The organism is Gilliamella sp. CG25 (assembly GCF_046635705.1).
GTDB lineage: Bacteria > Pseudomonadota > Gammaproteobacteria > Enterobacterales > Orbaceae > Gilliamella > Gilliamella apicola_I.
In genome coordinates this window covers 1-230686 of sequence record NZ_JBIDFJ010000003.1, presented here as the reverse complement: position 1 = coordinate 230686, position 230686 = coordinate 1, and the positions used below count along the sequence as shown (strand labels likewise).

The following is a 230686-nucleotide window of genomic DNA, read 5'->3' as shown; positions in this document are numbered from 1 at the left end:
CTGGCACAATGGGGTCATTAATGGCGATTCCGCTGTGGTTGTTATTTAACGAGTTACAACCGATTTTATATTGGATCTTTATTTTTGTGACATTTATGTTTGGCTGTTTTCTTTGTCAAAAGACATCAGATGATACACATACACATGACTCAGGGCATATCGTTTGGGATGAATTTGTTGGTATGTGGATAACGCTATTTTTTATCCCACAATATTCACTACTATGGATTGCGATTGCTTTTGTTGCTTTTCGAGTATTTGATATGGCAAAACCTTGGCCTATTCGTTGGTTTGATAAGCGTGTGCCCGGTGGTTTTGGTATTATGGTGGATGATGTGATTGCAGCGATTTTTTCATCCCTGACTGTTTATGTGTTGGCTTATGTGATTCCCTACTGATTTAAAATAACAGCATTTTTACCTTCTTGGTATGCTCGCAGGTTAAAATGATTCCCTGCGAGCCATGATCGATAATGATTTTCTGTCTAAAATTGGTTAGCTAAATGATTTAATACATTTTTTGTGACCAACCCAATTTACTGGAAAGGTTATTAAAATAATCATAATCTTTAGAATGAATTAAATTAAATTCATATCCAGAACGGCGAATAATAACATCATAGCTTGGTTTGACCGGTAAAATAATTTGGCTATCGCAAGCAATATTCAAATCTAATGCAGTGGTTGGAAACTTAAGATGGATAGGGTTATCACTTTTGATGACTAATGGCCTTACCGCCAATGAGTGTGGAAACATTGGTGTAATAATGAGTGCATCTAAGTGAGGCGCTAAAATTGGTCCACCAGCAGACAAGGAGTAGGCGGTAGAGCCGGTTGGGGTTGCAATAATTAAACCATCCGCACGCTGTGAGAATGCATTGCGTTCATTGATATACACATCGTAATCAATCATATGCGCAACCGTGTTGGGCGTAACGACAATTTCATTAACGGCAAAACCGGAATTGATTAAATTGCCATTATCATAAATTGAAACTTCAAGTAAAAAGCGAGGGTCATCGTCATATTCTCCGGCAATAACTGGACTTAACTGTTCCACGACTTGCTCATGCGAAATGTCGGTTAAAAACCCCAAATTACCCCGATTCACGCCGATTACTCTAATTTTATAGTGTGATAAATAGCGAGCCGAACGCAACATATTGCCATCGCCACCAACAACAATGGCCAGATCAGCTTGTTCTCCAATCGTATCCAAATTGGCATAGACATTGGCTGGAAATTTAATAAATTCCGCTAATCGGTCTTCAACTAAAACACGAATACCTAATTTGATTAACCAATCATAAAGCACTCTGTGGGTTTCGATAGCGTCTAATTTGCGTGGAATGCCAACTAAACCAATACATTTAAATGGTGCACCCATAAAATATCCTTGTCATTTTTTTATTTAAGTATCATTGATTTTTTTAATTAAAAATAAAAAAATATATATTAACCTATAGAGATAACCTTGCAATAACAAAAATCGTCCCCATAATAACCTTAATTCACTAAGTTTTCGACTATATTTGGAGTACCTTATGACAGAGCAAGACAAGAACATGTCAGAAAATGAACCTAACATTGATGTAGCGGTAGAAGAACCAAAAGAATCAGAAGCACCAGCTGAACCGAATTACGAGGAGCAATTAAAAGCGAAAGATGCACGTATTGCTGAATTAGAACAGGCATTACAAATTGCGAAAAAAAATGAGAGTGAGGCGATGATTCGTGCCCGTGCTGAGATTGATAATGTTCGTAAACGTGTTGAACAAGACGTTGATAAAGCACGAAAATTTGCGTTAGAAAAATTTTCGAATGAACTGTTGCCAGTTATCGATAATTTAGAGCGAGCTCTAGAATCTACCGATAGAAATAATCCTGAACATCAAGCAACTGTTGAAGGATTAGAGCTTACCTTAAAATCATTTTTAGATACCGTCAAAAAGTTTGGGATTGAAGTGATTAACACAGTAGATTCACAATTAAATCCTGATGTTCACCAAGCGATTAGCATGGTTGAATCGCCAGATCATCAATCAGGTCAAATCGTCAATACCATTCAAAAAGGTTATACCTTAAATGGTCGTTTAATTCGTCCGGCAATGGTGATTGTTGCGAAATAAATAAGCGATTATGCTGAAATAAAAGGGAAATGAAGTATTTCCCTTTTTTGTTTCGGTTTGCTTAAAAAGATAGGTTAATACACCCTTTATCTTTTATTTATGCTGTTTTGGCAATGATAAATATCCTTTTATAAACTCAACAATTGGATCGGCTTGATTGATATCAAATACAGGTAGATGACTCTCTAATGGCTCATCACTGGCGATGGCTAAGGTATATTCGTCAATATACAGCTGAGGTTGATTTGTATGCCGATGACAAATAATTTTAGGTATTTTCTCTTCTTTAAATCCTTCAACCAAAACGATATCGACATGGCTAAATTGGTTAATCAGTGTCGATAAATCGACAGGATTGTTTGGGGTCTCTTCAATAAATGCATAGCGGTTATCACAAGCAATAATGGTTTGTAAAGAACCGGCTTTTCGCAGTTCATAACTATCTTTTCCAGGAATATCTAGTTCAATATTATGATGCGCATGCTTTAACGAGCCTATGCGAAAACCCTGTTCGACCAATAAAGGAATTATTTTTTTGAGTAGGGTCGTTTTACCACTGCCACTATAGCCACTAATTCCAATCATTTTTGTATTGTTCATAGACTCTCTGCTTTATCGTGTTATATTGAAGATGCGATTAATATAACATCATATTAAAAAATGAAGTCGGAATAAAGGTAATGATATGTATGATTTTTTGAATGATTATAACCAAACAGTGCATCCAAGCTTGTTAAAAAGCTTTGTTGAAACGACCAATAAAAAGTTAAGTGGCTATGGTTTAGATGAGTGCTGTCATCAAGCTAAAGAAAATATCAAAAAGCGTCTAAAATCGCCGAATGCAGATATACATTTTATGCCAGGTGGAACTATCACGAATTTAACGGTTATTTCGCATATTTTAAAACCTTATCAAGCGGTTATTGCGACCGAAAGTGGACATATTAATGTGCATGAAACAGGGGCGATTGAAGCAACAGGACATAAAGTATTAACGGTGAAAAGCCAAGATGGAAAATTGACGCCTGAATTGCTAAAACCCGTTTTGGCACATCATCATGATGAACATATGGTACAACCTAAATTAGTGTATATTTCAAACACCACCGAACTTGGTACTATTTATAGTAAGCAAGAGCTTAAAAAGCTATATCAATTTTGTCAAAATAATCAACTTTATCTGTATTTGGATGGTGCACGTCTGGCAATGGCATTAGCCGCAAAAGATAATGATCTAACCTTTCCGGATTTAGCTAAATATACCGATGTTTTTTATATAGGTGGCACGAAGGTGGGGGCATTTGCGGGTGAAGCATTGGTGTTTAATAACCTGACGATTAACCAAGATTTTCGATTTAGTATGAAGCAAAAAGGCGCAATTTTAGCTAAAAGTTGGATTGTTGCTGTACAGATGAATGCATTGATGCAAAACAACTTGTATATCAAACTAGGTAAGCATAGTAATTATATGGCAGATAAACTGCAAACACTGTTTGAAAATGCTGGATTTTCATTTTTAAGTAAACCACAAAGCAATCAATTATTTGTTAGTGTGCCAAAACGATTAGCCAAGAAAATCCTTGCACATTATTCGGTCGATAATCTTGGGGCAATTGATGAGGCGCATATCGGGTTACGTTTTTGTACTTCTTGGGCAACACAGGATGTTGAAATAGACGATTTTGCTAAACACCTAACAAAATGGAATAAATAGCAGTTTAATCTAGAAATAAGAGATTTATTTTTTTGATTGAGTGAGTTGCTCAAGTATCTCAGGGGTATTAATATTGGTAAAACATGATGGTTTATCACTAAAATCGACAGCATAAGCATTGATTTGTTGTAAAAATAACATCAATTTACGCTCACCTTGTGCCAAATAAGCTTTAAGTGGGGTAATGATGGTTTTATGAATCAATAAAATGGTTGGATGATGATACCGACCGTCAAAGGGATAAATAGCGTAATGTGTCGTGGTGTGTTGGGTTAAACGAAAGATTAAATCGTCAGGTAAAAAAGGCGTATCACAACTGACAAATAAGTTCCAGTCGGTAGTGCTACGTAATAACCCACTGTAAATGCCGGAAAGGGGGCCATGATAACCAGCTAAATCATCAATGAAGGTAGGATAGCCTGCCTTTTGATATTGATTCAGATTGCGATTACAGTTAATCATGATGAAATCTGTTTGTGATTCAATACGATTAATGACATGTTGATAAAGCGGTTTACCATTTAGCTGTAATAATCCTTTATCGTTACCATTCATTCGGGTACTTTTTCCGCCAGCTAAGATAATTGTTGTAATAGGTAGTTTGCCCATAAAATGTCTCTGTTTCACATTGCGAAAAATCTAAATAGCATTACTATATAGCAAAATTAATTTAAGTTATAAGGGAAAATAGACTTATCACAATTATTTCATAGACATTAAATTGTATTGAAAGATAAGTCGATACCCATGACTTTTAACGTGTCGTTTGTATTTAATAAAAAGAATCGCTACTATTGTTTATGTTTCTGTGACAGAATTTATAGCGTTAAATATTTAACATTAATTTTATCTCATCATCTTCAATTAATTTGAAGTATACAAAAAGGTATGAATTATGAAATGTCATCGTATTGATGAATTAATGGAGTTATTACAGGCAGCCTGGGAAAAAGACTCAGATCTGAATCTGTTACAATTTCTTGCACAATTAGGGCAAGAAGCAGGTTTTGAAGGCGACTTAAAAGAGTTAAGTGATGAGGTTCTGATTTATCATTTAAAAATGCGTGACGCTGATAAAAATGAAGCTATCCCCGGTCTGAAAAAAGATTATGAAGATGATTTTAAAAGTGCCTTGTTAAAAGCGCGTGGCATTATTAAATAATAAGGAGAATTGACTAATGAAAAAGACGTTTATTGCTTTGGGAGTATTACTTTTTTCGGTAAATAGTTTTGCAGAGCAAGCCCCCGCAAGTATTGACTCTAAAGAAGATCAAACACCGACTATTACGGCACCATTAGCACCGATTGAAAAAGGTGTTCAGTATGTTGTACTACCGACTAATCCATCACCAGACAAAGAAGTGATTGAGTTTTTTTCATTTAATTGTCCTAGTTGCTACCGATTTGAAACAAAATATCATGGTGCACAACTTATCAGCAAGGATTTACCAGAAGGGGTAAAATTTAAACGTTATCATTTAGAGGATTTTGGGCCACTTGCCAAGGAACTTGCTCAAGCATGGGCGATAGCTAATGTACTTGGTATTCAAGATAAAGCTTCAGACGCTTTTTATCAGGCAATACAAGAAGAGCGTAGCATAAAAACTGCTGACGACATCAAAGCGGTATTTTTAACGTTAGGTGTGGATAGTAAAACGTTTGATGAAACGAAAGACAATTTTTTAGTTAAAGCTTTTATGGCACAACAAACCGATGCCATTAAAGAATTGAAACCAAACTCAATACCTTCTGTTATCGTTAATCGCAAGTTTTATGTCAATTCCAAAGGACTCAATATATCTGATGAACAAGCATTTATTAATGATTATTTAAGAGTGACTTCGTTCTTAGTCGGCTTAGATCCTAAAACCAAAAATTAAGCGAGTGTCATTGATTAAAACATCTGTTTTGAGTGCGATAAATTGTCATAGTATTTGAATGTAACATGATGACAATTTTTAAGGTTGTTATTTTAAATCCCTTTGCAATATCATGATTGCAGAGGGATTTTAATTTTAGGTGAGGTTTTAAAAACGTTATTCTCGTTCTAAAGCATAAATCGGATCAAGTTTGGCGGCTCGTTTAGCTGGAAAATAACCAAAAATTATGCCAATGACACTTGAACAACTAAAGGCAGCGATAATTGAAATGATAGAAAAACGCATCGCAAAGGATGTGACAACATAATTGAAAATCCCACCAACCACAAATGATAATAAGATGCCTAATGTACCACCGATAAGACATACTAATACCGCTTCGATTAAAAACTGTTGCAGTATATCACTTGAACGTGCACCAACTGCCATGCGTACGCCAATCTCTCGGGTTCTTTCTGTGACGGATACTAGCATGATATTCATAACACCAATCCCCCCCACTAACAGTGAGATAAATGCAATGGTTGAAATTAATAATGTTAATACCCAAGCTGAGGAGTTAACGGTTTCACGAATGCTATCTGAATTAAAAATAAAAAAGTCTTTAACACCATGACGTTGTATCATGATTTTATTAATCGCTTGTTCAGCAATCGATAAATCAACATTATCATTGACCCGAACCGTAATACTTCTTAACGAGGTTTGTCCTACCATGCGATTAATGACTGTGGTGTAAGGAAGCCAGATGTTAAGGCTTTCATTATTACCAAAACCTTGTTGTTGTTTTGTGGCAACACCAATTATTCGTACCGGTAATTGACCCACCATCAGAATTTTGCCGATTGGATTTTCATTCTTAAATAGCTGTTTAACGGTATTTTCATCGATAACGGCATCTTGTGCTGACGAAGCAACACTGGTCTGATCAAACGCATTACCTTGGGTAATGTTATAACCACGAACGGCAAAAAATTGCTCTCCTACACCATTTACTGTCCCCGTTACAGCCAAATTTTTAACCCGAAAATAGACTGATGTTGCCAGATTTGGGGTCGTGCTATGTACAAAACTTTGTTTTGCTAAAAAGTCGGCGTCGGAGGAGCGTAAGGTGGTAATTTTATCTGCGTTGCGATCCCCAAATCCGCTTCCGGGATAAATTTCGAGTGTGCTTGTCCCTAACGAATTTATATTCGATAATATTTTTTGTTTTGTGCCTTCGCCTAAGGCAACCATTGAAACTACCGAAGCAATACCAATGATAATACCAAGCATGGTAAGAAAAGTTCGTAATCGTTGAGAAAGCATCGACAATATTGCCATATTAAAGGCATCTCGAAAACGATTGTACTTAGCTTGAAAGTTGTCTTGGGTTTTAGTCGTTTCGATCTGTTTGACTTGGCGATGATCCTCTTCTTCTGCGTGATAGTTAGGATTGATTGAGTCAGAGATAATATTTCCGTCACTGATTTCAATAATCCGTTCTGCACTTTGGGCAATATTGCTATCATGTGTCACAATAATGACGGTATGCCCTTGTTTATGAAGTTCTCGCAAGATAGCCATGACTTCTAAACCGCTTTTACGGTCAAGTGCGCCCGTCGGTTCATCTGCTAAAATAACTTGTCCGCCGTTTATTAAGGCTCGAGCAATACTGACACGCTGTTGTTGACCGCCAGATAATTGACTGGGTTTATTATTAATCTTATCTTCAAGCCCTAAACGGGTTAATATTTCAATAGCTCGTTTTTTCCGTTGTTCATTGGTGATTCCGGCATAAATAGCTGGGATTTCAACATTACCTTGTGCCGTTAAGGCGTTTAGCAAATGATAACGTTGAAAGATAAAACCAAAGTGTTCACGACGTAATTCAGCTAATTCATCAGGTGATAATTGATTGGTTGTTCGTCCTCCAATGGTATAGACACCAGAGCTTGGTTTATCTAAACAACCTAAAATATTCATTAATGTTGATTTGCCCGAACCAGACGCACCAATAATGGCAACCATTTCGCCAGCATTAATCGTTAGATTGATGCTTTTAAGCACTTGTATGGTTGAATCGCCAGCTGGAAATTCACGAACAATGTTTTCAAGTTTGATCAGCGGATTATTAGTCTTTGTCATATCAGAATCTTATCCTCGGCGTGCGTCCATTAGGATTGAATAATGCGCCATTGTCACTACCAATAATGACGACTTCCCCTTCTTTAAGTCCGGATTTGATTTCCACATTAATATTATTATTGATACCTAAACTGACTTCTCGTTCTTCAGCATTATTTTGTTGGTTAAGTACATAGACAATTGCTTTATTATCTGCCAAATTTTTTTGGATTGCTTGAGATGGGATTGCCAATACATCTTTTGCTTCAGATAAAACAATATAAACTTGGGCTGTCATCGAAATTCGTAAAATATGATCAGGATTATCAACATCGAATAATCCATTATAGTAAATTGCTGTTTTGGTGGTGGATGACGAAGAACTTAAACTTGATGAACTTTCCGTATTAATCGAATCTGGCGCAGGTTCAATGGCGCGTAATGTTAAACCGTCAAAACGTCTATTAGGTTCGCCTAATATGGTGAAATAGACGGGCATTCCTTTTTTTACATTAATGACATCCGCTTCCGAAATTTGTGCTTCAACGGTCATCTTATCCAATTGTGCAACTTTCACAATGGTTGGTGCACTTTGCACAGAGTTAACGGTTTGACCTTGATCAACGGGTATAGCGACAATTACGCCATCAATAGGTGATCGTATTTTGGTATAACCAAGATTCACTTTGGCTGTATCAACAGCGACTTGTGCACTGATGATATTTGCATCTAAGGCAGCGATATCGGCTTTGATTGCATCGAGATCGGCTTTGGCTGAATCTAAATCGGATTGAACGCCGACACCTTTATTGACGAGTTTTAATTGGCGATTATAAGTCAGTTGGTAATTAATTAAGTTGGCTTGTTTTGATTTACGTTGTGCTTCAAGGCTACTAAGCGAAGCTTCGGCTTGTTTCAAATCATTGCTTTGTTTTAAGTCATCAATTTCAGCAATCATGTCTCCTTGTTTAACTTGATCACCTAATTCAACATATAACTTTTTGATCTGACCCGAAACCTGCGCACCCACGCTGACTTGCTTGAAGGCGCTAATTGTTCCATCAGCCAGTACCGTTTTTTCAATATTAACTTTAGTCACGGGTGAGGTAATATAATTCACTGGCGATTGTGACGGAAAAACGATCAGCTTGATAATATAGAGAAGCACAAACAGAAAAATAGCAATCACTATATTTTTGAATTTAATTAACTTTAACAATATCTTTTCATCCTTTTATTCTATTCTTTAATCGTTTTAGCATTGTAGCGTAATAATATAAATGTTATTGATAACTATTCTTAATAAATTGTAATTATTATGAAAATAATACAGGCTAAATTATCTAATTTATATTGAAATATTTCAATAAATTCAAACTTATTTGGTCTATCACGAATATGATAGCTGTATTCTTTTTTAGAAATTAGGAAGGATTGCGCTATAATGGCGCAAATTTTTTGGAGATGATAAAGTTAATTGAGCAATGGCATTAAAAATAACCAGTAAATGTATTAATTGTGATATGTGTGAGCCTGAATGTCCTAACGAGGCTATCTCTATGGGGTTTGATACTTATGAAATCGATCCCAACAAATGTACTGAATGTGTCGGTTATTATGATCATTCAACTTGTCAGCGTGTTTGCCCCATTCAAAATGCTATTATTGCTGATCCTGAGCATGTCGAGACCCATGAACAGCTATTGGCAAAATTTGAGCAACTAAAACACACAAATTAACCCGTTAGTTTGTTTTTACTTCAATACGCAATTCTTTTGGAATTTCAAAGGTAATATTTTCTAAAATCCCGTCTGTTTCGATCAGTGATGTGCAACCCAAACTTTTCAAATGTTCAATAACCTGTTGCACTAAAATATCGGGCGCAGATGCGCCTGCTGTTACGCCCACCGTGCGAGCATTAGTTAACCATTCTTGCTCAATATCGGTGGCATAATCAATCAAATAGGCATTTTTACTGTTGCGTCTGGCAAGTTCAGCTAATCGGTTGGAATTGGATGAATTTTTTGAACCGACGACAAGTATCACATCTGCTTGGGATGAAAGTTGTTTTACGGCTTGTTGTCGATTGGTTGTGGCATAACAAATATCATTTTTACGCGGGCTACGGATTTTAGGAAATCGTACTTTTAAGGCAGCAATGATTTCCGCCGTATCTTCCACTGATAAGGTTGTTTGAGTGGTAAAGCATAGGTGATCTTCGTTTTTGACTTGTAATGTTTGAACATCATTTATCGATTCAATCAAATAAATACCACCATTAGGATTATTGTATTGACCTAATGTACCATCCACTTCAATATGCCCGGCATGACCGATTAAGACCACTTCTTCACCACGATAACTGGATCTTGCCACTTCCATATGAACTTTAGTCACTAATGGGCAAGTTGCATCAAAGATACGAAGTTTTCGTTTTTTTGCTTCTTCACGCACCGCTTTAGATACACCATGCGCAGAAAAGATAAGAATACTATCGTCAGGGACTTCGTCAATTTGTTCAATAAAAATTGCGCCTAGCTCTTTCAAGTTGTTAACCACATAGCGGTTATGCACCACTTCATGGCGAACATAAACAGGTGCACCAAAGAGTTCAAGTGCGCGTTCAACGATCGTGATAGCTCGATCAACACCAGCACAAAAACCTCGAGGGTTAGCTAAAATAATTTGCATGTTATTCGGTCTTTTGGGGTTTTTTATAACTACTTAGAATAAATAATCCAATACCGATACAAATCGCACAATCAGCAATATTAAAGGTTGGGTAGTGCCAGCTACCGAAATTTACATCTAGAAAATCAACCACAAATCCATGATAAAGGCGGTCAAATAGGTTGCCTAAAGCACCACCTAATATAAGTGATAGTGAAAAATTTTCTAATTTTTGCTGTCGTTTGTTACGATAAAGCATATACACAATGGCACCACTAATGAGTAAAGCAACGGCTGCAAGCATCCAACGTTGACCTTCAAAAATACTAAATGCAGCGCCAATATTTTGTACATAAGTAATCGAGAAGAAAGGCAACACGTTGATTGATTCATAAAGGTTGAATTTAGTTAGGATCCAAAATTTACTAGCAATATCAACAAAGAACACAATTGTGCTAATAATTAACCAGTAAAGTCCATTCTCTTTTTTCATAAAGTTCATGCTCATGATGATATTTCGCCGACTGTTGTCGGCGCTTAATGTAATAAGTGGCTATAAGCTATTGTCTTATAGCCGTGTTTATCTGTCATTCTATTGCTAGGCGAAATGTCTAACTTCACCCTTACCATGAATATTTTCTTCACAGCGTTTACATAAATGTGTTGTTGGTTCATTATCAATGGTGTAATGCCAACAGCGAGGACACTTATCACCCTGCGCTTTCGTGAGCTCGATTTTAAGACCGGCTATATCACTTTGTACTGCCTGTTGTGGCGCACTGTCTAGTGGTTTCACGCTGGCTTGTGACGTGAGTAGTACAAAGCGTAATTCGTTCTCTAATTTAGCGAGTGCTGTGGCAATCTGATCGTCTGCATAAAGGGTAACAGCGGCTTCAAGAGAACCTCCAATCACTTTATCGTTACGACCTTGTTCTAGCACTTTGTTTACTTCGCTACGAATTGCTAGAATTTGCGCCCAATACTCACTATTTAATGTTTCGTTATCGGATAAACTAAATAGTTCGTTATACCATTCATCTTCAAATACAAATTCTGATTTTTCAGCTGAAGGTAAATATTGCCAAATTTCATCAGCGGTAAAAGATAGTACCGGCGCTATCCAACGTACCATTGCTTGAGCAATATGATATAACGCAGTTTGGCAACTATGACGAGCAACGCTATCACTTTTGGCGGTGTACTGACGATCTTTAATAATATCTAAATAGAATGATCCCATTTCAATTGAACAGAATTGCATAATACGTTGTACGACTTTATGGAAATCATAGCTTTCGTAAGCTTGGATAATTTGATCTTGTGCCTCTTTTGCCATGCTGACCGCCCAGCGATCCAGTACCACCATATCTTCAGGTTTGATCATGTCTTTAGCTGGATCAAAGCCGTTTAAGTTAGCCAGTAAAAAGCGAGCTGTATTACGAATACGACGGTAACTATCCGCTGCACGTTTGATGATTTCGTCAGAATAGCTCATTTCACCCGAATAATCAGTCGAAGCAATCCATAGACGTAGAATATCTGCTCCGAGTTTACCCATAACTTCTTGTGGGGTAACGATATTGCCTAACGATTTAGACATTTTTCGACCTTGACCGTCAACCACAAAACCATGCGTTAACACTTGCTTATAAGGGGCTTTGTTATCAATCGCTGTTGATAGCATTAATGATGACATAAACCAACCACGATGTTGATCTGAACCTTCTAAATACATGTCAGCTTCGTGCCCTTCAAACTCAGGGCGTACACCGACTACCGAAAAGAAAGTTGATCCTGAATCAAACCAGACATCAAGGGTATCTGGCACTTTGCGATAATCGTCTGCATCGGGGCCAAGCAAATCTTTGATATCTGCATCCCACCAAGCTTGGATACCGTGTTGTTCAACTAATTTAGCGACTTTTTCAACCAGTACTAGGGTATCGGGGTGTAGCTCTTCGGTCTCTTTGTGGACAAATAACGTCATCGGTACGCCCCATGTACGTTGACGAGAGATACACCAGTCAGGACGATTAGCAACCATTGTTTCAATTCGTGCTTGTCCCCAATCCGGAATCCAGCGAACTTGTTTAATTTCTTGTAATGATTGGGCACGTAAACCTTGTTTATCCATGCTAATAAACCATTGCGGTGTTGCACGATAAATAACCGGTGTTTTGTGACGCCAACAACATGGATAGCTATGTTCAATATTTTCAAAATGAAGTAGTGCATTGTGGTCTTTCAATATGTCGATCACAACTTTATTCGCTTTAAATACAAATAAGCCATCTAAGCCTGCACCTGTGCCCGGTAAATAGCACCCATTGCCACCAACAGGGTTAGCAACTTCAAGTCCATATTTTTGACCAACTAAAAAGTCTTCCGCACCATGTCCGGGCGCAGTGTGCACCGCACCGGTACCCGCATCAACCGTAACGTGTTCACCAAGTACAATGGGTTCATCAAAATCAAGGAAAGGGTGCTTAAAGCGTAATAGCTCAAGCGCATCACCTTTACAGCTGCCAAGAATTTTCCATTCTGAAATTTCGGCACGTTTCATGACGGATTCGACCAGATCAGTGGCTAAAATTAAGCATTCTTTATCGTTTATTTGTACCAGTTGATATTCAAACTCAGCATTTAAGGCAATACCTCGGCTAGCGGGTAATGTCCAAGGTGTTGTCGTCCAAATCACGGCATAAATAGTTAAATCGGTATGAACGCCAAATTTACTCGCAACAGCTTGGTTATCCACCGCTTTAAATTTTACATCTATAGCGGGTGAAGATTTATCATAATATTCTACTTCTGCTTCTGCTAACGAAGACATACAATCTGTACACCAGTAAACAGGTTTTGCCCCTTTGACTAAATGCCCGTTTTTGATGACTTTACCTAACGCTCGAATAATATTTGCTTCCGTATCGTAATTCATTGTGCGGTAGGGATTTTGCCAATCACCCAATACACCCATACGTATAAAATCAGCTTTTTGTAGTTCAACTTGAGAAGCAGCATAGTCACGACAAATTTGACGAAACTCAGCCGGTGTCACTTTTACGCCTGGTTTGCCAACTTGTTCTTCAACTTTTTGTTCGATTGGCAGACCATGACAGTCCCACCCTGGAATATATGGGGAATCATAACCGCTTAAACCTTTTGATTTAATGATAATATCTTTGATAATTTTATTAACTGCATGACCAATATGAAGTTTGCCGTTTGCATAAGGAGGGCCATCATGCAAAATAAAGGCTTTTTTCCCTTTTTTTACTTGGCGGATTTTGCGATAAAGTTCTTTATCGTACCAGTTTTGCAACATCGCCGGTTCACGTTTGGCAAGATCACCTCGCATTGGGAAACCGGTTTCCGGTAAATTCAATGTATTTTTATAATCTGTCATGCTGATTTATTCCAGTTAATTTTGTTGATACTACTTTCTTAATTGGTTAATTGTGCACTGATCTTTTTCGCAGTGCAAACATCTTGTGTAATTTGTTCTTTTAACGCTGTTATAGAGCCAAATTTTTTCTCGTCTCGTAATTTTTCGAGGAAGGTGACGTCTAAATATTGTCCATAAATATCACCCGAAAAGTCAAATAGATTCACTTCTAAAATGGCTTTTTTTCCTTGAATAGTTGGTCTTATACCAATATTAGCAATGCCATAATAAGATTGTTGGCTACAACAATTTTTGACGTTAACTAAATAGACACCGTGTAAGGCTGGTTTTTTGCGGTGTAGCTGAATATTTGCCGTAGGAAAACCTAATTGCCTTGCTAATGCATTGCCATGAATAACACGCCCTTGAATGCTATATGGTCGACCTAATAGGCAACGAGCTAATTCAAAATCATTGTTGAGTAAAGCTTTACGCACCGCGGTACTACTAATTCGTAACTGATTCCAAACGTAGGTTGGCATGCTTTCGACAGTAAAATCATTTTTTTGTGCATAATGTTCAAGAAGATGAATATCCCCTTTACGTTCAAACCCAAACCGAAAATCATCACCAATAATAATATATTTGGCCCGTAACTGATTTATCAACCACGCTTGAATAAAGTCATCAGCAGACATTTTGGCAAAGGTTTGAGTAAACGGAACAGCAATAATATAGTCGATACCGAGTTTTTCAATAAAAATCACTTTTTCTTGAAATGAGGTTAATCGGGAAGGGGCATTTTCCGAACAAAAAAACTCTAACGGTTGCGGTTCAAATAGCATAACCACGGTTGGTAGATTTAATTTTTTACCTTGGGTGATTAAATGGTTAATTAATTGCTGATGTCCTAAATGTACGCCATCAAAATTGCCCAATGTCAGTACGCACTGGGAAAATTGATTTTTTAAATTAGCAATACCGCGAATGATCTTCATGAAAATGTGTTATTTAACTGTGTAATTTAACTCAAGTAGCCGAGAATTATACCAATCTTTCTTGAAGATGCACGTAATATAAAGCTGATTTTCGGTTGTTTTGTATTTGAGTTTTAGGTTTTGATTATTGTTAAATATTCAATTCCCATAAGATTGTTACAAAAATCCGCTGAATTTAGGTTTACGTCAATTTTGATTGTTACCAAAAAATCCGACAATAAGCCAGCTCATTTGCCCGTTTTTTATATTCAGCTTGTTGCGCTTTAGGAATAAAAAAACGGTTTTTTTCTATCTCTTCGCACTCTTTTACATCACGTTTAATTTGTTCTGCTTCTTCTTTTGAAATTCGAAAGAAAACTGTATTAAATATACCGATTTTTGAATAGTTATCACCATGGAAAGTCACTCTGTTTTCTAAACCAAAATTTCTTTCTGATGGATAAGCGAGTCCATCGAAATTGTCTTGGGGTTTTGTGACTTTTCGCATCGCAATGGTTTGATCATTACCATAAACATAGTTTTCATTGATAAAGTAATTATCCCCTTGTTTACTTATTTCAACAAGATTGGCATAGGTTGCAGTATATTTAAAATCGGGACCACCTTCTACCCAAAAACCAATAAATTTATCGTTATTATTAGAATTATCAGATTCCTGTTCAGAGCATGCTGTTATCAATAATACCATAAAAATGAGTGATAAAAATTTCATTGAATATCCTTATATTAATAGTGATGTAATGCTCTTAAAAATTCTTGTCTGGTACTTGGATTGGTTTTAAATCCGCCACCCAGTGCGGTCGTGGTTGTCATACTGCTTGAATCTTTAATGCCTCTGGCTTTCACACAATAGTGAGTCGCATCGATTGAGACCGCCACATTTACCGTGCCAAGTAAGGTTTGAAGGGCAACAAGTATTTGTTGAGTTAATCTTTCTTGTACTTGTGGTCGCTGTGAAAAAAATTCAACAATTCGATTAATTTTGGATAAGCCAATAACTTTATCTTTAGGGATATAAGAGACGGTGGCTTTGCCGTCAATGGTGACAAAATGGTGTTCGCATACACTGGTTAAGGTAATATCACGAACGGTGATCATCTCGTCGACTTGCATTTTATTTTCAATGAGCGTGATTTTGGGAAAATTTTCATAATAGAGCCCAGAAAAAATCTCATCAACATACATTTTAGAGACACGATGTGGTGTTTCGGCAAGACTGTCATCAGTGAGATCCAACTCCATTAATTTCATGATCTCACGAAAATGTTCTTCGATTTTTGCCTTGCGCTCACTATTATCCATTGCTAAACGACAAGAAGGGGTTTCAAGATTTTTAGCTGCCAGTGCATCTTTAACTTTTTGTGCAGCAAGACTTAACTGTGTCATTAATCGTATACTCAGGTTAAAAAAGATACAGTATTATATAATACTCATTTTGCAATATACAGTTTTTTAAGTTAAAACTTTCTATTAAAACATTGTGTAAATATGAAAGATTTTTACATTTTATTGTTGTAGATAATAAGAATATTGTTGTTAATTGGGGTATACTGTTAACCATTATAGCGAATAACCTTTGGGTAATACTAATGCCAAATAAAACACCAATTATCCTGATTGATGGATCTTCTTATCTCTATCGTGCTTTTTTTGCATGTCCGCCGTTAACCAATGCCAAAGGTGAGCCAACAGGGGCTATTTTTGGTGTCATCAATATGATCCGTAGTCTGATTAATCAGTACAATCCGACACATATTGCTGTTGTTTTCGATGCTAAAGGCGGCTCTTTCCGTAACGAAATCTATAGTGAGTATAAAGCCACACGTGAGGCAATGCCGGAAAATCTTCGTCCGCAAATTGAACCAATTCACACTATTTTAAAAGCTATGGGGCTGCCTTTACTCTGTATTGAAGGTGTGGAAGCGGATGATGTGATTGGTACACTGGCAAGGCAGGCTGAAAAAGAGAATCTGGACGTTTTAATCAGTACCGGTGATAAAGATATGGCACAGCTTGTCAGTGATAAAATTACCCTGATTAATACCATGAATAATACGGTGCTTGATCCGAAAGGCGTGATGGAAAAATTTGGTGTGCCACCCGAAAAGATTATTGATTATTTAGCATTAAGAGGCGATTCGTCTGACAATATCCCAGGAGTTCCGGGAGTAGGTGAAAAGACGGCTCAAAGTTTATTAACTGAATTTAACAGTGTTAAAGATATCTATCAGCGTTTAGATGATATTGAAAAATTATCAATCCGTGGCGCAAAATCGTTAAAACAAAAATTGATTGATAATCAAAAAGAAGCCGAGTTGTCTTATTTGCTGGCAACGATTAAAACCGATGTGCAATTAGATTTTACTAATGAACAGCTCATGTCGAGCGATATGGATGTTAATGCATTAAACGAATTATTTGCCTATTATGGCTTTCATCGTTGGCAAAAAGAGTTGATATCGGGCAGTTTTTTAAAAAACCAAAAAGCATCAGCGGTCAATGTGAACCAGAATATGCCGTTATTGGTGCAAGAACATTCATCCGCCAAAAATAAGCAGACTGATTATCAATGCATTTTGACTGATAAACAATTAGAACAGTGGGTAACCAAATTATCCCAAAGTCAACAATTTGCCTTCGATACTGAAACGGATAATGTCGATCATGTGCATGCTAAATTAGTCGGGATTTCGCTCAGTATCACGCCGCATGAAGCAGCTTATATTCCGCTTGCTCATCAATATCTTGGTGTTCCCGAGCAGTTACCGCTTGATAGCGTGTTGGCGAAATTAAAGCCAGTGCTAGAAAATCCGAAGATTAAAAAAATCGCGCAAAATGCTAAATTTGATTACAGCGTACTGGCTAACTATGGTATTAAAGTACAAGGTATTGCCTTTGATACCATGCTTGAATCGTATGTACTAAATAGTACAGAAAGACACGATATGGATAGCATGGCTAGTCGTTATTTGAATCATAAAACCATCACTTATAATGAGCTAACCAAGCAGGATAAAAAACAAGTGACCATTGATGTTATTGATGTTGAAAAAACGACTCAATACGCAGCAGAAGATGCAGATATCACGTTACAATTACATGAAAAACTGTGGCCAGAGTTAGAAAAAGATTCAAAATTAACTAAACTGTTTACTGATATTGAAATGCCTTTAGCCATTGTGTTGGCTGAAATGGAAAGAACAGGGGTATTGGTTGATGCTAAACAGTTAAATGATTATTCCCATGAACTTGCCAAACAGTTAATGGCGACGGAAGCCGAACTTCAATCATTGGCTGGTGAAAAATTTAATCCTGCTTCGCCAAAGCAGATTCAAGCAATTTTATTTGATAAGCATCAATTGCCGGTGTTGAAAAAGACGCCAAAAGGCGATCCGTCAACCAGTGAAGATGTGTTGAGTGAATTGGCTAATGAGTACGAATTACCGCGTATGATTCTATTTTATCGAGGACTGGCCAAGCTTAAAAATACCTATACAGATAAATTACCTTTAATGATTAGTCCAATCGATCATCGTATTCATACGAATTATAATCAAATTGGGACAGTAACTGGACGTTTATCTTCCAATGATCCTAATTTACAAAATATTCCGGTACGCAATGAAGAAGGGCGTCGAATCCGCCAGGCATTTATCGCACCAGAAGGGTATAAGATTATTTCTGCTGACTATTCACAAATTGAATTACGCATCATGGCACATCTATCGCAAGATAAAAGTTTACTCAACGCGTTTGCCCATGACAAAGATATCCACCGAGTGACGGCGAGTGAAGTGTTAAGTAAACCTGAATCAGATGTGACGTCGGAAGAACGTAGACGCGCTAAAGCGGTCAATTTTGGTTTGATTTATGGAATGAGTGCTTTTGGCTTATCAAAACAAATCAATATTCCTCGAAAAGAGGCGCAATTTTATATCGATCGCTATTTTGAACGTTATCCGGGGGTACAAACTTACATGGAGGAGACCCGTCAATTGGCAGCACAGCAAGGTTATGTCGAAACCTTATCTGGTCGACGTTTATATCTGCCTAAAATCACCTCGACTAACGGCATAGAAAAACGAGGAGCCGAACGAGCAGCAATTAATGCGCCAATGCAAGGTACTGCGGCGGATATCATTAAAACTGCGATGATAAAAATGAGTGATTGGATTAACAACCAACCGTCTGGCAATATTAGAATGGTGATGCAAGTACACGATGAATTAGTGTTTGAAGTCAAACAAGAATTGGTTGATAAGTACAGTGCGCAAATCAAATCCATTATGGAAAATTGTTATCAATTATCTGTGCCATTAAAAGTCGATGTTGGCGTCGGTGATAATTGGGATGAAGCACACTAATTTTTCATCAGCATTAGTAAATTATAAGATGTTTACGGTTTTAGATTTAAATGCAAGCTTAAGCTTAAACATCTTGAAAATTTGTGATCGATTTTAAGGCGTGAATAGGCTATTGCTCAAACCTTTTAGCGTGTTAGAATAAGTAACGAAACTGAATTTATATCAAAATGTTATTATTCTGGTTAGTTAGTTAACCGAATTGAATAAAAGAGCGCTGTTAACGCTTTTTACGTTTACGTGCTCTTTTTTATTATTATTAGGATTATTTCATGAAAATTAAAACCCGTTTTGCACCAAGCCCAACCGGTTATTTACATGTTGGAGGAGCACGTACTGCGCTCTATTCTTGGCTTTATACCCGTCATGCACAAGGTGCATTTGTCTTGCGTATTGAAGATACTGATCTAGAGCGTTCAACGCCAGAAGCCATTGAAGCGATCATGGAGGGAATGAATTGGTTAGAATTATCATGGGATGAAGGTCCTTATTTCCAAACTAAACGTTTTGATCGCTATAATCAAGTGATTGATGAAATGCTCGCTAAAGGAACAGCTTATCGTTGCTATTGCTCAAAAGAACGCTTAGAAAAACTGCGTGAAGAGCAGATGGCGAAAGGCGAAAAAGCCCGTTATGATGGTCATTGTCGTTGTGATGAAGTCCAAAAACAACATAACCACAGTGAACCGCATGTTGTCCGTTTTGCCAATCCGATTGACGGTGTTGTCGTATTTAACGATTTAATCCGTGGCCCTATTGAGATTGCCAATAAAGAGCTTGATGATTTAATTATTCGACGAACAGACGGTTCACCAACTTACAATTTTTGTGTTGTGGTGGATGATTGGGATATGGAAATTACGCATGTGATTCGTGGTGAAGATCATATCAATAATACACCTCGTCAGATTAATATTCTCAAAGCATTAGGTGCACCGCTTCCTGAATATGGTCATGTATCCATGATTTTAGGGGATGACGGGCAAAAATTATCTAAACGTCATGGTGCGGTGAGTGTTATGCAATACCGTGATGATGGCTACTTACCGGAAGCTTTACTCAATTATTTAGTACGCTTAGGCTGGTCACATGGTGATCAAGAGATATTCTCCGTGCCTGAAATGATTAGTTATTTTACATTAGATGCAGTAAGCAAATCAGCTAGTGCGTTTAATACTGAAAAATTATTGTGGTTAAATCATCATTATATTAATCATTTAGATGCTGATTATGTCGCTCAACATTTAGTTTGGCATATGAATCATCAAGGCTATGATTTAACACAAGGACCGAATTTAATCACAATTATTAAATTGTTTGGTGAACGTTGTAAAACACTTAAAGAAATGGCGGAATCATGCCGTTATTGTTATCAAGATTTTGATGATTTTGATGCTGATGCCGCTAAAAAACATTTGCGCCCCGTAGCTAAAGAGCCGTTAGAACTCATCAAAGCTAAAATTGGTGCAATTGCTGATTTTGACTGGCAAATTGATAAAATTCATCATGCTATTGAAGCCACGGCGACTGAACTTGACGTTGGAATGGGTAAAGTGGGGATGCCATTGCGTGTTGCAGTAACAGGAATTGGGCAATCGCCATCCGTGGATGCAACGGTATTTGCCATTGGCAAAAAACGAACACTATCTAGAATTGATAAAGCATTAGCTTATATCGCACAGCGAGAACAGTCACCAGCGTAATATTATTGCATTGCCGAGCAACACTCGGCAATAAACCTTGCTAAGTAGAGAGTTTATTTATGGCTCGCTTGAAAAAACGCTATTGGTTTTCATTTATTTTTCTGCTGATTATTTCAATGCTAGGTCTGTTTGGATGGCAATATTGGTTGTCTTTTAAGCAAAAAAATCAGTTAACCTTAGATTGGCATGGCTTCAATATTAGTTTGGATGGGCTATCATTTGATACTTTTACCGTTTCTCAGCAATCACAATTATCCTTAACGGCAAAAAATTTGCATGTTTCGTGGTCAAATCTATCAGCAGAAAATGTATATATCTATTGGCAGCCCGTTAACACTAAAGTAGAGAATATTAGCGATCATGGAGTTGATGGCGAGGCTGATCATCTTGATCGATCTGAATTTGATGCCTCATCTTTTTCATCAATGTTGTATTGGTTACCTAAAGCTATTCATATTCATTCGTTGCGATTTTATCAAAACAAAGTGCCTTTGTTTGATATCAAGCTAGATATGAATAAACAGCCACAAGCTATACAGCTTGAGTTATCCACCAATACCCAATATGCTGCAAAGTTATCGACTGTTTTACAATTTAATGAAGCCGATTCCCGTATTGAGATTCAACATGGCATGTTAACGACCTCATTAGCTCAATTTGGCATACAAAATGGCGATTTATCCTTACCGTTTAAAGGATCGATAACTCAAAAACAGCTTACACTAACCAATTTGAATGATGCGTCATTTAGCTTAAAAAAAGCGAATGTTTCGGAAGATTTCATTGTTAATGATCTAAGAGGAAATATCCGCTTTCAAATTCAGTCACCGCTTCCATTTCAATTGAATCAAACTTCAGCGACAGGTCAATTAACGATTAGTCAGTTCAATGGTCTTTATAAAAATAGTGAGATTAAATCGGCAACAGGTAATATTAATCTTTCGGTTAATAACAATAATTTTACGCTTTCCACATCTGATTTACATATCCAAGAAATCAATCTTGGTATCGGTTTTGAAAAAGTTAATGTTGCTGGCGCTTATTCATCAACTTTAACTGCTCCGACAAGAGGCATCATTACGTGGAAAAAATTACAAGCGAGGCTATTTTCTGGTCAGCTGTCGGTTGATAAAGGAAAATTGAATTTAACCAGATTGCCTCAACAAATTAATGTCAGACTAAAACAAATACAGTTAAAAGATGTGTTAGCTAAATATCCGGTTGAAGGGCTTGCCGGTAATGGGGCGATAGATGGCATCTTACCAATTACATTAAGCGAAGTTAAAAACAAAAATGAGCTATCATATAAGTTAGTAATTAAAAATGGTCAACTAGTTTCAACTAATCAGGGTGAATTACAGTTTGAAAATTCAGCGCTAAAAGATTATGTAAAAAATAATCCAAATATGAAAATACTCACTGATATTCTTAAAAATTTTCATTATACTAAGCTATCGAGTAAAGTTGATTACGCTAATGATATTGCTAAGTTAGGTCTGACTATTCAAGGAAATAATTTAGATGTGCAAAATGGTAAAGCGGTGAATTTAAATATCACGCTTGAAGAAAATATCGCTAAATTAATGACCAGTTTACTCTTATCAGACCAAATTAGTGAACCGATTCGTAAACGAATTGAAGCACGATTGAAAAAAAATCATGATAAATGAAAGAGGCTATTTTTATGATACGGAATGTGATTGCAGTCATGGTAGTGAGTAGCGTATTAATGGGATGCTCACCGACGGTTAGAGTTCAGGCTCCCAATGAACCAATAAACATAAATCTAAATGTTAAAATAGACCATGAAATCAACATAAAGGTTGATAAAGCGTTAGACAATGTAATTAATAAATCTGGTTTATATTAATTATTTATTAAAGATTCACGGTTATATTTTGGTTGGCGTTGTCAAAAGTGAATTAAAAGTGTAAATCACTTTGGCGTTAATGAAATATAAAGTATTTATTAAAGGGGTTATTATGACTATTTATAAAAAGTTAACGATTGCATTATTAACAGCAGCTTTATCTTTACCCGTGTTTGCATTAAATTTAGATCAAGCGATTAACGCATTAAGTCAAGCAAAAGCAAGTGGTTTAGTGGGCGAACAAGAGGATGGCTATTTAGGTGTAGTTAAAAACGAAAGCAATGCAAGTGAAATAGCGCAACTCATTAATCAAGCGCGTAAACAAGAATATCAAAAAGTTTCTGCTGAAAGTAACGTTCCTTTGAACGAAGTTGAAGTGAGAGCAGGAACAAAAGCTCAGGATAAAACAGCTGCTGGACAATTTATAAAACAACAAGGTCAATGGAAAAGAAAGTGATGATGTCATAAAGTCGCTAAGTTCTTTTTGCAACGATAGGAAAAGTATCACGACTTGGGACTTTAATTGTTTATAAATAGTGTGTATGCTGTCTACCTTTATTATTTGCGCTTTAAGCTGGGTAAGAATAAAGGGCAAAGTAATTTAAAATAAAAAAAATTTTTTCAAATTTTCATATAGTTATTTTTACGTACAAATAGTATCGCGTTTGCGATTTTAAGTGGAGAAAATCAATGTGTTCGATTTTAGGTATTCTTGATATTAAATCAGATCCGGAACAACTACGAACAAAAGCATTAGAACTATCAAGTCTACAGCGTCATCGTGGGCCGGATTGGTCTGGTATTTTTGCTTCTGATAAAGCAATTCTTGCTCATGAACGTTTATCAATTGTAGATGTTAATACAGGATCTCAACCGCTTTATAATAAAGATAAAACTCTCGTTTTAGCGGTGAATGGCGAAATTTATAATCATCAAGAACTCCGAAATCAGTACAAAGATCGCTATGAATTCCAAACAGGTTCTGACTGTGAAGTTATCTTAGCGCTCTATCAAGAAAAAGGAATTGATTGTCTTGATGAACTACAAGGTATGTTTGCCTTTATTCTTTATGATATTAATAAAGGCACTTACTTTATTGGTCGTGATCACATTGGTATTATCCCGATGTATATGGGACACGACGAAAATGGTACATTCTATGTCGCCTCTGAGATGAAAGCGTTAGTACCCGTTTGTAAAACGATTGAAGCTTTTCCTCCTGGATGCTATTTATCGAGCACTGAAGGTGAAATTAAAACCTACTATAAACGTGATTGGATGGATTACGAAAATGTCAAAGATAATAAAACAGACATTAATGCGCTTCGTATAGCATTAGAAGAGTCTGTTAAAAGCCATCTTATGTCAGATGTGCCTTATGGCGTTTTATTATCTGGTGGGCTTGATTCTTCCGTTATTTCGGCAATCACTAAAAAATTCTCAGCGCGTCGTGTTGAAGATCATGAAAAATCTGAAGCTTGGTGGCCACAATTGCATTCATTTGCAGTGGGTTTAAAAGGTGCGCCAGATCTTAAAGCAGCACAAGCGGTTGCCGATCATCTTGGTACAGTTCACCACGAAATTAACTTTACTATTCAAGAAGGTATTGATGCCATCCGTGATGTCATTTATTTTATTGAAACTTATGATGTCACAACTATCCGTGCTTCTACGCCAATGTATTTAATGGCAAGAAAAATTAAAGCAATGGGTATTAAAATGGTGTTATCTGGTGAAGGTGCTGACGAAGTATTTGGTGGTTACCTCTATTTCCATAAAGCGCCAAATGCTAAAGAGTTCCATGAAGAAACGGTGCGAAAATTAGCCGCGTTACACATGTATGATTGTGCACGTGCTAATAAAGCGATGGCGGCATGGGGCGTTGAAGCTCGTGTTCCATTCCTTGATAAGAAATTCTTAGATGTGGCAATGCGCCTTAATCCGAAAGATAAAATGTGTGGTAGTAACGGAAAAATGGAAAAACACATTGTTCGTGAAGCATTTGAATCTTATTTACCTGCGTCTGTGGTTTGGCGTCAAAAAGAGCAATTCTCTGATGGTGTTGGTTATAGTTGGATCGATACTTTAAAAGAGATTGCAGAAAGCAAAATTACGGATCAACAATTGGAAAATGCAAAATTCCGTTTCCCTTATAATACGCCAACGTCGAAAGAAGCTTACATGTACCGAGAAATTTTTGATGAGCTATTCCCGGTTGAAAGCGCAGCACATTGTGTGCCGGGCGGTCCAACTGTTGCTTGTTCTACGGCAAAAGCGATTGAATGGGATGAGTCATTCAAAAATCTTAATGATCCATCAGGCCGTGCGGCAGTAGGTGTACATAATGATGCTTATAAAAAATAAGCGTTAAATGTTGTTATTCATTGATATAAAAAAACGGGGAAATTACCCCGTTTTTTATTGCTCTCATCACTTGTTTTAATAACAGCGACGATTAGTGAGCAGCGCCTTTAGGTGCACCAATTGGTAAAATAGTGCGTCCGTATTGTTCGTTAAGTACTTCAGCCATTGCTAAATAAATCGCACTTGCACCACAAATAATCCCTTCAAAGCCTGCGATATGAATGATGCTGTGATTACCAGAAATATTACCAATTGCTAATAAAGCAAACAGGACAGTTAAACTAGCAAAAACAAATTGTAATACTCGATTACCTTTTAACGTACCGATAAACATGAATGCGGTGAAAATCCCCCATAATGCGAGGAAGATACCAACAAAGGTTGCATCGGTTGGTGCTGTTGCTGGTGAGGTTGGTAAATACCAAATGCCAACAAGCGCAATCCAAAAGAAACCATATGAAGTAAACGCTGTTGTCCCAAAAGTATTACCTTTTCGAAATTCTAAAATTCCAGCGATCACTTGTGCTAGTCCACCATAAAAAATACCCATAGATACGATTGCTGTCATCACAGGGAAAAATCCCGCATTATGAATATTCAATAAAATGGTTGTCATACCAAATCCCATTAGTCCTAGTGGACCTGGATTTGCAAGTTTAGTTTGTTCCATAAGGATCCTATAAAATGTGTCTTAATAAAAAAAGAGCGGCAATAATAAGTGTAGAAAACTTTATAATCAAGATTTATGCAAAAATAATTTTTCATTCCCCCCCTTGATATTAATAATAATGTTCCCATCTATGTGGAAACACTAACATTTCTTTGACTAAGTTAAAGACTTGAAAATCACAATTTCAGTCTTATATATAAGAAATAAAATACAGGTTTTGAGGAGAAAAGATTATGGGTAAAATTATTGGTATCGATTTAGGTACAACAAATTCATGTGTTGCAGTAATGGATAATGGTCAAGCTAAAGTTTTAGAAAATGCTGAAGGCGACCGTACAACCCCGTCGATTATTGCTTACACACAAGATGGTGAAATTTTAGTTGGTCAACCAGCAAAACGTCAGGCAGTAACAAATCCACAAAATACATTATTTGCCATTAAACGTTTAATTGGTCGTCGTTATGAAGATGCTGAAGTACAACGTGATGTGGGTATTATGCCATATAAAATTGTTAAAGCTGATAACGGCGATGCATGGGTAGATGTAAAAGGTCAAAAAATTGCGCCACCACAAATTTCTGCTGAAGTACTAAAGAAAATGAAGAAAACTGCAGAAGATTATCTTGGTGAGCCAGTAACAGAAGCGGTTATTACCGTTCCAGCTTATTTTAATGATGCTCAGCGTCAAGCAACTAAAGATGCGGGTCGTATTGCTGGTTTAGATGTTAAACGTATTATCAACGAACCAACAGCTGCTGCACTTGCTTATGGTTTAGATAAAGATGTGGGTAACCGCACAATTGCAGTCTATGACCTTGGTGGTGGTACATTTGATATTTCAATTATCGAAATTGATGATGTCGATGGCGAAAAAACATTCGAAGTATTAGCAACTAATGGTGATACTCACTTAGGTGGTGAAGATTTTGACTCTCGTTTAATTAACTATTTAGTTGATGAGTTTAAACGTGAACAAGGTTTCGATCTTAAAAATGATCCACTTGCAATGCAACGTTTAAAAGAAGCTGCAGAGAAAGCAAAAATCGAATTGTCATCAGCGCAACAAACGGATATCAACTTACCTTATATCACAGCTGATGCATCAGGCCCTAAACATTTAAATATCAAAGTGACACGCGCTAAACTTGAATCTTTAGTCGAAGATTTAGTTAAACGCTCTATGGAACCAGTGAAAACAGCATTAAAAGATGCAGGTCTTACTGTTTCTGATATTAAAGATGTAATTTTAGTTGGTGGTCAAACCCGTATGCCAATGGTTCAAAAAGCGGTTGCAGACTTCTTTGGTAAAGAACCACGTAAAGACGTTAACCCTGACGAAGCAGTAGCAGTAGGTGCTGCGGTACAAGGTGGTGTATTAGGTGGTGATGTTAAAGATGTATTATTACTTGACGTAACCCCATTATCATTAGGTATTGAAACAATGGGTGGTGTAATGACTACCTTGATTGAGAAAAACACAACTATTCCAACTAAACATAGTCAAGTGTTCTCAACTGCTGAAGATAATCAATCTGCGGTAACAATTCATGTGTTACAAGGTGAGCGTAAACGTGCTGGTGATAATAAATCACTAGGTCAATTTAACCTTGATGGTATTCAAGCTGCACCACGTGGTATGCCACAAATTGAAGTGACCTTTGATATTGATGCCGATGGTATCTTACATGTATCAGCAAAAGATAAAAATACTGGTCGTGAACAAAACATTACCATTAAAGCTTCTTCAGGTTTAAGTGAAGAAGAAATCCAAAAAATGGTCAATGATGCGGAAGCGAATGCTGAAGCTGACCGTAAGTTTGAAGAGTTAGCACAAGTACGTAACCAAGCAGATCACCTTGTTCACTCAACTCGTAAACAAGTGACTGATGCAGGCGATCAATTATCTGCTGATGATAAAAAAGCGATTGAAGATGCGGTAACTGCATTAGAAAATGCTGCTCGTGGTGAAGATAAAGCTGAAATTGAAGCTAAAATCAATGCGTTAATGGAAGCATCAAAAAAATTACTTGAATTAGCTCAACAACAAGCTCAAGCAGATCAATCTGCAGGTCAAGCAAATAATGGTAGCGCTTCGGCACAAGATGATGTTGTTGATGCTGACTTCAAAGAAGTTGATGATGATAAAAAATAATCGTTAACTAAAATGTTTTTTAATGAGTTATTTCAACGAGTTTTAGACATGTAACACATTAAACGGGCGCGAGGTAACTCAAGCCCGTTTAGTTGTTTATGCAATAAAAAATAAAGGTTAATTATGGCGAAGAAAGATTATTATGAAACATTAGGCGTGAGTAAAAGTGCCAGTGAAGCTGAGATAAAAAAAGCCTATAAACGCCTAGCCATGAAATATCATCCTGACAAAAATCAGGATAATAAAGCTGAAGCAGAAGCGAAATTCAAAGAAGTTAAGGAAGCTTATGAAGTATTAACCGATTCGCAGAAGAAAGCGGCTTATGATCAATATGGTCATGCAGCCTTTGAACAAGGGCATGGCGGCGCAGGCGGCGGTGGTTTTGGTGGCTTCGGTGGTTTTGGCGGAGGTTCTGCATTTGATGATATCTTTAGTGATTTCTTTGGTGGTGGTCGTGGACGTAGTCAAACTTCCTCACGCGGTGCGGATCTGCAATATAATATCTCGTTAACACTGGAAGAAGCTGCTGCAGGCGTCAGCAAAGAGATAAAAGTACCGACTTGGGTAACTTGTGATGTTTGTCACGGACAAGGAACTGAAAAAGCTTCAGATGTAATGACGTGTGAAACCTGTCATGGTGCAGGTGTTGTACAAATGCGACAAGGCTTTTTTGCTGTGCAGCAAGAGTGTCCAACCTGTCATGGTCGGGGTAAAGTAGTAAAAAATCCATGTAAAAAATGTCATGGTGAAGGACGAGTTCAGAAAACTAAAACGCTTTCTGTAACGATTCCTGCCGGAGTTGATACCGGTAGTCGTATTCGACTTTCTGGAGAAGGTGAAGCAGGTTTAAATGGTGCACCAGCTGGTGATTTATATGTTCAAATGCAAATTAAACCACATGCTATTTTTGAACGTGATGGTACTAACTTACATTGTGAAATTCCAATTAATATTGCTTTAGCATCGCTAGGTGGAGAAGTAGAAGTACCAACACTTAATGGTAAAGTAAGCTTAACTATCCCTGCTGAAACACAAACAGGTAAAGTGTTCCGCTTACGAGGTAAAGGCGTTAAATCGTTACGTGGAAGTTCAATTGGTGATCTTTATTGCCATGTGGTTGTTGAAACACCAGTTAATTTAACCAGTAAACAGAAGGAATTGCTTAAAGAGTTAGGTGAAAGTTTTAAAGCCGATAAAAGCTCTAAGCACAGTCCAAAAGAGAAAAGCTTTTTTGATAAAGTGAAGAAGTTTTTTGGCTAAAAAGACGGATTTAGCTATAAACGAGATTAGTTTTGCTAATCTCGTTTTTTTATGCTTTTATCTTTGATTTTATTAGATGCTATTACCATAATGTTTAAACATACTCTTTATTATCTACTTTTCGCTGTTTTAAGCGATATATCTTCTCAAATTTAGTAGTACAGCTGTATAAATGCTATTAATAGGTATCCTTCAAAAAGAAATTAAATCTATTGAGATATCGATCGATCTGATTAAATAGAAGTTGCAATTAATGCAACTTTAGAAACTAATAAAAACAGAATTCATTGCCAGAATATAGTTAACAGTTGTTAGAAGTAGGTTGTGGCTTGGTAAAGATGAAGGTATTAGCCATTTATCTTGCTCAGTATATCGCAAGACAAAATAAGATGCTTTCTATATATTTAATGTGATTTCGTTCCAGTTTGATCACACGATTGAGGCTGGGTTGATTGAGCTGATGAATAACAGATAAAAATAAACCCAGTAAGTACTGGGTTTTATAATGTGTTATCAAAAAATTACATTTTAGTTGTAAATGTACGAGCGATAACGTCGCGTTGTTGTTCTGCTGTTAATGAGTTAAAACGTACAGCATAACCAGAAACACGAATAGTTAATTGTGGATATTTTTCTGGGTGTTGTACAGCATCTTCAAGTGTTTCACGACGAAGTACGTTAACATTTAAATGTTGTCCACCTTCAACTTTGATAGTTGGTGCAATATCTAAAGGAATTTCACGATATTCAAACTGACCAAGTTCAGCTGTTGGAATAACTTGATCTTCTTTATATACTGATTTAGCTGCGACACAACGCGCTTCATTAGTTGAGTCATCTAATAACCAAAAAGAATTAAGAAGTGCTGAGTTGTCAGCTTTAGTAATTTGGATACCTGTAATCATTTTAAAACCTCCTATGAGCGTTATTGCCCCTAAAATATTAGGGTTAATATAACACTTATATAATTTGATTAAAGTCAAAAAAAGCTATTAATACGATAAGCTGTACCTTTTATTTAACTTTTAGAGCACTATAGGTTATGATGAGTAAAAATGAGAATTTCTCTGCAAGATATATTCAGTAATTTTTACGGCGTGGACAAACTATGACAACACAATTAACATGGCATGATGTTATTGGTACTGAAAAAGACAAACCTTATTTTCAAAAAATCATGCAATTTGTTACCGCTGAGCGTAATAGCGGTAAAATCATTTATCCTCCTCAACACGATGTATTTAATGCATTTCGTTTTACTGCTTTTAATGACATCAAAGTTGTCATTTTAGGTCAAGATCCTTATCATGGACCGAATCAAGCACATGGACTTTCCTTTTCCGTGTTACCGGGAGTTAAACCTCCTCCTTCGTTACTAAATATTTATAAAGAGTTATCTACCGATATTCCTAGTTTTCAGATCCCTTCTCATGGTTATTTAGCATCTTGGGCGACTCAAGGGGTACTTTTGCTTAATACAGTATTAACGGTGGAAGCTGGTCAAGCTCATTCACATGCCAAAATAGGTTGGGAGACTTTTACCGATAATGTTATAGCGGCTATAGACAAACATCTTGAGGGAGTGGTGTTTTTATTATGGGGATCACCTGCGCAAAAAAAAGGGCAATTTATTAATCGGCAAAAGCATCATGTATTAACTTCTGTGCATCCTTCACCTTTATCAGCCCATCGTGGATTTTTAGGTTGTAAACATTTTTCCAAAGCTAATGATCTTATTGTGCAACAAGGTAAAGCAGCTATTGACTGGCAACCTAAATTACCTTGAAATTAGACATAATTATATAAATTATTGGGTTTTTTGAAAGCGATTTAGAAGTGAAGTTAAACTAAAAATAGTCAATACGATAATGTGTTGTTAATATTCTCATCAGGTTAGCTGATGAGAATAAAAAAACTTACTGAATCCCTTTAGGATTTTCGCCATATTGGTTGCTACCAGGTGTTGAATCTGTAGCTAAAAAGACGATTAAAATAATACCACCAACAAGAGGAATAAGAGCGATCAACATGAGCCAGCCTGATTTATTTGTATCGTGTAAACGACGAGCAGTTACAGCAAGATTAGGTAATAAGCTCCCAAATGCAACAATAAGATATAAGATAGCGCTTAAAGTTTCAGAAATAAAACCTATCACACTAAGATTCACAGCTTGTATAATTAATAAGAATAAAATAAACATCCAGTACTCTTGACGACGAGCACGGCCATTAAAATTAACATAATTTTTTGTAAAACAATTAATAAACCAATTCATCCTATTTCTTTCCTATAAAATTTAATAATTAACAATTAAAAACCACCTTATTAAGGCGGCTGGTTATTCTAATCAAAAAAATTACATAAAACAAATTTTTCATCAATTTTATACTTTTTACATATTATTATCTTTTTTAGTTTTATAAAACTTAGCAATTTAATTTGAGTTTTCTCTCGCTTCTATCTATGTTAAAATCACCCCTCAGTGGTTATTTAAAGTGACCAAAATCTTTCAGCAAAATAACACTGAGGCCCTCCATGAAAATAGTTGAAGTTAAACACCCTCTTGTACGTCATAAAATCGGTTTAATGCGCGAACATGATATTAGTACTAAAGACTTTCGTGCGCTTGCCAGCGAAGTTGGTAGTTTATTAACTTATGAAGCCACGGCTAACTTACCTACTGAAAAAGTGACCATTGAAGGTTGGTGTGGACCCGTTCAAATTGAGCAAATCAAAGGTAAAAAAATAACTGTAGTACCAATCCTTCGTGCCGGTTTAGGTATGATGGATGGTGTGCTTGAGCATGTGCCTAGTGCTCGTATTAGCGTCGTTGGGTTTTATCGTAATGAAGAGACCCTTGAGCCAGTGCCTTATTTCCAAAAATTAACGTCGGACATTGCGGAACGAATGGCTTTGGTTGTTGACCCTATGCTAGCAACGGGTGGTTCAATGGTGGCGACGATTGATTTATTAAAACAAGCAGGATGTAAAAACATTAAAGTATTAGTTTTAGTGGCTGCACCTGAAGGTATCAAAACATTAGAAAAAGCCCATCCAGATGTTGAACTCTATACTGCATCCATTGATGAACGGTTAAATGAACAAGGTTACATTTTACCAGGACTTGGCGATGCTGGAGATAAAATATTCGGCACTAAATAAAATTTCATTTTTTAAACCGGCTTAGCCGGTTTTTTTATGCTTAAAAAATGAGTTTAAAAGATTAAGTTGAAGTGGAGATGATCAACATGTCAAATAAAATAAATGATATACAAAAATCTAAAACATCACAGGAGAAACCTGCTTGGCAAGATATTTTTACTGGTGCACAAATGCTCTTTGTTGCTTTTGGTGCGTTAGTATTAGTGCCACTATTAACGGGTTTAAATCCTAATGTCGCATTGTTTACAGCGGGTATAGGCACATTATTGTTTCAACTCACCACGAAAGGCAAAGTACCGGTATTTTTAGCTTCCTCATTTGCCTTTATTGCACCGATCTCTTTTGGTGTAGCTCAATGGGGGATTCCTGCAACTTTGGGGGGATTGGTTGCAGCAGGATTTGTGTTTATGTTTTTTGCTTTATTAGTCAAACTAAATGGCAAACATGTTATCGATCGTATTTTACCGCCAGTGGTAACTGGCCCTATTATAATGGTCATTGGTTTATCTCTTGCGCCTGTCGCAGTGGGTATGGCAATGGGTAAAGATAGTGGTCTTCAGGTTAAGGATTATCAATTAATTATGATTTCAATGTCCTCATTATTGACTACGCTGATTGTGGCAATTTGGGCAAAAGGGTTTTTCAAACTTGTTCCAATTATTGCAGGTATTGTCGTTGGTTATGTGATGTCTTGGATAATGGGTATTGTCAACTTTCAACCGGTTATTGATGCACCATGGTTTAAGATACCGGATTTCACTTTTCCTGAATTTCATTGGCAAGCTATTTTATATATGATACCTATTGTTATTGCACCAACGATTGAGCACGTTGGTGATATCATGGCGATTAGTTCTGTTACTGGCAAAGATTATACTCGTGAACCGGGATTACAACGCACACTTTTGGGGGATGGGTTAGCAACTTCGACCGCAGGCTTTTTTGGTGGCCCGCCTTGTATTACCTATGCAGAAGTGATTGGGGCCGTCACCTTAACACGAAATTTCAAAACTCGTGTAATGACATGGGCAGCAATTTGGGCGATTTTAATGTCATTTATTGGTAAAATCGGCGCATTTTTGAGTACTATCCCAACTGTTGTTATGGGCGGAATTATGGTGCTTTTATTTGGTTCGATTGCATCCGTTGGCATTAATATATTAATCAAACATAAAATTGATCTTTCCGTTTCGCGCAATATGTGTATTGTTTCATTAGTGTTGGTGTTTGGTATTGGTGGGATGATTTTTGATTTTGGTTCTTACGCATTGCAAGGGATAAGTTTATGTGGCATTTTAGCTATTTTATTAAATTTAATCTTACCTTATCCGAGCAAAACAGTAAAAACTGATTAAGATTAATAGATATCACGGTTAACGAATTAATCGTTAACCGTGATAAATTAAACTAAAGAAAGGGCGCGATATTTTCATAAAATATATCATTCATTTATCAATAAAAAGTGAGTAGACACTCACTTTTTTTAGTCTCTGGTTAATGACTAATGACATGTTATTCGTCGTTTTTCTTAATGGATAAGAAACTTATCCTAATTTTACATTAAATAAAGTTTAATTTTTAGTCCTGATTTTATCACGATGAATGACTATGTTGAGTCCCATTTCTGTGGTTGGTAAGTGATAACTTATTTAATTTTGTAGATTTTAAGAAAATATCATTATTTTTCTGTATTTTATTTATACTGATTCAATTTAAAAAATATTGAATTGTTGAAATACGCTTGATTAAGATGAACTCACATTTTTAGTTGCATGAAAAACATTATTCAGTTTGTATAGAAAAGTCAGTAATGGCTTACTTAATTATTAACAAATTGATAAGCATAAAATATTTTATGAATTTTGGGTATGGTGGAAAGCTAAACTAGAATTATTTTTAGTTGTATAAAAGATATTTGCATTACAATAAAAAACTCACTTATTTGTTGAGATAAGTGAGTTTTCAATAGTAGAGTATCTTATTTTATTGGACGCATGGTTGGGAATAAAATGACATCACGAATAGTATGACTATTCGTAAATAACATCACCGTTCGGTCAATACCAATGCCTAATCCAGCTGTCGGTGGTAATCCATGTTCTAAAGCCGTAATATAATCTTCATCATAGAACATTGCTTCATCATCACCGGCATCTTTTTGTGACACTTGATCAGCAAAACGTTGAGCTTGGTCTTCCGCATCGTTAAGTTCTGAGAAGCCATTGCCAATTTCACGCCCACCAATAAAGAACTCGAATCGGTCTGTAACAAATGGATTTTCATCATTTCGACGAGCCAGTGGTGATACTTCAGCAGGATATTCGGTAATAAATGTCGGTTGAATCAGATTGGCTTCAGCAACCTCTTCAAAAATTTCAGTCACAACTCGACCAAGTCCCCAACCTTTTTCAATTTTGATACCTACTGCGCTAGCAATGGCACATGCTTTATCAAAATCATCCAAATCAGCATTATTGGTTTCTGGACGATAATGGCATATAGCTTCACGCATAGTCATTTTAATAAAAGGTTTACCAAAATCGAAGGTATGTTCACCATATTGAACAACGGTATTACCCGTTACAGCGATTGCCAGACGGCGGAATAATGCTTCAGTTAGCACAATCAAATCTTTATAATCAGCATACGCCATATACATTTCCATCATGGTAAATTCTGGATTATGTCTTGGCGATACCCCTTCATTACGGAAGTTACGATTAATTTCAAAGACACGCTCAAAACCACCGACAACCAGACGTTTTAAGTAAAGTTCTGGTGCGATACGTAAGTACATATCTAAATCAAGGGCATTATGATGCGTAATAAAAGGTTTCGCTGACGCCCCACCAGGAATAACTTGCATCATCGGTGTTTCAACTTCCATAAAGTGATTTTCAAGCATGAAATTGCGAATTTCAGTTACCACTTTTGAACGAGCGATAAATGTATTTCTCGATTCTTCATTTGTGATGAGATCCAAGTAGCGTTGACGATAACGCATTTCTTGATCTGCAAGCCCATGGAATTTATCCGGTAATGGACGAAGTGCTTTAGTTAATAAGCGAATTTCTTCACAGTGAATAGAAAGTTCGCCAGTTTTAGTTTTAAATAAATAACCTTTAGCACCGACAATATCCCCTAAATCCCATTTTTTAAATTGCTCGTTGTAGTAATTTTCGGGAAGATCATCACGCGTTACATAAAGTTGAATTTGCCCAGCAACGTCTTGTAAAGAGACAAAAGAAGCTTTACCCATTATACGGCGCATCATCATTCGACCGGCAACAGTGACAGTAATTTTATTCTCAATTAATTCTTCGTTGGTTTTATCGTCATACAATTTATGAAGATCACTTGAAATAGCATCACGACGAAAGTCATTTGGGAAAGCAATGCCTTGCTCGCGAATATTTGCTAGTTTTTCACGACGTATAGTTAGCTCGTTATTTAACTCTTCAATATGGTTTTGTTGCTCTTGCTGTGTTGACATAATTTTACCTTTTATTTATCACCAAGCAGTTTATAAACCTGCTTTTAAGCTTTCTTCAATAAATTGATCTAAATCACCGTCTAAAACGGCCTGAGTGTTGCGTGTTTCAACGCCGGTACGCAAATCTTTGATTCTTGAATCATCAAGCACATAAGAACGGATTTGACTACCCCAACCGATATCCGATTTGTTCTCTTCCATCTGTTGCTTTTCAGCATTTTTCTTCTGCATTTCAAGCTCATACAGTTTCGCTTTTAACTGTTTCATTGCTTGATCTTTATTACTATGCTGAGAACGATTATTTTGACACTGGGTAACAATTCCCGTTGGTATATGCGTAATTCGAACAGCAGATTCGGTTTTATTGACATGCTGTCCACCAGCACCTGATGCCCGATAGACATCAATACGAAGATCGGCAGGATTGATATCGATATCAATATTATCATCAATTTCTGGATAGACAAAAACAGAAGCAAATGATGTATGACGGCGATTACCCGAATCAAAAGGACTTTTTCGTACTAAACGGTGGACGCCTGTTTCGGTACGTAACCAACCGTAAGCATAGTCGCCTGATACTTTAATGGTCGCCGATTTAATTCCTGCAACATCACCATCAGATACTTCCATGACTTCTGTTGTAAAGCCTTTAGATTCTGCCCAGCGTAAATACATTCGCAGTAACATTTCAGCCCAATCTTGTGCTTCAGTCCCCCCAGAACCTGACTGAATATCTAAATAACAATCTGCGCTATCGTAATCGCCAGAAAACATTCGACGAAACTCTAGCCCAGCCAGTTTTTTTTCTAACTGTTCAAGCTCTAGATTTGCTTCATCAAACGTATCTTGGTCGTCGGCTTCAATGGCAAGTTCAAGCAAACCTTCAACATCGTCAAGGCCTTGAGTTAAAGAATCTATTGTATTGATGATTTCATCAAGCGTTACCCGCTCTTTGCCTAACGCTTGTGCTTTTTCGGGATCTGCCCAGACTTCAGATTGTTCTAATTCGGCATTAACTTCTTCAAGTCGCTCTTTTTTTAAATCATAGTCAAAGATACCCCCGAATCACATCAGTGCGCTCGGTAAGTTCGGCTATTTTGGATTTTATCGGATTAATTTCAAACATGTATTATTTAGTTCGGTTTTGCGATTTTCAATTAATCGCCCATTGTAGCGGATTTAAGTATAATTTAGCAATTGCCAATTTGCAGATACGATGATTGGTAAATAATACCAATAAATAAAAATGACGCATTAAGCGTCATTGATAATTGAGTAACTATACTAAAAACAGTTATTTTTTTGCTTGAGCGTATAACTCAGCAACTTTATCCCAGTTAATTACATTCCAAAATGCACCAATATAATCAACACGACGATTTTGGTATTTTAAGTAATATGCGTGTTCCCAGACATCTAATGTTAAAATAGGCGTACCTGAAACACCTGAGAATTTTTCGCCCATGACAGGAGAATCTTGGTTTGCGGTTGAAACTACTTCAAGTTTACCATTTTGTAACACTAACCAAGCCCAACCAGAACCAAAACGAGTGGCTGCTGCGTTTGAAAATTTTTCTTTGAATGCGTCTACAGAACCGAAATCTTTTTCAATAGCTGCTTTAAGTTCACCTTTAAGCTCGGTACCAACTTTAAGTAATTCCCAAAATAGGGTGTGATTAACGTGACCACCCACATTGTTTTTGATACCTGTTAGTTTATCAGCTGGCACTTTATCTAAATTTTTAAGTAAAGTTTCAGGACATAATTCTTTAAGTTCTGCCGGTAAAGTCTCTAAGAGCGCATTTGCATTATTGACATAAGTTTGATGATGTTTGTCATGATGAAGATGCATCGTTTCCGAGTCAATATACGGTTCTAATGCGTCATAAGCATAAGGTAGAGGTGCAAGAGTGTAAGCCATGAAGATACTCCTTTCAAAAATTAGATATTCGTTATTGCTATATTTTACAGAGTATACGGTCAAATTGCTTATCTCACAATCTATTATTTGAATAGTTCAGAACTATTTAATGATTGGATAATCAATAAATCAAATTGCCTAATTGACAAAGCCCTCCACCAATATCTTTCTCAATCTTACCATTATGCAAAGAAAGACCTTCTAAAAAACTTACGATTTTCCATCAGTTAATTTTACGTTTTAAGATAAAATACTCTTTATCTAATTTTAACCTCAATTTACTTCATTTTTCGGGGTTGTCTACTTTTAATATTTTGCATAATTTCGAACAACCAACCATGAACGATAATAGAATTTAATTTGTAGAAGCAGACAGATAGTATTGACTTAGCTTATCCAAAAAAACAAAGAGTTTATAATTCATTTTACTATAATCATGTAGGCGTAATTTTTCCTCTGTATCAACAAAACGATATTTAGCCGCTTGACTAAGGTCATTTTGCGAATGGGCAATCAACTTTTCAACTACCTCATGGGTTAACTCCATATGACATTGGAAACCATAAACCAATTTGCTATAAGCAATAATTTGCCGAGGACAGCCTTCACTATAAGCAATAATTTGCGCATTTTGCGTTAAACCTGGCATATCATTGTGCCAGTGACCTACTGCTAGCGTATCGCCGAAATGAGAAAAAAGCGGATTTTTTTTGCCTGCTTCCGTTAAGGTAATGGGGAATTTACCGATCTCTTTTTCAGGACTATGCTCGAAATGTGCACCAAGTGCTTCGCCAATTAATTGGGATCCAAGACAAACGCCAATCACGATTTTATTCGCTTTAATTGCTGATAAAATGAAGGTTTGCTCTGCTAATGAATCAAAATGGGCACACTCTTGTTTCGTTGTAGCAGGGGATTGTGGACCGCCCATAATAATAAGAAAATCAATATTATCTATCCTTTCAGGAAGTGGCTCGCCCAGATAAACTCTTGAATAGGTAACCGTATGAAGATGTAACTTAGCCCATTGTTCATAAGCACCTGGTGCTTCAAACTCTTCATGAAGAATAAAATGGATATGCATGGATAAAAATTTCCTTTCTTATTAATTTAACAATAACATTATAGATAAATTTTAAACATTTAAAGTGTTATCAAAAGTATTATGGGTAATAATTTTTTTAAAATATTATTAACCATTTTACTTTAAACACAATATTAAAATTTGAAAAGGAGTGTAATTGTCGGAAATAAAAAAACCTGCTATAAGCAGGTTTTAATAATTCGGTAAGTTGGCTCCTCCAACTGGACTTGAACCAGTGACATACGGATTAACAGTCCGCCGTTCTACCGACTGAACTATGGAGGAACCGAAATGTAGCGCGCATATTATAGATTAAATGGCTCTATGTCAATAGTTAAATTGTATTAAATGCTTTTTCGTTTTAATAACCTCCCTTTATTTTATTCAAGTGTTAGGATTGTCTTGAATAATTCCGTTTGCCTTAAGAGTTGTTGAGGATGAGATCCAAGCTGTTGTTCTGGGATCTTCTCTTTTAGCGAATGATAATAATCGATCCAATAAGGTAAAACTTGATGGGTCGTTAAATCTCTAAAATTCATCGGATATAAAGCAAAATAACTTTCATTGTGTTCATTTCGAAAAGCGTAGGTAATGAGTTCACTGCAATAAAGTCCAGCTGTATTTGGACGAAAGCTAGGGTTATAAGGTAGACCAATACATGATTTAGCTCGCTTAATGGCATTTTTAATCAACCCTAAATTATCAATTCGACCAATGATATTAAATTGTGCTGCATTGATAAAATGCGTCAGTGTTTGGTTAATGACCCCGTATTTTGGCGTTGCTTCAATAACGATATTATTTCCAATATATAATCCTACATGATTGATATTATTGGTTAACTCATCCACGTTACGTGTTGCACCAGAACAGGTGACAGCATCATTAAAGTCATTAACCTCGTTCAGACACTGGAAAATAATATCGCCTTTTTTTAAATCAGTGATTTTTAGCACGGTAACGCCATAAAAGGAACATGACTGAAGTTGCTATGATAAACTTAAGTGCATCAACTCCTGCAAAAGGGAGATATCCGAGTTTTATTGCCTCAATGAGGCTAATATGTAAATAACCAGCTAAATAAAGAACGCCAAATACAAAGATTAATTGATGTGCACAACCAAAAGTAATTAAACCGATAATAAAGTGGCGATCATAACCTTTTTCAGCTGCAAAACCTGCTAAATAAGCACTAAATAGATATCCATATAAGTATCCAGCAGAAGGCGATGTTAGTGCTATAAAACCAGCGCTACCATTAGCAAATAAAGGTAAACCTATTGCGCCTAAAAATAGGTATTGAATTATTGTTATAGTACCTAATTTACGTCCTAAACAAGCTCCGATAAGTAGTACTACTAAGGATTGCAAAGTAAAGGGCACGGGATAAGTTGGAATACTGATATTAGCTGCAAGTCCTAAAAGTAATGCCGCGCAGGTTGTTACTGACAGTTTACGTTGCCAAGATGATAAGTTAAATAGTGTTGAAATATATGTTGGATAATACGATATAACTTGTTGTTTCATAATTATGCTCTCTTTTTTGAATCTCATGACCGATAGCTTGATAAGCAATAATAACGAAATAATTTAAGTTGTAAACTATTTTTTGGTTAAATAGTTTACTTGTTATGTTCTTTGGTGAGCAGAGGATATCATCACACTATATTGCAATAAGTGTGATGAAAGATATTCGATTAAGCTAAAAAGGGATTATTGATACGCTCATGACCAAAGCTAGACATAGGGCCATGTCCGGGAACAAAAATGAAATCATCACCAAGTGGTAATAATTTATGTTTAATTGAAGAAATCAAATCGGCGTGATTGCCTCTCGGAAAATCCGTTCTTCCTATACTACCGTTAAATAACACATCACCAACAAAAGCGATTTTATCAGGATGATTAATAAAAACGATATGACCGGGTGTATGACCTGGGCAATAAAGTACATCGAGTGAAATATTGCCGACTTTGATTTTATCCCCTTCTTTTAACCAATAATCCGGTAAAAAGGGTTCAATATAAGGAAAACCAAATTGAATACATTGCTGAGGTAATCCACTAAATAAAAATTCATCTTCTTGATTTGAGCCGATGATTTTTACATCATAATGTTTTGCTAATTCTACAGCCGCGCCAACGTGATCCAAATGTCCATGCGTTAATAGGATTTGTTTAATATTCACGCTCAGTTTTTCCACGGCTTTTTTCAGTAATTCGGGTTCACCACCTGGATCGATAAAGGCTGCTTCCTTTGTTTCATCACACCAAATAATGCTACAATTTTCCTGAAAAGCAGTAACCGGAATGATTTGGTATTGAAACATATTGTTATCTCCTTGTTTCTTGATGATGAGCGGTTAAGTTTTGCCCATCTTGTTTTTTTAAAGCTGCAAACACAATGCTAGAAAGTATTGTGATAATTCCTAATATCATAAAAGTAATTTGAAAAGACTTAATGGTAGCGGTTTCCTCACCGACTAACCTAACAAGCACAGCACCTAAGGCGATACCGAAGCTAATAGCAAGTTGTTGGTTTACCGCCATTAAACTATTCCCACTACTGGTTGTTTCACCTTGTAAATCAGCTAAAGTGATACTGTTCATTGCCGTAAATTGTAATGAATTGGTACAACCAATGCAAAAAAGTAATAGACACATCAGGATGATCGGGGTGGATAAACTTAATTGTGACATTAATAAAATGAACGTTCCAGCCAATATAGTATTGCCAATCAAGACGTTTCGATACCCTAATTTAGCTAAAATTGTAGGAATAAACGATTTAATTGCCATTGAAGCTAACGCCATAGGAATTAATATCATTCCTGCTTCAATTGCTGAATAACCAAAGCCAACTTGTAATAGTAATGGAATTAAAAAAGGAACGCCTGAAATACCTAATCGACTAATCAAATTACCGATAATACCGATTTTAAAAGTGCGAATACTAAATAAAGATAATGGGAATAGAGGGGTAGTTGCTTTTTGAGCGTAGAATCGGTAACCAAACAGAAAGATTAAACTTATTATTGCCAAAAATAGTGAAATATAACTACTTTGTCCCTCACTTAGCAGCTCCAAACTTAACGTGGCACTAATAAATGTTATGGCAATAATAACAAAGCCCCAAAAATCAAAATAGATGCGTTCACCTTTAAGGTTTGGCATATATTTCCAAGCAATAATGATCCCGGCAATACCAACAGGGATATTGATTAAAAATACCCAATGCCAACTGATCATTTCAGCTAAATATCCGCCAAGAACAGGGCCGATTACAGGGCCTACCAATCCTAAAATGGATGAGGTATTTAGCGCTGATAAAAATTCATTACGTCGATAAGATTTAATTAAGACTAATCTGGAAACAGGTACCATCATTGAACCGCCAATACCTTGTATAACCCTTGAAATATCCATAAAAATAAGAGTATTTGATAGGGCACAAGACAGCGATCCAGCTGTAAAAAGAAACACGGCAGTCACAAAAACATTTTTTGTTCCAAAGCGATCGGATAATAAACCACTAATCGGAATAAACAATGCTAAAGTTAATGCATAACAGATTACCGCTGATTGCATATTTAAGGGGGATTCATGGAGATCTTTAGCAATCGAGGGGAGTGCCGTATTTAAAATTGATGTATCGAGTGATTGCATTAAAAATGCGACTGCCGCAATCCACGGCAACATTCGATATACCATAGGGGATAATTGAATATCATTGCTCATTATAGTGATTACCTATTATTGTTGCGATGATAGTTTTAAGGCTATCAATAAGATGATAGAAGACAATTTATCTCATATTACCTCGAAACGACTTTGTCGTCGATGAAATAAACCAGAAAGCATAATTTATTTAAGTTTTCTTTACAGTGAATTGGTGATACTTGTCGGTTTGGATTTGATTGGTCTATCTTATCAATACTTGGCAAGTAATAGATAGCGATTACGCATTGTGTAATATTCATAATGAAATTAAGTGGGTAAGAGACACAATTGCAAAGTCTAAAAATCGATTTTAACCAGTCAAAAAAAAACTGCCTTGTATCGCTAATGTTTGACGGTGATAATGCACATATAATTATAAAGCTATTTATAATTAATGCTTCAATGCTTTTTGATTGATTCGACTAAATAGCGTTAAGGTATTAGATAAGATTGTACGAAGTATTTCTGGTTGGGGTTCTTTGCGTAACTGACTTAAAACATGAAATATTTCAATGAGATATTCTGGGCGATTGATTTGACCTTGTCGACCACTTAATGGCATATCGGGGGCGTCGGTTTCAAGTACAAGACTTTCTAAAGGCAGTTGGGCAATGGTTTGGCGAGTTTTATTAGCGCGTGCGTAACTTATTACTCCCCCGACACCAATATAATAACCGAGTTTCACAAATTGCATCGCTTGTTGATAACTGCCCGAAAATCCATGTATGACACCCCGACAAGGTAAATTTGCTTGATGAAGTTCGTGGTACATAATGTCATGCGTTTTACGTGAATGAATCAAAACGGGTAAATCATATTTTTTAGCCAAGGTAAGCTGGGAACGAAAATAAAATAGTTGTTGTTGCCAATCAACGGTAAGATTGTATTTATCCAGACCAATTTCGCCCATTGCTACTAATTTTTTGGGGTTTTTATTAATAATATCGGATAATTTTTCTAAATCTGATTCTGTGTGTTGATAAATGGGATGTAAACCAAGCGCTGCATAAACTTCATTATATTGTTCGGCAAGGTGTAATATTGTATGAAAATGATTCGCAGAGACAGCTGGCACAATGAGCGCATCAATTTTTGCTTGCTGTATTTTGTCGATAGAATTAGTGATATCTGCGGTAAAAATCGGAAAATCAAAATGACAATGTGTATCAATAAACATAATGCCTCCTATTTTACCTTTTCTTGATGTAATAAAATGGGTAATAAAAATTGTCGAGCCGAATAAATAATCTGCTCAATAAGTGGATTGGTTAATTCAGGATATAATCGGGCATAATAATTATCACATTCTGCTGAATTGAATCCCCCTCCTTGCCAGGTGTTTTTAAGTTGATTGATAGCTTTTTGACTGATTTCAATCTCATTTGTTTTAGAATTATACGCAGATACTAACCAATTCCATGCACTTTGAATTGGGAAGAGTAACGGTTGATTAATACCTTGCAAATAGCCTTCGATTAAAGTTGTTAAAATAATTTGTGCTTGCTCAGGGTTTAAATATTCGAAACGCCATTCACTCTTTTCCCGACCATAGATGCGACTATAGCTATTCGTGTTTTCAGGATTGGAGATGCAATAAATAAGATGATCGATCCATAATGTCATGCCATCACGGATCGAAAGTTTCGATGGTCGCCATGTTAAAATTCCATCCTCTTGAACATGGGTTAACCAGCCTTGCAGTATGTAATGTTGTCCATTAGCAAAAAGGGTTAAATTGACCTCTTCGGCAGTTTGTATCAGGCGTTCTTGGCAAATTTTATTTGCTAACGATTGCATAGATTCATTTTGTTCATCATAAATAATCTGACCAAAGGCGCCGTCTGGTAACTCGCCGGTTAATGCTAATCGATAATACAAATCTGATTCTTGGATAGTGTGATCAATCAATTGATTTAAAATTTTTACATTAAGCTGGTATCGTTCAAAATTATCCAGATTAAAATTTTCAGCATCCGGTAAAGTATCATCAAGATAATTAATATAGAAATTGAATCGTTTTTGTAAAAAAAATCGTATGGAGTGTTGATAGAATCGTTTTAATTCATCAAGACTAATGTTATCAATCGTCATCGCCGAAATATCACTAATGAAGGATTGACTTTCTCCTTGCTGTTGTGCTGCCGGTAGCCATTCATTGGCATAGCTTTTAGGCGGATTTAAATAATTTTGAGGATTAAATGGTGTGCGCGTATGGATGACACGTAAATTATCGAAACCGTTTGAACTATCTTTGGTATCATTATAGTATTGAACGATATAATCCCATAACTCATCAATTAATACTGACGGATAACGTTCAGTATTATCTTTAATTTCTCGCCCAATATAACTCATGTAGAGTTGTTTTTGAGCAGATAAAATTGCTTCTAAAAAGAGATACCGATCATCTGTGCGACGACTTCGATCCCCTCGTCTTGGGTACTGAGCAATCAAATCAAAATCAAGCGGTAGCGATGTTCTAGGATAATCACCATCGTTCATGCCTAATAAACATACCACTTTAAAGGGAATCGAACGCATTGGCATCATAGTACAAAAATTGATTTTGCCCACTAAAAAGCGATGAGCTAAATGATTTTGTTCTAAACGTGATTGCATCGCATCATGCAAAATAGTCATCGATATGTTATCCGCAAAATTTGCTAACAGCCCACTGTCAATCAGCTTTTGCCACTCGTCTTGAATCATCAATAAAATAGATTCACGTTGTTCATTACTAATAAAAAAATCATTGAGTAATTCAAGGCAACAACTTTGCCATTCAACTAATGGTTTGGCTTGACTTAACAATGTTGACCATTTACGGACTATACTAATAAATTCAGCTAATTGACCAATAAGTTCAGCATCCAAACCAGTCGCACCATCATACGGGAGTATTTGCTGCCAGCTTCCTTGCTCACTGCTCATCGTATAACCAAGCAACAAACGTTCAAGTCCAAATAACCAACTATGGGCATTTTCAAGACCAAAACGAATACCCGATTCAATGATCCATGTCCTTAAAAGCGTTAATTGTGATTCATTGATCGAAAATTTTTCCGAAATTGCTGGGATCTCCAGTAAATTAAATAACTCTTCTGCCGTAAATCGACTTTGAGGAAAATTTAAAATCGCAAAAAATGCTTGCACAATGGGATCAATATTTCGAGCTTTCTGATCGGAAATAGTGAAAGGTAGATAACGTTGACCTTCAGCATTACCAAAAACGGCACGAATATAAGGGATGTATTTATCAATATCTGAAACCATCACAATGCAATCACGTAACTCTATGGTTGGATCAGCATCAAAGACAGATAGTAAATAGTCATAGAGTACTTCGACCTCACGCTGTTCGCTATGGCATGCATGAAACGAAATTGATTTATCGTTTGAGTCAATGTGAAGTGCAGTTTTATCTGACGGATATAGCTCCAGTATATCTTGCTGAATAGCATGTAATAAACAAGTGCGATCGTGATCAGCAAACACATCAATATCTTGTTTGTTTTGGAATTCTTGTAATAAAAACAGACAATCCCGACCTAGTTTTCCCCATGACGTTAAGAGTGGATTTGGGATTTTATCGGGTGTATTTTGTATGTCAGTTAGCTGTTTTTCGACAATATCTCCCCAATACCATTTGCAAGGATTGTTAAACATTAAATGTACATCGATATGTTTTCCAAGTGCTGAGAGTAGCGAAAGATAAATGGGTGGAAGGGAAGTAATACCAAAAATAAAAATACGGTCGGGTAACGTATTTAACCGTTTTTTATCAAAATGGTCATCCAGTAGGATATCAAGCATTTGCTGGTAGATATTTGCACGGTGATACGGCTGACTAATGGCTATTAATTGTCTCCACAGCTCAGCTTGCCAAATTTCATCGGGATGATGATTTAATTCGACCACGGTTTTATTCGATTCCCATTTTGCTAGCCAGTCAGGGCGATAAACTAAGTACTGATCGTATAAACGAGCAATACGTGTTGCCAGTTGATATAACTTTCTTTCTGTTTTATCTATATTGAGATAATGTTTGAGTGCGCTAAATTCCTGCTTATCAATGAGTTGAGGCAGCAAATAAAATAGACGCCAAGTCATGGCTTCAGGATTAAAACTGTTTTCAATAGGCGAATCGGGTAATAAAGCTTGATAAACTTGCCAGATAAACTGAGTTGGATAAGGAAAAGCAATGTTTGCCACAATACCGAGTGCATCTGCAAGCTCGATCTGCAACCATTGCGCCATGCCTTGGCTTTGTACGATCACCATATCGGGCATGAACACATTTTCTAATGGTTGTCTTTGCATCAATTCACTCACCAATGATTTGAGCAGATCGACTTGATTTGAATGATAAATGGTAAACATAGTCGCTTTAAATTCGAAAAGATTATTCAAAATTATCGCTGATAGTGAGTAATAAATCTAGTAGCCTATCTTCATAGAAAACAGATTTTGGGGCTGTATAATTTTAAACGTAATGGGGATCATCAAAGAAAAACACACACAAAACGTTCATAATTTATCTTACTCAAAGTAAATTTTGCAGTTTGCTTAGCAGTATTCTCATTTTTAATTTTTTTTATTTACGACATAAAAATTTAACAATATAAAAAAAGATGAATTAATTATTCAATTCAATTATAAAAGTAATAAACGGTTTTACTTCACAGTGTGAATATGAAGACTTGTTGTTATTGGGGTACTGAACAGGACTATTGGAAAAGCAGAAAAGATTACAAAATTAATTTTTGTAATCTTTTAGATTTTAATAACGAAACTATTGTCCAATACGGCGTGTTAATTCGATAACACGCATTTTAGCTAAAGCTTTTGACAATTCAGCAGAGGCTTGTGCAAATGACATATCATCACTTGGGTGATTAATATGTTCTTGGGCACGTCTGACTGCTTCTTGTGCTCTGGCTTCATCTAAATCTTCGCCTCGAATAGCCGTATCAGCTAAGATTGTTACTATATTAGGTTGAACTTCTAATATACCACCCGATAGGTAGATAAATTCTTCTTCACCATTGGGTTTTACAATACCCACCATACCTGGTTTAATGGTAGTAAGCAGTGGCGTATGACCCGGGTAAATACCGAGTTCACCTTCAATACCTGTGACTCTGATTCGCTGAACATCACCCGAAAATAGGTGAGATTCAGCACTAACAACTTCTAATTGATAGGAAGTTAGTGCCATAATACTATCTCCGTTCAATGAATCTCTTACAGAGATTTCGCTTTTTCAATCGCTTCATCGATTGAACCAACCATATAGAATGCTTGTTCAGGAATGTGATCATAATCACCGTTCATGATACCTTTAAAAGCACTGATTGTATCTTTTAATGGCACATATTTACCCGGTGAACCAGTGAACACTTCGGCAACGAAGAATGGTTGAGATAAGAAGCGTTGAATTTTACGTGCACGAGCCACGGTCAATTTATCGTCCTCTGATAACTCATCCATACCAAGAATAGCGATAATATCTTTTAATTCTTGATAGCGTTGTAAAATTGATTGCACGCCTCGTGCACAATCATAGTGTTCTTGACCAACAACCAATGGATCTAATTGACGACTGGTTGAATCAAGTGGATCAACCGCAGGATAGATACCTAATGAAGCGATTTGACGACTTAATACGATTGTTGCATCTAAGTGAGCAAAGGTTGTTGCTGGTGATGGGTCTGTCAAGTCATCGGCTGGTACGTATACTGCTTGAATTGATGTAATTGAACCAGTTTTAGTCGATGTAATACGTTCTTGAAGTATACCCATTTCTTCGGCTAATGTTGGTTGATAACCTACTGCTGATGGCATACGACCCAATAGTGCCGATACTTCTGTTCCGGCTAAGGTATAACGATAAATATTATCGATAAATAAGAGTACGTCTTTACCTTCATCACGGAATTTTTCAGCCATTGTTAATCCTGTCAACGCTACGCGCAAACGGTTTCCAGGTGGCTCATTCATCTGACCATAAACAAGCGATACTTTATCAAGTACGTTTGATTCTTTCATTTCATGATAAAAGTCATTACCCTCACGAGTACGCTCACCAACACCTGTAAATACAGAGTATCCAGAATGTTCGATAGCGATGTTACGGATTAACTCCATCATGTTAACGGTTTTACCTACACCTGCACCACCGAAAAGACCGACTTTGCCCCCTTTTGCAAATGGACAAATTAAGTCGATAACTTTAATACCGGTTTCAAGTAACTCAGTTGAGTTAGCCAGTTCTTCATAGGTTGGCGCTGCACGGTGAATAGCCCAGCGCTCTTCTTCGCCAATTGGACCTGCTTTATCAACAGGATCACCAAGTACGTTCATAATACGACCTAGTGTTTTAGTACCTACCGGTACTTCAATGCCGTGCCCTGTGTTGACGACTTTAAGTCCACGTCTTAAACCATCAGATGATCCCATTGCGATACAACAAACAACGCCACCACCTAATTGTTGCTGAACTTCCAGAACTAATTTTTCGGCGCCAGTTTCCACTTCTAATGCATCATATACCTTTGGTACTGCATCTTCTGGGAATTCGACATCAACCACCGCACCGATGATCTGGACAATCTTTCCAGTAGCCATTTTTATTCCTCTACGTCTTTTTCTTAACTATAAGCCAATATATTTAGCATTAACCTGAAACAGCAGCTGCGCCCGATACAATATCAATCAATTCATTGGTAATCGCACCTTGACGTGCTTTGTTATACACAATCTGTAATTCATTGATTAAATTTGCACCATTATCGGTTGCTGCTTTCATGGCCACCATTCTTGCTGCTTGTTCACTCGCTAGATTTTCTACCACAGCTTGATAAACCTGTGATTCAATATAACGACGTAAAATCACATCTAAAAGCGATTTAGCATCAGGCTCATAAATATAATCCCATGTTGAAGCAGTGAGTTTTTTATCTTCTGAATGCGGTAATGGTAATAATTGCTGAATAGTCGGTTTTTGCGACATGGTGTTAATAAATCTATTCGTTGCGATATATAATCTATCAATTTTCCCATTGTCATACGACTCAAGCATCGTTTTTACTGGACCTATCAAATCAGATAATTCTGGTTCATCACCTAAATTAGTCACTTGGGTTAAAATATTTGTTTTTACTGATGAGAAAAACGAAACCCCTCGTGAACCAATTAATGCGACATCTGCTTCTACACCTTTTTCCTGCCATGCTGACATATCAGCAACGACAGTTTTAAAAAGATTGATATTTAAACCACCACATAAACCACGATCGGTTGAAATAATAAGATAACCAACTCGTTTTACATCCCTTTCTTCTAAATAAGGATGTTTGGCACCTATTTGAGCTAACGCTAAATGTCCAATTACTTCACGAATCATTTCTGCATATGGACGAGAAGATGCCATTCTATCTTGCGTTTTACGCATTTTGGAATTGGCAACCATTTCCATTGCTTTTGTGATCTTTTGCGTACTTTGGATACTGGCAATTTTCGTTCTGATCTCTTTTGCATTAGCCATTTGTTACCTCACCCTTACCAAGTTTGAGTTGATTTAAAGCTATCAAGCATTGCTTTTAACTTACTTTCAATCTCATCATTGTAATTGCCTGTCTCGTCAATCTGTTTAACAAAATCGGCATATTGACTATGCGCATAAGCTAGTAGTGCTGCTTCAAATGGTAAAACCTTAGCGAGTTCAACATCTTCAAGATAACCACGCTCTGCTGCATAAAGAACAATTGATTGTTCAGCAACTGTCATTGGTGAGTATTGCTTTTGTTTCAATAATTCAGTTACTTTTTCACCATGACTTAATTGGTTTCTTGTTGCTTCATCTAAATCAGATGCAAACTGAGAAAACGCCGCTAATTCACGATATTGTGCAAGGGCTGTACGAATACCACCAGATAATTTTTTCATTATCTTAGTTTGTGCAGCACCACCTACACGAGAAACCGAAATACCCGGGTTAACCGCAGGACGGATACCAGAGTTAAACAAGCTGGTTTCTAAGAATATCTGACCATCAGTAATTGAAATTACGTTAGTTGGTACGAACGCTGAAACGTCACCAGCTTGGGTTTCAATAATCGGTAAAGCCGTTAATGAACCTGTTTTACCTTTCACTTCACCTTTGGTGAACTCTTCAACATACGCTTCGTTAACACGTGCTGCACGTTCAAGTAAGCGAGAATGTAAATAGAATACATCACCCGGATAAGCTTCACGTCCAGGTGGACGACGAAGTAACAATGAAATTTGACGGTAAGCAACCGCTTGTTTAGATAAATCATCATAAACAATTAATGCATCTTGACCACGATCACGGAAGTACTCGCCCATTGCACAACCTGCGTACGGCGCTAAGTATTGTAATGCCGCTGATTCAGAAGCGGATGCAACAACAACAATGGTATTTTTTAGTGCACCATGTTCTTCAAGTTTACGTACAACATTGGCAATGGTTGATTGTTTTTGACCAATGGCAACATAGATACATTTAACACCTGAGTTGCGTTGGTTAATAATTGCGTCGATTGCTAATGCGGTTTTACCGGTTTGTCGGTCTCCGATGATAAGTTCACGTTGACCACGTCCGATAGGAATCATTGAGTCAACGGCTTTATAACCGGTTTGTAATGCTTGGTCAACCGATTGACGGTCGATAACACCAGGTGCGACGACTTCAACAGGAGAAAACCCATCATTTTGAATTGAACCTTTACCGTCGATTGGTTCACCAAGGGTATTAATAACCCGACCTAATAGACCATCGCCGACAGGTACTTCTAAAATACGACCAGTACATTGTACTTTCATCCCTTCGGATAGATCTTCGTATGGTCCCATAACGACTGCACCGACAGAATCTCTTTCAAGGTTTAACGCCATTGCGTAACGATTTCCGGGTAGTGAAATCATTTCACCTTGCATGACATCGGTTAATCCGTGGATTCGAAGGATACCATCACTTACCGATATGATCGTTCCTTCATTGTGAGCGTTACTCACAATATTGAACTGAGCGATACGCTCTTTAATTAGTTCACTTATTTCAGTTGAATTTAGCTGCATTATCAGTCCCCTTAAGACTGTAGAGCGTCATTTAATCTTGTTAAACGCCCTCTGATACTACTATCAATAACCATATCGCCCGTACGAATAATAAAACCAGAAATGAGCGATGGATCAATATGACATTTTAGTTTTACTTTTCGTGATAAACGTTTTTCAACAGCGATAGAAATCTTATCAAGTTGTTCGTTAGACAGTGCTTGTGCCGAAATGACATCGACATCAGCTTGCGCTTCTCTCTCTAAACAATATTGTTCAAACAGTGTAAGCACTTCGGGAAGAAGTGATAACCGTTTGTTTTCAGACATAATCTTAATAAAATTAGTACTAAACTCATCTAATACATCTTGACAGATATTGATGAGTAAGTTTGCAACCGAATCGGCTTTCATGTCAGATGTCAAAATACTACGTATTTGTTCGTTTTGACTAACTTGAGATGTTACCATTAGCATTTTATGCCATGATTCGATATTGTTTTTTTCTACCGCAAACTCGAAACCAGCTTTAGCATAAGGGCGAGCAATTGTAATTAAGTCTGCCATTGCTCTAGTCTCCTTATAATTCAGCTACGAGTTTATCAATGATGTCGCTATTTGCGGCTTCATTAACAGAGCGTTCAATAATTTTTTCTGCACCAGCAATAGCAAGTGTAGCGACTTGTTGTTTAAGCTCTTCTTTAGCTCGTTTACGTTCAGCCTCTACTTCAGCAAATCCTTGCGCAACAATTCGTTCTTTTTCTCGAATTGCTTCTTGTTGTGCTTCTTCAAGAATAATTGCTTTGCGTTTATTGGCTTGCTCTATAATTGCATTAGCCTCAACCTTAGCCTGTTGCATTAAGTCAGATGTATTTGCTTTGGCTAGTTCCAAATCTTTTTTTGCTGTTTCTGCTGAAGCAAGTCCATCAGCTATCTCTTTTTGACGTTTTTCAATCGCAGCGATAACAGGAGGCCAAACAAACTTCATACAGAACCAAACAAACAATACAAATGTAATTGCTTGGCCGAGGAGAGTTGCGTTCATATTCATGAGACGATTCCTCTTAGATTTTTATTAGCCGGCAACAGCAAAGATGATATAAAGCGCAATACCCACACAAATCATTGGGATCGCATCCACTAGCCCCATAACAATGAAAAATTGAGTTCGTAACATAGGGATTAATTCCGGTTGACGTGCTGCACCTTCTAAGAATTTACCACCTAGTATACCGATACCAATTGCGCCTCCTACAGCAGCTAATCCCATCATTATGCCTGCGGCTACATATAAAATTTCCATTATATACTCCAGTTTAATATAAAAAATATTGAAATTAATGTTCTTCCGTTGTCGATGCCATTGCTAAATAAACAATCGTCAACACCATAAAAATAAAAGCTTGTAACGTAATAATTAAAATATGGAAAATGGCCCACGGTAAAGATAATACCCATTGTGACCACCAAGGTATTAATGCCGCAATTAAGATGAAAATAAGTTCACCTGCATACATATTACCGAAAAGTCGTAGACCTAAAGATAGTGGTTTAGCTAATAGGCCGACAAGTTCAAGTACTAAATTGATTGGTGCAAAAGCCCAGTGATTAAAAGGATGAAGGGTGTAATCTTTGATAAACCCTGAAATTCCTTTGTACTTGATAGAATAGAAAATAATTAAAATAAAGACGCCTAAAGCCATTGACATAGTAATGCTGACATCTGCTGTTGGCACTACTCTCAAATGAGATAAACCTAAATATTGTCCTGCGTAAGGGAGGAAATCAACCGGGATAAGATCCATGAGATTCATAAAAAAGACCCAAATAAATACCGTTAATGCTAACGGTGCAATGAGCTTGTTTTGACCAGTGAACATGTCTTTGACAGTATTATTAACAAATTCAAAGATCATCTCGACAGCACATTGTAATTTACCTGGTACCCCACTTGTTGCTTTTTTGGCAACACGATGAAAAATCCACAAGAAAATAACACCAAGAAAAATTGAAAAAAACAATGAATCAAGATTAAAGGTCCAAAAACCTGAACCTACTTGTAAGTTTTCAAGATGGTGCTTGATATAAGCCTGTGGCGAAGCCGGAGAGGAAACTGCCATATAACCTTCTTACTTATTCCTAAAAATAAAAAATATTACAATGTTTTATCTATATTAAAAGGTATAGACAATCGCTGTAATAACCCTAAGCTAGTATTTTAAACCCAATTACCTATATAAAGTCAACAAATTATTAACAAAATAAATAAATTCAACACTTTTTACTAAAAAATTGTAAATAAACAGAGCTTGCTTAATAAACTCATTAAACGTATTGACTTATTAAAAACTTATTATTACATATAAAAAATATTATTTTTAAGCTTTAACAGCTAGTGCAATACGTTCTGCCAATTTTTGTACTTCGGCTTCTTCACTGCCTTCAACCATTACTCTAATGAGAGGTTCTGTTCCAGATTTGCGAATTAATACCCGCCCGTTACCATCAAGTTCTTTTTCAACTTGCTCTATTGCTAGTTTTACTGCTGAATTTTTTAATGGATCACTTTTTTCGGTATAGTGAACATTAATTAATACTTGAGGTAACATTATCATGCCACTACATAAATCTGATAAAGACATATCGTTGCGAACCATAGCACTTAAAACTTGTAGACCGGCAATAATACCATCGCCTGTTGTTGTTTTATCTAATAGCAAAACATGACCTGAGTTTTCAGCCCCTAAACGCCATTTCTTCTCAATAAGCTTTTCAAGAACATAACGGTCACCAACTTTAGCACGAGCAAAAGGTATGCCAAGGTTTTTAAGTGCTATTTCCAGTCCCATATTACTCATTAATGTACCGACAACGCCACCTTTTAGTTGACCTTGTCTAAGTGCTTCGCGAGCAATGATATAAATAATCTGATCGCCATCAATTTTTCGACCTTCATGGTCAACCATTATAATGCGATCACCGTCACCGTCTAATGCAAAACCTAAATCTGCTTGTTCATCAATAACTCGTTTTGACAATGCTCTAACATCAGTAGCACCACAATTTTCATTAATATTAACGCCGTCAGGTTCACAGCCAATTTTGATGACTTTTGCGCCGAGCTCACGCAATACTTTTGGCGCAATATGATAGGTTGCGCCATTCGCACAATCGACTACAATTTTCAGACCCGATAGACTTAGCTCATGATCAAAGGTGCTTTTACAAAATTCGATATAACGGCCTGCTGCATCAGTAATACGGCTAGCACGTCCTAATTGTTTGGATTCGACACAATCTATATCTTTTTCTAATTCTGCTTCAATTTCTAATTCAATCGAATCAGCAAGTTTTTTTCCTTCGGTAGAAAAAAATTTAATACCATTATCGTAAAAAGGATTATGTGAAGCAGAAATGACAATACCGGCATCAGCTCGAAAAGTACGAGTTAAATAAGCGATAGCAGGCGTTGGCATTGGTCCGGTAAAGGCAGTAGCAACACCGGCAGACGCAAAACCAGCTTCAAGTGCTGATTCAAGCATATAGCCTGATATACGCGTATCTTTTCCGATTAAGACTTTTTTCACACCATCTTTAGCTAATATGCGTCCAGCTGCCCAACCTAATTTAAGAGCAAAATCGGGAGTGATAGGATATTGTCCAACTTTACCTCGTATCCCATCAGTACCAAAATATTTTCGATTAGACATTTTATTTCCTCATACTAAATTTTATTTCTAATAATAATTTTATTGATAAATAATTACATAAGATTTTTGTGCTAATTATAATTAATGATGTCGGATGTTATATTTATGCATAATAAAATTATTCTCTATTATCATTAGCGAATTTTAATAAAACTTGGCTTTCTTTGATAAAACGTTGTGCATAGCTACCAAACCATTTGGTGACTTCATTAAAATTCTCAACAAATTTTGCCTTATCGCGTTGCTCAATCAATTCAACCATCTGTCCAAAGCGCTGATAATAGCGTTTAATTAATTCGATATTATCATCTGATGCCATAATGATATCGGCATAAAGTTCAGGATCTTGAGCAAATAATCTGCCAACCATCATCAGTTCAAGGCGATATATAGGAGAAGAAAGGGCAATTAGTTTTTCTAAATCAACATGTTCTTGCTGTAAATTAACACCATAAGAAAAAGAGGTGAAATGGCGTAATGCTTGAATAAATGACATGCATTTGTCATGCTCTTTGGCACTGATAGCACATAAATTTGCACCCCAAATGCGCATTTGATCAATAAGCCATTGGTATTTTTCAGGCTCTCGTCCTTCACAATACACTATAATTTGTTTTGCTAAATTAGGTACATCAGGACCAAACATAGGGTGTAAGCCAACGACAGGGCCAGGATGTTTTTCTAACATGGCTTGAAGCGGTTTTACTTTGATAGAAGTGAAATCGGTTAGTATACAATTTTTAGGTAGAGTCGGTAATTGTCGAATGATTTCACAGGTTTTATTAATTGGTACGGTCACAATGACTGCAGCGGCATCGGCAACTACCTGCGAGGCTTGGTTCATAGTTTTGGAACCTAATGTTTTAACTTCATAGCCAGATAGGGTGAATAATTGTGCAAACAACCGCCCCATTTGACCATTACCACCGATAATGACAATTGATCCTTTACCTGTGTAAACTTTTTTAAAACCTTTGTCGTTTTCACTAATATAAGACTCTCGCATTAGTCGTCGTAATATATCTTCGATTAGCGCTGGAGAAATACCTAAATTTTCTGCTTCTTGCCGTCTTTTCGCTAACATCTCAGCTTCACGCTTAGGATCATAAATTGGAATACCATATTTGCTTTTTACTTCACCAACTTCGGCGACTAAGGCTAATCGCTGAGTAATGAGTGATAAAATTGATTTATCGACCTCATCAATTTTATTGCGTAGTTCAAGTAATTCCGTGGACATATTCGGTGATTCCTTTATCACAAATGGTAGCTTTTACTGTAATAGCTTAACAGTATATCGTATTTTTGATAGCATGGTTAAATCTAAACATCAAATCGAATATAATAAATTTATCATGAAAGTTATCTCATTTAATATTAATAGTCTGCGTGCACGCATTCATCAGTTAGCCGCAATTATCGATAAACATCAGCCCGACATAATTGGTTTACAAGAAACCAAAGTTCATAATGATCAATTTCCTGTCGAAGAGTTAGCGCAATTTGGTTATCACTTACATTATCATGGTCAAAAAGGACATTATGGTGTTGCGTTATTAACCAAACAAAAACTAATATCAGTGCAGTGTGGCTTTCCAACCGATAGTGATGATGCTCAGTGCCGTTTAATTATGGCAGAGTTACCGACCAACCAAGGAAATTTAACCGTGATAAATGGCTATTTTCCGCAGGGTGAAAGTATGCATCATGAAGTTAAATATCCTGCCAAACGTAAGTTTTATCATGATTTGATTGATTATTTACGGCAACATCAATTGAGTAATCAGTTATCCTTGATAATGGGAGATATGAATATTTGCCCAACCGATTTAGATATTGGTATTTCTGATGATAGTCGTAAACGTTGGTTACGAACTGGTAAATGTTCATTTTTACCCGAAGAGCGGGAATGGATGGATAATTTAATGTCACTAGGCTTTATCGATACTTACCGTCATGCACATCCAACTGAACAAGACTATTCATGGTTTGATTATCGATCTAAAGGTTTTGATACCTTTACTGGACTGCGCATCGATTTAATTTTAGCTAGTCAAAAATTGTTATCCTATTGTCAACAAACTGGCATTGATTATGATATTCGAGCCATGGACAAACCGTCTGATCATGCGCCAATTTGGGCAGAATTCGATTTAACATAAATTTTAGTGTCATTAAGAAGGATGAGTACATGTTGAATAATTCGATTTTATCGGTAAAAGATCTTAATCAAATGGTCAAAGATCTACTTTCTGATGCGATTGGTCAAATTTGGTTAGTTGGCGAAATTTCGAATTTTTCTCGTCCATCTTCAGGGCATTGGTATTTTACGCTTAAAGATGATGCTGCCCAAGTGCGTTGTGCGATGTTTCGAAATAGTAATTTTCGAATAGGATTTACACCGCAAAATGGACAACAAGTTTTAGTTCGAGCGATGGTGACATTGTACGAAGCACGTGGAGAATATCAATTAGTCATTGATAAAATGCAACCGGCTGGTGCAGGATTACTGCAACAAAAATTTGAGCAATTAAAACAAAAACTATCTGATGAAGGGCTATTTGATCCTATCTATAAAAAAAGTTTACCGGAAAATATTCGTACTGTCGGTATCATCACCTCAGCTACTGGAGCAGCATTACATGATATTTGTCAGATTTTAAAACGCCGAGATCCCAGTTTACAGGTAATTATTTATCCGACCCAAGTTCAAGGTACAGAAGCTGCTGGTCAAATTGCCAAGATGATCCAAATAGCAAATGCACGTCAAGAGTGTGATGTGTTGATTGTCGGGCGAGGAGGTGGATCGCTTGAAGATCTTTGGTCATTCAATGAAGAAGTGGTTGCAAGAGCGATATTTGCTAGTCAACTACCTATTGTAAGTGCAGTTGGACATGAAATTGACTTCACAATAGCTGATTTTGTTGCTGATGTGAGAGCAGCGACGCCTTCCGCTGCCGCAGAGCTTGTTAGTCATGACAATAAAGAACAGATTCGGCGAATTTTGATACAAGAACAACATTTATCGATGGCGATGGATTATTACTTAACAAGACAACGCGAAATATTGAATACATGGTTTCATCGACTTCAAGCGGAACATCCCCAAGCAAAGCTATCTCAACAATTAAATCGACTCATTACTTATCGACATGCGTTATATGAAAATATTCAACAATATTTGCTTAAACTTACTAATCAATATAATCGATTAGATAGAAAGTTATTGGGTGTTTCGCCAGAATATCACATCACGTTTTATGGTCAGACATTATATCAAAAGCAACAGCAACTGATTAATATGATTAAACAAAAATTAGCAATGTCGCAACATCAATTTGTTTTACAAACATCACAACTTAATAACTTAAGTCCGCTGGCAACGTTAGAGCGGGGTTATTCAATTACCACTAACCAACATGATGATGTGATTTGTAATAGTCAACAAGTGAAAGTGGGTGAATGTATCACAACAAAGTTAAAAGAAGGGATTTTAGTCAGTCAAATTACTGAGGTGAAATAAAATAATTAATTATTACGATAAAAATCATATTACTAAACTTCAATTTTATACAATAAAGTATACTGATTATTTTAATCAAATAAAATTGTCATTAAAATAGTAATACAGTATATAATACTGCGTTTAAAATTTTTTTAATAACTAATAACTAATAATATTTAAGTACATAAGAGAATAGACGATTTATGCATCCCCCAATAGGTATTGATTTAGGTACAACAAACAGCTTAATTTGTGTTTGGCAAGATAGTAAACCGACGCTGATTCCCAACGCAATTGGAGAAGTGGTAACACCATCAGCAATAAGTATTGATGAAGATGGATCCATTTTAGTTGGTCGAGCAGCGTTATCACGATTAACAACTCATCCCAATCAAAGTGCATCAGCATTTAAGCGTTTTTTAGGATCGAATAAAGTTTTTGAATTAGGCGATAAGAAGTTTACGCCAACAGAACTTTCTGCAATTGTCCTAAAATCTTTAAAAGCTGATGCTAAAGCTTTTCTAAAACAAAACATTCATGATGTGGTGATTTCTGTCCCTGCTTATTTTAATGATGAGCAGCGCAAACAAACCCGTTTTGCAGCTGAACTTGCTGGATTAAACGCGGTACGTTTAATTAATGAACCAACTGCAGCGTCCATGGCATATGGCTTGCATGATGAACAATCCGGTAATACATTAGTTTTTGATTTGGGTGGGGGAACATTTGATGTCACCGTACTTGAATACTCTATGCCAATAATCGAAGTCCATGCTTCGGCGGGCGATAATTATTTAGGTGGAGAAGATTTTACTCATGATATTGTTAAAGCTTGCTTAAGTGAATGGAATATTAAACAGCAAGATGTTTCAGCCGATGATTATGCCAGATTACTTGATTTAGCTGAACAGTTAAAATGCAAGTTAAACGGCGAACAGATGCAACACTTAACTTGGTTTTGGCAAGATAAAGAGTGGCAATTTGAGCTTAACGAAAATCGAGCTAAAATGATTTGGTTGCCATTATTAAATCGCCTTCGAGCACCGATCGAGCAAGCGTTAAGTGACGCTCGGTTGAAGCCGAATCAACTAGAACATATTGTGTTAGTGGGTGGTTCGTCTCAATTGGGCGTTGTGCGTGAACTGGTTACCAAATTATTTGGCAAATTACCTTATCGCCATATTAATCCGACCACTATTGTGGCACAAGGTGCTGCAGTACAAGCAGCTTGTCGATTGCGTAATAAAGATGTGGAAGAAGTTATTTTGACCGATGTTTGTCCTTACACATTAGGTATTGAAAGTGCGTCGGATAATGTTCATGGCTTATTTTCCCCCATTATTGAACGCAATACAATTGTACCAACTTCCAAAGTGAAGACTTTTTATACTAGTCGTCCACAACAAAAATTGATTTCTATAGCCGTTTATCAAGGCGAAAATCCACGTGTTGAAAACAATGTGTTAATTGATGAGTTTGAAGTTCCTTTAACGCCTATGGAAAAAATACAAGGGATTGATATTCGTTTCAGTTATGATTTAAATGGATTATTAGAGGTCGATGTTGTGGTACTTGAAACGGGTAAGCAACACGGCAAGGTAATCGATCATAGCCCGATAGGGTTAACAGAACAACAAAAACAGGAAAGTCATGAACGTTTAAAATCACTGAAAATTCATCCCCGAGATCAAATGCAAAATCGTACATTATTAGCTAGATTGGAACGTGCATGGGCGCAATCACTTGGTGATGAACGTCATTTAATTGGATCTTATCTTGAAGCATTTCTTGATGTATTAAATCGTCAAAATCCAGATGAAATTAATGAGTTTCGTTGTGATATTGAGTCTGAACTTAAAGATCTTGATAGATAATTATTCAAAGTAGTATTTATAAACTTCTCCCCTTTTATTATTGATATAAAAGGGGAAGTTTATACACTAGTTTATCTATTCCTTCACAGGCGGTCCATATCGGTTATTTTTTTTATAACTAGGTTTCCAGAAAGGTAATAATATCAGTAAAAATAGGGTATAAATAATGAAGTAACTTGGTTCACCTAAATAATTATCATTTGCACGTCGTTTTAATGCGAAAATAATATTTATTCCCGAAATCATATAAGCAAATTTTGAAACTTCGTTATATATTGATGCTTCGGACAAATATCTATCAAGAAATAAGGTAGAAAAACCAATAATTAACAGACTATAAAAAATTTGTTTACAAAATCCTTTACGATTTGTTCGTCCATTTAAACGCCAAAATTGCCACCATTTATTTTCAGGTAGAGATAATGCATCAACTTGTTTTTGATTTTCACGATTTCTAGCTAAAAGTAAGGCGGCACATAAGCGTAATATCATATTATTGTCTGAATGATTTTTTAGCCCTTCTAACATCTCGATATCATCTTCTTCAATTAGACCACAGTAGTTGGCTAAACATTCTTTAAGATATATTATTCTAGCCGTTAGATCATTATGTTGATATTTATCTTTATTTACTGAAGATGGAAATAACCACTGTTTTTCGAGCGAATTTGCGATTTTTTGTAAATCACCATTATCACCTGCAATTTTATTTAACGTTTGTTGTAATTTCAGATTTTGTTCAGGTTTATATAACAAAATGGCATTTAATATCATTAAATAATAAGGGTTTTGATTGGCAAATTTGGTTTGCCACAATTGTTCGATTTTATTTTCGATATCTTTTAAATCAATTTTTTCAGGATAGTCTATATCAGATTCGATTGAATCTGGGTAATTGATTAAAATACTATTGATTAACCCACTATTATTATCCATTAAATTATAGAGCTCAGTTTTATTTTGCCAGTTTCCATATTTGAAAATATTAATCACTGGAAGCATTTGATCATCATCGGTTAATTTAAACGTATTATTTTCTTTTCGAAGATATTTTGCTGTTTCGTAGGGTTGATTAATTATAGCCATCGTCAAAATAAATTGACGATACCACTCCCAATAAACGTTTTTATCACACGATGAATCAGGTGGAGTTGGAAACTGGTAATAGTGTTCAGATTCTAAGAAAATAAACCAGTCAAACATCTCTATATTTGCATAACGCGAAAAATTATCAAGATGTTTTTTGGCACGCTCCGGAATGGCATCGAATCTATCCAACCATAAACGACCATAGTATTGTTCGTACCCATTCAAGTTAGGATCAAATTTATCTGGAATGGGCGTATTTTCATCACTATCATACAACCAAGCTTTAAATTCTTTGACGGGTGGAATTTGTTCAAGCCATGTTAAATGTTGCCGAGCTTGGCGTTGTAAATTTTGTAGAATAAAATACTCAAAGTCATCTTTACTCTGTTCATCAATAATTTGTTGTAATAAAGTTTGATTACCATGTCGTAACATAATGGCATGACGATATAAGCGATATAAACGATTAGTACCGTCATCAAGTAACAACAGTGCAAGAATTTGACGATAATTCCAACTCACATTTAACGACCATTTGATAAAACTTGCAATTTCAGGGGAATACTCATCAGGATCAATTTGTGCTAGTCGTGCAACCGTTGTTGCTGTTAACTGAGGAACTGCGTAAAGGTAAGTTTCTGATGTTTCTGCAGCGATACAATAAGAGTTATTCAATGCGATAATTAACAATGGAAAATAATCACTAGCATAATGTGAGCACCAGCCCGCTATCCAACTGGCTGCTTTTTCTTGATAATGACCTGAGTTATAAAGATCAAGCCAAGCCTGTAAAGACTCATGTTTTTTATCAAGCATAGTATATTGAATTGCTGCAATATATTTCCATTCGATATTGATATGTTCATCTTGATCATCTTGAGTGATGCATTTCAACGCATAATCTAATAAGGTTTGATTAGGTATTCTTGCAACGCAGTGCCAATTAGCAAATTGAAGCATTAAGCTTTTATCATTGGGTAAATAGATGACGGTATCTTGTGATAAAAAGTCATAAAGATCACTACTTCTACGTTCGTAAAATAACCATTTGGTATAATCGATATAATTTATCGTTGCATCTTGCAGAGCTCTGTTTGTGGGGGGTAACAGGGTATAGTCAAATAAATCTTCACTCTCAATATGATTTAAAAAGATATCATACCTTTCAGATTGATTGGGAGATTGTATTTTCAGTTGTTGGCGCCAACGCAAATTATCCGCTAACAGTTTGATACAAGCGTTTGATACATTGCTTGCTTCATAACTTATTTCTAATAGACGCCATTTTACCGAATCAATGATTGCCATTGGGTAATCGTAAAATGAACTAATAAATTTTTGCCATTCATCGGCGTTAAAACACCGTTGTGGATCGTTCAAAAGTGCTTGATAAGCAGTATAAATTTCATTTTCTTTGATTTGTTTTTCTGTAAGGGGGTGAGTGACTGCTTGCTCTTGTGATTCTTGTTGTGATTGCCCATCCATTTGTTCGGTTGACTGTGCATACTGTATTGCAAACTCATAAGCTTCACGTAAAGCTTTAAATCCAATCGGGTCTGTTTCGGGATGATAAAAGGGTAACTTGGCTCGATAGGCTTGACGTATTGCGACAGTATCCGTCGTTTTTTCTATTTCGAGTAGTTGCCAAATATGTTCATTCATAACCAATCATACTCCCTTAATGATTCTGGCTTTTCAAATTTCTCAATATCAATAAACCATGGTAACCGGTTAAAGGGTGCTTGTTTGTCTTCATATAAATTTGCCATGGATGTGACGTTAGATGGACGGGATAATTCACAGCGTAATTTTTCTAAATCGTCTTTAATCTGTAAATTATTCCAATATTGTAAACCAATAAACCAACTAACAAGGTAGTGTTGCCAAGATTGATAAAAGTATGTTGAACGTAACCCAATTCTATGCAAAATCCATAAACATTCTTCTTCAGTGACATATTTATTCGTCGTGCCAAGTCGTAGAAGATAGGCCATCCGAGCATAATCCCAACTACGAATTCCTGCAATATTACAGATAGGAAATGTTTGCTCAACAAATTTAAGTATCACTTTATGATAATCAGTTTGACGTTCATAAAAGCTGAGCCAATCAAATTCAGACAATTGAGAATATTTAGAATAGAATTCAGATAATAATGGTGCATGTCCATCATCAATCATGGTGAAAACGCAATCAAGTAAAGTTTCCCGAGAATCTATTTCCCAACTCTCTTTCAAATCTATAAAATCATCGTTAGGATAAAAAAAAGGTGAGGTATAGCTTGCTCCATATCTTTTATTTAATATTACCATTGGCGCTGACAAACCATATAGCCAATCAATATAATCCTGTTCCATATTAGCCTATAAAATATCAATACATAGTTTAGTGTATAAAGATAACAGATTTTTTAAATAGACGTCAGTCTGTTTTACTGTTTTTCGTTTATTATTTTTAAAAAAATAAACAATAATTATTATGAATAACAGTAAAATTGTTTTGCAAATTACTTTGTGCAAGGCATAATAAAATCAATTTATTTTGTCATAAGTTACACATTACTAAGCCATAAATGAAGGAGTTATAATGAGAAAAATTGCCTTAACGGTAATATTAATGTCTGGCTCATTGATGTTACAAGGCTGTGTTGCTGCGGTAATTGGAGCCGGTGCAACGGCTACAGCCAAAGTTGCTTCAGATCCGCGTACAACCGGGACTCAAGTTGATGATACAACGCTGAATTCACGAATGGGTATGAAATTAAAAGAAAATACATCAGCTTTTATTGGTTCACGTATTTCAACGAGTGCTTATGACGGTAATATTCTTTTAACCGGACAAGCAAATAATGAACAGAGTATGAAAGCCGAAAATCTTGCTCATGAAGTTGAAGGTGTCAAAAAAGTATTTAATCAAATTCGTATCGGTGAGTCTGTTGGTGCAGGAACCATTACCAATGACGCATGGATTACAACCAAAGTTAAATCACAATTAGTCTTAAATTCGGCAACAAAAGCCAGAAATATTAAAGTCGTTACCGAAAATGGCGAAGTCTTTTTAATTGGTATTGTCAAACCTGAAGAGGGTAAAGCTGCTGCAGTTGTTGCCAGTAAAGTAGCTGGTGTTAAAAAAGTTATCACACTTTTTACTTATTTAGATAAGTAAAAAGTGAAATCGATGAAAGGGCGGAAAGATATTTCGCCCTTTTATTATTCTAATTAACTGATTGAATTCGCTCTATTAATTTATCTAATCCTTTTAGGCGAGATTGACTAAGCTCGTCGGTAATTTTAAGTTTACTTAATTCAAACTGAAAATCGATAGCCTGAATTTGCTTCGCTGTTTTATGATTTGCAATGATAAGTAAAATTGCGAGTAACCCTTTAACAATTCGACCCTCACTATCACCTTGAAAAATAAAAGTATCATCAGCTTGTTTTTGAAAAGTAAGCCAAACTCGATTTTCACAACCATTGACTTGGTTACTATCTGTTTTTAAATCGGCTGGAAAGTCAGGCAATTGTTTTGATAACGCAATGATTTGCCGATAACGATCTTGCCAGTTTTGTTGTTTCAATAATAATTCCGTTAATGTTTGCTGCGATAGCATAATATAGACCTATTTGTCGTTTACATAATGATAAATATTTAAAGTTAACAAAAGCTGGTGATAATACAATTAATCCAAGATTTGTATAGCATGTTGTAATGCAATTATAAAACGGTCGATATCTTGTTTGTTATTATAAGGCATCAATGAAAGACGAATGACACCTTGGCAACCTAGCTTTTGCATTAATGGTTGAGCACAAAGTTCACCAGTGCGTATTGCAATGTTTTGTTCACTTAATAAGATAGCAATATCATTATGATGAATATTGTGGATATTAAATGTGATGATTGAACTATTATTTACACTGTAAAATTGAATATTGGTTAGTTTACTAAGTTGTGATTTTGCATAATCGGCTAATTGTTCGGTATATAATTGTGTTTGATTAAAATCCCAACGTTTTAGCCATTCAAACGTTGCATTAAAGCCTAGCATTCCGGCGATATTGGGTGTGCCTGCTTCAAATTTATACGGATGTTGCTCAGGTATAAAGTGATCGAAAGAGACACTTTTTAGCATTTTACCTCCACCATGCCAAACGGGCATAGTCTCAAGCAAAATTTGTTTACCATATAATACACCGAGTCCTGTTGGACCATATAATTTATGCGCTGAAAATACATAAAAATCAATATCAAGTTTATCAACATCAATGGGATGATGAACAATACCTTGAGCACCATCCACCACTAAAATGGCATTATATTGGTGAACGATTTGGCTAATCGCTGCTAAATCCGGACAAAATCCTGTCACATTGGACATTTGTGTAATGGCGACAATTTTTGTGCATTCTGATAGAAGTGAAGTCAGATCATCAATAACCGATGACCATTTAATTACTTTGGCTCCCGTTTGCTCTGCAACAATTAGCCATGGCAATAAATTGCTATGGTGCTCTAATTCACTGACAATAATCTCATCACCTGCTTTTAGCAAAGGTCGAGCATAGCTTTGTGCAATAAGATTAATGGATTCGGTCGTACCACTTGTCCAAATAATTTCACTGCTCGTTGAAGCGTTAATCCAATCAGCGACATTTTGCCGAGCTTGATTTATTATTTCAGTCACTTGTAAGGCATTAGGGTGCAAACTGCGTTTAACAGTTGCAGTATTGTGTGCATAATATTCCAGCGTCGCATCGATCATCGCTTGGGGCTTGAGTGATGTTGCGGCTGAATCAAGATACACGTTTTCATTGTTCAGAGCAGGAAATTCTGCTCTAAACTTTTGATAAGAAAACTTTTTACTGGTTAAGTTCAAGTCCTGCAATTCCATTCCAATACCCATTACAGTCTCGTTTATGCTCTATATGTAGCGGATTTAATCCTTCTTCGTTCGCTCTAAACTGTTTCACAATATCCAATGTTTCCAACCCAAGTGGTGAAATACGAACAATATCAACTAATCCTTTCATCTCTTTGAGTTGATTACCTAAATTATAGCAATAACCGCTTTGTGTTTGGATCCCATTTAGAACAAACACTTTTTGTTGTTCTTGTGAAAACACTTCACGCCCAACAGGGTATTTGATACAACATGTTTCGCATTTATCTTTGGGTTTATCTTCTGAACGTGCCGTAAAACAACGAGCTGAATAGGCTAACGGTAGGTAACCGTAACTGAAAACTTCAACGTCAAAATTTCGCTCGATATTGAGACTATCAAATTGATTTAGTACATTTGCTAACCAATCCCGAGAAAGTTCAACGGGCATACACCAACGTACCATACCTTGTTTTTGTAATAATTTTAACGTGTATGCGTTATAGCAATTAATTGCAGGGCCGGCAACAAAAGGTAATTTATTTTCTTGAGCGATATTAATTGCAGCTAAATCATTGGCTTCAATTAAAAAATCGCCATTATTAACGAGTAATCTTAATTCATTTAATTCAGATGGAGCTTCAAGCAAAGCCAACGTTGAAAGCACCACTTGTTTTCCTGATTTAGCGACTTCTTTAGCTAATTCAAGCCAGTTAGGGACTTTCATTTCACGGCGTTTAGTACAAACTGTTTCGCCCATATAAATAATATCGGCTTCACTTTCTTTTGCCGCATGATAAAAAGCTTCTGTTTCGGTTTTAGGCCAATAATAAAGCACTGGGCCTAATGCATATTTCATAGTTTTGCTCACTATATTGATTTATGTTAGATCATTTATCAAATCATTTAAATGATATTTTATTAAATAAATTCAATAATATAAATTAATGCCACTTTATTTTTAATAAGTGTCTTTTCCAATAATATGAATTTAAAGTCTAAAATATTCAATTATTGCCATTTACGGTGATAAGCACCCAATGTCGTTTGTGTTCCTTCCGACACAGAGCCTAATGTATCCATCCAATGTTGTTCAGCTTGAAATGATTGTGGGTTTGCTTTATAACGGTCAATTGCTTGTCGCCATACTTTGGTTACTTGCTCAACATAAGCTGGACTGCGTTGACGCCCTTCAATTTTGACCGATGCAATATTGGCAGCAAATAACTCGGGTAATAGCTCAATGGTATTTAAACTGGTTGGTTCTTCAATTGGATGATAAAGCTGTTCTCCAACAAAATAACGTCCTTTACATAGGGTTGGATAACCGGCATTTTCACCTTTTTTATGACAATCAATCAATACGTTATTCAAACGAGATTCAAGACCTTTGTCAGTCTCTTCCCATCGCACAAATTTAGCTGGAGAACATGCCCCAACCGTATTAGGTGATTCACCTGTTAAATAAGACGATAAATAGCAACGACCTTCAGCCATTATACATAAACTACCGAAGGCAAAAACTTCTAAAGGGACGGGAGAAACTTTTGATAACTGTTTAACTTGATGCATCGACAGAACACGAGGCAATACAATACGATGAACCTGAAAATTATTATAATAAAACTTGATTGACTCTTCATTGGTTGAAGAGGCCTGAACGGAAACATGGCGTTCAAGATTAGGGTACTTTTCGGCAGCATAATCAAGCATAGCAAGATCAGCAATAATTAACGCATCAGCACCAATGTTAGCCGCGGTATCAACCGCATGTTGCCAACGCTGAAAATTTTCAGGATGTGCAAAAGTATTTATCGCAATATGCAATTTTTTACCACGTTTATGTACATAATCAGCGGCTTCAATTAATCGCTTCTCATTGAAATTTAAACCAGCAAAATGACGCGCATTAGTATCATCTTTTAAACCAATATAAACGGCATCAGCACCATTATCGATGGCTATTTTTAGTGATGGCAATGAACCTGCTGGACAAAGAAGTTCCATAATAATTCCTAAGTTAAGTTCGGTAATTTATACGTCGTGTATTATGCAATAATTCCCAATTTAAAGCGACTAGAAAGCCAAGTATGCGATGAAAAAAGTAACAATAGTGAGGATTAAATAGATTAACTAACTGCCAGGAAAATTGCCAGAATACTAACTCTATTGCTCACAAATTGCAGTTGGTCAATCATGATAAATATTCTTTTATTTTGTACTTAAAATAGGACAAAATCACCTTAACGATAACGACTGATGAAGAGAAAAATCAAGGTGATTTTATCGACTGAATAACAATACAACGTATGATTATTGTAATTGGCAGGCGTCTTCATCGCCAGTATTTTGGCAAGACAGCTTAAAATAATGTTTAGCTGTGTTAATGTCTTTTTCTCGTCCCAGTCCTTGTTGATAAATAAGTCCTAAATAGTATTGTGATTCACCATGATTTTGTTCAGCAGCCAGTTCAAACCATTTTTGGGCTTGCCGATAATCTTGTTTAACGCCGTTTCCGTTAAAATATAGCCAACCTAATTTGAATTGTGACTCAACGTAACCTTTTTTCGCTGCTTTTTCATCTAATTTTCTACCTTTTACGTAATCTTGTTTCAATCCACCTTTTCCAAGATAATAAAAGTTAGCCAAATTATTATTTGAAACAATGGCATTTCCTTTTACGGCTTGTTCATAATACTTTCTTGCTTTGACGTCATCTTGTTTGACACCTCTTCCAGCTTCATACAAAACACCAAGATTTCCGGCCGCAGCTGGTTCTCCATGCTTTAATGCTTTTTCATACCACTTTCTAGCCATGATATAATTTTGATTGATTGCGTCATTTTTTAAATTGGATTCGATTCCTTTTGCTTTTGGCTTTTGAGCAATTAAATCATAAAAAAGTCCCATATAAAACTCGCCACTACTGTTACCGTTCAATGCGCCTTTTTCAATCAGTTTTTTTGCTTTATCTAAATTTTGAGTGACGCCTAAACCATTCAAATATAAGGAACCTAAATAAACTGAGGCATTTTCATTATTTTGTTTTACGGCTTTTTCATACCATTGAGCTGCTTTGGTATAACTTTGCTCAACTTCAATGCCTTTTTCATACATATAACCTACATGAAATTGTGCTTCTGCATCATTTTGGATAGTGGCTTTTCTGTACTCATCCTTATAATTAAGTTCTTGATTTTCATCAGCAAAAATGGGGTTGTTTACTGAAAAAAATAAGCATAAAATTAATATTAATTTCTTCATCCATTTTTTCCTATTTATAACAATTTATAGCAAATATATTGTATCAAATTACATCGATAATGGTTTATAAGTATCGTCTTTTAATAAAGTTTTATTAAATAAATTTGTAATATGTGAAAATTATTTAGCAATGCATACGGTGAAAATCAAAAATAATGTTAGTGATAAGTGAATAATATGTTGATAGGAATTATTTATGTAGCAGCTAGTCTCTTTGATAAATTATTAACGTATCAAAACATTATTTAATGCGGTGAATTTGGGATGTTGCGTTATTTTTCTCAAAATCAATAATATCGCTGACATTCCCAACATAATCTGGCAATAAGCTTATAAAACCTTTATACTATGCCGTAAATTTTGGTATCACTTTTTAGGTTTGCCAAAACAACCCGTTCTTTAACATCATCAATTGGAAGAAAATTATGCATCCGATGCTTAATATTGCTATTCGTGCTGCTCGCAAAGCAGGTAATGTTGCCATTAAGGCTTATGAAAATCCTAGTTCAATCGAAATTGATACTAAAGGTGCTAACGATTTTGCAACCAATGCAGATCGTGCTGCTGAAGCTTTAATTATTGAAACAATTAAAAAAGCGTATCCAGATCATACTATTATCGCTGAAGAAAGTGGTCTTGCTAAAGGTAGCGATGCCGATACGCAGTGGATAATCGACCCAATTGATGGTACCACCAATTTTATTAAGAATATCCCACATTTTGCTGTGTCTATCGCTGCTCGAGTCAAAGGTAAAACCGAAGTGGCAGTGGTTTATAATCCAATGAGCAATGAATTGTATACTGCTGCACGTGGTAAAGGTGCTCAGCTAAATGGCTATCGTATTCGTGTCAGCAATGCTAAAGATTTAAATGGAAGTATACTGGCAACTGCATTTCCATTTAAAGCGAAACAATATAGCGATAGCTATTTTGCAGTTTTACAAAAATTATTTACTAAATGCGGTGATTTTCGTCGCACTGGTTCAGCAGCATTAGATTTGGCTTATGTGGCAGCAGGTCGTTTAGATGGATTTTTCGAAATCGGTTTAAAACCTTGGGATATTGCGGCAGGTGAACTCATCTTACGTGAAGCTGGTGGTGTCATTACCGATTTTGCCGGTGGTAATAATTATATGGTATCTGGTAATGTTGTGGCTGGTAATCCACGAGTAGTGAAAGATTTATTAGTGTCTACTCAAAACGATTGGCCAGAAAAATTACGTAATTAATTTCTATTATGAACAGCGTTGTAATAACGCTGTTTCCTCTTATTTATTGCTTGTCTTTTTGATCACTAAGAAAAAGTAATTGATGCAAAGCATCTTGTATTAAAGTGATTATTGTTTAGGTTGGTCAGCTATTGCTGCCATTGTACAATTGATCTTTAGTCCTTGGCGATTTAAACAATGGCTTCCCCATTGATACATTGCTTCTAATACAGGTTTAATACTTTTGCCAAAATCTGTTAAGGAATATTCTACTTTTGGTGGGACGACAGGAAACACTTTTCGGTTGATTAATTGATTGGATTCGAGTTCACGTAACTGCTGAGTTAACATTTTTGGTGTGGCGCAAGGAATCTCTTTTCGTAACTGAGAAAATCTTAATGTTTTGTTTGTTATCAGTTTCCATAAAATTAATGATTTATATTTACCTCCAATCATATTGATTGTTGTTTCAACCGGACAGTGAATAACAGATCCCAAGCTTTGCTCGTTGTTATGGGTTTTAACTAAATGATTTTTCACTTAATGCCTCAATAGTATCTTTTTGGATAGTATATATCAAAAAAGTGCATTCTTGTTATTCGAATAATTAGTATTAAAATATTTGTTAAGTAATCAAAAAAATTTGTTGAGAACGTTTTTTAATCTTAACAACCCTCTCACCAAAGGATGCGTCAAATGAAAACAGTTGAATATAATTTTTATGTTGAAGATATGAGCTGCGCATCATGCGTTAGTCGTGTTGAAAAGGCGATTAAAGAGGTTGATGGAGTAATTGATGTTAGCGTGAATCTAGCAACTGAAAAAGCAACCGTTAAAGCAAATTCAAATGTTAATTTAGCAACACTGATGTCAGCGGTAGATAAAGCAGGTTATCATGCGGTGAAAATGACGGATCAGCAAACACATGCAAAAGATACTGAAAAACAAGCATCACTTTGGCCGATTGTGGTGTCCATTTTATTCGCTCTTCCTTTTGTTTTACCAATGTTATTAGAGCCATTTGGTTTCCATTTAATGATGCCTGCATGGTTACAATTTATTCTGGCTTCGATTGTTCAATTCGGTCTTGGTGCTAAATTTTACCGAAGTGGTTTTAGTGCTTTAAAAGCTTTCACTGGTAATATGGATTTATTAGTGGCTATAGGTACCAGTGCGGCTTATGGTTTATCGTTATATCAATTAATTACAGGGCATTATGATCATCTCTATTTCGAATCATCTGTTGTAATTATAACTTTAATCTTAGTGGGTAAATGGTTAGAGTCAAGAGCGAAACATCAAACCACACAAGCGATCGAAGCACTTTCAGCATTAAGACCTGAAGTCGCTTTAGTCAGACAAGGGGATCACGAAATTAGTTTACCGATTAGCCAAGTTAAAGTGAACGATATTGTCGTAATTAAACCCGGTGAACGTATTCCAGTTGACGGTATTATTATGGAAGGCACATCCAGTAGTGATGAATCGATGTTAACTGGAGAAAGTTTTCCAGTTAATAAAACTGTTAATGATGTGGTCACGGGTGGTACCATTAATGGTGAAGGACTGATAATCGTCAAAACTACCGCTATCCAATCTGATTCAAAACTGTCTAAAATTATTGAAATGGTCGAATCTGCACAGGCTAAAAAAGCACCTATACAGCGAATTGTCGATCGTATCAGCGCAATTTTTGTCCCAGTCATTTTGATCATTGCTTTGATTACCTTATTGGCTTGGGGAATTATTTATCATGATTGGCAACAAGCATTACTTCATGCCGTTGCTGTATTGGTGATTGCTTGCCCATGTGCTTTAGGATTGGCAACACCCACAGCGATTATGGTTGGCACGGGTGTGGCTGCACGTCAAGGTATTTTGATTAAAGATGCTGAAGCTTTAGAAACCTTGCATAATGTTAACACTGTCGCATTTGATAAAACAGGCACCTTAACAGAAGGTAAACCTGACTTGGTGGAAATCGATGTCGTTGGAACTGAAACACCCGATCAGATTTTGTCACTTGCTGCATCGATGCAAGCTGGTAGTGAACATCCATTAGCAAAAGCTATGTTATCTAAAGCTAAAAAGTATGATTATGCGAAAAATATCACATCAGTAACAGGATCGGGCGTCATGGCAACGATTGATAATACCGAATACTATTTAGGAAGTTTGCGTTGGATGAAATCGTTAAACGCCTATTTTGTAAACATGGATGATAAAATAGATGAGCTAACCAGTAAAGGGTACACTATTTCATTTTTGGCTAAACAACAAGCTGAAGATAGTGTCGTGATACTTGCTTTATTTGGCTTTGCTGATGTGATTAAACCTGAAGCGAGAAATGCAATTGATGCATTACATCAATTGCATGTTAATACTGTCATGCTAACTGGTGATAATCAACAAGCGGCAAATTATGTGGGTCAACAATTAAATTTAGATAAAGTGATAGCCGAAGTGTTACCCCAAGATAAAGCCAACTATATTTATCAATTGCAAAAAGAGAGCCATACCAATACCAATAATCAAGTAGCAATGGTAGGGGATGGCATTAATGATGCGCCAGCGTTGGCTGCCGCTGATATCGGCATTGCCATGGGAACAGGTACTGATGTGGCAATGCATACGGCAAGTATTACCTTAATGCGAGGTAATTTATACCTTATCGCTGATGCTATTGATATTTCTCGTCGAACATATAATAAGATCAAACAAAACTTATTTTGGGCGTTTTTCTATAATTTAATTGGTATTCCATTAGCGGCATTTGGTTTTTTAAACCCAATGATTGCTGGCGCTGCTATGGCTTTAAGTAGTGTTAGTGTGGTGACTAATGCATTATTACTAAAACGCTGGAAGCCAAGAGCAGAAGCAAAATAAAATTAGCTTGTTAACCTTTAACTTAAGGGGCAATGGATAATGTCCCTTAATGGTTTGATAGCTGATTGATAATGAGCAAGTGGCTTATTTTCTAAGTGACACGAAAATCAATTTGCGAACCTTTTCCTTGCTCAGTCACAAACACGCCGACAGCACAAATAAGTTGTTCATTATAATATATCAAAGGGATGCGTGTTCGCATCCAAGGTGGAATATGGTGTTCTTGCCAAAGTTTCTTGATTGACCTTGAGCCTTGACGATTAACGATTTGAAGTTGTCCTTGAGCATGAAAGCGTACGGTAACATGTTCGTCTCTGTTCGGTAGACGACACGTTAAATCATCTTGATAAAGAGCATGTAACTCACCGATATGATCGGGTAAAACTAAAGGCGAAGTCAGATCCCAATTTATGACTTGTTGTTCAGTATCTTTATAGAGTGGCAATAGATAAAGTAAATTTTGATAACGGCGAATTTGCTTATGGTGTAAAACGAATTGCGGATTAGCATCGTTCTTTGCTTGAACAACGGTTTGCCAAATAAGTGCTAGTTGTTTTTGGCTAGGCATCATAACGTGTTGATGTCGTAGCCACATGCGTAAAATGGCATTGCGTTTATATTCTGAATAATCGCGTAATGGCGACAAGCGTAGCTGACCTTGCTGGGTTAATACTTGATGAAAATCGTTAAGTAACAGCTCGTTAATTAAAGCTTCTTGTTGTTGGCAAAGCGATGCACTTCGGGCAACCATTTGTGAAAACTGAGGCCAACGTTGATCAATAATTGGCAAAACATTTAATCTAAGAAAATTGCGATCATAATGGTCATCTTGATTACTTTCATCTTCTATCCAAGTTAATTGATGCCAATTGGCATACGCTTCTATTTGTTTACGTGAAATAGTGAGTAACGGTCGAAGATGTTGTTGGCTTTCAACGGGCATGGCTGATAATCCAGACGGGCCACTTCCTCTTTTTAAAGCTAGCAAAAACGTTTCGCATTGGTCATCAAGATGTTGTGCTGTGCATAGCATTTCATCGCTTTTCAAATGATGATAAATCGCTTTATAACGAGCATGTCGAGCTTGTTCTTCAATATTGCCTGCCGAGGTATCAAGCTTAACCTTTTCAATAATAAAAGGGATTTCCCATTGTTGGCATTGTTGTTGGCAATGGCTTGCCCAATTATCTGCATTTTGACTTAAACCATGATGAATATAAATGGCTCGTACTGCTAAATCAGCTTGTTGTTTCAATTTGACTAGTGCATGTAGCAATACAGTGGAATCAACCCCGCCACTATAAGCTACCAATAGCTTACGGTGTTTTTTTAAACATGTTGAAATGGTCTGTGTGATGGTTTGATCAATCATTACTTGACTTTGATTATCCATGTTTTTCCTGATTATACTAAGCTTTGTAGTGCATTTGCTTTATGATTATGCTGATTGATTCTTTCTAAACCAGCAGCAAGATCCGCAATTAAATCTTCAGGATCTTCAAGACCGATATGTAATCGGATGAGTGTGCCTGTAAAACTAATACCCGAAACAGGTCTAATTTTAGCTAGTTCTTCCGGTTGATTGGCTAAAATTAATGACTCAAATCCGCCCCATGAATAAGCCATAGAGAAATGGGTTAAATTATCCAGAAAATCGGAAAGTTGAACATCACTTAGGCGATCATGAAGTATAAAAGAAAATAGTCCACTTGCTCCCGTAAAATCACGCTTAAAAAATTCATGTCCTTTACAACTTTCTAATGCTGGGTGATTCACTGTTGCAACTTGCGGGTGATTAGCCAACCATTTTGCTATTTTTAATCCACTTTCATGATGTTGTTTTAATCTGATAGCTAAGGTGCGTAACCCTCGTGCTGCCATATAAGCTGTATCGGCATCGCACATTTGTCCCATTAAATAAGAACGTTCTCGTAGTCTATCCCAGCATCTTTCATTAGCAACCGCGGTACCTAACATTGCATCAGAATGACCAATTAAATATTTTGTGCCTGCCTGAATTGAGATATCAATATCATGATCTAAGGCTTTAAATAATATACCAGCAGCCCAAGTCGTATCCATCATAATGATAATATCAGGATTTACATGGCGAATCGCTTTAACGATGGCCGGTACATCATGCACTTCCATGGTAATGGAGCTTGGCGATTCTAAAAATACGACTTTGGTATTCGGTTTAATATGGTTAGTGATATAGCGACCAACTAAAGGTGAAAAGTAATCGGTTTCGACGCCAAGATCCTTTAAAATATGATTACAAAATTCTTGAGTTGGTTCGTAGCTGGCTTCGGATACAAGGATATGATCCCCGGTTTTTACAAAAGCTAAAATGGCATTTGCAATTGCAGCTGCACCACATGGATAAAGATAACATCCGGCTCCGCCTTCAATTTCAATCATGGCATCTTGAAGTGAAAAGTGGGTTAATGTGCCTCGGCGTCCATAGAATAGTGCCCCTTTGGCTCGATTTTCTGTTGCTTCTTTTTTTGCAGCGACAGTGTCGAAGACTAATGAAGAAGCACGCTGAATTACCGAATTTACAGCGCCTTGGGTATAGCGTTTTTTGCGACCAGCATTCACTAATTTGGTTTGTAATGACATGATGTATCCTTAGCTATCTGAGAAATTTTAATAACAGTTAGCATAGCATGCTGTTAAAATAGTAAAAAATAATTTTTATGAATACTGGCTTTTCAATTATGCTAATCGTCCAACTAGCCAATTTAAATACGGCGACAATTAATTATGCGTTGTTATCAGAGCAAATTATCAACGATGCCAATCAGATGAATGGGCAACGTAAAAAACAGTTTTTAATCTGTCGTTCGATATTAGCAGATTTGCTTAATCAGTATTGCCATTGCTCTACCTTGCCAACAATCGTAATCGGTGAAAATAGTCGCCCATGTTTTTTAGATCGAACTCTTCCTGATTTTAATATCAGCCATAGCCAAGATAGGGTAGCTGTCGCGATATCTTTAAACGGTAAAGTAGGTTTAGATATTGAACTGGCTCGCCAGCGTAAACACTATTTAAAAGTAGCAGAAAACTTTTTTGATGATGATGAATATCAATGGATGATAGCGCAAACCGATACATTATCGGCTTTTTGGCAATTATGGACGTTAAAAGAGTCTGCTTTAAAGCTGTATGCGAAAGGTGTTTGGCAAATGAAATCTGTGAAAATTGACCTTAATCACCAATTGATTCATGCTCCTTTTGCAAGTCATTTTTATTATCAATATCAGCAGATTGATGATGTCCATTTGGCGGTCAATAGTAGTGTGCCGATAACAAGGTTTATCTTACAACGTTAAAGACGCTAATCTGCCACATCAAAAAATGAAGCAGATTAACATGTTGTATTAATTATTCGTTGGTCGTTAATAAACCTGATTCACTTAACGTTTTGTTAAAATCTTTATCCATAAAGAATAGGTCACGCTTATTTTCACCGACTAATTCTAGTTTATCGACAATGCTTTTGAAGAGTTTTTCTTCTTCATGTTGTTCAGAAACATACCATTGTAAAAAGTTAAATGTCGAAAAATCTTTCTGTGTTAACGCATAATCAACTAGCGCATTAATTGCTTTGGTAATTTTAAGTTCGTGCTGATAAGCCACTTTAAATAATTCAAGTAAAGAAGGATATTGTGATTCAGGGGCTTCAATTTTGCCAATTAAAGCTAAGGAGCCACAATCTAAAACATAATCAAATAAACGCTCCATATGTTGGCGTTCTTCACCCGCATGATCTCTTAAAAACTTTCCGAAAGATGGAAAATTTTGGTCATCACACCAAGCACTCATTTGTAGGTACAGATTTGAAGAGTAAAACTCTAAATTTAATTGCTCATTAAGCTTTTTGACCATTTGATCGGTTAACATTTTTATTTCCTCACATTGCTATTTTATGACTTCACATTTCAATCGATAACATCGTTGATGTGATTATTATTTAAGTATAGATTAACTATCTATATCGTTGATATTGTCTAAATTAGATAAAGGTCTTGAAGTACCTTTCTTTTGTTATTATCTAATTGATATTCCTGAGCTAACCAATTATCAATAGTCTGATAACGCTGTTTAATTGCCGTTATTGCGGCGGTTAGGTACGCTTCTTTAGCAGCAAAAATCACTTTTTGATTTTCAAGTTCGGTTGCCGTTAATTGGTTTTTATTCTGATTAAGAATGGTGTCACGAAAATCTTTTAATAATTGTTCGGTAAGTAGATAGTCTTGCATGACAACGTCTTCACTCACGCCTAATGCAAACAGTGTTAAAGCGACACCAATGCCCGTTCTATCCTTGCCGACAGCACAATGCTGAACTAAGGGCTGCCCATTACCATTTAATAAAATGTCAGTGAGTTTTTGATAAGCAGGATTATTGAAAGGTAATAATTGATAAAGTTTGATCATAAAATCAAAGGGTGACGTTTTTTTAATGGTAAAAATATCATCTTCAATTTCTGAGGTTAAACTGGCTGTCACTTCATCACTTAATGGATTTGCCGGAACATTAATATAGTTGGCATTACGCCATAAATTGTCGGGATAGCGATTGATTTCGTTCGGATCTCGATAGTCTAAAATGTAGTGTAATTTTAATTCATTCGCTAAGAAGTCTTTTTCTTGTTCGCTAATACGTGAAAATTCACCTGCACGATATAATTTTCCTTTACGTATTTGACGTCCATCTTGTGTTTTAATTCCACCTAAATCACGAAAATTAATTCCATTTTTTATTGGTACAGCAGATGTCATAACGAATCCTTATTTATTCTTAACCTGCTTGCTATATTAGCATGTTTCTGATTAGAATTAAGCCATTGTTTTATTTTTATCAATAATTGGAGTTCTGCTTATGTCGATGTTATCTATTTTACTTTCTGAAAAACCTGCACCCTCGCAATGGGGTAAAGATGCACTACTGAGTTTTTCAGATGAATCAATTACCATTCATTATAAAACTGAGCATCGTTTAGGGGCAATTCAACGTGCAGGGCGTAAACTCGATAATCAAGGTATTAAATCGGTTAAACTTAGTGGTCAAGGATGGGATTTAGAAGCTTGTTGGCATTTTTGGTTGGGTTATCGTAATGCAAAAAACAACAATAAAGTCACTTGGGCAAAGCTGGATAGCAAAGATAAAGCAGAATTAACACATCGTCTGGCCATTATTGATTGGTGTCGAGATATTGTTAACCAGCAAGCGGAAACATTGAGCCCACTTGAATTAGCTACGCAAAGTGCCAAACTCATCAGTCAATATTCGACAGACGTAACATACAAAATTATTTCAGGCGAAGCATTAAAAGAGCATGATTATATGGGGATCTATACTGTTGGTAAAGGCTCAGATAGACCGGCAGCGCTACTTGAACTTGATTATAATCCGGGTAAAAATCCAACAACACCGATTACTGCTTGTTTAGTGGGTAAAGGGATCACATTTGATTCTGGTGGTTATAGTTTAAAACCAAGTAGTTTTATGGAGTCGATGCGCTCAGATATGGGCGGAGCAGCGCTAGTCGCTGGTGCATTAGCGCTTGCTATTGCACGAGGCATAAATCACCGTATTAAACTTTATCTATGTTGTGCAGATAACTTAGTGAGTGGTAGCGCTTTTAAACTCGGGGATATTATTTGTTATCGTAATGGTAAAACAGTTGAAATTGATAATACCGATGCTGAAGGGCGTTTAGTGTTAGCCGATGGGTTAATTTGTGCCGATAATGATAAACCACATTATATTATCGATTGTGCAACATTGACGGGTGCAGCTAAAATTGCGGTGGGTAATGATTATCAATCACTACTTTCATTTGATGATAAATTTGCTCAATTGTTATTGGCAAGTAGCGATATTGAACATGAAGCATTTTGGCGTTTACCGTTAGCCGAATTTCATCGCTCTCAATTCCCTTCATCATTTGCAGACATGTCCAATTCTGGATTACCTAATACAGCAGGGGCAAGTACTGCTGCGGCATTTTTATCACATTTTATTAAAAATTATCAGCAAAACTGGTTACATATCGACTGCTCAGCCACTTTCCGTAAAAGTGCAACTGCATTATGGGCAACGGGAGCAACAGGAGTTGGGGTCAGAACTATTGCTCACTTATTGAGTAAATTAAAAAAAGCATGATTCATTGTTAAGGGATGTAATATCTATTTATTAAAACCGATTAGTTTAATAATTCTTAATAATTTTTGTTATTGCTAATTTAAATTTTTTTCCTACAATAGGCAGAGTTTAAAATTTGTCAAATATTTATAATTTAGAGATATAAGGAAAGTTATGAAAAAAGTATTTTTTATTTTGTTAACAGTATTGTTTTCAAGTACAACCTACGCTGGCGAGTGTGAAAAATATTGGAATGCAAAAGAGTATGATAAAGCTTTTGATACTTGCCAAAAAGAAGCCGAACAAGGTGATAAGAAAGCTCAATTTTATTTGGCTCAAGCTTATGAGGAAGGTTTGGGCGTTGAGGAAGATTTGGATAAAGTATTATATTGGGTAACTAAATCAGCAGAACAAGGATTTGATCAGGCACAATATTATTTAGCACTAATGTATGATGAAGGTGAAGGTGTTGAAGAAGATGATCAAAAAGCTGTTTATTGGTATACAAAAGCTGCCGAACAAGGTTTAGTTGATGCTCAATATAATTTAGCGATTATGTATGATGAAGGGGAAGGTGTCGAAAAAAATAAAGAAACAGCAGTGTTTTGGTATAAGAAAGCAGTGGAGCAAGATTCGCCAGAAGCGTTAAATAATTTAGGTGTCATGTATTACTATGGTGAAGGAGTAGAAAAAAATAGACCGTTAGCCATTAAGTACTTTAAGAAAGCCTGTAGTCTTGGTATAGATGAAGCTTGTGATAATAAAAGCTTACGACGATAATATAAAATAAAAACAAATAGAATTAATTAAAAATATAGTCAAACTGAACTGTCTTAAATTGTTAAGACAGTTCTTTTGAATAAATGAAGTAGAATAAATAAAATCATTTATTCTGTTATGATAATTGCTTTTTTAATATAAATTGGCTCAATCGGTACATTTTGATGGGGGCCCATCCGTTTAGTTGGCACATTGACAATTTTATCAACAATATCCATTCCTTTTATCACTTTTCCAAATACTGCGTAACCATAATCTTTGGATGGATCGTGGTTGAGAAAATGATTATCGACGACATTAATAAAAAATTGGCTCGTTGCACTATCGATGACTCCGGTTCTTGCCATTGCGATCGTACCACGCACATTTTTTAATCCATTATCTGCTTCGTTTTTAATTGGGGCATTTGTTTCTTTAAATTTTAATTCACCGTCTGCTCCACCACCTTGAATCATAAAATTAGGGATCACACGATGAAAAGTGGTGTTTTCATAGAAACCACTTTTAACATAATCAAGAAAGTTTTTGGTTGTAATTGGTGCATGCTCATTGTCTAATTCAATTTCAATATCCCCCATACTGGTTTGCAACAATACTTTTGTATCTGCTAATGCAATGGGTGAAAGTAAAATTAAGCACAATGTGATGATTAATGATCTGATTTTATTCATTATATTTGTTCCTTAGTCCATTTGTTTGTTGATTATACCGAATATAAAATTTATTTAAATAACAATTGTGCAAAATACAAAAAAATTTTGTGAAATAGTTCGAGTTATTGTTTATTTAATATTTTTCAACATGTTAAACAAGATATTATAAGTAAGTTTTTGCATTTGAGTACTATTTTTATGGCTGAAAAAAGTATTTTTTTAACGATATGCGATGGTCTGAAAACAAACTCTTAGTATTGACGTTTTATCCTTTATTAAATGATTGTTTTAAATTTTTGGATGACATTATTTTTAAAGTTGGAGAATTATGCGTTGCTTCTTATGCAATATGCCATTATATTTGGCACATCATGGAATTTGTTATCAATGTTCAAAAAACATACCGAAATTAAACAAGGTATGTCCGCAATGTAGTTTACCGCATTCTTTATCCACTCAGATTTGTTATCGTTGTCTTGAAAATAAACCCTATTGGGATACATTAATTGCGACTAGCGAATACATTAATCCGTTAAAAAAATTAATTCAGCAATTAAAGTTTTATCATAAAACGGAACTGACATTGGCACTGGCAAGATTAATGTTTTTAACATGGTATAAAAAACGACTTGCAAATGAAATCATAAAACCGGATTTAGTCACTTGCGTTCCATTACATCATATACGTTATTGGTCAAGAGGATTTAATCAAGCAGAATTGTTGGCAAAAGTGATAGCGAAATGGTTAAATTGTGATTTTTATCCTCATTTACTCTATCGACATCAACGAGCAATAGATCAGAAAAAGCTTTCATTAAAAGAACGTAAACAAAATGTAGAAACACTTTATGAATGTCGAAAAAATCTTTCTCAAAAATCGGTGATGCTTATTGATGATATTGTCACTACGGGAAATACAATAAATGCTGTTAGTCAGCAGCTAAAAAAATGCGGGGCAATGAATATTCAAGTGATTTGTTTATGTCGCACAGTATTGTAAAATTGTAAACAGTCCCTATAATAACCAACATAGTTAGTCAACTATTACAACAAATCAATTAGCTAGTTTATTACCTAATTGCATCAAAAGTGAGGGGTTATGTCTATTATTACCATTTCTGAATCAGCTCAGCAACATTTCAAAAAACTACTAGCCAATCAACCACAAGATACACAAATTCGTGTCTTTGTCATGAATCCTGGTACGCCAAGTGCAGAGTGTGGTGTTTCTTATTGTCCTGCTGATACTGTAGAAGATAGTGATATAGAAGAAAAGTTTGCAGATTTTTCGGTATACATTGATGAAATGAGTGCACCATTTTTAGAAGAAACCGTTATCGATTATGTTACTGATGAATTGGGTTCGCAATTGACGTTAAAAGCGCCAAATTCCAAAATGAGAAAAGTCAGCGATGATGCACCTTTAATTGAACGCGTCAATTATACGATTCAAACTCAAATTAATCCTCAACTTGCTAGTCATGGCGGTATGGTAAGTTTAATTGAATTAACAGAAGACAATTATGTTGTCCTTCAATTTGGGGGGGGCTGTAACGGTTGTTCAATGGTTGATTATACGTTGAAAGAAGGAATTGAAAAACAATTATTAATGGAATTTCCTGAACTTGCAGGCGTAAAAGATGTGACTGAGCATCAAGCAGGAACACACTCTTTTTGTTAAGAAAAACTAAATAATTTGGATTTAAATCTTGCTTATTGCTAAGATTAAGTCATAATCGCATGATGTCTGCCAGTTCACTTTATGATGGGGTTTTATGAATCAAGTCAGCATTATTTCAGATCTTATCGTTTGGATTGAAAAAAATCTGGAGCAGCCTTTGTCTATTGATCATGTTGCTCAAAAATCAGGTTATTCAAAGTGGCATTTACAACGTATGTTTAAAGAAGTAACCGGTCAGGTACTTGGTACTTACATTCGTCATCGTAGGTTAACTTATGCTGCACTTTCTTTACGAATGACGAGTAAGCCGATTTTAGATATTGCCATGCAATATCGTTTTGATTCTCAGCAAACATTTACCCGTTCTTTTAAAAAACAGTTCAATGAAACCCCAGCAAGTTATCGACGCGCTGAATTTTGGGATCCGACAGGATTAACGCCAGCAATTGAACTTAATAAAACTCAGCTTACATTACCCGAACCCAAATTCGTTAATATGCCAAAACAGACATTTTGGGGTATTACTTATAAAAATAACTGTAATTTAAGTAAATTATTAGAGGAAGAAAATAAGTTGCGAGGGCAATTTTTTCACAATTATCTTTCTCGTTATACCCATAAAAATGAAATTCTGCCGGATAAAATTTATGCTTTTAACCGTATCTTGAAAAGTAAAGAAAATGCTAATGAACAAGAGTTACTTTATACTATAGCGTTAGAACACAATAATCATCTTGAGTATATTGAACAGTTTGTTAGCGAAGGTGGTCTGTATCTTTGTTTCAAATATATTGGCACACCAGAAAACTTTAAAGATTTTATTTCTCAGGTGCATTTAGCTGCGATGCCAGCTTTAAAAGTTCATTTACGTTCTGGATGTTTAATCGAAATTCACCATAACCGTGATAAAAATACGGTTGAAACGGCAAAAGATATCCAACGTATGGAATGCGATTATTGTGTGCCAGTTGCAACAGAAAATGAAGTTCTTCTAAAGAAAAATTCGCAGTAATTCTAAGTTGTTATCTGTATTCAATCTTGTGACTAATTGTAATAACCTAGCATTATAATCAATTTAACAATGTTTTTTCTAACCATTGTCTAAATTCTGGTGATGCTTCTTTCAAACTGTTTGATCCACGTGTGACAGTGGCAATACCAATACCTAATTGTTCTTTAAGCTGTCTTTGATTTATTGAACCATCAAGTAAAGAGTGAATTATTTTCACTCGGGTAATTAAAGCATCACGTTCATCTGCGGTTAGCAGCAGTTTAAATATATCCAGTGAATAACCATCATTAAATGCTTGGTGTAATATTTCAACTGTTTGTTTCCATTCTTGAGTTTTCATAATGCCCACCATTAATAGGTTCTATTAAATTCGTTTGCGGTAAAAATATTATGCCTTTTTTGACCTAACAAATTTTGATAAATATAATCATAAACTAAAACATTTTTAACATAATTACGTGTTTCAGTAAAAGGAATACTTTCAATAAAAGCTACTGCATCAAGTTTACCATCACTATTATTTAACCATCGTTTAACTCGACTTGGTCCAGCATTATAGGCTGCTGACGCCAAAATACGATTTTTAGCATTTTGTTGATAAACATTATTAAGAAAATATGTCCCTAATTCTATGTTTGTCATGGGATCAGATAGCTGAGATGTTGATGTATAACTAATTGAGCTAACTTTTTTTGCTGTTTCTTTTGCTGTCGCCGGCATTAATTGCATTAAACCTTTTGCCCCAGCTGGTGATTGTATCGTGGCATCAAAAGCGCTCTCTTGACGAGATATAGCCAGCGCATAAGAAAGAGATATCTCTTTACCTTTTAATGCCTGTTTATATATATCTTCATACATAATAGGTAAGCGCTCTGTCCAATTATTCCAAAGTTTTCCAGATATTGTTGCTTGGATACTAAGATCTCCCCAACCTCTATGATAAGCATATTGAGCTAAATCTAAATATTCATTATTTTCAACGTGATTATTCAACATAAAGCGCCATTCGCGTGTTGATTCTGTTAACTTCTTCCAGAAACGTAATTCTTTAATTCGTTTTATAACAGTTTGATTATCATACTTAGATTTTAAATTTGCTATCTCGGCTTGCGTAATTTTTCTGGATTGGTTGTTAAGAGAATATTTTTGCTTAAGCAATTGAGCGCTGACCATGCCATAAAATCCACGATTAGCCGATAATTTTTTCAAAATGGTATTGGCTTCATTTTTTTTGTTTTGGTCTAAATAGACGCGAGCTTGCCAATATTGCCATTCTTCTTTTAATTTATCTTCGGGTGTTAATTGTGATAACCAATAAGCAATATCTTTATAATTATTTTCATCAATCGCAACACGAATGCGTTTTTCAACTAACGTTGTATCATGATACTTGGAAATGTAATCATCACGCCATTTAATTTGCTCATTTGTCGCAGAATCACTGAAAAATCTGTTTGCTAAATTTTTTTGTAATGCAATGAGTTCGGTTTCGCTTAGATGTTGCTGCTGTACCAGTTTTGGCAATAGTATTTGCGCAAAATTCATATCCGCTTTAACTACTCGAGGAAAAGAAGCCAATACAATTTTTTTAGTAAAATTGCTGGTTTTGATATTTTTAGAGAAATCCTCTAATTTTTTCGGATTATCTAATAAAGCATATAAATTACTTTTGGTTGTTTTATAGTCATTATCTAATAAATTGATTAAATATCGTGCTAATTTTAAATTATTCGCTTCTATGGCAAGTTCAATTCGTAACAAAATGATATTGTTTGTTTGTTTTCCAGCATCTTTCCATGCATTAAGAAGAGGATCACAGGCAGAAGGTAATTCTTTTCCTGTTAGCCACAATGATTCTACTGTCTCTATAACAGATTGATTACCCTGTTGTAACAAAGCGTATTGATAACGGCAGTTAGATTGAATTGAGTTATCTTTAGGAAAGTCAACAATAGCAGCCCAATCTTGACGATTGGTCAATTCTGATAAGAAAGATTGACTTAATGATGCTGTTAACGGAAATTTACTATACTGAGTGACAAAATTGCTCACCATATCTGGGGAAACCGTTTTGATATTTTTTTGAAAATATTGTACTGCAGCATAAGGATACAGTGGGTAATCTTTTAGCTCTTTTAAAAGAGCAGTTTGTTCATCAAGATTGAGTGATTGATATGAGTTAAGCCATTTTTTGTAATTAGCTCGTAAATCTTGCTGCGTATTAACCGCGATTGCACTTTTAGTAAAGAGTAATCCTATTATTAAAATACACTTTAATAGTGATTTCATTGCTCAACTCCTATATCAAATTAGTTTACTAGATTAGCATATTTCACCATTGTTCGTCGATGAAAGAACTTAAGGTTTAATTCCCACTAAAATAGTCAACTAAATACTTGACTAAAATTGAAGGATATATAAAATACCTTCCATATATAAAGGGGAATAAATAATGAAATTGACATCAAAAGGGAGATATGCAGTAACTGCAATGTTGGATATTGCATTACATTCTGGTTTAGGGCCTGTATCACTTGCAGATATCTCAGAACGTCAACAAATCTCACTTTCCTATCTTGAACAACTATTTGCCCGTTTACGTAAACATGGTTTGGTCTCTAGTGTTCGGGGGCCGGGTGGTGGCTATGTGCTTAGTCGAAGCATGGATCAAATTGCGATTAGTTCAATTGTTAAAGCCGTCGATGAAACGGTTCACGCAACAAAATGTTATGGTCATGATGGATGTCAAGGTGGTGTGAGATGTTTAACTCACACGTTGTGGAATGACCTAAGTGAACGTATCGATGAGTTTTTAACAAGTATCACTTTAAGCGAGTTAGTCAATAATAAAGAAGTTAAAGAAGTGGCTAGTCGACAAAGCAATCTAATATCAATAAATTAAGCAATAAAATTTGCACACAGATTTTGTCATTGGGAGTATTTAATGAAACTACCTATTTATATGGATTATGCAGCAACAACGCCTGTCGATCCTAGAGTTGCTGAAAAAATGATGCAGTATCTAACCCTGGATGGTATTTTCGGTAACCCCGCATCTCGTTCGCATAAATTTGGTTGGCAAGCAGAAGAAGCGGTTGATATTGCACGAAATCAAATAGCCGATCTTATCGGTGCCGATTCACGAGAAATCGTTTTTACTTCAGGCGCGACTGAAGCGGACAATTTAGCCATTAAAGGTGCAGCACACTTTAATCAAGCTAAAGGTAAACATATTATTACGTGTAAAACTGAACATAAAGCCGTGCTTGATACTTGTCGCCAACTAGAACGAGAAGGTTATGAAGTAACGTATTTAGCGCCTGAATCTGATGGAATATTAGATTTAAACAAACTCGCAGCGGCTATGCGTAGTGATACGACAGTGGTGTCTATCATGCATGTCAATAATGAGACAGGCGTCATACAAGATATCGAAAAAATTGGTGAAATGTGTCGTGAAAGAGGCATTGTTTTCCACGTGGATGCAACTCAAGCTGTTGGTAAATTACCGATTGATGTAACCAAATTGAAAGTAGACTTGATGTCTTTTTCAGGTCATAAAATTTATGGTCCAAAAGGTATCGGTGGGCTATATGTAAGACGTAAACCTCGTGTTCGTATCGAAGCCCAAATGCATGGTGGTGGTCATGAACGAGGTATGCGCTCTGGAACGCTACCTGTGCACCAAATTGTTGGTATGGGTGAAGCATATCGGATAGCAAAAGAAGAAATGGCTACTGAAATGCCACGTCTATTGGCACTCAAAAATCGGTTATGGAACGGTTTAAAAGATATAGAAGAAGTTTATCTAAATGGATCTTTAGAACACAGTGCACCAAATATTTTAAATGTCAGTTTTGCTTATATTGAAGGTGAATCGTTAATGATGGCATTAAAAGATTTGGCTGTATCTTCTGGCTCAGCCTGTACGTCAGCGAGTTTAGAACCTTCTTATGTATTGCGGGCACTAGGTCTTAATGATGAATTAGCACATAGCTCAATCCGTTTTTCACTAGGTCGATTTAGTACTGAAGAAGAAGTGGATTATGTTATTGAGTTAATCAAAAACTCTATTGATAAATTAAGAAACTTATCTCCGCTTTGGGAAATGTTTAAAGATGGTGTTGATTTATCGAAAATAAAATGGTCAGCCCATTAAAATTAGGAGTAAATTATGGCATACAGTGAAAAAGTAGTCGATCATTACGAAAACCCTCGCAATGTCGGATCGTTCGATCAAAACGATCCGAATGTTGGTAGTGGTATGGTTGGTGCACCAGCCTGTGGCGATGTCATGCGGCTTCAAATTAAAGTGAATGATGATGGCATTATTGAAGACGCGAAATTTAAAACTTATGGCTGTGGGAGCGCAATTGCTTCAAGTTCGTTAGTTACCGAATGGATTAAAGGTAAATCTTTAGATGAAGCACAAGCAATAAAAAATACGGATATTGCTAAAGAACTCGCTTTACCGCCAGTTAAAATTCACTGTTCAATTTTAGCTGAAGATGCAATCAAAGCGGCAATTGATGACTATAAGACTAAAAAAGGGCAAAGTTAATGGCTATTACATTAACCACAAGTGCCGCTGATCGTGTTCAAGCTTTTTTAACTAATCGTGGAAAAGGCATCGGTCTAAGATTAGGCGTTAAAACATCTGGTTGTTCGGGTATGGCTTATGTTTTAGAGTTTGCTGATACGATTAATGACGATGACAGTGTATTTGAAGACAAAAATGTCAAAGTTATCGTGGATAAAAAAAGCTTAGTCTATATTGATGGCACTGAACTTGATTTTGTTAAAGAAGGATTGAATGAAGGTTTTAAATTCAATAATCCTAATGCGCATAATGAGTGTGGTTGTGGCGAAAGCTTTAATGTTTAACTGAGGCATCAAGCGTGAATAATTATTTTGAGTTATTTCATCTACCTATTCAATTACCTGTCGATACTCAGCAGTTAACATTACAATATCAACAATTACAAAGACAGTATCACCCTGATAATTTTGCAACGGCATCGGATAGTGAAAAAATGGCGATTATTCAAAAATCAGCCATGATTAATGATGCTTATCAAGTATTAAAAAATCCTATAAAAGCAGCTGAATATTTCCTATCTTTGCAAGGCTTTGATGTGGCAACGGAACAACATATTATTCATGATGCAGATTTTTTAATGGAGCAATTTGTTTTGCGTGAAAAGCTAGATGATATTGAAAGTCAGTCAAACTTTGAACTATTAGATAGCTTTGGATCTGAAATATCAGGCCGCAAAAAAGATATTTATAATCAATTGTTGAACAATATATCGCAACAAGATTGGCAATCCGCTCTAAATCAAATCTACAAGATTCGTTATCTTACTCGATTAATAGAACAGATCGAAAAGTTACAAGAAAAGCAATATGCTTTATAATTTAAGATAAATAACACATCAAGTAGAGATAAGTTAAATGGCATTATTACAAATTAGTGAACCAGGTCAAACACCAGAACCACATCAACGTCGGATTGCGGTTGGCATTGATTTGGGTACGACCAACTCACTAGTTGCAACCGTTCGAAGCGGTAAATCTGAAGTCCTGCCAGATTTAGAAGGCGATTTTTTATTGCCTTCAGTTGTACATTATGGTGTTGATCATGATGATAATACGATTATCACAATTGGTAAAAATGCTAAAAACAGTGCTACTTCTGATCCAAAAAATACAGTAAGTTCAGTTAAGCGATTAATGGGAAGACGTCTTTCTGATATAGACACATCTCATTTTCCTTATCCATTATCCATGACAGAAAATGGTGTGCCATTACTAAATTTACCGAATCAGCAAGTTAATCCTATACAAGTGTCTGCTGAAATCTTGATTGCTCTAGCAGATCGGGCTAAAGCGAGTTTAAATGCTGAAATCGATGGTGTCGTCATCACCGTTCCCGCCTATTTTGATGATGCTCAACGACAGGCAACAAAAGATGCTGCTAAATTAGCTGGTTTACACGTTTTACGTTTGTTGAATGAACCTACTGCTGCAGCTATCGCTTATGGCCTTGATTCTGGAAAAGAAGGCATCATTGCTGTATATGATTTAGGTGGTGGGACTTTTGATATCTCTATTCTGCGTTTGCATAAAGGCGTTTTTGAAGTCCTTTCAACAGGGGGAGATTCTGCTCTTGGTGGTGATGACTTCGATCGTTTACTTGCGGAGTATATTAAAAACGAATTAGGGTTGATTGATCATCATGATGCACAGTTGAATCAGAGAATGATTCATCAAGCGGTTGACATTAAAATTGCACTCAGCCATCAAGATTCTGTCACGATAACATTTGATAATCAGGTCTTAACTATAACCCGACATCAATTTGAACAACTTATTGAACCGCTAGTTAAACGAACCTTAGCTGTTTGTCGGCGTGCATTAAAAGATGCTGATATTGATATCGATGAAATTGTTGAAGTGGTCATGGTGGGGGGATCTACCCGAATTCCGTTTGTGCGTGAATCGGTCGGTAATTATTTCAAAACAAAACCTTTAACTTCTATCGATCCAGATAAAGTCGTCGCTATTGGGGCAGCCATTCAAGCGGATATTTTAGTGGGTAATAAACCCGATTCCGATATGTTGTTGCTTGATGTAATTCCCTTATCTTTAGGCATCGAAACAATGGGCGAATTGGTTGAAAAAATCATTCCTCGTAATAGTACGATTCCTTGTGCAAGGGCGCAAGAATTTACAACGTTTAAAGATGGTCAGACCGCTATGATGATTCATGTTTTACAAGGTGAACGTGAAAATGTAGCCGATTGTCGATCGTTGGCGCAATTTATCTTGCGTGGCATTCCGCCAATGCCTGCTGGTGGCGCACATATTCGTGTCACTTTCCAAGTGGATGCTGATGGATTGCTAAGCGTAACGGCAATGGAAAAATCAACAGGTGTTGAAGCCGCAATACAAGTTAAGCCATCTTATGGGCTAACTGATAAAGAAATTGCAACTATGATTCAAGATTCCATCAATTACGCTCAACAAGATAAGCAAACTAGAATGCTTGCTGAACAAAAAGTTGAAGCAGCAAGAGTCCTTGAAAGCTTACAAAATGCATTAGATAAAGATGCTGACTTATTGAATGAGCATCAGCTTAATCAAATTTTAAATGCTAAACATCGTTTACAAGCGGTAAGCGAATCCAATGATATATACGACATTGAAAAGCAAATTAAAATTGTTGATAACGTGACGCAGGATTTTGCGGCTAAGCGTATGGATAGATCCATTCGTCAAGCTTTAACCGGTCATAAAGTTGATGATATTTAACTAACGAGATTATTATGCCAAAAATTACATTTTTACCAAATGCTGAACTTTGCCCTGAAGGGAAAACGGTTGAAGCGCAAGAAGGTGAATCTATTTTAGAAGTCGCTTTACGTAACGATATTGAAATTGAGCATGCTTGTGAAATGTCATGTGCTTGTTCAACTTGCCATTGTATTGTCCGTAAAGGTTTTGACTCACTTGAAGAGAGTGATGAACAAGAAGATGATATGTTAGATAAAGCGTGGGGCGTTGAACCACATAGTCGGCTAAGTTGTCAGGCTCGTGTTGCCGATGAAGATCTTGAAGTTGAAATTCCAAGATATAGTCTTAATCATGCCAAAGAAGATCATTAGCCTTGTCGCCATCACTTCATGGCGACAGATTCCTCATTATCATCATTTTCTTAAGTAATCACTACAACTTGTTTGATTAGCTTGAAATTTAATCAATAAAAAGGGTTTATCATTATTTTTAAGCTGATTAATAAAGCATCTATTATTAATTATTTCTTGCATTAGTTAATAATTTACGTATAATCATCGCCACTTTGTTTGTTGAATTTTTAATAAGCAAATGCGTATGAAGATATAATCCTTATTTAATAATATTGAATTATATCAACAATACTCCCGATCTGGGGGTTACGAAAAGAACGGATTACACTCTCCTGTCAATCGAAACAGGGTAAGAGGAGTAGTCTTTTGTTATAACTTTTAAATAGTGGAGCTCTGGTCTCATGTCGAACCAAAGAATCCGTATCCGGTTAAAAGCGTTTGATCATCGTTTGATTGATCAATCAACTGCTGAAATTGTAGAAACTGCGAAGCGCACTGGTGCGCAAGTTCGTGGTCCTATTCCATTACCGACACGCAAAGAGCGTTTCACCGTATTGATTTCTCCGCACGTTAATAAAGACGCGCGTGATCAATATGAGATTCGTACTCATAAACGTCTAGTTGATATTGTTGAGCCAACTGAAAAAACAGTTGATGCTTTAATGCGCCTAGATCTTGCTGCCGGTGTTGATGTGCAGATCAGTTTAGGTTAATCCTAAGCTGAATGATTGAGAGGTCTAAACAATGATTGGTTTAATCGGTCGTAAAGTAGGAATGACACGAATCTTCACCGAAGAAGGTGTTTCTATTCCTGTCACCGTAGTTGAAGTTCAAAGCAACCGCGTTACTCAAGTTAAAACTTTAGAGAACGATGGTTATCAAGCTATTCAGGTTACTACTGGCAGCAAAAAAGCAAGCCGTGTAAATAAACCTGAAGCAGGTCATTTTGCTAAGGCTGGCGTTGAAGCTGGTCGTGGTCTATGGGAGTTCCGTTTTGAAGAAGGCGAATTTACTGTAGGGCAAAGTATTAACGTTGATATTTTCACAGACGTTAAAAAAGTTGATGTTACTGGAACATCTAAAGGTAAAGGTTTTGCTGGCGTAACTAAACGTTGGAACTTCCGTACTCAAGATGCAACTCATGGTAACTCTTTGGCACACCGTGGTCATGGCTCTATCGGTCAAAACCAAACTCCAGGTAAAGTGTTCAAAGGTCGTAAAATGGCAGGTCACCTAGGTAATGAACGTGTAACTGTTCAAAACTTAGATATTGTACGTGTTGATGCTGAACGTAACCTTTTATTAATTAAAGGTGCAGTTCCAGGCGCAATCAATAGTGACGTAATTGTTAAACCGGCAATCAAGGCTTAACGTCGAGGAGATAGAGATGGAATTAGTAGTAAAAGACGCGAAAGCGCTTTCTGTTTCCGAAACTACCTTCGGACGTGAGTTTAATGAAGCGTTAGTTCACCAAGTAGTTGTTGCTTATGCATCTGCTGCTCGTCAAGGCTCACGCGCACAAAAAACTCGTGCAGAAATCGCTGGTTCAGGCAAAAAACCATGGCGTCAAAAAGGCACAGGTCGTGCTCGTTCAGGTTCTATTAAGAGCCCAATCTGGCGTAGTGGTGGTGTAACATTTGCAGCAAAACCACAAGATCATAGCCAAAAAGTTAACCGTAAAATGTATCGTGGTGCATTAAAGAGTATTTTCTCTGAATTAGTGCGTCAAGAGCGTTTAGTTGTGGTTGAAACATTTACTGTTGAAGCACCTAAGACTAAATTATTAACTCAGAAATTAAATGATATGAATCTTAATGATGTCCTTATCATTACAACTGAAGTTGATGAGAATCTTTTCTTAGCAGCACGTAACTTGCATAAAGTTGATGTGCGTGATGTGGCAGGTATTGATCCAGTTAGTTTGATTGCATTTGACAAAGTGGTTATCACTGTTGATGCCGTTAAACAAGTAGAGGAGATGTTAGCATGATTCGTGAAGAGCGTCTGCTTAAAGTCCTGCGAGCACCACATGTTTCTGAAAAAGCATCTATTTCAATGGAAAAAACAAATACATTAGTATTGAAAGTTGCTAAAGATGCTACTAAGAGAGAGATTAAAGCCGCAGTTGAACAACTATTTGAAGTTAAAGTAGATGACGTTAATACACTTGTTGTTAAAGGCAAAGTAAAACGTCGTGGTCAACAACTTGGTCGCCGTAGCGACTGGAAAAAAGCTTACGTAACTTTAGCAGAAGGTCAAAACTTAGACCTTGCTGGCGTCGCTGAGTAATTCGGAGGAGTAAGAACAATGGCAGTTGTTAAGTGTAAACCTACATCTCCGGGTCGTCGCCACGTTGTTAAAGTGGTTAACCCAGAGTTGCATAAAGGTAAGCCTTATGCACCGTTGCTTGATTCAAAAAGCAAAACTGGTGGTCGCAATAATAATGGTCGTATCACTACCCGTCATATCGGTGGTGGTCATAAACAACATTATCGTATTGTTGACTTTAAGCGTAACAAAGATGGTATTCCAGCAGTTGTTGAACGTTTGGAATATGATCCAAACCGTAGTGCAAATATTGCATTGGTTTTATATAAAGACGGTGAACGTCGTTATATTTTAGCGCCTAAAGGCTTAAAAGCAGGTGATCAGATCCAATCTGGTGTTGATGCATCGATTAAAACAGGTAACTGTTTACCAATGCGCAATATTCCAGTCGGTTCTACCGTGCATAACATTGAAATGAAACCAGGTAAAGGCGGACAACTTGCTCGCTCAGCTGGTAGCTATGTTCAAATCGTTGCGCGTGATGGTGCATATGTAACATTACGTCTACGTTCAGGTGAAATGCGTAAAGTATTATCTGATTGTCGTGCCACTATTGGTGAAGTCGGTAATTCAGAACATATGCTTCGCGTACTAGGTAAAGCGGGTGCAACGCGTTGGCGTGGTGTTCGTCCTACTGTTCGTGGTACAGCAATGAACCCGGTAGACCATCCACATGGTGGTGGTGAAGGTCGTAACTTTGGTAAACATCCTGTGTCTCCATGGGGTCAAAAAGCCAAAGGATTGAAAACGCGTAGCAACAAACGTACTGATAAGTATATTGTTCGCCGTCGCAATAAGAAATAATTAATATAGAGGATTAGCTATGCCACGTTCTCTCAAGAAGGGTCCTTTTATTGACCTACACTTGCTGAAGAAGGTAGAGAAAGCGGTGGAAAGCGGGGACAAGAAACCAATTCGTACTTGGTCCCGTCGTTCAACGATCTTTCCTAACATGATCGGTTTGACCATCGCTGTCCATAATGGTCGTCAGCACGTTCCAGTTTATGTTACCGACGAAATGGTTGGTCATAAATTGGGTGAATTCGCGCCGACTCGTACTTATCGCGGTCACGCTGCGGATAAGAAAGCTAAGAAGAAATAAGTAGGAGAAAGAGATGGAAACAATTGCAAAGTACCGCCACGCTCGTTCTTCTGCACAAAAAGTTCGCTTAGTTGCAGATCTTGTTCGCGGTAAAAAAGTGTCTCAGGCACTTGATATTTTAACGTACACCAATAAAAAAGCGGCTGTACTTGTTAAAAAAGTATTAGAGTCTGCTATTGCTAATGCAGAGCATAACGATGGTGCTGATATTGATGATCTAAAAGTTGCGAAAATTTTCGTAGACGAAGGCCCAACCATGAAGCGTATTATGCCTCGTGCGAAAGGTCGTGCAGATCGAATTTTGAAGCGTACGAGTCACATCACCGTGATCGTCTCAGATCGCTAGGCTGGAGAATAGCAATGGGTCAAAAAGTAAATCCAAATGGTATCCGATTAGGCATTGTCAAGCCTTGGACATCTACATGGTATTCGGGTACAAAGACATTCGCTGATAATTTAGAAAGTGATTTTAGAGTGCGTGAATTCTTAAATAAAGAATTAGCACAAGCGTCAATCTCTAAAATTGTAATCGACCGTTCAGCAGAAACTAACGTTCGCATTACTATTCACACTGCTCGTCCAGGTATCGTGATTGGTAAAAAAGGTGAGGACGTTGAAAAATTACGTAATGCCGTAGCTTCTATTGTCAATAAGTATAAAGACAAAAGAGAAAAACGTGATGTTGCAGTACAAATTAATATTGCTGAAGTTCGTAAACCTGAACTTGATGCAAAATTAGTTGCTGACAGCATTACTTCTCAGTTAGAACGCCGTGTTATGTTCCGTCGTGCAATGAAACGTGCGGTACAAAACGCAATGAAAGCGGGTGCTAAAGGTATCAAAGTTGAAGTAAGTGGTCGTTTAGGCGGCGCTGAAATTGCTCGCTCAGAGTGGTATCGTGAAGGTCGTGTACCTCTACATACACTACGAGCTGACATCGACTACGGAGTGTCTGAAGCATTAACTACCTATGGTATTATTGGTGTTAAAGTGTGGATCTTCAAAGGTGAGATCCTTGGTGGTATGGCTGCCGTTGAACAAGCAGAAAAACAACCTGCTGCTCAACCGAAAAAGCAGCGCAAAGGCCGAAAACAATAAGGAGCGTCGCTGATGTTACAACCAAAGCGTACAAAATTCCGTAAAGTGCACAAGGGCCGCAATCGTGGTCTAGCTGTGAGTACTGACGTAAGTTTCGGTACATTCGGTCTTAAGGCTGTGGGTCGTGGTCGTTTGACTGCGCGCCAGATCGAAGCAGCACGTCGTGCAATGACTCGTGCAGTTAAGCGTCAAGGTAAAATCTGGATTCGAGTTTTCCCTGATAAACCAATTACTGAAAAACCACTTGAAGTGCGTATGGGTAAAGGTAAGGGTAACGTTGAATACTGGGTTGCTCAGATTCAACCAGGTAAAGTCCTTTATGAAATGGACGGAGTACCGGAAGAAGTTGCTCGTGAAGCATTTGCGTTGGCAGCTGCAAAACTGCCAATTAAAACCACCTTTGTGATTAAGACGGTGATGTAAATGAAAGCAAAAGAGCTACGCGAAAAAAGCGTTGAAGAGTTAAATACTGAACTTCTTAATTTATTACGTGAGCAATTTAACTTACGTATGCAATTAGCTGGAGGTCAGTTGACACAGACTCATATGTTAAAACAAGTGCGTCGTAATATTGCACGAGTTAAAACGTTATTAACTGAAAAGGCGGGTGCGTAATATGACTACTGAAGTAAAAATTCGTACTCAGCAAGGTCGTGTTATTAGCGACAAAATGGATAAATCTATTACTGTAGCTATTGAACGTAAAGTGAAGCATCCGTTATATGGTAAGTTCATTAAACGTACGACTAAATTGCATGTACATGATGAAAACAACGAGTGTGGTATTGGTGATACTGTAGAAATTAAAGAGTGTCGTCCATTATCAAAAACCAAATCTTGGACTCTTGTTCGAATCGTAGAAAAAGCAGTTAGTTAATCTAATCGATTAAAAACTGTACATAATATAATAAACGGCTAAATGCAGCCGTTTATTTTATGCTATCCATTTTATTTGAGTGGTGTTATACTATGCGCCCTCACATATGTGGGTTTTTGGTTGTCTATTCTTATCCATGGTAGTTGAGGTGGATGAAGGTAGATTAGACAATAATTTATTTATACGGAGCATTAAAATGATCCAAGAACAGACTAGGCTAGATGTTGCCGATAACTCTGGCGCACGTAGTGTAATGTGTATCAAGGTTCTCGGTGGATCGCACCGTCGTTATGCAGCGGTTGGTGATATCATCAAGGTTACCATTAAAGAAGCAATTCCACGTGGTAAAGTAAAAAAAGGTGATGTACTTAAAGCTGTTGTCGTGCGCACTAGAAAAGGTGTTCGTCGTCCTGATGGATCTGTCATTCGTTTCGATCGCAATGCTTGTGTTATTTTAAACAATAACAGTGAGCAACCGATTGGTACGCGTATTTTTGGACCGGTCACTCGTGAACTTCGTTCTGAGAAGTTTATGAAGATCATTTCATTAGCACCAGAAGTACTGTAAGGAGCGGGTAATGGCAGCGAAAATCCGTCGAGAAGATGAAGTTATCGTGTTAACCGGTAAAGATAAAGGTAAACGCGGTAAAGTAAAAAGTGTTTTGTCTACAGGCAAAGTGATTGTTGAAGGTATTAATTTGGTGAAAAAACACCAAAAACCAGTACCTGCATTAAATCAAGAAGGTGGAATTGTTGAAAAAGAAGCAGCTATTAATGTTTCTAATGTGGCAATTTTTAACCCAGCTACAGGCAAAGCAGATCGCGTAGGCTTTAGAATTGAAAATGGTAAAAAAGTCCGTTTTTATAAGTCTACTAATGAATTAATTAATTAAGTAATTTGGAGTGTACGATGGCGAAACTGCATGATTACTACAAAGCACAGGTAGTAAATAAACTGCAAGAACAGTTTGGCTACAAATCTGTCATGCAAGTCCCTCGGATCGAAAAGATCACCTTGAATATGGGTGTGGGTGAAGCAATTACTGATAAGAAATTATTAGATAATGCGGTTGCAGATTTAGCAGCAATCAGTGGTCAAAAACCACTTGTCACAAAAGCACGCAAATCAGTTGCTGGTTTTAAAATCCGTCAAGGGTATCCTATTGGTTGTAAAGTCACTTTACGTGGCGAACGTATGTGGGAATTTTTTGAACGTCTAGTTTATATTGCGCTTCCTCGTACTCGAGATTTCCGCGGTTTAAGCGCAAAATCTTTCGATGGTCGTGGTAACTATAGCATGGGTGTTCGTGAACAAATCGTTTTCCCTGAAATCGATTATGATAAAGTTGATCGTGTTCGTGGTTTAGATATTACTATCACAACAAGTGCACAATCAGATGAAGAAGGCCGAGCTTTATTATCTGCCTTTAACTTCCCATTTCGTAAGTAAGGTAGGGCATAATGGCTAAACAATCAATGATTGAACGCGATAAGAAACGCGTAAAGCTAGCAGAAAAATATTTTGCAAAGCGTCAAGAATTAAAAGCGATTATCTCTGATCTTAATGCATCAGATGAAGATCGTTGGAATGCAGTGCTTAAATTGCAAACGCTTCCTCGTGATTCTAGTCCATCACGTCAACGTCGTCGTTGTCGTCAAACAGGTCGTCCTCATGGCGTCCTTCGTAAGTTTGGTTTAAGCCGTATTAAGGTTCGTGAATCAGCCATGCGTGGTGAGATTCCTGGTCTTAAAAAGGCAAGTTGGTAATCAGGGGAGTGTTATAGATGAGCATGCAAGATCCTATAGCAGATATGTTGACCCGTATTCGTAACGGTCAAGCTGCGAATAAAGTTGCAGTCACCATGCCTTCCTCTAAGCTAAAAGTGGCAATTGCCAATGTGCTAAAAGAAGAAGGTTACATCGGAGACTATAAAGTTGTTGGTGACACTAAGCCAGAATTGGAAATTTCATTAAAATATTTCCAAGGTAAGGCTGTAGTAGAAAGTATTAAACGTGTTAGCCGTCCAGGTTTACGTATTTATAAACGTAAAGACGAATTGCCAAAAGTTATGGCTGGATTAGGTATCGCAGTTGTTTCTACTTCTAAAGGTGTTATGACTGATCGAGCAGCACGCCAAGCAGGTCTTGGTGGTGAAATTATCTGCTACGTAGCGTAAGGGAGAAAAAAATGTCTCGTGTTGCAAAAGCACCTGTCGTTGTTCCTGCTGGCGTAGAGGTAAAACTCAATGGTCAGGTAATTACGATTAAAGGTAAAAATGGCGAGTTAACTCGTACAATTAATAATGCTGTTGTTATTAATCAAGAAGAAGGTCAAATTAAATTTGCTCCTCGTGACGGCTTTGCGAATGCTTGGGCTCAAGCTGGTACTGCACGTGCGTTGATTAATGCAATGGTTATTGGTGTTACTGAAGGTTTTACTAAAAAACTTCAGCTAGTTGGTGTCGGTTATCGTGCACAAGTTAAAGGTAATGCTATTGGTCTATCTCTTGGATATTCACATCCAATTGAGCATCAATTACCTGCTGGTGTGACCGCAGAATGTCCATCACAAACTGAAATCATACTGAAAAGTGCTGATAAGCAGTTAATTGGACAAGTGGCAGCAGATATCCGTGCTTATCGTCGTCCTGAACCTTATAAAGGTAAAGGTGTTCGTTACGCAGATGAAGTTGTGCGTACTAAAGAAGCTAAGAAAAAGTAAGGTAACACTATGGATAAGAAATCAGCTCGTATCCGTCGTGCAACTAAAGCGCGTCGCAAGATGCATGAACTACTTGCAACTCGCTTAGTGGTTCACCGTACTCCGCGTCATATTTATGCGCAGATTATCGCACCAAACGGATCAGAAGTACTGGCAGCTGCTTCTACATTAGAAAAAGCTATCAGTGAAAGTTTAAAATACACCGGAAACAAAGATGCAGCAGCTGCAGTTGGTAAAGCAATCGCAGAGCGCGCATTAGCGAAAGATATCAAAGAAGTTTCTTTTGATCGTTCGGGTTTCCAATATCATGGTCGAGTTCAGGCGCTAGCAGATGCTGCTCGCGAAGCTGGCCTACAGTTCTAAGGTAGGAGTTAAAGATGTCAAACATCGAAAAACAAGCTGGTGAACTGCAGGAAAAACTAATCGCAGTTAACCGAGTTTCTAAAACCGTAAAAGGTGGTCGTATTTTTAGTTTTTCTGCACTAACAGTTGTTGGTGACGGTAATGGCCGCGTAGGTTTTGGATATGGTAAAGCACGTGAAGTGCCAGCAGCAATCCAAAAAGCAATGGAAAAAGCACGTCGTAATATGATTAATGTTGCTTTAAATAACGATACTTTACAGCATCCTGTTAAAGGTGCTCATACAGGTTCTCGTGTTTATATGCAACCAGCATCAGAAGGTACTGGTATTATCGCCGGTGGTGCAATGCGTGCTGTATTAGAAGTTGCTGGTGTTCGTAACGTTCTAGCTAAAGCATATGGTTCAACAAACCCAATTAATGTGGTTCGTGCAACGATTGATGGCTTAGAAAATATGAAATCACCAGAAATGGTTGCTGCTAAGCGTGGTAAAACCGTCGAAGAAATTTTGGGGTAATTAACCATGGCAAAGACAATTAAAATTACACAAACTCGTAGTTCTATTGGACGCATACCGAAGCATAAAGCAACGTTAGTCGGACTTGGATTACGTCATATTGGTCATACTGTTGAGCGCGAGGATACTCCTGCTATTCGTGGTATGGTAAACCAAGTTTATTACATGGTCAAAGTTGAGGAGTAATAGTAATGCGTTTAAATACTTTATCTCCTGCTGAAGGTTCAAAGCATGCACCAAAACGTCTAGGCCGAGGTATCGGTTCTGGATTAGGTAAAACAGGTACCCGTGGTATCAAAGGTCAAAAATCACGTTCAGGTGGCGGCGTTCGTCGTGGCTTTGAAGGTGGTCAAATGCCTTTATATCGTCGATTACCAAAATTTGGTTTTACTTCTCGTAAAGCTCTAGTTACAGCACAAGTTCGCCTTTCAGATTTAATGAAAGTTGAAGGTGATGTTGTTGACCTAAATAGCTTAAAAGTTGCAAATGTGATTAATTCACAAATCGAATACGCAAAAATCATGTTATCTGGTGAAGTTACAAAACCAGTAACAGTTCGTGGTATTCGTGTAACGAAAGGTGCTAAAGCTGCAATTGAAGCTGCTGGCGGAAAAATTGAGGAATAATTAGAAAGATGGCAAAGCAACCAGGATTAGATTTTCAAAGTGCCCGTGGTGGTGGGGGTGAACTTAAGAAGCGTTTACTATTTGTGCTTTTAGCACTGATTGTTTTTCGTTTAGGTTCTTATATTCCAGTTCCTGGCATTGATACTAAAGCGTTATCGGACATACTTTCACAAGCATCATCTAATGGTATTGTGGATATGTTCAATATGTTCTCTGGTGGTGCTTTAAGCCGTGCTTCAATTTTTGCATTAGGGATAATGCCTTATATTTCTGCATCGATTATTGTGCAGTTATTAACGGCCATTAACCCTAAATTGGCAGAATTGAAGAAAGAAGGTGAATCAGGTCGTAAGAAAATTAGCCAGTACACTCGTTATGGCACATTGGCTTTAGCTATTGTACAAGCAGTTGGTATTGCGACTGGTTTACCAAATATTCCTGGTTATGAGCGTGTTGTGACTAATCCAGGATTTTCTTTCTATTTCATTGCATCGGTTAGTTTAGTTACTGGCACTATGTTTCTTATGTGGCTTGGTGAGCAGATCACGGAACGTGGAGTAGGTAATGGTATTTCAATCATTATTTTCTCTGGAATTGTGGCGGGTCTTCCTCATGCAATATATGAAACAATTGAACAAGCTCGTTCTGGTGAATTGAATCCGATTCTATTATTAGTTGTCGCAGCTTTAGTGATAGGTGTGACTTATTTTGTTGTTTTTGTTGAGCGTGGTCAACGTCGAATCGTAGTTAACTATGCCCAACGTCAACAAGGGCGTCGCGTTTATGCAGCGCAAACATCACATTTACCATTAAAAATTAATATGGCTGGCGTTATTCCAGCGATATTTGCCTCAACAATTATTATGTTACCATCTATGATGGCATCTTGGTTTCAAGGAAATGGTGAAGGCTGGAGATATGTATTTGTACTTATTGGTCAATATTTCTCTCATGACCAACCGTTATACATAATCTTTTTTGCGGCAGCGATAATCTTCTTTTGTTTCTTCTATACAGCGTTGGTTTTCAACCCTAGAGAGACAGCAGATCAGCTTAAAAAATCTGGTGCATTTATTCCAGGTATCCGCCCAGGTGAGCAAACATCTAAATATATTGACAAAGTAATGACACGTTTAACATTAATAGGCGCAATCTACATTACTTTTGTATGTTTGGTACCAATGTTTATGACAAGTGCAATGAAGGTTCCAGTTCAATTTGGTGGAACATCTTTATTAATTGTGGTTGTTGTAATCATGGATTTTATGGCACAAGTACAGACTTTAATGATGCCAAATCGTTATGAGTCAGTGTTAAAGAAAGCGAACCTTAAAGGCTACGGCCGATAAGTTAGCCAGAAGTTACGGAGAAAAAAATGAAAGTTCGTGCTTCAGTCAAGAAATTATGCAGAAATTGTAAAATCATTAAACGCAATGGCATCGTTCGTGTTATTTGTGTTGAAGGTAAACATAAGCAACGTCAAGGTTAATTTATTTAGCCTAAAAGTTGGACTTTTGCATATTTTACTTGCCAAAGTATAGTAAAGCTGGCTAGAATAGCCAGCCTAAATTTTATTTGCAGACTTACTGTTTGAGTATCCTGAAAACGGGCTTTTCAGTATGGTGAGTTTGTTAAACATTAACAATAAAGGAGTGCATAGTGGCCCGTATAGCAGGCATTAACATTCCTGATCAGCAACATGCTGTAATTGCGTTACAAGCAATTTATGGTATCGGTAATACTCGCGCTAAGACAATTTGTGCTGAAGCAGGTATTCCTGAACATGTTAAGATCAGAGAACTATCTGAAGATCAGATTGAGAAGTTACGTGAACAAGTCGCTAAATTTACTGTTGAAGGTGATTTACGTCGTGAAGTAACTATGAGTATCAAGCGTTTATTAGACCTTGGTTGTTATCGTGGCATCCGTCATCGTCGTGGACTTCCAGTTCGTGGTCAACGCACTAAGACTAACGCTCGTACCCGCAAGGGACCGCGTAAGCCAATCAAGAAATAATTGAGGTGATAATAAATGGCAAAGACACCTGTTCGTACACGTAAACGTGTAAAAAAACAAGTTTCTGATGGTGTAGCTCATATTCATGCATCATTTAACAATACAATCGTAACTATTACCGATCGTCAAGGTAATGCGTTGGGTTGGGCAACCGCTGGTGGTTCTGGTTTCCGTGGCTCTCGTAAGTCCACTCCGTTTGCTGCTCAAGTAGCTGCTGAACGTTGTGCAGAAGCCGTAAAAGATTACGGAATTAAGAATCTGGAAGTTATGGTAAAAGGACCTGGTCCTGGTCGTGAGTCAACAATTCGTGCATTAAATGCAGCGGGTTATCGCATCACTAATATTACTGATGTTACTCCGATTCCTCATAACGGTTGTCGTCCACCAAAGAAACGTCGTGTTTAATGTTTATTAAACATTGAATGTTTAGGATTATTGGAGAAATAAAATGGCAAGATATTTGGGACCAAAGCTCAAATTAAGTCGTCGTGAAGGTACTGATTTATTCCTTAAATCTGGTGTTCGAGCGGTTGACAGTAAATGTAAGTTAGAACAAGCTCCTGGACAACATGGTGCGCGTAAACCGCGTTTATCAGATTATGGTGTTCAGTTACGCGAAAAACAAAAAGTTAGACGTATTTATGGAATTTTAGAACGTCAATTCCGTAATTACTACAAAAATGCAGCACGTATTAAAGGTAATACAGGTGAAAACCTATTAGGTCTTTTAGAACGTCGCTTAGATAACGTTGTTTATCGTATGGGATTTGGTGCAACTCGCGCTGAAGCTCGTCAATTAGTTAGTCATAAAGCTGTTCTTGTTAATGGTCATGTTGTGAACATTGCATCTTATCAAGTTTCGCCTGAAGATGTGATCAGCGTTCGCGAAAAATCAAAAAAACAAGCACGTATTAAAGCTGCTTTAGAGTTAGCTGAGCAACGTGAAAAACCTACATGGTTAGAAGTTGATGCTAGCAAAATGGAAGGTGTATTTAAACGCTTACCAGAACGTTCAGATTTATCTGCTGACATCAACGAACATTTGATCGTCGAACTTTACTCTAAGTAAAGTTTAGCACTTAAGAGAGGACATAATGCAGGGTTCTGTAACAGAGTTTTTAAAACCTCACCTAGTTGATGTTGTTCAATACACTCAAACTCATGCGAAAGTGACTTTAGAGCCACTTGAGCGTGGTTTTGGTCATACTTTAGGTAATGCACTACGCCGCATTTTATTATCATCAATGCCTGGATATGCAGTAACCGAAGTTGAAATTGACGGTGTTCTGCATGAGTACAGTACTAAAGAAGGCGTTCAAGAAGATGTACTTGATATTTTGCTTAATTTGAAAAAATTAGCAGTACGTGTACATACCAAAGATGATGTTATGCTGACTTTAAACAAATCAGGCATTGGTGCGGTAACTGCATCTGATATCACTCATGATGGTGATGTTGAAATTGTTAATCCTGATTTAGTGATTTGTCATCTTACTGATGCAAATGCTTCAATTAGTATGCGTATTCGTGTACAACGAGGACGTGGTTATGTCCCTGCTTCTGCTCGCGTTAAGTCAGAAGATGAAGAGCGACCAATTGGTCGTTTATTAGTTGATGCATGTTATAGTCCTGTCGAGCGTATCGCTTATTCTGTCGATGCAGCTCGTGTGGAACAACGCACCGATTTAGATAAACTGGTTATTGATATGGAAACTAATGGTACTATCGATCCAGAAGAAGCTATTCGTCGTGCGTCAACTATTTTGGCTGAACAACTTGAAGCTTTCGTTGATTTACGTGATGTACGTCAACCTGAAGTTAAAGAAGATAAACCGGAATTTGATCCGATTCTTCTACGTCCAGTAGATGATCTCGAATTAACTGTTCGGTCTGCTAATTGCTTAAAAGCAGAAGCAGTTCATTATATTGGTGATTTAGTACAACGTACAGAAGTTGAGCTACTTAAAACCCCTAATCTTGGTAAGAAATCACTTACTGAAATTAAGGATGTGCTCGCATCTCGTGGTTTGTCTTTAGGCATGCGTCTTGAGAACTGGCCACCAGCAAGTATTGTTGAAGACTAAAATAAAATTTATATAAGAAGGATAAAGTTATGCGCCATCGTAAAAGTGGTCGTCAACTGAACCGAAATAGCAGCCATCGTCAAGCAATGTTTCGTAACATGACTAGTTCACTTGTTGAACATGAAATCATCAAAACTACATTGCCTAAAGCAAAAGAGTTGCGTCGTGTTGTTGAACCGTTAATTACGCTAGCCAAAAGCGATAGCGTAGCTAATCGCCGTTTGGCTTTTGCTCGTATCCGTGATAAAGATACAGTGAAAAAATTATTTTCAGATCTAGGTCCACGTTTTGCTACCCGTCCAGGTGGTTATGTACGTATTTTGAAATGTGGTTTCCGTGACGGAGATAATGCTCCAATGGCTTATATTGAATTAGTTGATCGCCCTGCAGTAGAAGCAGAAGCAACAGCTGAATAAGATTTTAAATCATTGTATACAAAAGCCGGCTATACGCCGGTTTTTTATTGATGATATCTATCACAGATCCTTTAACTTTGGTTTCCTTATCCTTAAGTTCATCGTATCTAAATCTACTATATTCCTATTCTTTAATTGATTAAAAATTAAGCTTATGTTGTTTTTAATAAACATATGGCATGAAAATCTATTGAGAGGGATTAGTTTAATTGAAATTTCAATGTTAATTTATTTTTAAGTAGATTTAGATATCGATGTTTTTATAACTCTTCTGGATATTTCTAATGTTAATTTAAGAGCATCTAATAAATAAGTATTAATAGTTTTTTAAAAATAGGCTACATTATTATTTCATCATTGAGATATCTGACTATAAACATAATTAATAGTGTGGTGGTGGGGTTTCCTCAGATAAATTAGCAATATTCGATGTTTGAGTGGCTTGTAGTTTTTGTGATAATAACATTAATTGCTCTTTTAGTTTACTAACATCGGCTTGAAGGTTGGTTACTGCTTGGTTTAATTCTTCAATGGTGATTTCTTGAAACGCAACTTTGGTTTCTAATAATTCAATTTGTTGTCTCATATTATTTTCACAATTAGACTTTTTAAATATTGACCTCTATTGTAAGTAAAAATAACAATTAAATCCATCCACGTTCAGCAAATGAGACATATTCACCTTTACCAATTACAATATGATCAATAATACGGATATCGATTAATTCACAAACTTGATCCAACTTGCGCGTTAAATTCCGATCTGCTTGGCTTGGTTCTGCTAAACCAGAAGGGTGATTGTGGGCTAAAATTAAAGAGGCAGCATTATATTGTAATGCTTTTCTGGCTACTTCTCTGGGATGAACTTCTACACAGTTATAAGTACCAATAAACATTTCTTCAGATGTAATGACGTGATTTTGATTGTCCAGAAAAATAACCATGAAGATTTCACGATCTTTGTTAGCTAAGCGACTAGCTAAATAATGGTGAGTTAACGAAGGTGAAGTGAGATAATTTTCATTTGTCATTTTTACTTTCAAATATCGGTGCGATAATTCAACGACAGCTTTGAGCTGAGTATATTTAACGGTACCTAATCCATGTTTTTTACAAAACTGCTCATGAGTAGCGTTCATTAAATGATAAAATGAGCCAAATTCATTTAATAAATTTTGAGCTAGTTCTAAAACAGGTAATTTTCGTGTACCTGTCCGTAAAAATAGCGCAAGCAGTTCTGCATCACTTAGCATTTCAACACCAAATTGTAAAAGTTTTTCTCTCGGCATCAGTTTTGGACATGAAGGATGCATAGTATTTGTATTCCACTCATAAAAAAACTAATTATTCTTAGAAAATTGGCTTAAAAGAATTGAAAATTGAGAAAACTGTGAACTGTTTCTCAAAAAAATGAATAATATTTCACATGATGACAAAAAAGCGCTATCAAGCGCTTTTTTGTAAATTAATATGATGACTTAATGGCAACCGCAGCTTCCATGACCGCCACCACAACAACCACTATCTTCTTCATCTTCATGATCGTGTCCGCCACAGCCACAACCACCATGCCCATGTTCGTGACCATGTTCACTATGGATATGTCCATGCGCAATTTCTTCTTCTGTTGCTTCACGAATAGCTAATACTTCAACATTAAATTTTAAATCTTGTCCCGCTAACATGTGATTTCCGTCAATTGTCACAGTATCCCCATCAATTGCGGTAATTTCAACGGGTAAAGCGCCATGGTCGGTATCTGCAAAAAAGCGCATGCCAACTTCAAGTTCATCAACCCCGACAAATACATCACGTGGCACATTTTGCACCAGTGCATCATTAAAATCACCGTAAGCATTGATAAGTTCAACATCAAATTTATCACCAACTTGATGGCCTTCTAGTGCATTTTCAAGCTCTTGTAATAAATTACCCGCACCTTGTAAATATTCTAGAGGTGCAACAGTTGTTGCTTCGTCAACCAAAACCCCGTCTTTAGTGCGAACTTGGTATGCCAAACTGACTACTGTATTTTTTGCTATTTTCATTTTTTCTCCAACAAACTTGTATTGAGCAAACATCTTAAGATTTTAACGGAAAATGAAGGATAAGTATTCATAATTTTTATTTTTGACTAAAACTGACCAATGAAATGATAAAAGATCATGAAATGAATAATGATTAACATCGTGTTAGTGTTAACACGATAAAAACAGTCGATAAAGAATTCTTACAAGAAAGGTGTGGAACTTACGATATATCTGAATAGATTCAAAAATTAAAGGATGAAATCAAATGAATGTATGGACTGCCCTTTTTAATCCTAAAAAATTAGAAAATAGACGAATAAAAAAGGCATCAATATTGATGCCCTTTTTTTATTTTTTAAATAATACCCATTATTTAAGTTCTAACTCGTTCATTGCAGCAATGCTAAATCCACCGTCAACATGCACAACTTCACCCGTAATACCCGATGCTAAGTTTGAACATAAAAATGCCGCAGAATTACCCACGTCTTCAATTGTAACTGTACGACGAATTGGCGTAACCGATTCACAATGTGATAGCATTTTTTTGAAATCTTTAATGCCTGATGCAGCAAGAGTACGAATTGGACCTGCAGAGATAGCATTCACACGAATTCCTTCTGGACCCATAGCATTTGCCATATAACGTACGTTTGCTTCTAAAGATGCTTTAGCAAGACCCATTACATTATAGTTAGGGATCGCTCGTTCAGCACCTAGATAAGAAAGGGTCACTAACGCTGAATTTGGATTCAACATCGAACGACATGCTTTAGCCATTGCAACAAAGCTATAAGAACTAATGTCGTGAGCGATAGCAAAACCTTCACGCGTGACGGCATTAACATAGTCACCATCTAATTGATCGCCAGGCGCAAAAGCAATAGCATGGACAAAACCGTCAAATTTATCCCATGTTTTTGCCAGTTCTGTAAATAGGTTAGTAATACTATCATCGTGAGCAACATCACAAGGTAACACGATTTTAGAACCAAAGTCAGCCGCAAATTCTTCAACGCGTGCTTTTAATTTATCACTTTGATAAGTGAATGCTAATTCTGCACCCTCACGATGCATTGCTTGTGCAATACCATAAGCAATAGAACGATTACTTGCAACACCGGTAACGAGTATGCGTTTACCTGTTAAAAATCCCATAAAGTTTTCCTCTATTATTTTACTATACAGTCTAGGATGATGAAGATTATATGTTGATAAAGTCAACTTCGCTACTATAAATTTACTTTTAATGATTTTGTTTTGGTTGCTGAGTTACCAACAAAACGTTGTTTATCTCATCAATAATTGACTATAATAGTCAACTATTAATTTAGTTAACTCGTGATAAAATTTTGAAAAACCTAATTTGTTATAAAACATTACCTGTTTGGAATGCTAAATCATTACCTCAATCATTTTGTGAAAAACATAATACGCAAGTTGGCACTTGGGCTAAGCTCAATATCCTAGTGGGCAGTATCGATTTTGAGATATTAACTGAACAAGGGGAAATCATATCGCAACATCATTATGATGTTTCTCACCAGCCACCCTTTATTTTGCCTCAGCAATGGCATCGTATCGCTCAGGTATCTGAAAATTTACAATGCCAACTATCATTTTACTGTTTACCAGAAGACTATACTTTTAAAAAGTATCAAATGACCAAAACACATTCTGAAGTGCTAGCGGCAAGCAAAATTATCCCGTTAGGAAAGGTATTGGATTTAGGCTGTGGTTCGGGACGCAATTCGCTCTATTTACAGCTACTTGGTTTTGATGTGAATGCAGTTGATAAATCCGAATTAAGTATTGGTAATTTAAATCAAATCATCAATGATGAAAACCTAAAGCACATTAATGCAAAAGTATATGATATCAATCAAGCAAATTTAGAGGGTGAGTATGATTTTGTTCTTTCAACGGTTGTCATGATGTTTTTACAACCTGAAAAAATCCCTAAAATTATTGATAATATGCAAAAATTGACTAAATCGGGTGGTTATAATCTTATTGTAAGCGCTATGTCTACTTCTGATTATCCTTGTTCTGTGGGTTTTTCATTTACGTTTAAAGAAAATGAATTGCGGGAATATTATCAGGATTGGGAAATACTGAAATATAACGAAAATGTTGGAGAATTACATAAAACCGATAGTCATGGTAATCGAATTAAATTGAGATTTGCGACTTTGCTGGCTAAAAAAAGATAATCATTACAGGATGATTCATCCTGTAATTTTTTACATTGATTAATTAGTTGGTACTTAGTTTTTCACCAACAACAAACCAAGCTTTGCGAGAGTTTAATAAATCTTGAGCTGACATCGGTTTTTTTCCGGCAGGTTGTAGTAGTGTCATATTTAATGCACCATCGCTTGTTGCAATGCATATCCCTTTTTTGTCTGCTTGTAAAATAGTACCGACTGGTTGATTGTGGTGAGTGGATACCACTTCTGCTTGCCATACTTTCACTGGTTCGCCATTAACTTCAAAATAACTAACAGGCCAAGGATTAAAGGCGCGAACACAACGTTCAAGTTGCTGTGCCGATAAATTCCAATCAAGTTTAGCTTCTTGTTTAGATAATTTTTCAGCGTAAGTGACCTGTGATGGATCCTGTTTTTCAGGTTGGATTTTCCCTTCAGCAATGAGTGTTAAAGTATCAAGTAGTCCTTGTGGACCTAATTGCGCCAGTTTGTTATATAACGTTGTACTTGTATCAGAAGGTTCAATTGGACAGGTGAGTTTATATAACATATCACCCGTATCAAGCCCAGCATCCATTTGCATAATTGTGATACCGGTTAAAGTATCTCCAGCCCAACAAGCGCGTTGAATAGGAGCTGCGCCTCGCCATCTTGGTAATAATGAACCATGCACATTTAAACAACCTAGTTTAGGCATATCAAGCACAGCTTGCGGTAAAATAAGACCATATGCCACCACAATCATAATGTCGGCATTTAGCTCCGCAATGATTTTTTGATTTTCTTCCGTTTTGAGTGTTGCCGGTTGATAAACAGGAAGATGATTTTCAATTGCTAATTGTTTAACCGGACTTGCGGTTAATTTATTACCACGTCCGGCAGGGCGATCGGGCTGAGTAAAAACCGCAATGACATTATGTTTAGCATCAATTAATGCTTTTAAATGGGTTGCGGCAAAGTCAGGAGTACCAGCAAAAATAATATTTAATGGCTTGGCTGTTTGTGGCATATGTCTATAATCCATCATCAAAAAACTCGGATAATTATAACTTAATTTTCATTAAGAATCTTTAATCAAAAAGAATCGATATGTTGGTTTTATCAAACTGATGATGAATTAATAATTAAAAAGGAAAAAATATAGGTACTAATGCAATATTCACCGCCATAACGAGAAAGGTTAAAGGTACACCGACTTTTACAAAGTCACTAAAGCTGTAACCACCTGGCGCAACGACCATGGTTTTTACCGGCGAAGAGACCGGCGTGATAAAGGAAGCAGAGGTCGCTATAGCCACAGTCATTGCAAACGGATAAGGTGAATAACCAAATTTTATTGCCAGATCAATTGCAATAGGGGCAATGAGTATTGCTGTAGCCGTATTAGAAATAAAGAGACCAACAGTTGAACATAATAAGAAAATGAAGGTCAGCACCATATACGGACTGAAAGAACGTAAATGAATTTCTAACCATGCCGATATGAGCGAAATGCCGCCGGTTTTATTCAGTGCTAAAGCAAACGGCATCATACCGATGATCAAAATGAGTGTTGGCCAGTGTATCGATTTATAAGCACTATTCATGTCGATGCAGCGTGTTGCTCCCATTAAAAGACAAGCTATTAGGGCAGCTACGACATTAGGAACAAGCCCCGTTACCATCAATATAATCATAATGGTCAAATTAATTAATGCTGCAAATGCTTGAGAACTTGCAGGTGCAACATCATCAATATCCGACGGATAATCTAAAACAACAAAATCATTGGTACGAGTTTGTAATTTTTGAATCGATCCCCAATCCCCACATACCAGTAAAGTATCACTCATTTCTAAACGTTCTTGGAATAAGTTATTGGTATCAACAGGGGCATGATTACGCCAAATTCCAATTACGGTTAAAAAGTATTTTTCTCTAAAATCGATTTCATTGAGTGTTTTGCCACAAAGTGACGATTCAGGTAATAGCGCCACTTCTGCCATGCCAACTTCTTTCACTTGTTCCGAAAAATATTCACCTCGTAAAACTTTAGGTTCAAGATTATTGGTCGATAAAAATGTTCGATAATCGGCTTCGGAGTGGGACATATCTAATAATAAAATATCGTTTTCCCGAAATTCTGTTGCCCCATTTACGGGGATTAATACTTTTTGAAATTTTCGCCAACGTTCAATACCAATAACATTGACACCGTGTTCACTTCGTAAATGTAGACCATCAATCGTACGACCAACAAAAGGCGAGCCTGGTAATATTTGTGCACGATGTGCCCGACCAATTAATTTATAGTCTCTGATTAAATCTGTGATTTTTCTTCTTTGTGGCTGGGTATTTGTCGGAGAAACTTGTTGAGCTGTTAATAACCAATTGCGCGTTAATATACAATAAATGACGCCAACAACAAGCACGCCTAACCCAATAGGGGTGATAGAGAAAAAACCGAATTCGGTTAAATTTGCTCGATTTAACTCACTATTAACCACCAGATTAGGTGCGGTTGCAACCAATGTCATCATGCCACTAATTAAAGCGGCAATACACAGTGGCATCATTAATTTTTTAACATGAATACCCGTATGATTGGCAATACTGATGGCAACAGGAATAAAGATAGCGACAACGCCTGTGGAACTCATTATTGAACCCAGTAACGCCACACCGAGCATAATACAGGTAATAATTCGAACATCATTTTTTCCGGATACCTTAAGAATATATTCGCTCATTTTGAACGAAATGCCAGTACGGACTAAACTTTCACCAATGATAAACAATAATGCAATTAAAATGATATTAGGATCGCTAAACCCCGAAAACGCTTCAGCAGGCGTTAAAATACCCGTGACTGAAATAGCTGTAATGGTTAGCAATGCAATAATATCCATTCTTAATTTGCTGAATGAAAACATTAAAATTGCAATCAATAGCAATAAACAAACAGTAATAAGCGGATAATATTCGATAAAGTAATGAGGCAAAAATGCAGTTAAAGAGGTTAATAAATTTTGCCCGGATGACAAATTTTCCACAAAAAGTCACTCTATGAGAACGATTGGATTTTAACCATAATACCTTGATTTATTGTAATAGGGAATATTTTCCAAAAAAGTTTATTCTCAAAAAAATTAACGAACATTACATTTTTAACATTTTTTGCTTTTTTTTTCATAACCTATTCGCTTTATTAAAACTTAGGTGTAATTTAGTTAACTTAGATTATTTAATCTGTTAATTGTGTCTAGGAGACAGTATGTCATTAAAAAAATCAGTTGCACAAATTATTATCGAAGTCTTAGAGGAAGCTGGTGTTAAACACTGTTATGGTATTGTGGGTGATACACTCAATTACATTACCAGTGCCATTAAAAAAAGTGACATTGAGTGGGTGCATGTTCGACACGAAGAAGTCGGAGCTTTTGCAGCAGGAGCCGAGGCTTATCTGACTAATCAGCTAACTGCATGTGCAGGTTCTTGTGGGCCGGGAAGCTTACATTTTATCAATGGTATTTATGAAGCTCAGCGCAATAAAGCACCTGTTATTCTCTTAGCCAGTCAACTGGTTACCTCACAACAGGGAACAGATTTTCCGCAAGAAGTTGATTTTGAATCTGTTTATAAAAATTGTTCTGTCTTTTGTCGTCAAATTAACGATCCTACTCAAGCAAGACAGATTACGACGGCTGCCGTTCAAGCTGCAATAAATCAACGTGGCGTTGCTGTTCTGGTTATTCCTTATAATATTAGTTTAGAAAAAGTGGAAGATAAAAGTGGGCATAAAATTTATCATCCTAATCCGATCATTCGCCCATCAGATACAGAGCTTGCCCAAATTGCAGAAATCTTAAATAAAAATCAAAAAGTGGCTATTTTTGCCGGACAAGGCGCAAATGGCGCTCATGATGAATTAATCGCACTTGCCGAAAAATTGAAATCGCCCATTGTGCATACATCAAGAGGTAAGGATTTTGTTGAATACAATAACCCTTACAATGTCGGTATGACGGGTATGTTTGGCGTTGAATCAGGATTAACCGCCATTAAAGAGTGTGATGTGCTGCTAATGTTAGGCGCTGATTTTGCATGGTCTCAATTTTACCCAAATGATGCCACCATTATTCAAGTTGATATCGATGCAACTCACCTTGGTCGACGTCATCCAGTGAGTGTAGGTGTTGTCGGAAGTAGTCAACCTACTTTGGCGGCTTTAATCCCTTTAGTTGAAGAAAAACAAGATGCTGCATTTTTAGAAAAATGCCGCCAATTATATATGAAAGCAATGGATAAATTGAACAAAAAAGCCATGCCTTCAAAATCAACGATTCATCCGCAATATTTAACGGAATTAGTTGATAAATATGCTAATGATGATGCTGTTCTATGTGCTGATGTGGGTTCAGCAATGGTTTGGGCTTGTCGACACTTTAATACTAATGGAAAAAGACGCACGGTCATCAGTTTAAAACATGGCACCATGGCTAATGCTATGCCACAAGCTTTAGGCGTACAAAAAGCATTTCCTAACCGACAAGTGATAACGCTATCGGGTGATGGTGGCATTAGTATGCTATTAGGGGACTTACTGACGACTATTCAAGAACAGTTACCGATAAAAATTATTGTATTAAATAACAGCTCTCTCAACTTTGTCGAATTAGAGCAAAAAGTAGAAGGAATTGTGGATCATTACACCGATTTACACAATCCTGACTTTGCTAAAGTGGCTAGTGCAATGGGACTGTTTTCGATCAGAGTAGAAGATTCAGATTTACTTGAAGCAGCGATGCAATCATTTTTAGCACATTCTGGACCTGCCTTATTAGATGTCAAAACAAGTGCTAATGAGCTGGTTATGCCACCGGAAATTCAAGCGTCTCAAGTGATGGGAATGGCGCTATATAGCGTCAAAGCATCATTGAGTGGCAAAATGGGGGATGTTGTAAATTTATTAGTGGATAATTTTATTAAAAAATAATGTTAAATTATCTCGATTATTCTGCCGATACCATCGGCAGAATAGTTGATGATACATTACCAACTGATTAACAATCATTGCTTTGAGTGATTGTTTAGCTGTTACAGATTTTCTGTATGATACATTCGGTATCATTGACTACATCGGCTAAAGGTTGTTCGATATTAACGGTATAAACATCGTTTTCATCTTGTGATGGTTCTTCTAAAGTATCAAATTGGGATTGTAACATTCCCGTTTTTTGATAATGACCTTGACGTTCAGCTAAACGGTTTTCAATGACCTCAAACCCACCTTTTAAATAAATAAAATGAATATTTTTATTTTCGCCTCGAATAATATCTCGGTATTGTTTTTTTAACGCTGAGCAGATAATAATTGAAATAGGATTAACATTGCTCATGGCAAATACTGCATCACTAATTAAACGAAGCCACGGCATTCTATCTTCATCATCTAGAGGCATACCACTGCGCATTTTTAAAATATTGGCTTTAGGATGTAAAAAATCACCATCTAAAAAAGCGGCATCAAGATCATAAGCCACATGTTTGGCAACAGCTGATTTACCGCTTCCTGATACCCCCATTAATACAAATACCTGTTGAGTTTTTTGTGACACAAAGACCTCTTACCTTTCCGTTTTTTATCAATAATATTCTGAGTATTTTAATGATATTTTCAATATCGAGAACGCGCTTTTGTGATGAAGATCATGAACTATATTATGCCCAATCATAAATTTATCACAATCAATTTCAAATTTTACTTAAAAAATAGATTTCGATCACAAAAATAATAATTGTCATTTGCTTTTAATTTCGAAAGAAAATAATCTTTCATTATAACTTTTGATTTCGAAAGTATTATTAAAAAAATGAAGAAAGGCAATAAGGGTGATCAAAGATGAACAAATGTCAGCTCTTTATCGAAGATGATCTTCGATTTAACAATGAACAAGAAGCGCTTACTTATATTAGTGAGCAACTACAACAAAAAGGGATTGTCAAAAAAAGTCATTTAGAAGCATTGATAGAAAGGGAAAAAACATTTCCAACGGGTATTGCGCTTGATGGTTATGCGGTTGCCATTCCTCATTGTGAAGCAGAGCATGCTATATCGCCGGCTATCTTTATTGTTCGAACACTATCACCTGTTGCGTTTAATCGAGCAGATGAAGACAGTATTGTAGAGGTTTCATTAATCATTTCACTGGTCGTGACTTCACCAGAAGATCAACTCACGCTTTTAAAAGCATTATTTTCAAATTTACAAGATAAAGAGTTCTATCACTTCTTATTAAACGCACAGCAAGATCAGATAGCTGAACGATTTAATAACGTGATATTTAATTAGAAAGTTGTTTAGGAGGCATTATGAAAAAAAAGATTATTGTTGCGTGTGGTGGTGCAGTTGCAACATCAACTTTGGCTGCAGAAGAGATAAAAGAACTCTGCAAAGAAAATAATATTAAGTTAGATCTTGTTCAGTGTCGTATTAATGAAATTAATACTTTTATTGATGATGTCGATTTGATCTGTACTACAGCCAGAATGGATCAAACTTTTGGTGATATCCCGATTGTACACGGTATGCCTTTTGTTTCGGGGGTAGGGATTGATCAGCTAAAAGATAAAATATTGTCGATTCTAAAAGGATAAGTATATGTTTACCGAAATTATGCAGTACATTTTGGATCTTGGCCCTTCAGTCATGTTGCCGATTGTGATTATTCTCTTTTCATTAGTGTTAAGAATGAAAGTGGGTGATGCCTTAAAAGCTGGTATTCATATCGGCATCGGTTTTGTTGGAATCGGTTTGGTTGTGGGGTTGCTCACAAGTTCAGTTGGACCAGCAGCAAAAGCCATGGCAGAAAGATTTGATATCAGTTTGAATGTTATTGATGTTGGTTGGCCCGGCGCTGCGCCGATGACATGGGCATCACAAATTGCTTTAGTTGCAATTCCCATTGCTATAGCCGTCAATATTGTGATGTTGGTTTCTAAACTCACTCGAGTTGTTAATGTTGATATTTGGAATATTTGGCATATGACCTTTACTGGTGCACTGGTTTATATCGCATCTGGATCCTACTGGTTAGGTATCGCAGGTGTGATTGTCCATGCCATTATTGCTTATAAGCTAGGGGATTGGTTTGCCAAAGATACTAAAGAGTTTTTTGAACTTGAAGGCATTGCTGTTCCGCATGGCACATCTGCTTATTGTGGACCAATTGCGGTATTTGTTGATGCGGTGATTGAGAAAATACCTGTTATTAATAAGATTAACTTTAACGCCGTTGACATGCAAAAAAGATTTGGCGCGTTTGGCGAACCGGTCACTGTTGGATTATTTATGGGGATCTTGTTGGGAATATTAGCCGGATATGGCGTTAAAGAGACATTACAACTTGCTATTCAAACAGCCGCAGTAATGTTATTGATGCCACGCGTAATTAAACCGATTATGGATGGCTTAACACCAATATCTAAACAGGCACGTAAACATTTACAATCTAAATTTGGTGGGCAAGATTTTCTTATTGGTTTAGATCCTGCTCTACTATTAGGACATTCAACCGTTGTTTCGGCTAGTTTAATTTTTATTCCTTTAAGTATTTTTATCGCCATTATATTACCAGGTAATGAGGTCTTACCCTTTGGGGATTTAGCAACGATTGGCTTCTTCATTGCGATGGGGGTAGCGATTCACCAAGGTAATCTATTTAGAATTATTCTTTCCGGTTCCATCATCATTGCTATCACGTTATGGATTGCTACACAAATGATTCCGCTTACGACCCAATTAGCCCTCAATGCAGGTACGATCAATTCCGATACCGGTATTTCAGTCGGTGCTATGGATCAAGGTGGATCGCCTATTACTTATATCATGGTTCAACTAGTCAATTTGAAACAACCTATTGGATTTATCACTATTGGAATTTTCTATCTTTTCTGCCTATTTTTAACATGGAAACGGGCTCGAAAATATCAAGTTACAACTGGGCAAAATTAAGTAAATAGAGGCGATAAACACTAAGCAATAAATTATTGAAATGAAGTTGATTTCTATGCTTTCACTGAAATGTCAGTGAAAGCATGCATTAACAAAATTGATTGTTTAAAAAGGAACATAAAATGAAAGTGATTCTAGTCAATGAAGGAGGTACGTTATCTATAAAGGATATTCCAGTACCCAAAATAATCTCACCGGATCAGATTTTAGTTAAAGTCGCTTATTCGGGATTGTGTGGCTCGGATATACCTCGAATATTTCATCATGGCGCACATTTTTACCCTATTACACTGGGACATGAATTTAGTGGTGTTGTGACAGAATTAGGTAGCGGTGTGACCGAATTTGAAATAGGTGATTTAATCTCATGTGCCCCTTTATTGCCATGCTTTGCTTGTGATGAGTGTAAAAAACATTATTACTCGCTTTGTAAGCACTATACCTTTGTTGGCTCAAGAATAACGGGGGGATTTGCTGAGTATATTTTATTAAATAAAAAAAATGCCTTTAAATTGCCAAAAGGCGTTACACCACTTCAAGGGGCTTTTTTCGAACCAATGACAGTGGGAATGCATGCCATTTTATTAGCTGGTGGTTGCCAAGATAAAAACGTGGTCATTGTAGGCGGCGGTACAATTGGATTGCTTGCTATGCAATGCGCAAAAGCAATGGGTGCCAACACGGTAACTGTTCTTGATATTAATGACGATCGCCTTCTGCTAGCTAAACGCTTAGGCGCAGATCAGGTCTATAACTCAAAAGACCTTACAGCAGATGAAATTTATCAAGCATTATCAATCAATCGGTTTGATCAGTTGGTATTAGAAACGGCTGGATCACCGATTACCGTTAAACTCGCCATTGAGATTGCTGGCCCACGAGCTCAAATTGGTTTGGTTGGCACTTTACATAATGATCTGACGCTTTCAGAAAAAATATTTAGTTTAATTCTACGAAAAGAACTACAAATTTTAGGTAGTTGGATGAATTATTCTGCGCCATGGCCAGGCAAAGAGTGGCAACTGGTAAGCCAATTTTTTGTAGAAGGAAAAATAAAACTGGATGAACTGGTTGCCGGTATCGGTGATTTTGATTCGTTTATTGAGCAAGTTACCAGTTTAAATGGGCGAGCCATGAATGGAAAAATATTGCTCAACTGCAATTAACTATTGATTAACGTCAATCATTGAAAATGAAAACTTATCTTTTGATTTTGTTTGTTATACACTGCTGAAAAGATTTCGAAAAAGGAAATATTATGAACGCAAGTGAAAGACGCCAACAAATTATAGATATTCTTAATATGAAAGGTACGGTATTGGTCAGTGATCTGTCAGAACAGTATGGTGTTTCTGAAGTGACCATTAGAACAGACCTTAGATTATTAGAAAAACAAGGCGTGCTAAGCCGATTTCATGGTGGTGCAACCAAAATTATTGACAATGATGACATCAAATCATTTAAAGAATTGCAATTAGAAGAACGTTATCAGCGATTTATTGAAGCTAAAAAACGCATTGCAATTGAAGCAGTTAAACATGTTAAAGAAGGCGATATTATTATTTTAGATAGTGGTAGCACCACGATGTTGATAGCTGAAGAACTGGTTAAATTAAAGCATATCACTGTCATTACCAATAGTCTTACCTCTGCTTTTATTCTCTCCGACAATAGTGACATTATGTTATTTATATGTGGTGGAACACTCAGACACAAGACGCGCTCTTTTCATGGAAAAATTGCTGAGCAATCGTTAGACGGTATCTCTGCTGATATTTTATTTGTCGGCGCAGATGGAATCGATGCAAAACGAGGAATAACAACGTTTAATGAAGGTTACACCATTAGTAGTATTATGGCAAATGCCGCTAAAAAAGTCGTCGCAGTTTTAGATTCATCTAAATTTGGACGCAATGGAATCAACATCGTGTTACCGCTCAATAAATTAGACACTATCATAACGGATTCGGGTATTAATGATAGGTGTCGACAAGAATTTGAGCAGCAAGGCGTCAATTTAATAGCGGTTTAAGATATTTTTCTGGTCATGGTGTACTTTTTTAAGACAATTGAGTGGATCGAAAAATGCTATTTTCATCAATACGGTTTAAGTCTTTTTTAACCAGTTGAAAATAGGTGTTAGTTTAAAGATTACGGTTGCTCAATGGTTATTTCTCACAAAGCATTAACATGTAGGTGAGAATATGATATTAACGATTACAATGAATCCTTCAGTGGATATCGCATACCCCTTAAATAAATTAATTATTGATGATATTAATCGGGTATCGAATGTAAAAAAGACAGCTGGTGGTAAAGGGCTTAACGTGACCCGAGGTATAAAATTTTCTGGTATACCTGTTTTAGCCTCTGGCATTATTGGTGGAACAACTGGTGAATACATTAAAAAGCAGTTAGACAAAGATAACATTGCTTATTGCTTTTATACAACTAAACAGGAGTCAAGAAACTGCATCGCTATTTTGCATGAAGGCAATCAAACTGAAATTTTAGAGTCAGGCCCAGAGTTGGACAGTAATGATGTTGAACAATTTCTGAACCATTATGAAACCATGCTTGAGCAAGCCAAAATCATTACAATATCGGGATCATTGCCTCAAGGTTTTCCCATCGATTTTTATGTTAAATTAATTGAACAAGCTGAAAAACGTCAAATTCCGGTGTTGTTAGATTCATCAGGCAAAATGCTCTATGCAACACTGATTTCAAAACACAAACCTTATTTAATCAAGCCAAATAAAGAAGAATTACAACAAATCATTGAGATGAAGATTGATGCGGATGATACCCATTCATTAATCCAAGCACTCAACCATCCGTTATTAAGTGACATTCCGATTATTGTTATCTCATTAGGGAAAAATGGAGCGTTTGCGCGTTGCCATCATCAATATTATCAAGCCTCAATTCCCCAAATTAAGGTCATTAATCCGGTGGGTTCAGGAGATATTACTTTAGCTGGGCTGGCAGTCAGCTTGCATGAAAATGAATCGATTGAAGTGATGTTAGCTCGAGCTATGACGATGGGAATGCTCAATGCCATGGAATCACAGACAGGGTTTGTGAATATGCGTCATTACGACCACTATTATCAACAAGTGAAAATTACAAAAATTATCTAAAAATATAAGGTTAATTAGGAGTGACTTATGTATCTTATTTCTAGTCAAGAGATGTTAAAAAAAGCACAACGTGAAAAATATGCCGTACCTGCGTTTAATATACACAATCTGGAAACCATTCAAGTTGTGGTTGATACAGCCAAAAAAATGGAATCACCGGTTATACTCGCAGCAACACCGTCAACTTATCAATATGCAGGCACACCCTACTTAATTAATATTTGCAAAACCGCAGCACAAATGCTGCGCTTTCCTTTTGCGTTACATTTGGATCACCACGAAAACATCAGTGATATTAAAGAAAAAATTGAAGCGGGTATTCGCTCGATTATGATTGATGCTTCACATCATCCCTATGAAGAAAATATTGAAATTGTGAAAAAAATGGTTGAATTTAGTCATCAATATAATGCAAGTGTTGAAGCCGAATTAGGCAGGCTTGGTGGGCAAGAAGATGATTTAATTGTTGAAGATAAAGAGAGTGCATTTACAGATCCGGATGCCGCCAAAGCGTATGTCGAGCGCACAGGTATCGATTCGCTGGCTGTTGCCATTGGTTCAGCTCATGGGCTCTATAAAGGTGAACCTAAACTTGATTTTGAACGATTAGCTAAAATACGCGATAAAGTTGATATTCCACTGGTATTACATGGCGCATCGGGTATTCCTGAAGTGATGGTAAAAAAATCGATTTCCTTAGGCATTTGTAAAGTGAATGTGGCAACGGAATTAAAAATTGCTTTTTCAGATGCGTTAAAGCTAGATTTTAATCATCACCCTGATGCTAACGATCCAAGACATTATATGCAACCAGCTAAATTAGCTATGGCGAAAATTGTGGAAGAAAAAATTCGCATTTGTGGAAGTGCAGGAAAATTATAATAGAAAAGTATGGGTAATTAACTTGAAATGAGCGTTAATTTATTACACTGGCAGTCACTTACTGTCAGTTAATAATGGGGGGTATGTATTGTCACTAAAAAGTGATTTTATAGTTATAATGGTGAACTCATTTTATTTTTACGAAATGAGTGAGCCACGGCTAACATCAAAATACATCGTTATGTTTTAGGATTTGATAGAGTGTGCTTAAGTGACTTTTTAAGCACACGAGCGATAAAATTAATGCTATTGGATGAGATGATTCAGCACTTGTTTAAACGTTGAAAATGAACAAAATCCATTAGCATTAATAGGACAATTTTCCATTTCTAATACGACTTTATGAGGTGGGTTTTGACGGTTTAATTGTACTAAGTCACGGATCTGGTCGGTGGATTGATAAAAATATTCAATTTTCATCAATGCTTCGCCATTGTGATTATTACGCCATTTTTGAAAGACAATTTTCCCACCAATAGGGGTGGTTTCAAACTGCTCTGGTAACGTGTAATGCTTAATTTTAATTGTTGAAAGTAGGGAGGCTACATTGGAATCATGTCCCACTAACAGCGTAAATTTAGGATGTACTTCATTTTCTGAAAAAGCGTGATTAATATAATTAACTAATTTTGCTGACACTTGTTTTGCCACAACGGGCGATCCAAATAAAACGCTATTGTAGTGCTCTTTGATCGCAACTAATTGTTCGAATTGTTGTTTATCCTTTATTTGCCCCCAAGCAATATCATGTAAAGGCGATCCTTCATAATATTGTAAGATAAAAGCATCAGCAATGGATGTTCCCGTGCGAAGTGCGCCTGTTATGCCAGGTTCCTTGCCTTTTTCAATAATAAGCTCGGTGGGTAAATGTGCAAAATCACACTGTTTATGTGTAATACAATTGGTTGAATTAGGGTAATTTAGGATAGCCGACATGTCTTGATACGCTTTACCCAGTTTTTCATTCAGCCCTTCAATGCCTTTGGTATCGGCAGTTTGGTTAATTGAATTGATTGCGGCCTGTTTAAAGGCTGAACTATTATCATCAATGACAGGAAAAAATAGCGGATCCATGCTGCCAAGCTTTTCTTTATGGATAATTGGCACAAGACAACCCGGAAAAGCACCAACCGCAAAAAACTGTCCGGTGGCAATTGTGCGTTGCAAACTATTGGTATAAATATAAACATCTTGGTCGTTTGGACAACGATCTTGATTTAATAATTTGTTATCGACTAACCATTCACTGAAATAGTGACCAAAATAGCTTTCTAATGCCCCACCACGAGTCGTTAAATAACTCGCTGGGGTATCCCATTGCGGCCATTGATTGGGCGTGACTTTACCCAACGTACTATTAGGGCTAGCTAATGGTGCTCGCAAACCATGGCGACTAAAAACAACAACTTGTTCTAATGTAAAATCGTTCACTGTTTCTATAGCTGGTACATTGAAAGATAAAACAGTTGTTAATGCTATGATTCCCTTTGATATTATTTTTTTCATCTGATCTCCTAATTTGCTTAAATCAAAACTCAATTGCTATTAATGATGAGTTATTATTCAGGCATTTTCCATATTTATTAAACTTGTTTGGGGTGAGTGATATATTGTTCGTTGAATTGATTAGATTGATAAACGATATTGCCTTTGACTAAAGTTGCAATCAATTGATTTTGTTCATTAAGAACAACCAAATTAGCGATTTTATCTGGCGCAATGCTACCCAATGTGTTGTCTATGCCTAATGCTTTGGCTGGGTAATAACTACCATGTAGCCAAGCCTTATCAAAAGAAGTATTAGTAAAGTTTGCCAAATTATTAACTGCACAATCAAGAGTTAATGTGCTACCTGCCAAGTTTCCATCATCGGTGCGAACAACATTATCTTTCATATGCACTCGCAACTGACCTAAATAATAGTCACCATTAGGCATACCCGTTGCGCGCATAGCATCGGTGATTAAAAGTAAATTTTCTCCACAACACTTATGGGCAATTGCAACTGCGGCAGGGTGTACATGGTGACCATCAACAATGATTTCGGTTTGGCAATGATCTATGCTGAGAGCTGCACCCACTACACCTGGGTTACGATGATGTAATCCTGACATGCCATTATAGCAATGCACTACGCCACTTGCGCCTGCTAAAAGTGCAGCTTTTGTTGTTTGATAATCTGCATTGGTATGCCCAATCATGACCCGAATATTTTGATGACGTAACCATTTGATAATGGCTAAAGCATTGGGATACTCGGGCGCTAAAGCGATACACTTTAATGTTCCTTCGGCTAAGGTTAGCCATTTTTCAATTGTAGCGCGATCGGGGGCTTGCAGTAATGCTTCTGGGTGGGCACCTTTATGAATAGCATTAAAAAAAGGACCTTCCAGATAAGAACCTAACAAAGTTGCGCCTGTTACGCCTTGCTGAATGCTGTTTTTAACTTGTCGTAATGCGGCTTCGATTTTGTCATGGCTTTCTGTCACCGTCGTTGCCAAAAAAGCACCTACCCCATGTTGGGCTAAAAAATTGCTCATGGTATTGAGTGATTCATGGGTCGCATCCATGGTATCGGCGCCCATGACACCATGAATATGCGTATCAATCAGTGCCGGTAATAGTTTGATTTGATTAGGACACGGTTTATCACTCGGTGTGATATCCGTGATGATTCCGTTTTGAATGGTGACAATGACATTATCAAGCCAGCCAACCGGTGTTAACACTTGTTTGGCGTGGATTTGCTTAAATTCCATCAGAACACTCCTCATTTTTAGGTGATTTTTTTTGGTGCTCGTGCCATAAGCTCGTTATCGCTCTTTGCCCATTTTCAATGGTTTCTTGACGAATTGTTGCTAAGTCCAGATCCTCTCGCTGTAATAATATTTCAAGTAATAATGGCAGATTAGTCCCACTTATCACTTCAATATTATTATATTGATAACTCAACATGGCGGCTAGTCGAAAAGGCGAACCACCAACAATATCTGTCAAACATATCACACCTTGACCACGATCACACTGTTTTAATGCCGTATTTAACTGTTCTGCTAATTGTTCGCTACTCATGCCATCAGGAAAATTAACGGCATTAAATTGTGTTTGTTCACCAATGATTTGTGTTGCTGCTTCAAAAAGTCCGGTAGCAAAGCTACCATGACCTGTTAATATTACGCCTAACATAAATTTCCTCTATAAAATTCCCACTAATTTGCCGACCACACCAATAATCACCGTTAACCCAATTAATTTAACGGGTGAAAAGTTACGTTTCATCAAGTGATAAATAGTTAATGTAAATCCAAGTGGTAACAAATTCGGCATAAGTTTATCGAGCACATCCGCTTGTAACGCAATATGCGCTTGACCCGCATTAATTTCTAACGGCGTTGAAAAATGCACGTAAGAGGCAACCAGTGCACCAATGACGGTCATACCGACAATGGAGGCTGCGTGTGAAATACGCTTAGTATGGGATTTTAATAAAGGTAACGCACTGGTTCCTGCATGATAACCGTAATGAGCAAGTCCAAAACGTAGACCGAAATGGACTAAATTGAACATTAACAAGAAAATGATCGGACCAAACAGACTTCCTTCTAAAGCTAATGAGGCGCCAATCCCTGCGCAGATTGGTAATAAGGTGAGCCAAAATAGCGCATCACCGATTCCGCCTAATGGCCCCATTAAGGCAACTTTTACCGCCCGAATAGTCGATATGTTTTCTTTTCCTTTTTCCATGGCTAAGACTAATCCAGATAAAAAGGTCGCATCGAAAGGATGAACATTGATAAATTCCATATGCATGTGCATAGAATTTTTTAGATCATCCTTATTTTTATGAATTTTACGCAATGCAGGTAATACGGTAAAAAGCCAACCGCCAGCTTGCATCCGTTCGTAATTAAATGATGCTTGCAACGCCAATGAGCGAAACGCCATTCGGTTTATATCACCTTTAGTTAGTGTGACATCTTGGCTTTGGTCGGTAAACGTATCTGCCGAAACTTTACTTGTGGCGAGTGCTTGTGCCATACGTTTTTCTTCTTTATCTGCCATTTTTTGGTCATGATCATCATTAAATTCCATCTTCTACCTCCACTGAAGTTGCGCTTATAGACTTGTTACTGTCATTATTATTGTTATCACGGCTATAATTACAGAAATCAATCATTGCAATGGCTAAAGCACCTAATGCAATGGCTAAAATAGGTAAATTAAGATAGGTCACCCCCAGAAAACCTAAGATAAAGTAAGCAACATACGTTTTCTTCATCATAATCTTCATTAGCATTGCAAAACCAATTGCTGGCATCATTCCGCCCGCGACACTAAGCCCATCTAATAACCATTTAGGTGATTTTTCAACTAACGCGGTTGCTGCATCAGCACCAAAATAGATAGGTAAAAATGCGACAATGAAATAGAAACAAAATAGAATTATCATCCCCAGATAGTTCACCCACTCAATACCTTTAAAATTGAGCTGATCAACATAGCGATCACATTTGTGCATCATTGGCGAATAGAATGTAAATAAAAGGGTAATACAACCTTGTACCGCTATGGCAAAGGGAACCGCTATCCCAATGGCAACTTTAGGCTCGGTGTGCGTTAAAATTGCAAAACTGGTACCAATCACGCCGCCTATAACAACATTTGGAGGTTGAGCGCCGGCGAGTGGAACCATGCCCATCCAGACCAGTTCTAATGAACCACCCACATATAAACCTGTTTTTACATCACCCAAAATCAACCCAACTAACGGTCCAATTACGATTGGTCTGTGTAAATGCGTAAGTCCGTCAAATAAGTCTACGCCAGCAATACCGGCTAGTAGTCCTATCAATAAAGCATCCATTAACATAATTTGCCCCTCTTGCTATGATGATAGATTGAGTAAATCTGCTATTTTTTCGCCAGATTCGTCCGGTACACGGCGAACTTCGCAAGTGACGCCTAACTTTTCCAGCTCTTTAAAAGCAGCGATATCATTGTCATCAACGGATACCGTTTTATGGATCTGTTTTTTCCCTTCAGAAAAGTGCATATTACCAACATTGACAAATTTAATGGGTACGCCACCCTTAACTAGAGTTAGAACATCTTGTGGTGTTTTACAAACAATAAAGATTTTTTGACGTTCAGCGGCTTTGCCAATAATATCGATAGTTTTTTGCAAGGTGAAATAACGCGTTTGAATTCCTTCTGCAATAACCATATCCATCAGATTTTGTTGTACCGGATCTTGCGCAGCGCTGTCATTGGCAACTAATAAAAGATTAGCGCCAAGCGCATTCACCCAAGTCACACCGACTTGACCATGAACTAAGCGGTTATCAATACGTGTCATAAGAATATTGGGAGTACTCATATTTTTTATATCCTTTTATTTAAAGGTTTAATCGGATTGATGACTTAAATTTGATGAAATGGATAAATGGTCACACCTTTTACAACTCGATTCACTTCACCGGTAGGACAAGGATTGTCAGGGGTTAATCCAACACTCAGTGATTTTTCAAACGCTAACATTTGAGCAAAAACTAAGTAAGGAAAAATCAACCAACAATCGGAAAGATGACAATCAACCGACAATATTTGTTTATGCGTGCTCTGCTGACCGCTCAAAGCAAGTACATCTGTTGCGATACGATCGTGTTCTAACTCATTAAATAAATCGATATCGTATTGGTAGATATAAGCATCGTTAGAAAAGAAACATACCACTAAACTTTTTTCATTAATCATAAATTTAGGGCCATGGCGTAAACCTAATATTGAATCAAATCGGGTTGCAATTTTACCGGCAGTGAGTTCTAAAATTTTTAATGCGGCTTCTTGAGCGGTGCCAGTGAAACAACTACTACCAACATAAATTACTCGTTCATGATTTTTTTGGGCTAATTGTTTTGTGATGGTTTGCCAATTTAAAAGTTGTTGCTCACAAATAGTGGCAATTTTCATGACTGCATCATTTGCATCATGAGTATCGATACCGCCTAAAAGCAGCAGTGTGGCTAATATCATGCTACTAATACTCGATGTCATCGCAAACCCAAGATCATGCGTTCCTTCTGGCAGGACTAATTGAAATATACGCTGAGCATTATTTTTTTGGTTAGCATAATCGGTTAATGCACAATTGGGATTACAGGTTAAAAATAGGTGATAGCAATCTGAAACGATTTGATCGGCTAATTTTACGGTTGCAACGCTTTCAGGGCTGTTGCCAGAACGAGCAAACGAGACAATTAATGTTTTTTTATGGGCAGATAGATATTGTAATGGATCAGCAACAATTTCAGTAGTGCCATAAGCAAAAACATTGCGTTTAGTCTGTTCTCTTAGCCATGGTGCAAGGGCGACACCGCCAAAAGCGGAAGATCCCGCACCGGTAAGGATAATAACTAAATTCGGATCAGCCAGTAAGGGGGTTAGAAAGGTTTCTATTTGAGGTTGTCTTTGGGAAAGTAATTGAAGCAAATCACGCCAAATTTTAGGTTGTTGACAAATTTCTTTAGCTGTATGAATTGCGCCGTGTTGTTCTAACCACTCTTTCGAATAATTTAAGTATTGTTGCATAATTGTGATCCTGTTTGTTAAGTCATAAAAATAAAAAAAGAGAAAAGTTTATAGATTGGCAATAACCACATTAATGCCTAATGTGTGTAATTGCGTTAAATATTCTTTTGGAATGTTTGAATCTGTAATCAGCGTTTCAATAGGATTGATTTTTTCAATCATACAAAAGCTTTTACGTCCAAATTTACTTGAATCCGTTATCGCAATGATTTGACCTGAAACTTGACACATGACTCGATTAACCGATGCTTCGCCAAAATTGGGTGTTGTGATACCTGCGCTAAGGTCAAAGCCATCAACACCTAAAAAAAGTTTATTAAAATGATACATTTTAAGTTGTTGTTCTACGGTTGGTCCCGAAATAGAAAAGGCTTTTTTTCGAATATTACCGCCAGCAATGATGACTTCAATGTCAGTATTGATTGATAAATCATAGGCAATATTAATTGCATTGGTAAAAACAATGAGATTTTGTTTTTCACGCAGGTAAGGCACCATGGCTGCAGTTGTTGACCCTGAATCGAGAATAATGCGATCACCATCTTTAACCATTTCTGCCGCTTTTTGGGCAATCTTATTTTTAATGGTAGAGTTAATACGACTTTTATCTTGTAAAGGTCTATCAAAAGCGAAAGCTTTATTTAGCATAGCACCGCCATAGGAACGCAATACACAACCTTTTTGTTCTAAATGGCGAAGATCATTACGAATGGTGACAGTTGAAACTTTAAAAAGCTTACTTAATTTATTGACTGAAACGGTATTTTCTTTACCAAGTAAATAAATAATTTTTTCTCGACGTTGCAATGTATTCATTATTAAATCATTCATAACATAATTACTTGTTTTGCTTTCATTCTGTTATTCAATTTAAACATATGCAAAGGATCGAAAAATGATAGGTGAGTCACAAAACCGATTTTGGTTGTAAAAACGTGAAAACCTTTTCATTTGAAAGGAAGTGAAAGAAAGGGTAAGGGGAGTAATAATAACTTGAAAATAATATTGTATTGTTATTCAGTTAATTAGCAAACTTGAATGGATAATGAAAAATACTTAAATCATCAAAAAAATAACGTGTATTTCGTTTAATGAAGTGATGAAGATCACAAATTGGATAATTTTACCAAGATATTTAGAAATTTTATCAATAAAAAGAAATGACGTTGAGTCCAAAGTTTAATACAGTGAAAGTCGTTATTGAAACCCAATGAGAGTTTCAATAACTTTATTAACGATTTAGCTTACGTCGGTTTTGGGTTGTGCAATGGATTTTTGCGTTCGTTCAAAAACGATCATCACCACAAACGCAATGACAGTTAAATAAATAATGAAAATGCCATAGGTAGATAGCATATCAATCAGTGAACGTCCTCGCATGGCGATATCTCGGAAGAATCGAAATAGCCAGACTAAAGGAAATGCATGACTAACATAGTAAGTCCAAAGTGGCATAATCCCGACCGCCATGGTTGATCCACCCATAATAAATCCTGGTGGCACTAAGAAAATCATTTTGCTTGCACCTTCACCTGGATTATTGGTTTTCCAGGAAAGTAAAAAACCTAACCAACCAAATGCAAGTCCGGTCATGAAAATGCTTGGTATAAAAATAAAATAGTTACCATCAAAACGTAATTGTCCAAAGATCACTAATACGGCGGTTATTAATGTTAATCCGGTCGTATAAAATAATGCATAAGGGACTGTTCTTGCTAATAGTGCAACAAAGCCTCTTTCTAAAACTGTATTCCACATGCCCGTGACTTTTAAACGACCGACAATCATTAAAGAAGTTAATCCATACGTCAGTGACGAAAAGAAGTAAACAAAATAGATAATTGTCGATATAGTGGAAGAGCTAGCTGGATTGAACATATATCGCGTTTTAAGTTGCATTGGCGATAAGGTGGCTTCAGTCCCTTCATGTCCTAAACCTAATGCAGACACTTTACCAACGCTAAGTTCAGCACCTAACTCAGGAATATATTCATTTAAGCTTTGTAACACTTTGGCATTTTGTGCATCATTGGTATCATCGGCAAAATACCCTAAACGAACAGTTTGGTCACCTTTTTTAAGACTTTTCTCTAATCCTTTAGGAATATAAAGTACCCCTAAATTGCGATCGTGCGAAACTAAAGTAATAGGATTGACTGGTGATCGGATGACTTCGGATACTTCGATATAAGGCGAAGTATTGACTTTACTGATTAATTCCGTTGAATAATGTGAACCATCAAGATCAATAACTGCAATCTTACCTTCAAAAACGGCACCATGACTTAACACAATGGAAAAGATTAGCGCAACAATGGCTGCTAATCCTATTGCAACTTTATAATATGGAATGAAGTGACCTGACAACATTGCGTCAAGTTCTTCAAGCATAGATTTAATGATGTTTTGCATCATTGATCAACCTCGATTGTCATACCGGTTAAAAGTTTTGGAATAGATTCCATATATATTCTGACTTGATAAGAGGTTAAATCAGCTTGACCACGTTCACGTGTCATACGTAAATCGGCAAAAGAAGGTGCTGCGGTTGCAAAACGAACTTTACCTTTTATCTCTTTATCAAGGGCGATAACATTGGCTTTAACCGTTGTGCCCGGTTGGTAGTCATTTACCATTTTTTCGTTTACATAAATATCAATGTATTTACGATCGGTCTCTAATAACACTGCTGGTGCGCCTGTCGGAGCTAATTCACCATCTTCAAACATGATTTTTAATACTTTGCCATCTTCAGGTGCTGTTAATGTTAATCGTTGATAATTGATATGTAGCTGTTTTAAGTCAGCTTCACCTTGTGCAAGTTGTGCTTGGAGCTGAGCTAACTGATTTTGTCGATTTTGAAGTTTTTGTCGGGCAATAGTAACAGATTGTATTGTCATACCTGTTGCATTTCGAGTTTGCTCAAATTGATTAATTTGTTCAGGTGTTGCACCAATCATTAAGGTGGATAATTGGCTTTGAATCTGAACAACTTGCATTTTCGCAACCGTAAAGGCATTACGGGCGGTATCAAGTTGCGATTGCGAGTTTCCCCCTGTTTTACGTAATTGGGTTTGACGATCAAACTCCATTTGAGCTAAATTTTGAGCTGATTTAGCGGCTTCTAAATTTGCTTTCACTTCTTCAATTTTACGCCAAGTGGATAATTCGGATAAATTTGTTTCGTTTTCGGTGATCGCAATGGCAGCTTGTTCTTGAGCAACTGCCGCTTTTTGGCTGTCAACCTGCGCTTGTAGACGATCGATAGCTAATTTAGTATCGACATCTTCTAATTGCATTAACGGATCCCCTTTTTTTACAAATTGTGATTCTTCGACAAATCGTTTGATGACTTTTCCACTCACATTTTGAAAGGCAATATTAATCTCATCTGCGGTTAATACGCCAGATTTAATGCTTTTAGCCACGGTGACGGCATCATTTCGAGAACCTAAAAAGATTAAAAAAGAGGCAACTGTTAGGATAACCAAAAATATAACAGGGATTTTGATATTTTTTTTCATATATAGCTTATTTTCCATTTAATTAGTCAGCTAAGTATTTAGATAAATAAAATAGACTTTAAGTAAGCTTAAAGTCAGTTATTTTCGTAAAAGTTTACGTAACATCAATATTAAAGACTCTTGTTCTTGCGAGTTTAAAACTTCGGCAAAAGCACGAATCGATTTTAGGTGATTGGGTAATGCTTCTTGAATTAATTTTTCGCCAACTTCAGTCAATGAGATAAGTCGAGAGCGACCATCTTCACCACTTTTAGACATGGTGATTAATGGTGGAGTTGCAGCTAGCATTCGCTTAACCATAACTGACACGGTAGCAGGGGTAACACCAATGCGTAATGCTAAATCACTGGCACAGGTTTCACCTTCCGAAAAGAGTGACATTAATAATGCAAACTTACCTTCCGAAACATCATAATCTTTAGTCAGTTGTGCGTAAATGTTTGAACGGATTAAGTCAGCCGTAGTGATCAAGCTTAAGACCAGATCAACGCCTGAAACATCAACAATATCATCATTAAATCTTTGTGCTCGTGCTAACGTTTCACGAGACGGAAGCTTTCTTGACTTGTAATTCAATTATCATTACTCAATTTATTTAGTCGGCTAATTATACTATTTAAATTTTGATTAGCAACATTATTTAACCAAGGGTGATTGGATATTAAAGGTTAAAGCCTATCAGAGTAGGGATCCTAAATTTAATTGACGTTAAATATTTTATAATGCTTTGTTTTAAAAATAGTTATCCTTATTACTACTAAAGTGGTAATCCTTGAGGATAATTATAATCTGAGCAAAGTAACATAAAATGGAGCACAGCTATAAATTAAATAATTGAATTAAAATAAAATTGGAGCTTTATTATGAGTAAAACCAATCTCGTTATCATCGGTAATGGGATGGTTGGACATCGTTTTATTGAAGAAGTTATCGATAAAATGCAGTCTGATCTGTTCAATATTACCATCTTTTGTGAAGAACCTCGCCTTGCATATGACCGTGTTCACCTTTCTTCCTATTTTTCTGACCACACTGCTGAAGCGCTTTCTTTAGTTCGTGAAGGGCTATATGAAGAAAATAACATTCAAGTATTACTGAATGAGCGAGCAATATTGATTAATCGTCAACGTAAAGAAGTTCACTCACACACAGGGCGAATTGTTCACTATGATAAATTGATTATTGCTACCGGATCTTATGCGTGGGTACCACCTATTAAAGGTTCAGATGGTGCAGACTGTTTTGTTTACCGAACCATTGAAGATCTTGATGCCATTCGTGAATGCGCAAAACAGTGTAAATCAGGTGCTGTTGTCGGTGGGGGGTTGTTAGGGCTTGAAGCTGCTGGTGCGCTGAAAAACTTAGGAATACAAACGCATGTCGTCGAATTTGCGCCAGTATTGATGGCTGAACAACTTGATGCCATGGGGGGTGATCAGTTACGCCGAAAAATTGAAGAGATGGGCGTTGGTGTTCATACCAGTAAAAATACCCAAGAAATTATTCATACGCCGTTAGGTAAGAAGATGCAATTTGCTGATGGTTCGTCGCTGGAAGTTGATTTTATCGTATTTTCAACAGGTATTCGCCCGAATGATCAACTTGCTAAAGCATGTCAACTTGAGATTGGTCAACGTGGTGGCATTGTGGTGAATAACCATTGTCAGACATCTGATCCTGATATTTACGCTATTGGTGAGTGTGCTTGTTGGCAAGGTAAAGTATTTGGTTTGGTTGCTCCGGGCTATAAGATGGCACAAGTTGCCTTAGCGCACTTAATGGGTGAGCCAATGCAATTTGAAGGCGCTGATATGAGCGCTAAATTAAAGTTAATGGGCGTTGATGTCGGTAGTATAGGGGATGCCAAAGGAAAAACACCCGCTAGCCGTAGCTATGTCTATTTAGATGAAAATGTACCGGTTTATAAAAAATTGGTCGTTTCGTCAGATAATAAAAAATTATTAGGCGCTGTATTGGTGGGTGATACGGCTGATTACAGTAATTTATTACAATTGATGTTAAATGAGATGGATCTTCCTGAGCATCCGGACACCTTAATTTTACCAGCTCATGCTGGGGCTAAACCCACAATGGGCGTCGAAGCTTTACCTGATACTGCACAAATTTGCTCATGTTTCGATGTGACAAAAGCAAAAATCATTAATGCGATTCACGCAGGTTGTCATACTGTAGCGGCAATTAAGGCAGAAACCAAAGCCGGTACAGGTTGTGGTGGTTGTATTCCATTGGTGACTCAGCTCTTAAACTCAGAATTAGCTAAACAAGGTATCGAAGTCAGCCATGCTTTATGTGAACATTTTAAATATTCACGCCAAGAATTATATCATTTAATTCGTGTTGAAGGATTAACTTCATTTAATGAAGTGATCAAAAAACATGGTACGGGTTATGGATGTGAGGTGTGTAAACCGACGATCGCCTCTTTATTGGCTTCATGTTGGAACGATTATATTCTCAAACAAGATTTAGTTCCGTTGCAAGATAGTAACGATATCTTTCTTGGTAATATCCAAAAAAATGGAACATATTCGGTTATTCCGCGTAGTGCCGGAGGTGAAATTACGCCAGAAGGCTTGATTGCGGTGGGGCAAATTGCCAAAAAATATCAACTTTATTCAAAAATTACCGGCTCACAACGTATCGGTCTTTTCGGTGCGCAAAAAGATGATCTACCCGCTATTTGGAAAGAGTTAATTGATGCTGGCTTTGAGAGTGGCTATGCGTATGCAAAAGCCTTACGAATGGCTAAAACCTGTGTGGGGAGTACGTGGTGTCGTTTTGGTGTTGGGGATAGTGTTGGTCTGGGTGTTGAACTGGAAAATCGTTATAAAGGGATTCGGGCTCCACATAAATTCAAATTAGGTGTATCGGGTTGTACACGTGAATGTGCGGAAGCACAAGGTAAAGATATTGGCGTTATTGCAACTGAAAAAGGTTGGAATCTTTACGTATGTGGTAATGGCGGGATGAAACCTCGTCATGCTGATTTGCTTGCTGCTGATCTCGATAGACAGACATTAATTCAATATCTTGATCGCTTTATTATGTTTTATATCCGTACCGCTGATAAATTACAACGCACTTCGGTATGGCTTGAAAATCTGGAAGGCGGGATTGACTATTTGCGTAGTGTAATTATCGACAATAAGTTAGGTATTAATGATGAGTTGGAAAGTGAAATGACTCGTCTGCGTAAATTGGTGGTGTGTGAGTGGAAAGAAACGGTTGAACATCCTGAAAACCAACAACGATTTACTCACTTTATTAACAGTAATTTGCGTGATGAAAATGTCAAATTTATTCCTGAACGTGATCAGCATCGACCTGCGACAGCCGAAGAACGTCAAGCAATGTTAGGAGAGCAATAATATGAGTCAATGGATAACAGTTTGTCAACTCGATGACATTTTACCGGAAACAGGCGTGTGTGCACTTGTCGGTCATGAACATGTTGCAGTATTTCGTCCTTATGATTCCGATGAAATTTATGCAATCAGTAATATCGATCCTTTTGCACAAGCCAGTGTCTTATCTCGAGGTATTATTGGACAGCATGAAAATGACTTGTATGTTGCAAGCCCATTAAAAAAACAGCGTTTTCGTTTAAAAGATGGTTATTGCATTGATGATGCCGACTATTCAATTGCGCATTATGAAGTAAGAGTCAATACAGATGGTTTTGTTGAAGTTAAATCATCGAGTTAAAACAATTTTAAAGGTTTAGATAGTTATGTATACCGATACAATTAATAAATGTGCTGCCAATGCAGCACGTATTGTACGTTTAGCCAAAACTAACCCGATAGGGTTTTGGTTAAGTTCTGCTATGGCCGGCGCTTATGTTGGTCTTGGTATTATTTTGATCTTCACTTTAGGTAATTTACTTGATCCATCGTTAAGACCTTTAGTCATGGGGGCGACATTTGGTATTGCCTTAACGTTAGTTGTGATTGCAGGATCTGAGCTTTTTACTGGTCACACAATGTTTTTAACGTTTGGCGTAAAATGTAAGAAAATTACGCATACACAGATGTGGCTAGCATTACCTCAAACGTGGTTAGCCAATTTATTGGGGTCTATTTTTGTCGCTGCTTTATATTTTTATGCTGCTACCCCATTATTATCAACCGATACCAGTTTAGTGCATAGTGCAGCATTAGCCAAAACGACCGCATCGGCTAGTGCGCTGTTTTTTCGTGGTATTTTATGTAACTGGCTAGTTTGTTTAGCTATTTGGATGGCAAATCGTGTTGAAGGTTCAGCTAAATTTATTGCGATTTGGTGGTGTTTGCTAGCATTTATTGCCTGTGGTTATGAGCATTCGGTGGCGAATATGACGTTATTTTCACTTTCATGGTTTGGTCATCATAGTGATGCTTATACCCTATGTGGAATTGGTCATAATTTACTTTGGGTATCGTTAGGTAACCTTGTTTCTGGCGTTGTTTTTATGGGCTTGGGATACTGGTATTCGACACCAAAAACTGAACGACCATAATCTTGGCTGAATTAAAAAGGATATATATTGAGGTTTTATGGATTATTTTCCACTATTTTGTAAGTTAGAAAATCGGGATTGTCTGTTAGTCGGGGGTGGTGAAATCGCTGAACGAAAAGCTCGGCTATTACTCGAAGCAGGTGCAAAGTTAACGGTTAACGCACTTGAATTTAATGAGCAATTTTTATGTTGGCAAGCGCAAAACCAGTTGATATTACAGCAAGGGGAATTTAATGAACAACTGCTTGATAATAAATGGTTAGTCATTGCAGCGACCGATTGTCCTAAAACCAATCAAACCGTCAGTATCGAGGCTGAAAATCGCCGTATCTTTTGCAATGTTGTCGATTCGCCGAAAGATGCTAGTTTTATTATGCCTTCGATTATTGATCGTTCACCAATTATGGTTGCTGTGTCATCAGCAGGGCATGCGCCGGTTTTAGCTCGTCTATTACGAGAAAAACTAGAATCAATATTGCCTCAGCACTTAGGTAAATTAGCGCAATATGCGGGTTATTTACGAAATAAAGCTAAGCAAACCTATAAAACGCTCACAGAACGCCGTCGATTTTGGGAAAAGCTGTTTACTCATGATAGATTGGCACAAGCCATTGCCAATAATGATTCTGAACAAGTTGAAACACTAACCAACGAGTTATTTAATTTATCACTGGATCATCGTGGTGAAGTGGTTTTAGTGGGCGCAGGTCCCGGTGATGCAGGCTTACTGACTTTGAAAGGATTACAGCAAATCCAACAAGCCGATATTATTGTGTATGATCGATTGGTTTCGGATGAAATTATGAATCTTGTCAGGCGGGATGCTCAGCGTATATTTGTTGGCAAACGGGCAGGGTATCACTGCGTGCCACAGGAACAGATTAATCAAATTTTGTTAGAACAAGCGCAAAAAGGGTTACGAGTTGTCCGTCTAAAAGGGGGCGATCCGTTTATTTTTGGGCGAGGGGGCGAAGAGCTGGAAACGTTGTATAATGCTGATATTCCATTTTCAGTTGTACCGGGAATCACTGCTGCATCGGGGTGTTCTGCATACAGTGGTATCCCTTTAACACATCGAGATTATGCGCATAGTATTCGTTTAATTACCGGGCATTTAAAAGATGGTAGTCATCTTGATTGGCAAAGTTTAGCGGCTGAAAAGCAGACCTTAGTGTTCTATATGGGGCTGTCTCAAGCTGAAAATATTAGTCAACAATTAATCAAACACGGTATGGATGCTAATACGCCCGTCGCCATTGTTGAGGAAGGTACCAGTACCAAACAAAAAGTGGTAACAGGTTTGCTTGGTGAGTTAGCTAAAATCGCTTTGCAAGCATGTAGTCCAAGTTTGATTATCATCGGACCTGTTGTTGCATTACGAGAAAAACTTAATTGGTTTTCAAATCATTAATTTTAAACAGGCAAGTCTATTACTTTACAGCATAATGGTCTTGCCTGTTATCTAAACGTATACTGCCTTATATCATCATAATTTAAGGGATGACAGCTTTTAAACTTTTCGATCGAGTTAAGTATAATCAATTATCTTTAATTGATGCATTACTCTTTGCTCTGTAAATACCATACGGTCATTTCCATGCGTGATTTAAAATTTAATTTTTTAAAGATACTTTTTACATGCACTTTTACGGTACTTTCAACAATATCCAGATCTTTGGCAATACGTTTATTCGAAAGTCCTTGCACTAGCAGATTAAATATTTCATGTTCTCGAGGTGTTAATAAGTTTATATCGTGAATTTGTTTGGTTGTTGGTTCGCCGCTGTGTCGCATATAGTGAAGAATAATATGCGAAATTGCTTCATCCATAATGATTTTACCTTCCGCAATATCTTTTAGCGCTTTAATAAAATCTTCTGGCTCCATATCCTTTAACAGGTAACCATCCGCTCCACTTTTGAGTGCGGTAATAATATCTTCTTTGGCATCCGATACCGTGAACATAATGATGCGACTTGAGATATTTTTTTCCCGTAAATAACGTAGTATTTCTAACCCACTAACATTTTGAATATTGATATCCAGTAAGATCATATCGGGATCGAGCTTTTCAGCGAGTTTTATCCCTTCCGTTCCAGACCCCGTTTCACCAATTACTTCAAAATGGCTAACGGTATTGATTAATTGTTTTACACCATTTCTAAGCATAGGGTGATCGTCAATAATTAGTATCGAACTTTTTATCTGTTCCATGGGTTACTCTTCTATTATCGTAAATGGAATGGTCTTATTGGCTTTAAATATTACCATAACTTGCGTGCCTTTTTGTGGCTCAGTATTAATTGTTAGATTACCATTTAGGATTTCTGCTCTGTCTCGCATAATCACCATACCATAATGATTATCCTGCTTAACATCAGTTTGAAAACCAATACCATTATCGCTAACACTGACCGTGATAATCTGATTATCATCAATGGTTAACGCAATGATAACGTGTGATGCTTGTGCGTGTTTGTACACATTGTTTAGCGCTTCTCGAATAAATTGTAGTAAATGAAAAGCATGTTTGCTTTTAATGATATTGAGCGGTAATTGATATTCAAGTTGGATGTTAAATTTTAGTTTTTGATTAAACTCTTCAATCATCTCCATTAAGCTAGCATAAAAACCTGTTTGATTGAGCCGCAAACGAAAAGAGGTAATTAATTCACGTAACTGAGAATAGGTGATATTGACCTCTTTTCGCATTGTTGCTAATAATTCAATACTACTTTGTGATGTCAAATCAGATTGCATTTGTAGACAGCTAAGATGTATTTTTAAACAGGATAATGATTGCGCAATTGAATCATGCAACTCTCTTGCCATTGCTGATCGCTCTTTCATTAATAAATACTGCTTTTGTTGCTCTATTTGTCGATCGAGCATCATCGCCGTGGACATCTGCTCGATAAGTCCTGTTATTAAGTTTTCCTGCTCGTCGCTAAGGGTAACATCTGTCGGTTGAATGGCAAATAAAATGCCATATTTTTCGCCATTGTCTTGAAGATACCAATAACGTTGAAATCCATGTTGTTGAGAATGTTTTGATTCGGTTAAACAAGCACAGCAATGCGGATTTTGGCAGAAAGGTAATTTCTGCTCATTGTCATAACTAATTTGTTGGTAATGTTCAGGGTTTTCCGATTCATAAAATCGGATTTGAAATTGAGTGAGTGGTACAAGTTCTTCTAATTGACGTAAAATCATTAAAAAACGTTCACATAATGGCTTTGATGTATGGAGCTGTTTGGTGGCGTGATATTGAAATGAGATGATGTTATTGGTTTGTTGCAATTCAGCCGTTTTTTCAGCCACCCGTTCTTCAAGGATTAAATATTGAGATTCGATTTGATCAGACATGTTATTTAACGCTAACCCTAACAAATCGAATTCATTTTTTCTGGAACGTAGCGGAAAACGTTCACTAAAATTGTGTTTTGAAATAGCATGAGCCATATTAATCAGTTTGCGCCAAGGGGCGAGAAGATAACGACGCAAATAGTAAATCTGAGCAATAAGAAAGACCACAATAATGATAATAAATAATTGTTGCAAGCGAGATATATAATGAATCTGGTTTTCGGTCTTCTGATCGATCTTATGTACTAAATAATTGGTTTTGATAACAAATTGATCGATATCCGTTTTTATCTCATCGATGTTTTTGGCTTGTGCAATTTTTATTGCAATTTCAGTACGCCATTTATTATGTAACTCATTGAATTCATCTATTAAATCATAACGTTCAAAAAGAGCTAATTGTTGCTTTGACGACGTTATTTCACTAAAAATATTTAAACGGTCATTATCGTGTTTATTAAGGGGAACCATTGATAAAAGTTGATAACTTTTCATACGAATTAGCCCTAATTGATTAATCATATAAGCGCTACCTTTGGTATCATTAGCGACTTGAATAGATAGCGATAACGCAATTAACGCAATGGTGCCTAAAAAACACATTAATAGCGACAAACGATTAATAATTGAAGCATGATAGCGAGTTTTATTATTGGTTGTTTTAGTACTCAGCATAGAATTACAATAAATTAACTAAGAAATAATGATTTATCCGTATTGTAACGCTAAAACGATATCTTGCTGATCTTTTTTGTAACTTTTTGCGATCTTTTAGTAAAGACTGCTTGCAACAAGGATAAATTTTGCGTAAAATTCACGCCCTATAAGATTAATCAATGCAGACATATATGCTAAATCAGGAATAGTCTGCTTTTTATTGCGGAGTTAAGTATGTACGCAGTTTTCCAAAGTGGTGGTAAACAACACCGAGTCAGCGAAGGACAAGTCGTTCGCTTGGAAAAAATTGAAGTCGAAACAGGTGCAGAAGTTGTTTTCGATAAAGTTTTAATGGTAGCAAATGGTGAAGACATCAAAGTTGGTGCTCCGTTTGTTGAAGGTGCAACAATTAAAGCAGAAATTGTTGAGCACGGTCGTGGCGATAAAGTGAAAATTGTTAAATTCCGTCGTCGTAAACACTATCGTAAACAACAAGGTCACCGTCAGTGGTTCACTGATGTGAAGATCACTGCAATCGCTTAATAGGAGTATCGAACAATGGCACATAAGAAGGCTGGTGGTTCATCACGTAATGGTCGTGATTCCCAGAGTAAACGTTTAGGTGTTAAACGTTATGGTTCTCAAGAAGTTCTTGCTGGTAATATTTTAGTACGTCAACGTGGAACTCAATTCCACCCAGGCACTAATGTAGGTTGTGGTCGTGACCATACCTTATTTGCTTTAATTGACGGACAAGTAAAATTTGAAGTTAAAGGACCTAAAAACCGTCGTTATGTTAGTGTAATTGCTAACAGCTAATAAAAAGCGGTTTAACGTTTATGGAAGCCTCACAGCTATTGTGGGGCTTTTTTCATTTCTTGAATTCATATAATATTAGTTAATATGATAAAACAGCAAAATGTTAAATTAGGTTTTGCCTTAGCCATGTTAACAGCGGTTATGTGGGGGCTAGTGCCGATTGCAATGAAATATGCATTGGTGGTTATTGACCCATTAACGTTAGCGTGGTCTCGATTGGCAATTTCTGCCGTCGGTATTACGATATGGTTAGCTTATAAAAAACAATTTCCTAATTTAGCGATGTTTAAAAAACGTCGACGTTTTATCTTATTAATGATTGCCGGATTTGGATTACTTGGTAATTTTGCGTTATTTGCAAGTTCTGTTCAGTATCTTTCTGCGACAACGGCTCAAGTTGTAGGTCAAATGGGTATTGTAATTTTTATGATTTCAAGTGCGTTTGTTTTTAAAGAGCGATTAAGACCAACGCAAATAATGGGTATTTCGGTATTGCTAATTGGATTAGGACTATTTTTTAATAAAAATATTACCGTTCTATTTGCTAATATATCGACTTATGGCATTGGTGTTTGGCTTGCTTTACTTGCTTCAATTTCATGGGCAGCTTATGCATTGGCACAAAAAGTGTTATTACGTAAATTACGTGCAGAACAGTTACTTTGGCTAATTTATCTTATTTGTACGGTATTTTTATGGCCATTGGCATCGCCAACAAAAATCGCTCATGCCGATGCAACGCAGTTATTTGCCATTATCTTTTGTGGTTTAAATACCATTATTGCTTATGGCGCATTAGTTATGGCAATGGAACGTTGGCAAGCTGCACAAGTTAGTGCAATTACCACATTATCACCGTTGTTTGCATTAATTTTTTCAGATTTATTTGCCGTAATTTGGCCAGAAAAATTTGCTATGCAGTATTTAAATATTTTAGGTTATATTGGCGCAGTATCAGTCGTTGCTGGTGCGATGTTTGCCACAATTGGGCACTATTTATGGCATCCAAGAAAAGGCTGGCTAATTAACCAGAAGAAAGAGGAAGAATAATGAAATTTGTAGATGAAGCTTCAATCCGAGTCGAAGCCGGTGATGGTGGCAATGGTTGCGTAGGTTTTCGTCGAGAAAAATACATTCCCAAAGGTGGCCCTGACGGTGGTGACGGTGGTGACGGTGGTGATGTCTATTTTATTGCGGATGAAAATCTCAATACTTTGGTTGATTTCCAATTTGAAAAAAATTATCGGGCAGAGCGTGGGCAAAATGGACAAGGTTCAGATTGTACCGGTAAAAGAGGCAAAGATATTACCGTAAAAGTGCCCGTTGGAACTCGAATCACAGACAAATATACGGGTGAAATTATCGGCGATTTAACGCATCATCAACAAAAAGTGTTAGTCGCAAAAGGTGGGTTTCATGGCTTGGGTAATGCACGATTTAAATCTTCAGTGAATCGGGCTCCAAGGCAAAAAACCGATGGTACGCCCGGTGAAAAACGTGATGTACTGTTAGAATTATTGCTACTTGCTGACGTTGGTATGCTTGGTTTACCTAATGCCGGTAAATCCACATTTATTCGATCAGTTTCAGCAGCTAAACCGAAAGTCGCTGATTATCCGTTTACGACTTTAGTGCCAAGTTTAGGCGTGGTAAGAATGGATAATGAGCAAAGTTTTGTTGTTGCGGATATTCCGGGATTAATTGAAGGTGCTGCGGACGGTGCTGGTCTGGGGATTCGTTTTTTAAAACATCTTGAACGTTGTCGAGTTTTAGTGCATTTAATTGATATTGCACCAATTGATGAATCTGATCCTATTGAAAATGCGAAAGTCATTATTCAAGAACTTCATCAATATAGTGAAAAACTTGCCAATAAACCTCGTTGGTTGGTATTCAACAAAATGGATGTTTTAGGTGAAGAAGAAAGTGCTAAACGTGCTGCCGAAATCGCTAAAGCATTGGATTGGGATGACAAATATTATGTTATTTCAGCGGTCAATCATGAAGGGGTAAAAGCTTTATGTTGGGATCTGATGGATTATATGAATGCTCATCCACGTGAAGAAGAGCAAGAAGAAACATCACCAGAAAAAGTTGAATTTATGTGGGATGATTATCACCAACAAGCTATGGATGAGGCTTTTGATGACGACGACGATGATTTTGATGATTGGGATGAGAGTGACGAAGAAGGGGTTGAATTTATCTATCAAAAATAGTAATAACCTAAAATAAGTTAAACTTATCACTTCAAATTATCAACTAAAAAATCAGCATTGCGAAAATACAGGGTGACATAGCCCTGTATTCCTCTTTATTATTTTCACACTAACTCAATGATTTCATATTAAAAAACTTTTATTTTAAATTTTTTCTGTTTTTTTGAAAAAAGTCAAAAAAAACGCTTGCTTTTAATAATGAGAATTATTATCATTAAGATGTACTTGATTAGAGCGTCGCAAGACTTCTGAAAAAGTATGACATTGCTCACATTGCTTCCAATGTTTGCCAGCCTAGCGCAACTATGCTGGCTTTTTTATTTTAAAGTGATTTTAAATCCGATGTTTTGATAACTAATTGATCGTCAATAACCATTTTCCATTGACCGTCCTCAAAATAAGGAGGCGTACTTACTTTGAATAAAGAATTTAAACCTAAAACCCCTACTTTAAAATCATCACCCATAAATTCTTGTATCGGTCCTTTAATGGTTGTAGTCACCCCATCTTTTTTATAATTGTAAGTAACTCTGGCGTCTTTAGCTATACTTATCACCATATATTCACCTTGCCATGTGCCAATATAGTTACTTTTTTCGGGTGGAATTGTATCAAGTTCGTTACATGCAGTAATAAAGATGGCAAGTATTAGAAATAGATAAACATGTTTTATTTTCTTTAATAATTTCAAGTTGTTATTCCTTATGTGTTTAACATTTATTTTTAGTTATTAATTGTATCAAATAAAATAAGTAATGCTGCACTGCCGCCAAATTCTTTCGGTGCTTGATGAAAACAAATGATATTAGGATGCTGGGCTAACCACATTGGTGTCTGTTTTTTTAAGATGTTTTTACCATGTCCATACATGATACAAGCACAATGTGCGTTTTCGCTTAAGCAAGCAGTAATAAGCGATGCTATTTCTTTTTTCGCTTCTTGCTGTGTTAATCCATGTAGATCTAAAAAAAATTCAGGTTCATAAAATCCACGACGTAATTTTTTAATCTCATAAGGATCGGCGTTGTCACGACTATAACGAATGGGATCGTCTTGTAAGAGCGGTTGATAATCATCCGAAAAATAAAACTCAGCATGATTTTTTTCATGTTGTCGTTTTTCAATTGCAATGGCTTTTTGAGACCGTTTTAAGGGTTTATGAACAACAGTATCTTGTGCAAGTTTTTGGGTATTGCCTATGCTACTTTTGAATAAGTTTATCTCTTCTTGAGTTAATTTGAATTTTTCAGTCATTGATAATTACTCTGGGTAAACTTTTTGTTTGAATTCACATAAATCTTCAATCACACAAGCCCCGCATCGAGGTTTTCTGGCGATACAAGTATAACGTCCATGCAAAATTAACCAGTGGTGACAATTTATTTTGTACTCTTTGGGTACCACTTTCAATAATTTTTCTTCCACTGCCTCAACGGTTTTTCCGGGTGCAAAGCCTGTGCGATTGCTGACACGAAAAATATGAGTATCAACCGCAATCGTTGGCCAACCAAAAGCTGTATTTAGCACTACATTCGCTGTTTTTCTGCCTACACCGGGTAATGCGATTAATGCATCAAAATTTTCTGGCACTTGACCTTGATATTTCTCAACTAAAATCTGACAGGTTTTGATAATATTATCTGCTTTACTATTGTATAAGCCAATGGTACGGATATAACTTTTGAGCTTATCAACCCCAAGCGCTAAGATTTGTTCCGCTGTATTGGCAATTGCAAATAAAGGTTTGGTCGCTTTGTTTACACTTACATCGGTTGCTTGTGCAGAAAGAACAACAGCAATGAGCAATTCGAAAGGGGTTTGATAAACAAGTTCAGTTGTTGGATCTTTAATGTGATCTTTTAATCTTTCTAAAATTTGAATACGAGTTGATTGTTTCACAGAGTATGATAAATATAAATAACATGCCTGATATTATATACTTTATTTGTATAAATATTGTAGGTTAAATTTAATTTTTAGCTAAAAGTCACTTTATGCGACAATAATTAAAATTACGGCAAAATAACAATCTCAATGACCTATCTGAAAAATTTTAGCGTGACGGATTGTCAGCTTAGTTATATTCATTCATCGCCTGCTTTTTAGCATGTGGTTTTTATGATAAGCTACTCCACTATTTTTTAATTTCATCAACAAGGTTTTTTAGAAATATGTCCTTACCAATGATTGTCACCTTTGCTATATACATTTTAGGAATGATTGCGATCGGTTTTTTTGCCTTTCGATCAACGCAAAACTTTGGTGATTATATTTTGGGGGGGCGCCGTATTGGTAGTGTTGTCACTGCGCTTTCGGCTGGCGCTTCGGACATGAGTGGTTGGCTATTAATGGGGCTGCCAGGGGCTGTTTTTTTATTCGGTATTTCGCAAAGTTGGATTGCAATTGGTTTGATAATTGGGGCTTACTTAAACTGGTTACTGATTGCCGGTCGGTTACGTGTTTTTACTGAAATTAATCATAATTCCTTGACCTTACCCGACTATTTTGCTCGCCGATTTGATGATAAAAGCGCTTTGCTGCGTATTATTTCAGCGGTAATCATTCTTATCTTTTTTACGATTTATTGTGCATCAGGCGTTGTTGCGGGTGCAAAACTTTTTGAAAGTACCTTTGGAATGAGTTATGGTTGGGCAATGTTAGCTGGTGCTGGCGCAACAATCGCTTATACTTTTATAGGTGGTTTTTTAGCGGTCAGTTGGACGGATACTATTCAAGCGAGTTTGATGATGTTTGCACTTATCTTAACTCCCGTTATGGTTATGGTGAACGCAGGTGGTTTTACCGATGCCTTAGCAAATATTGAATCGCTCAATCCTGATTATACCAACATCTTTGCTCACATGGATTTTATCGCTATTATTTCATTGCTTGGCTGGGGGCTTGGCTATTTTGGGCAACCGCATATTTTAGCTCGCTTTATGGCGGCTGACTCACATGATGTGATGAAAAATGCCCGTCGAATTAGTATGACTTGGATGATTTTATGTTTAGGTGGTGCAATAACGGTAGGATTTTTTGGTATTGCTTTCTTTGCTAATCATCCAGAGTTTTCAGATCTCATTAATAACGGTAAACATGAACGTATTTTTATCGAGTTATCCAAATTACTGTTTAATCCATGGGTTGCTGGTGTTTTATTAGCGGCGATTTTGGCTGCGGTGATGAGCACGTTAAGTTGTCAGTTACTCGTCTGTTCAAGCGCATTAACGGAAGATTTTTATCGAGCCTTTTTTAGACCGAAAGCAAAACAACGTGAACTTGTTTGGGTTGGACGAATTATGGTTTTAATGGTATCGGTCATTGCCATTTTGTTAGCAATTAACCCTAATAATAGTGTCTTAGATTTAGTTAGTCATGCATGGGCAGGATTTGGTGCTGCCTTTGGCCCCATTATTGTGTTTTCAGTATTTTGGTCACGCATGACACGCAATGGCGCTCTAGCAGGTATGATTACAGGAGCGGCAACAGTATTGCTTTGGATTAATTTTAATTGGTTTAATCTTTATTCACTTATTCCGGGTTTCTTATTTGCGTCTTTAGCGATAGTAATCTTTAGTTTATGTGATAAAAAACCGAATGAAATTGTGGAAGATCATTTTAAACAAGCGTATAAACGTTATCATAATAAAGTAGAATAGATTTCAATAAAAATAGAGTTATCCAAAGTCAAATTTCAACGTAATAAAATTTTTATAGGTAAAATAACATGACAAAAAATGTGATCAAACAACTGCAAGAGCGAGGATTGATTGCTCAACTGACAGATGAAAAAGCACTCATGGAACTAATTGAACAAAATCCCATAGTGCTTTATTGTGGTTTTGATCCCACGGCTGATAGTTTGCATCTAGGTCATTTGGTACCATTACTTTGTTTAAAACGCTTTCAGTTAGCCGGTCATAAACCGATTGCGCTTGTTGGCGGCGCAACAGGTTTAATTGGTGACCCGAGTTTTAAAGCCGTTGAACGTAAATTAAATACTCAAGAGACTGTTGTTGAGTGGAGCGAAAAAATTAAACAACAAGTTTCCCCATTCTTAGATTTTAATTGTGGTGCAAATGCAGCGATTGTCGCTAATAACTATGATTGGTTTGGTGGCATGAATGTATTAACTTTTTTACGTGACATTGGTAAATATTTTTCAGTTAACGCCATGATTAACAAAGAATCAGTCAAACAACGTATTGATCGTGATGAAGCTGGGATTTCATTTACTGAGTTTTCTTACAGTTTATTACAATCTTATGATTTTGCTTGTTTAAATAAAGATCATAATGTGGTGTTACAAATTGGGGGATCAGATCAATGGGGTAATATTACTGCCGGTATTGATTTAACTCGTCGATTACATCAAAAACAAGTTTATGGTTTAACGGTTCCTTTAATTACCAAATCTGACGGTACAAAATTTGGTAAAACGGAAAGCGGTGCGGTTTGGCTTGACCCTAAAAAGACCAGTCCATATAAATTCTATCAATTTTGGATTAATACCGCTGATGCTGATGTTTATCGTTTCTTAAAATTCTTTACTTTCATGTCATTAAATGAAATTGATGCACTTGAAGAAGAAGATAAAAATAGCGGTGTGGCACCAAGAGCACAATATGTTCTTGCTGAAGAGGTCACACGCTTAGTCCATGGTGAAGAAGGCTTAATGGCAGCCAAACGGATCACTGAAAGTTTATTCTCAGGAAAATTAGCCGATCTATCTCAAGCCGATTTTGAACAATTGGCGCAAGACGGTATGCCAACGATTACGGTTGAGGGCGATATTGATTTGCAACAAGCGATCGTTAATGCACAGTTTGCACCGTCAAGAGGCCAAGCCAGAACAATGATTGAATCTAATGCGATTTCAGTTAATGGTGAACGTAACGCGACAACAGATTATCATTTTTCACAAGAAGATAAGCTTTTTGGACGTTATACATTACTTCGTCGAGGTAAGAAATATTACTGCTTACTAATTTGGAGTTAATTTATGAAAAATATACTATCTATTCAGTCACATGTTGTATTTGGTCATGCAGGTAATAGTGCTGCTGTATTCCCTATGCGTCGTGTGGGAGTAAATGTATGGCCTTTAAATACTGTGCAATTTTCAAATCATACGCAATATCGTCAATGGACAGGCACGGTAATGCCAGCATCGCATTTAACTGATATCGCCGATGGCATTAATGCCATAGGTGAACTTAAACGATGTGACGCAGTATTAAGTGGTTATATGGGATCCCCTGAACAAGGTAGTGCCATAACCGAAATAGTAAAAAAAGTAAAAGCTGTAAATCCTAATGCAATTTATCTTTGTGATCCTGTTATGGGGCATCCTGAAAAAGGTTGTTTTGTTGCGCCTGGCGTATCTGAATTTTTGTGTAATACTGCATTACCGATAGCAGATATGATGGCGCCTAATATTTTGGAGCTAGAAGAGTTAAATGGAAAACAGCCAATTAATAACGTTGAAGAAGCGGTATTTGCATGTAAAGCACTTTGTAAAAAAGGGCCTAAAGCGATTTTAGTTAAACATTTAAGTCGTGCGGGATATCGTAAAGATCGTTTTGAAATGTTACTCGTCACAGAACATGAAGCATGGCACATTGAGCGCCCTTTAGTTGACTTTGGCGTGAGACAGCCTGTTGGTGTAGGCGATATGACGAGTGGATTGTTTTTAGCGAATATTTTGCTTGGTAAATCGCTGGTTGAGGCGTTAGAACATACCACTTCTGCGGTTTATGCTGTTATGCTTGAAACCTTGAAACTCAATGAATATGAGCTTCAATTAGTTGCCGCTCAAGATGAAATAGCAAAACCTTCACAATGGTTTAATGCGAAAAGAATTGATTAATTTTAAAAATATGTAAAAATGGATCCAATTTAATTTATTTTTAATTCTTAACAAAAATGAGGGGATGATGGAAGACAATATTTCTTTGGGTAAGATGCTTTCCAATTTACGTAATAATATGGGATTAACTCAAGAAGATATTGCCAATAAGATCCATGTTCGAAAGGCAGTGGTCGAAGAAATTGAAAACGATCAGCGAGTTCATGCCCCTCTTGTCTTTGTTAAAGGTTATATTCGTTCTTATGCTGAAATTGTTGGTTTATCTGAGGACGAGTATCAACCTTATCTAGAAAAAATGTCAAAGCAAAATGCATCCGAAACAAAAATAAAGCAACTCATTCCTGCCCTTGAACCTAGAAAAAGAGGAAAGCGGATTTTATTTTTTAGCTTATTTGTAGTGGTTTGTATAGTTGGTGTAACTATTTATTATTTTAATAAAGAAAGTAAAAATAATTATGTAGAAGTGAGTCATTACATTTCGCCATCATCATCGAATCACGTTAACAGTTAGCAAATTTTCTTACTCGTATACAGACATTTGATGCAAATCTTGTTAAGATCACAAGCTAGTTATTTTGTTATATCATTAGGCGTGTTATGAGTCATCAGGATTCACCGATAATCAGACGAGAATCTACCCGAATTTATGTCGGCAGTGTACCTATTGGTGGTGGTGCGCCCATTGCCGTTCAATCCATGACGAATACCCGTACGACGGATGTTGAAAAAACTGTTGCTCAGATTCAAGCACTTGAGCGAGTAGGTGTCGACATTGTTCGTGTGTCGATTCCAACAATGGATGCGGCAGAAGCGTTTAAATTGATTAAACAACAAGCGAAAGTGCCACTTATTGCAGATATTCACTTTGATTATCGTATTGCTTTGAAAGTGGCGGAATATGGTGTGGATTGTTTAAGAATTAATCCGGGAAATATCGGTAATGAATCAAGAATTCGAGCAGTTGTTGATTGTGCTAAAGATAAAAATATTCCAATAAGAATTGGGGTTAATTCCGGATCACTTGAAAAAGATATTCAAGAAAAATATGGCGAACCTACGCCACAAGCAATCGTAGAATCAGCGATGCGTCATGTTGACATTTTGGATAGGCTCAATTTCGACCAATTTAAAGTGAGTGTGAAAGCGTCAGATGTATTTACAGCGGTGGATGCCTATCGACTTTTAGCTAAACAGATAAAACAACCCCTACATTTGGGGATCACTGAAGCTGGTGGCGTTCGCAGTGGTGCAATTAAGTCGGCAATAGGTTTAGGTTTGTTATTATCTGAAGGTATTGGTGATACATTGCGTGTCTCTTTAGCTGCTGATCCTACTGAAGAAGTTAAAGTCGGTTTTGATATATTAAAATCATTGAGAATTCGATCTCGTGGTATCAACTTTATTGCTTGTCCGACCTGTTCAAGACAAGAGTTTGATGTCATTAATACAGTCAATACGTTAGAACAACGTTTAGAAGATATCATTACACCAATGGATGTATCGATTATTGGTTGTGTTGTTAATGGGCCAGGTGAAGCTTTGGCTTCAACGATGGGTGTTGCTGGCGGTCATAATAAAAGTGGCTTTTATGAAGATGGTGTACGTATTGGTCGTATTGATAACGAACAGATGATCGATGAACTGGAAGCAAAAATTCGAGCTAAAGCATCAATACTAAAAAACAGAATTGCAGCAACTGAACTATAATTTTATTAGATAGCGAATACATAAATGACAGAGAAAAAAATCCAATCTATACGGGGAATGAATGACTTACTCCCAACAGATAGTGCCAGTTGGCAACAAATTGAAAAAATTGTTAAAGGTGTTCTAAATAGCTATGGCTATAATGAGATAAGAACCCCCATTGTTGAAGATACTGCGCTATTTAAAAGAGCCGTCGGTGAAGTGACGGATATTGTCGAAAAAGAGATGTATACTTTTAATGACCGTAATGATGAAAGTATCACTTTACGTCCCGAAATTACTGCGGGTTGTGTTCGTGCGGGCATTGAGCATGGGCTTTTTTATAATCAAGAACAACGTCTATGGTATTTAGGACCTGCATTTCGTTACGAAAAACCGCAAAAAGGTCGCTATCGCCAATTTCATCAATTTGGGGTTGAAGTTTTTGGGCTTGAAGGACCTAATATTGATGCTGAACTAATTTTATTAACCGCAAGATTCTGGAAAGCACTGGGTATACAGGATCACACTTCGTTAGAATTAAATTCAATTGGCTCACTTGAAGCTAGAGCGAACTATCGTCAAGCACTCGTTGATTTTCTTGAACAACATAAAGATAAATTGGATGAAGACTGCTTACGTAGAATGTATACTAATCCATTACGTGTACTCGATTCGAAAAATCCAGTCGTACAAGAATTACTTAATCAAGCGCCAAAACTATTTGATTATTTGGATGCGGAATCGAAAGAACATTTTGAAGGGCTGTGTCGTTTACTGGATAAAGCAGGAATAAAATACAATATTAATCAAAGATTAGTAAGAGGATTAGACTATTACAATCGTACAGTATTTGAATGGGTAACAAGTAGCTTAGGTGCTCAAGGTACTGTTTGTGGTGGGGGGCGTTATGATGGATTAGTGAGCCAGTTAGGTGGTCAATCAACGCCAGCTGTTGGTTTTGCTATGGGACTTGAACGATTAGTTTTACTTGTTCAAGCTGTCAATCCTTCATTAAATCGAGATAATTCGATTGATATTTATATGATCTCCTCGGGAGATGAAAACACGATTTCAGTAGCACAATGTGTTGCTGAATTATTACGTGACGGTTTACCTGATAAACGAATTGTGACTAATTATGGAACGTCTAATTTTAAGAAACAATTTGCCAAAGCAGATAAATTAGGTGCTAAAATAGCGGTTATTGTTGGTGAAAACGAGTTAGTGAACCAAACGGTAACTATCAAAAATTTACAAACAGGTGAACAAACTGAAGTCGCGCAAAGCGATATTGTTCAAACTTGTTTGGCAATGATATAAATCTAAAGGAAATAGGAGATAAGCGTGAGTTATCAATCGTCAAGTGAAGAACAAATGTGGGCTTTAAAAGAGTTTCTTGCGAAAACGTGGAAAATTATTGTTGCCGTTATTGTCATCGGATTATTGGCTTATTATGGTTGGAATTACTATCAATCAAATCAAGTTAAAAAATTGGAAAAAATGTCAGATCGTTATGAGCAACTTGTAAAACAGTTAGATCAGACAAAACCGGAATCCGTAAATGATTTAGTTGCTTTTGCAAAAGAGGGGGATAGCGTTTATAACGTTTTTGCTGATCTTTTTGCGGCTAAATTTTATATCGAAGTAACAAAAGATTATGCAGGTGCTCAAGCATTATTGACTGATGCTTTATCTAAAACAAAAGCGGAACCGGTAAAATCCGTTATTAATATTCGTATTGCACGTGTGCAGTATCAACAAAACCAATACCAAGAAAGTTTAGCAACGTTAGATAAAGTTAACAATGAAGCTTGGGAACCAGTGATTAACGAAATACGGGGCGATATATTAACCAAAATGTCTCGTTATGCTGAGGCGATAGATGCTTATAAAATTGCGCTAAAATCAGCGGCAATGATAAGTTCAGAGCCAAATATTAAAATTAAACTAAATCAAGCTGAATATTTACAAGCTAAACAAACAGTTGAACAAGATAAACAAACTGCTGAAGAAAAAGCAGAGCAAGAGGATCAGTCAAAGACTGAAACGGAAGAAAATAAAAATTAATTTATCCTGCTATAAGGGTCTATACAATGAAGTTATCTAAATGTTTTTTAACCAGTGTTTTTATGTTTTCACTTGCTGGATGCTCGATATTTGGAGGAGAAGAAGAAGTTATTCAAGTTTCACCTTCGCCTATAGTCAGTAACCAATTTACTATTCACCAATTATGGCGTAACAGTACTGCAGGAAATACTCGTATTTATTCATTATTAGGTCCTGCTAGTTATGATAATGTTATTTATGCAGCGAGCCGAAGTGGAGAGGTAAAAGCAGTTGATTTAACGACGGGTAATACATTGTGGAATGTCGATTTATCTAAAAGTACACTTTTCAGTAGTAAAACAGCGCTCTTTTCTGGTGGTGTAAGTGCCGATGAAAATTATGTTTATGTTGGCAGTGAACGTGCTGTTGTTTATGCTTTAGATCGTCAAAACGGAAAAGTCGTCTGGGAAAAATCAGTTAAAGGAGAAGTCCTTGCTCGCCCGGTATCGTCTGATGATAAATTAGTGGTTCATACCGCTAATGGTATATTACAAGGGCTTAATCGTGAAACTGGTGACGAACTTTGGGAAGTGACTTTTGAAGTTCCGGCATTATCATTAAGAGGTAACTCAACACCAGTCATTGCCCATGGTGCAGCTATCTTTGGTGATGATAATGGTCGAGTAAATGCTTACTACATTAATGATGGTCAACTAATTTGGCAACAACGTATTTCACAACCGACTGGTTCAACAGAAATTGCAAAATTAAATGATGTTGATTCAACCCCTGTAGTTGAAGGAAATACTGTCTATTCTGTTGGATTTAATGGTTATGTTGCTGCATTGGATTTAAGTAATGGTGAAGTCATATGGCGTAAAAAAATAGGTTCAACACACAGTTTTGCGGTTGATAAAAATCGATTATACGTAGTAGATCAAGATGATAATATTCAATCATTATCAAAAACGGAAGGTGGCGTACTTTGGACGCAATCAAGTTTTACACACCGCCAATTGACTGATCCAGTCATTTATCAAGATTATGTCGTATTTGGTGATTTTGAAGGTTACCTGTATTGGTTAAATGCTGAAACAGGTGAACTTGTAAATAAAATAGAAGTAAGTAGTAGCGGAATAATCGCTAAACCATTGGTGGTTGACAATAAACTGATTGTTCAAGTCAAAAATGGTGATATTTACGCTTTCACAAAAAATTTAAGTAATTAGAGAATAAACATGGTACCTGTTGTAGCACTAGTTGGTCGTCCAAATGTTGGAAAATCAACTTTATTTAATCGGTTAACAAGAACACGTGATGCGTTAGTCGCAGATTTTCCTGGATTAACCCGTGATCGTAAGTATGGACGAGCTGAAATCAAGGGCCATGAATACATAGTAATTGATACGGGTGGTATTGATGGCACCGAAGAAGGGGTTGAAAGCTTTATGGCTGACCAATCCTTACAAGCTATCGAAGAAGCCGATATTGTTCTGTTTTTAGTCGATGCAAGAGCGGGTGCTATGCCGGCAGATCATGCGATAGCTAAACACTTGCGTTCTCGTCAAAAGGCTACTTTTTTAGTTGCCAATAAGATTGATGGTATTGATGCTGATACGGCTATCTCAGATTTTTACTCATTAGGTTTAGGCGATATCCACCCCATAGCGGCAAGTCATGGACGTGGTGTCAGTTCTTTGATTGAAACGGCGTTGGAACCTATTTTCCAATTTAAAGATCACGATGAAGATGACTTTAATGAAGACCAATTGCCACCAGATTTATCAGAATCTTATGACGATGTTGACGAAGATGATGTTGAATCACTGATTAATCAACCGATTAAAGTGGCTATTGTCGGGCGTCCAAATGTAGGTAAGTCAACACTAACTAACCGAATTTTAGGTGAAGAACGGGTTGTGGTTTATGATATGCCAGGTACAACTCGAGATAGTATCTATATACCAATGACTCGTGACGAACGAGAATATGTTTTAATTGATACTGCAGGGGTGCGTAAACGTGGTAAGGTAACGCAAACTGTCGAAAAGTTTTCAGTGATTAAAACATTACAAGCGATTGAAGATGCAAATGTTGTCATATTGGTGATTGATGCCAGAGAAGGTATCTCAGATCAGGATTTATCATTACTCGGCTTTATCATCAATAGTGGGCGTTCACTTGTTATTGCTGTCAATAAATGGGATGGGTTATCACAAGACATCAAAGAGCAAGTTAAAGCAACACTAGATGACCGACTTGATTTTATTGATTTTGCCCGTTTGCATTTTATTTCGGCTTTACATGGTAGTGGTGTGGGTAATTTATTCGATTCAATTCAAGAAGCTTATGAATGTGCAACCCGTCGGGTAAATACTGCATTATTAACCAAAATTATGCAAATGGCACAAGACGATCACCAACCACCTCTCGTTCGTGGACGTCGAGTAAAACTCAAATATGCCCATGCTGGAGGCTACAATCCACCTATTGTGGTTGTTCACGGAAATCAAGTTGAAGATCTTCCCGATTCTTATAAACGATATTTAATGAACTATTTTAGACGCTCATTAAAAATTATGGGAACGCCGATTCGAATTCAATTTAAAGAAGGGGCGAATCCTTTTGAAGGTCGAAAAAATAGTTTAACGGCATCACAACAACGTAAACGACGTCGATTGATGAAACACGTTAGAGGTCGTAAATAGTTTATGTCAAAAAAAAATATAGCAGGGCAAAGTCAAGAAGGCTTGTGCCCTAAATGTCATCATAAAATGGATGTTATGTCTGCCCAGCATTACGTTTGTGCTCACTGCAAACAACATTTTATCGAACACTATATTTGCCCCACTTGTCATCAACCTGCTCAAATGATCAAAGGCTGTGGTGCCATAAATTATATTTGTCAAACTGATGGATTAATTTCCAGCAGTAAAGTGATATTTCAATATTTACCAGAATAGAAAATCTATCTATATAAAAACCATAAGAGGTTATTTCATGCGTATTATTTTATTAGGTGCACCAGGTGCGGGAAAAGGAACTCAAGCACAATTCATTATGAAAAAATATGGTATTCCTCAAATTTCAACCGGCGATATGTTACGTGCAGCAGTGAAAGCAGGTACGCCACTTGGTCAACAGGCTAAAGAATTAATGGATGCCGGTAAACTTGTTACTGATGAACTTGTGATTGCATTAGTGAAAGAACGTATTGCACAAGATGATTGTGCAAATGGGTTTTTATTAGACGGATTCCCTCGAACTGTACCCCAAGCTGATGCTATGAAATCAGCAGGTATTAATGTTGACTATATACTTGAATTTGATGTGCCTGATTCTGTTATCATTGATCGAATGAGTGGACGCCGAATTCATGCGCCATCGGGACGAGTTTATCATGTCCGTCATAATCCACCAAAAGTAGAAAATGTTGACGATATTACGGGTGAACCTTTAACAACTCGCAAAGATGATGATGAAGAGATAGTCCGTAAACGCCTTGTTGAATATCATCAATTAACTAAACCTTTAATTGATTACTATCAACATGAAGCGAAAGAAGGTCGTGCAAAATACTACCGCATTGATGGTACCCAATCTGTATCTGATGTGACAAACGAACTTGTTAAAATCTTAGATTAATTAATCGATTGTTAAAAAAGCCAGTTATACATTTGTTATCTGGCTTTTTGAATTTGATTATAGTGTCGCTTTTAATGCCTGTGCTAAATCAGAAATAATATCATCAATATGTTCTATCCCAATAGACAAACGAATCATTTCTTGGCTTACTCCTGCCTTTTTCAGTTCTTCATTATTAAGTTGCCTATGCGTAGTTGATGCAGGGTGACAAGCTAATGAGCGTGTATCGCCTATATTGACCAGACGAATAATTAATTTTAGTGCATCAATAAATTTAGCACCTGCAGATTTTCCACCTTTAATACCAAACGATAAAATGCCAGCAGGTAAATGATTATCCATCTGTTTTACCGCTAAATCATGTTCAGGATGATTGCTAAGACCAGCATAGTTAACCCATTCAACTTGTGGGTGTGAGATTAGATATTTTGCAACGTTGAGTGCATTTTGACAGTGGCGTTCCATGCGCAAAGAAAGGGTTTCAAGCCCTTGTAGTATCAAAAAAGTATTAAATGGCGATAGTGCAGCGCCCATATTGCGTAAAGGGATTACTCGACAACGTGCAATGTAAGCCGCATCACCAAAGGTATCCGTATAAGAGACACCATGATAAGATGGGTCTGGTTGATTAAGCATTGGATATCTATCCGCATATTTTTTCCACGGAAACCGCCCTGAATCAACGATGATTCCTCCAAGACTATTACCATGCCCACCAATATATTTAGTTAATGAATGCACGACAATATCAGCACCAAATTCAAATGGTCGGCAAAGTGCAGGACTGGCAACGGTATTGTCGACGATTAACGGAATACCATGCCGATGTGCGATGTCGGCAAGTTGGCTTAAATCAACAATATTACCTGCAGGATTGCCAATACTTTCGCAATATATGGCCTTGGTTTTGTCATCAATTTGCTGTTCAATAGCCACTAAATCATTATGAGGTGCAAATTTGGTTGTAATACCAAAATTAGGTAAGGTATGGGCAAATAAATTATAAGTGCCGCCATATAATTGCGAAACAGAAACAATATTTTCGCCAGCAAAGGTAATTGCTTGAATAGCATAAGTGATAGCCGCCATGCCCGATGCAACAGCTAAAGCACCAATACCACCTTCAAGCGCAGCGACTCGAGCTTCGAGTACGGCGTTAGTTGGGTTGGTAATACGGGTATAAATATTGCCAGCGACTTTTAAATCAAATAAATCTGCGCCATGCTGTGTATCATCAAAAGCATAAGAGGTTGTTTGATAAATGGGAACAGCAACAGCATGAGTAGTGGGTTCAGGGGTATAACCTGTGTGAAGTGCAATGGTTTCTGGTTTCATGATTGAGCCTCGTCGGAATAACAAGGCTCTATTTTGTACAAAAATTGATGAAAAAGTAAAGTGTTATAAAACCATTCTTACAATATCTATTTCACCTAATTCTTTATATAAATTTTCAATCTGATCAATGTGTGTTGCATTAATAGTAATCGACACAGAATGATAATTCCCTTTACTGCTAGGTTTGATTGACGGACTGTAATCACCCGGTGCGTGACGTTGGATAACGGACACGACTTTATCAACTAGTTCTGGTTTAGCTTCTCCCATGACTTTATAAGTAAAAGAACAAGGAAAATCTAATAATTCTTTTAAATTTGTTTTCTGTTGCATAATTTTATGTTTCTCACGTAATCGGTATGTTTGGGGTATTACTACCAGGAATAACAGTCATATATAGGCGCTTTGATGTTCTTCAAGTGATCAAGCATAAACTTCGCTTCTTAAAGTATTCAAATTGATCTATGATAGATTAATTTTATCACAGCTTAGTTAGCATTATCCTATAAATTATAAAAAAGGTTGAAAAATATGTTAGCACACTCCGATGATAGAGAACCTTTTGGTACATTGTTAGGTTATGCCCCAGGTGGCGTTGCCATTTACTCTTCTGATTATGAAACATTAGACCCAACTCAATACCCTGATGATGCCTCTTTTCGAAGTTATTCCGGGCATGAATATATGGGATATAAATGGCAATGCGTTGAATTTGCAAGGCGTTTTTTATTTCTTAATTACGGTATTGTGTTTACTGATGTCGGCATGGCTCATGAAATTTTTTCACTTCGTGTCTTAAGACAAGTCATCAATGAAGCGATATTGCCTTTACAAGCTTTTGCTAATGGTGGTAAGAAAAAACCCGAAGCTGGCGCATTACTTATTTGGGATGATGGTGGTGTTTTCGATAGAACGGGTCATGTTGCTATTATTACCGAAGTCTTTGAAGATAAAGTTCGGATAGCTGAACAAAATGTTATTCATACCCGATTACCAATTGGTCAACATTGGACTCGTGAATTAAGGATGACGGTCACCGACAGTGGTTATTTGTTACATGATACGTTTGACGATACCACCATATTAGGTTGGATGATTCAAACCGAAAATACACAATATAGTCTACCACAACCAACCGTACCGGCGCCTTTACTGGCTATTCATAGTCAACATATTGAAAATCAAGGTCAATTTGATATTAACTGGCTTAATGAGCAAGATAGTTTAGAAAATGCTTATATCCAAGCGGCAGGGCATGCAATTAGTCATGATGATCACTACCGATATTTCACTATTTCTGAAAGTGCCGAGCAAGAACTTATTCGAGCGACCAATGAGTTACATCTTATGTATTTACATGCAACCGATAGAGTACTAAAAGATGATAACTTGCTGATGAATTTTAATATCCCCGAAATTTTATGGCCACGTTTGCGACTGTCATGGCAACAACGACGTTATCAAATGATAACCGGTCGGCTAGACTTTTGCATGGATGAACGAGGCTTTAAAGTTTATGAATATAATGCTGATTCGGCATCGTGTCATACTGAAGCTGGACAGATACTACAAAATTGGGCAATACAAGCTGGGCTAAATGTTGGCGTAAACCCTAGTGCTGGGTTGCTTAACGCATTAGCGAGTTGTTGGAAGCATAGCGATGCACAAGCTTTTATCCATATTATGCAAGATAATGATAATGAGGAAAATTATCATGCTTTATTTATGCAAAAAGCCCTAACACAAGCAGGATTTAAGAGCAAAATTTTACGAGGTTTGAGTGGCTTAAAATGGGATAAACGCGGTCGATTAGTTGATGATGAAGATCGTCAAGTAACCTGTGTCTGGAAAACATGGGCATGGGAAACCGTATTAGAACAACTTCGTCAAGAAAGTGAAGCCCAAATAGCCGGATTACCAATCCGGACTTGGCATCCAGAAAATGCGGTAAGGTTGATAGACGTTCTTTTACGTCCCGAAGTCACTGTATTTGAACCTTTATGGACAGTTATTCCAAGCAATAAAGCGATTTTACCGGTGCTGTGGTCTCTATTTCCTAATCATCGTTATTTATTAGAGTCTACATTTGAACTTAATACAAGTTTAGAGAAAAAGGGGTATGCCGTTAAGCCGATTGCAGGGCGTCGGGGGAGTGATATTCAATTAGTCAGCAGCAAAGAAACCATTTTGGGGAAAACAGTCGGTAAATTTGCTAAACAAGAAAACATCTATCAAGAATTGTGGTGTTTACCGAAAGTCGATGATCGTTATTTGCAAATCTGTACTTTCACTGTCGGCGGACATTATGGGGGAACGTGTTTACGTTCTGATCCATCCTTAGTCATTCGGGGAGATAGTGATATGCAACCATTACGAGTATTGACTGATGATATGTTTTTAAAATGACGATTATGGTAAGGTAATTTTGCAGTATGTAAAAAATAAAGTAAAAAAATCTTAACTTATCCTATAGATACCAATTACAACAGCTGGATTTTTCTGTTAGAATTAAAAGATTACAAAAATATCATATGATAATGGAATGGAAAGGTCAGTATGGCAAATACACTACTTAGAACTGGTGATATTAAAGATTTTAAAATGCTTGGGCATGACGGTAAAGCTGCTTACTTAGTGGCAACCCAAATTCGTGAAATGTTCAGAGTAAAAATAGGTAAACAATATGCCGACTATTTAGCCATTCCACAACGTAATGATCAAGGAAATAGGGTTGATTGGTATATACCTTTTGATTCGGTTCAATATGATATTGTGCCTTGGTCATCTGCCAGCGAATCAGAACAACAATCAGCGCTTCAATTGTTGGCAGCATTTGAACAAAAGGTAGTTGAGCTAGGCAAACAATTAGCTAATAATCCAAACCTTGAAGGCGATCAATTGCTATTTAGCCGCCTAATTTATGATCCTAATCACCGTGAGGACAGCCAAGAACCAAATCTTATGGCGATTCGGTTTCCAAGCAATGAATATATTTATATCGTTAATGGCAAGCCTGTTATTACTTTTTGGGGATTTATTAATCCACAAACTCAACTAACCCAATCACCTTTCAAATGTTTAGAACAATCAGAAAGCACAGCACCTTATGTTACTGAACAAATTGACCCCCCGATAACGTCTAAACGTCCTTGGTGGAAACGTTGGTGGATGTGGTTATTAATGCTGTTGCCACTATTATTGTTATTATTACTACTGTTTTTATTACGAGGGTGCTTTTATCACCCTGAATCATCAATTACACCGCCATTGTCAGTCGATAATGCGGTGAATGTACCGGTTGAGACTGATCGGGACAAAAAACCAGAAGATAAAAAAGGTGAGGATCCTATTCGTGATGTGAATGTTATCCATAGATCGGTGGGTACTAACATAAATCATGATTCGGTGTTAAATACTGACAATCGTAATGACGTAATTGGTACAACTGTTACAGAAGGTAACATTGATGTGACTGATACGCTCAACACGCCTACCACATTACCTGTCGATAGTCATGGTGCAGGTGATGATAATCCGCCAATTCATGACATAACGCCTGATAATGCAGGTACGACTTCTGATGTTGATAACACTAATCAGAATGAAAACCAGAATCAAAACACAGCAGCTATGGATACCAATAACGCTACACAATCCCAAAATTTAAGTGTACCACTAGATGCAATTAAGCAAGGTTCTATGGATTTTCTTAATGGACAATGGACAGTAGGTGGTGGAATCCAAGATAAATCAACGGGTAAACCATTACGTTTAAACTACAGTTTTGATCAAGGAAATGGTGAAGTTACGGTAATACGTAGTGATGGTGTGAAATGTGTCGGTAAAGTTGGTAGTGGTTTTCAAAACTCAAATTTAAGTATAAAGAGTAATACTGAAGCGCTTTGTAGCGATAATACAAAATATCAATTACCGAAAATAGAGTGCTCAACAAACAGTAACAATCAAACTGATTGTAAGGGAAATTATAATAATGGTACATCGTTCCCGTTAACGATGAAAAAACAATAGGGTAGTATATGCTTCCAGAATTACGCAATTATGGTCAAGAAGTGACTCTTATCATGAACAGTGGTATTCAGTTTCTTGATTTTGCACTTAAAATAGATTGGAAAGACAGCCAATGGCGCAATAAAGCGAATGGGTGCTTTATTGATCCGTCCGAAAGTGGTGCATTGATTCGATTACTAGAAGATGTCGAAAATGGTCAATTTTTTAGTCCTGACAACCCCACTTTTGCGGTTACCCCCACACAAGAAATTAGTGTCGATCAATCCCTAAAATTGTATGACGGTGTTTGGTTACCGATTCCTGTTTTACGGTCGATTCCTCCAGAACGATTTGATAAAGGTCCTCATAACTGGAGCAGAGTAAGAATTGTCAGTATTCCTCAGGGTGAAGATCCCGATGGTAATACGCATCGTATAACATTTGCGTTTGACACTAAAATCTTTGCTAATTTGGATGATGTTGCTTATCTTGCTCCAACTGAAAATGACGTAATGACAGGTGCGATTTTTAGTCTGGCGCACCGCTCTGATCATGTGTCATGGTTTTTAGAACTCAAATGGATTTCCAGTTGGTTAATCGATCTGTTTGAAGAATTAGCGCAGCAACCTGAACGCTTAAAGATGCATAAGGATGATATCCAGCAAGAAATGAATAATAAGGCTTATTATGGGCACTATCTTAATATCATTAATTTGCTCGGTGAAACATTAAATCTACCAACCATTAAAATTGTTTCTAACAATAAAAATGATATTGTGAAATCGATTCCTGTCGATATGATTTTAGATGTGGGTAATTCACGAACTTGTGGCATTTTGATTGAAGATCATGTTCAAGATAAAGACAGCCTTAATCATCGCTATGAATTGGAGATACGCGATCTAACCAGACCTGAATATATCTATAACGAACCATTTGAAAGTCGAGTTGAATTTGCACAAACCTTTTTTGGTAAAGAACACTTTTCGCTACAGAGTGGTCGACGAGATACCTTCCGTTGGCCTAGTATTGTTCGTGTCGGTAAAGAAGCAAGCCGCTTAGCTAGTCGCCGTGAAGGCAACGAAGGTGCAACCGGGCTTTCAAGTCCGAAACGTTATTTATGGGATCAAGATAAGTACGAACAAGGTTGGCGTTTTAACTCTTATTATGTAAAAAGCGATCATGAACCTTTTGCAACGGCAGAGCCTTTTTCAAATTTAATTAATGAATATGGTGAAGCTCTACATATTCTTAATAGCAATATTCAAGAAGAATATGATCGTAAAATACCGGTATTCCACCCTAAATATTCACGTAGTTCGCTCATGACGTTTATGTTATGCGAAGTATTGATGCATGCTTTGATGCAGATTAATAGCGTTGCGCAACGTAATAAACTTGAACATGCTAAAACGCCACGTAATTTACGTTCAATTATCTTAACGATTCCGCCCGCTATGCCAAAACCCGAGCAAGCGATATTTAAAAGTTGTGTGTATCAAGCTATTGGACTTGTTTGGAAAAGTTTAGGTTGGGATAATTCGGATGATAATATTGATTTTACTCATCCGGAAGAACTTAAACATATTTGGCCAAACATACCGGAAGTTTATATTCAATGGGATGAAGCAACCTGTGGTCAAGTTGTTTATCTTTTCAATGAAACACAAAATAATTTTAACGGACGTAGTGAAGAATTTATTGCTTCAATTGTTCGACCTGACAAAACCAATAAGCAAAAAGTTACCATTGCGACGGTGGATATCGGTGGGGGTACAACCGATTTAGTCATCAACGATTACCATTTAGATTATGGTGCAAACGGGCAACAAAACAGTAGTAATGCCTATATTGTTCCAAGTCAGCGTTTTCGTGATGGTTTTAAAGTAGCGGGTGATGATATTTTACTTGATATTATTCAAGATATTGTTTTAACCTCGTTAACCAACGGCTTAAAGCAGGCAGGACTTGCTGATCCAAGCCCAATCTTGTCAACGATTATTGGTTCACAACAACTTTCTATTCAAGATGCGGTTTTACGTCAACAACTGACATTACAACTGTTTACGCCGATAGGTTTGCGGATCTTGAAAGAGTATGAACTTTACGATCCTTTACATAGTGAACAGCAGGTATTTAGCGCAAGTTTTAAAGAATTATTAGAGCATCATGCTATGACTGATAGTGTGCTGAATTTTATTAATGAGCCAATCAAGCGCGCATTAAATAATCCTGACTTTTCAGTGCTTAATTTGAATATTGAGATTAATCTCAAACGAATTCATTACCTGTTTATACGTGGTGATTATTACAATATTTGTAAAACGTTTGACGCATTGTCCGAAATCATCAGTTGTTATCAATGTGATGTGCTGTTATTAACTGGACGCCCTTCACGCTTACCGGGTATTCAAAGTTATTTTCGATCTCGTTTATCTATCCCTGCAGGGCGAATCTTGCCACTCCATGGTTATTATACGGGCGGATGGTATCCATTCCATAAACAAGAACGCATTGATGATCCTAAAACCACCGCTGCTGTAGGCGCTATGCTTTGCTTCTTAAGTAAGAATTTAAGGCTACCTAACTTCTATTTTAGATCAACAAATATGGATCTTTATTCAACAGTCAAATACATTGGATTGTTGGATAATTTAAACATGATTAAAAATGAAAATGTCTATTACCGAGATATAAATTTAGATGATCCTGATTATGATTTTCCTGATCTGTCTTTTGAAATACGAGGTACAACAAGGCTAGGTTTTAAACAACTTGAAGTTGATCGCTGGCCGGCTTCTCCGATCTATATTTTGACCATTGAAAACGGCGATGTTGCTCGGCGTTTAAGTGCTCAAGGCGTGGTACTTGAAGTGACCTTAGGTATTAAAAATAGGCAAAAAATGGTCGAGAATTTTTATATTAAAGACATAAAAGCATCTGATGGACGAGCTTGCAATAAAAACCAAGATGTTAAACTGAGTTTAAATACAATGGTTAACTCCGGTTTAATCAGTACCCAATATTGGCTTGATAGTGGAATGATAAAACGATGAATAACATAAATGAACAACTGCCTAAATCTTGGGAACACGTTTACCATGCATCAGCAGAAGCAATTGAATGGGTTAATCAAACACGTCATTCATCCAAACGTTTAAATAGTGAAGCAGATAATTTAATTCTTGATTTACGCCGTTTGCGTAATAGCGCTAAACGATTAGGTGAGGTCTCTACCAAATCGGTTGCGGTCGGTTTTTTTGGACTTTCTCAAGCAGGAAAATCATACCTGATTTCGGCACTTGCCGCAGGAGATAATGGCAAACTTGAAACGGTTGTCGATAACCAAATTTTAGATTTTATCGATCATGTCAATCCGGTAGGAAGTGGTAAAGAAGCGACAGGTTTAGTCACGCGTTTTAGTCGAACCGCTAAGGGTGGAATTGCCAACTATCCGTTAGAGTTAAAATTGTTTAGAGAGATAGAAATTGTCAAAATATTAATTAATGCTTTTTTTAAAGATTTTGACCAGCAAAAAGTCTCTAATAAAATTGAATTTTCACAATTAAATCAGTTAATCCAACGGTTGGAAAATAAAAAACAAACCAGTTATGTCGGCGGTATATCGGAAGATGATATCGTTGAACTTTACGATTATTTGTCTGAAAATTTCGGCAACGCTTTAGAAGGATTAAAAGGGGGATATTGGGAAAAAGCAGTACATTTACTTCCTTATCTATCTGTTTCTGAACGAGGCGAGCTGTTTGCGGTATTATGGGGTGGAATTGCAGAGCTAACAACAATCTATATTCAGCTTGCTAATACGTTATCTCGTTTACATCATGCTGAAACTGTGTATGCGCCGTTAACTGTTTTGATTAAAGAGCAAAATGGTACTAAATCGCAAATTGACAGTATTATGAATGTAGACATCTTAGAGCGATTAAACACCGATAAAGATTCATCGGTTACGATAACGCCTATTAACGGTAAACCAACGGATTTATCTTTGGCGCAACTGGCTTTTTTAACAGCGGAATTAATTTTTCCATTAGTGAACAAAACGCGAGTTTCAACATTTGAAAAAGTTGATTTGCTTGATTTTCCGGGATATCGAGGACGCTTGAATTTAATCTCGATTTCAGATGTTAAAGAAGGTAATCCCATTTCTCAACTATTATTACGGGGTAAAGTTGCCTACTTATTTGAAAAGTATACCGATAGCCAAGAGATGAATGTATTAGTGGTTTGTACACCTTCTGATAAGCAATCTGATGTGAATGATGTTGGGCCGGTGCTTGAACGGTGGATCGGTAAAACACAAGGTGAAACACCTGAAAAGCGAGCAACCAAAGAAGTTGGCTTGTTGTGGGCGATTACCATGTTTGATAAACGGATATGTACATCGTTGACCTTGTCGGAAGATAATCTTAAAAATAGTTGGGGTAAAGGTGGATTATTACAACAAACTATTTTAGAACGTTTTGGAAGTTATGATTGGCTAATGAATTGGTCAAATAATCAGAAATTCAACAATGTTTATTTGGTTCGTAAACCTGGTTTTGATGTACCGTTTTTAAATGTCGATCCTTCTTCACGCCAAGAACTGTCTCATAATGAGAATTATCAGACTAAAATGGACGTATTAAAAAAGACTTTTATCGACAATGTTGATGTTCAAGAATATGTATCTCAACCAAAAGAAGCGTGGGATGCCATGCTTAAACTTAACGATGGCGGTATAGGTCGAATTAGTCAATATTTAGAAAAAGTAGCGATTACTGAAGTAAAACAACAACGTATTGTTGAGCAATTAAATGAAAAAATTGATTACATCACAAATATGCGTTTTGATACGTGGTACCAAGCTGGTAGTGATGAAGAACTTGGTAAGAAAAAACACGTTATCGCAGATGTGGTGAAAGAGTTGCAGGGTAAAGCATTGTTATTAGGTGAATTACTCAAAACTTTAGAATTGCCGGATCAAACAATTCGAGCTTTGTATCATTCCAACCATGTAGAAAACCAGATAGCTAAAGATAATGATGATAATTTAGTCGGCAATTTATCCAATGATTTTGGCTTTAATACTGAATTTGACCTTTTTTCGGACATGAATAGCAATTTAACCAGTAAGCCAGCAGTGACTTTGCCGACTGAATCTAAATTTGCTAAGAGTGTTTTTACAACTTGGTTAGAGCACTTAAGAAATATCGTGCTGGATCAGCATATTTTACAGTTTTTTGGTTTAAGCCAAAAATCATTATCTTTTATTGTTGAAGAGCTTATTACAGGAGCCAATCGTTTGAAGATTGAACAAAATTTAACCGAAAAAATCTTAAATAACGAAAATACTGGCAGTAAACGTGATGATCTTGAATCAAGACAGATAAGTACAATTCATACTCAATTATCTGATTATATTGCGTGGTTAGGTTTTATTGAAGGTCAGGTGGATAACATTCCAATGAGTCGTGTTAATCATGGCAAGCGTATATTTGCATCACCGTTAAATGAGTTTGTTATGCAATCATCTCACCAGTTGCCAAAATTGGATAATAATACTAAAAATTATTCTCAATTTGCGATATTTGATTGGTTTATAGCTTTTGCTACGCTTGCACAAGAAAATGTCGGACATCATGCCGGACGGGAAATAAGTCAGGAACAAAATAGTCGTCTGGGTGAGATTTTGGCATGTTTTAAACAATCACAAATTAAATTGGATGATTTCTTGTAAATTAATGCAATAACAAAGTGAAGTGACAGGATAGAGGACATTATGGCATTAAGAATCGAATTAAATGGTTATAAACCAGGTATAGCTAAATTTTTGGCATATAAATGGAATGGTAGTGCTGATATTGAAATATTGATTCAACGTAATCAGGATAGTTATTATTTGTCTGGATTAAATCAATGGAGTCCAGAAAAAAGTTGGCATACGTTGGCTGATATGACTGTCGAACATGAACAGTTAACCGGGCTTGTTGGTGAATGGCTGGTTGATTCGTTATTAACTCAAGAAAGTACTGCACGATTTTTGGTACAGATTCGTGATAAGCAAAACGAAAATTACAGTGACCGAGGCGTCATTAACATAGCTGATGGTGTGATGACGTCAGCTGCATTAAACACGGTTACTACTACGTCTGATACGCATCTTGAACCTGAGGAGTGTGTAGATGTAATCCCCGATGACGAAAAAATGGATGGCGAAACACAAACCATTTACGAGCCTGAAATCGAAGAACCTGTTGAACCCGTCGTTGAGGAAGTCGTTACATCCGTACCCACATCTGAAACTGTAACGGATGAGACGTTGACACAACCGATTAAACAAAAAAGAAAATCAGGTTTAATATTCGGCTTGATCATTGCTATTTTACTGTTAATTGTTATGGGTATCGCAATTTGGTATTTTCTATTCTTCCAAAATCAACAAGCTAAAGACGCTGAACCGGCTATGTTAGGTCAATGTAGTTTAAGTCAAGTAGGTGATGATGATCTCACTTTTATTCAAAAATGTTTGCAAACTAAACCACTAACTCCAATGATTATTCAGTTGATCAATGATGCTAAAAAAGCAAAAAAATGTAATATTGCTCAGCGGTTATATGCTAATCAATCACAAGTAAATTCAACCATTGCCATTTTGTATGCCAAAGAATATGACGAAAAGTATTATCAAGCTAATAGCTGTTTTGAAGCTGATAAAGAAACGGCTATTTATTGGTACGAAACCGCATTGAATAATGATCCCGATAATAAAGACGTAAAAGCACGGTTAGCTGAGCTACAAAAGTAGGTAGGAACAAAAATGGAAAATTTAGCTATCTCAAAAATTATGTTTGTATTGAGCTTAACTTGTTTACCCTTGATAAGTTTTGCCAATGAACCACTTAAACAGCAAGGTAAAACAACACTGTATCAACGCGTACTAAGTACGCCAACGTGTGAGTTAAAAAAAGATATTAGCGAGGTTACAGGACAGCAAGTTCCTGCATTTTCTCGCTATTATGTTTATGAACGTAAAAATCATAATAACCAAGAATGGTTAAGTGTTGGGCCTGATTCCTATGGAAAAACGGTAGGTTGGATTAATGGCTCATGCGCAATTGAATGGAATATGCAAATGACCTTGGTTTTTACTAATCCGGTTGAACGTGATCCTTTGCTATTTTTTAAAGATAAAGATTCACTCACGGCAATTGTTGATTCTGAACATCCAGAAACATTATTAAAACCCATTCGTGAGGCATTAAACGTTAACCAAACTTCGCCAAAAGTTATCGCTCAAGAGCCGGCGGAATTTGTTGATTTTAAAAATAACTTCTATTTATTACCTATTTTACAAGGTGAAGAGGTCATGAATGGACAAGGGTTTTATGAGCGTATATTAGAAGTCGCCTCTGTCAGTAAACAAGATAAATTAGTGGCAACAACTCAGAACATTAAGTCATCCACTACCACTCAAAAAACAGATGATAGTACTAATCAAGTCGCTCCTTTTAAAGCTGCAATTGTGTTTGTGATAGACTCAACGATTTCCATGGATCCGTATATTTCAAGAACCAAAGAGGCCGTTGAACGCGTTTATCAGCATATTGAAAAAGAGAAGTTACAAGATCAAGTTAAATTTGGCTTGGTGTCGTTTCGATCAAGTTTAACCGCATCCGATAAACTTGAATTTGTGACAAAAGTTTTTGCCGATCCAAACCAAGTAAAAAATCGTGAAGATTTTAAAAAACTCAGTGCATCACTTAAACAAGCCTCGGTATCAACGGCTTATTTTGCCGAAGATTCATTTGCGGGGGTTGCACAAGCGTTGAATGATATTAATTGGAACAGTTTTGGTGCGCGTTATATGATTCTTATTACGGATGCAAGTGCAATTCCGGGGGATGATAAACTTTCAAGCACCGGTATGGATGCTGCGCAATTAAGGCTTGAAGCACAGCATAAAGGGGTTGCGATTTATGCATTACATTTAAAAACGTCAAGTGGCGAAAAAGATCACCAAATTGCTGCGACGCAGTATTCTGATTTAACGTACAATGATTTTATTCATAAATCACTTTACTACCCTGTTAATGCCGGTAATGTGAATGAGTTTGGTCAAAAAGTTGACTCTTTAGCCAAAGCCTTAGCCGAGCAAGTGAAACTTGCTTATAAAGGTGAAGCGTCAATAGGTAATGCGATTAATGCTAAAGATAGTAATGCCGATATGTTAAATGATGCATTATTACTGGGTAAAGCTATGCAGTTGGCTTATTTAGGTGAAACTAATGGGTCTAAAGCGCCTTCGGTCTTCAAAGCGTGGATTGCTGATAAAGATTTTATTAAACCCACTATTCCAACAGCTGAACCTCGAATCTTATTAACTAAATCTCAATTAAGTGATTTAAGCGATATTGTTAGTAAAATCGCCAATGCAGCAAATGATGGATTAATTTCTGCCGATGATATGTTTTCGCAGCTACGATCGGTTGCTGCTGCTATGGGGCAAGACCCAAGTAAATTAAAATCGAACGCAGTCACAAAAATTGCCGATTTGGGGTTACTTGGGGAATATTTGGATAATATCCCTTATAAAAGCGATGTAACGGGGTTGGATCAAGAGACGTGGAAAAGTATGAGTGGTCTTGAGCAAGAAAAATTTATTCGTAATTTAAATAGTAAAATTCGTTATTATCAGAAATGTAATGCGGATGTTGATCGTTGGATTTCATTAGCGGAAGGTAGTGATCCTCGTGAAAATGTTTATCCTATTCCTTTAGAGATGTTACCGTAAACAGATGCTAACGATAAAAAAACTTGCCATCACGCGCTCAACTGGTAAATCTTTTTTTAGTGTTAACCTTCCTGCGCTGACCGTTAAAGCGGGTGAGGTGGTTATTATTCGAGGTGATAGCGGTTCGGGTAAAAGCACATTACTTGAAATGATAGGTATGATCCTAAAGCCTGACCATATTGGTTGCTACAATCTTACTATGGATAATGGTGACGTTGATATTGCTCAACTAATCCAACACGATAAACTGGATAAGTTAGCGGATATGCGCGCAAATTATTTGGGCTTTATGTTGCAAACCGGCGGATTACTCCCTTTTTTAACGGTGCATGATAATATTTTGCTTTCAGTAAATGTGTTACAAAAAAAGGTGGATAAACAACGATTTGATTATTTAGTACAAAAGTTGAGTATTTCACACTTGTTAAGTAAATATCCTAAACAACTCTCGATTGGTGAAAGACAGCGAGCTTCTTTTATTCGTTCAATTATCCATAAACCTGCACTATTATTGGCTGATGAACCGACTTCAGCGCTTGATCCTTATAATGCCAATTTATTATTTGATTTAATTATTGAGCAAGCTCAGCAGGATAATATTGCTGCCTTGATTGTGACCCATGATTGGCAACGTATTGCTGATAAAGGATTATTTACTTTAACGTCTCAAATTACCTCTTCCCATTCATCCGAATTTTTACCCTTACAAGATGAGGTATAAGCGATGATCACATTATTATCGAAATGGCGGCTTATTACTCGGTTATCTTTGTCGGATTTATGGTACGACAAGAAGGTTTCATTTTGTATTATTGCATCGGTGATCTCGGTAATTACCCCACTGTTGCTACTCTTTAGCTTAAAATATGGTGTTGTTTCACAGCTTCGCCAGCAGTTACTTAATGATCCGCAAAATTTAGAAGTTAAAATTGTGGGTAATTTACAGTTAGATCATTCAATGTTTGAATGGATTGCCCAACAACCTGAAACAGCGTTTGTGGTTCCGTTGACACGTTCTCTTAATACTCAAGCTGATTTAATGAAAGATAATCGTCATTTTGTTAATAATGCTGAAATTATTCCGACAGCTAAAGGTGATCCTATAACCCAAAGTTTACCGCTCTTGCATCATGAACAACAGATTTTAATATCCGCTTTAGCCGCAGAAAAAATGCAGGCAAAGGTTGGTGATAAAGTAAAAATGGTTGTGACAAGGCAACTCGATGGCAAACTGGAAAAAGGTATAGTCGAGTTAGAGATCATCGGAGTGATTCCCGAAATTTATTATAGTCGGGCTGCCGCATTTGTGTCTTTAGCGCTTTTAATTGATATGGAACATTTTTATGATGGTTATCAAATAAATATTTTTCAATCAACCACAGGGCTTGTTAATCCGCCAGAACATAACTCATTTGCCAGAGCACGTATTTATGCAAGGTCACTTGATGATGTAGCGCCTTTGTCTTATAAACTACGTCAACAAAATATTGAAACACGTACTCAAGCTAATGCGATAGAAAATATGCAAGCGATAGATCGGGTTCTCAATTTTATATTTAGTGTCATTGCAATAACGGCTGTATTAGGGTGTATTCTATCTTTTACAGGATCATTTCTATCTAATATTGAACGTAAACGCAAAGATATCGCTTTGATGCGATTACTTGGATTTAAATCAAAAGGGATTATGCTTTATTTAATGAATCAAGCCATGATGCTAAGTTGTTTGGCATTTTTTATTTCTTGCCTACTTTTTTTATTTGGCAACTATGCCTTTAATTTTGTGTTAGGTAAAAATTTAGTTTCACATCCAGTAGTTAGCCAATTACAATTTTATCATTTTATTATCGCATTTTTACTTACTTTATTGATATCAGCTATTGTAGTAACGGTAGGAGGTCGACGTGCTGTTAAGATTCAGCCAGCAGAAAGCTTGCGCGAAGTATAATCATAAAAAATGGCATTATTGGGGACTAATCTTAAGTTTTATCCCTTTATGCAGTTATGCTGAGCCTTGGGAGAGTAAGTTTTATAATCCTAAACCTGCCAGTGATGATGTGATTTTGCCGATGCCTTGTGATGGGCGTTTGGTGATGAAAAGGGTATTTACGCCTACCAATAAACCACTTGATGATGTAAAAGTAATTTTAGGCAGTAATCAAAAAGAGTTAGGTTTTGCTGAATACGCAACACCTAATTATATTTCTGGTAGCTTTTCTAATGAAAACGAAGAAAGGTATTATTTAATCGGTAAATATGAAATTACAGCACTACAATATCAAGCGGTGATGAATGATACTTGTCCAACGGCTAAAGTGAGTTTGATTTTCCCTGTGACTAATATTAGTTGGTTTGATGCTATTGCATTTAGTAATAAATATAACCAATGGTTACTGGAAAACCAATCTCAATTAAAAGCGTTGCCAAAAGGCTATGTACGTTTGCCAACGAATACCGAATGGGAGTACGCTGCACGGGGTGGCATGAAAGTCACTGAATCTGAATTTCGCGAGACAGTTTTTCCTATTACGAGTGGTTTGGAAAACTATGCATGGTTTTCAGGGGCAAAGTCAGCCAATGGAAAATTACAACTTATTGGTCGGTTAGCTCCTAATCCACTGGATCTTTATGATATTTTAGGTAATGCCAGTGAAATGATGTTTGATTCATTTAGAATGAATAAATTAGATCGTTATCATGGACAACCAGGAGGCATGATTATTCGGGGCGGTAGTTATTTGACTCCTGAATCTTCAATAACAACTGCCTTTCGTAGTGAAAAGCCTTACTATGATAATAAAGGTGCTTATCAAAGCAAAGATGTTGGATTTCGTTTAGTGTATACCACTGAAGTTATGCACTCTAAAGTTTCGATTAAAGAATTAGAAAAACAGTGGAACGAACTTGGTAATGAAGTCGAATCGTCAAATGATAACAATGTGGTGAATGAACTGGAAAAAATTACTAAACAAGTTGAAGATGAAAAAACTAAAAAAGAGTTAAATCAACTTAATCTACTTTTACGAAGTGCGAACCAGTCACGGGATGAGCAGCGAGATCGTTCCATTCAATCTGCCTTACAATTGGGGGCTTTTTTATGTGCGAATGTCTCTGATCTTAATGATAAATATGAATATAATAATAATTTATATAATACAATGATTAATGAAATTTGTGATGCAAGTGACTCAAGTGAGCTAGAGAGTACAGATATGTGTTCTAAAACAAAGTTAAATAATTTAAATCAAGTTGTCATTGATTCAAGAAATGCACGCAATTTTATATTAAAATATTATGCTGATACTATTGTTAGCACTGCATCAAATTACGAAAAAAACACAATTAATGAACAAGCTAAAGCAACACAATTTATTTTACAAAGTAGTGGAAAGGCAAATATGAGCGATTATTTAAAGCTCTATTTAAAACATATCAATCAATACATTGTATCGGGTAAAATAGAACAATCAGTTTGGTTACAAACCTGCAATGAAATTAAAGGAAGGAAATAATGAAAAAAATAGTTGTCATAATAACATTATGTTTATCTGTTGTCTTAACTGGATGTCAATCATCAGGGTGGAGAACTAAAGACGTTGATCCTGCATTAACCAATAGTAATACATCTCAATTTTTTAGTAAATCAGCCTGGCAACCGTGTGTCGTTGGTGCAGGATTTTCTGGTCTTAGCTGTATTTTAGTTGGCGGAAAACCGGGTGTTTGTCTGGCTACAGCAGCGGTAGGGTGTGGTGTATTAATGGGCGCTAATTATTATCTTGATTCTAAGCGTGCTGAGTATGCAGATGAAGAAATGCGCATTGATGCTTATATTTATGATATTCAGCAAAATAATATGGAAGTACAAGCTGTCACTCAAAATGCGCAAGCCGTATTGGATAAAAATTTAGCAACTTTGAAAGTGTTAAATAGTCAGATTGAAAATAAAACGTTGAGTAAAAGACAGATTAAAAATGAGTTGAAGCAAATCGATGCAAATATTGCTTACTTAACTGACAAATTAGATCGTATGAAAGGCATTGAAAGTGATTGGGTTATGCTTTCAGCAAGGGAAAAACAATCAGGGATTAATATGTCAAAATTAGATAAACAAATTAATCAGCTTCATAAACAGATAGCATTACTTGAAAAACAAATTAATGTGGTAAGTCAACAACGTTCAGCAGTACAGGTGAGCTAATGATGAAAAAAAGATACCTTATATTATTCAGCCCTATTTTGTTGTTAATGGGCTGTTCAACCACAACCGAACAGTGTGATCCAACGAATACGAATATCGGTTTTTTTGATAAGATAAGTTGTCATTATTCTGGCAACTATCAAGCCCGAATTGATCAAAAACAGCAAATTTTAGAAGATGAAAAAAAGGCAAATCAACAATTTAAAGCGATCTATGCCAATATAGAAAGACAGAAAAATGACACTGCCTTAAGTATTAAGCAAAAGCAAGCACAACAACAAAAATTGAAAGATGATTTAACGAGTTTAACCAACGAAATTAAAGAAAAAGCGAAAGATCGCGCAGACTTGCAAGCACAAGTCGATGATATTGAAAAACAACTTAAGCAAGTGAATAATTCAAATTCTTCAGAAATTGAAAAGAAAGTTGAGTTAGATAAATTAAATAAAAAACTTCAACAATTACAGAAAGCTTTGAATATCTAAATTTGCGTATTCATTATATCAATAGTTAGCAAAAGCGATGTTTAACATAAGGAAACAAATTAGCAATGCAACGTATAACCAGAATGTTATTTGATCCTAATGATTTAGATAAAATCTCGTTATTTGATCAATATAATTCAGTTTTACAATTGTTAAAGCCTAATGTTAGCGAACGTAGTTTTTCGATTTTAGCAATACCGAGATTAATTGAAGGCGATCATTATCTTGGTTGGTATACGCATCTTGAAGGTCAACCCGTTGCCATTGAAGATATTATTAATGAAGCAGATAAAAAGCAGATTGAAAAAACACTTCAAACACGTTTAAATGATATTGAAAATACTATCAAAATCAAATCATTAACGGAAGATCAACAAACTCTGATTTCGGCTTGGTTACCGAGAATGAGAAGTTTAGGTAATGTGATTTATGTCATTAATAATGAACCTGTGATTGTTCATCATTTTGATGAGCCAATCCTGACTAATGAAGTGGCTCCAGCCCTTCCTGTCAAGACAACAAAATCATTTTGGCGTAGGTGGTGGTTTTTGACCTTAGCACTTGCTTTTGTCGGGTTACTTGGATATCTATATTATTTATATACAATAGATAAAGCCCCCGTACCTATTGCTGAACTATTACCACCAACGACCTCAAACAATTCCACTTCTGAAGTAATTAGCTGTATTTCACAGGAAGAAATCCAAAAAAACGAGCAAACCTCTAAAATGGTGATGATATTTGATAACTCCGCTTCGATGTATTTAACGCTTACTGAACCTCAAGCAGAAATTGAAAAATATTTGTCAAATGGGATTGATCGTCTTACTTTCGAAGAAGCCAAGCAATATGAAGAAAGAATGACCCGATTACCGAATCGACTATCGAGTAGTAAGCAAGTTGCGTTATCCAGTATTGATAAAATACAACCTAATATCAATATTGCTCTTGTCACGTTAAATAGTTGTCCTGTCGCAAAGGCATCGGCATTTTATCATTTTGATAATAGAGAAAAATTGAAGAATGAAATTAATCGTTTAACGCCATTAGAATACGATAGTGCTACTCCGTTATATAGTGGTGTAAAGCAAGCCAGTTCAATGCTTGATGGCGTAAATCATGATGATTATATTTTAATTATCAGTGATGGTGACGATAATTGTTCGGAAGATAATATTTGTACTTTAGCCAATGAAATTGCCAACCAACAACCACGTTTAAAAATAAATATAGTGGACATTGTGGGACAGCATAAGATTGATTGTTTAGCGGATAAAACGGGTGGAAAGGTTTATATTGCTAACAATGTCACCGAGCTTGTTGAACAGATGAATAAAGCGGTTTCTGATATGAATATCAGTAAACCTTTGTGTGAATAAGTAGCATTCGAATAGGATATTATTCAGTGATGATCTTTAATATTTGGATGTTCATGTTGAAGCTGAGGTAAAATTAGAATGATCTGTAAGGAAGTTAATTTATCATGCAGCGAATAACACGGCATTGTTTTGATAGCAGTGATTCACAAAAAATCAATTTATTAGAACAATATAATTCATTACTATCGTTATTAAAATCACATCTGACTGAGCGGACTTTTTCTGTCTTCGCCATTCCAAAATTGATAGAAGATGATCATTACATTGCATGGTCTACCAATCTGGAAGGACAACCCATATTATTAAGCGATATTAATAATGAACTATATCGACAAACGGTAACGACAACGTTACAAACACGTATTATTGATATTGAAAATACCGTTAAATTGATGCCGTTAACCCCTGAACAACAAACACTGGTTTCATTTTGGATACCAAGAATTAAAAGTTTAGGTAATTCAATTTTTGTCATTAATGATGAGCCTGTTATTGTTCATACGTTTGAAGATCCTGTTTTACCGCCTAAAGCACCCGAACCCAAGCTTCCAACCAAATCGACTTGGCGTTGGTGGTCTATATTCCTTTTAGCATTGCTATTACTGGCATTAATTGGTGGGCTTTGGTATGTCTTTTATCCATTTAATAAAGATAGTGTGGATGAAGCAAGTCATGTTTCAGCACCAGTAATAACACCTGCTGATGAAGAGAAAAAACCTCAATTAGAGCCAGTTGATGTTCCTGTCCAACCTGAACCAGAAATCAAGCAAGATCCTAAACCTGTTGAGCACACAGAAACAGTGGTTGAAGAGAAAAAACCGGAACCAGAAGAAAAGCCTAAACCAAAAGTTAAAAATCCTGCTAATTGTATTACCAAAGAAGAATTGGTCAGTAATCCCAATCCTTCTAAAATGGTGATGGTATTTGATAATTCGTTGTCGATGATAGTGACATTAGCAGAGTCACCCGCTGAGGTTGAACAGTATTTTCAGTATTTGGGTTATGGTTTTCCACGCTATATGTCGGAACAAGACAAGCTAAACTACGAAAAACGTATGACTCGATTACCAAGCCGTTTATCAAGTAGCAAAAAGGTTGCTTTAACTAGCATTGATAAAATACAACAAAATATCAATATTTCACTAGTGACCCTAACGGGCTGTCCATCGGCCGAGGTTTCACCTTTTTATAGTTATAAAAACCGTGGAACATTGAAAAATAAAATTAATAAACTGACGCCAACCGCTGCTGGTGGTGGGGGAACACCACTTTATAATGGATTAGAAAAAGCTAGTAATATGCTTGATGGGGTAAAACGAGATGATTATATTTTAATTATCAGTGACGGTGAAGATACCTGTACTCATAAAAATATCTGTACATTAGCTCATCATATTTCAGTCTCAAAACCTCGTTTAAAAATCAATATTGTCGATATTGCTGGTGAACATAAGATTGATTGTGTTGCAAATGCGACAGGGGGCAAGGTATATATAGCTCAGACACCAAAAGATATGATTAAACAGATGAATAAAGCCGTTTCAGATATGAAAATTAATCGCCCTGTATGCCAATAAAGAATATGACAGATGAATATTCATCGTAGGCTATTTTAGCGGTGAGTATTAATAAAAAAACCAGACTATTTTGAGTCTGGTTTTTTATTCCAATTTGAGCTAATTAAAAATCTAAGTTAGCTGCTTTAAGAGCATTTTCTTCGATAAATAATCGACGAGGTTCAACTTCATCCCCCATTAGTGTGGTAAATAGTTGATCCGCTTCAATAGCATCTTTAATGGTCACTTGTAACATTCGACGACTGGTTGGATCCATTGTGGTTTCCCATAATTGTTCTGGATTCATTTCACCCAACCCTTTATAACGTTGGATAGTCAGACCACGGCGTGATTCTTTAATTAACCAATCAACGGCTTCTTCAAAAGAACTAACCGGTTGTTTTCGTTCTCCTCTTTGGATATAAGCACTCTCTTCTAAGAGTTCTCTTAACTGTTTACCCAAATGACAAATGTTACGATACTCATTACTGTGAATAAATACCTGATCTAATGCATAGTTATTATCTACTCCATGCGTTCTCACTTTGATGACAGGTACATAAAGTTGTGTTTTTTCATTATATTCAGCTGAATAACGGTAACTACTACCATGTTGTTCTTTATTCGATAAATTGTCGACAATGGTTTTTGCCCAATTTTCGACTAATTGCTTATCTTTAAGTATATTTTCATCTAATACATCATGGTAAACCAGTTCAGACAATAATGCTTTAGGATAACGGCGTTCCATTTTCGCGATGAGCTTTTCAACTTTTTGATACTCAGCAATCAATCTTTCTAAGGCTTCGCCAGCCAGTGCAGGCGCATGATCGTTAACATGCAATGAAGCATCTTCAAGCGCTAATGCTATTTGGAATTGCGTCATCGCTTCATCATCTTTGATGTATTGTTCTTGTTTCCCTTTTTTCACTTTATAGAGTGGTGGTTGCGCAATATAAACATAACCACGTTCGATAATTTCGGGCATTTGACGATAGAAAAAGGTTAATAGCAATGTTCGAATATGTGAGCCGTCGACGTCAGCATCGGTCATGATAATAATGCTGTGATATCGCATTTTATCTGGATTATATTCATCACGACCAATTCCACAACCCAATGCTGTAATCAGTGTAGCAACTTCTTGTGAAGAAAGCATTTTATCAAAGCGAGCTTTTTCTACATTCAAGATTTTACCTTTGAGCGGTAAAATGGCTTGGTTTTTGCGGTTTCGTCCCTGTTTTGCAGAACCGCCCGCAGAGTCCCCTTCCACTAAGTAAAGTTCAGATAGAGCAGGGTCTTTTTCTTGGCAATCAGCCAGTTTACCCGGCAAGCCACCTAAATCTAATGCACCTTTACGCCGTGTCATCTCTCGAGCTTTACGAGCGGCTTCACGTGCTCTTGCTGCATCAATAATTTTACCTACCACGATTTTTGCATCAGATGGGTTTTCAAGCAGATATTCCGCTAATTTTTCACCCATTACCGATTCAACAGCCGATTTTACTTCTGACGAAACTAGCTTATCTTTAGTTTGAGATGAGAATTTTGGATCAGGTACTTTGACCGATACAACCGCGATGAGTCCTTCACGAGCATCATCACCGGTCGCACTAATTTTCGCTTTTTTGCTGTATCCTTCCGCTTCCATATAATTGTTTAGGGTGCGGGTCATTGCTCCACGAAAACCGGCTAAATGGGTACCGCCGTCTCGTTGAGGAATATTATTGGTGAAACAATAAATATTTTCTTGGTAACCGTCGTTCCACTGTAAAGCGATTTCAACACCTATACCGTCTTTTTCCGTACTGAAGTAAAAGATTTTTGGATGAATCGGGTTTTTATTTTTATTCAAGTATTCAACAAAAGCTTGTATCCCACCTTCGTAGTGGTAATGTTCGCTTTTACCGGTACGTTCATCAAGCAATCTGATTGAAACACCTGAATTTAAGAATGATAGCTCACGTAAGCGTTTAGCTAAAACTTCATAAACAAATTCAATATTAGTAAAGGTTTCTGGGCTTGGCCAAAAACGCACATAAGTACCCGACTCACTAGTCTCGCCAATGATTTTTAACGGCTCTTGAGGGACACCTAAATGGTAAACTTGTTGGTGAATTTTTCCTTCACGATAAATGACCAATTCTAATTTATCAGATAGGGCATTAACGACGGAAACACCCACACCATGTAAACCACCAGATACTTTATATGAATTATCATCAAATTTTCCGCCAGCATGTAATACCGTCATAATGACTTCAGCTGCTGAAACTCCTTCTTCTTCATGGATACCGGTTGGAATACCACGACCATCATCTCGTACTGAGACTGAATTATCAGGGTGAATGGTCACTTCAATGTGATGACAATAGCCAGCTAATGCTTCGTCAATGGCATTATCAACAACTTCAAAAACCATATGGTGAAGTCCTGTTCCATCATCAGTGTCACCAATATACATACCTGGACGTTTTCGGACAGCATCAAGTCCTTTAAGTACTTTAATGCTAGAAGAATCATAAGAATTTGACATGGATCTCTCGACTTGTTTGATTTATTTATATCATTCTGTATATTTAGGAAATTATACCAGATTTTATGTGAAAAATCTTATCATTTTCGTCAATCATATGGGTTACTTGGTCTTGGCTAACCGCTGTGATAAACACTTGTGAATTCGCCATTTTTAAGCGTTTAGCTAATAACGCTCGTTTATGATGATCTAATTCTGACGCAAAATCATCAATTAAATAGACACAAGGTTGTGCGCTTTGTTTTGAATAATATTCACCTTGCGCAAGGCGTAGTGCACACATCAATAATTTTAATTGTCCCCGTGATAAGAAATCTTCAACAGGTATATTGTCAATACGCAAACGGATATCGGCTTTATGTGGGCCTAATGAAGTATAGTTGAGTAATCTATCTCGTTCATACTGTTTGTGTAATATGTCGCTATAATTAATGTTTTGTTCCCACCCTTGATAATATTGACAATTAAGCAGATATTCTGGCAAAAAGTCATGGCAGGTTTGTATGATTTCGGGAAAAATATGCTGTGAATACTCCGAGCGAATTTGACTTATTTTTTCAGCAATGGGAGCCAGCTCTTTATCCCAAGGTAACAGTTGATTATAACTCGTGGATTGTTTTAATAAGGCATTACGTTGCTTAAATAACCGCTTTAAATTGTTCCATAAATGGATAAATTCAGGATAATGATGAAAACACCCCCAATCAATAAAAGCTCGTCGATATTTAGGCCCACCAATAAGTAAATCAAATCCTTCTGGTGTAATTAATTGAATGGGTAAGAGTTTAGCAAGATCGGTTAATCGAAATCCTTCATCACCATCAATTTTAATTCTATTATCATTATTACGTGCTTTGACTAATCCAATGGTTCGGGTCTGTTGATTAGATGATTCAATTTGGCTAAATAACGTTAATTCAGATTGTTCATGCTGAATAATACGATTGGATTGAATATGTCTAAATGCTCGTCCATGACCAAGCATATAGATAGCCTCAAGTAAGCTAGTTTTACCACTACCATTATCGCCAACAATAAAGTTGAAATGGGGGGATAAACACAGCTCGGTATAAGATATATTACGAAAATGATGGATTTTGATCTGTGAAAGAATCATATAAGCTAAGTTATTCCGGCCTAAGCCGGAAAGGTTAAATTTGATTATAAGCGCATTGGCATCACAACATAAATGGCTGACTGATCATTAATGTCTTCAATTTGTACACTTGATGTGGCATCAGTTAAAAGTAGTTGTACACTATCGCACTTCAACGTATTTAATATATCTAATAAATAGGTCACATTAAAGCCAATTTCAAGTTCTGCTGAAGAGTATTTTACATCAACCACTTCTTCTGCTTCTTCTTGTTCTGGGTTATTTGCTGTAATTTTTAATTGGTTGTTGTGAACATGAAGTCGGATACCGCGAAATTTTTCATTGGATAAAATGGCGACACGTGATAACGAATTTCTAAACTCTTCGCACGAAACTTCTAACGGTTTATCGGGATTACGTGGCAATACTCGTTTGTAGTCAGGGAATCTGCCGTCAATCAGTTTTGAGGTGAAGGTAAAATCACCGAGATTAACTCGTAAATTATTATTACCAATTTGTATATTGATAATATCGTCATTATCACTCACCAATTTTGCCAGTTCAATAACGCCTTTTCTTGGTAAAATTACAGAACAAGACGTTGCAATATTTTGACCAATCGGTTGCGAACAAAGAGCAAGTCGATGTCCATCGGTTGCAACAGATTTTAAAAGTCCATCTTCGATTTCAAATAACATACCATTAAGGTAGTATCTTACATCTTGGTTAGCCATCGAAAACTGGACGGCATCGATAAGACGTTTGATTGTTTTTTGTGGTACAGAAAGTTCGACATCGCTTTGCCAGTTTTCTAAGTTAGGAAAATCACTGGCAGGTAGTGTAGATAAGGAAAATTTACTTCGACCAGATTGAATCATCAATCGATTGTCATCAACAGTTATTGAAATCTGAGCATTGTTGGGTAAATTTCGACAAATATCAAGAAACTTTCTCGCTGGGACTGTGGTTGCACCGGGTTCGTTTGCTTCCGTAAGCGGGATATGAGCAATCATCTCTATTTCAAGATCGGTTCCCGTCATGGATAGTGTACTATCACTTACTTGTAACAATAAATTGCCTAAAATTGGTAGCGTCGGGCGACTGCTTAAAGGCGCACTAACAAGTTGCAATGGTTTGATAAGTTTTTCTCGATCAATAATAAATTTCATAATGTTGATTCTTTTATTAAGTTGATAATGTTCGAATTAAATTGGAATAATCCTCTTTAATATCATTGCTTTCTTCTTTTAATTCAGCGATCTTTCTGCATGCATGTAATACAGTCGTATGATCTCTTCCGCCAAAGCCATCACCAATTTCAGGAAGACTTTTATTTGTTAATTCTTTTGCTAATGCCATGGCAACTTGCCGCGGTCTTGCAACAGAACGGGAACGACGTTTGGAAAGTAGATCTGAGACTTTAATTTTATAATACTCTGCAACCGTTTTTTGGATATTATCAATAGTAATTAATTTTTCTTGTAAGGCAAGTAAATCTTTTAGCGCATCTTTAACAAAATCAATCGTAATGGATTTGCCCGTGAAATTTGCATTGGCAATTACCCGATTTAATGCGCCTTCTAGTTCTCGCACATTAGAACGTAATCGTTTAGCAATAAAAAAAGCGACCTCTTCAGGTAATTTTATATTATTTTCTTCGGCTTTTTTCATCAAAATTGCGACTCGTGTTTCAAGTTCTGGTGGTTCAATCGCAATCGTTAAGCCCCAGCCAAAACGTGATTTTAAGCGATCTTCAACGCCATCAATTTCTTTGGGATAACGGTCTGAAGTTAAAATAATTTGTTGGTTACCTTCTAATAATGAATTAAAGGTATGGAAGAATTCTTCTTGTGATCGCTCTTTATTGGCAAAGAATTGGATATCATCAATCAGTAATGCATCAACAGAACGATAGTAAATTTTGAACTCTTCTATCGCATTATTTTGCAGTGCCTTTACCATATCTTGAACAAATCGTTCCGAATGCATATAGACTACTTTGGCATTACTTTTGACTTCCATGATTTGATTGCCTACAGCATGTAATAAATGGGTCTTACCTAAACCTGTAGAGCCGTATAAAAATAGTGGGTTATAAGCTTTTCCTGGATTTTGAGCAACCTGTTTGGCAGCAGCTACTGCGAGTTGGTTGGATTTACCTTCAACAAAGCTATTAAATGTATGTTTATGGTTTATTCCCGAGTGATAGGTATGATTATTATTACTTTCTTTGGTTGTTTTCCAAGCCGGCATTACGTCCGTTTTAGGCTGATTATTTTTAGTTTTTTTTTCCATTGACAATGTTGATCCCACCTCAAGGTATAGCTTTAGGGAATCATCATTGAAAAGTGTATTGATCAATTGAGATATGTTGTTAAGGTATTTATTTTTTACCCAATCTAATACAAATCTGTTTGGTGCATAAATATAGAGTTTGTTATCAATCATTTCCGCTTGCAATGGGCGAATCCATAAATTGAATTCCGTTGTAGGAAGTTCTTCTTGTAGTTGAGAAAGACATTCTTGCCAGATAGCGGTAGGCACAAATCACTCCTTTAATTTTTATTATTAACAGCACATCGTTAATTATAAACTTTTTTGTGGATAATTTATAGAGTTTTAATGTTTATTCACTAACTTATTAGCAATAAAAAACCCGGATTAACCGGGTTTTTTATTGTTTTGGAAATCGAAAATTAGTGAGTTGTTTCTCTAACTTGTTGAAGGTTAGTTGCTTTCACTTCGATTTGTACACGACGATCTGGTGCTAAACATGCTTTTAATGTAGCGCCACGTTTGCCATTACATTCGCTGCCAGTTACAGGTTGAGATTTACCTACACCACGAGCACTGATGATCTCAGATGGAACACCTTTAGATACTAAGTATTTCATCACAGATTGAGCGCGTTGTTCTGAAAGTTTTTGGTTATAGTTTTCTGAACCGATACGGTCAGTATGACCAATTACTACGATCGCAGTTTGAGTAGGGCTAAGTTTGATAAGATCTTGTAATAATCTATCTAACTCTTCACGACCTTTTTCTTTTAAGTCAGCTTTTGCATAGGCAAATAGAACGTCAGCGTTTAAATCGTAAACTCGTTCAGAAGTTTTAACAACAACTGGAGCTTCAACAGCTGGAGAACCTAAACGGTAAGTGATACCTAAGCTTAAAGTTCCTGCATCTGGAGATGCGTCAGTTTTAGTATGGATGTGGTTAACATATTGATACTCTAAACGAGTAGAGAAGTCTTCTGCAAAACGGTAGTCTAAACCTAATGCATAAACTGGAGAAACGTCAGTTTTTGTTCCGCCTTTGCCATAACTTTCTTTAACGTATCCACCGTTTTTCCATTTAGCGATAGTGATCATTGCACCTGCACGACCATAAACATCTAAATCATCAGAGATGAAAGATAATGGATAGCTTAATTTACCAGTTAAAGAAACACCTTGAGCAGAAACTTTACTATGACCTACGTCATAAGTTTTACCTGCATTGTGGTAAGATCTTTTATATTTAGCAGAACCTAACCAATCATAACCTAATTCGAATGCTAAATATGGGTTAGCTTGGAAGCCAAGGAATGCACCACCAGCAACATTACTTTTGTCAGTTGTGCTGATTTTAACATCACGACTAAATGCACGTACTTTACTTTGATCTAAACTATAAAGTTCTGACCAGCCTAATTTACCACCAACGTAAAAAGTGTTGTCTTCATATGCTGCATTTGCCGCAGTAGCTGTTAAGCTCGCAACTGCGATTGCTAGAGCTAATGTTGTTTTTTTCATTTTGTTGCCTCAACTTGAATGTTGTTATAGACGTTGTTTGCTTTCCTTTTAATTAAATTTTACTTTAAATAAAGGATCGATTACTTATTGTTTTTAATTATGATGCACATAATTTGATTTCAATTATAGCATATATTATACGCAGATCTATAATTAATGACACTTTATGTAAAAAAAGTTTACACAATCTTTTAAGTAATTTTATTGATGACGATATAAAAGTCATTGATTGTTGTTGATAATAAGTTCGCCATGATGAAAAAATCGGCTTCTAATTTTTTATCAAATTCATCAGCGCCAATATCCTCATTCTCATCTAAAACACTCGAATCAAATTTTATTCGCTTCAATGTTAAATCATTATTGACGATAAAATTCACACCTCTTTCGTCAATAATTTTCACTTTTGTTATCCATTTTCCCGAATCAAAATGTATCATCATTTCATCACTGGTGATATCTTGATTTTTGCAGCTAATAATCCCGTTTCCTTCAAGTGGATCTTTTAATTCGGCTTGATCACCTAATATAAAAGGTGCAAAGTTCAGTTTTTCTTTGACCCAAGTTGTCATGATTTGCTCAACTGGTTTTTCAATGGAGAGCGGTGTTAATGCAAGAACTCCCAATTCCTTACGTAGAATAGCCAAAATATCTTCTGCTTGCTTAAAACTGCTGGTATCAAGAATAATACGTTTATTTATGGTGTCTATCCATAACCAATAATGATTGTATTTACTAAATGCTCTAGGCATAAGGTCGATCATGACTTCATCTTTTAACGTTGCCTTTTCATTTTTAGTTAACTTTCTACTCAGTGCTTGTTCTTGTTTATCAATTTTTTCAAGTAGAGCTTGTTTGATAACAGGAGCCGGTAAAAGTTTTGTTTCTTTTTTTATACGTAATAAAAGGTGACCTTGCATATCAATAATAAAATCATCGTGATAATTATCATTATAAGGTGAAACCCAACCCATTTTCATGGTATCTATATTTCCACATGGGGTAAAAGGTACCGATTTGATAGCTTTTTCAATAGCGTTTTTGTCTAGTAAAGTGTCATTATTAAGTTGGTAAATAATGGCATTTTTAAACCAAAGCATAATTTTGATTTCCTAAATTTATTTTAATGATATCCAAACTGTATCAGGATTAATTTGATTAAATCGTTTATCTATATTGTATGGGGTAAATAAAAAGTATTGAAATTAAAATTTATAAGAGACTCCCATATAAAATGAGGTTACAGTGCTTTTGTTAACCATTGGGCTATTAGCTGCATCACCGGTTAATTTGTCGACATGCATGCCACCGAACAGATTAAGATGTTCGGTTAATGCATATTGTGCACCTATTTCGATATAGGGTGTGAAAGATCCGTTAGCATGATAATAGCGTAAACCAGAACGAGAAGATTCTTTATGTGATATCCCATAGTAATAATTATTGTGTTTATTATTTGCCCAGTTGATACCTATTGTTGGAACAATAATTAAATTACCTAGCATAAATGGTACGCTGTAATCGGCATTGACTAAGATGCTATTACTTTTATTTAGCATGTCTGCTCCAATGCTGCTTGAAAAACTGCCCCAATTGGTATCAATAGAGTACTCAAATTCTGCTAATAATGTTGCATGACGGCTATCAAGCCGTTTTAATTGGCGATTATTTGAGTCGTGTGGTTTGAATTCATTATCAAGATAACGAGCACCGATAGATAAACTTTGATTATCGTTATTAAAAACATACACACCAGCCGATAGATCATCAATAAAAAATGTATCATTATCGTAATCGATATGGGGAACTGGATAGTAACTGGAACTATAACCTTTGTAAGGTGAATTTGACCAACCGCCACCAACACCGATAAAAGTAGGATCTGCTAATGCGGTTTCACCAAATCCTAATGCAGATAACGCTAAAATAGGAATTATGCAGTGTGATTTTTTCATAGGGTTTATATCCATTTGGGTAACAATGCTATCCTCTAGCAGAAAATTATTTCGCTGAGTTTGATACTATCGTCACACAATCTATACAGTAATTGTACATTGTAACAAACAATTTTCTTGAATAATAATGCCACATTTTATCGTGTTTGAATATGGATTAGTGAGATAATTATGAGTAAACCAACTTTAGAAATGATTAATAGTCGTCCTGACGATGCAACATTATTAGCTGATGAAGCTAAATATTGCTCTTTTGGTGATACTGTTCATTATGTTGAACCACCAAAGATTTTTGATGGTTGCGAAGGTAGCTACATGTATGATAAAGAAGGTAAAGCTTTCCTTGATTTACAAATGTGGTATTCAGCATGTAATTTTGGCTATGCTAATGAGCGATTAAACAACGTACTTAAAAAGCAAATTGATACTTTACCACAATGTGCTAGCCAATATTTGCATCCAACCAAAATTGAATTAGCTAAAACCATTGCACAAGGTATGGAACAGCGTTTTGGTTATCAAGGACGAGTTCATTTTAACGTTGGTGGATCACAATGTATTGAAGATTCTTTAAAAGTAGTACGTAATGCTACTGGTGGTAAGTCATTAATGTTTGCCTTCCAAGGTGGTTATCATGGTCGTACACTTGGTGCATCTTCAATTACTTCTAGTTATCGTTACCGTCGTCGTTATGGTCATTTCGGTGATCGTGCTATGTTTGTTCCTTTCCCATATCCGTTCCGTCGTCCAAAAGGCATGACCGCAGAAGAGTATGGTGAACACTTAGTTGCTGAGTTTGCACGTCTATTTGAAACTGAATACCACGGTGTATGGGATCCAAAAGTAGGACAAGCTGAATATGCTGCATTTTATGCAGAACCATTACAAGCAACGGGTGGTTATATTGTTCCACCTCGTAACTACTTTAAAGGTTTGAAAAAAGTATTAGATCAATATGGAATTTTATTGGTTGTTGATGAAATCCAAATGGGCTTTTATCGTACAGGTAAACTTTGGTCAATTGAGCATTTTGATGTTAAACCTGATGTGGTTGTTTTTGCCAAAGCGTTAACCAATGGTCTTAATCCACTAGGTGGTTTATGGGCACGTGAAGAGTTGATTAACCCTGAGGTGTTCCCTGTCGGCTCAACGCATTCAACGTTTGCTTCTAATCCATTAGGTACAGCAGTTGGTCTTGAAGTGTTAAAAATGACGTCAGAAACTGATTACGAAACCATGGTTATGGAAAGTGGTGCTTACTTCCTTGAAGGTTTAAAAACACTTGAGAAGAAACATAAAGAGATTGGTGAAGTTGATGGTTTAGGTCTTGCGCTTCGTGCCGAAATCTGTACCGAAGATGGTTTTACCGCTAACAAAGCGTTAGTAGATAAAATGGTGGATATTGGTATGTCAGGTGATCTTGATTGGAAAGGTAATAAAATGGGCTTGGTGCTTGATATCGGTGGTTATTATAAAAACGTGATCACTTTTGCTCCATCGCTACATATTACTCGTCAAGAGATTGATCAAGGTATCGAACTACTTGATCAGTTAATTACCCGAGCGAAAAAAGAACTTTAATTGTTAATTTCTAACCTTCCCGTCAACTCATGTTGGCGGGACTGCACATGATAGCCAATCGTTTAAATATATTTATGAAATACATCAATCAGCTAGAACCTAATGAATTAGTCGACAATTTTTTGACTTATCCACCGCAAGATTTTACGGCGTGGCTGAGTGAAAATGGTGTGCCTGCTTTTGCTGCAAAGTTTGATTTATTAACTACTGCTGATGATGATTTTAAGCATAAGATCCAAAAACTCCCTTTTTTTAAAAAATGGCGACATTGGTTACAGCCGAAAACTTGTTTTATAGGAACAACCGTTTCTGAATATGCTCTATTGACCGATCAGGTAGAAGCAGAACAGTTAGCGGATAACATTAAAACCGCATATACAAAAAAGTCTCCTTTTGTTATTGTCAAAGATTTGCCTTTATCCTCGCCTTTACTTAGCGAACAAGACAATCATTATTCAAACCAGCTTATTTCGGCATTAAAAACAAGAGGATTTATTGAAGTTGAAGGACAAGCATTAGCTTGGTTACCGATTGATTTTAGTGATTTAAATGATGTGTTTTCACGATTTTCGTCCAGCCGTCGCAAGAATTTTAGACGTAAATTAAAAGCTCGCGAAAAATTAGAGATTAAGGTTTTGCATAGTGGTGATGAGTGCTTTTTTGATGATGAGGTGTTAGATCATTATTACCAACTTTACCTCAATGTTTATCAACAGAGCGAGGTTCATTTTGATCTACTGACCAAACCGTTTTTTATTCAATTGCTGCAAAGTAAATCTATCCAAGCACGCATTTTTACCTATTATCACGATAATGAACTTATTGGCTACAATATCTGTTTTGTCGTAAATAATATGTTGGTCGATAAATATATTGGCTTGGTTTATCCTCAAGCTCGTGACTTTAATCTTTATTTTGTTAGTTGGTTTTTTAATCTGGAATATGCCATTGAGCAAGGATTTAGTCACTATATTGCGGGTTGGACAGATCCTGAGGTTAAACGATCGTTAGGTGCGCAATTTACTTTAACCAAACATTTGGTTTACATCCGTAACCCATTATTAAGATTTATTTTAAGCAAATTGATTGGTCATTTTGAAAGTGACAAGGAGAAAGTAGCATGACATATCCTATTATACTCAATTTCGATCAGAGTGTAGGCGAGATTAATAATGCTAAAATAATTAATGTAACTCAGTGGCAAGATACGATTCGCTTTGGTTGCTCTGAAAAAAAATTCTGCCAATTTAAAGCTGAATTGCAACAATCCTTACCTGAACATTATGGTACAGTCTTTATGGGAAGTGGTGATTATCACCATATTTCATTGTTGCTTATTGAACGGTTGGCTAAACACTATTCCGCCGATAATCCAATCCAAGTAATTGTGTTTGATAATCATCCTGATAATATGCGCTATTTATTTGGTATTCATTGTGGTTCATGGGTTAGCTATGTGGCAAGTTTACCTTTTGTCAGTCATGTTCATGTGTTAGGTATCACATCTCATGATATTGGACTTTCCCATTTTTGGGAAAATAGATGGAAACCCCTTTTTCAGAAAAAACTGACGTATTGGAGTTTGGATGTCAATGTATCGTGGGCAAAAAAAATAGGTTTGGGGCAAGCTTTTCGCCATTTTTTTACTCCAGATGATCTGATTGCTAGTTTCTTATCCGAACAATACCATAGCGCCGAACCTGTGTATTTATCGATAGATAAAGATGTATTAAGTGAAAAGGTCATTCACACTAACTGGGATCAAGGTCAATTACAAACTTATCATCTGCTTGATACCATTACTTCGTTAAAGCAACGTATTGTGGCAAGTGATATCACTGGTGAATTGTCAATATGGCAACCCTCTAATTGGTTCAAACGGTTGCTGAGTTCATTAGATAAACAACCCACTATTGAGGCAGATAACTTACACAATTGGCAACAAGCACAACATCAGCTTAATTTAACATTATTAAAAGCTTTATCAGTATAACGACAAGTTTAGAAGCTGTAGCTGATTATTTAAGAAATCAACTACAGTTTGAATTAACTTTTATTGATGATTATCAGCGTTTTGCTTAGCCAATTGGCTTTCCGCTAAAGCTAAAAACAAGATACCTGATACAATAAGAATGGTGCCAATTAACTTATATAATGTGATTGGTTCATGAAACAGCCATATCGAAGCTATCATAACCGTGACAACTTCAAAGTGAGAGGCAGCAAAAGCTGGCCCAACAGGGGCTTTTTTTAATAAAGTCATCCAAGTAAAAAAAGTTAAAACATAACCAGCGATAGAGATGTATATCCATGGATTAGTAAATACCCTGACTAACCAATCAACACTCATTGCTAGTGGTTCAGCATGGATGGCGGTTAATTTAAAGCTACATTGTGCAATAGTATCGAAAAAAAGCAATATCGTAAAACCGATTAAATAGAATCTAGCCATATTAAGACATCCCTACAAAGATTACGCCAGCAGTAATGAGTAACATACCAATGAGTCGGTAAACAGTTAATAGTTCTTTGAAAAGCACTCGACCAACTAACATAATGGTGATGATATTAAATGATGCCAGCAACACCCCTTGAGAAAGTGGAACCAATGTTAAAAATGCTAACCATAATAAAAATTCTGCAACATAAGAAATTATACCAATCCAGATCCAATGATTTTTAGCCAAATCAACCCAGTAATACCAGCCATCTCGATTATTAGGGGCGGTTGCTGCGTATTTAAAAGCAACTTGCCCTAATGTATCAAAACAGATATTACTAACCCAAAGTATAATCACTAATAGCGACATTATGAATTGGTTCCCTCTGCTATTTCATTGAAGAATGATGCGCACTCTTTAATGACTTCACGACGTTGGCTATCAATTGTAATTAAATGATAACTATCATTAAGTACCACTAATTTTTTTGATCCTGAAACGTGTTTCTCAACTAATTTAGCGTTGGTTTCAATATCAGCTATGTCATCATGACCAGAATGCATAATCAAACACGGTGAAGTCACCTTAGGTAGTGCTTGGCGAACGTTTTTAGCTAACAATTGCATTTCGGCCAGTGCAGGAAAAGGATTTCCAGCAAGTCCGGCAGATGCCGCATCACCACTCAGCATACTTTCCGATACAACGGCTCGGATCCGCTCATCTTTAAGCCCATAAGGTGGCTTTTCGATGAAAGAAACCTTTTGGAAAAGCCCCAGTTTTTTCAAATACACCAGCAAGAAAAAGAATTTTTTAGCCCAAAATGGCATGCTCCAACCATCATAATAAAAAGTTGGTGCTAAAACACCCACACCTTTAATTTGCTCTGGTCTATCTGATGCAAGTTTAAGCGCAAGGAGTGCGCCCATGGATAAACCGGCAACAAAAACATTATCAACATGTTTTGCTAAAAAATCAGCACCATCTTTTACACTTTGATACCAATCTTGCCAAGTGGTTTTACAAAGATCCTCTTCAGTACCACAGTGACCCGCTAATTGTATAGCATACACGGTAAATCCGGCTTTATGTAAACCATTAGCTAAAATACGCATTTCGTTGGGTGTACCTGTTAAGCCATGTATCAAAAGTACACCATTTTTGTTACCCGGTAAAAAATAAGATAAATCTTCAATTGTACTCATTATTATTCCTAATTATTTTACCATTATGACAGGGATAAGAGCATCTTGAGTTTTTTTCAGTGCTGTCGTGACATCGGCAAAACGTTGAATAGCACAGTGTTCAATCTTGTTGGTTTCACAATATTGAATCAATTTGTCTTTTGCAAATACAAAGTCCACATTATGAGATACACAATAATCGGATGTGCCATCACCTACATACAGTATTTGTGGAAAGAATTGTTGTTTTTTAACATGATTACATTTGCAATTTCCACTTTGTTTAATACAGTTTTTATTCGCATAAGGAAATTCAAGACGCCAACTACGCCCATTATCATGCATTAATTTATTGGCATATATCGGGATATGTGTTATACCGTGTCGTTTTAAAACAAATTGAATTGCGTAATCTAACCCATCACTCACAATATGAACTGGGATATTATTCTGTTCAGTATAATCAATGAATGATTTAAACGTTGAATCAATTTCGATTTGTGATAAAACGTGATTGAGTTCATCTAAACTGGCATCCATTAAGGCAATTTGTTTACTCATGCACTCTTGGGAGCCAATTTTACCGTTAACCCATAACTCTTCAAGCTCATCACAACCATCTTGACCAAAATGACTCAGCAATGTATCTGTCACATCTTTGACACTTATGGTGCCATCGAAGTCACACAAAACAATAGGAGTTTGATGTTGTGTATAAGATGGTGTATATAGATGACTAGTAATTGATGAAAAAGTATTCATATTTGAAATAAAAATAGTCTATTTATATATATTGGCGCAAATTTTCTCACAGAGTCGCTTTGAACATTGTAGGCTCTTTGTATATATTTTGTAACGAAGTTAAAATTGTCTGTATAATAAGGATTCTTTTAGCACAATTTACGGTAATGAGAACCTAAGATGAGTGAACGTATTTTAATCATTGAAGATGATCAAAGGTTAGCTAATTTAATAAAAGTTTATCTGGTTCGCCAAGGATATCTTGTTGATTGGCATAATAGTGGTGAAGGTGCAGAAGAAAAAATTCAAGAAATAAATCCCGATTTGGTTATTTTAGATGTGATGCTTCCCGAAAAATCTGGTTTTGATATCTGTCGAGATATACGGACATGGTTTACAAATTATATTCTTATCATGACGGCTAGCGAAGATAATATTGACGAAATTGTCGGTTTGGAATTAGGAGCAGATGACTATCTGGCAAAACCAGTCGAGCCAAGGTTATTATTGGCACGCATTCGAGCTTTATTAAGACGAAAGCAAATTGAATCCGAGAAAGAAGTAAATAAAGATCCCGTCACGGCAACGAATAATAAAACGTTGATTTTTGATAATCTGATTATCGATGATGAAAATCGAAAAGTATTACTTGAAGGTCAAGAAATCGATCTCACCACAGCAGAGTTCGATCTACTTTGGTTGTTGGCGAATAATGCAGGTAAAATTTTATCTCGTGATGATATTTTTTCTCAAGTTCGAGGTATAGATTTTGATGGAACGGATCGTTCTATCGATGCTCGTATTTCTCGATTACGACGCAAGTTACTTGATGATCCTGATAACCCTTCACGTATTAAAACGGTTCGAGGGAAAGGTTATCTATTTATGAGAGAAGGGGATAATCATTGAGACAATTATTAGCAAAACCGCTGTTTTTTAATCGTCGGATTGTGTTTTATCTGGTTATCTTACTTTCGCTACAATGTATTATTGCCTATGGTGCCTTACTCGTATTTGATTCGTTGCCTTCTTCATTAACGGATATCCCTGATGACCACATTGTCTTTCGTGAATCACAACGAGGTACGGTTAATCTGATTCGAATGCAAATTAATGAGAATAAAGATCGTCCCCTACAAGAAGTGGTTGATGAACTGCAACCCTATTTTGGGTATCCGATTGAAGTTTTACCGAGTCATACTTCGTTACCCCATTCCATCAATAAAGAGCTAGCAGAACTTGGATTTGCCTATGATGGTGACAAAGAAGTGGTCTATATTGATTTAAAAGAGGGGCATCTTCTTCAGCTAGGCCCTATTATGATGCGGGATATTCTAGAATCAAACACAATGTCTTTAAGTGTTTTTCTGGTTATTTGGGCGCTTTTTAGTGCAATTGTCTTTTTTATTTTAATCTATTTTGCGTTTAGTGCTGTTTGGAAGGATTTGGTTAGCATTAGACAGACAGCCGAACAGCTTGGTCAAGGAAACCTTAAAGCGCGCACTGAAAATGTTAAAGGCTGGTTATTTAAACCGTTAGCAAATGTGTTAAATAATATGGGAACACACATTGAGCATTTAGTTAGCACTAATCAAACCATTTCGCATGCAATGGCGCATGAACTTCGTACGCCACTGGCTCGTATGCGATTTGAGCTCAGTATGCTCGAAGAATGTGATGATGTACAAGAAAAGTTATTGCTGCAAAAAGGAATGAGCGATGATATTAATGAACTTGAAACGCTCATTAATGCCAGTTTAAGTTACTTTAAAATGCAGCAAAGTAATATTGAGTTAAATTTAACGTCGGTATCACTCAAGCAGTGGGCGGAAAAAGTTTGTCAATCTCTCGAATTATTCAAACCTAAAGGATTTGAGTTAGTTTGTCACAGTCAAGACGTAAAAGCGCTTATTGATACTAATCTGGTTGAAACCATAGTTAAGAATTTATTACTTAATGCGTTCAAATATGCAACGCATAAAGCGGTTTTAAATATTACAAAACAGAACAATCGAGTTATTATAGAGATTGATGACGATGGTCCCGGTATCCCGTTTGATGCACGTGAAAAAATTTTTATGCCTTTTGCAAGGCTTGATACCAGTCGAACACGTTCAACAGGTGGATATGGTCTTGGATTAGCTTATGTAAAATTAATGGCAGAGTTTCATAATGGGAAAGCATTTGTTGTCACTAGCCCTTTAGGCGGTGCAAGATTTGTTGTTTCAATAAAGTCTGGTGAAGAATAATTTTATTGGGAATTCGTTTTTAGAAAACAGAAAAGCATATCAATTCAAATCATGCTGTTTTTTCATTTCAGAAAAACAAAAAATTTGTTATATTCTCAAGTCAAATGAGATAAGTAACCAAACTAATAGTTAAAATTTTGTATTAGTTAACAACAATCAGAGGTTTTTATGAGCGGTTCACTACCGACCGAGACAGAGACACGTCCAACTAACTTTATACGTCAAATTATCGATGCAGATCTTGCAGCAGGAAAATATAAAACGACGCATACACGTTTTCCTCCAGAACCAAATGGTTATTTGCATATTGGTCATGCCAAATCAATTTGCTTAAATTTTGGGATTGCTCAGGATTATCAAGGTAAATGTAATTTACGTTTTGATGATACTAATCCTGTTAAAGAAGATGTCGAATATGTTGAATCGATAAAAGAAGATGTTCGTTGGTTAGGGTTTGAGTGGGATGGTGAAATTTGTTACTCATCTGATTATTTTGACCGATTATATGAATATGCGATTGAGTTAATCAATAAAGGATTAGCCTATGTTGATGAGCTTTCGCCTGATGAAATTCGTGAATATCGTGGCACGTTGAAAGAACCGGGTAAAAATAGTCCTTATCGTGATCGTAGCATTGATGAAAATTTAGCATTATTTATTCAAATGAAAGAAGGTAAATTTGCTGAAGGTAAAGCATGTTTAAGAGCAAAAATTGATATGGCTTCACCTTTCATTGTTATGCGTGACCCGGTGTTATATCGTATTAAATTTGCAGAACATCACCAAACAGGCAATAAATGGTGTATTTATCCAATGTACGATTTTACCCACTGTATATCTGATGCGATTGAAAATATTACTCACTCACTCTGTACGCTTGAATTTCAAGACAATCGTCGTTTATATGACTGGGTATTAGATAACATAACGATTGAAGCTCGCCCACATCAATATGAGTTTTCTCGATTAAATTTAGAGTATGCTATTACCTCTAAACGGAAATTAAATTTACTCGTATCAGAAAAAATCGTTGATGGTTGGAATGATCCTCGGATGCCAACTATTTCGGGTCTCCGTCGTCGAGGTTATACGCCTGCTTCAATTCGAGAGTTTTGCCGTCGAATTGGTGTGACGAAACAAGAAAACACGGTAGAGATGAGTACGCTTGAATTTTGTATCCGTGAAGATCTTAACGAAAACGCGCCGCGAGCGATGGCTGTTCTTGATCCTGTTAAAGTGGTAATTGAAAACTATTCTGAAACAATTGATGAAGTTCTCAACGTACCTAATCACCCAAATCGTCCTGAACTTGGTCATCGTGAAGTGCCATTCACTCGTGAGCTCTATATCGATCGTGCTGATTTTAGAGAAGAAGCTAACAAAAATTACAAACGCTTAGTATTGGGTAAAGAAGTACGCTTACGAAATGCTTATGTCATTCGTGCTGATCGGGTTGAAAAGGATTCACAAGGCAATATTCAAACGATTTATTGTAGTTATGACCCTGCCACTTTAAATAAAAATCCGGAAGATGGACGTAAAATTAAAGGCGTTATTCATTGGGTTTCAGCCAAATTTGCTAAACCAGCAGAAATTCGCCTTTATGATCGTTTATTTAATACCCCTAATCCTGGGGCAGCAGACGATTTTTTATCAACCATTAACCCAAGCTCTTTAATCGTTAAACAGGGTTTTGTTGAGCCAAGTTTACAAAATGCTGAAGTTGGACATGCTTATCAATTTGAACGTGAAGGATACTTCTGTTTAGATAGTAAATATGCAACCGATGACAATTTAGTATTCAACCGAACGGTTGGATTAAGAGATAGTTGGAACGAAGCTTAAATTAACCAGATTTGCCGACATGATGTCGGCAAATCACTTTTTAAATGTGATTACTCACCGATTTTAAACAATTTTGTTTGTTGATCTAAATAGCTGAGAATATCTGGCATTCGGTATTTACCTGCCATTGATTGTATGTTTTTAGCTGCACTCGTTAGTGCTACACCAACTGAGGTTACATAAAGCGGGTGTTTACTATGACCTCGGACAACTTCCATTAAATAGTCACTATTGCCTGCAAAAGGTTTTTTAGCCACGCCGATAATAGGTACTTTTTTATTTAAAGCATTATATAAATGCCCACCCAAACCTATTTTACCTTCATTTAAATGCACATAACCATCAATGATAATTGTTGAAATTTTATTAAGATCAACTTTATTGAGCAGGGATAAAATGCAAGGTAATTCACGTTGATAAAATTGACCAGATTGATAAGGAGCAACATTATCTTGATAGTCAGTAATTATACTTTGAATGTCAGATTTTGAATCGCACCAATGATTAAATAACACCCCCACTGTTTTTGCTCGAGTATCGATATAGTAAACATCAATTGCAAGTATCATATTAAATTCCGTTTCGATAAAACTGATTAATCATTAAATCAATATACTGAGATTAATTTATTAAACAAATCAGTATTTTTAATAATTGAAGCGATTAATTTGATTAAATTTTGTTTTTTAATCATTATAAATAACTTAATTTTTATACTTTATTTTATATTCATAATAAGAAATAGCCATAAATAAAAATAATAATCTAACACATAGGGTTAGTTAACCCTATGTGAAATATGTAATTTACTATTTATTAGCCTCATTATTTTCAACCTTTATTTTTGGCGGTAATGGTGCTAAATAACCGATGATTAGCATCAGTATTGCTATAGCAATAAATGCAAATGCTTTCAATAATCCCTCAAGTTCAATGCTATCAATCAAAATTAACTTGATTACGACAATAGTTTGGAGTGTTACTCCTGTAAACCATGTAATACGTTGTTGATAACGATGACCAATAGTGACTAAGACAACGGCAACAAGCGTCCATATAAGTGAAATTGTTGCTTGAATGATTTTGGAATTCCATAATTGATAAAACGACCAAGGTATATCAAGCCATTGACTTAAGCATCTCAAAATCATACTGTTGGTCCATAAACAAGCCATGACAATTAATAGTATGGTAGCAAAATTAGGCAATTTTTGATTAATGTTAGCCAGACTAATTTTCTGATCATCAAATTGTATGAAATAAGCGCTGAATTTTATCCAAATTCGAATCATGAGTAAGGCAAAAATTGCACTCAATTCAAGCGGATTAAATATTGGTATATAAGGCCAATTGATTATTTGACCACTATAAAAGATAAATATGAATAATTTCACAAATAAATAAATTATGATAGGGGCTAAACCTATTAACCAATAAGTTTTACTAATCGCAAAATGAGTTAATAATCTTTTTTTAACAAGTAGATAAAATAATAATACAATACCGCTATCCAGGAAGAATAATGTACAGTATTGAATAGTCTCTAAGCTTAGTGGTAATAAACTTAAACTATTCTTAATTTCAAAGAATAACCAATCTAAAGTCATCAAAAACAAACTAATATGCAGGATTAAATAAAAATAATTTTGAGCCTTAATTAATCTGTCTTTGATAATATACAAATAAAAATAGCAACTCAAAAAGGCGATTGCCCAAACCATGTTCCAGTTAGTCGTCAATAAATTAGTATCAAATAAGAATTTTTCATTGATTAATCGTAAAAATAACATGATCGGCCAGAGCAGTAAAACAGCAAATTTGAGCATAGTCCATTTTAGTTTTTGACCGATGTAATACCAGACCCATGTAGCAATTAGGAAAGCTAAAAGTAAAATTGGTAGTTTATGTGCTATTTGGTCAATTCTTATAATGCTATATAGAATCCAGATTACCCAAGCGTGGCTAGCCAATACAAAAAATACGATTTTGAAAATGTTACCCCAATTATTTTGATTACAGTAATAGTGCCAAATAAGAGCATTAATCAGTAAAATCAGGCTAATCAATCCTAAAAAGAATATATTTTCTGTGACGGTAAAGACTAAATTAGGCAAATTATAACAAAAGTATAGCAAACTAAATGTATTAATGAATGCCCCTAGCATGGCAAATTTGAACTGTCTGTTATTGAGCATTACCCAACTTAATGCAGTGCCTTCAAACAACCAAATTAATACTGTCCATTCAAGATTAAACCAAAGAGCAATCGCTAATGTAATAAAAGAGAGTCCTATTGCAATACCAAACAATGAACTTGTTCTTGATGTAAATCGATTATAATGTAACGTGATATAAAATATTGTTAAATAAAATATTCCAAATCCCAACGAAGAAAATGTCGGTCCAAGCGGCCATTGTCGCGTGATAGCATATTGCAACATAAAGGCAGTTATAGGGGTGCCAAAAAATAAAATAATATCAATAATATGTGGATGGTTTTTCTTATTAGTTTTATGACCAGCTAATGAGGTAGCTAAAATGCCATAGGTTATCATGTTAACGATGATAAAAAACTGGCATTCAGTATAAAATTCTGGGCGAAAATTAATTATTCCCCATGATGCGGTAATTACAAAAGTAAATACAAATCCTATTAAGTTAAGTATTCGCCATGATTGCCAAATACTAATTACTAAAATTGCACTCGAAATGACGGAATAATAACTGAATAATGTAATGTGATTATCTGAATTTGTTGATAACAATATCGGGGCTAAATAGCCACCAATACTGGCAATAATTGCCAAACTCATTGCGCGTTGTAAAACAGCGAATAAAACGCTCACTGAACAGAGGGTGATTAATAAAATAATAGCAACTAAGAATGGAATAAGTGCATAAAGTTTACAGGCTGCAAATATAGTTAAATATAAAATACCTACAGAACCGCCTTGTAATATTAGGGCATATATCCGTTTTTTTGTGCGTAAATACCAACCAAACACAAATAATACTAAACCTAAGATCAGTGTACCAACGATACGAACATTAGGTAAGATTAATTGATTTTCAATACTATGCTTAAATAAATATGAAAGACCAAAAAATAGGATAATAATGCCAACCTTAGCTATCAAATTGCCTTGAAAAAGCCAGGTAAAAAACGAATTGAAAACACTGGGGTTTTTGCCTTGTTTGGTTGATTGATTTCTTGATGGCGAGCTTTCCCATGGTTGATGTTGTGATGTTTGGATTGACGTTACCGGTTGAATATTGGTTAGTTGTTGTAAATCATTGGTGTTTTCTGATTGCTCAACATATTCAGGTTTTTTTTCAGCGATTTTTACATCCTGTTCAATAGTGGCTTTGAGGTTGGAATGAACAAGATCAGATTCTACCGACTTAGTATTGTTTTCTGTTAATTCATAACGTTGAATTTTTTTTGTTAGCTCATTAATTTGAGATTGTAAATTGTCTAAGGTTGAATTTAAACATAAACTGATTATTATCACTATTGAGATCAGTACAATGAAAATCAATAGTATTGTAAATGTGCTTATCATATTTCTTATATTTCTGAGATATTTTTTTATTAGTTACGGTATATTATATGTAATCGATAACAAATAACAAGGTGAATTACAACACAATAAATGTTTTAAAGATAGCCACATTGTTTACTTTCTTTTATACTATTAGTCTATTTTTTTTACCTGTTTTTGGCTTAAAAAGAGTAATTAGCATGAAAATTTTAGCTGGTTCTTCTGCTGTATCTGCATTTCGTATTCATAAACTTCTCTCTGCTTGTTCTGAACAATCTATCCCTATTATGAGTGTTGAAGCACAATATTTGCATTTTATTGATTTGAAAGGTGAATTAACTTCTGCCCAGCAGCTAACCCTTGAGAAATTATTACAATACGGGCCGAAATCGGCTCAAATCACTATTTCGAACAAATCAAACAAAACGCTTTTTTTAGTTATACCAAGAATAGGGACAATTTCACCATGGTCATCAAAAGCCACCGATATAGCGCATAATTGTGGTTTACGACAAATTCAACGCATTGAGCGAGGCATTGCTTATTATATTCAAACGAGTTCACCGTTGACTGATATACAAAAAAACGAGTTTTTGGCATTCATTCATGATCGAATGATGGAAACAGTTTTGACTTGTCTGGAACAAACAGAACAGTTATTTAAAGTCGAACAACCTGTTCCTGTGACTACTATTGATTTGTTAGGTCAGGGGCGTAAGGCATTAGAAGCGGCAAATATTAAATTAGGCTTAGCGTTAGCGTCAGATGAAATGGATTATTTAGTTGAAAACTTCCAAAAACTCAATCGTAATCCAACGGATGTCGAACTTTATATGTTTGCGCAAGCAAATTCAGAACATTGTCGACACAAAATTTTTAATGCCGATTGGGTTATAGATGGTGAAAAACAGCCTAAATCGCTGTTTAAAATGATTAAAAATACTTATGAAAAGACACCCGATTATGTTTCTTCTGCATATAAAGATAATGCTGCGGTAATGGATGGCTCTCAAGTTGGACGTTTTTTTGCTGATAGTAGTAATCAAACCTACAGTTATCATCAGGAATATGCCGATATTTTGATGAAGGTTGAAACACATAATCATCCCACAGCGATATCACCTTGGCCAGGCGCAGCAACGGGTAGTGGAGGGGAAATTCGTGATGAAGGCGCAACCGGACGAGGCGCAAAACCCAAAGCGGGTTTAGTCGGATTTTCGGTTTCCAATTTGCGTATCCCCCATTTTGAGCAACCGTGGGAACACGATTTTGGTAAACCTGACCGAATTGTCAGTGCGTTAGATATTATGCTCGATGGCCCATTAGGTGGTGCTGCATTTAATAATGAGTTTGGTCGCCCTGCGCTATTGGGGTATTTTCGTACCTATGAAGAATACGTTAATAGCCACAATGGTTATGAGCTTCGTGGTTATCATAAACCAATAATGCTTGCTGGAGGCATGGGCAATATTCGTCGAGAACATATTCAAAAAGGTGAGTTTCCTGCTGGTTCTAAGTTAATTGTGTTAGGTGGGCCGGCAATGAATATTGGTTTAGGAGGTGGTGCGGCATCATCAATGACATCGGGACAATCTGATGCAGATTTAGATTTTGCGTCAGTGCAGCGTGATAATCCCGAAATGGAACGTCGTTGTCAGGAAGTCATCGATCGGTGTTGGCAACTTGGCAAAAATAATCCTATTTTATTTATTCACGATGTAGGGGCTGGTGGTCTATCAAATGCGATGCCAGAGCTGGTCAGTGATGGTGGCTGTGGTGGTCAATTTGAATTACGGAAAATTTTAAGTGATGAACCCGGAATGTCACCGCTAGAGATTTGGTGTAATGAATCACAAGAACGTTATGTTCTCGCCATTCACCCAGATAGTCTTGATGTATTTGATGAACTTTGTCAACGTGAACGCGCACCGTATGCGGTAATTGGTGAAGCTACGTTTGATAAAACGGTGACACTACATGATGAGTATTTTAATAATAATCCGATCGATTTACCTTTAGATGTTTTATTGGGTAAAACACCTAAAATGTTAAGAGAAGTCAAAACACAACAAGCACATGGCGAGAATTTTTCAACGGCTGATATCAATTTATATGATGCGGTTAAACGGGTTTTACATTTACCGACCGTTGCTGAAAAAACGTTTTTAATTACTATCGGTGATCGCACTGTTACTGGTATGGTTGCACGAGACCAAATGATTGGACCATGGCAAGTACCGGTCGCTGATTGTGCTGTGACAACGGCGAGTTTAGATAGTTATTATGGTGAAGCCATGTCAATGGGGGAACGGGCACCGGTTGCTTTACTTAACTTTGCTGCCTCGGCAAGACTTGCCGTGGGTGAAGCCATTACCAATATAGCGGCAACTAACATTGGCGATATCAAGCGAATTAAGCTTTCAGCTAACTGGATGGCTGCAGCAGGCCACCCAGGTGAAGATGCTGGACTTTATCATGCCGTAAAAGCAATTGGTGAAGAATTATGCCCAATATTAGGGTTGGCCATTCCAGTTGGTAAAGACTCCATGTCGATGAAAACCACATGGCAACAAAATGGTGAACAACAATCGGTAACCTCACCATTATCGTTAGTCATTTCAGCTTTTGCTCGTGTTGAAGATGTTCGTAAAACAGTAACTCCCCAATTACGAGTTGATGTTGATAATACTTTATTACTTGTTGATCTTTCCAAAGGTCATCAAGCACTGGGTGCGACTGCATTGGCACAGGTTTATCGTCACTTAGGGCAAAAAACAGCTGATGTACATGATGCTAAAGAGCTTTTAGCTTTTTATCAGGCTATCCAAACGCTTATCAATCAAGATGCGTTACTTGCTTACCATGATCGCTCAGATGGCGGATTAATTATCACATTAGCTGAAATGGCTTTTGCCAGTCATTGTGGGATTGATGTTGATATTGCAGCATTAGGTCACGATATGATTGCCACCCTGTTTAATGAAGAACTGGGTGCTGTCATTCAGGTGGCAAACGAGCATCTGGAAAGTGTCATGGCATGTTTTAATCAATATGGATTGTCACATACCGTTCATGTGCTTGGTGAAGCAAAGACGGGGCAACAATTTATTATTCGCAACAACTCAGCTGTAGTTTACAGTGAATCACGTACCACGTTACGAACATGGTGGGCTGAAACCACCTGGCAGATGCAACGTCTACGTGATAATCCACAATGTGCAGATCAAGAACATCAAGCGAAACAAAACGAAAGTGATCCTGGTTTAAATGTAAAACTTACCTTTGATCCTCAGAATGATATTGCTGCTCCTTATATAGTTAAAGGCGTTAAACCAAAAGTCGCCATTTTACGTGAACAGGGTGTTAATTCCCATGTTGAGATGGCTGCTGCATTTGACAGAGCGGGGTTTGATGCCATTGATGTACATATGACGGATTTATTAAAAGGTCGTGTATCATTGAGTCAATTTAGTACATTGGTTGCTTGTGGTGGCTTCTCTTATGGTGATGTTTTAGGTGCAGGTGAAGGTTGGGCGAAATCAATATTGTTTAACGAAAAAGTTCGACAAGAGTTTGAAACATTCTTTCAACGTGATAACACTTTATCATTAGGCGTCTGTAATGGTTGTCAAATGATGTCAAATTTGAAGGATTTGATTCCTGGTGCAGAATTATGGCCTCGTTTTGTTCGTAATGTATCGGAACGTTTTGAAGCTCGCTTTAGCTTGGTACAAATTCAACAAAGCCCTTCTTTACTATTAAGTGATATGGCAGGTTCGCATATGCCAATCGCAGTTTCACATGGTGAAGGACAAGTCGAAACGCGTGATCAAGCGCATCTAAATGCGTTAGAAGCATCAGGTTTAATTGCTGTTCGTTATATCGATCATTTTGGACAAGTGACCGAGCAATATCCAGCTAATCCTAACGGTTCACCAAATGGAATAACTGCTGTCACATCACAAGATGGTCGAGCAACGATTATGATGCCGCACCCTGAACGAGTGTTTCGAACGGTAACCAATTCATGGCATCCCGAAAATTGGGGAGAAGATAGTCCTTGGATGCGTATTTTCCGTAATGCACGTAAGCAACTAGGCTAAAAAAATCGCCGGCAAATTGTCGGCGATAGCATTTTATCTAAACTAACATGATTATGATTGTGGTGACTGTTTTTGTCGCTTAAGTAATGGTTTTCCTAAAAGAGTATTCATTTTTCGTAACAGCTGATCGGTTGTTTCCCAATTAATACAAGCATCCGTCACCGATACACCATATTTAAAGTTTTCTTTCGGTTGTTCGGAAGATTGATTGCCTTCGTTTAAATTACTTTCAATCATCACGCCAATAATAGCATTATTACCTTGTTCAATTTGGTCAATGATTGAGTTCGCAACAATGGGTTGATTTCGATAATCTTTATTAGAATTAGCATGGCTGCAATCAATCATAAGATTAGGTAGTAAGCCTGCTTTTTGCATTTGGATCTCACAGAGTGCAACATTTTCAGCATCAAAATTAGGTGCTTTACCACCTCGTAAAATGACATGTCCATTTGGATTGCCCAGTGTTTGAAGTACGGTAACTTGTCCTTGCTGATTAATCCCGACAAAACGGTGTGCCATAGAAGCCGATTTCATCGCATTTATAGCGACATCTAAGCTACCATCAGTCCCATTTTTAAAACCAACAGGCATTGAAAGACCCGATGCCATTTCACGATGAGTTTGTGATTCTGTTGTTCTTGCCCCAATTGCAGCCCAACTAATTAAATCACCAATATATTGCGGTGTGTTGGGATCGAGAGCTTCGGTCGCGATTGGTAACCCAATTTTGACAATATCAAGTAATAATTTACGTGCTTTTTTTAGACCAAATTCAATATCAAACGAACTATCCATATGCGGATCATTGATCATACCTTTCCAACCAACAGTGGTTCGTGGTTTTTCAAAATAGACACGCATAACAATAAATAGATTATCTTTAACTTCGTCAGCTAGTGTTTTTAACTTTTGTGCATATTCAATGGCAGCATCAGTATCATGAATAGAGCAAGGGCCGCATACAATTAATAAGCGGTGATCTCGGCGTTCTAAAATATCAACTATGGTTTGACGTGATGATGCAATTTGGGTTTCTAACTCAGGTGATAAAGGGTAAAGCGCTTTTATTTCTTCAGGGGTAATTAACATGTGCTCATCTCGAATTCGGACATTATTGAGTGTATCTTTTAACATTTTGCATTCCTTATGAGAGTCATTTAAATATTTCATATGTAAAATATTTATTACATAAACGGACAGTATGTAAACACAAAAATACAATGTAGTAAACTAAATTTTTTAAATCTTAAATAATAAAGATTGTTTTATGTGTTGTATCTATAAATTATCTGTTTTTTATAGATTACAATGAATAAATGGATAATGTTATTTTAACTGTAATTAATTTTTTACAACCTATATAGATTAATCGATATAGGTGTAATGACACAGGCTTTAAAACCTGCTGTTAATGTTTTGAATAATTGCAGGAGGGGAGTGATATTTCATTTATATTAATAAATTTTAAGGGGGAATATATTCGGTAATAAATCTCATTTTTATAAATAGACGCTAATAAAACCTGATAGTGACTTAACCACTCAATATTATTCGTGCATGGATTAATAACGATAAAAACGTTGCTATTAGTTAATTAGTTCAATTTATGTTCGCGCTATCGATTGTATGACTACATTTTTATCAATTCCATCAATCACTTCAGCATGACCAATCTGGGTTGGAATCACTAATCTCAGTTTGCCTGATAAGACTTTTTTGTCACGGAGCATGTGTGGTATATAAGATTCAATCGACATTTGTGTTGGTCTAACAACGGGTAGTTTGGCTTTTATAAGTAAATTTTTAATGCGATCGACTTCCGTCACTGAAAGTTTACCCAATATGGATGCAGTATGCGCAGCCATGACCATTCCCACACTGACTGCTTCACCATGTAGCCAATTGCCATAGCCAAGTTCGGCTTCGATCGCATGTCCATAAGTATGACCAAGGTTAAGTATTGCTCGCATATCTTGCTCGGTTTCATCTGCGGCTACCACTTTGGCTTTAAGCTCACAGCAGCGATAAATACAGTAACTTAGCGCATTTACATCTAAATTGAGTAAATCATTAATATGTAGCTCTAACCAATTAAAAAAATCACTATCTAAAATAATGCCATACTTAATCACTTCTGCTAAACCTGCCGAAAGTTCACGCTGTGGTAGCGTTTTTAGACAATGAAGATCAATGACAACTGCTTGCGGCTGATAAAATGCGCCGATCATATTTTTGCCCAATGGGTGATTAATCGCGGTTTTACCGCCTACCGATGAATCAACTTGGGAAAGTAACGTCGTGGGTACTTGGATGAATTTAATACCACGTTGATAAGCTGAAGCTGCAAATCCTGCTACATCACCAATCACGCCACCACCTAATGCAATCAGGATTGAATTACGGGTATGGTTATTGGCAAGTAACGCCGTTAACATCTTGTTCCATGTTTCCATCGTTTTGTATTGTTCACCGTCAGGAACAATAACACAATCTGTTTCAATGCCATGCGTTTTAAGCATGTCGATTAGATTTTGCAAATAAAGTGGTGCAATGGTTTCATTTGTTGCAATCATTACCCGTTGACCTGCTTGAAGTTTAAAATGTTCAAATTCATTAAGAAGGTTTTCACCAATAGTGATGGGATAGCTACGTTTTGCTAGTGCCACATTTAGAATTTTTTGCATAATTATTTCCAAACAAGTTCAAGTCGAGTTAATGTTGCATGTTAGCGATAAAAATGTGGCAGTGCAACATAGAATCATTTAAACTTATCGGCAATTTTGTTTTATGAAATTAAATTTTATATGGCTATATCTATTGTTTTAGCACAAAAAAATTGGCGTGTGGGTGATATAGAAGGCAATACTGAGCAGATTATCGAACTGATCAAGCACCATTCATGCCACGACCTAATTATATTCTCTGAACTGGCTTTATGTGGTTATCCACCAGAGGATCTTATTTTCCGATCCGATTTTAAAGCGCGTTGCCAAAAAGCGTTATTGTCTATTCAAGATGCAAGCAAGCAGTGTGCTGTTATAGTAGGTCATCCATCTTGGCAAAATGGAGAAATCTATAATTCACTTTCATTTTTTTCTGAAGGAAAACAGTTGGCTTGTTATCATAAGCAACTATTGCCAAACTATGATGTCTTTGATGAAAAGCGCTATTTTACAGCCGGAAATCAAAGCGGTGTTGTCTCTTTCAAAGGAAAGAAAATAGGTTTATTGATTTGCGAAGATCTTTGGCAAAATGATCCTATCGATCAGCTTAGTGAACAAAAAGTTGATTTGGTGATCACAATAAATGCTTCTCCTTATGATTATCAAAAACAGAAAAATCGTCAAGCATTGATCCAAGATCATGCTACACGAACACAACTACCGATTGTTTATGTTAATCAAATTGGAGGGCAAGATGAGTTAATCTTTGACGGCGGTTCGTTTGTTTGCAATGAAAAAGGTGAGATTGTTTGTCAACTTAATCATTTTGAAGAACAAATTACTCATTTTGAATTTGGTCTCGATCATCCAGCATTGGAAATTCGTCAGAATCATGATTTAGCTTCTGTTTATGATGCGTTAGTGCTTGCGACACGTGATTATATTACGAAAAATGGTTTTCAAGGCGCAGTATTAGGGCTTTCAGGAGGGATTGATTCTGCTTTAACACTCGCCATTGCGGTTGATGCGCTAGGTAAAGATAAAGTACAAGCGGTAATGATGCCGTTTCGATATACCGCTGATATCAGTATCGCTGACGCTAAAGAAGAAGCCGAAATTTTAGGTGTAGAATTTGATATTGTATCAATAGAACCAATGTTTGATGCATTTATGTCGTCTTTAAGTCCAATGTTTGCCGGTACACAAAAAGATACCACTGAAGAGAATTTACAAGCCCGTTGTCGGGGTGTCATTTTAATGGCACTTTCTAATAAACGTCGCAGACTGGTGTTAACAACGGGTAATAAAAGTGAAATGTCGGTCGGTTATGCCACGCTTTATGGGGACATGGCTGGCGGATTTGATGTACTTAAAGATGTTCCTAAAACCTTGGTTTTTGCATTATCCAAATATCGAAATACACGATCTTATGTTATTCCAGAACGCGTCATTACGCGTCCGCCTTCTGCCGAACTTGCACCTGATCAGAAAGATGAAGATAATTTACCTCCTTATGATATTTTAGATGGTATTTTAAAAGGCTATGTTGAGCAGGATCTTTCCATTGCAGAACTGGTTGAGCAAGGCTATGATGAATCAACAGTAAGACGAGTCATAAAATTAGTTGATATTAATGAATATAAACGACGCCAATCAGCAGTAGGGCCTAAAATTACGGCACGTAACTTTGGTAAAGGCAGACGCTATCCGATTACTTCTGCTTTTGGATTTAAGAATTGGTAATATCGAATAAAAGGCAAATAGAGATGAAAAAAATTGAAGCGATTATCAAACCCTTTAAATTAGATGACATTCGAGAGGCGCTTGCTGATCAAGGTATTACTGGTATGACGGTGACCGAAGTTAAAGGTTTTGGTCGCCAAAAAGGACATACCGAGCTTTATCGTGGTGCTGAATATATGGTGGATTTTTTACCCAAAGTAAAAATTGAACTGATAGTTCCTGATGATATTTTGGAAATGTGTATTGAAACAATTATGAAAACAGCACAGACAGGAAAAATTGGGGACGGTAAGATTTTTGTGTATAACGTAGAACAAGTAATACGTATTCGAACGGGTGAAATGGACGAGTTAGCAATTTAATTCATCAAATGTTACTGGATATCAGGGCGTTCTCGCCTAAGCAGTTCAGATGTGACGGCGCCTTGAATCGAACACATAAGTAAAGTCATACTGCCGTTTTTCTCAAGTAATAGCAATTTTTCAATCGTATTTGGTGCAGGAATCGTTTTCACACCAACAACAGTACCTGTATTAGTATGCCAAACTTGATTATCATCATTGAGGCTCCGAATTTTAGGATTGGCAATATAAAGCTGGTTATCTTCCATGTTTTTCCAGTTTAGATAATTTAATGTATTTTTGATCTGATTAATATCATTATCAATGATGAATCCCCAAAAATAATATTTGCCAATTTTGCCTAAATCCATTGCACTGTCATAGTAACCTTTTATGGTTAAATTTTTGTATTTGATAGGCAGCGAAAAATACATAAAATTTTTACCCGTATCAAATCGATTAGTGACAGGAATATAAGCCAGATTACCGTCAAAAATTTGGACATTGGTAAAACGTTTTAACTCATCTTTATTGCTATAAACAGTATTGAAAAAATTTGGATTACACAGGACGAACGAATCTATTAGTGGTTGTCGATCAGCAGATGCCACAAACGAAAAAAATAGAGAAAATAAACCAAAAATTTTTTTAATCATGATAATGGATAAAGACAAAATGAATTTAATAAAATCTACTGGAACAGATTGTATAATTATTAAGTCAGAATAACAATCTTTAAGCTACTTTTCTTTTGGAATTCTGGGGCGAAATACACCTAAAATTTACAATTGCAACACTTTTTTTGATATTTGTCAGTAATAACAATAAATCTTTCGATAATTAATAACTTTTGTCTAATTATGGAAGACAGATCGCAATATTGATTAATGGATACGAAAATTAGTTGGAGTATTGAGTAAAATACGATAGTTTTGATTTGATAATTAAGTTGGTTAAGTGATTTAGTACAGAATTAAGTAAAAAAATGGAAATAAAATATGAGTTCAACCTTTGCAAATCAAATATTAACAAAATTCTCTGGCTTTAGTGGCATTTCAATTAAAACCTTTTTTGGTGGGTTCAGCATTAGTAGCGATACAACAATGTTTGGATGGATAAGTCAAACGGATTTTTATTTAAGAGGACATACATCATACCGTTCATTCTTTATTGAACAAGGTATGCAACCGCTAACGTTATCATCAGGTGTTTTAACCAAATTACTTGATTATTATAAAGTTAAGGATGAGTGGCTCAATGATCTGCCAAAACTACATTCATTGGCTAAAATGGCAATTGAATATGCTAAACAAGAAAAACATGAAAAAAACGAAATAAAAACGAATCGAATAAAAGAGCTACCCAATATGACATTGTCATTAGAACGATTATTGTGTAGTGTTGGAATTAAAGATGTCGAGACTTATCGTAAAATAGGTTATTTAGAAACCTATCATAAAATTAAGTCTAAAAAAGCTGAAATCTCTAAAAATATTCTTTTTGTCTTATATGGTTCATTGCATCGATGCCATGTTGCATCATTATCAAAAACGACTAAAAATGCAATAGAGACTGCATATCAAGCTTTTTTAAAGCAACGAAAAAAAGACTAACATTTCAATCGTCATTTTTGGGTGTTAATTGCACAAATAAAATAATCACTATAGTTATCTAAAAAGCATTCCTGTTTAATGATAATTTTAGATAACTATATTTATGATGATCAAAAGATCAGTTATGAAGATGATCTTCTTCTAGGTGGACGTCTAAACGCTTTTGGCGCTGGTAAGTCAGTCAACAAGGCCGAAGGATCATATTGACTAACAGGGATTGCATGCGCAATGGCTTTTTCAATGGCTGGCAAATTTTGTGAGTATCGTTCACAAGCTAAAGAAATTGAATTACCTTCAGCACCTGCTCGTCCAGTACGACCAATACGGTGACGGTAATCATCGCAATCATCAGGGAGATCATAGTTAAAAACATGTGTTACATTCGGAATATGTAATCCCCGTGCTGCAACATCTGTTGCAACGAGAATATCAATATCACCTCGCGTGAATTGTTCCAAAATAGATAAACGTTTTTTCTGAGCAATATCACCCGTTAATAACCCAACTCGATGACCATCAGCAACCAAATGACGCCAGATTTTTTCACATGCAATTTTAGTATTCGCAAATATGATACAACGCTCAGGCCATTCTTCTTCAATAAGTGTTTGCAATAAAGCTAATTTATCTTCATTGGAAGGGAAAAATAGTTCTTCTTTAATACGATGCCCGATTTTCTGTTCTGGTTCCACTTCAACATATTGAGGATTATTCATATGCTCAAAAGCAAGTTCACGCACATTATGTGTCAACGTTGCAGAAAATAACATCGTTAAGCGTTTTTCGGGTGGTGTCATATGTTTAAAAATCCAACGTACATCTCGAATAAAACCGAGATCAAACATACGATCTGCTTCGTCTAGAACCACAACTTGAATTGATTCTAAATTGATATATTTTTGTTTAGCATAATCAATTAAGCGACCTGTTGTTGCAATTAAAATATCTACACCTGCGGATAACATTTTTAATTGTTTATCATAGCCATCACCACCATAGGCTAATCCTAATTTTAGCCCGGTTTCTTTAGATAATAACTCTGCATCATGATAAATTTGCACAACTAATTCACGCGTTGGGGCAATAATGATAGCCCTAGGTTGATTCGCTTTATGATCTGGCAAGGGTTGATGATTCAACAAGTAGTTAAATGTTGATGCCAAAAACGCCATTGTTTTGCCTGTTCCAGTTTGTCCTTGACCGGCGATATCAATTCCTTTTGTTGTAAAGGGTAAAGCTTGTTCTTGAATTGGAGTACAATAAACAAACCCTTTTTTCTCAAGTGCTTTAATCACTAATGGATGAAGCGGAAATTGATTAAATGTTGTTTTTGTTAGATAAGATTGAATCATTGTGGTTTTAAGTTTAATTATCGGAATAGTGGGATTATAACATATTAAACTTACGGTCATCACTAATAATTATACCCTATTATAATAATTACTAGCGAAGAAAACGAAAATATCCTAATATAAAACCATGTAATTCTATATTTGGAGAAAATAAATGAGCAATAATATTGTTTCTCTTTCTGAAACTACTTTTGATAATACAATCAAAGAAGCAACAAAACCTGTATTGGTTGATTTTTGGGCTGAATGGTGTGGGCCGTGTAAAATGTTAGCCCCAATTTTAGAAGAAGTTGCCCAAGAATATAGTGATAAAATTGTGATTGCAAAATTAGATGTGCAAGAAAACCCAAATATTGCACCGAAATTTGGTATTAGAGGCATCCCAACACTATTGATTTTTAAAAATGGTCAAGTGGTTGCAACTCAAGTTGGTGTATTGTCTAAAGCTCAACTTAAAAGTTTCATTGATGAACAACTTTAATGTTGTTTTAGATTTTTCGAATAAATTAATTTTAGTACCTAAAGCATAAAAAGAGTAATTAAATTGCGTATTACTCTTTTACTCTTTTACTCATTTACTTATTGTAATAATAATATTTACAAATTTATTAAAACAAACTGAATTTATTATAGACATATTACTGTTTTTAGTGTAAATTGCTAGCTCTTACGAAGACCCCTTTCTACAATTCATTGTTTTTCTTGATAAAGTGGTGAAAATTCTATATTCAGATATTAAATTATCATTAAAAGCTTCATAACAGATTGAATTTGTGTATTGTCAGAGAGAGAATTTTTTTATAAGTAAATGAAACGAATATACAAAAATAACATTAATTGCAAACATATCAATTTTATCCTCAAGAATTTTTAAAATTATGAATTTAACTGAATTAAAAAACACATCTGTTTCCGAGCTAGTAGCGCTTGGTGAAAAAACAATGGGGCTAGAAAATCTTGCCCGTCTTAGAAAACAAGACATTATCTTTGCAATCCTTAAACAACATGCCAAAAGCGGTGAAGATATTTTTGGTGATGGTGTGCTTGAAATTTTGCAAGATGGATTCGGATTTTTACGCTCAGCTGATAGCTCTTATTTAGCGGGGCCGGATGATATTTATGTCTCACCAAGTCAAATTAGACGATTCAATTTAAGGACTGGTGATACCATAGCAGGTAAAATCAGACCGCCTAAGGAAGGCGAGCGTTATTTTGCTTTGTTAAAAGTGAATGAAGTCAATCACGACAAGCCTGAAGATGCCCGCAATAAAATTCTTTTCGAAAACTTAACTCCACTTCATCCTAATTCTCGTTTACGAATGGAACGTGGGAATGGATCAACTGAAGATATCACCGCCAGAGTACTTGATTTAGCTTCGCCAATTGGTAAAGGTCAACGTGGTTTAATCGTTGCTCCGCCGAAAGCGGGTAAAACAATGTTGTTGCAAAATATTGCTCAAAGCTTAGCAGTTAATCACCCTGAGTGTGAACTGGTCGTATTGATGATTGATGAACGTCCAGAAGAAGTTACCGAAATGCAACGTTTAGTTAAGGGTGAAGTGGTAGCATCAACCTTTGACGAACCAGCAGCAAGACATGTTCAAGTTGCTGAAATGGTTATTGAGCGAGCAAAACGCTTAGTTGAACATAAAAAAGATGTCATTATTTTGTTAGACTCCATTACGCGTTTAGCTCGAGCTTATAACACAGTAGTTCCGTCATCGGGTAAAGTATTAACCGGTGGTGTAGATGCCAATGCGTTACATCGTCCAAAACGCTTTTTTGGTGCTGCTCGTAATGTCGAAGAGGGTGGGAGTTTAACGATTATTGCAACGGCGTTGATTGACACGGGTTCAAAAATGGACGAAGTCATTTATGAAGAGTTTAAAGGTACGGGTAATATGGAAGTGCATTTATCTCGTAAAATTGCTGAGCGTCGTGTATTCCCGGCTATTGATTTTAACCGTTCAGGTACGCGTAAAGAAGATTTAATGACTTCACCAGATGAACTACAAAAAATGTGGATCTTACGCAAGATTCTTAACCCTATGGGTGAAATCGATGCAATGGAGTTTTTAATTGATAAACTTGCCATGACTAAAACGAATGACGAGTTTTTTGAAATGATGAAACGCTCATGATTTTTATGATAGAAATGTTAAACCAGTAAAGTTATAAAAATGCCGTATTCTATGCTGATACGGCTTTTTTTGTGGCAAATATAGCATAATTTTATTTTATAAAACTTATTTAAAGTTTTGGATGTTGTTAAAAAACCTTATTAGAAAGGTTATATAAGATTAAATAAAGGAGCCAAATCATGTCTAAACAACAAATCGGTGTTATTGGAATGGCGGTCATGGGGCGTAACCTTGCGCTCAATATTGAAAGTCGTGGGTTTTCTGTTGCTATTTACAACCGTTCTAAAGATAAAACAGAGCAAGTTGTCGCTGAGCATTCCGATAAACAATTGGTTCCTTACTTTACGATTGAAGATTTTGTTAATTCTTTGGAAAAACCACGTCGTATATTAATTATGGTTCAAGCTGGTAAAGGGACTGATGCGGTGATTGATGAGTTACGTCCTTTACTCGATAAAGGCGATATAATCATTGATGGTGGTAATGCTTATTTTGAAGATACGATTCGCCGTAATAAAACACTCTCTGAAGAAGGATTTAACTTTATTGGTGCAGGTGTTTCAGGTGGTGAAGAAGGTGCACTAAAAGGCCCTTCGATTATGCCAGGCGGTCAAAAAGAAGCATACGAATTAGTTGCCCCAATCTTGGAAAAAATTGCCGCTAAAGTAAATGGCGAGCCTTGTGTCACCTATATCGGACCAGATGGGGCAGGTCATTACGTCAAAATGGCTCATAACGGTATTGAATATGGCGACATGCAATTAATTGCTGAAAGTTATTCTTTATTAAAACACGCAGTAGGTTTAAATAATGATGAGCTTGCTCAAGTTTTTACTGAATGGAACAAAGGTGAATTAGATAGTTATCTCATCGAAATTACGGCTGATATCTTTAAACATAAAGATAAAGACGGTAATTATTTAGTGGATGTGATTCTTGATGCAGCGGGTAATAAAGGAACGGGTAAATGGACTAGTCAAAGTGCTTTAGATTTAGGTGAACCCTTATCATTAATTACTGAGTCAGTATTTGCACGCTACCTTTCAGCAATTAAAGAGCAACGTGTTGTGGCATCTAAAGTTTTAAGCGGACCGAAGCAGGTTGCTTATTCGGGAGATAAACAAGCGTTAATTGAAAAAATCCGTAAAGCACTTTATATGGGTAAAATTATCTCTTATGCTCAAGGTTTCGCTCAATTAAAAGCCGCTTCTCATCAATATCAATGGAACTTGAATTATGGTGAAATTGCGAAAATCTTTAGAGCAGGTTGTATTATTCGTGCTCAGTTCTTACAAAAAATCACTGATGCCTATGCGGCGAATAACGAGATTGATAATTTATTACTCGCTCCATACTTTACGCAAACCGTTGAAGCTTATCAACAATCACTGCGTGATGTTGTGTCTTTAGCTGTACAACAAGGGATTGCTGTGCCGACATTATCAGCCGCTATAGCATATTATGATAGCTATCGTTCAGCAGTATTACCAGCTAATCTCATTCAAGCACAACGAGATTATTTTGGTGCTCATACTTATAAACGTACCGACAAAGAAGGTGTTTTCCACACTGATTGGTTGAATAATGAGTCATAAAATATAAAAAATCACTCCTGTTTGACAAAATAAAGTGCAAGTGAGTCTTGCACTTTTTCTTTGCGCTTGAAATTTCTTTGCAAAACAACCTTTCTTATCTTTTAGGCTTTACATATCAAAAGACTTGTCGTACTTGGCTTGAAGCGTGTCAAGTAATTTAATTTAGTAAATTATCTAGTAAAACACAATATATGGTGTATAATCTCAATATATCTACTATATATAGTATTATTTAAGCTATGTGAAAATCTCTGTCTATCTCAAAAAACACTTAATATTCTTACGAGAAACGAATAATTCTTAATAATTACAATGAATATTAATATGTGAACTAAACCTTGCCCCAGCGCTAATTATTAATGAATATTGAGGAGTATATATGCCTGTAGTTATCAAACGCGATGGTTGTCAAACTGCATTCAATGAGACTCGAATTAAAGATGCTATAGTTAAAGCTGCGGTTGCAGCGAATGTTAATGACCCGGATTATTGTGCTGACGTTGCTCGTATGGTGACCAACCAGATGAGCGAACGCGAAAGCGTTGATATCAACGAAATTCAAAATGCTGTTGAAAATCAATTAATGTCAGGCCCTTATAAAAAATTAGCGAGAACTTATATCGAATATCGTCACGACCGTGATCGTGCTCGGGAAGAACGTAGTCGTTTAAATCAAGATATTCGTGGGCTAATTGAACAAAGTAATGTGGCTATTTTGAACGAAAATGCCAATAAAGATAGTAAAGTGATTCCAACTCAGCGTGATTTACTGGCAGGTATTGTGGCAAAGCATTATGCCAAACAGTATTTGTTACCAAAAGATGTTTCTCGTGCTCATGATATTGGTGAAATCCATTATCATGATTTAGATTATGCACCTTTCTTTCCAATGTTTAACTGCATGTTAATTGATTTAGATGGAATGTTAACCAATGGTTTTAAAATGGGTAACGCTGAAATTGAACCACCAAAATCTATTGCAACTGCAACTGCGGTCACCGCACAAATAATTGCTCAAGTTGCAAGTCATATCTATGGTGGAACAACAATCAATCGCATTGATGAAATATTAGCGAAATTTGTAACCATCAGTTATCAAAAACATAAACAGATTGCTGAAGAATGGCATATTCCTAATCCTGAAGCTTATGCAGAAAGTCGAACACAAAAAGAGTGTTATGATGCGTTTCAATCGCTTGAATATGAAGTCAACACCTTACACACCGCTAATGGTCAAACCCCTTTTGTAACGTTTGGCTTTGGTTTAGGTACCAGTTGGGAATCACGTTTAATTCAAGAATCCATTTTAAAAGTACGAATTAAAGGTTTAGGTAAAAATCACAAAACCGCTGTTTTCCCTAAACTTGTTTTTGCTATTAAAGATGGCATTAATCGTCAGCCTGATGACAAAAATTACGATATTAAACAACTTGCATTAGAGTGTGCAAGTAAACGCATGTACCCTGATATTTTAAACTACGATAAAGTTGTTGAAGTGACTGGTTCATTCAAAACACCTATGGGATGTCGAAGCTTTTTAGGTGTTTATGAAGAAGACGGTGAACAACTTCATGACGGACGTAATAATTTAGGTGTGATTAGTTTAAACTTGCCACGTATTGCCATTGAAGCAAAAGGTAATGAAGCAAGCTTTTGGGAACTTTTAGATAAGCGTTTAACGCTTTGTAAAAAAGCACTGATGACACGTATTGCCCGTCTGGATGGTGTTAAAGCACGTGTTGCGCCAATTTTATATATGGAAGGGGCATGTGGTGTAAGGCTAAAAGAAGACGATAGTGTGTCTGAAATTTTCAAAAATGGTCGAGCTTCAATTTCGCTTGGTTATATTGGACTTCATGAAACTTTAAATGCGTTATATGGCAATCAAACACATCCTTTTGATAGCGAAATTTTACGAGAAAAAGGCGTAGCTATTGTTGAACATTTACGTAAAGCGGTTGAGCAATGGAAAGAGGAAACTGGTTACGGATTTAGTTTGTACAGTACACCAAGTGAAAACTTATGTGACCGTTTTTGCCGTCTTGATACAGCTGAATTTGGTGTTATACAAGGAGTGACAGATAAAGGTTACTATACCAATAGTTTCCATTTAGACGTTGAAAAAAAGGTCAATCCGTACGAAAAAATTGAGTTTGAAAAAGCATATCCTGCGGTGGCAAATGGTGGGTTTATCTGTTACGGTGAATATCCAAATATGATTAACAATGTTAAAGCGTTAGAAGATGTTTGGGATTATAGCTATTCTCGAGTACCTTACTATGGTACTAATACGCCAATTGATGAATGCTATGAATGTGGTTATACCGGTGAATTTTCATGTACCAGCAAAGGGTTTGTTTGCCCAAGTTGTGGTAATCATGATTCGGCTAAAGTCTCAGTAACTCGCCGTGTTTGTGGGTATTTAGGTAGTCCCGATGCACGTCCATTTAATGCAGGTAAACAAGAAGAAGTTAAACGTCGTGTTAAACATTTGGATAATGGGCAAATTGGTTAAAAAATTATTACCTATTTATGAACTATCATCGTTACTATCCTGTTGATGTTGTAAATGGTGAAGGTACTCGATGTACGCTTTTTGTTGCTGGCTGCGTTCATCAATGTCGTGGCTGCTACAATAAAAGTACATGGTCATTAGATTCGGGTTTACCATTTACACAGTCAATAGAAGATCAAATCATCAAAGATTTACAAGATACAGAAATAAAACGTCAAGGATTATCGCTTTCTGGCGGTGATCCTTTGCATCCTCAAAATGTGCCAACAATTTTAAAATTGGTCAAACGTGTAAAAACAGAATGTGATAACAAAGATATTTGGCTTTGGACAGGCTATAAACTTGATGAGTTAACACCCGAACAACAGGCTGTTATCCCGTATATTGATGTCTTAATTGATGGCAAATTTGTTCAAGAACAAGCCGATCCAAAGTTATTATGGCGAGGAAGCAGTAATCAAATCATTTACCGCTTCAAATAAATATGAGCCAATAATTATTGTTCTTTGTGTAAATTTAAAAGATAAGAAATCGCTTCCCGATAATTAATTTCAAGATTTTCGCTACTTGATGAAGTAATATGCAAATCGGTAATCTTACCGTTACCAATACCATACACCCAACCATGTAAATTGACTTTTTTACCGCGTTGCCATGCTGACTGAATAATGGTTGAATGACCTAAATTATAAACCTGTTCAATAACATTTAATTCGCATAATATATCCATGCGAAGTTCTGGCGCAAATTTACCAAGTAGTGAACTATTTCGAAACCATAGGTCACGAATATGTAACAACCAATTATTGATTAAACCGAGATCTGGATTTTCGACTGCAGCTCGAATGCCCCCACAGTCTAAATGACCACAAACGATAATATCTTCAATTTTTAGCACATCAACAGCATATTGCACGACCGATAAACAGTTAAGATCTGTGTGAATTACTTGATTACCGACATTTCTATGGACAAACATCTCTCCTGGTTTGAGTTTGATCAGTTTTTCTGCTGGAACACGGCTATCCGAACAGCCGATCCATAAAAATTTAGGGTTTTGTTTAACTGCAAGTTGTTTAAAAAATTCAGGGTCTTCCTGCTCAATCTTTTCTGACCATTCGTGATTAAAACGAATTAAATCGTTTACGTCAAACATAATAATTATTTCCTAATTTATTTCATCGATATGATTAAACTAATTTATTATTTAATTAACAGTATGCAGTCTAATATAATTTATTCCATATTTATATGCTGAATTTTACTTTTCATGATTAATTTACGCCAAAAAGGGGTAGTTAATATTTTGGCTTTGACTATTTTACTGTATAGCTTTAATCGTAACGGCAAAGTTTTAAAATAATATCGTTTATTTGGATCGGGATCAGTGCTATTTAAGATCTTACTTAAAATCTCGGCGCTATCAAGCGCATAACTAATGCCCTCTAAAGAACTGGCACTAATAAATCCTGCTGCTTCACCGATTAAAAAAATGTTCTCGTTTCCTGTATAAAAATCACGAAAGCGGTTTGGATAAATCACTAAGCATTTTTCTGTCTTATGGGGTTCTCCGAAAATAAATCCTTGCTGAGTTAATTTTTTTTTCAGATTTTCAAAATGTTGATTGGCTGTTTTTTTAGGAAATGCGCCACCAAAAATAAATGACCCGTCTTTTGAAATGCTCCAAGCATAACAATTGGTTGATTGATTATCAAAAATACAAGAATAAAAAGGATGGGGATGCTTTTCTGCAAACCATTGTTGTATAGCAACATACTGTCTTATTGAATGGGAAGGATAGCGCATTCGTCTGACTAGTGAATTTGCGCCATCTGCGCCAACAACATAACGAGTTGTGATTTTTTGCTCTATGTTATTTTCATCAATATAAGTAATTTGATAACCTTCTATAATACGCATTACTTCTTTGCATAATGTATTGTGATGCACTTCAACAGAGGGTGGAATCAGTGATTTCAACCATAAATCGAATTTATGCCGATCGAAACTAACATAAGTACGTTGATAATTACGAATAAGATTAGTCTGTAGATCATAAGTTTTTACGCTGAAAATTTGCGGATCAGACAAAATATCAGTAGGTAAATTCAGTTTTTGCCGAATAAATGATTTTTGTGCATCATTAGCAAGTAATCCACCACAAGGTTTATGAAAACCTGCATCACCGGATTGATGTTTTTTATCAAATGCAATAATTTTAAATGATGGGCTAAGTAAACGTGCTAAGGTACTGCCTGCAGGTCCAAGACCTACAATTGCGATATCATAATCCATACTATTAAGTCAGTTATCCTATAAATAATAAATTGGGTCTATGTTATCATATTTGGATTTAATATTACTATTATGTATGCGGTTTAGGATATGTGATTTGTCTTCAAATGATCGGTAAATAGACCTTTTTGTAAAAAAGCTAGTTCAGTTCAGCTAATCTAAAAATTTATGTTGAAAGCAAGTTATATTTTTTTGCTTTGATTAGAGGGAACAAATGAATTAAAAAAAGTCCCCGATTAATTGAAAAAATGGATTTTTATTACATAAAAGTCAATAAAATTTAACCGTTATTAAATGGCAATAAAGAAGAGTGAATACCATATAATTTTTTAATAACGGAATAAATTGATGTAATAACCTATTGAATGCAAGTTAACGATTATGTTTCCATGGTTTTTAAAAATGCCTGATTCAACTCGTCAAAAGGTAAGGGGCGACTGATAACGATTAACTTCGACTCTTTCTCTTGTTCATTTTGCCAAGGCGAACCATAATCAAATCCGACTACTTTATGAACGCCTTGCACTATTAAACGTTGAGCATTCCCTTTGATAGCCAGTACACCTTTATAACGCAACATGTCATTACCATATTGCTCAACAAGTTGTTCCATAAATGAACCTATTTTTTTTAAATTAAGTTGTTTTGCTTCGAAAAGATAGGAACAGATTTCATCATTTTTAAGTGAATGAGATTTTTTTAACGGAATGAGTTTAAAGCCTGATTGGTGTTTTGGGCTTGTGTCAATGACAAACAAGCCTCGATTAATGGTGAGTTCATCACTCAAATCGAATGCGTGAATATCTAGCCATGCGGATTTTGGAAGTTGACCATTAACCGCTTCAATTATCATTGCCTTATGATTAATATGGTGAAGTCGGTTTATAACGTGATTTTTTTGTTCTTCATCAACACAATCTGTTTTTGTTAAAATAATGCGATCTGCAAAACCGATCTGTGAAAGGGCGACTCGATGATCATCAAGATGTGTTAGTATGTGTTTAGCATCGACTAAAGTGACTATTGCATCTAATTGAATCGTTTCCCGAATCAATTCATCAATAAAAAATGTTTGTATGATTGGCGCAGGATCAGCAAGGCCTGTCGTTTCAATAATAAGACGATCGAACTGTAATTCACCTGCGATGCGTTTAGCGTGCAGTTGATGTAGTGCCTCAGTTAGTTCGCCTTGAATGGTACAACAAATACAACCATTAGTAATTTCGACAATTTGAATATCCGTGCTGACATTAAGCAAATTACTGTCAATATTCACCGGCCCGTATTCATTTTCGATAATAATTGTTTTTTCGTTGCGGTTATTTTCTAATAAATAATTAATTAGTGTTGTTTTTCCTGCACCAAGAAAACCTGTTAATATCGTGACAGGAAGTAAAGAAGAATTAATTTGCTCAGTCATGACATATTCTTAATTGTTAACAACATTTAAACCCACCTTTGCCTGAATAACGTGCTTCTTGGCGTTCTTTAAAAAACTCTTCATAAGTCATTGGCGTTTGTTCTGGATGGGTCAACTTCATATGTTGAACATAAGTATCATAATCGGGAATACCAACCATTAACTTAGCGGCTTGTCCAAGGTACTTACCAGCTTTTGCGAGTGAATCAAACATGTGTTTTCTCTTAAATAAAATTGTTTTTTGTTAAGTAATAATATCACGCTAAACATGACAAATTTAATGGTGATTACTCTAAATAACAGTACTTAACTATAAGGTGCTTGTTTATTTGAGTCAATCATTGTTTAGCAGGGATTTTATCAATTCATAAACAATATGGGAAAGTTTTTAACAAATCCCTTTTGAAAATAATGATAAGGTTGGTTTTTTTGGATATCTTATAAAATTCATTTATCTATTAGCAAATAACTTTTATAATATTTGCCAATTTATCAAACATAAGAGTTAACAATGGAAAAGTTTCACGTTACAGGTCCAACCTCACTTAATGGCGAAGTCGTTATTTCTGGCGCTAAAAATGCAGCGCTTCCAATTTTATTTGCAGCGATTTTAGCTGAAAAACCAGTTGAACTTCAAAATGTGCCTAAATTGAAAGATATTGATACGACTTTAGACTTATTAAGTCAGTTAGGTGTGAAATGTCAACGTAATGGTTCGATTCATCTTGATGCGCGTCATCTCGATAACTATTGTGCTCCTTATGAACTTGTTAAAACAATGCGTGCATCAATTTGGGCTTTAGGGCCGTTGGTTGCGCGCTTTGGACAAGGGCAAGTTTCGTTACCGGGTGGTTGTGCTATTGGCGCCAGACCTGTTGATTTACATATCACTGGCCTACAACAATTAGGCGCAACAATTACCTTAGATGAGGGCTACGTTAAGGCTTCGGTTGAAGGACGATTAAAAGGTGCTCATATCGTAATGGATAAAGTAAGTGTTGGCGCTACCGTCACTATTATGTCTGCTGCCACCTTAGCAGAGGGTAAAACGATTATTGAAAATGCAGCTTGTGAACCAGAAATAGTTGATACAGCCAAATTTTTAAATATGTTAGGGGCAAAAATTACTGGTGCAGGAACTGTTCGTATCGAGATTGAAGGTGTTGAGCGTTTAGGTGGTGGCGTGCATGAGATTGTTTCAGATCGTATTGAAACTGGCACTTTCCTTGTTGCAGCAGCAATATCCAAAGGTAAAATTACATGTCGTAAAACCGATCCAACGCTACTTGATGCCGTCATTGCTAAATTGAAAGAAGCTGGTGCAAAAATTGAAACCGGCGAAGATTGGATATGTTTGGATATGGAAGGTAAACGTGCTAAGGCGGTCAATATACATACCGCACCACATCCTGGCTTTCCAACAGATATGCAAGCTCAATTTTCTCTATTAAATATGGTTGCACAAGGAACGGGAATTATTAAAGAAACGATTTTCGAAAATCGATTTATGCATGTACCTGAGCTTGTGCGTATGGGTGCCAGAGCTGAAATTGAAGGTAATACATTAATTACACACGGTGTTGAAAAACTAAGTGGAACGCAAGTCATGGCAACTGATTTACGCGCTTCAGCAAGTTTGGTTCTTGCCGGCTGTATCGCTGAAGGTTCAACTATTGTTGATCGTATTTACCATATCGACCGTGGTTATGATAATATAGAAGATAAATTGAGAAAATTAGGCGCTAAAATTGAAAGGATTAAAGTAAATTAATCCTATCAAGTCTTTGCGATAACGGTTGATATGTTAAAAGGAGAACAATAATGACTAAACAAGCATTAGTATTCTTATCTGAAGGTTGTGAAGAAACTGAGGCCGTTACCACTATTGACTTATTGACCCGTGCAGGTATAAAAGTTATCACTGCAAGTATTTCTCATTCACGTGAAGTTGCGTGTTCTCGTGGGGTAACTATCCTTGCACAAAAAGTATTTTCCGAAATTAAACACACTGATTTTGATGTGGTTATCTTACCGGGTGGTTTAAAAGGTGCGGAAAATTTTCGTGATTGTCCTGAGTTAATCGAAAAATTAAAACAAACACATCAATCAGGTAATATTGTTGCGGCCATTTGTGCATCACCTGCAATGGTTTTACAGTATCATCATTTATTCCCTCATGCTTTTATGACCGGTTATCCAACAACTAAAGATGCATTTAAACATTGGAAAGCCGAAAGAGTATACTTTGACGAACAATATAAAATCATTACTAGCCAAGGTCCTGCGACTTCAATTGATTTTGCTTTAAAAATTATTGATGCTTTATTAGGTAAAAATAAAGCGGCTGAAGTTGCTGAACAGTTAGTACTACCATCAGGAATTGAATCCTATCAATAAATAGGTATCAAATGTCAAATTCACATTTGTATGAAAAATTAGTTAAAAAAGCGACATTAAGTGCCGTCTTAATTTCTATTTTCTTAATTACTATCAAATTAATTACTTGTTGGTTCACGGGGTCAATTAGTTTATTTGCTTCACTGCTTGATTCAAGTATAGATTTAATCGCATCCGGTCTAAATTTCTTTCTTGTGAGATATGCACTAAAACCTGCTGATGATGATCATACTTTTGGTCATGGTAAAGCAGAATCACTTGCTGCTTTAGCACAGAGTACGTTTATTATTGGATCAGCGACAATTTTGCTTCTTTCCAGCATTAAATCAATTGTTCATCCTACAGCACTTGAGGTTCCATTATTTGGTATCATCGTGTCTGTCATTTCGACAGTCATTACTTGTTTCTTAGTGTTATATCAACGATATGTGATAAAAACTACGCAAAGCAAAGCAGTGAAAGCAGACATGCTACATTACTCTTCGGATATGTTTATGAATGTCGCAGTAGTAATCGCACTCTGTTTAAGTTGGTATGGCATTACTTATGCAGATGCTGTATTTGCTTTTTTTATCGCTTTATTCATTTGCTATAATGCTTACCATATTGCCTACAACGCTATTCAAGATCTGCTTGATCGCGCATTGCCTGATAGTGACAACCAAAAAATAGCAGAAATTGTGGCATCATTTCCACAAGTACATGGTTTTCATGATTTAAAAACCAGACAAGCTGGGCCTGTAAAATTTATTCAATTACACATTGAACTTGATGATAACATGTCATTAGTAAAAGCGCATGCCATAACCGATGCGGTTGAAAAACATCTTGCTAATGAATTTGCGCCTGCCACAGTCATTATTCATCAAGATCCTATATCGGTTGTTCCTGCTGAAAAAATGAGTGATAAATTATAACCAAAAATAGCTTTTATATTCTATTGTTAGATATCTGTTAAAACTCTATAATAGTTAAAAGTTAATTATTATTTGGAGTTATGTTGTATGATAAAAAAAATTGGTATCTTAACCAGTGGTGGTGATGCACCAGGGATGAATGCTGCGATTCGTGGTGTGGTTAGAACGGCATTAACGGAAGGATTGGATGTTTTTGGTATTCATGATGGTTATTTAGGGCTTTGTGAAGATCGAATTACTCAATTAGATCGTGCTAGTGTGTCAGATATTATTACACGAGGTGGTACATTTTTAGGTTCAGCGAGATTTCCTGAATTTAAAGATAAAGAGGTGAGAAAAAAAGCAATAGCGAATCTCCAAAAACACCAAATCGATGCATTAGTAGTCATTGGCGGTGACGGTTCTTATATGGGAGCAATGCGATTAACTGAAGAAGGATTCCCTTGTATTGGTTTACCCGGCACAATTGATAATGACATTCGTGGCACGGATTATACAATTGGCTATTTTACTGCACTTAGCACCGCCGTCGAAGCTATCGATAGATTGCGTGATACTTGTTCTTCTCATCATCGTATTTCAGTGATTGAGATTATGGGACGTGATTGTGGTGATTTAACTTTAAATGCAGCTGTGGCTGGCGGTTGTGAATTCATGATTATCCCTGAAGTTTCTTATACTAAAGAAGACTTAATTGAAGAAATTAAACTCGGTTTTGCTAAGGGTAAAAAACATGCTATTGTAACTGTTACTGAGCATATGTGTGATGTTAATCAGCTTGCAGCTGATATTGAAGCTGCTGTACATCATGAAACTCGAGCTACTGTGCTTGGTCATGTTCAACGAGGTGGTTCACCGGTTCCTTACGATCGTATTTTAGGTTCTCGTATGGGGGCTTTCGCTGTCGAGTTGTTGCTACAAGGTCATGCTGGACGCTGTGTAGGTGTACAAAATGGTAAACTAGTTCATCACGACATCATAGAAGCAATTAATACAATGAAACGTCCGTTTGATATGGAATTATATAATGTTGCTAAACGTCTATTTTAGAATGTACAGTAATCTTTAAAAATATCAACAAATGGTAAATCAAATGAAGGTGAATAATTGAATATAATGGGAATATTACGTTTATATCAAAAGTTCACCTATGAAATATAAAATGATGTGTTAATGGATCAAGTTAATACCGTTCTACTTTTTAAATTTATATGATTTAAAAAATTTCAATATAAATTCAACAAAGTTAATATTATCCATAAATAATCGATAAAAATCATGTTAACGAAGAGGTCGTTAACTCCGAAAAGAATAACTGCAAAATCTAAATAAAATTCCTTAATATAAATAAGTTGGTAACATCATAAACAAATAATTTTACACTCTATACTTATTATCCCGAATGTAAGGAGAAGCGTATGTCACTTATCTATAAAGAAGACCCAGAAAGATTTTATATTCTTGATAATGATAAAGAAATAGCAGAAATGACATTTTCTCGTATTGGTCAAGATAAAGCGACAATTAATCACACTTTTGTGGATTCAAGTTATCGTGGTCATGGTTTGGCTGATAAATTACTCGATCTTACTGTCAAAAAATTAACTGAAGAACATCGAGAAATCATTCCTATCTGTTCGTTTGCTGCAAAGAAATTAAATAGACAACATTAATACAATCTAACATTTCTTTGATAACTGTTTATCTTCGTTTTTATAAATACTTATTATTGTCGTTTAATTATATGATACAGTATAGAGAATTATATATTTTCTATCATTACTATTAAAAATGACAACTGTAAAAGCTCAAAAAATTCACTCCATCCACGTATTACGTGGCGTTGCAATTATGATGATTGTCTTCAGTCATTGCTTAGGTGTATTTATCAATAATAAAACCTTAATTGAAAATAGTTATCTTTACTCGTTTTTAAATTTATTTGCCTTTAATTTCACAACTTTTTTTGTGTTAATTGCAGGATTTCTGTTTCAACATTTAACTTACAAATATAATACAAAAACATATTATTTATCCAAATTTAAAACGGTTGTCTGTCCTTATATCTCTGTATCTATATTTTGTTTTCTTTTTTTTCATTATCAACAATTATCACAATTGCCGTTTTTTTCTGTTACGCAAACGAGTGTTATGAGTCAGATTACTATCATGATGCTAACCGGTTCGCAGTTATTACCGCTCTGGTTCATCCCAATGATTATCATTATTTATATCATGGCGCCTCTGTTTTATAAGTTATCACAAAAGAATTTGATTGTTGCCGGTCTGATATGTATGTTTTGGGTTGTTATGTTCACAAAACCTGACTTTACTAAACCCCTACTAAATTTATTACATTATGGTCCTGTCTATTTAATCGGAATGATGACTAGACAACATTATGAAACAATCATCAAAGCAATTAAAAATAACTTATATCTGATTATGGCTTTTTTAGGATTGTGCTTTTTTGTCACTTTTGTTGGGCGTTATGTTGATAATCTTGGTGTCGAAAAACTTTGGCTTGATACGTTGCAAAAAATTATCCTATTTATGTTAGCACTCTATTTTTTAGATAGATTGAATCATAAAACGAATGACGGGATGGTTTATAAATTTTTCTCATTTATGGCTAATATAAGTTTTCCAATTTATTTTATTCATCAAATAATCATTATTGAGCTTTTAAAATTAATTCAAGTTTCACAACTGGGCAGTATTCTTAAAACAGAAAATGGTGAATTAGCTGCAATTGTTGCAGTTTGTTTATTAATATTCACATTGGCGTTCAGTGTGCTGGTTGCTTGTATAATAAAATTTATATTAAAAGATAAATCAGTTTATGTCATAGGTAGTATTCGCTAACGTTAACTTTAATTAAGCTTGGATAAAAAAATTATGGGTTTAAAAAATAAAAATGATTGCCACAACAGTTTTTTTAAATAAGAAGGATTAAGTAAAGTAATTATTGTTGCTATGGTAAGGTGAATGAATAGAAATGTAATGATAATTATCTAGCAAATTGTTTTTGCAAGACCTTATCGGTTTGGTTTGTTTTATGTCAAAAATTTATCGTAAATGGCTTTGAATAAATATGAAACAAACGCGCAAAAATTTGAAATAATTGCTTGCATGATTTTTTTAAGGCTCTATAATGCGCATCCACTGACACGGCGTCAGCGAAAGCAGGCGGTACAAGAGGTTAGTGAGCAGGATCAAAAATTTTGAAAAAAGATCTTGACGAATAAAAAGGTGTAGCGTAGTATACGCAGCCCTTGAGACAGTAAAAGCGAAAAAATACTGTCAGCTCTTTAAAAAGAAGAAACAGACAATCTGTGTGGGCACTTGCGAGACGAAAGAATAAAGTCTACGGACTCAAAAAATTAAGTCTTGATAAGTGACACTGAAGATTCATTTGAATATGTCAGAGACAGTTATTGAGCATCAAACTTTA

220 protein-coding genes, 1 tRNA gene and 1 pseudogene (1 of these 222 cut by a window edge) are annotated in these 230686 nt (G+C 36.4%); 126 read left to right on the top strand and 96 right to left on the bottom strand.

The features are described 5' to 3' along the window. Positions 1-398, top strand: the 3' portion of a protein-coding gene (locus tag ACGH6P_RS04030) for a phosphatidylglycerophosphatase A (RefSeq protein ID WP_267358989.1). 106 nt of this gene lie to the left of the window's left edge; only the last 398 of its 504 coding nucleotides appear in the window; its start codon lies beyond the left edge, outside the window; the stop codon is at positions 396-398. Between the two features lie 109 nt (positions 399-507). Here the strand turns inward: ACGH6P_RS04030 and nadK are convergent, their stop codons facing one another. Beyond that, positions 508-1386, bottom strand: coding sequence for an NAD(+) kinase (gene nadK, locus ACGH6P_RS04025; RefSeq protein ID WP_220216258.1), 879 nt, complete (start codon positions 1384-1386; stop codon positions 508-510). 157 nt (positions 1387-1543) lie between these two features. Here nadK and grpE point away from each other — a divergent pair, with 157 nt between their 5' ends. Continuing rightward, positions 1544-2128: a nucleotide exchange factor GrpE gene (gene grpE, locus ACGH6P_RS04020; RefSeq protein ID WP_411596764.1), complete on the top strand. Its 585-nt coding sequence runs from the start codon at positions 1544-1546 to the stop codon at positions 2126-2128. Between the two features lie 93 nt (positions 2129-2221). Here the strand turns inward: grpE and mobB are convergent, their stop codons facing one another. Beyond that, a complete protein-coding gene (gene mobB, locus ACGH6P_RS04015) occupies positions 2222-2728 on the bottom strand; it encodes a molybdopterin-guanine dinucleotide biosynthesis protein B (protein ID WP_267358986.1) in 507 nt (168 codons plus the stop codon). A gap of 85 nt (positions 2729-2813) precedes the next feature. Between mobB and ACGH6P_RS04010 the strand changes: the two genes are divergently transcribed. Next, positions 2814-3842, top strand: a complete 1029-nt coding sequence (locus tag ACGH6P_RS04010) for a threonine aldolase family protein (protein WP_220216259.1) — start codon at positions 2814-2816, stop codon at positions 3840-3842. Between the two features lie 24 nt (positions 3843-3866). Here ACGH6P_RS04010 and mobA read toward each other — a convergent pair whose 3' ends face one another. Continuing rightward, positions 3867-4451 carry a molybdenum cofactor guanylyltransferase MobA gene (gene mobA, locus ACGH6P_RS04005; protein WP_411596763.1) on the bottom strand — a complete coding sequence of 195 codons (585 nt, stop codon included), beginning with the start codon at positions 4449-4451 and terminating at the stop codon, positions 3867-3869. 286 nt (positions 4452-4737) lie between these two features. Here mobA and ACGH6P_RS04000 point away from each other — a divergent pair, with 286 nt between their 5' ends. Continuing rightward, positions 4738-5004, top strand: coding sequence for a YihD family protein (locus ACGH6P_RS04000; RefSeq protein ID WP_065558498.1), 267 nt, complete (start codon positions 4738-4740; stop codon positions 5002-5004). Positions 5005-5020: 16 nt separating this feature from the next. Next, positions 5021-5722 carry a DsbA family protein gene (locus ACGH6P_RS03995; RefSeq protein WP_267358981.1) on the top strand — a complete coding sequence of 234 codons (702 nt, stop codon included), beginning with the start codon at positions 5021-5023 and terminating at the stop codon, positions 5720-5722. A 156-nt stretch (positions 5723-5878) separates the two neighbouring features. Here ACGH6P_RS03995 and ACGH6P_RS03990 read toward each other — a convergent pair whose 3' ends face one another. Together ACGH6P_RS03990 and ACGH6P_RS03985 are read right to left on the bottom strand one after the other, a co-directional pair. Continuing rightward, complete coding sequence (locus ACGH6P_RS03990; protein WP_267358979.1) at positions 5879-7849, bottom strand: MacB family efflux pump subunit; 1971 nt, start codon at positions 7847-7849, stop codon at positions 5879-5881. Position 7850: 1 nt separating this feature from the next. Next, positions 7851-9047, bottom strand: coding sequence for an efflux RND transporter periplasmic adaptor subunit (locus tag ACGH6P_RS03985; RefSeq protein ID WP_220216263.1), 1197 nt, complete (start codon positions 9045-9047; stop codon positions 7851-7853). Positions 9048-9312: 265 nt separating this feature from the next. Between ACGH6P_RS03985 and ACGH6P_RS03980 the strand changes: the two genes are divergently transcribed. Then, entirely contained in the window at positions 9313-9567 is a 255-nt protein-coding gene (locus ACGH6P_RS03980; RefSeq protein ID WP_065558501.1) for a YfhL family 4Fe-4S dicluster ferredoxin, read from the top strand. Positions 9568-9571: 4 nt separating this feature from the next. On the opposite strand, the gene ispH is transcribed toward ACGH6P_RS03980, so the two are convergent. From ispH to folE, 6 genes are all read right to left on the bottom strand, one after another. Next, positions 9572-10519 carry a 4-hydroxy-3-methylbut-2-enyl diphosphate reductase gene (ispH, locus tag ACGH6P_RS03975; protein WP_267358976.1) on the bottom strand — a complete coding sequence of 316 codons (948 nt, stop codon included), beginning with the start codon at positions 10517-10519 and terminating at the stop codon, positions 9572-9574. A gap of 1 nt (position 10520) precedes the next feature. Further along, positions 10521-10991 (bottom strand): signal peptidase II, encoded by a 471-nt coding sequence (gene lspA / locus ACGH6P_RS03970; RefSeq protein ID WP_267358974.1) that lies wholly within the window; start codon positions 10989-10991, stop codon positions 10521-10523. A gap of 105 nt (positions 10992-11096) precedes the next feature. Further along, positions 11097-13904, bottom strand: a complete 2808-nt coding sequence (ileS, locus tag ACGH6P_RS03965) for an isoleucine--tRNA ligase (RefSeq protein ID WP_411596762.1) — start codon at positions 13902-13904, stop codon at positions 11097-11099. Positions 13905-13942: 38 nt separating this feature from the next. Beyond that, positions 13943-14881, bottom strand: a complete 939-nt coding sequence (gene ribF, locus ACGH6P_RS03960; protein ID WP_411596761.1) for a bifunctional riboflavin kinase/FAD synthetase — start codon at positions 14879-14881, stop codon at positions 13943-13945. 199 nt (positions 14882-15080) lie between these two features. Beyond that, positions 15081-15593, bottom strand: coding sequence for a hypothetical protein (locus ACGH6P_RS03955; RefSeq protein ID WP_411596760.1), 513 nt, complete (start codon positions 15591-15593; stop codon positions 15081-15083). A 14-nt stretch (positions 15594-15607) separates the two neighbouring features. Next, a complete protein-coding gene (gene folE, locus ACGH6P_RS03950) occupies positions 15608-16267 on the bottom strand; it encodes a GTP cyclohydrolase I FolE (protein ID WP_220216270.1) in 660 nt (219 codons plus the stop codon). Positions 16268-16470: 203 nt separating this feature from the next. Between folE and polA the strand changes: the two genes are divergently transcribed. The 6 genes from polA to asnB all read left to right on the top strand — a co-directional run bounded on the left by polA (position 16471) and on the right by asnB (position 25179). Continuing rightward, positions 16471-19245 (top strand): DNA polymerase I, encoded by a 2775-nt coding sequence (gene polA / locus ACGH6P_RS03945; RefSeq protein ID WP_411596759.1) that lies wholly within the window; start codon positions 16471-16473, stop codon positions 19243-19245. Between the two features lie 269 nt (positions 19246-19514). After that, entirely contained in the window at positions 19515-20945 is a 1431-nt protein-coding gene (gene gltX / locus ACGH6P_RS03940) for a glutamate--tRNA ligase (protein WP_411596758.1), read from the top strand. Positions 20946-21004: 59 nt separating this feature from the next. After that, positions 21005-22615 (top strand): YdbH domain-containing protein, encoded by a 1611-nt coding sequence (locus ACGH6P_RS03935; protein ID WP_411596757.1) that lies wholly within the window; start codon positions 21005-21007, stop codon positions 22613-22615. A 14-nt stretch (positions 22616-22629) separates the two neighbouring features. Next, positions 22630-22815 carry a YnbE family lipoprotein gene (locus ACGH6P_RS03930; RefSeq protein ID WP_065558684.1) on the top strand — a complete coding sequence of 62 codons (186 nt, stop codon included), beginning with the start codon at positions 22630-22632 and terminating at the stop codon, positions 22813-22815. 112 nt (positions 22816-22927) lie between these two features. Beyond that, entirely contained in the window at positions 22928-23272 is a 345-nt protein-coding gene (locus ACGH6P_RS03925; RefSeq protein ID WP_411596756.1) for a YdbL family protein, read from the top strand. Positions 23273-23505: 233 nt separating this feature from the next. Beyond that, positions 23506-25179 carry an asparagine synthase B gene (gene asnB, locus ACGH6P_RS03920; RefSeq protein WP_220216275.1) on the top strand — a complete coding sequence of 558 codons (1674 nt, stop codon included), beginning with the start codon at positions 23506-23508 and terminating at the stop codon, positions 25177-25179. Between the two features lie 91 nt (positions 25180-25270). Here asnB and satP read toward each other — a convergent pair whose 3' ends face one another. Beyond that, positions 25271-25849, bottom strand: coding sequence for an acetate uptake transporter (satP, locus tag ACGH6P_RS03915; protein WP_065558513.1), 579 nt, complete (start codon positions 25847-25849; stop codon positions 25271-25273). A 233-nt stretch (positions 25850-26082) separates the two neighbouring features. On the opposite strand from satP, the gene dnaK reads away from it, so the two are divergent. After that, complete coding sequence (dnaK, locus tag ACGH6P_RS03910) at positions 26083-28002, top strand: molecular chaperone DnaK (protein WP_065558514.1); 1920 nt, start codon at positions 26083-26085, stop codon at positions 28000-28002. Between the two features lie 123 nt (positions 28003-28125). Then, entirely contained in the window at positions 28126-29262 is a 1137-nt protein-coding gene (gene dnaJ, locus ACGH6P_RS03905) for a molecular chaperone DnaJ (RefSeq protein WP_220216276.1), read from the top strand. A 521-nt stretch (positions 29263-29783) separates the two neighbouring features. On the opposite strand, the gene grcA is transcribed toward dnaJ, so the two are convergent. Next, entirely contained in the window at positions 29784-30167 is a 384-nt protein-coding gene (gene grcA, locus ACGH6P_RS03900; RefSeq protein WP_220216278.1) for an autonomous glycyl radical cofactor GrcA, read from the bottom strand. 203 nt (positions 30168-30370) lie between these two features. Here grcA and ung point away from each other — a divergent pair, with 203 nt between their 5' ends. Continuing rightward, positions 30371-31048 carry a uracil-DNA glycosylase gene (ung, locus tag ACGH6P_RS03895; RefSeq protein ID WP_267350237.1) on the top strand — a complete coding sequence of 226 codons (678 nt, stop codon included), beginning with the start codon at positions 30371-30373 and terminating at the stop codon, positions 31046-31048. A gap of 130 nt (positions 31049-31178) precedes the next feature. Here the strand turns inward: ung and ACGH6P_RS03890 are convergent, their stop codons facing one another. After that, positions 31179-31538, bottom strand: a complete 360-nt coding sequence (locus ACGH6P_RS03890) for a DUF805 domain-containing protein (RefSeq protein WP_267350239.1) — start codon at positions 31536-31538, stop codon at positions 31179-31181. Between the two features lie 260 nt (positions 31539-31798). On the opposite strand from ACGH6P_RS03890, the gene upp reads away from it, so the two are divergent. Beyond that, positions 31799-32425 (top strand): uracil phosphoribosyltransferase, encoded by a 627-nt coding sequence (upp, locus tag ACGH6P_RS03885; protein ID WP_411596755.1) that lies wholly within the window; start codon positions 31799-31801, stop codon positions 32423-32425. A gap of 86 nt (positions 32426-32511) precedes the next feature. Next, a complete protein-coding gene (locus ACGH6P_RS03880) occupies positions 32512-33780 on the top strand; it encodes a uracil-xanthine permease family protein (protein WP_411596754.1) in 1269 nt (422 codons plus the stop codon). 623 nt (positions 33781-34403) lie between these two features. On the opposite strand, the gene lysS is transcribed toward ACGH6P_RS03880, so the two are convergent. The 21 genes from lysS to tyrA form a co-directional block, all read right to left on the bottom strand. Then, positions 34404-35918: a lysine--tRNA ligase gene (gene lysS, locus ACGH6P_RS03875; protein ID WP_267350243.1), complete on the bottom strand. Its 1515-nt coding sequence runs from the start codon at positions 35916-35918 to the stop codon at positions 34404-34406. A gap of 30 nt (positions 35919-35948) precedes the next feature. Next, positions 35949-37047 (bottom strand): peptide chain release factor 2 gene (gene prfB, locus ACGH6P_RS03870; RefSeq protein ID WP_324101002.1). Its coding sequence is split into 2 segments (ribosomal slippage): positions 35949-36971 and positions 36973-37047, totalling 1098 coding nucleotides; the frame shifts between segments, so codons are not numbered across the junction. 168 nt (positions 37048-37215) lie between these two features. Further along, complete coding sequence (locus tag ACGH6P_RS03865; RefSeq protein WP_220216282.1) at positions 37216-37842, bottom strand: Fe-Mn family superoxide dismutase; 627 nt, start codon at positions 37840-37842, stop codon at positions 37216-37218. A gap of 355 nt (positions 37843-38197) precedes the next feature. Next, positions 38198-38926, bottom strand: a complete 729-nt coding sequence (locus tag ACGH6P_RS03860) for a type 1 glutamine amidotransferase (protein ID WP_411596753.1) — start codon at positions 38924-38926, stop codon at positions 38198-38200. Between the two features lie 209 nt (positions 38927-39135). Next, positions 39136-39211, bottom strand: a tRNA-Asn gene (locus ACGH6P_RS03855). 95 nt (positions 39212-39306) lie between these two features. Then, the gene (locus tag ACGH6P_RS03850; protein ID WP_267379586.1) at positions 39307-39882 is read right to left on the bottom strand and encodes a YiiX/YebB-like N1pC/P60 family cysteine hydrolase; all 576 of its coding nucleotides are present in this window, start codon (positions 39880-39882) and stop codon (positions 39307-39309) included. Then, positions 39866-40453: a biotin transporter BioY gene (locus ACGH6P_RS03845; RefSeq protein WP_220216296.1), complete on the bottom strand. Its 588-nt coding sequence runs from the start codon at positions 40451-40453 to the stop codon at positions 39866-39868. Before ACGH6P_RS03845 ends, ACGH6P_RS03850 begins: the two co-directional genes overlap by 17 nt. Before the next feature lie 170 nt (positions 40454-40623). Further along, a complete protein-coding gene (locus ACGH6P_RS03840; RefSeq protein ID WP_411596752.1) occupies positions 40624-41256 on the bottom strand; it encodes an MBL fold metallo-hydrolase in 633 nt (210 codons plus the stop codon). A 4-nt stretch (positions 41257-41260) separates the two neighbouring features. Beyond that, the gene (locus ACGH6P_RS03835) at positions 41261-42664 is read right to left on the bottom strand and encodes an MFS transporter (protein WP_065558527.1); all 1404 of its coding nucleotides are present in this window, start codon (positions 42662-42664) and stop codon (positions 41261-41263) included. Positions 42665-43037: 373 nt separating this feature from the next. After that, complete coding sequence (locus ACGH6P_RS03830; RefSeq protein WP_411596751.1) at positions 43038-43823, bottom strand: TatD family hydrolase; 786 nt, start codon at positions 43821-43823, stop codon at positions 43038-43040. Between the two features lie 8 nt (positions 43824-43831). Next, complete coding sequence (gene recC, locus ACGH6P_RS03825; RefSeq protein WP_411596750.1) at positions 43832-47056, bottom strand: exodeoxyribonuclease V subunit gamma; 3225 nt, start codon at positions 47054-47056, stop codon at positions 43832-43834. A 382-nt stretch (positions 47057-47438) separates the two neighbouring features. Continuing rightward, a complete protein-coding gene (locus ACGH6P_RS03820) occupies positions 47439-47864 on the bottom strand; it encodes a F0F1 ATP synthase subunit epsilon (RefSeq protein ID WP_220216301.1) in 426 nt (141 codons plus the stop codon). 26 nt (positions 47865-47890) lie between these two features. Beyond that, on the bottom strand, positions 47891-49273 hold the full coding sequence (gene atpD, locus ACGH6P_RS03815) for a F0F1 ATP synthase subunit beta (protein ID WP_065558531.1): 1383 nt from the start codon (positions 49271-49273) through the stop codon (positions 47891-47893). Between the two features lie 49 nt (positions 49274-49322). Then, the gene (gene atpG, locus ACGH6P_RS03810; protein ID WP_065558532.1) at positions 49323-50192 is read right to left on the bottom strand and encodes a F0F1 ATP synthase subunit gamma; all 870 of its coding nucleotides are present in this window, start codon (positions 50190-50192) and stop codon (positions 49323-49325) included. Positions 50193-50206: 14 nt separating this feature from the next. After that, positions 50207-51748, bottom strand: a complete 1542-nt coding sequence (atpA, locus tag ACGH6P_RS03805; protein ID WP_220216303.1) for a F0F1 ATP synthase subunit alpha — start codon at positions 51746-51748, stop codon at positions 50207-50209. A gap of 11 nt (positions 51749-51759) precedes the next feature. Beyond that, entirely contained in the window at positions 51760-52293 is a 534-nt protein-coding gene (gene atpH / locus ACGH6P_RS03800) for a F0F1 ATP synthase subunit delta (RefSeq protein WP_411596749.1), read from the bottom strand. A gap of 13 nt (positions 52294-52306) precedes the next feature. Then, positions 52307-52777: a F0F1 ATP synthase subunit B gene (gene atpF, locus ACGH6P_RS03795; protein ID WP_065558535.1), complete on the bottom strand. Its 471-nt coding sequence runs from the start codon at positions 52775-52777 to the stop codon at positions 52307-52309. A gap of 24 nt (positions 52778-52801) precedes the next feature. Continuing rightward, the gene (gene atpE / locus ACGH6P_RS03790) at positions 52802-53029 is read right to left on the bottom strand and encodes a F0F1 ATP synthase subunit C (RefSeq protein ID WP_370632135.1); all 228 of its coding nucleotides are present in this window, start codon (positions 53027-53029) and stop codon (positions 52802-52804) included. A 34-nt stretch (positions 53030-53063) separates the two neighbouring features. After that, positions 53064-53846, bottom strand: coding sequence for a F0F1 ATP synthase subunit A (atpB, locus tag ACGH6P_RS03785; protein ID WP_065558537.1), 783 nt, complete (start codon positions 53844-53846; stop codon positions 53064-53066). Positions 53847-54104: 258 nt separating this feature from the next. Then, the gene (gene glmM / locus ACGH6P_RS03780; protein WP_267358943.1) at positions 54105-55436 is read right to left on the bottom strand and encodes a phosphoglucosamine mutase; all 1332 of its coding nucleotides are present in this window, start codon (positions 55434-55436) and stop codon (positions 54105-54107) included. A 118-nt stretch (positions 55437-55554) separates the two neighbouring features. Continuing rightward, a complete protein-coding gene (gene tyrA / locus ACGH6P_RS03775) occupies positions 55555-56676 on the bottom strand; it encodes a bifunctional chorismate mutase/prephenate dehydrogenase (RefSeq protein ID WP_267358941.1) in 1122 nt (373 codons plus the stop codon). Between the two features lie 115 nt (positions 56677-56791). On the opposite strand from tyrA, the gene xthA reads away from it, so the two are divergent. The 3 genes from xthA (at position 56792) to ACGH6P_RS03760 (ending at position 60815) form a co-directional block, all read left to right on the top strand. Further along, positions 56792-57598 carry an exodeoxyribonuclease III gene (gene xthA, locus ACGH6P_RS03770; protein ID WP_411596791.1) on the top strand — a complete coding sequence of 269 codons (807 nt, stop codon included), beginning with the start codon at positions 56792-56794 and terminating at the stop codon, positions 57596-57598. Positions 57599-57627: 29 nt separating this feature from the next. After that, entirely contained in the window at positions 57628-58959 is a 1332-nt protein-coding gene (gene xseA, locus ACGH6P_RS03765) for an exodeoxyribonuclease VII large subunit (RefSeq protein WP_267350264.1), read from the top strand. A gap of 185 nt (positions 58960-59144) precedes the next feature. Continuing rightward, a complete protein-coding gene (locus ACGH6P_RS03760) occupies positions 59145-60815 on the top strand; it encodes an Hsp70 family protein (protein ID WP_411596748.1) in 1671 nt (556 codons plus the stop codon). A gap of 75 nt (positions 60816-60890) precedes the next feature. Here the strand turns inward: ACGH6P_RS03760 and ACGH6P_RS03755 are convergent, their stop codons facing one another. Both ACGH6P_RS03755 and ACGH6P_RS03750 read right to left on the bottom strand, forming a co-directional pair. Continuing rightward, complete coding sequence (locus ACGH6P_RS03755; RefSeq protein ID WP_267379609.1) at positions 60891-63566, bottom strand: J domain-containing protein; 2676 nt, start codon at positions 63564-63566, stop codon at positions 60891-60893. Continuing rightward, the gene (locus ACGH6P_RS03750) at positions 63563-64261 is read right to left on the bottom strand and encodes a DUF1266 domain-containing protein (RefSeq protein WP_267379613.1); all 699 of its coding nucleotides are present in this window, start codon (positions 64259-64261) and stop codon (positions 63563-63565) included. The genes ACGH6P_RS03755 and ACGH6P_RS03750 overlap by 4 nt, the downstream gene beginning before the upstream one ends. A 229-nt stretch (positions 64262-64490) precedes the next feature. Here ACGH6P_RS03750 and dolP point away from each other — a divergent pair, with 229 nt between their 5' ends. Continuing rightward, on the top strand, positions 64491-65069 hold the full coding sequence (dolP, locus tag ACGH6P_RS03745; protein WP_267358932.1) for a division/outer membrane stress-associated lipid-binding lipoprotein: 579 nt from the start codon (positions 64491-64493) through the stop codon (positions 65067-65069). 49 nt (positions 65070-65118) lie between these two features. On the opposite strand, the gene ACGH6P_RS03740 is transcribed toward dolP, so the two are convergent. From ACGH6P_RS03740 to ACGH6P_RS03720, 5 genes are all read right to left on the bottom strand, one after another. Then, a complete protein-coding gene (locus tag ACGH6P_RS03740; protein ID WP_267350271.1) occupies positions 65119-65514 on the bottom strand; it encodes a SufE family protein in 396 nt (131 codons plus the stop codon). A gap of 69 nt (positions 65515-65583) precedes the next feature. Further along, complete coding sequence (gene csdA, locus ACGH6P_RS03735; RefSeq protein ID WP_411596747.1) at positions 65584-66795, bottom strand: cysteine desulfurase CsdA; 1212 nt, start codon at positions 66793-66795, stop codon at positions 65584-65586. Next, complete coding sequence (locus tag ACGH6P_RS03730; RefSeq protein WP_411596746.1) at positions 66764-67642, bottom strand: U32 family peptidase; 879 nt, start codon at positions 67640-67642, stop codon at positions 66764-66766. Before ACGH6P_RS03730 ends, csdA begins: the two co-directional genes overlap by 32 nt. 152 nt (positions 67643-67794) lie before the next feature. Beyond that, the gene (locus tag ACGH6P_RS03725; protein WP_255556881.1) at positions 67795-68790 is read right to left on the bottom strand and encodes a peptidase U32 family protein; all 996 of its coding nucleotides are present in this window, start codon (positions 68788-68790) and stop codon (positions 67795-67797) included. Between the two features lie 306 nt (positions 68791-69096). Then, entirely contained in the window at positions 69097-70047 is a 951-nt protein-coding gene (locus tag ACGH6P_RS03720; RefSeq protein ID WP_411596745.1) for a tetratricopeptide repeat protein, read from the bottom strand. Between the two features lie 425 nt (positions 70048-70472). Here ACGH6P_RS03720 and suhB point away from each other — a divergent pair, with 425 nt between their 5' ends. Beyond that, complete coding sequence (suhB, locus tag ACGH6P_RS03715; protein WP_220216323.1) at positions 70473-71276, top strand: inositol-1-monophosphatase; 804 nt, start codon at positions 70473-70475, stop codon at positions 71274-71276. 108 nt (positions 71277-71384) lie between these two features. Here the strand turns inward: suhB and ACGH6P_RS03710 are convergent, their stop codons facing one another. Beyond that, the gene (locus ACGH6P_RS03710) at positions 71385-71711 is read right to left on the bottom strand and encodes a winged helix-turn-helix transcriptional regulator (protein WP_411596790.1); all 327 of its coding nucleotides are present in this window, start codon (positions 71709-71711) and stop codon (positions 71385-71387) included. Positions 71712-71951: 240 nt separating this feature from the next. Here ACGH6P_RS03710 and ACGH6P_RS03705 point away from each other — a divergent pair, with 240 nt between their 5' ends. After that, complete coding sequence (locus tag ACGH6P_RS03705) at positions 71952-74141, top strand: heavy metal translocating P-type ATPase (RefSeq protein WP_411596744.1); 2190 nt, start codon at positions 71952-71954, stop codon at positions 74139-74141. Positions 74142-74232: 91 nt separating this feature from the next. Here the strand turns inward: ACGH6P_RS03705 and tilS are convergent, their stop codons facing one another. Both tilS and metC read right to left on the bottom strand, forming a co-directional pair. Further along, a complete protein-coding gene (gene tilS / locus ACGH6P_RS03700) occupies positions 74233-75513 on the bottom strand; it encodes a tRNA lysidine(34) synthetase TilS (protein WP_411596789.1) in 1281 nt (426 codons plus the stop codon). A 32-nt stretch (positions 75514-75545) separates the two neighbouring features. Further along, positions 75546-76763, bottom strand: coding sequence for a cystathionine beta-lyase (metC, locus tag ACGH6P_RS03695; protein ID WP_411596743.1), 1218 nt, complete (start codon positions 76761-76763; stop codon positions 75546-75548). 77 nt (positions 76764-76840) lie between these two features. On the opposite strand from metC, the gene ACGH6P_RS03690 reads away from it, so the two are divergent. Continuing rightward, positions 76841-77479: a 4'-phosphopantetheinyl transferase family protein gene (locus ACGH6P_RS03690; RefSeq protein ID WP_267350285.1), complete on the top strand. Its 639-nt coding sequence runs from the start codon at positions 76841-76843 to the stop codon at positions 77477-77479. Between the two features lie 52 nt (positions 77480-77531). Here the strand turns inward: ACGH6P_RS03690 and ftnA are convergent, their stop codons facing one another. Both ftnA and ACGH6P_RS03680 read right to left on the bottom strand, forming a co-directional pair. After that, a complete protein-coding gene (ftnA, locus tag ACGH6P_RS03685; RefSeq protein ID WP_267358913.1) occupies positions 77532-78050 on the bottom strand; it encodes a non-heme ferritin in 519 nt (172 codons plus the stop codon). Positions 78051-78157: 107 nt separating this feature from the next. Further along, a complete protein-coding gene (locus ACGH6P_RS03680; protein WP_267379642.1) occupies positions 78158-78931 on the bottom strand; it encodes a tyrosine-protein phosphatase in 774 nt (257 codons plus the stop codon). 94 nt (positions 78932-79025) lie between these two features. On the opposite strand from ACGH6P_RS03680, the gene pepB reads away from it, so the two are divergent. Beyond that, positions 79026-80318: an aminopeptidase PepB gene (gene pepB, locus ACGH6P_RS03675; protein ID WP_411596787.1), complete on the top strand. Its 1293-nt coding sequence runs from the start codon at positions 79026-79028 to the stop codon at positions 80316-80318. A gap of 153 nt (positions 80319-80471) precedes the next feature. Then, positions 80472-81077: a tetratricopeptide repeat protein gene (locus tag ACGH6P_RS03670; RefSeq protein ID WP_411596742.1), complete on the top strand. Its 606-nt coding sequence runs from the start codon at positions 80472-80474 to the stop codon at positions 81075-81077. 107 nt (positions 81078-81184) lie between these two features. Here ACGH6P_RS03670 and ACGH6P_RS03665 read toward each other — a convergent pair whose 3' ends face one another. After that, on the bottom strand, positions 81185-81748 hold the full coding sequence (locus ACGH6P_RS03665; protein ID WP_411596741.1) for a peptidylprolyl isomerase: 564 nt from the start codon (positions 81746-81748) through the stop codon (positions 81185-81187). A gap of 310 nt (positions 81749-82058) precedes the next feature. On the opposite strand from ACGH6P_RS03665, the gene ACGH6P_RS03660 reads away from it, so the two are divergent. The 3 genes from ACGH6P_RS03660 (at position 82059) to robA (ending at position 84423) form a co-directional block, all read left to right on the top strand. Continuing rightward, positions 82059-82730, top strand: coding sequence for a phosphoribosyltransferase family protein (locus tag ACGH6P_RS03660; protein ID WP_267379649.1), 672 nt, complete (start codon positions 82059-82061; stop codon positions 82728-82730). Positions 82731-82835: 105 nt separating this feature from the next. Further along, positions 82836-83411, top strand: a complete 576-nt coding sequence (gene nfuA / locus ACGH6P_RS03655; RefSeq protein WP_065558691.1) for a Fe-S biogenesis protein NfuA — start codon at positions 82836-82838, stop codon at positions 83409-83411. A 94-nt stretch (positions 83412-83505) separates the two neighbouring features. Beyond that, on the top strand, positions 83506-84423 hold the full coding sequence (gene robA, locus ACGH6P_RS03650; RefSeq protein ID WP_267358902.1) for an MDR efflux pump AcrAB transcriptional activator RobA: 918 nt from the start codon (positions 83506-83508) through the stop codon (positions 84421-84423). A 58-nt stretch (positions 84424-84481) separates the two neighbouring features. On the opposite strand, the gene trpR is transcribed toward robA, so the two are convergent. Both trpR and sltY read right to left on the bottom strand, forming a co-directional pair. After that, positions 84482-84763: a trp operon repressor gene (gene trpR / locus ACGH6P_RS03645; protein ID WP_218837341.1), complete on the bottom strand. Its 282-nt coding sequence runs from the start codon at positions 84761-84763 to the stop codon at positions 84482-84484. An 11-nt stretch (positions 84764-84774) separates the two neighbouring features. Continuing rightward, positions 84775-86712, bottom strand: coding sequence for a murein transglycosylase (gene sltY, locus ACGH6P_RS03640; protein ID WP_411596740.1), 1938 nt, complete (start codon positions 86710-86712; stop codon positions 84775-84777). A gap of 163 nt (positions 86713-86875) precedes the next feature. Here sltY and iscR point away from each other — a divergent pair, with 163 nt between their 5' ends. The 35 genes from iscR (at position 86876) to rplQ (ending at position 106219) form a co-directional block, all read left to right on the top strand. Then, positions 86876-87325 carry a Fe-S cluster assembly transcriptional regulator IscR gene (gene iscR, locus ACGH6P_RS03635; RefSeq protein WP_065558570.1) on the top strand — a complete coding sequence of 150 codons (450 nt, stop codon included), beginning with the start codon at positions 86876-86878 and terminating at the stop codon, positions 87323-87325. A 42-nt stretch (positions 87326-87367) separates the two neighbouring features. Then, positions 87368-88582, top strand: coding sequence for an IscS subfamily cysteine desulfurase (locus ACGH6P_RS03630; RefSeq protein WP_065558571.1), 1215 nt, complete (start codon positions 87368-87370; stop codon positions 88580-88582). Between the two features lie 15 nt (positions 88583-88597). Further along, entirely contained in the window at positions 88598-88984 is a 387-nt protein-coding gene (gene iscU, locus ACGH6P_RS03625) for a Fe-S cluster assembly scaffold IscU (protein ID WP_065558572.1), read from the top strand. Next, on the top strand, positions 88984-89307 hold the full coding sequence (gene iscA / locus ACGH6P_RS03620) for an iron-sulfur cluster assembly protein IscA (protein ID WP_065558573.1): 324 nt from the start codon (positions 88984-88986) through the stop codon (positions 89305-89307). Before iscU ends, iscA begins: the two co-directional genes overlap by 1 nt. 14 nt (positions 89308-89321) lie before the next feature. Beyond that, positions 89322-89840, top strand: a complete 519-nt coding sequence (gene hscB / locus ACGH6P_RS03615) for a co-chaperone HscB (RefSeq protein ID WP_220216337.1) — start codon at positions 89322-89324, stop codon at positions 89838-89840. A 37-nt stretch (positions 89841-89877) separates the two neighbouring features. Further along, positions 89878-91737: a Fe-S protein assembly chaperone HscA gene (hscA, locus tag ACGH6P_RS03610; RefSeq protein ID WP_411596739.1), complete on the top strand. Its 1860-nt coding sequence runs from the start codon at positions 89878-89880 to the stop codon at positions 91735-91737. Positions 91738-91751: 14 nt separating this feature from the next. Beyond that, positions 91752-92090 carry an ISC system 2Fe-2S type ferredoxin gene (gene fdx / locus ACGH6P_RS03605; protein ID WP_065558576.1) on the top strand — a complete coding sequence of 113 codons (339 nt, stop codon included), beginning with the start codon at positions 91752-91754 and terminating at the stop codon, positions 92088-92090. Between the two features lie 383 nt (positions 92091-92473). After that, positions 92474-92785 carry a 30S ribosomal protein S10 gene (gene rpsJ, locus ACGH6P_RS03600; protein ID WP_006120582.1) on the top strand — a complete coding sequence of 104 codons (312 nt, stop codon included), beginning with the start codon at positions 92474-92476 and terminating at the stop codon, positions 92783-92785. Between the two features lie 31 nt (positions 92786-92816). Beyond that, positions 92817-93443, top strand: coding sequence for a 50S ribosomal protein L3 (gene rplC / locus ACGH6P_RS03595; protein WP_065558577.1), 627 nt, complete (start codon positions 92817-92819; stop codon positions 93441-93443). Between the two features lie 16 nt (positions 93444-93459). Beyond that, positions 93460-94062, top strand: coding sequence for a 50S ribosomal protein L4 (gene rplD / locus ACGH6P_RS03590; RefSeq protein ID WP_065558578.1), 603 nt, complete (start codon positions 93460-93462; stop codon positions 94060-94062). After that, the gene (gene rplW / locus ACGH6P_RS03585; RefSeq protein ID WP_065558579.1) at positions 94059-94361 is read left to right on the top strand and encodes a 50S ribosomal protein L23; all 303 of its coding nucleotides are present in this window, start codon (positions 94059-94061) and stop codon (positions 94359-94361) included. The genes rplD and rplW overlap by 4 nt, the downstream gene beginning before the upstream one ends. An 18-nt stretch (positions 94362-94379) precedes the next feature. Beyond that, positions 94380-95204, top strand: coding sequence for a 50S ribosomal protein L2 (gene rplB, locus ACGH6P_RS03580; RefSeq protein ID WP_065558580.1), 825 nt, complete (start codon positions 94380-94382; stop codon positions 95202-95204). Positions 95205-95223: 19 nt separating this feature from the next. After that, complete coding sequence (rpsS, locus tag ACGH6P_RS03575) at positions 95224-95502, top strand: 30S ribosomal protein S19 (RefSeq protein WP_065558581.1); 279 nt, start codon at positions 95224-95226, stop codon at positions 95500-95502. Between the two features lie 13 nt (positions 95503-95515). Then, positions 95516-95848 carry a 50S ribosomal protein L22 gene (gene rplV, locus ACGH6P_RS03570; RefSeq protein ID WP_034884235.1) on the top strand — a complete coding sequence of 111 codons (333 nt, stop codon included), beginning with the start codon at positions 95516-95518 and terminating at the stop codon, positions 95846-95848. Between the two features lie 14 nt (positions 95849-95862). Further along, positions 95863-96600, top strand: coding sequence for a 30S ribosomal protein S3 (rpsC, locus tag ACGH6P_RS03565; protein WP_065558582.1), 738 nt, complete (start codon positions 95863-95865; stop codon positions 96598-96600). A 12-nt stretch (positions 96601-96612) separates the two neighbouring features. Next, entirely contained in the window at positions 96613-97023 is a 411-nt protein-coding gene (gene rplP / locus ACGH6P_RS03560; RefSeq protein ID WP_025314389.1) for a 50S ribosomal protein L16, read from the top strand. Next, entirely contained in the window at positions 97024-97215 is a 192-nt protein-coding gene (gene rpmC, locus ACGH6P_RS03555; protein WP_034902373.1) for a 50S ribosomal protein L29, read from the top strand. Position 97216: 1 nt separating this feature from the next. Next, positions 97217-97477 carry a 30S ribosomal protein S17 gene (gene rpsQ, locus ACGH6P_RS03550; RefSeq protein ID WP_025314391.1) on the top strand — a complete coding sequence of 87 codons (261 nt, stop codon included), beginning with the start codon at positions 97217-97219 and terminating at the stop codon, positions 97475-97477. Positions 97478-97673: 196 nt separating this feature from the next. Next, positions 97674-98045 (top strand): 50S ribosomal protein L14, encoded by a 372-nt coding sequence (gene rplN / locus ACGH6P_RS03545; protein WP_025314392.1) that lies wholly within the window; start codon positions 97674-97676, stop codon positions 98043-98045. Positions 98046-98055: 10 nt separating this feature from the next. Further along, on the top strand, positions 98056-98370 hold the full coding sequence (gene rplX / locus ACGH6P_RS03540; RefSeq protein WP_065558583.1) for a 50S ribosomal protein L24: 315 nt from the start codon (positions 98056-98058) through the stop codon (positions 98368-98370). A 17-nt stretch (positions 98371-98387) separates the two neighbouring features. Then, positions 98388-98927, top strand: coding sequence for a 50S ribosomal protein L5 (gene rplE, locus ACGH6P_RS03535; protein ID WP_065558584.1), 540 nt, complete (start codon positions 98388-98390; stop codon positions 98925-98927). A gap of 11 nt (positions 98928-98938) precedes the next feature. Further along, a complete protein-coding gene (rpsN, locus tag ACGH6P_RS03530; protein WP_025314395.1) occupies positions 98939-99244 on the top strand; it encodes a 30S ribosomal protein S14 in 306 nt (101 codons plus the stop codon). A gap of 17 nt (positions 99245-99261) precedes the next feature. Then, positions 99262-99654, top strand: a complete 393-nt coding sequence (gene rpsH, locus ACGH6P_RS03525; RefSeq protein WP_065558585.1) for a 30S ribosomal protein S8 — start codon at positions 99262-99264, stop codon at positions 99652-99654. Between the two features lie 11 nt (positions 99655-99665). Continuing rightward, on the top strand, positions 99666-100199 hold the full coding sequence (gene rplF, locus ACGH6P_RS03520) for a 50S ribosomal protein L6 (protein ID WP_065558586.1): 534 nt from the start codon (positions 99666-99668) through the stop codon (positions 100197-100199). Positions 100200-100208: 9 nt separating this feature from the next. After that, positions 100209-100562, top strand: a complete 354-nt coding sequence (gene rplR, locus ACGH6P_RS03515) for a 50S ribosomal protein L18 (protein ID WP_025314398.1) — start codon at positions 100209-100211, stop codon at positions 100560-100562. 14 nt (positions 100563-100576) lie between these two features. Beyond that, positions 100577-101077, top strand: a complete 501-nt coding sequence (rpsE, locus tag ACGH6P_RS03510; RefSeq protein ID WP_025314399.1) for a 30S ribosomal protein S5 — start codon at positions 100577-100579, stop codon at positions 101075-101077. Between the two features lie 6 nt (positions 101078-101083). Then, entirely contained in the window at positions 101084-101263 is a 180-nt protein-coding gene (rpmD, locus tag ACGH6P_RS03505) for a 50S ribosomal protein L30 (protein ID WP_267350311.1), read from the top strand. Between the two features lie 5 nt (positions 101264-101268). Then, the gene (gene rplO, locus ACGH6P_RS03500; RefSeq protein WP_065558588.1) at positions 101269-101703 is read left to right on the top strand and encodes a 50S ribosomal protein L15; all 435 of its coding nucleotides are present in this window, start codon (positions 101269-101271) and stop codon (positions 101701-101703) included. 8 nt (positions 101704-101711) lie between these two features. Next, positions 101712-103052 (top strand): preprotein translocase subunit SecY, encoded by a 1341-nt coding sequence (gene secY / locus ACGH6P_RS03495; protein ID WP_065558589.1) that lies wholly within the window; start codon positions 101712-101714, stop codon positions 103050-103052. A gap of 26 nt (positions 103053-103078) precedes the next feature. Beyond that, a complete protein-coding gene (rpmJ, locus tag ACGH6P_RS03490) occupies positions 103079-103192 on the top strand; it encodes a 50S ribosomal protein L36 (protein WP_025314403.1) in 114 nt (37 codons plus the stop codon). Between the two features lie 170 nt (positions 103193-103362). After that, on the top strand, positions 103363-103719 hold the full coding sequence (rpsM, locus tag ACGH6P_RS03485; RefSeq protein ID WP_065558590.1) for a 30S ribosomal protein S13: 357 nt from the start codon (positions 103363-103365) through the stop codon (positions 103717-103719). 15 nt (positions 103720-103734) lie between these two features. Then, complete coding sequence (rpsK, locus tag ACGH6P_RS03480; protein ID WP_034948028.1) at positions 103735-104124, top strand: 30S ribosomal protein S11; 390 nt, start codon at positions 103735-103737, stop codon at positions 104122-104124. 43 nt (positions 104125-104167) lie between these two features. After that, positions 104168-104788, top strand: coding sequence for a 30S ribosomal protein S4 (rpsD, locus tag ACGH6P_RS03475; RefSeq protein ID WP_065558591.1), 621 nt, complete (start codon positions 104168-104170; stop codon positions 104786-104788). 25 nt (positions 104789-104813) lie between these two features. Next, positions 104814-105803 carry a DNA-directed RNA polymerase subunit alpha gene (locus ACGH6P_RS03470; RefSeq protein ID WP_065558592.1) on the top strand — a complete coding sequence of 330 codons (990 nt, stop codon included), beginning with the start codon at positions 104814-104816 and terminating at the stop codon, positions 105801-105803. A gap of 29 nt (positions 105804-105832) precedes the next feature. Further along, positions 105833-106219, top strand: a complete 387-nt coding sequence (gene rplQ / locus ACGH6P_RS03465) for a 50S ribosomal protein L17 (RefSeq protein WP_065558593.1) — start codon at positions 105833-105835, stop codon at positions 106217-106219. A 382-nt stretch (positions 106220-106601) separates the two neighbouring features. Here the strand turns inward: rplQ and ACGH6P_RS03460 are convergent, their stop codons facing one another. The 4 genes from ACGH6P_RS03460 to fabI form a co-directional block, all read right to left on the bottom strand. Then, the gene (locus tag ACGH6P_RS03460; protein WP_267350314.1) at positions 106602-106805 is read right to left on the bottom strand and encodes a SlyX family protein; all 204 of its coding nucleotides are present in this window, start codon (positions 106803-106805) and stop codon (positions 106602-106604) included. A 58-nt stretch (positions 106806-106863) separates the two neighbouring features. After that, on the bottom strand, positions 106864-107532 hold the full coding sequence (gene radC, locus ACGH6P_RS03455) for a RadC family protein (protein WP_267350315.1): 669 nt from the start codon (positions 107530-107532) through the stop codon (positions 106864-106866). Between the two features lie 165 nt (positions 107533-107697). Then, positions 107698-108267, bottom strand: coding sequence for a peptidylprolyl isomerase (gene slyD / locus ACGH6P_RS03450; protein WP_267350317.1), 570 nt, complete (start codon positions 108265-108267; stop codon positions 107698-107700). A gap of 351 nt (positions 108268-108618) precedes the next feature. Then, positions 108619-109407, bottom strand: coding sequence for an enoyl-ACP reductase FabI (fabI, locus tag ACGH6P_RS03445; protein ID WP_065558597.1), 789 nt, complete (start codon positions 109405-109407; stop codon positions 108619-108621). A gap of 194 nt (positions 109408-109601) precedes the next feature. On the opposite strand from fabI, the gene tehB reads away from it, so the two are divergent. After that, on the top strand, positions 109602-110462 hold the full coding sequence (tehB, locus tag ACGH6P_RS03440; RefSeq protein WP_267358894.1) for an SAM-dependent methyltransferase TehB: 861 nt from the start codon (positions 109602-109604) through the stop codon (positions 110460-110462). 43 nt (positions 110463-110505) lie between these two features. On the opposite strand, the gene fmt is transcribed toward tehB, so the two are convergent. Together fmt and ACGH6P_RS03430 are read right to left on the bottom strand one after the other, a co-directional pair. Then, on the bottom strand, positions 110506-111468 hold the full coding sequence (gene fmt, locus ACGH6P_RS03435; RefSeq protein ID WP_267358892.1) for a methionyl-tRNA formyltransferase: 963 nt from the start codon (positions 111466-111468) through the stop codon (positions 110506-110508). 115 nt (positions 111469-111583) lie between these two features. Beyond that, positions 111584-113440, bottom strand: a complete 1857-nt coding sequence (locus ACGH6P_RS03430; protein ID WP_411596786.1) for an SLC13 family permease — start codon at positions 113438-113440, stop codon at positions 111584-111586. Positions 113441-113712: 272 nt separating this feature from the next. Here ACGH6P_RS03430 and ACGH6P_RS03425 point away from each other — a divergent pair, with 272 nt between their 5' ends. Beyond that, on the top strand, positions 113713-115434 hold the full coding sequence (locus tag ACGH6P_RS03425) for a thiamine pyrophosphate-dependent enzyme (protein ID WP_220216351.1): 1722 nt from the start codon (positions 113713-113715) through the stop codon (positions 115432-115434). Positions 115435-115528: 94 nt separating this feature from the next. On the opposite strand, the gene ACGH6P_RS03420 is transcribed toward ACGH6P_RS03425, so the two are convergent. After that, positions 115529-116023 carry a gluconokinase, GntK/IdnK-type gene (locus tag ACGH6P_RS03420; RefSeq protein ID WP_411596785.1) on the bottom strand — a complete coding sequence of 165 codons (495 nt, stop codon included), beginning with the start codon at positions 116021-116023 and terminating at the stop codon, positions 115529-115531. 317 nt (positions 116024-116340) lie between these two features. Between ACGH6P_RS03420 and gatA the strand changes: the two genes are divergently transcribed. From gatA to ACGH6P_RS03385, 7 genes are all read left to right on the top strand, one after another. Beyond that, complete coding sequence (gene gatA / locus ACGH6P_RS03415) at positions 116341-116790, top strand: PTS galactitol transporter subunit IIA (protein WP_267358887.1); 450 nt, start codon at positions 116341-116343, stop codon at positions 116788-116790. 20 nt (positions 116791-116810) lie between these two features. Then, positions 116811-117095, top strand: coding sequence for a PTS galactitol transporter subunit IIB (gene gatB, locus ACGH6P_RS03410; RefSeq protein WP_220216354.1), 285 nt, complete (start codon positions 116811-116813; stop codon positions 117093-117095). Between the two features lie 4 nt (positions 117096-117099). Next, the gene (locus ACGH6P_RS03405; protein WP_267350333.1) at positions 117100-118452 is read left to right on the top strand and encodes a PTS galactitol transporter subunit IIC; all 1353 of its coding nucleotides are present in this window, start codon (positions 117100-117102) and stop codon (positions 118450-118452) included. 122 nt (positions 118453-118574) lie between these two features. Then, positions 118575-119618 (top strand): alcohol dehydrogenase catalytic domain-containing protein, encoded by a 1044-nt coding sequence (locus ACGH6P_RS03400; RefSeq protein WP_411596738.1) that lies wholly within the window; start codon positions 118575-118577, stop codon positions 119616-119618. Positions 119619-119710: 92 nt separating this feature from the next. Then, a complete protein-coding gene (locus ACGH6P_RS03395; RefSeq protein WP_267350336.1) occupies positions 119711-120484 on the top strand; it encodes a DeoR/GlpR family DNA-binding transcription regulator in 774 nt (257 codons plus the stop codon). A gap of 172 nt (positions 120485-120656) precedes the next feature. Then, entirely contained in the window at positions 120657-121595 is a 939-nt protein-coding gene (locus ACGH6P_RS03390; RefSeq protein WP_267358883.1) for a hexose kinase, read from the top strand. 27 nt (positions 121596-121622) lie between these two features. Then, complete coding sequence (locus ACGH6P_RS03385) at positions 121623-122477, top strand: tagatose bisphosphate family class II aldolase (RefSeq protein WP_220216359.1); 855 nt, start codon at positions 121623-121625, stop codon at positions 122475-122477. Positions 122478-122723: 246 nt separating this feature from the next. Here ACGH6P_RS03385 and agp read toward each other — a convergent pair whose 3' ends face one another. The 11 genes from agp to ACGH6P_RS03330 form a co-directional block, all read right to left on the bottom strand. Next, positions 122724-123983, bottom strand: a complete 1260-nt coding sequence (gene agp, locus ACGH6P_RS03380; RefSeq protein ID WP_411596737.1) for a bifunctional glucose-1-phosphatase/inositol phosphatase — start codon at positions 123981-123983, stop codon at positions 122724-122726. Between the two features lie 77 nt (positions 123984-124060). Then, on the bottom strand, positions 124061-125236 hold the full coding sequence (gene nagA, locus ACGH6P_RS03375; RefSeq protein WP_411596736.1) for an N-acetylglucosamine-6-phosphate deacetylase: 1176 nt from the start codon (positions 125234-125236) through the stop codon (positions 124061-124063). Then, entirely contained in the window at positions 125226-125663 is a 438-nt protein-coding gene (gene agaF, locus ACGH6P_RS03370) for a PTS galactosamine/N-acetylgalactosamine transporter subunit IIA (protein WP_220216362.1), read from the bottom strand. The genes nagA and agaF overlap by 11 nt, the downstream gene beginning before the upstream one ends. A gap of 9 nt (positions 125664-125672) precedes the next feature. Next, positions 125673-126569 carry a PTS system mannose/fructose/sorbose family transporter subunit IID gene (locus tag ACGH6P_RS03365; RefSeq protein WP_411596735.1) on the bottom strand — a complete coding sequence of 299 codons (897 nt, stop codon included), beginning with the start codon at positions 126567-126569 and terminating at the stop codon, positions 125673-125675. Further along, a complete protein-coding gene (gene agaW / locus ACGH6P_RS03360) occupies positions 126559-127347 on the bottom strand; it encodes a PTS N-acetylgalactosamine transporter subunit IIC (protein WP_411596734.1) in 789 nt (262 codons plus the stop codon). The genes ACGH6P_RS03365 and agaW overlap by 11 nt, the downstream gene beginning before the upstream one ends. Positions 127348-127362: 15 nt before the next feature. Beyond that, the gene (gene agaV, locus ACGH6P_RS03355; protein ID WP_220216365.1) at positions 127363-127854 is read right to left on the bottom strand and encodes a PTS N-acetylgalactosamine transporter subunit IIB; all 492 of its coding nucleotides are present in this window, start codon (positions 127852-127854) and stop codon (positions 127363-127365) included. A gap of 44 nt (positions 127855-127898) precedes the next feature. Beyond that, positions 127899-129065 (bottom strand): SIS domain-containing protein, encoded by a 1167-nt coding sequence (locus ACGH6P_RS03350; protein WP_411596733.1) that lies wholly within the window; start codon positions 129063-129065, stop codon positions 127899-127901. Between the two features lie 48 nt (positions 129066-129113). Further along, positions 129114-129884, bottom strand: a complete 771-nt coding sequence (gene agaR, locus ACGH6P_RS03345; protein WP_363317347.1) for a transcriptional repressor AgaR — start codon at positions 129882-129884, stop codon at positions 129114-129116. A gap of 420 nt (positions 129885-130304) precedes the next feature. Further along, positions 130305-131477 carry an ABC transporter permease gene (locus ACGH6P_RS03340; RefSeq protein ID WP_267350350.1) on the bottom strand — a complete coding sequence of 391 codons (1173 nt, stop codon included), beginning with the start codon at positions 131475-131477 and terminating at the stop codon, positions 130305-130307. Next, the gene (locus ACGH6P_RS03335; RefSeq protein WP_267379721.1) at positions 131477-132589 is read right to left on the bottom strand and encodes an HlyD family secretion protein; all 1113 of its coding nucleotides are present in this window, start codon (positions 132587-132589) and stop codon (positions 131477-131479) included. Before ACGH6P_RS03335 ends, ACGH6P_RS03340 begins: the two co-directional genes overlap by 1 nt. A gap of 78 nt (positions 132590-132667) precedes the next feature. Next, positions 132668-133165 (bottom strand): MarR family winged helix-turn-helix transcriptional regulator, encoded by a 498-nt coding sequence (locus ACGH6P_RS03330; RefSeq protein ID WP_220216370.1) that lies wholly within the window; start codon positions 133163-133165, stop codon positions 132668-132670. Positions 133166-133452: 287 nt separating this feature from the next. Here ACGH6P_RS03330 and nirB point away from each other — a divergent pair, with 287 nt between their 5' ends. The 4 genes from nirB to cysG are packed head-to-tail and all read left to right on the top strand — an operon-like array spanning position 133453 to position 138519. Beyond that, positions 133453-135978 (top strand): nitrite reductase large subunit NirB, encoded by a 2526-nt coding sequence (gene nirB / locus ACGH6P_RS03325; protein WP_294826149.1) that lies wholly within the window; start codon positions 133453-133455, stop codon positions 135976-135978. Between the two features lies 1 nt (position 135979). After that, positions 135980-136315, top strand: a complete 336-nt coding sequence (gene nirD, locus ACGH6P_RS03320; RefSeq protein ID WP_267350354.1) for a nitrite reductase small subunit NirD — start codon at positions 135980-135982, stop codon at positions 136313-136315. A 25-nt stretch (positions 136316-136340) separates the two neighbouring features. Further along, positions 136341-137108 carry a nitrite transporter NirC gene (gene nirC, locus ACGH6P_RS03315; protein WP_411589640.1) on the top strand — a complete coding sequence of 256 codons (768 nt, stop codon included), beginning with the start codon at positions 136341-136343 and terminating at the stop codon, positions 137106-137108. Between the two features lie 37 nt (positions 137109-137145). Further along, positions 137146-138519, top strand: coding sequence for a siroheme synthase CysG (gene cysG, locus ACGH6P_RS03310; protein ID WP_411589641.1), 1374 nt, complete (start codon positions 137146-137148; stop codon positions 138517-138519). Between the two features lie 149 nt (positions 138520-138668). Here the strand turns inward: cysG and narL are convergent, their stop codons facing one another. Together narL and narX are read right to left on the bottom strand one after the other, a co-directional pair. Then, positions 138669-139322, bottom strand: coding sequence for a two-component system response regulator NarL (gene narL, locus ACGH6P_RS03305; RefSeq protein WP_411589642.1), 654 nt, complete (start codon positions 139320-139322; stop codon positions 138669-138671). Between the two features lie 3 nt (positions 139323-139325). Next, complete coding sequence (narX, locus tag ACGH6P_RS03300) at positions 139326-141149, bottom strand: nitrate/nitrite two-component system sensor histidine kinase NarX (RefSeq protein ID WP_411596732.1); 1824 nt, start codon at positions 141147-141149, stop codon at positions 139326-139328. Between the two features lie 216 nt (positions 141150-141365). On the opposite strand from narX, the gene rplU reads away from it, so the two are divergent. The 4 genes from rplU (at position 141366) to cgtA (ending at position 144169) form a co-directional block, all read left to right on the top strand. Then, a complete protein-coding gene (gene rplU / locus ACGH6P_RS03295; RefSeq protein WP_025314436.1) occupies positions 141366-141674 on the top strand; it encodes a 50S ribosomal protein L21 in 309 nt (102 codons plus the stop codon). A gap of 15 nt (positions 141675-141689) precedes the next feature. Then, positions 141690-141950 carry a 50S ribosomal protein L27 gene (gene rpmA, locus ACGH6P_RS03290; protein ID WP_025314437.1) on the top strand — a complete coding sequence of 87 codons (261 nt, stop codon included), beginning with the start codon at positions 141690-141692 and terminating at the stop codon, positions 141948-141950. Positions 141951-142034: 84 nt separating this feature from the next. Continuing rightward, positions 142035-143000, top strand: coding sequence for a DMT family transporter (locus tag ACGH6P_RS03285; RefSeq protein WP_220216377.1), 966 nt, complete (start codon positions 142035-142037; stop codon positions 142998-143000). Continuing rightward, positions 143000-144169: an Obg family GTPase CgtA gene (cgtA, locus tag ACGH6P_RS03280; RefSeq protein ID WP_220216378.1), complete on the top strand. Its 1170-nt coding sequence runs from the start codon at positions 143000-143002 to the stop codon at positions 144167-144169. The genes ACGH6P_RS03285 and cgtA overlap by 1 nt, the downstream gene beginning before the upstream one ends. A gap of 322 nt (positions 144170-144491) precedes the next feature. Here the strand turns inward: cgtA and ACGH6P_RS03275 are convergent, their stop codons facing one another. Genes ACGH6P_RS03275 through nth form a run of 3 tightly spaced genes read right to left on the bottom strand, consistent with a single transcriptional unit; the run spans position 144492 to position 146068 of the window. Further along, positions 144492-144860, bottom strand: coding sequence for a hypothetical protein (locus tag ACGH6P_RS03275; protein ID WP_411596731.1), 369 nt, complete (start codon positions 144858-144860; stop codon positions 144492-144494). A gap of 32 nt (positions 144861-144892) precedes the next feature. After that, a complete protein-coding gene (gene smrB / locus ACGH6P_RS03270; RefSeq protein WP_220216380.1) occupies positions 144893-145423 on the bottom strand; it encodes an endonuclease SmrB in 531 nt (176 codons plus the stop codon). Positions 145424-145429: 6 nt separating this feature from the next. Next, positions 145430-146068, bottom strand: coding sequence for an endonuclease III (gene nth, locus ACGH6P_RS03265; protein WP_220216381.1), 639 nt, complete (start codon positions 146066-146068; stop codon positions 145430-145432). Between the two features lie 272 nt (positions 146069-146340). Here nth and putP point away from each other — a divergent pair, with 272 nt between their 5' ends. From putP to adk, 11 genes are all read left to right on the top strand, one after another. Then, on the top strand, positions 146341-147828 hold the full coding sequence (putP, locus tag ACGH6P_RS03260; protein ID WP_411596730.1) for a sodium/proline symporter PutP: 1488 nt from the start codon (positions 146341-146343) through the stop codon (positions 147826-147828). 68 nt (positions 147829-147896) lie between these two features. After that, on the top strand, positions 147897-149168 hold the full coding sequence (tyrS, locus tag ACGH6P_RS03255) for a tyrosine--tRNA ligase (protein WP_411596729.1): 1272 nt from the start codon (positions 147897-147899) through the stop codon (positions 149166-149168). Positions 149169-149171: 3 nt separating this feature from the next. After that, positions 149172-150038 carry a pyridoxal kinase PdxY gene (gene pdxY / locus ACGH6P_RS03250; protein WP_065558623.1) on the top strand — a complete coding sequence of 289 codons (867 nt, stop codon included), beginning with the start codon at positions 149172-149174 and terminating at the stop codon, positions 150036-150038. Between the two features lie 67 nt (positions 150039-150105). Further along, positions 150106-150549 carry a helix-turn-helix domain-containing protein gene (locus ACGH6P_RS03245; protein ID WP_065558624.1) on the top strand — a complete coding sequence of 148 codons (444 nt, stop codon included), beginning with the start codon at positions 150106-150108 and terminating at the stop codon, positions 150547-150549. A gap of 86 nt (positions 150550-150635) precedes the next feature. Beyond that, entirely contained in the window at positions 150636-151745 is a 1110-nt protein-coding gene (gene ispG, locus ACGH6P_RS03240) for a flavodoxin-dependent (E)-4-hydroxy-3-methylbut-2-enyl-diphosphate synthase (RefSeq protein ID WP_267350370.1), read from the top strand. 24 nt (positions 151746-151769) lie between these two features. Beyond that, a complete protein-coding gene (gene hisS, locus ACGH6P_RS03235; protein ID WP_411596728.1) occupies positions 151770-153047 on the top strand; it encodes a histidine--tRNA ligase in 1278 nt (425 codons plus the stop codon). 24 nt (positions 153048-153071) lie between these two features. Next, on the top strand, positions 153072-153794 hold the full coding sequence (locus ACGH6P_RS03230; protein WP_411596727.1) for a YfgM family protein: 723 nt from the start codon (positions 153072-153074) through the stop codon (positions 153792-153794). Positions 153795-153820: 26 nt separating this feature from the next. Next, the gene (gene bamB / locus ACGH6P_RS03225; RefSeq protein ID WP_267379753.1) at positions 153821-155002 is read left to right on the top strand and encodes an outer membrane protein assembly factor BamB; all 1182 of its coding nucleotides are present in this window, start codon (positions 153821-153823) and stop codon (positions 155000-155002) included. A gap of 9 nt (positions 155003-155011) precedes the next feature. After that, on the top strand, positions 155012-156481 hold the full coding sequence (der, locus tag ACGH6P_RS03220; RefSeq protein ID WP_294826117.1) for a ribosome biogenesis GTPase Der: 1470 nt from the start codon (positions 155012-155014) through the stop codon (positions 156479-156481). A 3-nt stretch (positions 156482-156484) separates the two neighbouring features. Beyond that, a complete protein-coding gene (locus tag ACGH6P_RS03215; RefSeq protein WP_267358849.1) occupies positions 156485-156736 on the top strand; it encodes a zinc-ribbon domain-containing protein in 252 nt (83 codons plus the stop codon). 37 nt (positions 156737-156773) lie between these two features. Further along, on the top strand, positions 156774-157418 hold the full coding sequence (gene adk / locus ACGH6P_RS03210) for an adenylate kinase (protein ID WP_267350381.1): 645 nt from the start codon (positions 156774-156776) through the stop codon (positions 157416-157418). 57 nt (positions 157419-157475) lie between these two features. Here the strand turns inward: adk and ACGH6P_RS03205 are convergent, their stop codons facing one another. Next, entirely contained in the window at positions 157476-158753 is a 1278-nt protein-coding gene (locus ACGH6P_RS03205; RefSeq protein ID WP_411596726.1) for a bifunctional O-acetylhomoserine aminocarboxypropyltransferase/cysteine synthase, read from the bottom strand. A 63-nt stretch (positions 158754-158816) separates the two neighbouring features. Then, the gene (gene ybeD / locus ACGH6P_RS03200; RefSeq protein WP_065558632.1) at positions 158817-159086 is read right to left on the bottom strand and encodes a DUF493 family protein YbeD; all 270 of its coding nucleotides are present in this window, start codon (positions 159084-159086) and stop codon (positions 158817-158819) included. A 198-nt stretch (positions 159087-159284) separates the two neighbouring features. Between ybeD and gss the strand changes: the two genes are divergently transcribed. From gss to ACGH6P_RS03135, 13 genes are all read left to right on the top strand, one after another. After that, positions 159285-161159 carry a bifunctional glutathionylspermidine amidase/synthase gene (gene gss / locus ACGH6P_RS03195; RefSeq protein ID WP_411596725.1) on the top strand — a complete coding sequence of 625 codons (1875 nt, stop codon included), beginning with the start codon at positions 159285-159287 and terminating at the stop codon, positions 161157-161159. A gap of 150 nt (positions 161160-161309) precedes the next feature. Further along, positions 161310-162782: an SrfA family protein gene (locus ACGH6P_RS03190; protein WP_411596724.1), complete on the top strand. Its 1473-nt coding sequence runs from the start codon at positions 161310-161312 to the stop codon at positions 162780-162782. Between the two features lie 8 nt (positions 162783-162790). Beyond that, positions 162791-165817 (top strand): virulence factor SrfB, encoded by a 3027-nt coding sequence (locus ACGH6P_RS03185; RefSeq protein ID WP_411596723.1) that lies wholly within the window; start codon positions 162791-162793, stop codon positions 165815-165817. Further along, positions 165814-168501 (top strand): putative virulence factor, encoded by a 2688-nt coding sequence (locus tag ACGH6P_RS03180; protein WP_411596722.1) that lies wholly within the window; start codon positions 165814-165816, stop codon positions 168499-168501. Before ACGH6P_RS03185 ends, ACGH6P_RS03180 begins: the two co-directional genes overlap by 4 nt. A gap of 42 nt (positions 168502-168543) precedes the next feature. After that, entirely contained in the window at positions 168544-169569 is a 1026-nt protein-coding gene (locus ACGH6P_RS03175) for a hypothetical protein (protein ID WP_411596721.1), read from the top strand. A gap of 12 nt (positions 169570-169581) precedes the next feature. Next, a complete protein-coding gene (locus tag ACGH6P_RS03170) occupies positions 169582-171555 on the top strand; it encodes a vWA domain-containing protein (protein ID WP_411596720.1) in 1974 nt (657 codons plus the stop codon). A gap of 4 nt (positions 171556-171559) precedes the next feature. Continuing rightward, positions 171560-172276, top strand: coding sequence for an ABC transporter ATP-binding protein (locus ACGH6P_RS03165; protein ID WP_267358833.1), 717 nt, complete (start codon positions 171560-171562; stop codon positions 172274-172276). Between the two features lie 3 nt (positions 172277-172279). Then, positions 172280-173503 carry an ABC transporter permease gene (locus tag ACGH6P_RS03160; RefSeq protein WP_267358831.1) on the top strand — a complete coding sequence of 408 codons (1224 nt, stop codon included), beginning with the start codon at positions 172280-172282 and terminating at the stop codon, positions 173501-173503. Further along, positions 173460-175067 (top strand): SUMF1/EgtB/PvdO family nonheme iron enzyme, encoded by a 1608-nt coding sequence (locus ACGH6P_RS03155; protein WP_267358829.1) that lies wholly within the window; start codon positions 173460-173462, stop codon positions 175065-175067. Before ACGH6P_RS03160 ends, ACGH6P_RS03155 begins: the two co-directional genes overlap by 44 nt. Next, positions 175067-175753, top strand: a complete 687-nt coding sequence (locus ACGH6P_RS03150; RefSeq protein WP_411596719.1) for a hypothetical protein — start codon at positions 175067-175069, stop codon at positions 175751-175753. The genes ACGH6P_RS03155 and ACGH6P_RS03150 overlap by 1 nt, the downstream gene beginning before the upstream one ends. Then, positions 175753-176238, top strand: a complete 486-nt coding sequence (locus tag ACGH6P_RS03145) for a hypothetical protein (protein ID WP_267358827.1) — start codon at positions 175753-175755, stop codon at positions 176236-176238. Before ACGH6P_RS03150 ends, ACGH6P_RS03145 begins: the two co-directional genes overlap by 1 nt. A gap of 65 nt (positions 176239-176303) precedes the next feature. Next, positions 176304-177617: a vWA domain-containing protein gene (locus ACGH6P_RS03140; RefSeq protein WP_411596718.1), complete on the top strand. Its 1314-nt coding sequence runs from the start codon at positions 176304-176306 to the stop codon at positions 177615-177617. Between the two features lie 104 nt (positions 177618-177721). Then, complete coding sequence (locus ACGH6P_RS03135) at positions 177722-179194, top strand: VWA domain-containing protein (RefSeq protein ID WP_411596717.1); 1473 nt, start codon at positions 177722-177724, stop codon at positions 179192-179194. A gap of 103 nt (positions 179195-179297) precedes the next feature. On the opposite strand, the gene gyrB is transcribed toward ACGH6P_RS03135, so the two are convergent. The 7 genes from gyrB to ACGH6P_RS03100 all read right to left on the bottom strand — a co-directional run bounded on the left by gyrB (position 179298) and on the right by ACGH6P_RS03100 (position 188554). Then, complete coding sequence (gene gyrB, locus ACGH6P_RS03130; protein ID WP_220216396.1) at positions 179298-181709, bottom strand: DNA topoisomerase (ATP-hydrolyzing) subunit B; 2412 nt, start codon at positions 181707-181709, stop codon at positions 179298-179300. Positions 181710-181752: 43 nt separating this feature from the next. Continuing rightward, on the bottom strand, positions 181753-182826 hold the full coding sequence (gene recF / locus ACGH6P_RS03125; RefSeq protein ID WP_220216397.1) for a DNA replication/repair protein RecF: 1074 nt from the start codon (positions 182824-182826) through the stop codon (positions 181753-181755). A gap of 44 nt (positions 182827-182870) precedes the next feature. Then, positions 182871-183974, bottom strand: coding sequence for a DNA polymerase III subunit beta (gene dnaN / locus ACGH6P_RS03120; RefSeq protein ID WP_267350413.1), 1104 nt, complete (start codon positions 183972-183974; stop codon positions 182871-182873). A gap of 16 nt (positions 183975-183990) precedes the next feature. Next, complete coding sequence (gene dnaA, locus ACGH6P_RS03115) at positions 183991-185349, bottom strand: chromosomal replication initiator protein DnaA (RefSeq protein WP_267350415.1); 1359 nt, start codon at positions 185347-185349, stop codon at positions 183991-183993. Positions 185350-185501: 152 nt separating this feature from the next. Beyond that, positions 185502-186599, bottom strand: coding sequence for a porin OmpA (gene ompA / locus ACGH6P_RS03110; RefSeq protein ID WP_267350416.1), 1098 nt, complete (start codon positions 186597-186599; stop codon positions 185502-185504). Between the two features lie 191 nt (positions 186600-186790). Further along, positions 186791-187699 carry a recombination-associated protein RdgC gene (locus ACGH6P_RS03105; RefSeq protein ID WP_411596716.1) on the bottom strand — a complete coding sequence of 303 codons (909 nt, stop codon included), beginning with the start codon at positions 187697-187699 and terminating at the stop codon, positions 186791-186793. 105 nt (positions 187700-187804) lie between these two features. Next, positions 187805-188554 carry a MipA/OmpV family protein gene (locus ACGH6P_RS03100; RefSeq protein ID WP_411596715.1) on the bottom strand — a complete coding sequence of 250 codons (750 nt, stop codon included), beginning with the start codon at positions 188552-188554 and terminating at the stop codon, positions 187805-187807. Positions 188555-188725: 171 nt separating this feature from the next. Here ACGH6P_RS03100 and ACGH6P_RS03095 point away from each other — a divergent pair, with 171 nt between their 5' ends. The 3 genes from ACGH6P_RS03095 to ACGH6P_RS03085 are packed head-to-tail and all read left to right on the top strand — an operon-like array spanning position 188726 to position 192128. Further along, positions 188726-190135 (top strand): aspartate aminotransferase family protein, encoded by a 1410-nt coding sequence (locus ACGH6P_RS03095; protein WP_143425959.1) that lies wholly within the window; start codon positions 188726-188728, stop codon positions 190133-190135. Between the two features lie 47 nt (positions 190136-190182). Then, complete coding sequence (locus ACGH6P_RS03090) at positions 190183-191259, top strand: GNAT family N-acetyltransferase (protein WP_411596714.1); 1077 nt, start codon at positions 190183-190185, stop codon at positions 191257-191259. Then, on the top strand, positions 191256-192128 hold the full coding sequence (locus ACGH6P_RS03085; RefSeq protein ID WP_411596713.1) for an arginase family protein: 873 nt from the start codon (positions 191256-191258) through the stop codon (positions 192126-192128). The genes ACGH6P_RS03090 and ACGH6P_RS03085 overlap by 4 nt, the downstream gene beginning before the upstream one ends. A 60-nt stretch (positions 192129-192188) precedes the next feature. Here ACGH6P_RS03085 and ACGH6P_RS03080 read toward each other — a convergent pair whose 3' ends face one another. The 4 genes from ACGH6P_RS03080 to ACGH6P_RS03065 are packed head-to-tail and all read right to left on the bottom strand — an operon-like array spanning position 192189 to position 194447. Further along, positions 192189-192587 (bottom strand): DMT family transporter, encoded by a 399-nt coding sequence (locus ACGH6P_RS03080; protein WP_411596712.1) that lies wholly within the window; start codon positions 192585-192587, stop codon positions 192189-192191. Position 192588: 1 nt separating this feature from the next. Next, positions 192589-192945 (bottom strand): EamA family transporter, encoded by a 357-nt coding sequence (locus tag ACGH6P_RS03075; RefSeq protein WP_065558652.1) that lies wholly within the window; start codon positions 192943-192945, stop codon positions 192589-192591. Beyond that, the gene (locus ACGH6P_RS03070) at positions 192945-193778 is read right to left on the bottom strand and encodes an alpha/beta hydrolase (RefSeq protein WP_220216405.1); all 834 of its coding nucleotides are present in this window, start codon (positions 193776-193778) and stop codon (positions 192945-192947) included. The genes ACGH6P_RS03075 and ACGH6P_RS03070 overlap by 1 nt, the downstream gene beginning before the upstream one ends. 12 nt (positions 193779-193790) lie before the next feature. Continuing rightward, positions 193791-194447 (bottom strand): MtnX-like HAD-IB family phosphatase, encoded by a 657-nt coding sequence (locus ACGH6P_RS03065; RefSeq protein WP_411596784.1) that lies wholly within the window; start codon positions 194445-194447, stop codon positions 193791-193793. Between the two features lie 231 nt (positions 194448-194678). On the opposite strand from ACGH6P_RS03065, the gene ACGH6P_RS03060 reads away from it, so the two are divergent. From ACGH6P_RS03060 to glnS, 3 genes are all read left to right on the top strand, one after another. Then, positions 194679-195407 carry a winged helix-turn-helix domain-containing protein gene (locus ACGH6P_RS03060; protein WP_267350428.1) on the top strand — a complete coding sequence of 243 codons (729 nt, stop codon included), beginning with the start codon at positions 194679-194681 and terminating at the stop codon, positions 195405-195407. Further along, entirely contained in the window at positions 195404-196747 is a 1344-nt protein-coding gene (locus ACGH6P_RS03055; RefSeq protein WP_267350429.1) for an ATP-binding protein, read from the top strand. Before ACGH6P_RS03060 ends, ACGH6P_RS03055 begins: the two co-directional genes overlap by 4 nt. Positions 196748-196915: 168 nt before the next feature. After that, the gene (gene glnS, locus ACGH6P_RS03050) at positions 196916-198592 is read left to right on the top strand and encodes a glutamine--tRNA ligase (protein ID WP_220216408.1); all 1677 of its coding nucleotides are present in this window, start codon (positions 196916-196918) and stop codon (positions 198590-198592) included. 50 nt (positions 198593-198642) lie between these two features. Here the strand turns inward: glnS and ACGH6P_RS03045 are convergent, their stop codons facing one another. Together ACGH6P_RS03045 and ACGH6P_RS03040 are read right to left on the bottom strand one after the other, a co-directional pair. Then, positions 198643-199161, bottom strand: a complete 519-nt coding sequence (locus tag ACGH6P_RS03045) for an endonuclease V (RefSeq protein WP_411589682.1) — start codon at positions 199159-199161, stop codon at positions 198643-198645. Positions 199162-199401: 240 nt separating this feature from the next. Next, positions 199402-202104 carry a DUF2339 domain-containing protein gene (locus ACGH6P_RS03040; RefSeq protein ID WP_411596711.1) on the bottom strand — a complete coding sequence of 901 codons (2703 nt, stop codon included), beginning with the start codon at positions 202102-202104 and terminating at the stop codon, positions 199402-199404. 230 nt (positions 202105-202334) lie between these two features. Here ACGH6P_RS03040 and purL point away from each other — a divergent pair, with 230 nt between their 5' ends. After that, complete coding sequence (gene purL, locus ACGH6P_RS03035; protein ID WP_411596710.1) at positions 202335-206237, top strand: phosphoribosylformylglycinamidine synthase; 3903 nt, start codon at positions 202335-202337, stop codon at positions 206235-206237. Positions 206238-206288: 51 nt separating this feature from the next. On the opposite strand, the gene ACGH6P_RS03030 is transcribed toward purL, so the two are convergent. Beyond that, entirely contained in the window at positions 206289-207374 is a 1086-nt protein-coding gene (locus ACGH6P_RS03030) for a 3-deoxy-7-phosphoheptulonate synthase (RefSeq protein WP_411596709.1), read from the bottom strand. Positions 207375-207844: 470 nt separating this feature from the next. Beyond that, positions 207845-208924, bottom strand: coding sequence for a 3-dehydroquinate synthase (gene aroB / locus ACGH6P_RS03025; protein ID WP_411596708.1), 1080 nt, complete (start codon positions 208922-208924; stop codon positions 207845-207847). A gap of 120 nt (positions 208925-209044) precedes the next feature. Here aroB and ACGH6P_RS03020 point away from each other — a divergent pair, with 120 nt between their 5' ends. Both ACGH6P_RS03020 and glnB read left to right on the top strand, forming a co-directional pair. After that, on the top strand, positions 209045-210646 hold the full coding sequence (locus ACGH6P_RS03020) for an NAD+ synthase (RefSeq protein WP_411596707.1): 1602 nt from the start codon (positions 209045-209047) through the stop codon (positions 210644-210646). 23 nt (positions 210647-210669) lie between these two features. Beyond that, positions 210670-211008 (top strand): nitrogen regulatory protein P-II, encoded by a 339-nt coding sequence (glnB, locus tag ACGH6P_RS03015; protein ID WP_065558663.1) that lies wholly within the window; start codon positions 210670-210672, stop codon positions 211006-211008. 11 nt (positions 211009-211019) lie between these two features. On the opposite strand, the gene ACGH6P_RS03010 is transcribed toward glnB, so the two are convergent. Beyond that, on the bottom strand, positions 211020-211643 hold the full coding sequence (locus ACGH6P_RS03010; protein ID WP_267350443.1) for a hypothetical protein: 624 nt from the start codon (positions 211641-211643) through the stop codon (positions 211020-211022). 342 nt (positions 211644-211985) lie between these two features. On the opposite strand from ACGH6P_RS03010, the gene ACGH6P_RS03005 reads away from it, so the two are divergent. Then, on the top strand, positions 211986-212600 hold the full coding sequence (locus tag ACGH6P_RS03005; RefSeq protein ID WP_267350444.1) for a TfoX/Sxy family protein: 615 nt from the start codon (positions 211986-211988) through the stop codon (positions 212598-212600). 122 nt (positions 212601-212722) lie between these two features. On the opposite strand, the gene rhlB is transcribed toward ACGH6P_RS03005, so the two are convergent. Beyond that, positions 212723-213952: an ATP-dependent RNA helicase RhlB gene (gene rhlB, locus ACGH6P_RS03000; protein ID WP_267350474.1), complete on the bottom strand. Its 1230-nt coding sequence runs from the start codon at positions 213950-213952 to the stop codon at positions 212723-212725. A 154-nt stretch (positions 213953-214106) separates the two neighbouring features. On the opposite strand from rhlB, the gene trxA reads away from it, so the two are divergent. From trxA to nrdG, 5 genes are all read left to right on the top strand, one after another. Further along, on the top strand, positions 214107-214433 hold the full coding sequence (trxA, locus tag ACGH6P_RS02995; RefSeq protein ID WP_267350445.1) for a thioredoxin TrxA: 327 nt from the start codon (positions 214107-214109) through the stop codon (positions 214431-214433). A 397-nt stretch (positions 214434-214830) separates the two neighbouring features. Further along, positions 214831-216093: a transcription termination factor Rho gene (gene rho, locus ACGH6P_RS02990; protein ID WP_025314498.1), complete on the top strand. Its 1263-nt coding sequence runs from the start codon at positions 214831-214833 to the stop codon at positions 216091-216093. 179 nt (positions 216094-216272) lie between these two features. Further along, complete coding sequence (gene gndA, locus ACGH6P_RS02985) at positions 216273-217688, top strand: NADP-dependent phosphogluconate dehydrogenase (protein ID WP_267350448.1); 1416 nt, start codon at positions 216273-216275, stop codon at positions 217686-217688. Between the two features lie 379 nt (positions 217689-218067). Then, entirely contained in the window at positions 218068-220203 is a 2136-nt protein-coding gene (gene nrdD / locus ACGH6P_RS02980) for an anaerobic ribonucleoside-triphosphate reductase (RefSeq protein ID WP_411596706.1), read from the top strand. Between the two features lie 17 nt (positions 220204-220220). Then, positions 220221-220685 carry an anaerobic ribonucleoside-triphosphate reductase-activating protein gene (gene nrdG / locus ACGH6P_RS02975; RefSeq protein ID WP_267350452.1) on the top strand — a complete coding sequence of 155 codons (465 nt, stop codon included), beginning with the start codon at positions 220221-220223 and terminating at the stop codon, positions 220683-220685. Between the two features lie 14 nt (positions 220686-220699). Here the strand turns inward: nrdG and can are convergent, their stop codons facing one another. The 4 genes from can to ACGH6P_RS02955 all read right to left on the bottom strand — a co-directional run bounded on the left by can (position 220700) and on the right by ACGH6P_RS02955 (position 224132). After that, positions 220700-221359: a carbonate dehydratase gene (can, locus tag ACGH6P_RS02970; RefSeq protein WP_411596705.1), complete on the bottom strand. Its 660-nt coding sequence runs from the start codon at positions 221357-221359 to the stop codon at positions 220700-220702. Positions 221360-221439: 80 nt separating this feature from the next. Further along, positions 221440-222498 carry an FAD-binding protein gene (locus ACGH6P_RS02965; RefSeq protein ID WP_411596704.1) on the bottom strand — a complete coding sequence of 353 codons (1059 nt, stop codon included), beginning with the start codon at positions 222496-222498 and terminating at the stop codon, positions 221440-221442. A gap of 379 nt (positions 222499-222877) precedes the next feature. After that, complete coding sequence (locus tag ACGH6P_RS02960; RefSeq protein ID WP_411596703.1) at positions 222878-223918, bottom strand: CobW family GTP-binding protein; 1041 nt, start codon at positions 223916-223918, stop codon at positions 222878-222880. Between the two features lie 16 nt (positions 223919-223934). Next, positions 223935-224132 (bottom strand): YbdD/YjiX family protein, encoded by a 198-nt coding sequence (locus tag ACGH6P_RS02955; protein ID WP_065558673.1) that lies wholly within the window; start codon positions 224130-224132, stop codon positions 223935-223937. A 297-nt stretch (positions 224133-224429) separates the two neighbouring features. Here ACGH6P_RS02955 and murA point away from each other — a divergent pair, with 297 nt between their 5' ends. The 6 genes and pseudogenes from murA (at position 224430) to ACGH6P_RS02925 (ending at position 230097) form a co-directional block, all read left to right on the top strand. Beyond that, positions 224430-225689: a UDP-N-acetylglucosamine 1-carboxyvinyltransferase gene (gene murA / locus ACGH6P_RS02950; protein WP_411596701.1), complete on the top strand. Its 1260-nt coding sequence runs from the start codon at positions 224430-224432 to the stop codon at positions 225687-225689. Between the two features lie 50 nt (positions 225690-225739). Next, positions 225740-226315 carry a DJ-1 family glyoxalase III gene (locus ACGH6P_RS02945; protein WP_267379847.1) on the top strand — a complete coding sequence of 192 codons (576 nt, stop codon included), beginning with the start codon at positions 225740-225742 and terminating at the stop codon, positions 226313-226315. Between the two features lie 11 nt (positions 226316-226326). Further along, entirely contained in the window at positions 226327-227232 is a 906-nt protein-coding gene (locus ACGH6P_RS02940; protein ID WP_411596699.1) for a cation diffusion facilitator family transporter, read from the top strand. Positions 227233-227319: 87 nt separating this feature from the next. Continuing rightward, positions 227320-228282, top strand: coding sequence for a 6-phosphofructokinase (gene pfkA / locus ACGH6P_RS02935; protein WP_220216427.1), 963 nt, complete (start codon positions 227320-227322; stop codon positions 228280-228282). A gap of 359 nt (positions 228283-228641) precedes the next feature. Beyond that, positions 228642-228905 (top strand): annotated as a pseudogene (locus ACGH6P_RS02930) (GNAT family N-acetyltransferase); the annotation flags it as partial. 118 nt (positions 228906-229023) lie between these two features. Then, positions 229024-230097 carry an acyltransferase family protein gene (locus ACGH6P_RS02925; protein ID WP_267358784.1) on the top strand — a complete coding sequence of 358 codons (1074 nt, stop codon included), beginning with the start codon at positions 229024-229026 and terminating at the stop codon, positions 230095-230097. Positions 230098-230686: the final 589 nt, after the last annotated feature.

Coding starts and splice junctions, on each gene's coding strand:
- nadK (WP_220216258.1), bottom strand. CDS start 1,386: ATGGGTGCACCATTTAAATGTATTGGTTTAGTTGGCATTCCACGCAAA.
- grpE (WP_411596764.1), top strand. CDS start 1,544: ATGACAGAGCAAGACAAGAACATGTCAGAAAATGAACCTAACATTGAT.
- mobB (WP_267358986.1), bottom strand. CDS start 2,728: ATGAACAATACAAAAATGATTGGAATTAGTGGCTATAGTGGCAGTGGT.
- ACGH6P_RS04010 (WP_220216259.1), top strand. CDS start 2,814: ATGTATGATTTTTTGAATGATTATAACCAAACAGTGCATCCAAGCTTG.
- mobA (WP_411596763.1), bottom strand. CDS start 4,451: ATGGGCAAACTACCTATTACAACAATTATCTTAGCTGGCGGAAAAAGT.
- ACGH6P_RS04000 (WP_065558498.1), top strand. CDS start 4,738: ATGAAATGTCATCGTATTGATGAATTAATGGAGTTATTACAGGCAGCC.
- ACGH6P_RS03995 (WP_267358981.1), top strand. CDS start 5,021: ATGAAAAAGACGTTTATTGCTTTGGGAGTATTACTTTTTTCGGTAAAT.
- ACGH6P_RS03990 (WP_267358979.1), bottom strand. CDS start 7,849: ATGACAAAGACTAATAATCCGCTGATCAAACTTGAAAACATTGTTCGT.
- ACGH6P_RS03980 (WP_065558501.1), top strand. CDS start 9,313: ATGGCATTAAAAATAACCAGTAAATGTATTAATTGTGATATGTGTGAG.
- ispH (WP_267358976.1), bottom strand. CDS start 10,519: ATGCAAATTATTTTAGCTAACCCTCGAGGTTTTTGTGCTGGTGTTGAT.
- lspA (WP_267358974.1), bottom strand. CDS start 10,991: ATGAAAAAAGAGAATGGACTTTACTGGTTAATTATTAGCACAATTGTG.
- ileS (WP_411596762.1), bottom strand. CDS start 13,904: ATGACAGATTATAAAAATACATTGAATTTACCGGAAACCGGTTTCCCA.
- ribF (WP_411596761.1), bottom strand. CDS start 14,881: ATGAAGATCATTCGCGGTATTGCTAATTTAAAAAATCAATTTTCCCAG.
- ACGH6P_RS03955 (WP_411596760.1), bottom strand. CDS start 15,593: ATGAAATTTTTATCACTCATTTTTATGGTATTATTGATAACAGCATGC.
- folE (WP_220216270.1), bottom strand. CDS start 16,267: ATGACACAGTTAAGTCTTGCTGCACAAAAAGTTAAAGATGCACTGGCA.
- polA (WP_411596759.1), top strand. CDS start 16,471: ATGCCAAATAAAACACCAATTATCCTGATTGATGGATCTTCTTATCTC.
- gltX (WP_411596758.1), top strand. CDS start 19,515: ATGAAAATTAAAACCCGTTTTGCACCAAGCCCAACCGGTTATTTACAT.
- ACGH6P_RS03935 (WP_411596757.1), top strand. CDS start 21,005: ATGGCTCGCTTGAAAAAACGCTATTGGTTTTCATTTATTTTTCTGCTG.
- ACGH6P_RS03930 (WP_065558684.1), top strand. CDS start 22,630: ATGATACGGAATGTGATTGCAGTCATGGTAGTGAGTAGCGTATTAATG.
- ACGH6P_RS03925 (WP_411596756.1), top strand. CDS start 22,928: ATGACTATTTATAAAAAGTTAACGATTGCATTATTAACAGCAGCTTTA.
- asnB (WP_220216275.1), top strand. CDS start 23,506: ATGTGTTCGATTTTAGGTATTCTTGATATTAAATCAGATCCGGAACAA.
- satP (WP_065558513.1), bottom strand. CDS start 25,849: ATGGAACAAACTAAACTTGCAAATCCAGGTCCACTAGGACTAATGGGA.
- dnaK (WP_065558514.1), top strand. CDS start 26,083: ATGGGTAAAATTATTGGTATCGATTTAGGTACAACAAATTCATGTGTT.
- dnaJ (WP_220216276.1), top strand. CDS start 28,126: ATGGCGAAGAAAGATTATTATGAAACATTAGGCGTGAGTAAAAGTGCC.
- grcA (WP_220216278.1), bottom strand. CDS start 30,167: ATGATTACAGGTATCCAAATTACTAAAGCTGACAACTCAGCACTTCTT.
- ung (WP_267350237.1), top strand. CDS start 30,371: ATGACAACACAATTAACATGGCATGATGTTATTGGTACTGAAAAAGAC.
- ACGH6P_RS03890 (WP_267350239.1), bottom strand. CDS start 31,538: ATGAATTGGTTTATTAATTGTTTTACAAAAAATTATGTTAATTTTAAT.
- upp (WP_411596755.1), top strand. CDS start 31,799: ATGAAAATAGTTGAAGTTAAACACCCTCTTGTACGTCATAAAATCGGT.
- ACGH6P_RS03880 (WP_411596754.1), top strand. CDS start 32,512: ATGTCAAATAAAATAAATGATATACAAAAATCTAAAACATCACAGGAG.
- lysS (WP_267350243.1), bottom strand. CDS start 35,918: ATGTCAACACAGCAAGAGCAACAAAACCATATTGAAGAGTTAAATAAC.
- ACGH6P_RS03865 (WP_220216282.1), bottom strand. CDS start 37,842: ATGGCTTACACTCTTGCACCTCTACCTTATGCTTATGACGCATTAGAA.
- ACGH6P_RS03860 (WP_411596753.1), bottom strand. CDS start 38,926: ATGCATATCCATTTTATTCTTCATGAAGAGTTTGAAGCACCAGGTGCT.
- ACGH6P_RS03845 (WP_220216296.1), bottom strand. CDS start 40,453: ATGAAACAACAAGTTATATCGTATTATCCAACATATATTTCAACACTA.
- ACGH6P_RS03840 (WP_411596752.1), bottom strand. CDS start 41,256: ATGTTTCAATACCAAATCATTCCGGTTACTGCTTTTCAGGAAAATTGT.
- ACGH6P_RS03835 (WP_065558527.1), bottom strand. CDS start 42,664: ATGAGCAATGATATTCAATTATCCCCTATGGTATATCGAATGTTGCCG.
- ACGH6P_RS03830 (WP_411596751.1), bottom strand. CDS start 43,823: ATGTTTATTGATACACATTGTCATTTTGATTTTCCGATTTTTACCGCA.
- ACGH6P_RS03820 (WP_220216301.1), bottom strand. CDS start 47,864: ATGGCACTAACTTCCTATCAATTAGAAGTTGTTAGTGCTGAATCTCAC.
- atpD (WP_065558531.1), bottom strand. CDS start 49,273: ATGGCTACTGGAAAGATTGTCCAGATCATCGGTGCGGTGGTTGATGTC.
- atpG (WP_065558532.1), bottom strand. CDS start 50,192: ATGGCTAATGCAAAAGAGATCAGAACGAAAATTGCCAGTATCCAAAGT.
- atpA (WP_220216303.1), bottom strand. CDS start 51,748: ATGCAGCTAAATTCAACTGAAATAAGTGAACTAATTAAAGAGCGTATC.
- atpH (WP_411596749.1), bottom strand. CDS start 52,293: ATGGCAGACTTAATTACAATTGCTCGCCCTTATGCTAAAGCTGGTTTC.
- atpF (WP_065558535.1), bottom strand. CDS start 52,777: ATGAATATGAACGCAACTCTCCTCGGCCAAGCAATTACATTTGTATTG.
- atpE (WP_370632135.1), bottom strand. CDS start 53,029: ATGGAAATTTTATATGTAGCCGCAGGCATAATGATGGGATTAGCTGCT.
- atpB (WP_065558537.1), bottom strand. CDS start 53,846: ATGGCAGTTTCCTCTCCGGCTTCGCCACAGGCTTATATCAAGCACCAT.
- glmM (WP_267358943.1), bottom strand. CDS start 55,436: ATGTCTAATCGAAAATATTTTGGTACTGATGGGATACGAGGTAAAGTT.
- tyrA (WP_267358941.1), bottom strand. CDS start 56,676: ATGTCCACGGAATTACTTGAACTACGCAATAAAATTGATGAGGTCGAT.
- xthA (WP_411596791.1), top strand. CDS start 56,792: ATGAAAGTTATCTCATTTAATATTAATAGTCTGCGTGCACGCATTCAT.
- xseA (WP_267350264.1), top strand. CDS start 57,628: ATGTTGAATAATTCGATTTTATCGGTAAAAGATCTTAATCAAATGGTC.
- ACGH6P_RS03760 (WP_411596748.1), top strand. CDS start 59,145: ATGCATCCCCCAATAGGTATTGATTTAGGTACAACAAACAGCTTAATT.
- ACGH6P_RS03755 (WP_267379609.1), bottom strand. CDS start 63,566: ATGAATGAACATATTTGGCAACTACTCGAAATAGAAAAAACGACGGAT.
- ACGH6P_RS03750 (WP_267379613.1), bottom strand. CDS start 64,261: ATGGAACAGGATTATATTGATTGGCTATATGGTTTGTCAGCGCCAATG.
- dolP (WP_267358932.1), top strand. CDS start 64,491: ATGAGAAAAATTGCCTTAACGGTAATATTAATGTCTGGCTCATTGATG.
- ACGH6P_RS03740 (WP_267350271.1), bottom strand. CDS start 65,514: ATGCTATCGCAGCAAACATTAACGGAATTATTATTGAAACAACAAAAC.
- csdA (WP_411596747.1), bottom strand. CDS start 66,795: ATGGAATTGCAGGACTTGAACTTAACCAGTAAAAAGTTTTCTTATCAA.
- ACGH6P_RS03730 (WP_411596746.1), bottom strand. CDS start 67,642: ATGAAATATGCATTAGGCCCAGTGCTTTATTATTGGCCTAAAACCGAA.
- ACGH6P_RS03725 (WP_255556881.1), bottom strand. CDS start 68,790: ATGGAACTTCTTTGTCCAGCAGGTTCATTGCCATCACTAAAAATAGCC.
- ACGH6P_RS03720 (WP_411596745.1), bottom strand. CDS start 70,047: ATGAAGAAATTAATATTAATTTTATGCTTATTTTTTTCAGTAAACAAC.
- suhB (WP_220216323.1), top strand. CDS start 70,473: ATGCATCCGATGCTTAATATTGCTATTCGTGCTGCTCGCAAAGCAGGT.
- ACGH6P_RS03710 (WP_411596790.1), bottom strand. CDS start 71,711: ATGATTGGAGGTAAATATAAATCATTAATTTTATGGAAACTGATAACA.
- ACGH6P_RS03705 (WP_411596744.1), top strand. CDS start 71,952: ATGAAAACAGTTGAATATAATTTTTATGTTGAAGATATGAGCTGCGCA.
- tilS (WP_411596789.1), bottom strand. CDS start 75,513: ATGATTGATCAAACCATCACACAGACCATTTCAACATGTTTAAAAAAA.
- metC (WP_411596743.1), bottom strand. CDS start 76,763: ATGTCATTACAAACCAAATTAGTGAATGCTGGTCGCAAAAAACGCTAT.
- ACGH6P_RS03690 (WP_267350285.1), top strand. CDS start 76,841: ATGAATACTGGCTTTTCAATTATGCTAATCGTCCAACTAGCCAATTTA.
- ftnA (WP_267358913.1), bottom strand. CDS start 78,050: ATGTTAACCGATCAAATGGTCAAAAAGCTTAATGAGCAATTAAATTTA.
- ACGH6P_RS03680 (WP_267379642.1), bottom strand. CDS start 78,931: ATGACATCTGCTGTACCAATAAAAAATGGAATTAATTTTCGTGATTTA.
- ACGH6P_RS03670 (WP_411596742.1), top strand. CDS start 80,472: ATGAAAAAAGTATTTTTTATTTTGTTAACAGTATTGTTTTCAAGTACA.
- ACGH6P_RS03665 (WP_411596741.1), bottom strand. CDS start 81,748: ATGAATAAAATCAGATCATTAATCATCACATTGTGCTTAATTTTACTT.
- ACGH6P_RS03660 (WP_267379649.1), top strand. CDS start 82,059: ATGCGTTGCTTCTTATGCAATATGCCATTATATTTGGCACATCATGGA.
- robA (WP_267358902.1), top strand. CDS start 83,506: ATGAATCAAGTCAGCATTATTTCAGATCTTATCGTTTGGATTGAAAAA.
- trpR (WP_218837341.1), bottom strand. CDS start 84,763: ATGAAAACTCAAGAATGGAAACAAACAGTTGAAATATTACACCAAGCA.
- sltY (WP_411596740.1), bottom strand. CDS start 86,712: ATGAAATCACTATTAAAGTGTATTTTAATAATAGGATTACTCTTTACT.
- iscR (WP_065558570.1), top strand. CDS start 86,876: ATGAAATTGACATCAAAAGGGAGATATGCAGTAACTGCAATGTTGGAT.
- ACGH6P_RS03630 (WP_065558571.1), top strand. CDS start 87,368: ATGAAACTACCTATTTATATGGATTATGCAGCAACAACGCCTGTCGAT.
- iscU (WP_065558572.1), top strand. CDS start 88,598: ATGGCATACAGTGAAAAAGTAGTCGATCATTACGAAAACCCTCGCAAT.
- iscA (WP_065558573.1), top strand. CDS start 88,984: ATGGCTATTACATTAACCACAAGTGCCGCTGATCGTGTTCAAGCTTTT.
- hscA (WP_411596739.1), top strand. CDS start 89,878: ATGGCATTATTACAAATTAGTGAACCAGGTCAAACACCAGAACCACAT.
- fdx (WP_065558576.1), top strand. CDS start 91,752: ATGCCAAAAATTACATTTTTACCAAATGCTGAACTTTGCCCTGAAGGG.
- rpsJ (WP_006120582.1), top strand. CDS start 92,474: ATGTCGAACCAAAGAATCCGTATCCGGTTAAAAGCGTTTGATCATCGT.
- rplC (WP_065558577.1), top strand. CDS start 92,817: ATGATTGGTTTAATCGGTCGTAAAGTAGGAATGACACGAATCTTCACC.
- rplD (WP_065558578.1), top strand. CDS start 93,460: ATGGAATTAGTAGTAAAAGACGCGAAAGCGCTTTCTGTTTCCGAAACT.
- rplW (WP_065558579.1), top strand. CDS start 94,059: ATGATTCGTGAAGAGCGTCTGCTTAAAGTCCTGCGAGCACCACATGTT.
- rplB (WP_065558580.1), top strand. CDS start 94,380: ATGGCAGTTGTTAAGTGTAAACCTACATCTCCGGGTCGTCGCCACGTT.
- rpsS (WP_065558581.1), top strand. CDS start 95,224: ATGCCACGTTCTCTCAAGAAGGGTCCTTTTATTGACCTACACTTGCTG.
- rplV (WP_034884235.1), top strand. CDS start 95,516: ATGGAAACAATTGCAAAGTACCGCCACGCTCGTTCTTCTGCACAAAAA.
- rpsC (WP_065558582.1), top strand. CDS start 95,863: ATGGGTCAAAAAGTAAATCCAAATGGTATCCGATTAGGCATTGTCAAG.
- rplP (WP_025314389.1), top strand. CDS start 96,613: ATGTTACAACCAAAGCGTACAAAATTCCGTAAAGTGCACAAGGGCCGC.
- rpmC (WP_034902373.1), top strand. CDS start 97,024: ATGAAAGCAAAAGAGCTACGCGAAAAAAGCGTTGAAGAGTTAAATACT.
- rpsQ (WP_025314391.1), top strand. CDS start 97,217: ATGACTACTGAAGTAAAAATTCGTACTCAGCAAGGTCGTGTTATTAGC.
- rplN (WP_025314392.1), top strand. CDS start 97,674: ATGATCCAAGAACAGACTAGGCTAGATGTTGCCGATAACTCTGGCGCA.
- rplX (WP_065558583.1), top strand. CDS start 98,056: ATGGCAGCGAAAATCCGTCGAGAAGATGAAGTTATCGTGTTAACCGGT.
- rplE (WP_065558584.1), top strand. CDS start 98,388: ATGGCGAAACTGCATGATTACTACAAAGCACAGGTAGTAAATAAACTG.
- rpsN (WP_025314395.1), top strand. CDS start 98,939: ATGGCTAAACAATCAATGATTGAACGCGATAAGAAACGCGTAAAGCTA.
- rpsH (WP_065558585.1), top strand. CDS start 99,262: ATGAGCATGCAAGATCCTATAGCAGATATGTTGACCCGTATTCGTAAC.
- rplF (WP_065558586.1), top strand. CDS start 99,666: ATGTCTCGTGTTGCAAAAGCACCTGTCGTTGTTCCTGCTGGCGTAGAG.
- rplR (WP_025314398.1), top strand. CDS start 100,209: ATGGATAAGAAATCAGCTCGTATCCGTCGTGCAACTAAAGCGCGTCGC.
- rpsE (WP_025314399.1), top strand. CDS start 100,577: ATGTCAAACATCGAAAAACAAGCTGGTGAACTGCAGGAAAAACTAATC.
- rpmD (WP_267350311.1), top strand. CDS start 101,084: ATGGCAAAGACAATTAAAATTACACAAACTCGTAGTTCTATTGGACGC.
- rplO (WP_065558588.1), top strand. CDS start 101,269: ATGCGTTTAAATACTTTATCTCCTGCTGAAGGTTCAAAGCATGCACCA.
- secY (WP_065558589.1), top strand. CDS start 101,712: ATGGCAAAGCAACCAGGATTAGATTTTCAAAGTGCCCGTGGTGGTGGG.
- rpmJ (WP_025314403.1), top strand. CDS start 103,079: ATGAAAGTTCGTGCTTCAGTCAAGAAATTATGCAGAAATTGTAAAATC.
- rpsK (WP_034948028.1), top strand. CDS start 103,735: ATGGCAAAGACACCTGTTCGTACACGTAAACGTGTAAAAAAACAAGTT.
- rpsD (WP_065558591.1), top strand. CDS start 104,168: ATGGCAAGATATTTGGGACCAAAGCTCAAATTAAGTCGTCGTGAAGGT.
- ACGH6P_RS03470 (WP_065558592.1), top strand. CDS start 104,814: ATGCAGGGTTCTGTAACAGAGTTTTTAAAACCTCACCTAGTTGATGTT.
- rplQ (WP_065558593.1), top strand. CDS start 105,833: ATGCGCCATCGTAAAAGTGGTCGTCAACTGAACCGAAATAGCAGCCAT.
- ACGH6P_RS03460 (WP_267350314.1), bottom strand. CDS start 106,805: ATGAGACAACAAATTGAATTATTAGAAACCAAAGTTGCGTTTCAAGAA.
- radC (WP_267350315.1), bottom strand. CDS start 107,532: ATGCATCCTTCATGTCCAAAACTGATGCCGAGAGAAAAACTTTTACAA.
- slyD (WP_267350317.1), bottom strand. CDS start 108,267: ATGAAAATAGCAAAAAATACAGTAGTCAGTTTGGCATACCAAGTTCGC.
- fabI (WP_065558597.1), bottom strand. CDS start 109,407: ATGGGATTTTTAACAGGTAAACGCATACTCGTTACCGGTGTTGCAAGT.
- fmt (WP_267358892.1), bottom strand. CDS start 111,468: ATGCCACAAACAGCCAAGCCATTAAATATTATTTTTGCTGGTACTCCT.
- ACGH6P_RS03425 (WP_220216351.1), top strand. CDS start 113,713: ATGTCATTAAAAAAATCAGTTGCACAAATTATTATCGAAGTCTTAGAG.
- ACGH6P_RS03420 (WP_411596785.1), bottom strand. CDS start 116,023: ATGGGGGTATCAGGAAGCGGTAAATCAGCTGTTGCCAAACATGTGGCT.
- gatA (WP_267358887.1), top strand. CDS start 116,341: ATGAACAAATGTCAGCTCTTTATCGAAGATGATCTTCGATTTAACAAT.
- gatB (WP_220216354.1), top strand. CDS start 116,811: ATGAAAAAAAAGATTATTGTTGCGTGTGGTGGTGCAGTTGCAACATCA.
- ACGH6P_RS03405 (WP_267350333.1), top strand. CDS start 117,100: ATGTTTACCGAAATTATGCAGTACATTTTGGATCTTGGCCCTTCAGTC.
- ACGH6P_RS03400 (WP_411596738.1), top strand. CDS start 118,575: ATGAAAGTGATTCTAGTCAATGAAGGAGGTACGTTATCTATAAAGGAT.
- ACGH6P_RS03395 (WP_267350336.1), top strand. CDS start 119,711: ATGAACGCAAGTGAAAGACGCCAACAAATTATAGATATTCTTAATATG.
- ACGH6P_RS03390 (WP_267358883.1), top strand. CDS start 120,657: ATGATATTAACGATTACAATGAATCCTTCAGTGGATATCGCATACCCC.
- ACGH6P_RS03385 (WP_220216359.1), top strand. CDS start 121,623: ATGTATCTTATTTCTAGTCAAGAGATGTTAAAAAAAGCACAACGTGAA.
- agp (WP_411596737.1), bottom strand. CDS start 123,983: ATGAAAAAAATAATATCAAAGGGAATCATAGCATTAACAACTGTTTTA.
- nagA (WP_411596736.1), bottom strand. CDS start 125,236: ATGGAATTTAAGCAAATCCACGCCAAACAAGTGTTAACACCGGTTGGC.
- agaF (WP_220216362.1), bottom strand. CDS start 125,663: ATGTTAGGCGTAATATTAACAGGTCATGGTAGCTTTGCTACCGGACTT.
- ACGH6P_RS03365 (WP_411596735.1), bottom strand. CDS start 126,569: ATGGAATTTAATGATGATCATGACCAAAAAATGGCAGATAAAGAAGAA.
- agaW (WP_411596734.1), bottom strand. CDS start 127,347: ATGTTAATGGATGCTTTATTGATAGGACTACTAGCCGGTATTGCTGGC.
- agaV (WP_220216365.1), bottom strand. CDS start 127,854: ATGAGTACTCCCAATATTCTTATGACACGTATTGATAACCGCTTAGTT.
- ACGH6P_RS03350 (WP_411596733.1), bottom strand. CDS start 129,065: ATGCAACAATACTTAAATTATTCGAAAGAGTGGTTAGAACAACACGGC.
- ACGH6P_RS03340 (WP_267350350.1), bottom strand. CDS start 131,477: ATGCAAAACATCATTAAATCTATGCTTGAAGAACTTGACGCAATGTTG.
- ACGH6P_RS03335 (WP_267379721.1), bottom strand. CDS start 132,589: ATGAAAAAAAATATCAAAATCCCTGTTATATTTTTGGTTATCCTAACA.
- nirB (WP_294826149.1), top strand. CDS start 133,453: ATGAGTAAAACCAATCTCGTTATCATCGGTAATGGGATGGTTGGACAT.
- nirD (WP_267350354.1), top strand. CDS start 135,980: ATGAGTCAATGGATAACAGTTTGTCAACTCGATGACATTTTACCGGAA.
- nirC (WP_411589640.1), top strand. CDS start 136,341: ATGTATACCGATACAATTAATAAATGTGCTGCCAATGCAGCACGTATT.
- cysG (WP_411589641.1), top strand. CDS start 137,146: ATGGATTATTTTCCACTATTTTGTAAGTTAGAAAATCGGGATTGTCTG.
- narL (WP_411589642.1), bottom strand. CDS start 139,322: ATGGAACAGATAAAAAGTTCGATACTAATTATTGACGATCACCCTATG.
- narX (WP_411596732.1), bottom strand. CDS start 141,149: ATGCTGAGTACTAAAACAACCAATAATAAAACTCGCTATCATGCTTCA.
- rplU (WP_025314436.1), top strand. CDS start 141,366: ATGTACGCAGTTTTCCAAAGTGGTGGTAAACAACACCGAGTCAGCGAA.
- rpmA (WP_025314437.1), top strand. CDS start 141,690: ATGGCACATAAGAAGGCTGGTGGTTCATCACGTAATGGTCGTGATTCC.
- ACGH6P_RS03285 (WP_220216377.1), top strand. CDS start 142,035: ATGATAAAACAGCAAAATGTTAAATTAGGTTTTGCCTTAGCCATGTTA.
- cgtA (WP_220216378.1), top strand. CDS start 143,000: ATGAAATTTGTAGATGAAGCTTCAATCCGAGTCGAAGCCGGTGATGGT.
- smrB (WP_220216380.1), bottom strand. CDS start 145,423: ATGACTGAAAAATTCAAATTAACTCAAGAAGAGATAAACTTATTCAAA.
- putP (WP_411596730.1), top strand. CDS start 146,341: ATGTCCTTACCAATGATTGTCACCTTTGCTATATACATTTTAGGAATG.
- tyrS (WP_411596729.1), top strand. CDS start 147,897: ATGACAAAAAATGTGATCAAACAACTGCAAGAGCGAGGATTGATTGCT.
- pdxY (WP_065558623.1), top strand. CDS start 149,172: ATGAAAAATATACTATCTATTCAGTCACATGTTGTATTTGGTCATGCA.
- ACGH6P_RS03245 (WP_065558624.1), top strand. CDS start 150,106: ATGGAAGACAATATTTCTTTGGGTAAGATGCTTTCCAATTTACGTAAT.
- ispG (WP_267350370.1), top strand. CDS start 150,636: ATGAGTCATCAGGATTCACCGATAATCAGACGAGAATCTACCCGAATT.
- hisS (WP_411596728.1), top strand. CDS start 151,770: ATGACAGAGAAAAAAATCCAATCTATACGGGGAATGAATGACTTACTC.
- bamB (WP_267379753.1), top strand. CDS start 153,821: ATGAAGTTATCTAAATGTTTTTTAACCAGTGTTTTTATGTTTTCACTT.
- der (WP_294826117.1), top strand. CDS start 155,012: ATGGTACCTGTTGTAGCACTAGTTGGTCGTCCAAATGTTGGAAAATCA.
- ACGH6P_RS03215 (WP_267358849.1), top strand. CDS start 156,485: ATGTCAAAAAAAAATATAGCAGGGCAAAGTCAAGAAGGCTTGTGCCCT.
- adk (WP_267350381.1), top strand. CDS start 156,774: ATGCGTATTATTTTATTAGGTGCACCAGGTGCGGGAAAAGGAACTCAA.
- ACGH6P_RS03205 (WP_411596726.1), bottom strand. CDS start 158,753: ATGAAACCAGAAACCATTGCACTTCACACAGGTTATACCCCTGAACCC.
- ybeD (WP_065558632.1), bottom strand. CDS start 159,086: ATGCAACAGAAAACAAATTTAAAAGAATTATTAGATTTTCCTTGTTCT.
- gss (WP_411596725.1), top strand. CDS start 159,285: ATGTTAGCACACTCCGATGATAGAGAACCTTTTGGTACATTGTTAGGT.
- ACGH6P_RS03190 (WP_411596724.1), top strand. CDS start 161,310: ATGGCAAATACACTACTTAGAACTGGTGATATTAAAGATTTTAAAATG.
- ACGH6P_RS03185 (WP_411596723.1), top strand. CDS start 162,791: ATGCTTCCAGAATTACGCAATTATGGTCAAGAAGTGACTCTTATCATG.
- ACGH6P_RS03180 (WP_411596722.1), top strand. CDS start 165,814: ATGAATAACATAAATGAACAACTGCCTAAATCTTGGGAACACGTTTAC.
- ACGH6P_RS03175 (WP_411596721.1), top strand. CDS start 168,544: ATGGCATTAAGAATCGAATTAAATGGTTATAAACCAGGTATAGCTAAA.
- ACGH6P_RS03170 (WP_411596720.1), top strand. CDS start 169,582: ATGGAAAATTTAGCTATCTCAAAAATTATGTTTGTATTGAGCTTAACT.
- ACGH6P_RS03165 (WP_267358833.1), top strand. CDS start 171,560: ATGCTAACGATAAAAAAACTTGCCATCACGCGCTCAACTGGTAAATCT.
- ACGH6P_RS03160 (WP_267358831.1), top strand. CDS start 172,280: ATGATCACATTATTATCGAAATGGCGGCTTATTACTCGGTTATCTTTG.
- ACGH6P_RS03150 (WP_411596719.1), top strand. CDS start 175,067: ATGAAAAAAATAGTTGTCATAATAACATTATGTTTATCTGTTGTCTTA.
- ACGH6P_RS03145 (WP_267358827.1), top strand. CDS start 175,753: ATGATGAAAAAAAGATACCTTATATTATTCAGCCCTATTTTGTTGTTA.
- ACGH6P_RS03140 (WP_411596718.1), top strand. CDS start 176,304: ATGCAACGTATAACCAGAATGTTATTTGATCCTAATGATTTAGATAAA.
- ACGH6P_RS03135 (WP_411596717.1), top strand. CDS start 177,722: ATGCAGCGAATAACACGGCATTGTTTTGATAGCAGTGATTCACAAAAA.
- gyrB (WP_220216396.1), bottom strand. CDS start 181,709: ATGTCAAATTCTTATGATTCTTCTAGCATTAAAGTACTTAAAGGACTT.
- recF (WP_220216397.1), bottom strand. CDS start 182,826: ATGATTCTTTCACAGATCAAAATCCATCATTTTCGTAATATATCTTAT.
- dnaN (WP_267350413.1), bottom strand. CDS start 183,974: ATGAAATTTATTATTGATCGAGAAAAACTTATCAAACCATTGCAACTT.
- ompA (WP_267350416.1), bottom strand. CDS start 186,599: ATGAAAAAAACAACATTAGCTCTAGCAATCGCAGTTGCGAGCTTAACA.
- ACGH6P_RS03105 (WP_411596716.1), bottom strand. CDS start 187,699: ATGCTTTGGTTTAAAAATGCCATTATTTACCAACTTAATAATGACACT.
- ACGH6P_RS03100 (WP_411596715.1), bottom strand. CDS start 188,554: ATGAAAAAATCACACTGCATAATTCCTATTTTAGCGTTATCTGCATTA.
- ACGH6P_RS03095 (WP_143425959.1), top strand. CDS start 188,726: ATGAGTAAACCAACTTTAGAAATGATTAATAGTCGTCCTGACGATGCA.
- ACGH6P_RS03090 (WP_411596714.1), top strand. CDS start 190,183: ATGATAGCCAATCGTTTAAATATATTTATGAAATACATCAATCAGCTA.
- ACGH6P_RS03085 (WP_411596713.1), top strand. CDS start 191,256: ATGACATATCCTATTATACTCAATTTCGATCAGAGTGTAGGCGAGATT.
- ACGH6P_RS03080 (WP_411596712.1), bottom strand. CDS start 192,587: ATGGCTAGATTCTATTTAATCGGTTTTACGATATTGCTTTTTTTCGAT.
- ACGH6P_RS03075 (WP_065558652.1), bottom strand. CDS start 192,945: ATGTCGCTATTAGTGATTATACTTTGGGTTAGTAATATCTGTTTTGAT.
- ACGH6P_RS03070 (WP_220216405.1), bottom strand. CDS start 193,778: ATGAGTACAATTGAAGATTTATCTTATTTTTTACCGGGTAACAAAAAT.
- ACGH6P_RS03060 (WP_267350428.1), top strand. CDS start 194,679: ATGAGTGAACGTATTTTAATCATTGAAGATGATCAAAGGTTAGCTAAT.
- glnS (WP_220216408.1), top strand. CDS start 196,916: ATGAGCGGTTCACTACCGACCGAGACAGAGACACGTCCAACTAACTTT.
- ACGH6P_RS03045 (WP_411589682.1), bottom strand. CDS start 199,161: ATGATACTTGCAATTGATGTTTACTATATCGATACTCGAGCAAAAACA.
- purL (WP_411596710.1), top strand. CDS start 202,335: ATGAAAATTTTAGCTGGTTCTTCTGCTGTATCTGCATTTCGTATTCAT.
- ACGH6P_RS03030 (WP_411596709.1), bottom strand. CDS start 207,374: ATGTTAAAAGATACACTCAATAATGTCCGAATTCGAGATGAGCACATG.
- aroB (WP_411596708.1), bottom strand. CDS start 208,924: ATGCAAAAAATTCTAAATGTGGCACTAGCAAAACGTAGCTATCCCATC.
- ACGH6P_RS03020 (WP_411596707.1), top strand. CDS start 209,045: ATGGCTATATCTATTGTTTTAGCACAAAAAAATTGGCGTGTGGGTGAT.
- glnB (WP_065558663.1), top strand. CDS start 210,670: ATGAAAAAAATTGAAGCGATTATCAAACCCTTTAAATTAGATGACATT.
- ACGH6P_RS03010 (WP_267350443.1), bottom strand. CDS start 211,643: ATGATTAAAAAAATTTTTGGTTTATTTTCTCTATTTTTTTCGTTTGTG.
- ACGH6P_RS03005 (WP_267350444.1), top strand. CDS start 211,986: ATGAGTTCAACCTTTGCAAATCAAATATTAACAAAATTCTCTGGCTTT.
- rhlB (WP_267350474.1), bottom strand. CDS start 213,952: ATGATTCAATCTTATCTAACAAAAACAACATTTAATCAATTTCCGCTT.
- trxA (WP_267350445.1), top strand. CDS start 214,107: ATGAGCAATAATATTGTTTCTCTTTCTGAAACTACTTTTGATAATACA.
- rho (WP_025314498.1), top strand. CDS start 214,831: ATGAATTTAACTGAATTAAAAAACACATCTGTTTCCGAGCTAGTAGCG.
- gndA (WP_267350448.1), top strand. CDS start 216,273: ATGTCTAAACAACAAATCGGTGTTATTGGAATGGCGGTCATGGGGCGT.
- nrdD (WP_411596706.1), top strand. CDS start 218,068: ATGCCTGTAGTTATCAAACGCGATGGTTGTCAAACTGCATTCAATGAG.
- nrdG (WP_267350452.1), top strand. CDS start 220,221: ATGAACTATCATCGTTACTATCCTGTTGATGTTGTAAATGGTGAAGGT.
- can (WP_411596705.1), bottom strand. CDS start 221,359: ATGTTTGACGTAAACGATTTAATTCGTTTTAATCACGAATGGTCAGAA.
- ACGH6P_RS02965 (WP_411596704.1), bottom strand. CDS start 222,498: ATGGATTATGATATCGCAATTGTAGGTCTTGGACCTGCAGGCAGTACC.
- ACGH6P_RS02960 (WP_411596703.1), bottom strand. CDS start 223,918: ATGACTGAGCAAATTAATTCTTCTTTACTTCCTGTCACGATATTAACA.
- ACGH6P_RS02955 (WP_065558673.1), bottom strand. CDS start 224,132: ATGTTTGATTCACTCGCAAAAGCTGGTAAGTACCTTGGACAAGCCGCT.
- murA (WP_411596701.1), top strand. CDS start 224,430: ATGGAAAAGTTTCACGTTACAGGTCCAACCTCACTTAATGGCGAAGTC.
- ACGH6P_RS02945 (WP_267379847.1), top strand. CDS start 225,740: ATGACTAAACAAGCATTAGTATTCTTATCTGAAGGTTGTGAAGAAACT.
- ACGH6P_RS02940 (WP_411596699.1), top strand. CDS start 226,327: ATGTCAAATTCACATTTGTATGAAAAATTAGTTAAAAAAGCGACATTA.
- pfkA (WP_220216427.1), top strand. CDS start 227,320: ATGATAAAAAAAATTGGTATCTTAACCAGTGGTGGTGATGCACCAGGG.
- ACGH6P_RS02925 (WP_267358784.1), top strand. CDS start 229,024: ATGACAACTGTAAAAGCTCAAAAAATTCACTCCATCCACGTATTACGT.